Origin of the sequence: Aerococcus viridans (genome assembly GCF_002083135.2) — a bacterium.
GTDB classification, from domain to species: Bacteria; Bacillota; Bacilli; order Lactobacillales; family Aerococcaceae; genus Aerococcus; species Aerococcus viridans_C.
The window spans coordinates 807,398-1,038,083 of record NZ_NBTM02000001.1 but is presented as its reverse complement, the minus strand read 5'-3'; the positions used below and the strand labels follow the sequence as shown (position 1 = coordinate 1,038,083).

The 230,686-nt window shown below is 40.7% G+C and carries 189 protein-coding genes, 10 tRNA genes, 7 rRNA genes, 1 other RNA gene, 3 pseudogenes and 2 other annotated features; of the genes and pseudogenes, 50 read left to right on the top strand and 160 right to left on the bottom strand.

What is annotated here, in order from left to right:
* Window positions 1–403 precede the first annotated feature (403 nt).
* The 8 genes from A6J77_RS05045 to A6J77_RS05010 form a co-directional block, all read right to left on the bottom strand.
* The gene (locus A6J77_RS05045; protein WP_083068730.1) at window positions 404–1,924 is read right to left on the bottom strand and encodes an ABC transporter substrate-binding protein/permease; all 1,521 of its coding nucleotides are present in this window, start codon (window positions 1,922–1,924) and stop codon (window positions 404–406) included.
* A 492-nt stretch (window positions 1,925–2,416) separates the two neighbouring features.
* On the bottom strand, window positions 2,417–2,965 hold the full coding sequence (locus A6J77_RS05040) for an NADPH-dependent FMN reductase (protein WP_016897993.1): 549 nt from the start codon (window positions 2,963–2,965) through the stop codon (window positions 2,417–2,419).
* A 520-nt stretch (window positions 2,966–3,485) separates the two neighbouring features.
* Window positions 3,486–4,775, bottom strand: coding sequence for an argininosuccinate synthase (locus A6J77_RS05035; protein WP_083068729.1), 1,290 nt, complete (start codon window positions 4,773–4,775; stop codon window positions 3,486–3,488).
* 60 nt (window positions 4,776–4,835) lie between these two features.
* Window positions 4,836–6,389 carry an ABC transporter substrate-binding protein/permease gene (locus A6J77_RS05030; protein ID WP_227645125.1) on the bottom strand — a complete coding sequence of 518 codons (1,554 nt, stop codon included), beginning with the start codon at window positions 6,387–6,389 and terminating at the stop codon, window positions 4,836–4,838.
* 191 nt (window positions 6,390–6,580) lie between these two features.
* Window positions 6,581–6,807, bottom strand: a binding site (T-box leader).
* Between the two features lie 131 nt (window positions 6,808–6,938).
* Window positions 6,939–8,315, bottom strand: coding sequence for an argininosuccinate lyase (gene argH, locus A6J77_RS05025; RefSeq protein WP_083068724.1), 1,377 nt, complete (start codon window positions 8,313–8,315; stop codon window positions 6,939–6,941).
* 183 nt (window positions 8,316–8,498) lie between these two features.
* Window positions 8,499–10,019: an amidase gene (locus A6J77_RS05020; RefSeq protein WP_083068722.1), complete on the bottom strand. Its 1,521-nt coding sequence runs from the start codon at window positions 10,017–10,019 to the stop codon at window positions 8,499–8,501.
* Between the two features lie 340 nt (window positions 10,020–10,359).
* The gene (gene groL, locus A6J77_RS05015) at window positions 10,360–11,982 is read right to left on the bottom strand and encodes a chaperonin GroEL (RefSeq protein WP_083068721.1); all 1,623 of its coding nucleotides are present in this window, start codon (window positions 11,980–11,982) and stop codon (window positions 10,360–10,362) included.
* A gap of 60 nt (window positions 11,983–12,042) precedes the next feature.
* Window positions 12,043–12,312 (bottom strand): co-chaperone GroES, encoded by a 270-nt coding sequence (locus A6J77_RS05010; protein WP_003143273.1) that lies wholly within the window; start codon window positions 12,310–12,312, stop codon window positions 12,043–12,045.
* A 262-nt stretch (window positions 12,313–12,574) separates the two neighbouring features.
* On the opposite strand from A6J77_RS05010, the gene A6J77_RS05005 reads away from it, so the two are divergent.
* Entirely contained in the window at window positions 12,575–12,772 is a 198-nt protein-coding gene (locus tag A6J77_RS05005) for a hypothetical protein (protein WP_083068719.1), read from the top strand.
* 147 nt (window positions 12,773–12,919) lie between these two features.
* Here the strand turns inward: A6J77_RS05005 and A6J77_RS05000 are convergent, their stop codons facing one another.
* On the bottom strand, window positions 12,920–13,543 hold the full coding sequence (locus A6J77_RS05000) for a redox-sensing transcriptional repressor Rex (protein ID WP_083068717.1): 624 nt from the start codon (window positions 13,541–13,543) through the stop codon (window positions 12,920–12,922).
* 197 nt (window positions 13,544–13,740) lie between these two features.
* On the opposite strand from A6J77_RS05000, the gene A6J77_RS04995 reads away from it, so the two are divergent.
* Window positions 13,741–15,699: an ABC-F family ATP-binding cassette domain-containing protein gene (locus A6J77_RS04995; protein WP_083068715.1), complete on the top strand. Its 1,959-nt coding sequence runs from the start codon at window positions 13,741–13,743 to the stop codon at window positions 15,697–15,699.
* An 88-nt stretch (window positions 15,700–15,787) separates the two neighbouring features.
* Here A6J77_RS04995 and A6J77_RS04990 read toward each other — a convergent pair whose 3' ends face one another.
* Together A6J77_RS04990 and A6J77_RS04985 are read right to left on the bottom strand one after the other, a co-directional pair.
* The gene (locus A6J77_RS04990) at window positions 15,788–16,600 is read right to left on the bottom strand and encodes an HpcH/HpaI aldolase family protein (RefSeq protein WP_083068713.1); all 813 of its coding nucleotides are present in this window, start codon (window positions 16,598–16,600) and stop codon (window positions 15,788–15,790) included.
* 62 nt (window positions 16,601–16,662) lie between these two features.
* Window positions 16,663–17,073, bottom strand: coding sequence for a cupin domain-containing protein (locus A6J77_RS04985; RefSeq protein WP_083068711.1), 411 nt, complete (start codon window positions 17,071–17,073; stop codon window positions 16,663–16,665).
* Between the two features lie 886 nt (window positions 17,074–17,959).
* Between A6J77_RS04985 and A6J77_RS04980 the strand changes: the two genes are divergently transcribed.
* Both A6J77_RS04980 and A6J77_RS04975 read left to right on the top strand, forming a co-directional pair.
* Complete coding sequence (locus tag A6J77_RS04980; RefSeq protein WP_083068709.1) at window positions 17,960–19,147, top strand: acetyl-CoA C-acetyltransferase; 1,188 nt, start codon at window positions 17,960–17,962, stop codon at window positions 19,145–19,147.
* A gap of 97 nt (window positions 19,148–19,244) precedes the next feature.
* Window positions 19,245–20,162, top strand: coding sequence for an MBL fold metallo-hydrolase (locus tag A6J77_RS04975; protein ID WP_083068708.1), 918 nt, complete (start codon window positions 19,245–19,247; stop codon window positions 20,160–20,162).
* 320 nt (window positions 20,163–20,482) lie between these two features.
* On the opposite strand, the gene A6J77_RS04970 is transcribed toward A6J77_RS04975, so the two are convergent.
* Together A6J77_RS04970 and A6J77_RS04965 are read right to left on the bottom strand one after the other, a co-directional pair.
* Window positions 20,483–21,271 (bottom strand): 2-keto-4-pentenoate hydratase, encoded by a 789-nt coding sequence (locus A6J77_RS04970; protein ID WP_059133926.1) that lies wholly within the window; start codon window positions 21,269–21,271, stop codon window positions 20,483–20,485.
* Window positions 21,272–21,443: 172 nt separating this feature from the next.
* Window positions 21,444–22,442: an NAD(P)H-quinone oxidoreductase gene (locus A6J77_RS04965; protein WP_083068705.1), complete on the bottom strand. Its 999-nt coding sequence runs from the start codon at window positions 22,440–22,442 to the stop codon at window positions 21,444–21,446.
* Between the two features lie 276 nt (window positions 22,443–22,718).
* Here A6J77_RS04965 and A6J77_RS04960 point away from each other — a divergent pair, with 276 nt between their 5' ends.
* The 3 genes from A6J77_RS04960 (at window position 22,719) to A6J77_RS04950 (ending at window position 26,810) form a co-directional block, all read left to right on the top strand.
* The gene (locus A6J77_RS04960) at window positions 22,719–23,114 is read left to right on the top strand and encodes a (deoxy)nucleoside triphosphate pyrophosphohydrolase (RefSeq protein WP_083068702.1); all 396 of its coding nucleotides are present in this window, start codon (window positions 22,719–22,721) and stop codon (window positions 23,112–23,114) included.
* A 42-nt stretch (window positions 23,115–23,156) separates the two neighbouring features.
* Window positions 23,157–26,009: a DUF3427 domain-containing protein gene (locus A6J77_RS04955; RefSeq protein WP_083068700.1), complete on the top strand. Its 2,853-nt coding sequence runs from the start codon at window positions 23,157–23,159 to the stop codon at window positions 26,007–26,009.
* A 150-nt stretch (window positions 26,010–26,159) separates the two neighbouring features.
* Window positions 26,160–26,810 (top strand): hypothetical protein, encoded by a 651-nt coding sequence (locus A6J77_RS04950; protein WP_227645124.1) that lies wholly within the window; start codon window positions 26,160–26,162, stop codon window positions 26,808–26,810.
* Window positions 26,811–26,920: 110 nt separating this feature from the next.
* On the opposite strand, the gene ffs is transcribed toward A6J77_RS04950, so the two are convergent.
* The 11 genes from ffs to tadA all read right to left on the bottom strand — a co-directional run bounded on the left by ffs (window position 26,921) and on the right by tadA (window position 36,632).
* Window positions 26,921–27,020, bottom strand: an RNA gene (gene ffs / locus A6J77_RS04945) — signal recognition particle sRNA small type.
* A gap of 395 nt (window positions 27,021–27,415) precedes the next feature.
* The gene (locus tag A6J77_RS04940; RefSeq protein WP_083068699.1) at window positions 27,416–28,051 is read right to left on the bottom strand and encodes a V-type ATP synthase subunit D; all 636 of its coding nucleotides are present in this window, start codon (window positions 28,049–28,051) and stop codon (window positions 27,416–27,418) included.
* A gap of 6 nt (window positions 28,052–28,057) precedes the next feature.
* Window positions 28,058–29,440, bottom strand: coding sequence for a V-type ATP synthase subunit B (locus tag A6J77_RS04935; RefSeq protein ID WP_083068697.1), 1,383 nt, complete (start codon window positions 29,438–29,440; stop codon window positions 28,058–28,060).
* Window positions 29,440–31,215, bottom strand: coding sequence for a V-type ATP synthase subunit A (locus A6J77_RS04930; RefSeq protein ID WP_083068695.1), 1,776 nt, complete (start codon window positions 31,213–31,215; stop codon window positions 29,440–29,442). Before A6J77_RS04930 ends, A6J77_RS04935 begins: the two co-directional genes overlap by 1 nt.
* A 56-nt stretch (window positions 31,216–31,271) precedes the next feature.
* Complete coding sequence (locus A6J77_RS04925; protein WP_003143157.1) at window positions 31,272–31,583, bottom strand: V-type ATP synthase subunit F; 312 nt, start codon at window positions 31,581–31,583, stop codon at window positions 31,272–31,274.
* Window positions 31,573–32,574, bottom strand: coding sequence for a V-type ATPase subunit (locus tag A6J77_RS04920; protein WP_083068692.1), 1,002 nt, complete (start codon window positions 32,572–32,574; stop codon window positions 31,573–31,575). The genes A6J77_RS04925 and A6J77_RS04920 overlap by 11 nt, the downstream gene beginning before the upstream one ends.
* 18 nt (window positions 32,575–32,592) lie before the next feature.
* Complete coding sequence (locus A6J77_RS04915) at window positions 32,593–33,162, bottom strand: V-type ATP synthase subunit E (protein WP_083068691.1); 570 nt, start codon at window positions 33,160–33,162, stop codon at window positions 32,593–32,595.
* A 44-nt stretch (window positions 33,163–33,206) separates the two neighbouring features.
* Window positions 33,207–33,686: a V-type ATP synthase subunit K gene (locus A6J77_RS04910; RefSeq protein ID WP_083068689.1), complete on the bottom strand. Its 480-nt coding sequence runs from the start codon at window positions 33,684–33,686 to the stop codon at window positions 33,207–33,209.
* Between the two features lie 32 nt (window positions 33,687–33,718).
* Entirely contained in the window at window positions 33,719–35,674 is a 1,956-nt protein-coding gene (locus A6J77_RS04905) for a V-type ATP synthase subunit I (protein ID WP_083068687.1), read from the bottom strand.
* Window positions 35,661–35,987, bottom strand: coding sequence for a hypothetical protein (locus A6J77_RS04900; protein ID WP_227645123.1), 327 nt, complete (start codon window positions 35,985–35,987; stop codon window positions 35,661–35,663). The genes A6J77_RS04905 and A6J77_RS04900 overlap by 14 nt, the downstream gene beginning before the upstream one ends.
* Before the next feature lie 117 nt (window positions 35,988–36,104).
* Entirely contained in the window at window positions 36,105–36,632 is a 528-nt protein-coding gene (gene tadA, locus A6J77_RS04895) for a tRNA adenosine(34) deaminase TadA (RefSeq protein WP_083068683.1), read from the bottom strand.
* A gap of 263 nt (window positions 36,633–36,895) precedes the next feature.
* Here tadA and treP point away from each other — a divergent pair, with 263 nt between their 5' ends.
* On the top strand, window positions 36,896–38,398 hold the full coding sequence (gene treP, locus A6J77_RS04890) for a PTS system trehalose-specific EIIBC component (protein ID WP_083068681.1): 1,503 nt from the start codon (window positions 36,896–36,898) through the stop codon (window positions 38,396–38,398).
* Window positions 38,399–38,478: 80 nt separating this feature from the next.
* Window positions 38,479–40,149 (top strand): alpha,alpha-phosphotrehalase, encoded by a 1,671-nt coding sequence (gene treC / locus A6J77_RS04885; protein WP_083068679.1) that lies wholly within the window; start codon window positions 38,479–38,481, stop codon window positions 40,147–40,149.
* Window positions 40,150–40,750: 601 nt separating this feature from the next.
* On the opposite strand, the gene A6J77_RS04880 is transcribed toward treC, so the two are convergent.
* The 5 genes from A6J77_RS04880 to A6J77_RS04860 form a co-directional block, all read right to left on the bottom strand.
* Window positions 40,751–41,353, bottom strand: coding sequence for a hypothetical protein (locus A6J77_RS04880; RefSeq protein ID WP_083068677.1), 603 nt, complete (start codon window positions 41,351–41,353; stop codon window positions 40,751–40,753).
* Window positions 41,354–41,512: 159 nt separating this feature from the next.
* The gene (gene treR / locus A6J77_RS04875; protein ID WP_083068675.1) at window positions 41,513–42,229 is read right to left on the bottom strand and encodes a trehalose operon repressor; all 717 of its coding nucleotides are present in this window, start codon (window positions 42,227–42,229) and stop codon (window positions 41,513–41,515) included.
* A 51-nt stretch (window positions 42,230–42,280) separates the two neighbouring features.
* Window positions 42,281–43,276 (bottom strand): nucleoside hydrolase, encoded by a 996-nt coding sequence (locus A6J77_RS04870; RefSeq protein ID WP_083068673.1) that lies wholly within the window; start codon window positions 43,274–43,276, stop codon window positions 42,281–42,283.
* A 105-nt stretch (window positions 43,277–43,381) separates the two neighbouring features.
* Complete coding sequence (locus A6J77_RS04865) at window positions 43,382–44,233, bottom strand: prephenate dehydratase (protein WP_083068671.1); 852 nt, start codon at window positions 44,231–44,233, stop codon at window positions 43,382–43,384.
* A gap of 131 nt (window positions 44,234–44,364) precedes the next feature.
* On the bottom strand, window positions 44,365–44,643 hold the full coding sequence (locus A6J77_RS04860) for an arginyl-tRNA synthetase (RefSeq protein ID WP_227645082.1): 279 nt from the start codon (window positions 44,641–44,643) through the stop codon (window positions 44,365–44,367).
* Between the two features lie 347 nt (window positions 44,644–44,990).
* Between A6J77_RS04860 and A6J77_RS04855 the strand changes: the two genes are divergently transcribed.
* A complete protein-coding gene (locus A6J77_RS04855; RefSeq protein WP_083067599.1) occupies window positions 44,991–46,295 on the top strand; it encodes an ISL3 family transposase in 1,305 nt (434 codons plus the stop codon).
* A gap of 126 nt (window positions 46,296–46,421) precedes the next feature.
* Here the strand turns inward: A6J77_RS04855 and A6J77_RS04850 are convergent, their stop codons facing one another.
* The 11 genes from A6J77_RS04850 to A6J77_RS04800 form a co-directional block, all read right to left on the bottom strand.
* Complete coding sequence (locus A6J77_RS04850) at window positions 46,422–48,959, bottom strand: ATP-dependent Clp protease ATP-binding subunit (RefSeq protein WP_083068669.1); 2,538 nt, start codon at window positions 48,957–48,959, stop codon at window positions 46,422–46,424.
* A 17-nt stretch (window positions 48,960–48,976) separates the two neighbouring features.
* Window positions 48,977–49,435 carry a CtsR family transcriptional regulator gene (locus A6J77_RS04845; RefSeq protein WP_083068667.1) on the bottom strand — a complete coding sequence of 153 codons (459 nt, stop codon included), beginning with the start codon at window positions 49,433–49,435 and terminating at the stop codon, window positions 48,977–48,979.
* Between the two features lie 322 nt (window positions 49,436–49,757).
* Window positions 49,758–50,765, bottom strand: a complete 1,008-nt coding sequence (locus tag A6J77_RS04840) for an isocitrate/isopropylmalate dehydrogenase family protein (RefSeq protein WP_083068664.1) — start codon at window positions 50,763–50,765, stop codon at window positions 49,758–49,760.
* Window positions 50,766–50,818: 53 nt separating this feature from the next.
* Window positions 50,819–52,135 (bottom strand): CitMHS family transporter, encoded by a 1,317-nt coding sequence (locus tag A6J77_RS04835; protein ID WP_083068663.1) that lies wholly within the window; start codon window positions 52,133–52,135, stop codon window positions 50,819–50,821.
* Window positions 52,136–52,450: 315 nt separating this feature from the next.
* Window positions 52,451–53,143 carry an HAD family hydrolase gene (locus tag A6J77_RS04830; protein WP_227645122.1) on the bottom strand — a complete coding sequence of 231 codons (693 nt, stop codon included), beginning with the start codon at window positions 53,141–53,143 and terminating at the stop codon, window positions 52,451–52,453.
* A 133-nt stretch (window positions 53,144–53,276) separates the two neighbouring features.
* On the bottom strand, window positions 53,277–54,341 hold the full coding sequence (locus A6J77_RS04825) for a glycosyltransferase (RefSeq protein ID WP_083068660.1): 1,065 nt from the start codon (window positions 54,339–54,341) through the stop codon (window positions 53,277–53,279).
* A 10-nt stretch (window positions 54,342–54,351) separates the two neighbouring features.
* On the bottom strand, window positions 54,352–54,954 hold the full coding sequence (locus tag A6J77_RS04820; protein ID WP_083068658.1) for a TVP38/TMEM64 family protein: 603 nt from the start codon (window positions 54,952–54,954) through the stop codon (window positions 54,352–54,354).
* Between the two features lie 277 nt (window positions 54,955–55,231).
* Window positions 55,232–55,305: transfer RNA gene (locus A6J77_RS04815), tRNA-Pro, on the bottom strand.
* Window positions 55,306–55,323: 18 nt separating this feature from the next.
* A tRNA-Arg gene (locus tag A6J77_RS04810) sits at window positions 55,324–55,397 on the bottom strand.
* 12 nt (window positions 55,398–55,409) lie between these two features.
* Window positions 55,410–55,494, bottom strand: a tRNA-Leu gene (locus A6J77_RS04805).
* A gap of 40 nt (window positions 55,495–55,534) precedes the next feature.
* Window positions 55,535–55,606: transfer RNA gene (locus A6J77_RS04800), tRNA-Gly, on the bottom strand.
* A 617-nt stretch (window positions 55,607–56,223) separates the two neighbouring features.
* Here A6J77_RS04800 and yfcC point away from each other — a divergent pair.
* Together yfcC and iadA are read left to right on the top strand one after the other, a co-directional pair.
* Window positions 56,224–57,933, top strand: a complete 1,710-nt coding sequence (gene yfcC / locus A6J77_RS04795) for a putative basic amino acid antiporter YfcC (protein ID WP_083068656.1) — start codon at window positions 56,224–56,226, stop codon at window positions 57,931–57,933.
* Window positions 57,934–57,987: 54 nt separating this feature from the next.
* Entirely contained in the window at window positions 57,988–59,163 is a 1,176-nt protein-coding gene (iadA, locus tag A6J77_RS04790) for a beta-aspartyl-peptidase (RefSeq protein WP_083068654.1), read from the top strand.
* A gap of 71 nt (window positions 59,164–59,234) precedes the next feature.
* On the opposite strand, the gene A6J77_RS04785 is transcribed toward iadA, so the two are convergent.
* The 4 genes and pseudogenes from A6J77_RS04785 to malQ form a co-directional block, all read right to left on the bottom strand.
* A complete protein-coding gene (locus A6J77_RS04785) occupies window positions 59,235–59,720 on the bottom strand; it encodes an ROK family protein (RefSeq protein WP_265331438.1) in 486 nt (161 codons plus the stop codon).
* A 160-nt stretch (window positions 59,721–59,880) separates the two neighbouring features.
* Window positions 59,881–60,195: pseudogene (locus A6J77_RS04780) on the bottom strand (PTS cellobiose transporter subunit IIB).
* Between the two features lie 170 nt (window positions 60,196–60,365).
* Entirely contained in the window at window positions 60,366–62,633 is a 2,268-nt protein-coding gene (locus tag A6J77_RS04775; RefSeq protein ID WP_083068652.1) for a glycogen/starch/alpha-glucan phosphorylase, read from the bottom strand.
* 63 nt (window positions 62,634–62,696) lie between these two features.
* A complete protein-coding gene (malQ, locus tag A6J77_RS04770; protein ID WP_083068650.1) occupies window positions 62,697–64,271 on the bottom strand; it encodes a 4-alpha-glucanotransferase in 1,575 nt (524 codons plus the stop codon).
* 172 nt (window positions 64,272–64,443) lie between these two features.
* Between malQ and A6J77_RS04765 the strand changes: the two genes are divergently transcribed.
* Complete coding sequence (locus tag A6J77_RS04765; protein ID WP_083068648.1) at window positions 64,444–65,439, top strand: LacI family DNA-binding transcriptional regulator; 996 nt, start codon at window positions 64,444–64,446, stop codon at window positions 65,437–65,439.
* A gap of 254 nt (window positions 65,440–65,693) precedes the next feature.
* Here A6J77_RS04765 and A6J77_RS04760 read toward each other — a convergent pair whose 3' ends face one another.
* From A6J77_RS04760 to A6J77_RS04665, 20 genes are all read right to left on the bottom strand, one after another.
* Window positions 65,694–66,359, bottom strand: coding sequence for a hypothetical protein (locus A6J77_RS04760; RefSeq protein ID WP_083068641.1), 666 nt, complete (start codon window positions 66,357–66,359; stop codon window positions 65,694–65,696).
* A gap of 21 nt (window positions 66,360–66,380) precedes the next feature.
* A complete protein-coding gene (locus A6J77_RS04755) occupies window positions 66,381–66,857 on the bottom strand; it encodes a hypothetical protein (protein ID WP_083068638.1) in 477 nt (158 codons plus the stop codon).
* A gap of 8 nt (window positions 66,858–66,865) precedes the next feature.
* The gene (locus tag A6J77_RS04750) at window positions 66,866–67,078 is read right to left on the bottom strand and encodes a hypothetical protein (protein ID WP_083068636.1); all 213 of its coding nucleotides are present in this window, start codon (window positions 67,076–67,078) and stop codon (window positions 66,866–66,868) included.
* Between the two features lie 466 nt (window positions 67,079–67,544).
* On the bottom strand, window positions 67,545–68,585 hold the full coding sequence (locus A6J77_RS04745) for a Gfo/Idh/MocA family protein (protein WP_083068634.1): 1,041 nt from the start codon (window positions 68,583–68,585) through the stop codon (window positions 67,545–67,547).
* Entirely contained in the window at window positions 68,586–69,554 is a 969-nt protein-coding gene (locus A6J77_RS04740) for a sugar phosphate isomerase/epimerase family protein (RefSeq protein WP_083068632.1), read from the bottom strand.
* A 48-nt stretch (window positions 69,555–69,602) separates the two neighbouring features.
* Window positions 69,603–70,316 (bottom strand): ThuA domain-containing protein, encoded by a 714-nt coding sequence (locus A6J77_RS04735; RefSeq protein ID WP_083068629.1) that lies wholly within the window; start codon window positions 70,314–70,316, stop codon window positions 69,603–69,605.
* Window positions 70,317–70,326: 10 nt separating this feature from the next.
* Window positions 70,327–71,421 carry a Gfo/Idh/MocA family protein gene (locus A6J77_RS04730; RefSeq protein WP_083068627.1) on the bottom strand — a complete coding sequence of 365 codons (1,095 nt, stop codon included), beginning with the start codon at window positions 71,419–71,421 and terminating at the stop codon, window positions 70,327–70,329.
* A gap of 114 nt (window positions 71,422–71,535) precedes the next feature.
* Window positions 71,536–72,639, bottom strand: a complete 1,104-nt coding sequence (locus A6J77_RS04725) for an ABC transporter ATP-binding protein (RefSeq protein ID WP_083068625.1) — start codon at window positions 72,637–72,639, stop codon at window positions 71,536–71,538.
* A 129-nt stretch (window positions 72,640–72,768) separates the two neighbouring features.
* The gene (locus tag A6J77_RS04720; protein WP_083068623.1) at window positions 72,769–73,617 is read right to left on the bottom strand and encodes a DUF1189 family protein; all 849 of its coding nucleotides are present in this window, start codon (window positions 73,615–73,617) and stop codon (window positions 72,769–72,771) included.
* 63 nt (window positions 73,618–73,680) lie between these two features.
* Window positions 73,681–74,538 carry a sugar ABC transporter permease gene (locus tag A6J77_RS04715; RefSeq protein WP_003143205.1) on the bottom strand — a complete coding sequence of 286 codons (858 nt, stop codon included), beginning with the start codon at window positions 74,536–74,538 and terminating at the stop codon, window positions 73,681–73,683.
* Between the two features lie 3 nt (window positions 74,539–74,541).
* Complete coding sequence (locus tag A6J77_RS04710; RefSeq protein WP_083068621.1) at window positions 74,542–75,879, bottom strand: carbohydrate ABC transporter permease; 1,338 nt, start codon at window positions 75,877–75,879, stop codon at window positions 74,542–74,544.
* A gap of 168 nt (window positions 75,880–76,047) precedes the next feature.
* A complete protein-coding gene (locus A6J77_RS04705; RefSeq protein WP_083068620.1) occupies window positions 76,048–77,322 on the bottom strand; it encodes an extracellular solute-binding protein in 1,275 nt (424 codons plus the stop codon).
* Between the two features lie 153 nt (window positions 77,323–77,475).
* Entirely contained in the window at window positions 77,476–79,293 is a 1,818-nt protein-coding gene (locus tag A6J77_RS04700) for a glycoside hydrolase family 13 protein (protein ID WP_083068618.1), read from the bottom strand.
* 136 nt (window positions 79,294–79,429) lie between these two features.
* A complete protein-coding gene (locus A6J77_RS04695; protein ID WP_083068616.1) occupies window positions 79,430–81,658 on the bottom strand; it encodes a PTS transporter subunit IIBC in 2,229 nt (742 codons plus the stop codon).
* A gap of 317 nt (window positions 81,659–81,975) precedes the next feature.
* Window positions 81,976–82,812: an endonuclease/exonuclease/phosphatase family protein gene (locus tag A6J77_RS04690; protein ID WP_083068614.1), complete on the bottom strand. Its 837-nt coding sequence runs from the start codon at window positions 82,810–82,812 to the stop codon at window positions 81,976–81,978.
* A gap of 131 nt (window positions 82,813–82,943) precedes the next feature.
* Window positions 82,944–83,435 carry a hypothetical protein gene (locus tag A6J77_RS04685; RefSeq protein ID WP_083068612.1) on the bottom strand — a complete coding sequence of 164 codons (492 nt, stop codon included), beginning with the start codon at window positions 83,433–83,435 and terminating at the stop codon, window positions 82,944–82,946.
* A complete protein-coding gene (locus tag A6J77_RS04680; protein ID WP_083068611.1) occupies window positions 83,432–84,223 on the bottom strand; it encodes a MurR/RpiR family transcriptional regulator in 792 nt (263 codons plus the stop codon). The genes A6J77_RS04685 and A6J77_RS04680 overlap by 4 nt, the downstream gene beginning before the upstream one ends.
* A gap of 72 nt (window positions 84,224–84,295) precedes the next feature.
* A complete protein-coding gene (locus A6J77_RS04675) occupies window positions 84,296–85,639 on the bottom strand; it encodes a 6-phospho-alpha-glucosidase (RefSeq protein ID WP_083068610.1) in 1,344 nt (447 codons plus the stop codon).
* Between the two features lie 145 nt (window positions 85,640–85,784).
* Entirely contained in the window at window positions 85,785–87,476 is a 1,692-nt protein-coding gene (locus tag A6J77_RS04670) for an alpha-glucoside-specific PTS transporter subunit IIBC (protein ID WP_083068608.1), read from the bottom strand.
* Window positions 87,477–87,806: 330 nt separating this feature from the next.
* Entirely contained in the window at window positions 87,807–88,727 is a 921-nt protein-coding gene (locus tag A6J77_RS04665) for a tRNA dihydrouridine synthase (RefSeq protein ID WP_083070246.1), read from the bottom strand.
* A gap of 356 nt (window positions 88,728–89,083) precedes the next feature.
* On the opposite strand from A6J77_RS04665, the gene A6J77_RS04660 reads away from it, so the two are divergent.
* A complete protein-coding gene (locus A6J77_RS04660; protein WP_083068607.1) occupies window positions 89,084–90,184 on the top strand; it encodes a glycerol dehydrogenase in 1,101 nt (366 codons plus the stop codon).
* Window positions 90,185–90,266: 82 nt separating this feature from the next.
* Here A6J77_RS04660 and A6J77_RS04655 read toward each other — a convergent pair whose 3' ends face one another.
* A complete protein-coding gene (locus tag A6J77_RS04655) occupies window positions 90,267–91,007 on the bottom strand; it encodes an alpha/beta hydrolase (protein WP_083068605.1) in 741 nt (246 codons plus the stop codon).
* 56 nt (window positions 91,008–91,063) lie between these two features.
* Complete coding sequence (locus tag A6J77_RS04650; protein WP_083068603.1) at window positions 91,064–91,252, bottom strand: hypothetical protein; 189 nt, start codon at window positions 91,250–91,252, stop codon at window positions 91,064–91,066.
* 355 nt (window positions 91,253–91,607) lie between these two features.
* On the opposite strand from A6J77_RS04650, the gene uvsE reads away from it, so the two are divergent.
* Window positions 91,608–92,879, top strand: coding sequence for a UV DNA damage repair endonuclease UvsE (uvsE, locus tag A6J77_RS04640; protein WP_227645120.1), 1,272 nt, complete (start codon window positions 91,608–91,610; stop codon window positions 92,877–92,879).
* A gap of 300 nt (window positions 92,880–93,179) precedes the next feature.
* The gene (locus tag A6J77_RS04635; protein WP_083068597.1) at window positions 93,180–93,908 is read left to right on the top strand and encodes a tryptophan-rich sensory protein; all 729 of its coding nucleotides are present in this window, start codon (window positions 93,180–93,182) and stop codon (window positions 93,906–93,908) included.
* Between the two features lie 310 nt (window positions 93,909–94,218).
* On the opposite strand, the gene A6J77_RS04630 is transcribed toward A6J77_RS04635, so the two are convergent.
* From A6J77_RS04630 to A6J77_RS04605, 6 genes are all read right to left on the bottom strand, one after another.
* Entirely contained in the window at window positions 94,219–94,437 is a 219-nt protein-coding gene (locus tag A6J77_RS04630; protein ID WP_083068595.1) for a hypothetical protein, read from the bottom strand.
* A gap of 83 nt (window positions 94,438–94,520) precedes the next feature.
* Window positions 94,521–95,531 carry a tRNA (adenosine(37)-N6)-threonylcarbamoyltransferase complex transferase subunit TsaD gene (gene tsaD, locus A6J77_RS04625; protein WP_083068593.1) on the bottom strand — a complete coding sequence of 337 codons (1,011 nt, stop codon included), beginning with the start codon at window positions 95,529–95,531 and terminating at the stop codon, window positions 94,521–94,523.
* A 28-nt stretch (window positions 95,532–95,559) separates the two neighbouring features.
* A complete protein-coding gene (gene rimI, locus A6J77_RS04620; RefSeq protein ID WP_083068591.1) occupies window positions 95,560–96,054 on the bottom strand; it encodes a ribosomal protein S18-alanine N-acetyltransferase in 495 nt (164 codons plus the stop codon).
* Window positions 96,055–96,057: 3 nt separating this feature from the next.
* Window positions 96,058–96,609, bottom strand: coding sequence for a ribosomal protein S18-alanine N-acetyltransferase (rimI, locus tag A6J77_RS04615; RefSeq protein ID WP_227645119.1), 552 nt, complete (start codon window positions 96,607–96,609; stop codon window positions 96,058–96,060).
* Between the two features lie 40 nt (window positions 96,610–96,649).
* Window positions 96,650–97,408: a tRNA (adenosine(37)-N6)-threonylcarbamoyltransferase complex dimerization subunit type 1 TsaB gene (tsaB, locus tag A6J77_RS04610; RefSeq protein WP_083068588.1), complete on the bottom strand. Its 759-nt coding sequence runs from the start codon at window positions 97,406–97,408 to the stop codon at window positions 96,650–96,652.
* 337 nt (window positions 97,409–97,745) lie between these two features.
* Complete coding sequence (locus tag A6J77_RS04605; protein ID WP_083068586.1) at window positions 97,746–99,179, bottom strand: MFS transporter; 1,434 nt, start codon at window positions 99,177–99,179, stop codon at window positions 97,746–97,748.
* Window positions 99,180–99,462: 283 nt separating this feature from the next.
* Between A6J77_RS04605 and A6J77_RS04600 the strand changes: the two genes are divergently transcribed.
* From A6J77_RS04600 to A6J77_RS04590, 3 genes are read left to right on the top strand one after another with little or no spacing between them, the layout of a single operon-like run.
* Window positions 99,463–100,389, top strand: coding sequence for a VOC family protein (locus A6J77_RS04600; RefSeq protein ID WP_083068584.1), 927 nt, complete (start codon window positions 99,463–99,465; stop codon window positions 100,387–100,389).
* Between the two features lie 14 nt (window positions 100,390–100,403).
* A complete protein-coding gene (locus tag A6J77_RS04595) occupies window positions 100,404–101,021 on the top strand; it encodes an alpha/beta hydrolase (protein ID WP_083068583.1) in 618 nt (205 codons plus the stop codon).
* 22 nt (window positions 101,022–101,043) lie between these two features.
* Window positions 101,044–101,316, top strand: a complete 273-nt coding sequence (locus tag A6J77_RS04590) for a DUF896 domain-containing protein (RefSeq protein ID WP_083068581.1) — start codon at window positions 101,044–101,046, stop codon at window positions 101,314–101,316.
* A 132-nt stretch (window positions 101,317–101,448) separates the two neighbouring features.
* Here A6J77_RS04590 and A6J77_RS04585 read toward each other — a convergent pair.
* The 5 genes and pseudogenes from A6J77_RS04585 to ilvB form a co-directional block, all read right to left on the bottom strand.
* Window positions 101,449–101,751 (bottom strand): annotated as a pseudogene (locus tag A6J77_RS04585) (PTS transporter subunit EIIB); the annotation flags it as partial.
* 574 nt (window positions 101,752–102,325) lie between these two features.
* On the bottom strand, window positions 102,326–103,585 hold the full coding sequence (gene ilvA, locus A6J77_RS04580; RefSeq protein WP_083068579.1) for a threonine ammonia-lyase IlvA: 1,260 nt from the start codon (window positions 103,583–103,585) through the stop codon (window positions 102,326–102,328).
* Between the two features lie 39 nt (window positions 103,586–103,624).
* The gene (ilvC, locus tag A6J77_RS04575; RefSeq protein WP_026465138.1) at window positions 103,625–104,635 is read right to left on the bottom strand and encodes a ketol-acid reductoisomerase; all 1,011 of its coding nucleotides are present in this window, start codon (window positions 104,633–104,635) and stop codon (window positions 103,625–103,627) included.
* Between the two features lie 64 nt (window positions 104,636–104,699).
* A complete protein-coding gene (locus A6J77_RS04570; protein ID WP_083068577.1) occupies window positions 104,700–104,954 on the bottom strand; it encodes an ACT domain-containing protein in 255 nt (84 codons plus the stop codon).
* Complete coding sequence (ilvB, locus tag A6J77_RS04565) at window positions 104,951–106,651, bottom strand: biosynthetic-type acetolactate synthase large subunit (RefSeq protein ID WP_227645118.1); 1,701 nt, start codon at window positions 106,649–106,651, stop codon at window positions 104,951–104,953. Before ilvB ends, A6J77_RS04570 begins: the two co-directional genes overlap by 4 nt.
* A 384-nt stretch (window positions 106,652–107,035) precedes the next feature.
* Between ilvB and A6J77_RS04560 the strand changes: the two genes are divergently transcribed.
* Window positions 107,036–107,833, top strand: coding sequence for an ABC transporter ATP-binding protein (locus A6J77_RS04560; RefSeq protein ID WP_083068573.1), 798 nt, complete (start codon window positions 107,036–107,038; stop codon window positions 107,831–107,833).
* A 348-nt stretch (window positions 107,834–108,181) separates the two neighbouring features.
* Here the strand turns inward: A6J77_RS04560 and A6J77_RS04555 are convergent, their stop codons facing one another.
* The 9 genes from A6J77_RS04555 to A6J77_RS04515 all read right to left on the bottom strand — a co-directional run bounded on the left by A6J77_RS04555 (window position 108,182) and on the right by A6J77_RS04515 (window position 118,099).
* Window positions 108,182–109,204 (bottom strand): serine hydrolase, encoded by a 1,023-nt coding sequence (locus A6J77_RS04555; RefSeq protein ID WP_083068571.1) that lies wholly within the window; start codon window positions 109,202–109,204, stop codon window positions 108,182–108,184.
* Window positions 109,205–109,405: 201 nt separating this feature from the next.
* On the bottom strand, window positions 109,406–110,866 hold the full coding sequence (gene proS / locus A6J77_RS04550) for a proline--tRNA ligase (protein WP_083068569.1): 1,461 nt from the start codon (window positions 110,864–110,866) through the stop codon (window positions 109,406–109,408).
* Window positions 110,867–111,217: 351 nt separating this feature from the next.
* Window positions 111,218–111,727, bottom strand: coding sequence for an acyl-CoA thioesterase (locus A6J77_RS04545; protein WP_083068568.1), 510 nt, complete (start codon window positions 111,725–111,727; stop codon window positions 111,218–111,220).
* 15 nt (window positions 111,728–111,742) lie between these two features.
* The gene (locus A6J77_RS04540; RefSeq protein WP_083068566.1) at window positions 111,743–112,339 is read right to left on the bottom strand and encodes an ECF transporter S component; all 597 of its coding nucleotides are present in this window, start codon (window positions 112,337–112,339) and stop codon (window positions 111,743–111,745) included.
* Between the two features lie 83 nt (window positions 112,340–112,422).
* Window positions 112,423–113,064: an NUDIX hydrolase gene (locus A6J77_RS04535; RefSeq protein WP_083068564.1), complete on the bottom strand. Its 642-nt coding sequence runs from the start codon at window positions 113,062–113,064 to the stop codon at window positions 112,423–112,425.
* A 45-nt stretch (window positions 113,065–113,109) separates the two neighbouring features.
* Complete coding sequence (fsa, locus tag A6J77_RS04530; RefSeq protein ID WP_083068562.1) at window positions 113,110–113,763, bottom strand: fructose-6-phosphate aldolase; 654 nt, start codon at window positions 113,761–113,763, stop codon at window positions 113,110–113,112.
* 65 nt (window positions 113,764–113,828) lie between these two features.
* Window positions 113,829–115,823 carry a transketolase gene (gene tkt / locus A6J77_RS04525; RefSeq protein ID WP_083068560.1) on the bottom strand — a complete coding sequence of 665 codons (1,995 nt, stop codon included), beginning with the start codon at window positions 115,821–115,823 and terminating at the stop codon, window positions 113,829–113,831.
* Window positions 115,824–115,951: 128 nt separating this feature from the next.
* Entirely contained in the window at window positions 115,952–116,758 is an 807-nt protein-coding gene (locus tag A6J77_RS04520; protein WP_083068559.1) for a Cof-type HAD-IIB family hydrolase, read from the bottom strand.
* Complete coding sequence (locus tag A6J77_RS04515) at window positions 116,759–118,099, bottom strand: alpha-amylase family glycosyl hydrolase (protein ID WP_083068557.1); 1,341 nt, start codon at window positions 118,097–118,099, stop codon at window positions 116,759–116,761. It lies immediately after the preceding gene.
* A gap of 300 nt (window positions 118,100–118,399) precedes the next feature.
* Here A6J77_RS04515 and A6J77_RS04510 point away from each other — a divergent pair, with 300 nt between their 5' ends.
* The 4 genes from A6J77_RS04510 to A6J77_RS04500 all read left to right on the top strand — a co-directional run bounded on the left by A6J77_RS04510 (window position 118,400) and on the right by A6J77_RS04500 (window position 122,302).
* On the top strand, window positions 118,400–119,863 hold the full coding sequence (locus tag A6J77_RS04510) for an NCS2 family permease (RefSeq protein ID WP_193756668.1): 1,464 nt from the start codon (window positions 118,400–118,402) through the stop codon (window positions 119,861–119,863).
* Window positions 119,864–120,149: 286 nt separating this feature from the next.
* The gene (gene lctO / locus A6J77_RS04505) at window positions 120,150–121,274 is read left to right on the top strand and encodes an L-lactate oxidase (RefSeq protein WP_083068553.1); all 1,125 of its coding nucleotides are present in this window, start codon (window positions 120,150–120,152) and stop codon (window positions 121,272–121,274) included.
* Window positions 121,275–121,480: 206 nt separating this feature from the next.
* Window positions 121,481–121,627, top strand: a complete 147-nt coding sequence (locus A6J77_RS09350; RefSeq protein ID WP_193756637.1) for a hypothetical protein — start codon at window positions 121,481–121,483, stop codon at window positions 121,625–121,627.
* 27 nt (window positions 121,628–121,654) lie between these two features.
* Entirely contained in the window at window positions 121,655–122,302 is a 648-nt protein-coding gene (locus A6J77_RS04500; RefSeq protein WP_083068551.1) for a DsbA family protein, read from the top strand.
* 86 nt (window positions 122,303–122,388) lie between these two features.
* Here A6J77_RS04500 and A6J77_RS04495 read toward each other — a convergent pair whose 3' ends face one another.
* Window positions 122,389–123,162 carry a hypothetical protein gene (locus tag A6J77_RS04495; RefSeq protein ID WP_083070244.1) on the bottom strand — a complete coding sequence of 258 codons (774 nt, stop codon included), beginning with the start codon at window positions 123,160–123,162 and terminating at the stop codon, window positions 122,389–122,391.
* A gap of 213 nt (window positions 123,163–123,375) precedes the next feature.
* Here A6J77_RS04495 and A6J77_RS04490 point away from each other — a divergent pair, with 213 nt between their 5' ends.
* The gene (locus tag A6J77_RS04490) at window positions 123,376–124,269 is read left to right on the top strand and encodes a putative RNA methyltransferase (RefSeq protein ID WP_083068549.1); all 894 of its coding nucleotides are present in this window, start codon (window positions 123,376–123,378) and stop codon (window positions 124,267–124,269) included.
* Window positions 124,270–124,315: 46 nt separating this feature from the next.
* Here A6J77_RS04490 and A6J77_RS04485 read toward each other — a convergent pair whose 3' ends face one another.
* From A6J77_RS04485 to A6J77_RS04445, 9 genes are all read right to left on the bottom strand, one after another.
* Window positions 124,316–124,675: a hypothetical protein gene (locus tag A6J77_RS04485; protein ID WP_227645117.1), complete on the bottom strand. Its 360-nt coding sequence runs from the start codon at window positions 124,673–124,675 to the stop codon at window positions 124,316–124,318.
* Window positions 124,676–124,722: 47 nt separating this feature from the next.
* Window positions 124,723–125,505: an SDR family NAD(P)-dependent oxidoreductase gene (locus A6J77_RS04480; protein ID WP_083068546.1), complete on the bottom strand. Its 783-nt coding sequence runs from the start codon at window positions 125,503–125,505 to the stop codon at window positions 124,723–124,725.
* Between the two features lie 130 nt (window positions 125,506–125,635).
* Window positions 125,636–126,520, bottom strand: coding sequence for a VOC family protein (locus A6J77_RS04475; RefSeq protein WP_083068544.1), 885 nt, complete (start codon window positions 126,518–126,520; stop codon window positions 125,636–125,638).
* Window positions 126,521–126,614: 94 nt separating this feature from the next.
* The gene (locus A6J77_RS04470; protein WP_069285450.1) at window positions 126,615–127,469 is read right to left on the bottom strand and encodes a MetQ/NlpA family ABC transporter substrate-binding protein; all 855 of its coding nucleotides are present in this window, start codon (window positions 127,467–127,469) and stop codon (window positions 126,615–126,617) included.
* A gap of 31 nt (window positions 127,470–127,500) precedes the next feature.
* Window positions 127,501–128,679: an aminotransferase class I/II-fold pyridoxal phosphate-dependent enzyme gene (locus A6J77_RS04465; protein WP_083068542.1), complete on the bottom strand. Its 1,179-nt coding sequence runs from the start codon at window positions 128,677–128,679 to the stop codon at window positions 127,501–127,503.
* Window positions 128,680–128,897: 218 nt separating this feature from the next.
* Entirely contained in the window at window positions 128,898–130,034 is a 1,137-nt protein-coding gene (locus tag A6J77_RS04460) for a mannitol-1-phosphate 5-dehydrogenase (protein ID WP_083068541.1), read from the bottom strand.
* Window positions 130,035–130,478 carry a PTS sugar transporter subunit IIA gene (locus tag A6J77_RS04455; protein ID WP_083068539.1) on the bottom strand — a complete coding sequence of 148 codons (444 nt, stop codon included), beginning with the start codon at window positions 130,476–130,478 and terminating at the stop codon, window positions 130,035–130,037. It abuts the gene before it with no gap.
* Between the two features lie 343 nt (window positions 130,479–130,821).
* A complete protein-coding gene (locus A6J77_RS04450; RefSeq protein ID WP_083068537.1) occupies window positions 130,822–132,894 on the bottom strand; it encodes a BglG family transcription antiterminator in 2,073 nt (690 codons plus the stop codon).
* 37 nt (window positions 132,895–132,931) lie between these two features.
* Window positions 132,932–134,743: a PTS mannitol transporter subunit IICB gene (locus A6J77_RS04445; RefSeq protein ID WP_083068535.1), complete on the bottom strand. Its 1,812-nt coding sequence runs from the start codon at window positions 134,741–134,743 to the stop codon at window positions 132,932–132,934.
* A gap of 193 nt (window positions 134,744–134,936) precedes the next feature.
* Here A6J77_RS04445 and A6J77_RS04440 point away from each other — a divergent pair, with 193 nt between their 5' ends.
* The 3 genes from A6J77_RS04440 to A6J77_RS04430 all read left to right on the top strand — a co-directional run bounded on the left by A6J77_RS04440 (window position 134,937) and on the right by A6J77_RS04430 (window position 138,119).
* Window positions 134,937–135,644, top strand: coding sequence for a glucosamine-6-phosphate deaminase (locus tag A6J77_RS04440; RefSeq protein WP_083068534.1), 708 nt, complete (start codon window positions 134,937–134,939; stop codon window positions 135,642–135,644).
* Between the two features lie 353 nt (window positions 135,645–135,997).
* Entirely contained in the window at window positions 135,998–136,888 is an 891-nt protein-coding gene (locus A6J77_RS04435) for an SDR family oxidoreductase (protein WP_083068532.1), read from the top strand.
* A gap of 562 nt (window positions 136,889–137,450) precedes the next feature.
* Complete coding sequence (locus tag A6J77_RS04430; protein ID WP_083068530.1) at window positions 137,451–138,119, top strand: DUF421 domain-containing protein; 669 nt, start codon at window positions 137,451–137,453, stop codon at window positions 138,117–138,119.
* Window positions 138,120–138,311: 192 nt separating this feature from the next.
* On the opposite strand, the gene glmS is transcribed toward A6J77_RS04430, so the two are convergent.
* From glmS to A6J77_RS04405, 5 genes are all read right to left on the bottom strand, one after another.
* Entirely contained in the window at window positions 138,312–140,123 is a 1,812-nt protein-coding gene (gene glmS / locus A6J77_RS04425) for a glutamine--fructose-6-phosphate transaminase (isomerizing) (RefSeq protein WP_083068529.1), read from the bottom strand.
* A gap of 467 nt (window positions 140,124–140,590) precedes the next feature.
* Window positions 140,591–141,286, bottom strand: coding sequence for a LysM peptidoglycan-binding domain-containing protein (locus tag A6J77_RS04420; RefSeq protein WP_083068527.1), 696 nt, complete (start codon window positions 141,284–141,286; stop codon window positions 140,591–140,593).
* A gap of 575 nt (window positions 141,287–141,861) precedes the next feature.
* Window positions 141,862–141,933: transfer RNA gene (locus A6J77_RS04415), tRNA-Gln, on the bottom strand.
* A gap of 6 nt (window positions 141,934–141,939) precedes the next feature.
* A tRNA-Tyr gene (locus A6J77_RS04410) sits at window positions 141,940–142,020 on the bottom strand.
* A 136-nt stretch (window positions 142,021–142,156) separates the two neighbouring features.
* The gene (locus A6J77_RS04405) at window positions 142,157–142,900 is read right to left on the bottom strand and encodes a pseudouridine synthase (RefSeq protein ID WP_083068525.1); all 744 of its coding nucleotides are present in this window, start codon (window positions 142,898–142,900) and stop codon (window positions 142,157–142,159) included.
* Window positions 142,901–143,035: 135 nt separating this feature from the next.
* Here A6J77_RS04405 and cdaA point away from each other — a divergent pair, with 135 nt between their 5' ends.
* The 3 genes from cdaA (at window position 143,036) to glmM (ending at window position 146,691) form a co-directional block, all read left to right on the top strand.
* Complete coding sequence (gene cdaA / locus A6J77_RS04400; RefSeq protein WP_083068524.1) at window positions 143,036–143,890, top strand: diadenylate cyclase CdaA; 855 nt, start codon at window positions 143,036–143,038, stop codon at window positions 143,888–143,890.
* Window positions 143,880–145,196, top strand: a complete 1,317-nt coding sequence (locus A6J77_RS04395; protein ID WP_083068522.1) for a YbbR-like domain-containing protein — start codon at window positions 143,880–143,882, stop codon at window positions 145,194–145,196. The genes cdaA and A6J77_RS04395 overlap by 11 nt, the downstream gene beginning before the upstream one ends.
* Window positions 145,197–145,326: 130 nt before the next feature.
* Window positions 145,327–146,691, top strand: coding sequence for a phosphoglucosamine mutase (gene glmM / locus A6J77_RS04390; protein ID WP_083068520.1), 1,365 nt, complete (start codon window positions 145,327–145,329; stop codon window positions 146,689–146,691).
* Between the two features lie 360 nt (window positions 146,692–147,051).
* Here the strand turns inward: glmM and A6J77_RS04385 are convergent, their stop codons facing one another.
* The 6 genes from A6J77_RS04385 to amaP form a co-directional block, all read right to left on the bottom strand.
* On the bottom strand, window positions 147,052–147,171 hold the full coding sequence (locus A6J77_RS04385; RefSeq protein ID WP_083068518.1) for a MerR family DNA-binding transcriptional regulator: 120 nt from the start codon (window positions 147,169–147,171) through the stop codon (window positions 147,052–147,054).
* A gap of 166 nt (window positions 147,172–147,337) precedes the next feature.
* Complete coding sequence (gene yidD, locus A6J77_RS04380; protein WP_083068512.1) at window positions 147,338–147,655, bottom strand: membrane protein insertion efficiency factor YidD; 318 nt, start codon at window positions 147,653–147,655, stop codon at window positions 147,338–147,340.
* A 7-nt stretch (window positions 147,656–147,662) separates the two neighbouring features.
* Window positions 147,663–148,235, bottom strand: a complete 573-nt coding sequence (locus A6J77_RS04375; RefSeq protein ID WP_083068509.1) for a DJ-1 family glyoxalase III — start codon at window positions 148,233–148,235, stop codon at window positions 147,663–147,665.
* 136 nt (window positions 148,236–148,371) lie between these two features.
* Window positions 148,372–148,833 (bottom strand): Asp23/Gls24 family envelope stress response protein, encoded by a 462-nt coding sequence (locus tag A6J77_RS04370; protein ID WP_083068508.1) that lies wholly within the window; start codon window positions 148,831–148,833, stop codon window positions 148,372–148,374.
* Window positions 148,834–148,939: 106 nt separating this feature from the next.
* The gene (locus A6J77_RS04365) at window positions 148,940–149,161 is read right to left on the bottom strand and encodes a DUF2273 domain-containing protein (protein WP_016897347.1); all 222 of its coding nucleotides are present in this window, start codon (window positions 149,159–149,161) and stop codon (window positions 148,940–148,942) included.
* Between the two features lie 14 nt (window positions 149,162–149,175).
* Window positions 149,176–149,754 carry an alkaline shock response membrane anchor protein AmaP gene (gene amaP, locus A6J77_RS04360; protein WP_083068506.1) on the bottom strand — a complete coding sequence of 193 codons (579 nt, stop codon included), beginning with the start codon at window positions 149,752–149,754 and terminating at the stop codon, window positions 149,176–149,178.
* 208 nt (window positions 149,755–149,962) lie between these two features.
* Between amaP and A6J77_RS04355 the strand changes: the two genes are divergently transcribed.
* On the top strand, window positions 149,963–150,529 hold the full coding sequence (locus A6J77_RS04355) for an NADPH-dependent FMN reductase (RefSeq protein WP_083068504.1): 567 nt from the start codon (window positions 149,963–149,965) through the stop codon (window positions 150,527–150,529).
* Between the two features lie 122 nt (window positions 150,530–150,651).
* Here A6J77_RS04355 and A6J77_RS04350 read toward each other — a convergent pair.
* The 5 genes and pseudogenes from A6J77_RS04350 to A6J77_RS04330 all read right to left on the bottom strand — a co-directional run.
* Window positions 150,652–151,464 (bottom strand): annotated as a pseudogene (locus tag A6J77_RS04350) (6-phospho-beta-glucosidase); the annotation flags it as partial.
* Window positions 151,465–151,640: 176 nt separating this feature from the next.
* Window positions 151,641–153,020, bottom strand: a complete 1,380-nt coding sequence (locus tag A6J77_RS04345; protein WP_083068502.1) for an L-cystine transporter — start codon at window positions 153,018–153,020, stop codon at window positions 151,641–151,643.
* Window positions 153,021–153,060: 40 nt separating this feature from the next.
* A complete protein-coding gene (locus A6J77_RS04340) occupies window positions 153,061–153,984 on the bottom strand; it encodes a LysR family transcriptional regulator (RefSeq protein WP_193756636.1) in 924 nt (307 codons plus the stop codon).
* A gap of 103 nt (window positions 153,985–154,087) precedes the next feature.
* Window positions 154,088–155,188 carry an aminotransferase class V-fold PLP-dependent enzyme gene (locus tag A6J77_RS04335; RefSeq protein ID WP_083068499.1) on the bottom strand — a complete coding sequence of 367 codons (1,101 nt, stop codon included), beginning with the start codon at window positions 155,186–155,188 and terminating at the stop codon, window positions 154,088–154,090.
* A gap of 209 nt (window positions 155,189–155,397) precedes the next feature.
* Window positions 155,398–156,267, bottom strand: coding sequence for a VOC family protein (locus A6J77_RS04330; RefSeq protein ID WP_083068498.1), 870 nt, complete (start codon window positions 156,265–156,267; stop codon window positions 155,398–155,400).
* 287 nt (window positions 156,268–156,554) lie between these two features.
* Here A6J77_RS04330 and A6J77_RS04325 point away from each other — a divergent pair, with 287 nt between their 5' ends.
* Window positions 156,555–157,367, top strand: coding sequence for a ZIP family metal transporter (locus A6J77_RS04325; protein ID WP_083068496.1), 813 nt, complete (start codon window positions 156,555–156,557; stop codon window positions 157,365–157,367).
* A gap of 130 nt (window positions 157,368–157,497) precedes the next feature.
* On the opposite strand, the gene A6J77_RS04320 is transcribed toward A6J77_RS04325, so the two are convergent.
* From A6J77_RS04320 to A6J77_RS04295, 5 genes are all read right to left on the bottom strand, one after another.
* Window positions 157,498–158,481: a lactate/malate family dehydrogenase gene (locus A6J77_RS04320; protein WP_083068494.1), complete on the bottom strand. Its 984-nt coding sequence runs from the start codon at window positions 158,479–158,481 to the stop codon at window positions 157,498–157,500.
* Window positions 158,482–158,692: 211 nt separating this feature from the next.
* Window positions 158,693–159,127, bottom strand: a complete 435-nt coding sequence (locus tag A6J77_RS04310; RefSeq protein ID WP_083068490.1) for a universal stress protein — start codon at window positions 159,125–159,127, stop codon at window positions 158,693–158,695.
* A gap of 39 nt (window positions 159,128–159,166) precedes the next feature.
* The gene (locus A6J77_RS04305) at window positions 159,167–159,601 is read right to left on the bottom strand and encodes a universal stress protein (protein WP_083068489.1); all 435 of its coding nucleotides are present in this window, start codon (window positions 159,599–159,601) and stop codon (window positions 159,167–159,169) included.
* 203 nt (window positions 159,602–159,804) lie between these two features.
* Window positions 159,805–160,896 (bottom strand): M42 family metallopeptidase, encoded by a 1,092-nt coding sequence (locus A6J77_RS04300; protein WP_193756635.1) that lies wholly within the window; start codon window positions 160,894–160,896, stop codon window positions 159,805–159,807.
* Window positions 160,897–161,030: 134 nt separating this feature from the next.
* Window positions 161,031–161,321: a GNAT family N-acetyltransferase gene (locus tag A6J77_RS04295; protein ID WP_083068487.1), complete on the bottom strand. Its 291-nt coding sequence runs from the start codon at window positions 161,319–161,321 to the stop codon at window positions 161,031–161,033.
* Window positions 161,322–161,483: 162 nt separating this feature from the next.
* Here A6J77_RS04295 and A6J77_RS04290 point away from each other — a divergent pair, with 162 nt between their 5' ends.
* Window positions 161,484–161,864, top strand: coding sequence for a PH domain-containing protein (locus tag A6J77_RS04290; protein ID WP_083068485.1), 381 nt, complete (start codon window positions 161,484–161,486; stop codon window positions 161,862–161,864).
* Between the two features lie 816 nt (window positions 161,865–162,680).
* Entirely contained in the window at window positions 162,681–163,874 is a 1,194-nt protein-coding gene (locus A6J77_RS04285; RefSeq protein ID WP_083068483.1) for a coenzyme F420-0:L-glutamate ligase, read from the top strand.
* Window positions 163,875–164,527: 653 nt separating this feature from the next.
* On the opposite strand, the gene pcp is transcribed toward A6J77_RS04285, so the two are convergent.
* The 36 genes from pcp to A6J77_RS04105 form a co-directional block, all read right to left on the bottom strand.
* On the bottom strand, window positions 164,528–165,175 hold the full coding sequence (gene pcp / locus A6J77_RS04280; RefSeq protein WP_083068482.1) for a pyroglutamyl-peptidase I: 648 nt from the start codon (window positions 165,173–165,175) through the stop codon (window positions 164,528–164,530).
* Between the two features lie 11 nt (window positions 165,176–165,186).
* On the bottom strand, window positions 165,187–166,104 hold the full coding sequence (locus A6J77_RS04275) for a DUF979 domain-containing protein (RefSeq protein WP_083068480.1): 918 nt from the start codon (window positions 166,102–166,104) through the stop codon (window positions 165,187–165,189).
* Window position 166,105: 1 nt separating this feature from the next.
* A complete protein-coding gene (locus A6J77_RS04270; RefSeq protein ID WP_083068478.1) occupies window positions 166,106–166,786 on the bottom strand; it encodes a DUF969 domain-containing protein in 681 nt (226 codons plus the stop codon).
* A gap of 231 nt (window positions 166,787–167,017) precedes the next feature.
* Window positions 167,018–167,566 carry a GNAT family N-acetyltransferase gene (locus A6J77_RS04265; RefSeq protein ID WP_227645116.1) on the bottom strand — a complete coding sequence of 183 codons (549 nt, stop codon included), beginning with the start codon at window positions 167,564–167,566 and terminating at the stop codon, window positions 167,018–167,020.
* A gap of 148 nt (window positions 167,567–167,714) precedes the next feature.
* Window positions 167,715–167,830, bottom strand: a 5S ribosomal RNA gene (gene rrf, locus A6J77_RS04260).
* A 79-nt stretch (window positions 167,831–167,909) separates the two neighbouring features.
* Window positions 167,910–170,812, bottom strand: a 23S ribosomal RNA gene (locus A6J77_RS04255).
* A gap of 236 nt (window positions 170,813–171,048) precedes the next feature.
* Window positions 171,049–172,598: ribosomal RNA gene (locus tag A6J77_RS04250) — 16S ribosomal RNA — on the bottom strand.
* 718 nt (window positions 172,599–173,316) lie between these two features.
* A 5S ribosomal RNA gene (rrf, locus tag A6J77_RS04245) occupies window positions 173,317–173,432 on the bottom strand.
* A 28-nt stretch (window positions 173,433–173,460) separates the two neighbouring features.
* Window positions 173,461–173,533 (bottom strand) — tRNA-Thr (locus A6J77_RS04240).
* 25 nt (window positions 173,534–173,558) lie between these two features.
* A tRNA-Asn gene (locus A6J77_RS04235) sits at window positions 173,559–173,632 on the bottom strand.
* Window positions 173,633–173,643: 11 nt separating this feature from the next.
* Window positions 173,644–173,759, bottom strand: a 5S ribosomal RNA gene (rrf, locus tag A6J77_RS04230).
* Window positions 173,760–173,847: 88 nt separating this feature from the next.
* Window positions 173,848–176,750: ribosomal RNA gene (locus A6J77_RS04225) — 23S ribosomal RNA — on the bottom strand.
* Window positions 176,751–176,934: 184 nt separating this feature from the next.
* Window positions 176,935–177,007: transfer RNA gene (locus A6J77_RS04220), tRNA-Ala, on the bottom strand.
* Window positions 177,008–177,053: 46 nt separating this feature from the next.
* Window positions 177,054–177,127 (bottom strand) — tRNA-Ile (locus A6J77_RS04215).
* 94 nt (window positions 177,128–177,221) lie between these two features.
* Window positions 177,222–178,771: ribosomal RNA gene (locus A6J77_RS04210) — 16S ribosomal RNA — on the bottom strand.
* The 16S, 23S and 5S rRNA genes sit together here with 4 tRNA genes alongside, the layout of an rRNA operon.
* 463 nt (window positions 178,772–179,234) lie before the next feature.
* Window positions 179,235–179,762, bottom strand: coding sequence for a peptide-methionine (S)-S-oxide reductase MsrA (gene msrA, locus A6J77_RS04205; RefSeq protein ID WP_083068476.1), 528 nt, complete (start codon window positions 179,760–179,762; stop codon window positions 179,235–179,237).
* Window positions 179,763–179,817: 55 nt separating this feature from the next.
* Window positions 179,818–181,125 (bottom strand): serine--tRNA ligase, encoded by a 1,308-nt coding sequence (gene serS, locus A6J77_RS04200; RefSeq protein WP_083068474.1) that lies wholly within the window; start codon window positions 181,123–181,125, stop codon window positions 179,818–179,820.
* Between the two features lie 62 nt (window positions 181,126–181,187).
* Window positions 181,188–181,430, bottom strand: a binding site (T-box leader).
* 396 nt (window positions 181,431–181,826) lie between these two features.
* Complete coding sequence (locus tag A6J77_RS04195) at window positions 181,827–183,236, bottom strand: D-alanyl-D-alanine carboxypeptidase family protein (protein ID WP_083068472.1); 1,410 nt, start codon at window positions 183,234–183,236, stop codon at window positions 181,827–181,829.
* Window positions 183,237–184,388, bottom strand: a complete 1,152-nt coding sequence (locus A6J77_RS04190) for a sensor histidine kinase (protein WP_083068471.1) — start codon at window positions 184,386–184,388, stop codon at window positions 183,237–183,239. It lies immediately after the preceding gene.
* A gap of 164 nt (window positions 184,389–184,552) precedes the next feature.
* On the bottom strand, window positions 184,553–185,236 hold the full coding sequence (locus A6J77_RS04185) for a response regulator transcription factor (RefSeq protein WP_083068469.1): 684 nt from the start codon (window positions 185,234–185,236) through the stop codon (window positions 184,553–184,555).
* Between the two features lie 213 nt (window positions 185,237–185,449).
* Window positions 185,450–186,934, bottom strand: a complete 1,485-nt coding sequence (gene guaB, locus A6J77_RS04180; RefSeq protein WP_102950039.1) for an IMP dehydrogenase — start codon at window positions 186,932–186,934, stop codon at window positions 185,450–185,452.
* A 402-nt stretch (window positions 186,935–187,336) separates the two neighbouring features.
* Entirely contained in the window at window positions 187,337–187,849 is a 513-nt protein-coding gene (locus tag A6J77_RS04175; protein WP_083068461.1) for a thioredoxin domain-containing protein, read from the bottom strand.
* Window positions 187,850–187,875: 26 nt separating this feature from the next.
* Window positions 187,876–188,961, bottom strand: a complete 1,086-nt coding sequence (locus tag A6J77_RS04170; protein WP_083068460.1) for a thioredoxin domain-containing protein — start codon at window positions 188,959–188,961, stop codon at window positions 187,876–187,878.
* 123 nt (window positions 188,962–189,084) lie between these two features.
* Complete coding sequence (locus A6J77_RS04165) at window positions 189,085–189,831, bottom strand: DUF1129 domain-containing protein (protein WP_083068458.1); 747 nt, start codon at window positions 189,829–189,831, stop codon at window positions 189,085–189,087.
* Window positions 189,832–189,863: 32 nt separating this feature from the next.
* On the bottom strand, window positions 189,864–190,958 hold the full coding sequence (gene ychF / locus A6J77_RS04160; RefSeq protein ID WP_083068455.1) for a redox-regulated ATPase YchF: 1,095 nt from the start codon (window positions 190,956–190,958) through the stop codon (window positions 189,864–189,866).
* A 119-nt stretch (window positions 190,959–191,077) separates the two neighbouring features.
* The gene (locus A6J77_RS04155; RefSeq protein WP_026465520.1) at window positions 191,078–191,278 is read right to left on the bottom strand and encodes a DUF951 domain-containing protein; all 201 of its coding nucleotides are present in this window, start codon (window positions 191,276–191,278) and stop codon (window positions 191,078–191,080) included.
* An 11-nt stretch (window positions 191,279–191,289) separates the two neighbouring features.
* Window positions 191,290–192,273: a ParB/RepB/Spo0J family partition protein gene (locus tag A6J77_RS04150; RefSeq protein WP_083068453.1), complete on the bottom strand. Its 984-nt coding sequence runs from the start codon at window positions 192,271–192,273 to the stop codon at window positions 191,290–191,292.
* On the bottom strand, window positions 192,254–193,030 hold the full coding sequence (locus tag A6J77_RS04145; RefSeq protein WP_083068451.1) for a ParA family protein: 777 nt from the start codon (window positions 193,028–193,030) through the stop codon (window positions 192,254–192,256). Before A6J77_RS04145 ends, A6J77_RS04150 begins: the two co-directional genes overlap by 20 nt.
* A gap of 219 nt (window positions 193,031–193,249) precedes the next feature.
* Window positions 193,250–193,966: a 16S rRNA (guanine(527)-N(7))-methyltransferase RsmG gene (gene rsmG, locus A6J77_RS04140; RefSeq protein WP_083068449.1), complete on the bottom strand. Its 717-nt coding sequence runs from the start codon at window positions 193,964–193,966 to the stop codon at window positions 193,250–193,252.
* Between the two features lie 327 nt (window positions 193,967–194,293).
* Window positions 194,294–196,192, bottom strand: coding sequence for a tRNA uridine-5-carboxymethylaminomethyl(34) synthesis enzyme MnmG (mnmG, locus tag A6J77_RS04135; protein ID WP_083068447.1), 1,899 nt, complete (start codon window positions 196,190–196,192; stop codon window positions 194,294–194,296).
* 24 nt (window positions 196,193–196,216) lie between these two features.
* Window positions 196,217–197,608, bottom strand: coding sequence for a tRNA uridine-5-carboxymethylaminomethyl(34) synthesis GTPase MnmE (gene mnmE, locus A6J77_RS04130; protein ID WP_083068445.1), 1,392 nt, complete (start codon window positions 197,606–197,608; stop codon window positions 196,217–196,219).
* 323 nt (window positions 197,609–197,931) lie between these two features.
* Complete coding sequence (locus A6J77_RS04125; RefSeq protein ID WP_083068443.1) at window positions 197,932–199,140, bottom strand: GerMN domain-containing protein; 1,209 nt, start codon at window positions 199,138–199,140, stop codon at window positions 197,932–197,934.
* A gap of 182 nt (window positions 199,141–199,322) precedes the next feature.
* A complete protein-coding gene (locus A6J77_RS04120) occupies window positions 199,323–200,552 on the bottom strand; it encodes a mechanosensitive ion channel (RefSeq protein WP_227645115.1) in 1,230 nt (409 codons plus the stop codon).
* Between the two features lie 318 nt (window positions 200,553–200,870).
* Entirely contained in the window at window positions 200,871–201,317 is a 447-nt protein-coding gene (locus A6J77_RS04115) for a PTS sugar transporter subunit IIA (protein ID WP_083068438.1), read from the bottom strand.
* Window positions 201,318–203,390, bottom strand: coding sequence for a BglG family transcription antiterminator (locus A6J77_RS04110; protein WP_083068436.1), 2,073 nt, complete (start codon window positions 203,388–203,390; stop codon window positions 201,318–201,320).
* Between the two features lie 114 nt (window positions 203,391–203,504).
* The gene (locus tag A6J77_RS04105) at window positions 203,505–205,310 is read right to left on the bottom strand and encodes a PTS mannitol transporter subunit IICBA (protein ID WP_083068434.1); all 1,806 of its coding nucleotides are present in this window, start codon (window positions 205,308–205,310) and stop codon (window positions 203,505–203,507) included.
* A gap of 172 nt (window positions 205,311–205,482) precedes the next feature.
* Between A6J77_RS04105 and gnd the strand changes: the two genes are divergently transcribed.
* Together gnd and ade are read left to right on the top strand one after the other, a co-directional pair.
* Window positions 205,483–206,379 carry a phosphogluconate dehydrogenase (NAD(+)-dependent, decarboxylating) gene (gene gnd, locus A6J77_RS04100; protein ID WP_083068432.1) on the top strand — a complete coding sequence of 299 codons (897 nt, stop codon included), beginning with the start codon at window positions 205,483–205,485 and terminating at the stop codon, window positions 206,377–206,379.
* 369 nt (window positions 206,380–206,748) lie between these two features.
* A complete protein-coding gene (gene ade / locus A6J77_RS04095) occupies window positions 206,749–208,443 on the top strand; it encodes an adenine deaminase (protein WP_083068431.1) in 1,695 nt (564 codons plus the stop codon).
* A 94-nt stretch (window positions 208,444–208,537) separates the two neighbouring features.
* Here the strand turns inward: ade and jag are convergent, their stop codons facing one another.
* Genes jag through rpmH form a run of 4 tightly spaced genes read right to left on the bottom strand, consistent with a single transcriptional unit; the run spans window position 208,538 to window position 211,009 of the window.
* Entirely contained in the window at window positions 208,538–209,575 is a 1,038-nt protein-coding gene (jag, locus tag A6J77_RS04090) for an RNA-binding cell elongation regulator Jag/EloR (RefSeq protein ID WP_083068429.1), read from the bottom strand.
* Window positions 209,576–209,590: 15 nt separating this feature from the next.
* Entirely contained in the window at window positions 209,591–210,418 is an 828-nt protein-coding gene (gene yidC, locus A6J77_RS04085) for a membrane protein insertase YidC (RefSeq protein ID WP_026465534.1), read from the bottom strand.
* Between the two features lie 32 nt (window positions 210,419–210,450).
* Window positions 210,451–210,828 carry a ribonuclease P protein component gene (gene rnpA / locus A6J77_RS04080; RefSeq protein WP_083068427.1) on the bottom strand — a complete coding sequence of 126 codons (378 nt, stop codon included), beginning with the start codon at window positions 210,826–210,828 and terminating at the stop codon, window positions 210,451–210,453.
* 46 nt (window positions 210,829–210,874) lie between these two features.
* The gene (gene rpmH / locus A6J77_RS04075; RefSeq protein WP_003142921.1) at window positions 210,875–211,009 is read right to left on the bottom strand and encodes a 50S ribosomal protein L34; all 135 of its coding nucleotides are present in this window, start codon (window positions 211,007–211,009) and stop codon (window positions 210,875–210,877) included.
* 732 nt (window positions 211,010–211,741) lie between these two features.
* On the opposite strand from rpmH, the gene dnaA reads away from it, so the two are divergent.
* The 10 genes from dnaA (at window position 211,742) to A6J77_RS04020 (ending at window position 223,759) form a co-directional block, all read left to right on the top strand.
* Window positions 211,742–213,076 (top strand): chromosomal replication initiator protein DnaA, encoded by a 1,335-nt coding sequence (gene dnaA, locus A6J77_RS04070; protein ID WP_083068425.1) that lies wholly within the window; start codon window positions 211,742–211,744, stop codon window positions 213,074–213,076.
* 233 nt (window positions 213,077–213,309) lie between these two features.
* Entirely contained in the window at window positions 213,310–214,461 is a 1,152-nt protein-coding gene (gene dnaN, locus A6J77_RS04065; RefSeq protein WP_083068423.1) for a DNA polymerase III subunit beta, read from the top strand.
* Window positions 214,462–214,818: 357 nt separating this feature from the next.
* Window positions 214,819–215,067: a S4 domain-containing protein YaaA gene (gene yaaA / locus A6J77_RS04060; RefSeq protein WP_193756634.1), complete on the top strand. Its 249-nt coding sequence runs from the start codon at window positions 214,819–214,821 to the stop codon at window positions 215,065–215,067.
* A complete protein-coding gene (gene recF, locus A6J77_RS04055) occupies window positions 215,054–216,169 on the top strand; it encodes a DNA replication/repair protein RecF (RefSeq protein ID WP_083068419.1) in 1,116 nt (371 codons plus the stop codon). Before yaaA ends, recF begins: the two co-directional genes overlap by 14 nt.
* Before the next feature lie 121 nt (window positions 216,170–216,290).
* Window positions 216,291–218,273, top strand: a complete 1,983-nt coding sequence (gyrB, locus tag A6J77_RS04050; RefSeq protein WP_083070240.1) for a DNA topoisomerase (ATP-hydrolyzing) subunit B — start codon at window positions 216,291–216,293, stop codon at window positions 218,271–218,273.
* Between the two features lie 18 nt (window positions 218,274–218,291).
* A complete protein-coding gene (gyrA, locus tag A6J77_RS04045; RefSeq protein ID WP_083068417.1) occupies window positions 218,292–220,871 on the top strand; it encodes a DNA gyrase subunit A in 2,580 nt (859 codons plus the stop codon).
* Window positions 220,872–221,134: 263 nt separating this feature from the next.
* A complete protein-coding gene (gene rpsF / locus A6J77_RS04035; protein WP_003142910.1) occupies window positions 221,135–221,437 on the top strand; it encodes a 30S ribosomal protein S6 in 303 nt (100 codons plus the stop codon).
* Window positions 221,438–221,473: 36 nt separating this feature from the next.
* A complete protein-coding gene (gene ssb / locus A6J77_RS04030) occupies window positions 221,474–222,025 on the top strand; it encodes a single-stranded DNA-binding protein (protein ID WP_083068416.1) in 552 nt (183 codons plus the stop codon).
* A gap of 26 nt (window positions 222,026–222,051) precedes the next feature.
* Window positions 222,052–222,288 (top strand): 30S ribosomal protein S18, encoded by a 237-nt coding sequence (gene rpsR, locus A6J77_RS04025; RefSeq protein ID WP_003142905.1) that lies wholly within the window; start codon window positions 222,052–222,054, stop codon window positions 222,286–222,288.
* 130 nt (window positions 222,289–222,418) lie between these two features.
* Entirely contained in the window at window positions 222,419–223,759 is a 1,341-nt protein-coding gene (locus A6J77_RS04020; RefSeq protein WP_083067756.1) for an ISL3 family transposase, read from the top strand.
* A gap of 264 nt (window positions 223,760–224,023) precedes the next feature.
* On the opposite strand, the gene A6J77_RS04015 is transcribed toward A6J77_RS04020, so the two are convergent.
* Window positions 224,024–224,404: a VOC family protein gene (locus A6J77_RS04015; protein ID WP_083068414.1), complete on the bottom strand. Its 381-nt coding sequence runs from the start codon at window positions 224,402–224,404 to the stop codon at window positions 224,024–224,026.
* Window positions 224,405–224,705: 301 nt separating this feature from the next.
* Between A6J77_RS04015 and A6J77_RS04010 the strand changes: the two genes are divergently transcribed.
* Window positions 224,706–225,914 carry an IS110 family transposase gene (locus A6J77_RS04010; RefSeq protein WP_083068405.1) on the top strand — a complete coding sequence of 403 codons (1,209 nt, stop codon included), beginning with the start codon at window positions 224,706–224,708 and terminating at the stop codon, window positions 225,912–225,914.
* Between the two features lie 218 nt (window positions 225,915–226,132).
* Here the strand turns inward: A6J77_RS04010 and A6J77_RS04005 are convergent, their stop codons facing one another.
* Both A6J77_RS04005 and A6J77_RS04000 read right to left on the bottom strand, forming a co-directional pair.
* Entirely contained in the window at window positions 226,133–226,387 is a 255-nt protein-coding gene (locus A6J77_RS04005; RefSeq protein WP_083068412.1) for a hypothetical protein, read from the bottom strand.
* Window positions 226,388–226,477: 90 nt separating this feature from the next.
* On the bottom strand, window positions 226,478–227,920 hold the full coding sequence (locus tag A6J77_RS04000; RefSeq protein ID WP_083068410.1) for an amidase family protein: 1,443 nt from the start codon (window positions 227,918–227,920) through the stop codon (window positions 226,478–226,480).
* A gap of 464 nt (window positions 227,921–228,384) precedes the next feature.
* Between A6J77_RS04000 and A6J77_RS03995 the strand changes: the two genes are divergently transcribed.
* Both A6J77_RS03995 and A6J77_RS03990 read left to right on the top strand, forming a co-directional pair.
* Window positions 228,385–228,954 carry a TetR/AcrR family transcriptional regulator gene (locus tag A6J77_RS03995; protein WP_083068408.1) on the top strand — a complete coding sequence of 190 codons (570 nt, stop codon included), beginning with the start codon at window positions 228,385–228,387 and terminating at the stop codon, window positions 228,952–228,954.
* A 27-nt stretch (window positions 228,955–228,981) separates the two neighbouring features.
* The gene (locus A6J77_RS03990; RefSeq protein ID WP_083068407.1) at window positions 228,982–230,430 is read left to right on the top strand and encodes an MATE family efflux transporter; all 1,449 of its coding nucleotides are present in this window, start codon (window positions 228,982–228,984) and stop codon (window positions 230,428–230,430) included.
* The last annotated feature ends 256 nt before the right edge of the window (window positions 230,431–230,686 follow it).

The following is a 230,686-nucleotide window of genomic DNA, read 5'->3' as shown; positions in this document are numbered from 1 at the left end:
CATGCAATTGCACAAAAAAAGCCATCTGTTGCACTTTATCATATAATTTTTATATTAGTCATACTCGTGTAATCAATTTGTAACAGCGTAAACATAGGGTGTGAGTGTCGACGCTCAGAAAGGAACTGTTGGAAAATTAAGGCAGTAGATGACCAAGTCAGCTACAACTTAATCTGAAGCGCAGTGCTTTTTGGAGGCACGAGCTCGACTAAAGGGTGTGAGAGTCGACGTAAATAAGTATATTAAGTTCAACTATTTCTCTACATTTCACCGTGTATTACCATTGCCGGTTAGAAGCTTTATATATAACTTAATGATAACTGAGATTGCCATAAAGCTGAAATAATACAAATCAGAAATAAAAAAGCGTCGCTACTAAGTGTTGCGACGCCAGTTCGTATAATTATTGAGCATATTTCTCATTCATCTTGCGTTCATACACATTTAATAACTTCGTTAGTGTAAAGGTTAGCATAAAGTAGATAGCCATTGAGATGATTAGTGGGATGATACCGTTAAAGGTAATCGTTGATACATTACGGGTTTGGAATGTTAATTCCGCTACCCCGATTGTAGATACGATTGATGATTCTTTGATTAAGGATACAAATTCATTCCCAAGAGACGGCCAAATCGATCTTAATGATTGTGGGAAGATAACCTTCCGCATCGTCGTCCAGTAGCCTAAACCAAGTGAACGTGCGGCTTCAGCTTGCCCCTTATCAACCGAGTTGATCCCTCCACGGATAATTTCTGCAATATAAGCACCTGAGTTTAGAGATACCGCAACCAAACCTGATGTCATGGTTGACCAACCAAACATACCAGCAAAACCGAGGTAAACAAATAATACTTGAATCATTAGTGGTGTCCCACGAACTACTTCGATGTAAGCTTGAGCTATCAAATCAACTAATCTATTTTCCGATAAACGCATTAACGCTAGCGCTGCACCAATAATTAAACCAAAGAAAATCGCTGTCGCTGAAATGACTAAGGTTGTTTTCAAACCATTCACGAAATAAGGCGCATAAGCTGCCCAAGTTGATTGACGATTGTCTTCAATAATTTGGTAAGATTCCTCCAACCATTGGTCAATTAAACCTTGTTCTTGAGCATCTGCAATGGATTCGTTAACTGCTGCTTGTAATGTAGGTTGGTCTTTTGGCATTGCTACTGCCTTACCAGGATCTTGGATTGGTAAATTCGCTTCGATAACTGTTAAATTAGGATTTTCTGCCGCATACGCTCCGGCTACGTCCTCATCTAATAATACCCCGTCAACTAAACCTGAATCTAAAGCTGAAATTGAATCAGTTGTCGTACGCATGACTTGTACTTCTGAATTAGGATAATATTCTCCAACTAATAACTGTTGTGTGGTCCCTTCTCCAATAGAGATTTTTCCACCTTTTGAAAAGTAGCTATCATCTGTAATTTCACTCACTTTACTTTCTTGAATAACAAATGATTGACCAGAAACTTGGTAGATATCAGAAAAATCTACTGATTTAGCTCGCTCTTCAGTGGAAGTCATTCCCGCTAATACAATATCAATTTGACCCGTATCCAATGATGTTAATAAATTCGAAAACTCCATATCGACAACTTCAAGTTTAACCCCTAAGTCGTCCGCAATTTTCTGTGCTAAGAAGATGTCTAGTCCAACAACCTGATTTTTCCCATCTTTTAAAATAGAGAATTCAAAAGGTGCATACGTAGAGTTAGTCCCAACCCGTAATACCCCTCGGTCTTGAATGTCTTGGTATAAAGTATCCTCTCCCGGTGCTGTTGCTTCACTGGCATCAATGGTAGATGCCGCTGATTGACCATCTTCAGTTGCCAAAACGGGACTCTGACTCAACCCAACCATGGCTAGGACAAGTGTCATACAAACCAAAATGATTTGTTTCATATATTTCATGATTCTGCCTCCTCTAAAGCATTTTTCTTTTATATCAACAATTGCTTCTTATCAACTATTTAATTAGCTAACTTCAACTTTTACTATTTTAGGCAATAAAAAAAATCCCCACCTCTATAACAGAGGCGGAGATCCACGGTACCACTCTAATTTTAGGGGTGGCCTTCACCTCCCCTTACTTGGAATGGTAACGTCATTAGCGAAATGACCTACTATCTAAGGTTCAGTCATTTTTCTCAACAATGCGGTTCAATTATCTATTCTGTAAGGCCTCACACCAACGCCTCTCGCTACACCAGTCGATAATTTACTCTTTGTATCTACGAATATTTATTAAAATAGTATGTGGTTATACCACGTCCACTACATTATATTGACATGACCATGTATTTGTCAATCACTCTTAGGGGAAAAAATTAGCATAAAGGAACATAAAAAAAAGAGAATCTGACATATATGCCAAATTCCCTTTCACTTATCTATTTAAATGAATTAGCCAATAAATTTAGCTGCGTATTCAGCGAATTGCGCACCAGCGCTTGCTAAGAATTGTTTAGAGTCTTCGTTAGTTACTTCACCAGTCTCCATGTCAGAAATTTCAGCAGAGTTGATGTAAAGTTCTGGTTGAGCCATAGTTTGTAAGTCTAAGAATACTAATGATTGACGTAATGAGTGATGAGCTAAAGTACCAGCAATACCAGAGATAGATTGAGATGCTACTAAAGCGGGTTTACCAGCCCATACGTTTTGACCCCAAGGACGAGAAGCTACGTCTAAAGCATTTTTCAATGCAGCTGGGATGTTACGGTTGTGTTCAGGTGTTACAAAGATGATGGCATCTTGAGCTGCAACTTGTGCACGGAACTCTTCGTATTCTGCAGGAGAGTTAGCGTCTAAGTCTTGGTTATATAAAGGTAAGTTTGCGATTTCTAGGAAGTTAACTTCTGAACCTTCAGGTAAACCTGCAACGATTGCTTTCGCTACACCTTCAGATAAAGAGTTTTGACGTATAGAACCTACTACTACACCATATTTTGTCATATTAAAAATCTCCTTTTCAAATGTTCTTAATTTTTTTATCTTACAAAATATATCATAACACCTCGAATTCGAAATATCAAAAGTTAGTGCTTCGTATAACAAGTTTCTTTATTGTAAAATGAAGGGGTTGTTAACCTTGTGCTATGGAGATACCCACTATATCATGGTTTTTACTTACAAAATATAAGTGTTGAAAAATAGACTATTTGCTCGATGAGTACATTCTTTGTATTTTACAACCTTTATTGTATTTGATTAGTCACTCATTTCGCGCAAAAATACACGAGATTGATCCTCAAAAAATGGCCAGATTGTAAACACAGATCCTACAGCAAAATCCTGCTCAATATCCCCTTCCTCAGGATGCTCATTTTTGGGCTATATTGGGCTACATAAAGGATAAAGGACTGCACCAACAGTACAGCCCCTTAACTCGGAAGAATATATACATTTCAAGCTGCCAACCGTCTCTTACTTAGCTGATATCCGGCTCGCCAAGTCAGACTTATCTCGCACTTAGTTATCTTAACCACTCATTATTTCTTGCGACATCCGAAAAGGCACCTGGTTCTGTCGTTTCACCTTTGGCCCAGATTTGTTCAGCCATTTTACGTGCTGATTGTGGTAGACCAAATAGTTTGATGAAGCCTTCTGCATCGTTTTGGTTGTAGATGTCATCTTCACCAAAGGTTGCTAATTCGTCTGAATATAGTGAGTAAGGACTTGTCATACCAGCGTCGATAATGTTCCCTTTATATAGAACCATTGTCACTGAACCGGTCACAGTTTTTTGTGTTTCGTCTACAAAAACTTGTAATGCTTTACGTAATGGGCTAAACCATAAACCGTTGTAGACTAGGTCTGCGTATTTCAAGGCTACGCTTTGTTTGTAGTGTTGTGTGTCACGGTCTAAAGCGATTTGCTCTAATTTTTCGTGAGCGTGGTAAAGAATAGTGCCACCTGGTGTTTCATAGACCCCACGCGATTTCATCCCTACTAGACGGTTTTCAACGACATCTAAGATACCGATACCATTGGCACCACCAATTTCATTTAATTTTTCTAGTAAAGCGATTGGTGCTAATTTTTCTCCGTTTACAGCAATCGGTATACCTGATTCAAAGGTCACCGTAACTTCAACTTCTTGGTCAGGTGCAGATTGTGGTGATACCCCTAATTCCAAGATGTCTTCGTAGTTTGGTTTGTTGGTTGGGTCTTCTAAGTCTAACCCTTCATGTGACAAGTGGAATATGTTTTCGTCTTTAGAGTAGTTGGTTTCGCGTGTAATTGGTAGTGGCACGTTATGCGCTTCAGCGTAGTCAAAGGCTTGCTCACGAGATAAGATATCCCATTCACGCCAAGGAGCAATGATCGTCATTGTTGGATCGAATTCACGGATTCCTAACTCGAAACGCACTTGGTCGTTTCCTTTCCCAGTACAACCGTGAACAATAGCGTCACAGCCTTCTAAATGCGCAATTTCAACCATACGTTTAGCGATTAATGGACGCGCGTAGGCAGTCCCTAATAAATAAGTCGACTCGTATTTAGCCCCTGCTTGGATCGCTGGGAAAATATAATCCGTAATGAATTCCTCACGCAAGTCTTCTACATATAATTTCGTTGCCCCGCAGGCTACCGCTTTTTCTTTCAAGAATTCAAAGTCTTCTTCTTGACCAACGTTACCAGTCATCCCGATAACTTCACAGTCGTTATAGTTTTCCTTTAACCAAGGAATAATCACTGAAGTATCTAAACCACCTGAGTATGCTAGTAAAACCTTTTTAATTTCTTTATTTGTTTTTGCCATAATGAATGCCTCCTAAATTTCTGTCTAAAAATTTCTGTCTATATTTTCTAATTAAAATCGTTAAGCGTATTTTTGGTTCATCTTTCTTTCATATACATTCAAGACTTGCGACAAGGCATAAGTCATGATGAAGTAGATGATCATTGAAATAAATAATGGGACCACTGCTTGGTACGTAATACTTGTTACAGCACGTGTTTGGAAGGTTAATTCTGCCACCCCAATGGTCGATACAATAGACGATTCCTTGATCAAGGTGATAAATTCATTCCCCAATGACGGCCAAATCGATCTTAATGATTGTGGGAAAATGACCTTCCGCATGGTTTGCCAGTAACCAAGCCCTAGTGAACGCGCAGCCTCAGCTTGCCCCTTATCAACGGATTGAATACCCCCACGGATAATCTCCGCGATATAAGCACCCGAGTTCATGGATACAGACACTAACCCAGCAGTCATTGTGGACCAGCCAAAGATAGACCCTACACCAAGGAACATGAACAAGACTTGGATCATTAATGGTGTACCACGCACAAACTCGATATAAGCTGTCGCCAACAATTTTAAGATTGGGTTATTAGTCAAACGCATAAGGGCTAAGAAAATCCCCAAGATCATACCGAAGAAGATGGATACCCCTGCAATAATCAAGGTTGTTTTAATTCCGTTCCAAAAATATGGCCAGTAGGTGGTCCAACCTGTGCCCGCGTTTTCACCAGCGATAATATCAAATGATGCTTCTGTCCAGGTATCGATTAAGCCTTGGTTATTCACATCTTCTAAAATATCGTTGATAGCTGTTTGTAAGGATGGTTGGTTTTCCGGGACACCAATTGATTTACCTTGGTCTTCAACCATGCCGTCTAAGTTAGAGTCAATAACGGTTAACCCTTCATTTTCAGCTGCATTGGCGCCGGCAACCGCATCATCTAGTAATACCCCATCTGCTTGACCAGAAGTTAAGGCCGCAATGGCATCCCCTGATTTACGCATAATCAACAAGTCTGGATTTTCAAAGAAGTCTCTCACATAACCCTCTTGTAATGTCGCTTCAGATACCGCAATAGTATGCTCGCCATTTTCAAATGAGGTATAATCTACAATTTCATCTTCTTCGCCTTCACGAATAACGATGGATTGACCAGATAATTCATAGGCATTTGAGAAGTCAATGGATTGGTCACGCTCTTCAGTCGCCCCCATACCAGCGATGATCAAGTCGATCCCCCCCGTTTCAAGCGAAGCGATCAATGACCCAAACTCCATATCAACAACTTCCAGTTCAACCCCTAACTGGTCTGCGATATATTCCCCTAGGAAAACATCAATCCCAACGACTTCATTTTGACCATCTCTTAAAACGGTAAACTCATAAGGTGAGTAACCAGAAGCAGTCCCCATTCTAAGCACACCACGTTCTTGAATCTCCGCCAGTAATGTATCTTCACCCTCAACCTCAGCCGCTGCTTCAGGACCCGTCCAAGACGATGCCGAAACACTTTTGGCTGGTACAACAAGACTGATCAAGATGGCCAAAATAACCATCAAATTAAAACCCTTCAACTGCCATCCCACTTGATTTTTCTTCTTCAGCTGACTAAACATCTTCTTCATCCTCCTAGATTTTTCCTATAAAAAAAGCCCACCTCTCCTAAAAAGAAGAGGCGGACGAATATCCACGGTACCACTCTACTGTCGCGATTTTTGTCTATGAGTTTCCCCTTGTCAAAACTAGACTTTCATCCAATCCTTAAAACAGGCTTTCATTTGTCGGCCCGGAAAATAAAAAAATCCGCCCCTTCAAATGAAGAGGCGGTTAATATCCACGGTACCACTCTACTGTTGACAAAAATACATCAACGCTTGATGACTTAACGCGCCTAACGAATTGAGCTACTTTTATGATCTAATTAGCTTACTTCACTCAATTATCTCAGCAATGCGGTTCACAATTCTCCTGACATAGACCTTCCACCAATCGTCTACTCGCTTAAGACAGTACTCTTGTTACTCTTTGCCTCTATGATTTAATATTCAATTCTCATAAAAAAATGACATCTATCATTTATTTTTAATTTTTTATCATTTTCTTTTAATCATTCTAGTCGGTAATTTATAGAAAGTCAACCGGAAAAGTAAAATTCTTTTTACAAAACTTTCAACCTAGTAAATATTAGCTCGAACCCTTAGGATTGCTGCAGTCACCGCTTCTGGCGCTGGCCCCCCAGCAACATTCCGGCGGTAAACACAATTCTTCAAATCGATGGCGTCATAAATATCGGCATCAAATAATTCTGAGTATTTTTGGTATTCATCCAAGGTTAATTCTTCCAAGCTCTTGCGGTTTTCCGTACAGTAACCCACTAAATCTCCAGATACTTGGTAGGCATCTCTAAAGGCCATCCCCTTGTTGGTCAGGTAGTCTGCACAGTCTGTCGCGTTTAAAAAACCAGTTCCACAAGCTGCATACATAACTTCTTTATTGACGATTGTCGCTTCTAACATGCCCGGTAATAGAGATAACATCGCTTTCACATGGTCAATCCCGTCAAAAAGCTGCTCCTTAATTTCTTGCAGATCTTTATTGTAAGCAAGCGGCAGGCCTTTCATAATGGTTAAGACACTCATCAGATTCCCGTAAACCCGGCCCGTTTTTCCACGCATTAATTCATGGATATCGGCATTCTTCTTCTGTGGCATGATCGATGAACCAGTTGAGAAGGAATCTTTCAGGCTGATGAAACGGAATTCTTGGCTGGACCACATAATCGTTTCTTCCGCGTAACGGGACATGTGCATGGACATCATGGCTAAATCTGACAGGAATTCGATGGCATAATCGTTGTTGGATACCGCATCGATTGAGTTAACATACGGTGCTGTGAAACCTGCCACCTGTTCAGTTGTATAGAAAGGGTCAATTGGGTAAGTAGACGTTGCTAAGGCCCCCGCACCAAGTGGCATATCGTTCGCTACCCGGTCAGAAAGGTCCGCAAACCGCGATAAGTCACGGCTGAACATCTGCGCATAGGCCAATAAATAGTGGGCATAAGTGATTGGTTGTGCCCGTTGTAAGTGGGTGTAGCCCGGCATAATCGTGTCCAAGTGTCCCTCTGCTTTTGTCAAAATAGCCTCAATCGCTACTTGGGTTTTCTCGATAAAATCTTGCAATTCATCTAGCACATAAATCCGCATAGCTGTCGCTACCTGGTCATTACGAGACCGGCCAGTATGAACCTTCTTCCCAATTGTGCCAAGACGGTCGGTCAACTCAGCCTCGATGAAAGAATGAACATCTTCCGTTGTAAAATCAACGACTAAAGTCCCATCCGCATAATCTTGACGCATTTGCTCAAGCTCTTTTACCAAGCTGTCCGACTCCTCTAAACTAAGAATCCCTTGGTGACCTAACATGGCCGCATGGGCTTTTGACCCACGGAGGTCAGCGTCCAACAAGCGGTAATCTACTTGGATAGATTGGTTAAATTGATAAGCATCTTGTGACATTTCCTCGTGAAATTTATTAGACCAGATGGCCATAGCGATACGCTCCTTTGATTTCTGGGCAATCTCCTGCCCGTTTCTTGTCTTCGTTAATGAGAATATTAACAAATAATGAGAAAATAACAAGTGTTTTTATTTTTGGAAAACAAATGCTGGACCTTTTCTTGGCGCGCAAAATAGGCCTGACCCTTGTGGGCAAGCCCTTGTTGATGGTGATCATTATTTTCTAAATTGTGGTAGATTTTCCTCTAAATTGACAATATCTGTATCCAACAAGTCAGCTGCTTCAATTTGCTTAGCCAATTGCAACAGCAGGTATTCGTTTCCTTTGTTGGCAATAAAATGCGCCCCAATTGGCAGTCCTTCTTTATTTTTAAACATCGGCAGGGAAATCGCTGGTTGGCCGATTAAGTTGACAATCGACACATATGGCGAATAAAGGATTGATTGGCCAAAATGGTCCCAAATCAGTTGTTGCTGATCGTCTTGGCTTAGCTGGTCGATACTTTTTTCCGCTGCAAGAATTTTTTCATCGGCTTCAAAAATCCCATGTTTAGGCGCTGGGCCATTCGTTGTTGGTGTCAATAAGAGGTCATAATGCTTGAACGCTGCTTCATAAATGGCAGCCCATTGATCCCAGTCGCCGATCATTTGGCTTAATTCCACCGCCGAAATTTTGTAACCAGACCGGTAAATCGCCCAAGTCAAGGGTTCCATATCTGCATCCGTTAATTCACGGCCAAGTGCTTGAGCAATCCCCTCCATCATCACCGTAGTTTCAACGCTGTTCATTTTAAAGTAAGACTTCATGACCTGAATCCGGTCCACTGGATCCGCAACTTGAAAGACATCATGACCTAGAGCTTTCAACTGATCGATTACCTGGTCTAAGACAGCCTGCCCCACTTCACTGATGGTTAATTGGTCATTCAAATCAGTCAGATAACCAATACGTAAGGGCCGGTCTAAATCCACCAACTGGTCTTCTTCGATTGTTGGCATTGGAAAAGGCGCCTCGTATTGGGTTACCTGCAAGGCCTTCAACAATGTCCAAGTATCACGGACCGATTTTGTTAAGGCAAAAGGTACCGCCGCCCCTTGCCAGCTCCGGTATTGACCAGGGCCAACTGGCATACGCCCACGACTCGGTTTCAAACCAATCAGTCCTGAATAAGACGCCGGCATTCGAATCGACCCGCCTCCATCAGAAGCATAGGTTAAGGGCACCATTCCCGATTTTAAGGCCGCAGCTGCACCACCACTTGAACCACCTGGATTACGGTTGGTATCAATCGGCGAATTAACCGCGCCAAAAGCTTTAGAATCACTAATCCCTTTAAAACCAAATTCAGGCACGTTAGACCGACCGACCGCGATAAAACCAGCCTTTTCAACAGCTTGAACAAAATTGTCCGTTACCGTCGCCATATTATCTTTGAGTAATATCGACCCACTCGCAGCCAACTGACCAGCTTGTGACTGGCCAAGATCTTTAATTAAAGTTGGCACCCCGAAAAATGGGGGTAAATCCGCTTTTTCTTGCGGGCTCATCTTAGCTAAAAGTGCGTCATACTCATCCGCTTTGGCCAAGGCATCTGCGTCTTGACGCCAAACAACCGCATTTAAAGTCGGGTTCAAAGCCGTCATATTCTCTAAAGCAGCAGTCACAACCTCCTTAACTGACAACTTGCCCTCTTTAATCTGTTCAGCATAGTAGCTCGCATCTTCTGTAAATAACATCATCAAACGCCCCTTCAACCATTCAGTATTTTTTCAGTTCAATAAATCCATAGCTTCATTATAATCAAAAGCCCTAACTGAAAGATAGGTTGAACCCTTAACTACAGAAAAATGCATAAAAAAAGAGCCGCGACATCACTGTCACGGCCCCATAGTTTGCTATATTTATAGGGTATTCGATTTAATTAGCCAATAATCGGCAGATCAATATCTCTCACCCTAGTCAGGTTCGAGCCTCCAGAGAGGGCTGCATTTCAGATAAGGTTGTTGCTGACTTTGTCAGCCACTGCCCTAATCTTCCATCGTTCCTCTCTTGGCATCGGCTCTCTTACCCTGTTTTTTAATACATACCTGCACTTGGATCCATTGCTGGCATTTGTGGTTCAGGTTGCGGTTGGCTTGCAACAGCTGCTTCAGTAGATAGGATTAATCCAGCTACTGAACCCGCGTTTTGCAATGCTGAGCGAGAAACTTTTGTTGGGTCAACAATTCCTTCTTCAATCATGTTTACCCATTCAGAAGTTGCTGCATTAAAACCAATGCCGTCTGCTTGTTCTTTTAATTTTTCAACAATAACAGATCCTTCTAAACCAGCATTCTCAGCGATTTGACGTACTGGTGCTTCTAAAGCACGTAAGACGATTTGTGCACCAGTTTGTTCATCACCAACTAATGTTTCAGCTAATTCAGCAACTGCTTTTTTAGCATTGACGAAGGCAGTACCACCACCAGCTACGATACCTTGATCAACAGCCGCACGTGTGGCATTTAAAGCATCCTCGATACGTAATTTACGTTCTTTTAATTCTGACTCAGTAGCTGCACCAACTTTAACAACTGCAACACCACCGGCTAATTTAGCTAAGCGTTCTAATAATTTCTCACGGTCATATTCAGAAGTTGTTTCTTCAATTTGGCTACGGATTTGGGCAACACGTTGTGCTAATTGCTCTTTATCGCCTGCACCCTCAACAATAGTTGTTTCATCTTTTGTGATTACAACGCGGTTAGCAGAACCTAATTGGTCAATTGTCGTATCTTTTAATTCAAGTCCTAAATCTTCAGTAATAACTTGACCACCTGTTAAGATAGATAGGTCTTCTAACATAGCTTTACGACGGTCACCAAAGGCTGGTGCTTTTACCCCAACAACGTTGAAAGTACCACGGATTTTATTTAAAACTAGTGTTGGTAATGCTTCACCATCAATATCGTCAGCTACTAATAATAATGCACGACCTTCTTGAACAACTTGTTCTAGAACTGGCAAGATGTCTTGGATATTAGAAATCTTTTTATCTGTTAATAAAATATAAGGATTTTCTAAAACAGCTTCCATCTTGTCATTGTCAGTTACCATATATTGAGATAGGTAACCACGGTCAAATTGCATACCTTCAACAACATCTAGAGAGGTATCAATTGATTGAGATTCTTCAATAGTGATGACGCCATCTTGGCCAACTTTTTCCATTGCTTCTGCAATTAAGTCACCAACTTCGCTGTCACCTGATGAAATTGATGCAACGTTAGCGATTGCGCCTTTAGAATCTACAGGAACTGAAATTTCAGATAAACGATCTGAAGCTACGCGAATTGCTTTGTCAATCCCGCGACGAACACCCACTGGATTAGCACCAGCAGTAACGTTTTTCATACCTTCAGTTACAATTGCTTGTGTTAAAACAGTTGCAGTTGTTGTACCGTCACCGGCAATATCATTTGTTTTTGAAGCTACTTCAGCAACTAGTTTTGCACCCATATCTTCAAATTTATCTTCTAATTCAATTTCTTTGGCGATAGTTACACCATCGTTAGTGATTAGCGGTGAACCATAACTTTGGTCTAAAACAACATTACGACCTTTTGGTCCTAAGGTTACTTTCACCGTATCAGCTAGTATATCAATCCCACGAACCATAGATTGACGTGCATCTTCTGAAAATTTAATATCTTTTGCCATTTATTCATTCACCTCATAAAAATTCATACTGTTATTAATCTGTAAATATTGATAAATTGACTAATCTACAATTGCGATAATGTCGCTTTCTTTAATAATTAATAATTCTTGACCATCATATTCAAATGTTGAACCTGCATATTTTTCAAATAGAACGCGGTCGCCTTCTTTCAATTGTGATGTGAAATCTTCTGTATTCTCAGCAACTGCTTCAACAACACCTACTTGTTGTTTCTCTTTGGCAGCTGACGGTAATACGATGCCTGAAACTGTTTGCTCTTTAGCCTCTTCAACTCTCACAACTGCGCGTCCGTTTAATGGTTTAATCATTTACATGTCCCTCCATTTAGATAAAATATCTGTCAAATCCAAGCTAAATTACTTGGTTTTTTTAGAGATTAGCACTCTCTTTGATTGACTGCTAACCTCTACATTTCTTATATTAAAACAATCAAATATGAATTGCAAGAGAAAGATTGACTTTTTTTGACCTATTTTTCTTTATAAGTCGAAAACCTTGATTTTATGCGGAATTTAAGTTATTTTTAGTAGTCGAAGAATGTGTTATATAAGAGAGGAATGTCAGTTTTTTATGTTAAAAGGACCAGTAATACTTTTATTACTATTTAAATTAGTATTTATTTTTCTAGCCGTTACCTTTGCCATCGGTAGTGTAGAAGGCTCTGGATGGAATTGGACTGTATACTTAGCGCTAGCTGTTGCTGCTTATGAAATTGTTGACTTGCTAAAGACGCTAAACATACTACGCCAATTTAAATCCAAATCATAATTTTTTTGTTGCGATTTAGTAAAAATTGCAAACAATTTAAGGTTTGATATGTGAAACTTAACAAACTTTCCCTGCAATTATAGGTAAAAAAGGCCGAGACTAAAGATCTCGGCTTATTTGCTTGCTAGCATATAGGTAGCAAATATACTATGAATTTGTTGAGATGAAGTAGATTAAGGTTTGTAGTTCGTTCGTGAAGTCTACATCTTGCACCCGAATACTATCCGGTACATTTAATCTCACGGGCGTAAAGTTCAAGATGCCTTTGATACCTGCTTGTTCTAACGACGGTATCATATCTTGAGCAACTGCTTCAGGTACTGAGAGAATGACCACTTCTATATCCATTAATTTTAATTGTTGCGTTAAATCCTTCATATCATAAACAGGTACACCATTGTGGACCGTACCAATGATATCCTGATTGATATCGAAAGCAGCACCGATTCGTACATTGTTTGATTTTTTGAAGTTATAATTCAATAAGGCATTACCGAGATTACCTACACCAACTAATGCAACTGTTGTTAAACGATCTTGGCTTAGTGTCTTACCAAAGAAGTCTAATAAAGCATCAATATCATAGCCATACCCTCGTTTTCCTAAGGCACCAAAGTATGAAAAGTCACGTCTGATCGTTGCACTTTCAACTTTTACTGCTTCACTTAATTCTGTTGAAGAAACACGTGTTTTCCCCATATTTTTAAATACACGTAGGTAACGGTGGTAGAGTGGCAATCTTTTGGCTGTAGCTTTGGGTATTTTACGCATGTTCAGTCCTCTTTCTAATTTGGAAAATGATTTCTTAGACAGTATACCAAGTTTGTGAAATTAACACAAGAGTTATTGCTTACTAAATTTTAGACTATGTTAAAAAATGCAATGTTATATAAAATGTTTCTAACAAATGCCCAAATCTTTTTGTGGTAAAATGATTAAGACTATCAAACGAAAGGATCATGCCCACTATGATCATATTACAAGGTTCAAATTTAGCAAGACGCTATGGCGTTGAAGTAATTTTTGAAAACGTACAAATGACTATCCAACACAACAGTCGAATTGCCCTGGTTGGCCGTAATGGTGCCGGCAAGTCGACCCTTTTAAAAATGTTGGCCAATATTGAAGCCCCTGATGATGGGCAAGTGTCCTTGACTAAAGGGACAACCATTGCTTATATGGACCAACACACTGCGGTTTCTGGTGACCGAACTATTTACGAAGAAATGGTCTCTGTTTTTGAACCCGTTATTAAATTATTGAAAGAATCCGAAACAGCGGCCCTAGCCTTGGCGGATGAGGAGCTGATGCAGGATGCTGAAGCCTATGAAGCTGCCTTAAACCGGTATGACAAGCTTCAAGAGGACTTGATTCGTTTTAACGCTTATGGTTACGAATCAGAAATCCGTACGGTCTTACATGGTTTCAAATTCTTCGATGAAGACTACGACCGTAAGATTTCAACTCTTTCTGGTGGCCAACGGACTCGTCTAGCTTTAGCGAAAATCCTACTAGAAAAGAAAGATTTATTGATTCTCGATGAGCCGACTAACCATTTGGATATTGAGACGTTAACTTGGTTAGAGAACTATCTACCAAAATATCCTGGCGCCCTATTAATTGTATCTCATGACCGGTATTTCTTGGATGCCGTTACCAATGAGACTTATGAAATGGCGCACCAAGGTATCCATTATTATAAAGGGAATTATTCATTCTACCTGAAAGAACGAGCACAACGTCTCACCCTGCAAATGAAAGCTTACGAAAAGCAGCAAGAAGAGATTGCCAAATTAGAGGACTATGTAGCCCGTAATATTGTGCGCGCCTCAACTACAAAAATGGCACAGTCCCGCCGTAAGCAGTTAGAGAAAATGACCAAGATTGAAAAGCCCTTAAATGACGAGAAATCAGCTCGGATCCAGTTTTCAGTAGCTGAATCTTCAGGGAATGACGTCTTACAAGCTAATAAATTAGCGGTTGGTTATAGTCCGGACAACATTTTAGCTGAACCCATTTCTTTCCAATTGCGGAAACAAGAAGCCATTGCAATCGTTGGGCCAAATGGTGTGGGAAAATCGACTTTATTAAAAACAATCATCAAACAAATCCCTGCCATACGCGGCACGATCGATTATGGTGCCCACCTACAAATTGGATACTATGACCAAGAATTAGGAAATCTAAATTCGAAAAAGGACGTCCTACATGAATTGTGGGATGAACATCCTACGATGATGGAACGGGATATTCGGACAATTCTTGGATCTTTCTTATTTACCGGAAACGATGTGACCAAGTCCGTTGCTACCCTTTCTGGTGGTGAAAAAGCCCGTCTTGAATTGGCTAAACTAGCGCTCGAACATGACAATTTCTTGATTCTCGATGAGCCGACCAACCATTTGGACATCGATTCTAAAGAAGTCTTGGAAAATGCCTTAATCGAGTACGACGGCACCTTGTTATTTGTCAGCCATGATCGGTACTTTATCAATCGAATTGCCACTTCCGTTTTAGAAATCAACCCTGAAGGTTCGACCCTTTATCTAGGCGACTACGATTATTACGTAGCCAAAAAAGCCTCTGAAGAGGAACGTTTAGCCCTATTAGAAGCTGAAAATAACCAAGAAAAAGTTGAAAAAGCAGTTATTGAACCTGCTTCTGATACCAAACAAGCCTTCCAAATGTCTAAAGACAAGCAAAGAGAAGAGCGTAAATTGCAACGAGAAATTGCCCAGCACGAAGAGGTCATGGCCGAATTGGAGGCAACCATCGAAGGTATTCAACTGGATATGACCAAGCCCGAAATCTTAGATGACTTCGAGAAATTGAATCAACTAAACCAAACTCTTCAAGAAAAAGAAGAAGCGCTAGACCAAGTCATGACTGCTTGGGAAGAAGCTGCTACTAAACTAGAAAACCTATAGTAACGCCAAATAAGGCAAGCCACATCCAATATGATGGCTTGCCTTATTTTTTTATTAGGTATTTATGGAAAATCCCCCAAAATACTATCTATTTCAAGAATACGGCGTCGTCCACTTGGTATTTGTCCCCTTCTACCCCTTTGCGGACATCGTCAATCCGGGTCTTGGTGGCTTGACGGAAGAAGGCCAAGTCGTTCAATACCGTGACGAATTGGAATCCTTGTTCAATTCGGTTGATCGCGTCATTAGCATTGGCTGTAAAGATCCCTGGAATTTTACCTGCTTCTTTACATGCTTTAAGGACTTTTTGAATATTGGCTTCAAGTTCTGGACTTGTTGATGGGTCTTCAACACCCATGGCATGCGCTAGGTCAAGACGACCGATGTACACACAGTCAATTCCTTCAACACTCACGATTTCTTCAACATTTTCAACCGCTTCCGGGGTTTCACATTGGACGATAACCATGGATTTTTCGTCTACTTCACCCTTGTTATAGTTTTCATAGGCACCCCAGAGTGGCCCACGCCCAATCCCTTTACCGCGGATACCAATAGGCGGCATTTTAGTATTTTGAATCACGAATTCCGCTTGTGCTTTGGTATTGACCATTGGAATCATCAATCCATGCAAACCGATATCTAACATTCGCCCCATCATTGGACCGTCTTCAGGATTGTAAACACGGGCATATGGCGCAGTACCGTATAATTCGGCTGCACGCACCATATCTAAGGCTGTTTCTAAGCTTGTTTGAGCATGTTCGAAGTCAATCATAGCAAAGTCGAAGCCATTGACCCCTAAAATTTCCGTATTTAACGAAGAGCTTGATGCCACAAAAGCACCGATAGCATAGCCTTTTTCAGCAATTTTTTCTTTTACAAGGTTGCGCATTTCCATTTATATCATCCTTTTCCCGTCTTTAGTCCTATTCAAATCAGTCCTAGTATCTCTATTTCTAATTAGTCAATAATGTTAAAGCCTTGGTAGCCTTGTTGTTTCAAGAATTGGCTGTAAGCTTCGTTGTAGTCTTCACGCGCTGGGGCGAAAATATCCACATTCACCACTGTTTCTGGCGAATCGTACACATGAATATAATGTTCAACGCCCTTCGGCACGACTACCCATGAGCCTGCCTTCATGCGGAACGGCTCACCGTCAACGTAATAGTCACATTCACCTTGTAATATCCAGGCGATTTGTTGGTGGTCATCATGTGTATGTGGACGTAAGTCGTTGCCATTATCTACTCGGTTAACTGTTACATTGACGCCGTCACCTGACATGGCGAACACGGCTTGGTCAATCCCCGGGCGTAATGGACGGTAGGGAATCTCATTGATGTTTCCAAAATCTACATTTTCTAGTGCCATGATGCATTCCTCCAATATTGATACTTTGTTTTTATTAAAACTTTATGAGTTTTTTGATTGGTGTCACCTTACCATCTCATTTTATTAAAAGCAACAAGAGAAAGTATTTGCCAACGAATCCTTTTGTTATTGTCTTAGGAATCTCTAGAAAAATGGTTGACCAACTTTTTCTGGCCTTCTATGAAGGAAATGACATCTTTTGATCAAATTTAGGGGCATATTATGTCAAAATAAGCATCTTTCAAAATATACAATTTTTGTTTTCAACTCGTTTTCAGCTGACAAAGTGGTCCAGCTCACCCTCATAAAACTCACCATTTTCTCATTTACAAAAATATTACAATTGAACGAATCCCTTGATACATATAAGATTAACCCCTCTTTATGTTTCAAAAATGACATTAAATTAAAAATAAATGTGGGAAAGACTTGTTAAAATGAAAATATGATGATAATATAACACTAACTTAAATCAAAGGAGTGAGACCAATATGACAATGCATTCAGAATTCACAAATATGATCAATACATCTTGGTCAATGACCTCTACTGATCACCAGACGCATACATCTTTATTATTATTATTATTAGCTAACTAGGATTGTTCCAACATATGGAAGAGTCCTATTTCTCGTGAATGCGGGCTCTTAGCTAGTAAGACTGCGGGCCGCATAAATGGTTCGCAGTCTTTTTTGTTTCTGATGATCAGCTTTTAAGTGAATTTGATTAACATTACGCACAATATCTGGTTCTAAAAGTCAGCATTATCCGACGCTTCCCAAAATACTCTACTTACCTACAGTAATAGTTCTACTCTTGGTCTAGCGCGTATATTCTAAGCGACTTTTGTCTCACCTCAACTTAACCCTCGAAAGGAGTTTTTCAAATGCAAGATGTCGTAATCGTAGCTGCACAAAGAACCCCCATCGGATCATTCGGTGGCGTATTTAAAAATATTTCCGCTGTTGATTTAGGTAAGGTAGCCGTTCAAGGTGCCATGGCTAAGGCCAACATTGATCCAACCCTAGTAGATGAGGTCATCTTCGGTAACGTCTTAAGCGCAGGTTTAGGTCAAAACGTGGCCCGTCAGGTTGCAGTTGCCGCCGGAATATCTGTAGAAAAACCAGCTTTCGCTGTCAATAAGGTTTGCGGTTCAGGTTTGAAAGCTGTCGCCCTTGCCGCTCAAAGTATTATGGTGGGCGAATCGGACGTCGTGGTTGCTGGTGGGACCGAAAATATGAGCCAAGCGCCTTACATTGTTGAAGATGCACGTTGGGGTATGCGGATGGGTGACCAGAAAGTGGTCGACACCATGATTAAAGACGGTTTAACCGACGCCTTCAACAACTACCATATGGGGATTACCGCAGAAAATATTGTAGAAAAATATGGTTTCAATCGAGAAGATCAAGATGCCCTAGCTGCTTCCAGCCAACAAAAGGCGGAAGCTGCCATCAATAACAACAAATTCCAAGATGAAATTACACCCGTCGCCGTTCCGCAAAGACGCGGCGACGATATCCAAATCGAAGCGGATGAATATCCAAGAGCTGGTGTTACCCAAGAATCTTTAGCTAAATTAAGACCAGCCTTCAAGCGTGATGGTGGATCTGTTACAGCAGCCAACTCTTCAGGTATTAACGACGGGGCTGCTGCCATCGTCTTAATGTCCAAGGAAAAAGCCGAAGCGATTGGCGCTAAACCTTTAGCTACCATTAAAGCCTTCGCAAGCGCCGGCGTTGACCCTTCAATCATGGGAACAGGTCCAATTCCAGCTACCAGAAAAGCACTGGATAAAGCCCAATTGACTATAAAAGACATCGATTTAATTGAAGCCAACGAAGCTTTCGCTGCCCAAGCCTTGTGTGTATTGCAAGATCTTGATGCAGATATGGACAAGGTCAACGTGAACGGCGGTGCCATCGCCTTGGGTCACCCGATTGGTGCATCCGGCGCCCGCATCTTAGTCACCCTGGTCCACGAAATGATCAAACGGCAGTCTACTTATGGCCTAGCTACCTTGTGTATCGGGGGTGGCCAAGGAATATCCATGATTATCGAAGGGAACTATTAATCGGCTATGACACCAGCTAAGGGCTGAACCCCTTTTGACAATTGAAAAATGACTCGTATTTAGAAACCCAAGCATACATTTAAAGGAGATTTTTATTATGATTGATACATATACTTTCCACGACATGACCCTATCTTGGTTGAACGGCGCGATGATTGGCACTGACGGCGGGACAATTTTCGGTCCTGTACCACGAGCACTTTGGGGTCGCTACTATCCATATAATGATAAAAACCAAGTGGCTGAGGTTTGTGACCCGATTGTCATCCAATACCAGGGGAAAAACTACATCATTGATGCATCCTTTAACTTGGATAAATTCAATGAAAAAGGGAAACGAAATGTTGGGCTACAACAAGAAGGTAGTATCCAAGAAGACTTTGAAACGCTTGGGATTACGCCTGAAGATATTGACGTTGTGATGATGACCCACATGCATAACGACCATGCCAGCGGTTTGACTTACTTTGAAAACGATCAATGGCAATCAACCTTCCCTAATGCCACGATTTATATCTCTGATATCGAGTGGGATGCGGTAAAACATCCGAATGCACGGACTAAAAACACTTATCCAAAAGAAAATTGGGAAGCCATCCAAGGGCAAGTTGAAACCTTTACGGATAGCATTACCATTGCTGAAGGGATTACCATGGAAGTGACAGGTGGTCACAGTCCAGGTCATACCATTATACGTCTTGAACAAGCTGGCGAAACTATGCTACATATGGCAGATATCCTACTTACATTCGTTCACACAAACCCACTTTGGGTCGGTGGTCTAGACGATTACCCAATGGATTCTATTTCAGCTAAACAAGAATTGATGCCAGAAGCCCTAGCCAACAACTACCGCTTTATCTTCTACCATGATCCATACTACCGTGTGGTTGAATACACTGAAGACGGGAAAAACATCCAATACGCTATGGCGTCATCGCGCGATGTCTTTATCCCATTCACTGACCAACAAGACCGGGTCCCAAAACAAGTTGAAGCAGCAGTCATTAAATAAAATATTATTGCAGCTATCAAATGAGCCAGATAAGTTAAAATATCAATCATCCCTGAGCAAGTTTCTTCTATATAAGAAGTGTCATTTAATTGCCCTATTGTATAGAAGAAACTTGCTTTTTTAGGTGCGCGAAAAGTCGCTGAGCATTGACGCGTCTAACGCATTTAGGCGCGTAAACACCAAAGCATAAACGCGCCCATAAGCTGGACCAAAATTGGGTTTAAATTACTAAAATCAACCACAAAAAAACAGCTAGATTAGGCGCTTTTCGTCCCCTACTAGCTGGTTTTTATTTTGCCATTAGTTGGCCTTTAGTCTGCTTATTCGACTACTTCAAAGGTAATATCATCCATGGTATCGAATTTCACTTCGACCTTGTCCCCAATTTCAATCTTGTTCGCTTTGGTCATGCCACCGGTCATAATTGGCACGCCGGCCTCTAAAGTCACGCCACGTTTATACAAGGCGTTGGCTAGGAAGACCACCGCATTGGCTGGATGGTTGGCTACATCCTTCCCAATCCCTTCATCAATCTTCTCACCATTAATATAAACAACAGCTTTTTCGTTCAAGATATCCACTTGGTCTAAGCTGAAGTGGGTATTTGAATAAACTGCCCCCTGGCAAGAAGTGTTGTCAGCAACCACATCTTCCAAGGAGAAACGGAAACCGTGATAGCGAGAGTCTACTATCTCAACAGAAGAATAGACATAGTCAATCTTATCCATGACTTCTTCAAAAGTTACATTCTCTTGGTAGATATCCTCCTTCAAGACAATAGTCACTTCCGGCTCAATACGGGGGTGGATAAACCGTTCCATCGACAAAGGTTCGCCGTCATAAGAAATCATATACTCAAAAATGTGGGCATAAACTGGCTGATCAATATTCAACTGTTTAATCTTAGCCGGTGACGTCAAACCAATCTTGTAGGCCGCCGTCTTCCCGTCTGTTTCTTTCTTCAAAGCTACGACCAAATCTTGGATATCATAGGCTTCTTGCTCATCGAAGGAAACATTAAACACCTCCGTCACATTATCAATCGCCGTCTTATTCTTCTCCGCATCATACAAATACTGCGCAATCTCCTGCATCTTCGACTCTTCCATACCTGTCAGCTCCTTTTAATTCATTAAAAAATAATGATAAATATTAACCCAATTTTATCAAAACTGACAAATAAATCAATCCGCTGTCTCATTTATTTTTAATGAAAAAGGGCATTTGCCCCGATTGCTGGCAAACACCCTAAATCATTCCCCTCAATAAAATCACGAAACTTTAGTCTTCCAAGCTGATGATGATTTTACCTAAGTTTTTATTGGCTTCCATATATTCATGGGCCTCTGGCAGGCGGTCAAAAGCCATGACAGTGTCAATCACTGGTTGAATAGTACCGTCTGCAATTAAAGGCACGACTTCTTTATTGACGTCTGCTACTAGGCGCGCCTTGTAGTCGTCTGAGCGGGTTGACAGCAAGGTCCCTTGGAGTTTCACCCGCTTAAAGAGCAATTGCCCCATATCAAAGTCCGGAACCTCTGTGCCCCCAAGAACACCGATTAAAACCCAGCGGCCGTCTTGGCCGATAGCTGACGCATTTTTATTAGCATAGGACGCCCCAATGAAATCTAGAATGACATCGACTCCCCTATTGTCAGTTGCTTCAGAAATCACGTCGGCGAAATTTTCTTCCTTATAATTAATGGTGGTCTGGGCGCCTAATTCTTTAGCTAGGTCTAATTTATCTTGACGGCCTGCGGTGGCAAAGATTTCTACCTGCGACAGGTGGTTGGCCAATTGGATAGCTGCAGTCCCAACGCTAGAACCCGCTGCATGGACAAGAATCCGCTCACCCTGATGCAAGTCGCCGATCCAATACATAGTCTGGTAGGCGGTCATGAAGGCTTCTGGAATGGCGGCAGCTGTTGTAAACGGCGTGTCTTTAGGGAAAACCATGGCACGACTGAGGGGGATGCGGGCGTATTCGGCATAGGCGCCGTGGGTAATAATCCCCGCTACGTGGTCGCCAATAGCAACATGACTGGATTCCGTCCCGTCTGTATGAATATCTACCACTTCACCAGCAATCTCAATCCCCATCACCCGGTCTTCAAGGCTGGCATCCGGCTTCAAACTGTTCCTCGACATGACATCATGGCGGTTAAGCCCAATTGCCTTGACCTTGACTAGAGCCTCACCCGCTTGTGCCATCGGCCTGTCGATTTCTTGCAGTTCAAAATTCTCTGGGCCACCTGCTTGATTTAGTATCCATGCTTTCATCCAATCCACTCCTTTTGTATATGTGTTCGTCCCTTACATCATAAACCATTTGCGGACAATTGATAAGTAAAGCAGCTTATGATCTTTCTTATTTAATGAGGGTCCGGTAAAATGATCTATATATTCTAGGTGCGAGACAAACCGTTAACAGATGAACGTTGGAAGTTTAGGGCAGTGGCTGACAATGTCAGCTCAACTTAAACTGAAACGCAGTCATCTATGGTTTGTCCAACCCGATTTTAATGATAGTAAAAAAACGATTGAAAGGTGATACGGATGAAAGATATTTATGTTGTTGGGGCGATTTTGATTAAAGACCAGCGAATTTTATGTGCCCAACGCGGGGGCGCGAAGTCTTTAGCCTACTTGTGGGAGTTTCCTGGTGGGAAGATAGAAGCTGGCGAAACTGCGCAAGGAGCCCTGAAACGTGAATTGGAAGAGGAGTTAAAGATCCAGGTTCAAGTATCCCCAGAGATATTTGATACATCAGCCTACGAATATGATTTCGGACGCGTTCATCTCATAACAATTATCTGCCAGCTTGAGCAAGGTGAGCCCTTTTTGACGGAACATAAGGCCATCAAGTGGTTGAAGCCTAGCGAATTGAAGTCTTTAGACTGGGCGCCAGCGGACCTGCCTGCTGTAAATAAGTTATCACAAATGACTCTATAGATTGATTTGTAGACTGAATTTTAGGATTTTTTGGAGGTATATATGGATTTATTAGCGCAATCTTTGCGGCATGCTTTTATTGATCAGAGGCAGTTGGGGCATGCCCAGTATGACCCTGAGTTGATTATTAATCAGCCTGATGAGAATATCTTCCTATTAAATACCTTGCAGGAGGAATTGGATACCAGCGAAACTTTTACATTTTCAGTGGCATTTGTGACGGAGAGTGGTCTCAACACGCTGAAAACCCACCTCTTTGATTTACACCAACGAGGGATAAAAGGCCGGTTAATTACCTCCAACTATTTGGACTTTAACTCACCAGATATTTTCAAGGCCTTGCTGAAAGTTCCTAATTTGGAGGTCCGCATTTCTGACAAAGAAGCTTTTCACGCTAAAGGATATTTATTTGAACACAAGGACCACGCTTCCTTTATTATTGGGTCGTCAAACTTGACCACCCATGCCTTGAAAACCAATTACGAGTGGAACGTTAAACTGACTACCTACCACCACGGGGCCATTATCCATCAAATGCAGGCTCATTTAGACAAGGAATGGGCGAGTGCCCAGCCTTTAACTGAAGACTGGATTCAAGCATATGCCAACTCCTTCCAACCGCCTAAATACCGTGATACTAGTATCTTACTGGACCCTGCCAAGAACTTTATCGTGCCTAATAAGATGCAACAGCCAGCCTTAGATAGTCTTATTGAATTACGGCAAAATGGCGCCGACCGTGGCTTGGTAATCGCGGCTACTGGGACCGGTAAAACCTACTTAGCGGCTTTTGATGTCTTGGAAACCAAACCCGAAAAAGTCCTTTTTATCGTCCATAGGGAACAAATCTTACATTCCGCAATGGCTTCTTTTAAAAGGGTGATGCACGCAGAATCAGATGATTTATTTGGTTTTTACACAGGTAACAAAAAGGATAGCCAAGCCAAGTATGTTTTCGCCACCCAACAGACCATTGCCCGCGACCAACATTTACACCAATTTGACCCAGAAGAATTCGATTATATCTTAGTAGATGAAGTCCACCGGGCTGGATCAGCGTCTTACCAGCGGATTTTTGACTACTTTAAACCCAAATTCCTACTTGGTTTAACGGCTACACCTGAGCGTACAGATGGCTATAATTTATATGAACTCTTTGACTACAATATCGCCTATGAAATCCGCCTGCAAGATGCTCTTGAAGCTGATTTACTAGCCCCCTTCCATTACTTTGGGGTGACCGACTTCGAAAAAGACGGCGAATTGATTTCTGAAACCACCCAATTAAAGAACCTAATCCTAGACGAACGGGTTGATTATGTCATGGACAAGTTGACTTACTATGGTTTAGATAAAGACAAGGTCAAAGGCTTAGTCTTCTGTAGCCGCAACGAGGAAGCCAAGTCCCTATCCGACAAATTCAACGCCCGTGGTTATAAAACTGTCGCCCTATCTGGTAGCGATAGCCAAGATGTGCGAACCAAGCAAGTAAATCGGTTAACTTCAGGTCTCTTAGACTATATTTTTACAGTGGATATCTTTAATGAAGGGATTGATATTCCAGAAATCAACCAGGTGGTCATGTTGCGTAACACCCAATCCAGCATCATCTTCGTCCAACAAATGGGGCGTGGGCTTCGTAAGCATGATGATAAGGAATTCGTGAATATCATCGACTTTATCGGCAACTACAAGAACAACTACCTGATTCCCGTAGCCCTGTCTGGTAATTCAAACCGCAGTAAGGATGCCATGCGGAAGACGACCCTCAACACCAACTTTATTTCCGGTTTATCCAATATCAATTTCGAAAGCATTGCTAAAGAGCGAATCTTTGATTCTATAAACGCTGTGAAAATAGACTCCATGAAAGAATTGAAAGAAGCCTACCTAGAGTTAAAAAATGAATTGGGTCGTGTGCCAATGTTGATTGATTTTGAAACAACCAACAGTTTCGACCCTTATCTATTAGCCAACAAAAAGGACAATTACCCCGCTTTCTTGGCCAGCATCAAGGAAAGGGACAATACCCTTTCTAAAGCTGCCAACGATATCTTAAAGTTTTTATCGCGGGAAATCTTACCAGGCAAACGGGCGCATGAACTAGTCTTATTGAATGAGCTCGCTAAAGAAAGTGTAGATACTTTAAGCTTGGCCAAGATTCAAACCATTTTGACCAAACATGACTTAAGCCATGATCCTATTACTGTGCAGTCAGTGGTGCGAACCTTGTCCACCGATTATTACGCCGGTAGTTCAAAGAAAACTTACCAACCGGGGCAAGTCGTGACCATAGTAGACGAGGGGATTAACTTAAGCCCTGGATTCCAGTCAGCAAAGAAAGATTCGACCTTTTTACATCATTTAAATGACTTAATCACTACGGCCACCTTATTAAATGACGGTTATGACAAATCGTCAGACTTAACCTTGTATCAAAAATACGGACGTCGTGACGCCCTACGTCTGCTCAAATGGAAAACGCAATTGGTGGACCAAAATATCGGGGGCTATACTCAGGATAAGGAACGGAAAATTTTTACAATTTTTGTGACACTGGATAAAGGCGACGACTTTACTGGTGCCCAAGTTGCTTATGAAGATGCCTTGTTAGACCCACAGACGATGACTTGGTTCACGAAAGCGCCAAGGACACTGGCCTCTCCTGAAGTGAAAATCTTACAGGATGCGGACGACTGGCAAATTCATATGTTCATTAAAAAGGACGATGATGAAGGAACCGAGTTTTATTATTTGGGTGAAGTGACACCTGATGTTTCGACGATTACCCAACTTGAAAAGCCGAGTGGTGATGGTGAAACCCGGAACGTTGTGGAGATGAACTTGCATTTTAAAGAAACTATTCCAAGAAATCTCTTTAACTATCTACAGTAAACTACCCTTGCCACGCTATCACTCTTTTGATAGGATAGAAGCCCAAAAAATAAAACAACTATCGCCGGATAGGTATTCTAGTGCACATAGGCCCTTCGAATTGAAGGTGTGCTGCTTGGATGTCTGTCCGGTTTTTTTAGGAGGAAAATCATGTTTGCAGTCTTCACAACGACCTTAATTGCTGGCTTAATCGATGGCATTAATCCCTTTGCGCTCACCCAGCCATTCATTTTACAATCTAAAATTAAATCCCCATATCATATTTTGTATTTTATCTTCCCCATTGGTCTGGGAAACTTTTTAATCGGTTTATCCTTCTACTTTGGTTTCTCTGATTGGATTTTCCAAGCCTTCAATTGGGTAAACCATCTTTATCCATACACCTGGCGTTACCTAGCGTTGGTAGCCAGTCTTTTGATCATCGCCTATTTAATCTTTACCCACTTGAAAAAAGACCAACCTGCAACAAGCCAGGAAGATGTGCAAAAGGAAGCCGTTACCCAAACAGAAGAAACGCACTTATCAGCTGGCGCATTGATCATGCTGGGTATTGCCTCTTGTCTAGCTGAAATCTCCTCAATAGCGCCATATTTAGCCTTGCTAAGCTATTATGCAACTGTATCGATTACTGATCTACAAGCAACGCTTCTACTGGCCTTTTATTCCTTTGTCTTGTTTGTATTACCTATGTATGGCTTGCTTTTAATGTCCCTATTCTTTAAGAGTAGTTTGACGACTATTTATACACGAATTGCGTGCTGGATGGATTTCTTCATCACACGTATTTGCCGATTATCTTGATTTTGATTGCTGTTACCTTATTCGGGTATGGCATACAAATCTTCTAAAAAATGCCCATAAAAAAAGCCAAGCGTGAATGGACACACTTGGCGTTTGGCGATTAGCCGTTTAAATTTATACTAACTTACAGCACAGGATAGACAATGCTTAGGGCTGCTTGGTTCCCCATCTGACCCGGTTCACATCTCTACCCTTGCCGCAAGGCCTTTCGGCAAATTTAATTATACCATTTTTATTGATACTTTGTAAAGAACTTCTTCCCTATTATGACATCTTTCAGAGTATAGTCATATATGAAAAGAGACCAAACCAATTCTTCGAATTGATTTGATCTCTCGCTTTGAAAACTATGTTGAATGATCAGTAAGTGCAAGTCGAAAGCAGCATAAGGTTACAATTAGACTAGCTAACATTGCTTACATAGCGCCTCACACCCTTAGTCGGGTTCAAGCCTCCAAGGAGGACTGCGTTTCAGATTATGGGCGAGTTTGCGCTTCAGCGCTTATTCGCCTATATGCGTTAGAATTAGGTTGTACCTGACTGTGTCAGCCACTGCCCTAACCTTCCAACGTTCCTCCCTTGGCGTCGACTCTCACATCCTATTATTAACCCATGTCTTTGACTTTTATCATCCGCGTGATTGATGCACGTTCGTTTTCGTCTAGTTTCATTTGGATATACTTGATGGTTTCCTTGATGTTTGGAATCATTCGGTATTCTAAGGCGTTTACTCGACGTCTTGTAGATTCAATTTCCGTTGCCATTAATTGACACGTTTTTTCAATTTCGCTCAATTTTAATAGCTTAGGCATGACATCGTTCAAGACTTCGATGGCATCGTCTAATTCACTAGATGTGTTTAGATAACCGTATTTCACTTCGTTGTCACTGTCTTGATTGTCATCATCGTATGAAAATGACATCTTAGGTACGTCAACGCTCATGATATTTTTTTTGGCAATTTCTAAGTTGACCTGTTTAGTTGGTAAGGCCACGATTTCTTCCATAAAGGCGTCATTCATTGATGATGAGGCCAATACAAAATTACCTAAGGCACCAGACAACTCGTCTTCTACTTCATTGCGCAGGCGGTTATTTTCTTTGATTAGTTCGATAAACTGGCGCATTAATTCGTCCTGTTTATCTTTAAGTAAGTCATAACCATTTTGAGCGACCTTTAAACGTTCTTTTAATGTGCTCAGTTCCATCCGTGTTGGTTTGACATTTAGCGCATTTGCCATTTAAGATCACTCTCCTTCAGTTGAAGGCATGTATGTATCGATTAAATCATCTTTAATACGTGTTAATTCTGTACGAGGCAAGATCGCTAGTAATTCCCAAGCTAGATTTAAGGTTTCTTCAATCGTACGGTTGTACTCAAAACCTTGGTCAACGTATTTGTCTTCAAATGCTGTGGTAAATTCTACGTATCTCTTATCTGTTTCAGATAGGGCTGATTCACCCAATACTTGAGATAATTCTTTAGCTTGTTTACCTTTCGCATAAGCAGCAAATAGTTGGTTCATTGTCGCTGCATGGTCTTTCCGTGTTTTACCTTCCCCGGTACCTTTATCTTTCAGACGAGAAAGTGATGGCAATACGTTGATTGGTGGCTCAATACCACGTGCATCAAGGTCACGGTCTAAGATAATTTGCCCTTCGGTAATATAACCTGTTAGGTCAGGAATTGGATGCGTAATGTCATCCTCTGGCATAGTCAAGATTGGAATTTGCGTTACAGAACCTTTAGACCCTTTGATACGGCCAGCACGTTCATATAGTGTAGACAGGTTGGTATATAGGTAGCCTGGGTAACCACGACGTCCTGGTACTTCACGGCGGGCTGCAGATACTTCACGTAAGGCTTCACAGTAGTTAGTCATGTCAGTCATGATAACCAATACTTGCATGTCTTTTTCGTAAGCTAGGTATTCTGCTGCTGTTAAGGCAATTTTTGGTGTTGCTAAACGTTCAATTGAAGGGTCATCCGCTAAATTGATGAACAATACTGAACGGTCGATGGCACCTGTTTCACGGAATGATTCCATGAAGTATTCAGCCTCTTCAAAAGTTACCCCCATTGCTGCAAAGACAACGGCGAATTGGTCGTCGTCACCTAGTACAGTGGCTTGACGTGCGATTTGGGCAGCAAGCTCTTTATGTGGTAAACCTGAACCAGAGAATACGGGTAGTTTTTGCCCACGAACTAAGGTGTTTAAGTGGTCAATTGTTGAGATACCAGTTTGAATAAATTCATCCGGGTAGTCACGAGCCATTGGGTTAATGGCTTGCCCATTGATGTCACGACTTTCCTCAGCGATGATTTCTGGACCGTTGTCGTTGATGTTACCAAGTCCATCGAATACACGACCGATCATGTCTTCAGACACGCCGAATTCAAGTGGATGTCCTTGGAAGCGCACTTTAGTGTCTTGTAAGTTAATACCAGAACCACCACCATAGATCTGTACGACTGCGCGACTTTCTTCTACTTGAAGCACTTGTCCAAGACGTTTTTCACCAGTTTGTAATTGTACTTCTACTAACTCATCAAAACTAATGCCTTCAACGTCTTCTACAATCATTAAGGGACCATAAACGTCGGAGATAGATTTATACTCTTTTAACATTATGCGTAGCTGCCTCCTTTCAAGATTTCTGTCATAGCTTCTTTAATTTCGTTGTTGATAGCGTCAATGCGGTCTAATTGATCTTCTGGGATAAATTTAGAACGCACGATTTTTTCGCGTAAGTCTACTGTGTTGTCAGCAATTTCTTGGTAGTAAGCACCTTTTTCCATTGCTTGGCGCGCTTCTTGGTCGAAGGTTAAAATGTTGAATAACATTTTCTCTTGTTTCTTCGCTGAAGTCGTTGTATCTACGTCATCAAAGGCATTTTGTTGTAAGTAACCTTCACGAATCATGGCTGCGATGAGTAGGGTCATTTTATCTTTTTCAGATAAGGCATCAATACCAACTAATTGTACAACTTCTTGTAAGCTGTCTTCTTCAGTTAGGATATTCATCGCTTTTTGTACCCATTGACCCCATTCAACGCCTAATTCTTCCGCTACACCCTTGTAGATTTCTGAATCATACAATGAGTATGAAGTTAACCAGTTAATGGCTGGGAAGTGACGTTGACGAGATAGGTTGGCATCTAATGACCAGAACACTTTTACAACTCGTAAGGTATTTTGTGTAACCGGCTCAGATGTATCCCCACCTGGAGGCGACACGGCACCTACCGCTGTAACTGAACCTGTACGGCCTTCGCTACCTAGAGTACGGACGATACCTGCACGCTCATAGTATTCTGCAATACGAGAACCTAGGTAAGCTGGGTAACCTTCGTCACCAGGCATCTCTTCTAGACGACCAGACATTTCACGAAGTGCTTCCGCCCAACGAGAAGTTGAATCGGCCATAATCGCTACTGAGTAACCCATGTCACGGAAGTATTCAGCAATTGTGATTCCTGTATAAACAGAAGCTTCACGGGCTGCTACCGGCATGTTTGAAGTGTTGGCAATTAACACAGTACGTTCCATGATTGATTCACCAGTTTTCGGGTCAACCAATTCAGGGAACTCGTTAATTACGTCCGTCATTTCGTTACCACGTTCACCACAACCAACATAAATTACGATATCAACATCTGCATATTTTGCAATTTGGTGTTGTACAACTGTCTTACCGGCACCGAATGGCCCTGGAACGGCTGCTGCCCCACCTTTTGAAATTGGGAAGAAAGTATCGATAACACGTTGACCTGTTGTCATAATTTTATTTGGTGAGTATTTTTCGGCAAAAGGACGGCCCTGACGAACTGGCCATGTTTGCATCATCGTGAATGATTTCTCGCCTTGCTCAGTGTCTAAGACATACACATTATCTTCTAAAGTGTAGTCGCCTTCTTGAATTGATTTCACTGTACCTGAAACGCCAACTGGCACCATGATACGGTGTTCAATCACGGGACCTTCTTGAACAGTACCCACAATGTCACCACCAGTAACTTGTGTGCCTGCTTCAACAGTTGGGGTAAAATGCCACACTGCTGAACGGTCTAGGGGTGCTACTTGCACACCACGTTCTAAGTAGTTTGAGTCGGTTGAATCCATGAACTCTTGTAACGGTCGTTGGATACCGTCAAACATTTTCGTTAACATACCAGGTCCAAGTTCAACTGATAATGGTTGACCAGTTGTTTTTACTACTTGGCCAGGTTTAAGACCAGAAGTTTCCTCGTATACCTGAATTGAAGCAACATCGCCGTGCATTTCAAGGATTTCCCCTGTTAATTGTAGGTCACCTACTAAACAAATATCACGAACAGCAGCTTCTTCCATGCCACTTGCTTTAATCAGTGGACCGGAAACTTCAATGATTTTTCCGTCTTTCAAGACTGTTCCTCCCTCTTATCGTTTTCTATGATTTTTAATTTGTGTATTTTGATTTCTTATAGAATATTTTGACCAACCGCTTTTTCAACGTTGTCATTTACACGAGACTGCCCGATACCCAAGCTCCCTTTGTGTGAAGGAATCAGAATGATTGCTGGGCTAACTTGTGTGTCGTAAAAGGCAATGGTGTCTGGAATTTGCTGTGCGATTGTTTCGGTCAAATAGATCACACCATAGTGGTCGTCTGCCATTTTCCGGATTGTTTCACGGGCTTGTTGGCTTGAAATCACTGGATAGGCGTCGAAACCAATCAATTGGAAAGGAACAACGACGTCTTTTTCACCGACTACACCGATTTTATAAGCCATAAATAGGTCGCATCCTTTCTTCAACACTTTTTTGGTCTAGATCATATTCTTTGGCGTTTAAAATAAGTCTTAGATTGGCTACTTCATTTTCTTTGAAGTAAATGTAAGCCAATACAGGCATTGGGCCAAATGGTACCCAAGCTGCCTGACGAATTTCTTCAGCCTCGATTTTCTTGATTTTCTTATCTAATTTCACCACATCAATTGGATCATTGGCGCTGATACGGTCATTGATTTTACCAGCGAATGGTAAGCTGGCAAATTTATCCAATACGCGGTTATAGTCTTTACTCGTTGCTAAGTCGACTAATTCTACCTCTTCAAAAGTCCCATCATCAGATAAAACTGCTTCTAAGAACCCACGAGAACGACCCTGTTTCATACCACGAACAACCATAGACAAGTTTTCTAAATCAATCATCATCAATAGAGTATTCGCCATATCTTGATCTTCTGATTTGTCAGCGATATCTCTTAAATGGCCTAGGTAAGACTGGTCCAATAGGATCGAAATACCGTCTAGGTCATGGTATTCTTCGTAATAATCACGTGCATGTTGGACCCCAGCTTTCATCACTTCCGGGAACTGGTTACCTTCACCGGTTTGCATTAGTGTCCTTAAGGCTTCGATTGAAAAACGGCCGATGTTGATATACATGTGCGAGAAATCGCGTTCTGTATACCATTCTTTGAATAATGCTTTCAAATTGTGGTAGCTGTAACGCAAGGCAAATACGTCTACCACTTCATCTACAGGCGTTTCTTCATATAAACCAGCATACATTTCACGTAAATCACGGGTTAGGAACCCTTCGAAATCATGTGTTTCTCCGATATTTTCAGGGATATGGTAGTTCATTTTACGTAGGGCAGCAAATACATCTTCAAGGGAGTTGGCACGTAAAAGTGCGTCATAGTCTTCTTTTGCTAGCAAACTACTTTCTTTTACACGAATGGTTGTATCCAGTTGTGCATATGTAGCGTTTGGCATTGCTATCACTCCCCTTTCTTAGAATGCTTGTTTCACTAATTTTGGCGCTAATGCTTTTTTCTTTTGGTCAATGATTGATTCAAAAGTAAAGTTATAGTCCACTTCTTCGTTACTTAAAATAAAACCTGAACGCTTAGGAAGGAAAGTGTCATCTAACTGAATAGATGGGTTTAAGGCTTTCACTTGATCAGCGTCGAATTGGTGTTGGCTGAATTCACCTACTGTTAACGTAAGGTTCTCAGTACCAGCTACTTGGTTTAAAGCGCCTTTGATAAAACCTGTAAACTCTTCGCTTGATAATTGTTGTAATTCAACAATAGCTTGGTTATAGACTTTTTCTAGTAAGGCTTGTTTGGCTTGTAATTTGTCATTACGTAAGACGTTTAAGTAGCTTTGTTTTTGTGTTTGTAATTTTTTAGCTTCAGCGTTTTTGATGTGTTGCTTTTCAGCCACAATTTGGGCATCGTTTTGCGCTTTGGCTTTGTTGATTTCTTCATTCATTTCAGCTTCAAATGCTTTTAATGCTTCTTTTTCTTCCTTTTCAGCATTGTCTAGCACTTGGTCGACTAAAGTTTGAATATCTGCCATTCGACTTATTCCTCCTTCTTTTGGTTTTTCTACTTGATTAGTGATTAACCAACAGAAAGTACTAATAATAGAGAAATAACGAATGCTAAGATTGCGTAAGTTTCAACCATGATAGAGTAGATGATTGCGTTAGATACGTTTTCAGGACGTTTGGCTAGAATTTGGATACCTGCTGTTGCAGTATGCCCTTGCCAACGTGCTGAAACTAAACCTACTAAACCAATAGGGATACCTGCTACAAAGTATTGTAGTCCTTGAGTTAAGTCTAATCCTGCACCTAATTGTAAGTAAATCATGATCCCAATAACGAAACCATACAAACCTTGTGTACCGGGTAATAGTTGCATGATTAATGTTTGGGCAAATTTTTCAGGTTGATCTTTAACCAAAGCAGCTGCAGCCGCACCAGTTTCACCAACACCACGAGCAGAACCCATACCAGAGAATATTACGGCAATCGCAATTCCGACCATAGCAAAGATTTGGCCACCATTTTCTACAAAAAATCCAATCCATGTATTCATTATTTAAAAACCTCCATTTTGTTGTCTTTTTATTAATTTTCTTTTACGTCTTTAAGAGAAACAAATTCTTGTAAGGTACGGATCGGTTTAAATGCACGACCGCCACCTTCATAAAACTTACCAAAGAACTCAACGAATACTAGACGCATACTATGAACATAGGCAGATAGTAACGATAAGAACATATTAAATAGTTGTAAAGCGATAATCATCAAGATACCAGCTGAAAATCGAACCGGCACTGGCAAGATAGTAAACAAGATATTAAAGGACATGGCGATTGCGCCACCTGAAATACCTAAAGCCATTAGTCGTGTATAAGAAACGAAATCTCCTACATACGAAGACACACCGTATAAGTTATACAAACCAACGACACCACCAACGGCTTTGTTGTCGTTGGTGAACATGGGTACTAAGATAATACCCGCTGCTGAAGCGATGGCTAACCAAGTGGCTACTGTAATCAACATATCCACACCGGTCATAAAGCCAGTAATACCAATAGCTAGCGCTATTAATAGAGCTAACCAACCCATACCGTCATTATAGGCTGAGGCATAGTCTTTACGACTAAGCTGTAATCTGATATTTAAGCATAAACCTACAAAGATGTGAATGTACCCAATCGCTAATGAAATAATCATCAAGGTTAAGGCATCTTCAGTTGGATTGATCAAACCGAATGGTAAAGCTTCACCAAATAGGGATCCATAAGCTAAACCAATTAACATCGTTGGGTAGGATAGAATATGTCCAAATTTCACAAAACGTTTGGTACCCTTCCGTAAATCCATTACCTTCATGGCAAAGAGTGTACCAATCCAAAGGAGGATACCGTAACCGAAGTCCCCCATCATCATAGCGAAGAATAACATGTAGAAACCAGCTACCCAGTTGGTTGGGTCTTTCTCCCGGTAATTTGGCAATGAGTACATTTCAGTAATCATTTCGAATGGTTCTACTATAGAAGCATTATGTAATTTGATAGGCACTTCATCTTCTTTGACTTCTTGTTCGGTTGTTTCTTCTAAAATAATAGCAAACGTGTGCACATCAAAGGCTTCTTCTAAAGCGCTTTGCAAGTTTTCAACCTGCGCTTCTTCAATCCAACCACTGAATAAAGATAACTGTTGGTTATCATATGAAAGTTTTGCTGCGTTGGCACGTTGACTACGGTTAAAGAATTCTTCTACCGCTAATTGAATAGTGGCTTTAGATTCTTGCATGTTTTTAATGTCTTTAACAACGGCTTCCTCATCTTTGATGAGTTGTTTCCGTTCACTTTCCAATGTTTGGAAGGTCTCTTCTGGGGTTTGTCCGTAATTAAACTCTACTTCAGAGAAATAATTTTCTGCAAGTTTTGCTTGCAGGTTGTCGTGGTGACCTGGTAAGGCAACGACTGCGACACCAATTTCATTCTCGTTGGCAAATACTTCTTCAACGGCTACGTCATCTATGGCTTTTAATTGTTGCCAGTGGTGACGGTTTTCGTCATTGGGAATCGTTCCTAGACGAACATCGAATAGTTTTAGCTCTTGTAGTGATTTTGGATCAACATCTAGGGCCCGCCATTTAGCGATGGTTGTTTGTTCATCTTCAACCCGTTGGCGTTGGTCTTGAATGTCGTTACGCTTTTGTCTTAAGGCTTCGACTTTTTCAATCAATTGTAAAGCTGCTGCTTCATCCACAGTTTGATGTAGTTCATCCATGGTCATTTGTGGGCGTTTGGTCGTAATTTTATCTTTTAAAGATACCTTTTGTTGGTATTGACTGAGATAATGTAATACTTCGCGTCCGCGTTCATAAATGACTTGGTAATCTTGATCACTTTGGTAATTATTGTTGAAGGTAAAGTCTTGGCCGGCTACCTTTAAGGAAAGGTCACTAACTTGTATATTTTGCATCGTTTGTAAGGTATATAACAATTGGTCTTTGTTACTTGGCGCCGTTACAATCGATACTTTTTGCATCTTAGCGATTGCCATAGCTATTTTTCACCTCCTCAATTACAAGTGAGACTAAAGATGGCAAAGCGACTTGGAATTGATTCTCAATTTCCTCAATCTCTTGATCGTTCTTCGCTTTTTCTTCAGATTTGTACGCTTGTAAAGCTTTTTCATTCTCGGCACGCTGCGCTTCTTGATAATCTTTCAAGATTGCATCTTTTTCAGACACCATTTGGCTTAATTTGCGATTTTTGTCTTCTAATAAACTTTCTCTCTTGCGCGCATATTTATCGCGCAGTGCTTGCGTTGCTTTCTCAGTATCGACAATTTGTGCTAAAGTTTTGCTGGACACCCAATTCACCCCCTAAAAGCGTTATATCAACTTAATTATAACAAAAAAACGCTTTTTATTAAATGCAAACGCTAAATTAATCACAATGTCTTATTTTTTAGTATTTTGACATCTCACTTAGTTTTCTACTTTTGGTTTACGACTTGAATTTTTGCGTTTCTTGCGTAATTCAATAAAAAAGTCTTGTAACAGTGACTTACATTCTTCATGCATAACACCACCTATGACTTCAACTTGATGATTAAACCGACTATCATCCAGTAAATTCATCAAGGTTCCTGCCGTGCCACCCTTTTGATCGTAAGCGCCAAAATAGACATGTTTAATACGACTTTGTATCATGGCACCCGAACACATGGGACAAGGTTCTAACGTCACATACAAGTCCGCATCGGCTAGCCGCCAAGATGCCCGATTACGATTGGCTTCTCGTATAGCTAGAATTTCCGCATGGGTTGTTGCATCCTGGCTGGTCTCACGCAAGTTATGGCCACGCCCGATGATTTCCCCCTGGTAGACGACAACTGCCCCAATTGGCACTTCACCAATAGCTGCTGCCTTCTTCGCTTCTTCAATCGCTGCCTCCATAAAAGCAACTTGGTCCACGTCAAGTGTATTGAATTTTGTATCCTTTTCTTCTGACATTCCACACCTCATTTCGGTCTAAACATGCCATAATCATACCACTACCAAGGCTTACAACCAACTGATAGGTGGGGCTCACGGGACTTTTTAATCACTTTCTTCCTATTAACTATAGCCCTATAAAAAAATTTTTGATTGAGTGATTTGACTTGATTTGAAACCGTTATCATTATATAATAACCTTGTGCATAACTTGTATAGACAAGTTTACAAATATTAGTTGGTTTTTATTTGGCATTTTTCGTTATTGAGGAGGAAGAAAAATGAGTGATTTTAAACAGGATGCTAAATCCTTACTGGATGACATTGGAGGCAAAGAAAATATCAACGCCGTTACACACTGTGCGACGCGTATGCGGTTTGTATTAAATGATCCTAAACAAGCGGATGTTAAAGCTATTGAAGACATCCCTTCTGTTAAAGGGACATTCACCCAATCTGGCCAATTCCAAGTTATTATCGGGAACAAGGTAGCAGATTTTTACAATGAATTTGAAGTGGTTTCTGGTGTTTCTGGTACGTCAAAAGAAGCGGTGAAAGCTGCAGCAGCTGACCAACAACAAAACTGGCTTCAAAAAGCTATGACATTCTTAGCCGAAGTATTTGCTCCAATTATTCCAGCAATTATCGTCGGGGGGCTTATTTTAGGTTTCCGTAACGTGCTTGAAGGGGTGCCAATGGAGTTCCTAGGGCAAAAAATTGTTGATGGTGTAGCGCAAACTATGGGTGACGGTACGCCTCAATACAACACGATTGTTGATGTTTCAACATTCTGGGCCGGCGTCAATAGTTTCCTTTGGTTACCGGGTGAAGCCATTTTCCACTTCTTACCAGTTGGGATTACATGGTCTGTAACACGTAAAATGGGTACCACTCAAATTCTTGGTATCGTATTAGGTATCACATTAGTTTCACCACAATTATTAAATGCTTATGCTGCACCAGATGCTATCTTAGCTGGTGAAGTACCACAATGGGACTTCGGCTTCTTCCAATTGGATATGATTGGTTACCAAGCCCAAGTATTACCGGCCATGTTCGCAGGTCTATCACTTGCTTGGCTTGAAAAATTCTGGCGTAAATACATCCCAGAGATGATTTCTATGATTTTCGTGCCATTCTTATCATTAGTACCTGCCATTATCTTGGCCCATACAGTTTTAGGCCCAATCGGTTGGACTGTAGGTACTTGGATTTCTAGTGTTGTGTACGCTGGTTTAACTGGACCTGTTTCTTGGTTGTTCGGTTTAATCTTCGGTGCCCTATACTCTCCACTTGTAATTACTGGTTTACACCATATGACCAACGCAATCGATACACAGTTAGTGGCTGACTTTGGTGGTACTGGTTTATGGCCAATGATCGCCCTATCAAATATTGCTCAAGCATCTGCGGTTATGGCGATTTGGTGGACAACTCGTCAAGATGAGAAAGAAAGTCAAATTACCATTCCATCAGCTGTATCAGCTTACTTAGGGGTAACTGAACCGGCAATGTTCGGTGTAACCATTAAATATGTTTACCCATTTATTGCAGCGATGATTGGTTCAGGTTTAGCTGGTTTACTCTCAACAAGTGTCGGAATTACAGCTAACTCAATCGGTGTCGGCGGTTTACCTGGTATCCTAGCGATTCAATTCCAATACTGGGGTTGGTTCTTACTAGCTATGGCCATCGCGATCGTTGTACCATTCGCATTGACAATTGTATTTAAGAAAACTGGTTTCCTAGCTAATAACAAAATCGATTTCAATATTAAGTTCTAGCATTAGCCAGATAGATTCAAGTTTCACGCTCGCCTTGGATGCCCATTGGCGAGCTTTTTTCTAAAAAGGAGGAAGACACAATGACAAATGATTTAGGGAAAAAGGTAATTTATCAAATTTATCCAAAGTCTTTTAACGACACAGATGGGGACGGTTTTGGTGATCTTAGAGGAATCATTGAAAAATTAGACTACCTGGAAACACTAGGTATCGACATGATTTGGATGAACCCCTTCTACCCATCGCCACAAAATGACAACGGTTATGACATTTCAGACTACACAGCCATTGACCCACGATTTGGGACTATGGACGACTTTGAAGAATTAGCCCGCGAAGGAAAAAAACGTGGCATCGACCTGATGTTAGACATGCCCTTAAACCACTCTTCTACTGAACACAAGTGGTTCCAAAAGGCCCTAGCTGGCGAAGAATACTACCAAGACTTCTATTACATTCGTCCCGCTCAAGAAGACGGGTCTCTGCCAACCAACTGGGAATCTAAATTCGGTGGCCCTGCTTGGGAACCATTTGGCGACACTGACAATTACTATATGCACCTCTTCGACGTGACCCAGGCTGACCTAAATTGGCATAATCCAAAAGTGCGCGAAGCCCTATTCGATGTTATCCGCTTCTGGATCGATAAGGGGGTTTCCGGTATCCGCTTCGACGTTATGAACGTAATTGGTAAGAGCGAGGTCCTAGAAGACTCTACTGGCGGCCCAAGTTCTACCCAAGAGAAACGTTTGTATACAGATACAGAAAATTCACACGCTTGGATTCGAGAAATGGCCCAATCTACCTTTGGCGATATTGAAGGCTTTGTCACAGTGGGTGAAATGTCTTCTACCACAGTTGAAGATGGTGTCCGCTATACCAATCCTGATGAAGAGAAATTAGCCATGATCTTCTCCTTCCACCATTTAAAAGTCGATTACAAAGACGGCGAGAAATGGTCTAAAGTTGATTTCGACTTCCAATCTTTAAAAGACATTTTAAACGAATGGCAAAAAGGCATGTCAGATGGCAACGGGTGGAATGCCCTATTCTGGAACAACCATGACCAACCACGCGCTAACTCTCGTTTCGGCGACACCGAAAACTATCCATACGAAACAACTACCATGCTTGCCCAAACTATTCACATGATGCGCGGTACCCCCTACATCTTTGAAGGGGAAGAAATTGGTATGACCAACCCAGATTTCGACGACATCAACGACTACAACGATATCGAAACCTTCAACAACTACCAAATCTTATTAGATAAAGGTGTTTCAGAAGAAGAAGCAATGGAAATTATTAAATTTAAGTCCCGCGATACTAGCCGGACCCCAATGCAATGGGATGATTCAGAAAATGCCGGTTTCACTACCGGTACACCATGGTTAAAAGTTGCCGACAATTACAAGGACATCAATGTTGCGAAGGAATTAGAGAACGGTAAAATATTCCCTTACTACCAAAAGTTAATTGCCTTACGTCATAAACTACCTATCATCCAAGACGGTGCTTACCACGAATTATTGGCTGACCACCCAGAAGTATTGGCTTACTACCGGACTTATGGCGACCAAATCTTGTATGTCTTCTCACACTTCTACCCAGGTACCAGTCAAGTTGACCTACCTGAAAGTGTTGATTTAACTCGTGACTATGAGAAATTATTGGGTAATGGGAAAATAGAAAAAATGACTACCTCATTCAATCTAGGCCCTTATGAAACAGTCGCATTCTTATCGAAATAATCTTATCAAAATACTTGATAAGCAAAAAATAGGTGTGTAGCACAAACTACTCACCTATTTTTATATTATCCTCATTTTTAGGCCACATATTATTTAAATACTAATAGACCTAACTAGCTATTTTTCGGCTTCAAAAATAAATTAGTTGTAGCTAGGGCTATTATCGAACCAATAATTGCGTCTAATATTTATTCTGTGTAGAAATTTTTGCTGTTGCACAATAAGCAGCCACAACTATAGCTATTACAAAATTTAAAACTTGCAATCGGAATAAAGCCTCATTAAAATGGTTTAATTTGTCATTTATTCAGGGATATCCTTGAGTCAATTTGTTAAACCTTCTACTAGTTTGCTTTTGCCCTCTCGGTTTAGCATGAAAAGCATCCACGAATATAAAGACAAGCATTTTCACTGCTAATTCAAGTGAATTGTTCTCCATATTTCTATCTTCGCCACTTACTCTTACCTACTGAGGTTCACCAACTCTCCAAAAACTTGTGCAGCGATGCTCGTTACAAGGTTAATGTTACATACGCTATTTGAGTACACGTTTTGGCTCCATATAATGCGCCTCCTAAAATAATCACTTGATTTGGCTTGCTTAATTTTCACTCTCATCTATTTTAGTATCTGGTGCAGTCGTCATATCATCCTCATCATAAGGAAAGGCTATAAAACGACTAATGTCTTCTTTACTCGTATCAACATCAATCTCATTCATAACAGTGGTATAGATTTGTCCTTCGATGTATATGAGTGCTGGATGATCTTCTAGCTGATAGTCGGTTAGAAACTTATCATATTCATCTGTATTTTCAGTTGAATCAAGCTTATAGGTATAGCCTTCACCTTCAGGATAAACATCGGTAAGTTGGTCACCAATCATGTCATAGGTTTCTGAAATCGTCTGTTCAAGTCGAGTATTCTCTTCATCTGAAGCACCTGGTAGAAAAACAAAGAAACTATCCCCTGTTGCAATTTTTTCTTCAATCTCATTTAGCGTAATAGGCTCAATGTTTAGATCACCGGTATTCTCATCACTTGTACTAACCGATTGACCGCTTGCTTGATCATCACTTGAAGAGATTACTGAACTGTCATTGGCAGTAGATGCTGTATTTGCATCTTGCTCATTATTACTTGTATATGCACACCCAGACACTAAAATACTTGTCACCAACAATATTGCGTATCTTTTCAACATAAAATCGCTCCCTTTTCTTTATTGTACCAGTAAAAAATACCATTTTCTTTGTCATAACTAAAAATCCAATACCTAGAAATGAAAGAAAAAGTGCCCTCAACTTCACCACAACGGCTAATCGAGGACACTTTATTAATTATGAAAATACAATCCTATTGATTAATGACCTGTTCGCCGTGCAAATTCTGCAAATCGAAATTTATCAATACGGTGGTGGGATGAAGTGTATTGGAAAAAGGTGGCATCTTCTAAGTAAACATGGCTGTTGACTTGAATAATATAGTCATCCGGGCCAATGGCCATTTCTTTTTGATCTATATCATCCGCCTTTTTGGCCACAATTTCCTTATTGGCAAAGGATATTTGTAAGTCCAGTTCTTGTTCAAAGTATTGATAAATAGATACTTCCGCAATTTCATCTGGTACCCCATCTTGGACAACGGATACGCGGAGGTAGTCGTGGTCAACAATGACCGTTTCCCCTTCCATTTCACGGGCCCGAATCAGGTGGATGAAAGGTTCGTCCGCTTCAACACCGTCTTCACCGACGAGAAAGTCAGGTGCCGCTACCCGTTTATTACTCAAAACTTGGGTTGCAGTTTGGAAGTGTTGGGTTTCTTGCAATTCCTTGTAGGAAGTTAAACCGGATATAGGAAAAGAAAAACGGGCAAAGTCTAGGACGATAGCCCCTTTACCTTGTTTCTTCTGGATAAAACCGGTGTCTTCCAATTTTTTCTGCGCTTTTCGAATGGTTTCGCGCGATACGTCGTAAGTCTTGGCCAGGTCATTTTCACTGGGAAGTAACCTTCCTACAGGGTAGATGCCCTGGTGGATTTTATTTTGAATATCAGCGGAAATAAATTCGAACTTGTACATTTCCGTCACCTACTTATCTAGCTTCATTTTGTGTGTCCTTTTCGCTGGAAGTTAATCCAGCATCTCTAGGTATTGATCGTACTTGTCTTCACCGAATAGGGTTGAGATAACATGGCCTTTATAGGCTTCAAGATCAATGTCCATTGCGATATAGACGTTCTTTGGTCTGTCTGTTCGTTCTTCAAAGTCGATGACCGTTTGCCCATATGTATATTCACCTTTAGTTTCAATAACTAAATTAGTATGGTAAACCTCAGTTAGGATCTCTGGATGTAGATAACCGACAACTGCTACGAGGTCATGGATAACGATTCCAATTTTGCCTTCATTTTCAAATGAATTGAGGACATAATCATCAAACATTTCACGGATCATGCTGCCTAGTTCACCGCCTGCTTGACGGATAAATTCTAAGTCGTTCATATCCAAGAGGGACGGTCTCGTCACGTCTAAACCAACCATTGTAATCGGAACAGATTCACCCAAGGCTTGATAGACGATATCGACTGAAACTGGGTCAAACCAGTAGTTAAATTCCGCTACTGGGTTGGTGTTCCCGTCAAAAGCAGCCCCGCCCATAGACATGATTGATCGGACTTGTTTCATGGTCGCTAAATCTTTTTCAACGGCCAAAGCAATATTCGTTAGTGGTCCTAAGGTAATCAAATCGATTTCACCAGGATGTGCTTTAACTTGCTCAAGAATGAAGTCAACTGCGTGCTGGTCTTGAATTAAACTTTCATCATAGGGGAAATCAACGCCGCCCATTCCGTTTGATCCGTGAATATTCCCAGTTGCATTCTCTCTTGGTGGTTTATTGTCTTTTAAAGAGGTATAATCGTTGTCAGCCCCCGGATAAATCTTCACGCGACCATCGAAATAAGTAGATACCCGAACCGCATTCGTGGTGGTCATATCCAATCCCTTATTCCCTGCAACCGTAGTGAAACCTAAAATTTCCAAGCTATCGTCCGATAAAGCCGTCATCAAAGCCGCTGCATCGTCAATTCCTGGGTCCGTATCAATAATTACCTTACGTTTATCCATGAAAATTCCTCCTATATCCTATCTGACTATACAAGTTCATTGTATCATGTAAGCGGTTTATTTTATAATAATATTCTTTTGGAAAAAGGAACTCGTATCGTTAATCTAACGATTTTGTTTAAATTGCGCTACCACTTGAATATGGGTTGATAATGCTTTTAAGATTTTCTCCAATGACTCTAAATCCCCAATCATATTGCTTGGGTCTGCTTCAATAAAGAAGCCGTAACGGAAGGGTTTCATCGGAATTGGACGGGCATTCAATCCGTCCAAGTTGATCCGGTAAACATCTAATACCTGTAGTAACTTGGCCAAAGCACCTGGTTCATGCGGAGTTTCAATATACAACATGATTTTTTCATGGGTATTGGTCATATCGATATTGTCATATCGTTCAAAGACTAAAAATCGCGTCATATTCCCTGATTCATCGTATGCTGCTGGTTCTAGAGCTTGTAAACCGTGCAATTCACCCGCACGAGGGCTGGCAATCGCTGCGATAGTAGGGTCATCCTCCTGGACAATATATTCCGCTGAAACAGCGGTATCAATATAAGCTACAGGTTCCATATTGGGATAGCGGTCAAATAATAATTTACACTGTGACAGGGCTTCTGGATGAGAGTAAACTTTCGTCACTTGATGAATATCAGCACCAGGCAATCCCCATAAGACATGGTTCACCGGTTGGTAATGTTCATATTTTGCTAGGACGGGTTGGTAACGGATAATATCCATTGTTCGAGCAATTAATCCTGTTGTCGAATTCTCAATTGGCATGACAATTCGGTCTACTTTTTCAGCCACTAAGTCATCTACCATAGGTTGGAAGTCATCATAGGAAATAATTTCCAAACGTTCATCATCAATCTCAACATGCAACTGTTCGCGCACAAAAGCAATCGTTGCTGCCTCGCTATAAGCCCCCGGTATGCCTTGGTAACCAATTCTCATCATTATTTCACCCTTCTTTTTAAAATCTCATATTCATAAGTGTACCAGTTTCAACTGCTAATGTCATTCTGGATAAAATAAAAAATACCCCCAACCACTATTAAGCATAGCAATTGGAGGCATTTATTTTCGATTTATTTTGTAAATGATTTTGCTTGGCCTACAGCATAATCGTAAGCATCTGCTGCTGAATCTTTTACACGATCACCCAATGAGCGGTTTGGTAAAAATGATACATCATTAGCACGACGAGCTAAGTCACGACCTGTATGGCGTAATTGGCGACCAGCATCATCGATGAAATCACTGACTACTGAGTTTTTATCTTCTTGATATAATGCGACAGCGGCAATACCTGCGATTGCAGCAATTGCACCTAAAGCAATTAAACCTTTTTTAGTTGATTGTTCCATGATATCACTCCCCATAATTATTGTATACATTATAGCATATCTAATATACCAGAGAAAATAATATGTCTACTAGTCAAGGCAGTGATTTAGGCTAAATATCATACCTTTTTGGTGGCTGCCCCTAATTCACCACAATTAAGAGATATGCCAAAGTAAATGAAAAAAGCGGACTGTATCAACATGACAGTCCGCTTCATACGACTTATTGTGAAAGCTTATGGCTCTACAATATATAGGACTGATGACTTTTTAAAGAAAGTCATTGGTTCTATTTTTTTTACAAAAAAAGAAGAATCTCCATTATCATAAAGTTAACGACAACCATGATAAGATAGGAGATTCCCCGTATGAATAAGTTTATCAATACCACGTTGCAATTGAAAGATGAAAATATAATTTTCGAAGATAAAGTTGAAGAAATGACAGTTAAGAATGTAAAGTCACTGATTTATTTCGGCAGGTTAGATGTAAATCCTCAGTATTGTCCAGCCTGCGGCTGCGCTAAACAAGGAAATAGTATCGTTAAGAATGGATCTAAAAAATCAAGAATCACGCTAACAAAGATATCAGGGTTACCTGCCTACCTTGAATTACGAAAACAACGATATCACTGTAGAGAATGTAATAGCTACTTCACTGCTAAATCAGAGATAGTCGGTGATAACTGTTTTATTTCTAAGCGCGTTAAACGGATGGTATTAGACTTTGCTACCAATGCGTTGACACTTAAACATATCGCAGAGACATGCAACGTTTCTGATCATACAGTTCAACGGGTAATTAATGGTGCTGGTAAAGACCTTAAACCTAGCATCTTCGATGCGTTACCTGAGCATATTGCTTTCGATGAATTCAAAGGTGTAAAGCATGCCGAAGGAAATATGAGCTTTGTCTTTATAGATAATACGGATTCACGTATTGTAGATGTGCTAGGAGATCGCAGAAAATTCAAGCTACGTGATTACTTTTTTGCCTATCCGTTGAAAACTCGTCAGAAAGTTCAAACAGTTACAATGGACATGTACATGCCTTATATGGAAGTCGTTAGAGAGGTATTTCCCAATGCCAAAATTATTATTGATCGCTTCCACTTAGTTCAAGCGTTAAATCGAGAATTGAATAAGTTACGTATTGAAGTAATGAATGCCTTTAGAATTCCAGACCATAGATTGTACAACAAATATAAAAGATATTGGCGACTATTCTTAATGCCCCGAGAAAGCCTAAGCTCATGGGATTATCAATCATTCAAGTTATTCGATTGGCTTACGAATACCGGTGGTATTTTAGATTATTTACTGGACAAGAATCCATTATTAAAAGACACCTATAATCTTATCCATAACTTGCGTGAGTCGCTCCAAGAGAATGATTCTGAAGCATTTAAAGCTCAGTTAGCGCAGTCCAAGTTAGTTAATTTACCAAGCGGACTAAGACGAGTGTTGCGTACATTTATCAAACTTCAAAGATATATTGGGCATACTTTTAAATATAAACACTTAACGAATGGCCGAATAGAAGGTTTGAATAATAAAATTAAGGTCTTAAAACGGATAGCCTATGGATACCGAAACTTCCAAAATTTTAGAACTAGAATATTAATGACGAACAAGCTATATCTAAATGAAATACCGGTAGTACAAGCAGCCTAAGGGCTGCTCTGAAAGCATAGTATAAAGATGAAAATGAATAATGGAAAAGAGTATATAAAAAACCAGGCAATCTAATGATTACCTGGCAGATATTACTCATCAGTCCTATTTGACGAAGAGCCAAGCTTATTGACCTGCACTAATCAAGTCTTTGACGTCGTTGCTTTCTTCTTGGCCATCTGGGTGTTTTACACGGATGTATAATTCACCTTGGCGAGCACCGACTGTGACAACGTCGCCTTCGCTGATTTTATCAGCAATCAACATTTCAGCGATTGGGTCTTCAACTTTTTGTTGGATTACACGGCGTAATGGACGGGCACCGTACTCTTTATCAAAGCCTTTACTTGCAATTTCTTTATTAGCGCCTTGTGTCACACGTAGTTTCACACCTTGCTCTGCTAATAGTTTAGTTAGAGCCGTAGTAAATTTCTGTACGATTTCAACGATTTGCTCTTCCGCTAATGTATGGAAGACGATGATTTCATCCACACGGTTTAAGAATTCTGGTCTGAAGGCAGACTTCAATTCTTTACGGATACGGCTGTCCATTTCTTCATAACTATCTGTGGCTTGTTTGGCACCGAATCCGACGTTTTTATCGTCACGGATGGCAGTTGCCCCCAAGTTAGACGTCATGATCATGACTGTGTTACGGAAGTCTACTTTACGGCCTTTAGAGTCTGTAATATAACCATCATCTAAGACTTGCAGTAGCATATTGAAGACATCCGGGTGGGCTTTTTCAATCTCATCGAATAGTACCACTGAATATGGGTGTTGACGAACTTGTTCAGTCAACTGACCACCTTCATCGTAGCCGACGTAACCTGGTGCTGAACCAATCATTCGACTTGTTGAGTATTTTTCCATGTATTCAGACATATCTAAACGGATGATATTGTTGTCTGAACCAAACATTTCACCTGCTAGGGCTTTAGCTAATTCAGTTTTACCAACACCTGTTGGGCCAAGAAACATAAATGAACCAATTGGACGGTTTGGATCCTTAATCCCTGAACGGGCACGACGGATGGCACGAGCCACGCTCTTAACGGCTTCATCTTGACCCTTGACACGTTTGTGTAAGTGGTCTTCTAGTTTGATTAACTGTTGATTTTCACTTTGGGTTAATTGTTGCATTGGCACACCTGTCCACATTGCAACGATATCCGCTACATTTTGGCTATCGATTTCAAGATCGAACGGCTCATCTGAAACAACTTGCGGGTTGTTTTGTAAGTTGAACAATTCTTGACTTAAGCGTTGCTGTTGTTGGTGGACGCCAGCAGCTTTTTCGAATTCTTGGGTATTCACATAGTGTTTCTTCAAGTCTTCTAAGTCTGTTAATTGCTTGCGGATACCAACAATTGTTTCTTGGGTGGCATCTTTATCGCCGTTGTCTAAACGAGCTGTGGCTGCAGCTTCATCCATAATATCAATGGCTTTATCTGGTAAGAAACGATCAGCAATATAACGATTTCCTAATCGTACTGCGGCTTCAATGGCCTCATCTTTAATAGTCACTCGATGGAATTTTTCATAATCTTTCCGGATTCCTTTTAGAATTTCGATAGCATCTGCTTCGCTTGGTTCATCAACTAGGACTTTGGCGAAACGACGTTCTAAAGCGGCATCTTTTTCGATGTATTTTTGGTATTCATTTAAGGTTGTAGCACCAATCACTTGTAGGTGACCACGGGCTAAGGCTGGTTTCATCAGGTTAGAAGCATCAATGGCCCCTTCTGCTGCACCGGCACCGATTAAACTATGCAACTCATCAATAAATAAGATGACATTACCAGCTTTTTCCGTTTCTTCAAGTAAGTTTTTCACCCGGTCTTCGAATTCCCCGCGGTATTTAGTCCCTGCAACAAGGGACCCGACATCAAGAGATAAGACACGTTTGTCGGCTAAGGTCGATACGACATCGTTGTTCGCAACTGCGATGGCAACCGCTTCAGCGATGGCTGTTTTACCAACACCTGGTTCTCCTACTAATACAGGGTTATTTTTAGTTCGACGGCTAAGGACTTGCATGATGCGGCGTAACTCTTTCTTACGGCCAATCACTGAGTCTAATTGTCCGTTACGTGCTTGCTCAGTTAGGTCTCTGGTTAAAGAGTCTAAGGTTGGCGTCGTACTTTGTGGGAGTTTGCTACCGTGGTTTGATGGTTTGTTGTTATTCTCATTGCTGCGGTTGCGCACTGGTGGACGCTGGCCAATTGAACGGTAGATGTCTTTACGTAATTTCTCGATATCCACGTCCAAATTTTTCAGAATTCGAACAGCTAATACTTGGTCTGCAATTAGAGACAGCAAAATATGCTCTGTCCCAACTAAAGTGACTTGTTGACGTTGTGCTTCTTCACCCGCAATATATAAGACTTTTCTTGAACGCGGTGAATACACCACGCGATTCAAGTCTATGGGACGGTCTTGGACTTCATCCTTACCGTATCCGATGACAAATTCAACTTCTTCTTTCACAGCCTCGTAACTTGGCAAGTGGTCAACTAACACGTTATGCGCAACACCCTCGGGCTCACGGTAAAGTCCTAGCAACAAATGTTCTGTTCCAATGGCTTTATGACGAAATTGTTTGGCTTCTTCAGCGGCGTACAATAAGGCCTGTTTTGCTTTCTCTGTATAAATTTCGTTCATAAGGTCCTCCTATCTGGTTACCTATATTTCAGCTTCACAAGCATCGATCTTAAAATTAATGACCGGACTTCATCAGCATTGACAATTTTCCCTAGGGCATCCTTGTCGACCGCTGAGTGCATGATTTGCGCTTCATTTTCGGTAACAATCTCGTTAACTAATAAATTTTGAATGATGGCAGTTGCATCACGTAAGCTTGTTTTTTGATGGACAAGGTCGACCATGGCATCGATTAACTCAGCCTCTTCGACAATTTCCAGTTTCATAATGCGGATATATCCGCCCCCACCACGTTTACTTTCTACAAGATAACCCTTTTGCGGGGTAAACCGCGTGTTAATCACGTAATTAATTTGGGATGGGACACATTGAAATTGGTCTGCGATTTCACTACGACTAATCTCAACATGTTCTTCTTGTTGTAAGATTTGCTTTAAATAAGATTCAATAATATCAGACATATTTTTATTTTTCATATTCATCACCTCAAGTCTGATTCTTATTTTGACTAACTTTGACTAATTAACCATATCATACGATAACCGACGTTAAATAGTCAATTCAAAAGCTTAGTAATTGGAGGTGTGTCGGAAGAGTTTGGCTTTTGAAACCTGATTTGAAGACATATCTTAAGGAGCGTTATACGCTGTAAAAAAAATTGAAATATATCATATTTATATAACAAAAAGGCAACGCAAAGGAATTGCTGGTAAACTCCTCTACGCTACCCTCAAGTTGAAGTGCGCTTGTCGCATTTTTTCAAATAAAAATCATTTGACGGTTTTAAGGCGCCAAGCCTTATGCTAAGGCTGCGATAACCTTGTCGGTGAAGGCTGCTGTTGTTAATTCGCCACCTAAGTCTCGGGTAAAGTTACTAGCGTCAGACAGAACTGTATCCAAGGCGTCACGCAAACGAGTGGCATCCGTCTGTAAACTAATATGGTCTAGTAGGTCCGCAAAGGCCAATAAGATGGCTGTCGGGTTGGCAATACCTTGACCAGCAATATCTGGTGCTGATCCATGAACGGCCTCAAATATCGCCACGTCGTCGCCCAGATTGGCACCTGGAACCAATCCTAACCCACCGATTAAACCGGCCATTAGGTCAGATAAAATATCTCCGTATAAGTTTTCGGTGACGACCACATCGTATTGTTGAGGACGCATAACCAATTGCATGGCCATATTGTCGACTAACACTTCTGTCGCTTCAATTTGCGGATATTTAGCGGCAATTTCACGAGCCACTTTTAGGAATAATCCGTCCGATAGTTTCATAATGTTGGCTTTAGTGACGATAGCGACCTTTTTCCGGTCATTAGCTACAGCATACTCAAAGGCTGCTGTAACAATCCGTTCTGTTGCCTGTCTAGTAATGATTTTGATGGAATGAGCTTCGTCAGGTGAAATTTGCTCTTCCACACCCGCGTATAAATCTTCTGTATTCTCCCGGAATAAGACGATATCCACATCCCGGTGTAGGGCTGGAATTTGCCCTAGTATGCGGATCGGGCGGATGTTTGTATGTAATTGATAATGTTTTCTAAGCGATACATTGACCGATCTGAAACCCTCACCAATTGGCGTTGCGACGGGCCCTTTTAAGGCAACCTTGTGGGTATCGATAGCGTCGTAAACGGCTTTGGGGATCAGTTCACCCGTGGCATCAATGGCGTCTTGGCCAGCGACCACTTCATCCCAGGCAATTGGACTTCCTAGGGCATTGCCCACCTCTTTAACGGCTTCTGTAATTTCTTTCCCAATCCCGTCTCCAGGAATTAAGGCGATTGTATGTATGTTCGTCATTCAGTCCACTCCTTTTTAAAGTCGATAATATAATAGCTTTAATTGATCCGTCATTATTGGAAAATAGGTAATAAACCAAAGATGGCAGCAGTAATCACGTAGATAATGAAAATCCCAAGTGACACGACCAAACCTTTTTTCTGCCAGTCGCCCCATTCCACGCCTGTTAAACCAAGTAGTACGTATGAGAAAGGTACAAGGGGGCTGAACAAGTGGAAAGATTGACCGATTAGAGACGCAAATGTCAGTTGCAATGGGGTAAATCCGTAAGCATAGCCGGCTTCTGACAAGATAGGCATCATGCCGTAGTAGAAGGCATCGTTATGTAGGAAATAAGTACCTGGCGCTGAAATAATGGCTACGATTAGACCGTAAAAACCACTTAATGACTCAGGAATGATAGCGATTAAGGAAGTAGCGATGGCATCTGACATACCGGTCGCGTTTAAAATCCCCATGAAGATACCAGCACCAAATACGGTCATAACTACCTGGTTGGCTTCAGATGCGTTGCTGTCAATTCGCGCTTTTTGGTCTTTAGGATTAGGATAGTTGACTAGTAAGGTGATTACAGTCCCTAACATAAAGATAATCGCTGAAGGCACAGACCCTTCAACCAATAAGGCAATGGCCACAAGGACGATAATTAAGTTGATCCAGACATTTTTAGGACGACGTAATCCCAGTGTTTCTGGGTCGTCGATGACCATCATGGCCTGCATTTCTTGTTCAGACAAGTTGACCACACCAAGCGTCTTCCGTTCTTGTAAACCAAAAGTCCAAGCGATAATAAACATATAAATCAAACCAGCTACCATCATCGGCACTAAACCACGCATAACATCATTGGTTTCAACCCCCATAACTGCGATAGCACGGGCAGTTGGCCCACCCCAAGGCAGTAAGTTAACAATTGAGTGTGACGTCATGGTTAAAACAGCCAGGTTCAACATGGACATATTTAGTTTCTTGTAAATTGGCACCATAGCGGTACAGACAATGATCATGGTCGCCGTCCCGTCACCGTTTAAGGAAACAGCAGCAGTTAAGGCAACAGTTGCCAAGGCCACTTTTAAGGGGTCCCCTTTGGCAAAACGAATCATCGCGTTAGACAAGGGATCGAATAAACCTGCATCAATCATGATGGTAAACATGTATATTGCGAAGAATAACATAATCCCGGTAGAGGACGTAGTCCCCAAGCCATCCATAGCCGCTTGACCGATATCAATCTGCCACAAACCAAAGACTTGTCCAATTATCGCCCATAACAGTGGCAAGAACACCAAACCAATGAAGGGTGACATCTTCCTACGCATAATAACAAACATGAAAATAACAATCAGGGCGTACCCCATAAATGCAACCATTAAAAAACACCTCTTACTTTCTCATCATTTTATATGTGTTTTATCATGTGCCAAATACAATCAATTGTCAATGAAATTTCCGTAAAAGTACAAAACGTGTTAGATTATCTTACATTGTATGATAGTTATGTTTTATTAGATGCCAAATAAAAAAGCCAACAAAATAATAGGCTTTTGCTGACTTTTTAAAATATTGAATCGATTACATCAATTTTTGTTTTTATGATAAATTAAAAAATATTTTGTTTCATTCGATAGATTTCCTACCAAAATCCCTCACTCATATCAAGATAGCTGACATAACAGGAAGGTTTTTTATAAATTCCCTAACAAAGTCCGCATTTCTAGGAAGTCGTCTGTTGTGCAGGTGGCTACTGTGTTTGGGACTTCTGTTTTACTGTAGTGAATGGCTTGCCATCCGGCTTGAATGGCCCCTTCGATGTCGTTTTGATAGTCGTCACCAACGAATAGGATTTCTTGAGGCGCTACATTTAAATCAGCAGCAATGGCGTCGAATACCTTGCGTTGAGGTTTTGACCCGCCCATACTTTCTGAAATATACCATTTGTCTCGGTCGATTAATTGGTCGACGCCTAGGTTGGTCAATTTGTCGATTTGAGCCTCTGTCGTCCCGTTGGTTAAGACAAATAAGGCCATCCCCTTAGATAAGGCTGCTTCCATCAAGGCTACTAAGTCTTCGCTCAAACTTAATTGTTCTTGATAGTGATTTTTCAGTTGGTTGAATTCTTTAGCAGTTGCTTGGTCAATCGCATGACCGAAATGGGCGTATGTCTCAATGACCCGGTCATTTTTGAAGGCAGCTTCTGTCTTTTCACCAGCCATAAAGGCTTGATATTCTTGCTCGGAAAATTCAGCGTAGACTTGATTGAATGTTTCAAAATCAACGTCTAGATGGTGGTCTGTCGCCTGCATATCTCGGTAGGTTTCCTCATAGATGGTTAATCGGTTGTACAAGGTATCGTCTAAATCAAATCCAATTGCTTTCATATCTATCCCCTTTTCAATCATTTTCATATGATAACAAATAGCGGCCTTAAAAGCACATATTACGAAAAAAGACGACCCAAGTCTGAAGTTAGACTGAACCGTCAATTTGTCTAAAATTTTTTAGTAGATTTTGTCAATATATTTTAAAAGTTGAAGAAAGGATTTTGCTGAGTTTCTTATCGCTTTGCTTTCCAAGCTGACAGGCACCGGCATATTGGTACTCATAAATATACTGTTGACCAATATTTTGAATACTTTTTAAACTGGCTTGTTGGTAACCATTTTTACTCAAACTGGCTAAATCACCGTCTAAAAGACCTTGCAATTGCACTTTAAAATCTTCAAGTGAGTTCGCTTTATAAACATCACGGCCGGCTTTTAAATAATCAAAAACAGGTAAATCAGATACAATCGTATTCACCTTGCTAGCTAATGCCTCAAGTAAGACGATCCCTTCTGTTTCCTCGTGCGTCATGAATAAATAGACATCTGCCATTTGGTAGGCCACGCGAACCTGGTCACGCGGGATATAGCCGGCAAAAATCAAATTCGGTAACTTGGTGGCGATGGCTTTTTTAACATCTTTAGGCAAGGCATAAGGATTTGAATAACCAAACCAAATAAATGTAACCTCAGGCATTTGCTTGGCCAACTCGACAAATTCGATAATCCCCTTACGCTCAATTTGTAGACCCACTGAAATGGCTACTTTCTGGTCTGGACGTAGGTTAAACCGCGCCCGCATGTTGGCCACTTCTTCTTGGCTAGCTTGCCAATAAGCTAGGTCAATCCCGTTTGAAATGACATGGATTGGTTTATCGATATCATATTTTTCAAGCAAGTTTTTAGCATACTGACTTGGCGTCAGGATCAGGTCTGCCGAGTTGTAGCAGGTGTTGAGCCAGTATTTAAAACCGAGTGACGCTTGGTTAGAAAAGGTGTAGGAATTCTTGAAATCTTCCATAGTTGAGTGGGCATGGTAGATGACAGGTTTACCAGCGGCTTTTGCCTTTCTGGCAACAACAAGGGAATGCGGAAAGACGGTGTTGATATGAACCATGTCGAAGTCATCCTTGTAATTGGTTGTATAGGCGATGCCTGCAGATTCAAGGGCCATTTCCTGGTGCAACTGGGCGCGTCCTACCCCACTTTGTTGAATCGATTTCTTCATATCACTGTGCAATAAAATTTTCATCATACATAGACTCCTATATCCACTTACTCACTAGATCAACTAAGAAGATAGTTGAATAGGAGTAAATCAAAATGGTAATGGGTTTCCCTACTGCTAAGACTTGAACGAAACGCGACAGAGACAAATTGGTTAAACCAGCCACATAGCAAATCACATCAGCCGGCATAAAGGGCAAAATCAAACCTAAAATCAAGACCCGTTTAAAGCCCGACCGGTCATCCAGCCAACTTAAGGCCTTATTATAGTACTTATCTCCCACTAGCATATGGACCAAACTTCGGCCATACTTGCGGGCTAAGTAGAAGTTGAATATGGACCCTAGGAAAATGGGCATTAGGTTCCAAATAAAGCCCCAGACATCCCCAAACATGTATACGCCAAGGGGGATGGTAATCGAACCAGGTATGACGGGCACAACCGTTTGGATAAATTGAATCACCACAAACATCAGCGGTGCGGCAATCCCAAAGTGGCCCATAAACCTTAAAAAGGCCACCTTATCTATCAACAAACCATTCCGCCATGCCCAAACAATAAAGATTACAGTAGCAACCGTACCCACAACATTCAGTAAATGAATCAATCGTTGTACGAATTGTTTACGATGCATGTCCATAGCCAGTCTCCCCTCAATAGTCTACACTATTGTCTGAAATTTTAATCACCTTTAGTATAACCTATTTCTTCAATTTTTATTGTAAACTTTTTATAAGGTAGAATCATAGGCCAAAAGTACTATTACAGATACAGAAAATGAAAAAAGGCGCAAGCATCGACGCCAAGACAGGAAGGTTAATCCCACTCCTGTCTGAACGCCATGTCTCGCACCTTTTTAAAAATACACCAAATTTAAAAATAAACAAAAAGATAGCCCTATTGAGCTACCCCATTAGTCGGGAAAACAGGATTCGAACCTGCGACCCCTTGGTCCCAAACCAAGTGCTCTACCAAGCTGAGCTATTTCCCGTTATCAAAAAAATAAACATGCACCCAGCAGGATTCGAACCTGCAACCGCCTGATTCGTAGTCAGGTACTCTATCCAGTTGAGCCATGGGTGCATAAATATAAAATGCCGAGGACCGGGGTCGAACCGGTACGAGGTTAACCCTCGCAGGATTTTAAGTCCTGTGCGTCTGCCTGTTCCGCCACCCCGGCATATTATAAAAGTATTTAAATATTTTGCCTTTGCAGACAAAGCGGAAAACGGGGTTCGAACCCGCGACCCCCACCTTGGCAAGGTGGTGCTCTACCACTGAGCTATTTCCGCGTGTTTTTTGTGTCATCAACTGACGACTAGATAAGAATATCATCTGATAGCAGAGAAGTCAATAATATTTCTGAAAAAAGTTCAAAAAAATTGAACAAATAATCTTCTAGTTATAATTTCTACAAAATGATGCATCAAATTATCAAGAATTACCTTTTTGTGACCTGGGTTTTTATTGCCTTGCTGATCCACTATCATTTTAGCTCCTTTAAAAGAGCTATGCTTCAGTTAACTTTTTTTGCAAGTATTCCTAGTGCAAATGAATGATAGCAAATATATGGAAAATAAATTCTTCACATTTTCTTCAATATTTTATCTCAAATCTTCACGAGAAATTCAAAGGTCCGAGCTATTATATAAGCATACCCAATATAAAAACTTTTCTTCATAAATCTTTCTCCTCCCAAACGAAAGATTATAAAGTAAACCACCTACCGACTCCCAACGGTAGGTGGTTTTTTTGTATATGAATAAAATTCTCAACATAGCATACTTTGGGTATGATTACCTCACCTTTCACATTCATCTGATAATCGCTTATTTCGCTCAATGACGTTGTTATTTCTCTCCCAATGGTATATAGTTTAATGGAAATTTAATATTTAAAGGAGAGACTTATGACATCAAATAAGCCGAGGTTTCAAACGCCTCATACATACGTTATTATACTAGGCATCGTCTTATGTGCTTGGTTACTCACATTTGTTGTACCAGCCGGCAAATATACGACTGAAGAAATTCAATATGAGGTCGGCAATGGTGAAACTGCCTCTCGTGTAGTCTTACAACAAGGATCATTTCGGTATTTGCACCCCTTAAAAGAGGATACATTAATCCACAACATAAATAGCTTAGCAAATCAGCCAGAAACGCTAGCCGATTTAGAAGTAGATAGCGAAGGATTAAATAACTTGCTTGAAAATACAAGCAATCTTTCATTAGATTCCCTATCTGAGATTGGATTAGAAGAATCAGAGTTATATGAGATGTACGGTGACACTATTTATGATACCTCTATCAATTTAAACAAAACTGCTGGTATTTGGGGTACCGATGACCACTATGGCTTTGGTTTCTTGAATTATATTTTTGAAGGTTTAGTGACCGGGGACCGTTATGGTTCAGCAATTGGTATCGTGGCCCTACTTTTAGTAGTTGGGGGATCATTCGGTATTATCATGAAAACTGGTGCTATTGATGCAGGTATTTACGCCTTTGTGAATAATGCCAAAGGTTTTGAACATCTTGCCCTACCCTTAATATTCTTTATTTTCTCTTTTTCCGGTGCAACTTTTGGGGCCTCTGAACAGGTTATCCCATTCGTAATGATTATCGCCCCATTCTGTGTAGCATTAGGTTATGATTCAATTACCGCCGTAACCATTACTTTTGTGGCTTCGCAAATCGGGAATGCAACCTCATGGATGAGTCCATTTTCAATTGCAATTGCCCAAGGTATTGCAGGCTTACCGGCCTTATCTGGTGCTGGTTTCCGTATTTTTATGTGGTTAGTTATCACAACGCTATCATGTGCTTTCTTATTGCTCTACGCTCGAAAAATTAAAGCCAACCCTGAAGCTTCACCTTCATTCCACTCTGACGCATTCTTTAGAAGTGATCAAGCTCAAAATCAACAAGGTCAAAAACCATTCTTACTTGGACACAAAATCATTTTACTTGAGATGTTATTAGGTTTAGTCTGGATTGTATATGGTGTGATGTCGCTTGGATTTTCTATCCCAGAATTAGCTTCACAGTTCTTTGTAATGGGCTTACTTTCAGGGATTACCGCACTAATCTTTAAGCTAGATAATCTAACAATTAATGATATCGCCTATGCTTTTACTGAAGGTGTATCTGATTTAGCGCCAACTGCTGTTGTCGTTGGGATGGCAAAAGGAATTTTACTAGTTCTAGGTGGTTCAGATGCGGGTACTTTTTCTGCCTTAAATACCATTTTATATGGTGTAGGGAATATCCTATCTCATGTACCTGCTATCTTTGGTGCATGGTTTATGTATATTTTCCAAAGTCTATTCAACTTAGTTGTTACATCAAATTCAGGTCAAGCTGCCCTTACAATGCCAATTATGGCACCATTATCAGATATTATAGGTGTGTCTCGTCAAGTAGCTGTCTTAGCGTTCCAACTAGGTTCAGGTTTCGTAGATGCCTTTACACCTGTATCCGCTAGTTTAGTTGGTTGTTTAGCCGCAGCTAGAATTGATTGGAGTGACTGGGCTAAATTCCAGATCAAGATGCAAGTATTCTTGTTCGCACTAGGTACAGCCTTTATCTTCCTAGCGATTGCTATTGGCTACCAATAATCATTTAAAGAAATTCAATCGATCAGTTAAAGAATTCAGAAAGGATGTATCTCAATGAAAATTATTCGTAACGTTGATACCTATGCACCCGCACATATCGGTCAAAAAGATATCTTAGTAGAAGGTCATCGCATTATCGCTATTGAAGACCATATCGAGGCTAATATCACTGGTATAACCATCGAAGAAATTGATGGTACTGGGAAAATAGCCAGTCCTGGCTTTATTGATGCCCACTTCCATTTACTAGGCGGTGGTGGTGAAAATGGTTTCCAAAACCGTACACCTGAAGTGAAACTAACAGACTTAACAACTGCTGGTGTCACAACTGTTGCTGGTCTACTTGGAACCGACGGTGTAGGTCGTGATGATGTCGCCTTACTATCTAAAGCACACGCATTAGAAATCGAAGGTATTTCTACTTATGTTTATATAGGAAACTACCGTCTACCCATTGAAACTGTTACCGACTCAATTATTAAAGATATTATGGTAATTGATAAGGCTATCGGTATTGGTGAAGTAGCCATTTCAGACCACCGTAACGGCGCACCTACATTTGAACAGTTTGCCCATGCTTGTGCCGATTCCCGTGTTGGAGGTCTACTCGCTGGTAAAGCTGGCGTTGTAAATATCCATGTTGGACCTGGGAAAGACAGATTAAAATTTATTTTCCAAGCATTAAAAGAAACAGATATTCCAGCAACCATCTTCTATCCAACCCATATCGGTCGTAGCCAAGAGTTAGTAGATGAGGCAATTGCTTTCGCTAAATTAGGTGGTACATTCGATGTCACTGCCAGTGAAAATCCTGACCAAACGGCAGAACTAGATGGAGAAGTACCATTTAGACGCATTCTACGCCAAGTATTGGATGAAGGTCTATCTCCTGAATGCATTACGCTCACTTCTGACGGACAAGGTAGCTTACCAAGCTTTGATGAGAATGGTAATTTCCTACGCATTGGTGTAGCTAGCGCTAGATCGTTGTTAATTGGTATTCAAGAAGCCGTTCAAAGAGAAACGATTCCACTAGAAATTGCCTTACAAACTGTTACATCTAACCCTGCTAGAATGTTAAAACTTGACCACAAAGGACAACTTGCCGTAAACAAAGATGCTGATATCCTATTATTAGACAAAGAAACACTTGATATCGATACAGTAATTGCCAAAGGTGAAATCATGGTCGACAATGGACAAGCTGTTCGTTTCGGTACATTTGAATAAATTAAAAAAACTACCGATGAAACGGTAGTTTTTTTATTACTCTTCTATCAATAATTGGTAAACTGCTCTAATCAAATTGGCTTCACTACCATATTTACACAAACCAATCCAATCGGTTCAAATGAATTTTTGAACCATTCTACACGGTCTCTTATTTCGTTATATTTATTTTGGATTCCTTCTAACAATAGTGGTTGAGCGGAGATTCCACCGCCAAAAATAACGCGGTCAAGATTCAAAGAAATTTGAAGGGTATGGACGATATAAACGATATCTTGGCAAAATTGTTCGAATAAGGCAGTAACTTTAGGATTGCCCCTCTCTTCTAAGGCTTGGAAAACTTCCTCACCGTCACCAGGCGCTAATCCCAATAACTCTCTTGATTTGTTCACAAAGACAACGGCAGATTCGCGTCTACCCATAGTATTTTCTAAGGTCATGTCACGTGATGCAGCAAACATGTAGGACAGTTCGCCCGCTTGAAAATGACTCCCTTGGTGCAATTGGCCATTTAAGACAATCCCACCACCAACACCGGTTCCTAAAAGTAAGACCAATCCATTCTCCACCTCCCGCCGATATCAATTCCTAAATATAGTGCTTGTGCTGTCATTAGCCCGCCTCCAAAAATGTAATCGCTTACGATATATTGCAACCATTTTACGCTAACATGCAATAAAAAACCAGAAAATACATTCTGGTTCTTATCACATACCTTTAAATATGTGCTTCTATCAGGTCTGACAACAGTTGCATTTGCTTGGGTAGTGGTACGTAAGCTTGGGGTGGGATTTTTACAATAGGTTTGGCCATCCGGTGGGCCAATTTGGCTAAGTTATCGAAATACATCCTCGTTTGCGGGCTGACTAGGTACAAATCAAATTGATCGTCTTCAATTGCCTTTTATCCGGCATAGACGGAGGTTGCAGCGACCTCAATGTCTGTGCCATGTGTTTTAAATAGTGCGATTGCCTTCTTTGCGACTAGTGACGATGACATCCCACCTGCGCATACAATTAATGCTTTTTTCACTTATATACCCTCCAGTCCTACTTGTGGCAAAAATAGGGCCCTTGAGCAAATGAAACCCTTTTCGTCATTATCCACCTCCTATCTCAAAGATACAAGAAAACCGAGCAGGATTTTTTTCCCACTCGGCCCTTCTTGATTATGCAACTGTGTTCAGTATTTGACAGACAGAATTATTGGTCTAAGTGCCAAATATCATTATTGTATTCTTCAATCGTACGGTCAGCTGAGAAGTAACCAGCGTTCGCGATATTGATTAATGAACGACGGGTCCAGTCGCGACGATCTTCATAGTCGTAGTAAACTTTTTCTTTCACATCAATAAATTCTTCTAAATCAATTAAAGCCATGAAGTAGTCCTTGTTGGTTATGTCGTTATATAGACGGTTCAGACGTTCAGGAATACCGTAAGCCATCAATTCATCTGAGATAATGAAATCAACGATTGGTTGAATACGTTCTTGTTTGTAGTAGTCTTGTGGGTCGTAACCATCTGTGGCGTATAGATTAACGATTTCTTCACTTGATTTACCAAATGGATAAACGTTCTCTTCACCTACTTGTTCAGCGATTTCAACGTTGGCACCATCCCAAGTCATGATAGTTAATGCCCCATTTAACATGAATTTCATGTTACCAGTACCAGAAGCTTCTTTAGAAGCTAATGAAATTTGCTCAGAGATATTGGCTGCTGGAATTAAGTATTCCGCTTCAGACACGTTGTAGTTGTCTACGAATACCACTTTCAAGTGTGGTGCCACATCTAAGTCGTTTTCGATTAACTCTGATAGTGACAGAATTAAATGAATAATATCTTTAGCAATCGTATAGGCTGGCGCTGCTTTACCACCGAAAATAATGGTAATTGGCGTTCCAGGAATGTTCCCTGCTTTAATTTCGTGGTATTTGTAGATGATGTATAAGGCCAACATTTGTTGACGTTTATATTCATGAATACGTTTAATTTGAACATCTACGATTGAATGACGGTCAATGTTAATACCACGTGTGCGCTGTAAGTGGTCTGCCAAGGCATTTTTATTTTCTCTCTTAATGCGACGTAATTCATCTAATACCTTGTCATCATTTTCGAATGCTAATAAATCTGTTAAGTCAGCATCTTCACGCCATTTTGTCCCAATGTGTTCATCAATAAAGTTTGTTAACGACGGGTTAGATGCCATTAACCAACGACGGAAAGTAATCCCGTTTGTTTTATTTGAGAATTTTTCAGGATAAATCTCATAAAAATGGTTTAACTCGTTATTTTTCAATATTTCTGTATGTAAAGCGGCAACCCCGTTGATTGAGAATCCAAAGTGAATCGCAATCGATGCCATATGCACAGTACCCCATTCATCAATGATGTGAACTGCTTCATTATCCGGGAATTGATCTTTGATGATTTCGTCTAGCTGTACAATGATTTCAGCAATTTCTGGTACAACTTCATGAATATCAGATAGTGACCATTTTTCCAAGGCTTCTGAAAGAATCGTATGGTTAGTGAAAGCAACCACATTGCGTGTGATTTCTACTGCTTCTTCAAAATCAATGCCGTGTTCTGTTGTTAATAAGCGAACGAATTCTGGAATAATAAATGTCGGATGCGTATCGTTAATTTGTACAACAACATATTCTGCTAAGTCATGGATGTTAGACCCACGCTCGATCGCTTCTTGAATGGCTAATTGAGCACCATTTGAGACCATGAAATATTGTTGATAGATACGTAATAAGTTCCCATTACGGTCAGAGTCATCTGGATATAAGAATAAGGTCAAGTTCTCTTCAATCTGCGTCTTGTCAAAATTAATAGAACTTTCTTCGATAATTTCAGGATTTACTGTATCTAAGTCAAATAAGCGTAATTTATTAACGTTTGGTTGGTTGTAACCAGGTACATCAATTTCATATAAAGTAGATTGTAAGGTAAATTTACCAAACGGCACCTTGTAAGAAATGTCCGATTTGTTTAGCCACGTTGGGTGGTCTAACCATTCATCTGGTTTATAAGATTGTTTATTATCCTCAAAGTATTGGCGGAACAACCCGAAGTGGTAGTTTAATCCTACCCCGTCACCGTTCAATCCTAAAGTGGCGATTGAGTCTAGGAAGCAAGCTGCTAGACGGCCTAATCCACCATTCCCTAGTGACGGCTCTGCTTCAGCTTCTTCAACTTCTGCTAAAGATGTACCGTTTTCCGCTAATTCAGCAGCTACATCATCATATAGTCCTAGGTTGAGTAAGTTATTTGATAGTAATTTACCGATTAAAAATTCGGCAGAGATATAATAAAGTTTACGTTTACCTTCATTTTGTGGCATTGCAGCTGTTTTTTCTTGAACAAGGTCTAATAAAATTTTGTAGATTTCCGCGTGTGACAACTCGCTTAGCGGTTGATTAAATTGCGCTTGAGCACGTTCGTTTAAATTTAACATGATTGTCTCCTTATCTTTAACTGTGTATCAGTAAGTTCAAAATTTTCCAATTATTACATTCAACTAATCATTGTCTTCAGGTAAAAAGGCCGCTTCCGCTGCTATGCTATTTATACCATGATTTCTATCATCTTGACTAATGAAAGCTTGATTTACTCTAAAGTATGTTTCAGTGACTGAAAGCAAGCGTTCTTCAAGGTCCACTGTAAAGTCGTCTTTACTCATACGCCAATCCCAGTTATCACCAATAGTAGATGGGATATTAATACGCCCTTCTGGTCCTAATCGTAATAAATCATTCATCATGTAGATGGCTAATCTTGAAGGCGATGCTGCAATCCCTCTGACAAATGCATCTGAAGGATGTTCGCCCACCCGTCGATTAAGATATTGGTCAGCCTGGTCTCTTTCTGCTTGTGTAGCCTGATTCATATACCAATCATACGCTTGCATAGAATCATGTGTTGATGCATAGGCAACTGAGTTAACAGGGTAGTGGTGTGGTAAGTCTTCTGAATCTTGACCGTAAAATCCATTTTGCAAAACTTTCATACCAGGATACTCTGTATGATCGCGCATATCATGCACAGCTTGCGTCATAAACCCTAAATCTTCTGCAATCACTTTGATATCGCCTAATTCTTTCTTGAATTGGTCGAAAATCTTATTACCTGGCCCTTTTTTCCAAGATCCTAAAGCAGCAGTAGGTGATCCAAATGGCACTGCCCAGTAGCTTTCAAAGCCGCGGAAGTGGTCAATTCGTACCACATCGTACAACTTGAAGCTTTCTTTCATCCGCAAAATCCACCAAGCATAATCAGTTTCTGCCATATAATCCCAGTCATAGATAGGGTTACCCCAGTACTGGCCAGTAATTGAATAGAAATCAGGTGGTACACCAGCAACCAAGGAAGGATTCTTCTTCTCATCTGTTAGGAACAATTCTGGTTGGGTCCACATCTCAACTGAATCTCGGGCAACGTAAATTGGAATATCACCGATAATTTCAATATAGTGCTCATTTGCATAGTTTTTTAGGTCCTTATACTGTTGATTAAACCAAAATTGAGTGACTAGATGATAATCATACCGATCAGCATGTGCTTCACAAAATCGATTAATGACAGCTTCATCATAGTTACGTAGATTTGCTGGCCAATCGTACCAAGGTTTTTGTCCATTTTCTTCTTTAACAGTCATATATTGGGCAAAAGGTATTAACCAAAAGCTATTTTCTTCATAAAATTGAATAAAATCCGGTTTACTGTAAGCATTCGTTGACACAAAGTTAGCTACAGCCTTTTCAAGTATAGGTCTTCTATTTTTAAAAAGAATATTATAAGCTACCTTCTTCGGGTTATTACCAAAATTAACCCCTTGATAATCCGTTTTGTCTAGGTAACCCTGTTTCGCTAATAGGTCGAAATCAATAAAATGGGTGTTACCAGCAAATGCTGAGAATGATTGATAAGGTGAGTCCCCGTACGACGTTGTGGTCAGGGGTAGAATTTGCCAGTATTGTTGCTTTGTTTTGACTAGAAAGTCGACAAATTCATAGGCTGATGCGCCAAATGAGCCGATACCAAATTGATTGGGTAGGGAAGATATGTGTAAAACGACACCACTTGCTCTTTCCATGCTTGAACCTCCTGTTTGCTGTTGATTTTTAATAGCTTGTTCGCTTAATTCACTTATATTTTACATAAAGCGCTTACACAATGCAACCGATTTCGTAAACTTTTTTAAATAAATTTGAAAGCGTTGTCAATTTACTTTATAATGAAGATATCAAGCAGAGAGGATAACACTTATGGCAATTACAATTCGAGATGTTGCTAAAAGAGCGGGTGTAGCGCCTTCCACCGTTTCACGGGTGATCGCTGACAACCCTTCAATAAGCGATAAAACCAAAAATAAAGTGCGCACTGTGATGAAGGAAATGAATTATTTTCCAAACATTTATGCGCAAGGGCTTGCAAGTGCTCACTCTAAAACATTCGGCCTTGTTCTACCCCTAGCAACTGATGCCTTTTATCAAAACCCCTTCTTCCCCACCGTCTTACGTGGAATTAATTTTGAGATGGCCAAACATGATTATTCTATCCTGCTTTCAGTTGGTCTAGATGAGAATCAACGCAGGAAACATATAGAAAAAATCGTTAATGGTAAGCAAGTTGAAGGACTAATCTTTCTATATGCCTCAAAAAATGACCCCTTATTGCGGTTCGCTCAAGAGGTCAACTGTCCAGCCGTCGTTATCGGGTCACCCGACAACACTAAAGTTCATTTCGTGGATAATGACAATGAATTGATTGGTTACCAGGCTACTAACTCTCTGATCCAACAAGGGTGTGACCGGATTGCCTATATCGGTGGGGATATGAACCAGTTCTTTATCGCCGACCGACACAAAGGCTACAAACGGGCCTTGGAAAGTGCGGGTATTATTTATGACCCTGGCTTGATTTATAACGATATCAACTTCTTACCAAGTGATGGTTATGAATTAGCTCAGCATAAAATTGATTTTAGCCAAATTGACGGATTAGTTATTTCCGATGAGTTGGTTGCTGAAGGGATTCGGAATTATCTAGATACACAGGATATTCAAGATGTCCATACGATTACTTTTTCAGCCTACCGCCAAGGCAATACCCAGCCGATGAATAAGACTTCTTACGTCAACCTGAATTCCCAAATTATCGGCTCAAGGGCCGTGGACATTTTGTTTGAAGCCTTAGAACCTGACCAAGCTAGCACACGATTCATTCATGAATATGTCGACGCTGACTTACATACAACTTAATCAAACAACGTTAAAGACTGTGATTACTTGCAGTCTTTTTATTATGGTTAGTGACTTAATACTTCGTATTTTTTGAACTTCCAAAATTATTAGATTTTAAGAATGTATTGCTAAGTTTCCTAATTATGGATGTCTTTATTAAAGCTATAACGCAAAAAAAAGCCATGAAAACGAATCATGACTTCTTTCGAATTACCCTTATTTAAAACACTAATCTTTGAGTCTTTTTTTCAAATGACAAGTCTAAAAATACCTTACTCTACCGTCATATTTGTTAAATCGATTTCAGTGATATCGCTAATCAACCATTCACCATCACCTTCAACCATTGTTAACATTAATCTGGTAATGAGTGTATCATCCAAAAAGTGCTCCTTGGTGACGTTCTGAACGATATCAACTGCTACAAGCACTTCATCTGTACCAACCGTGGCTGGGTCCACCCAAAGTGAATAGTCTTCTATCGTCACTTTTGCATAATACATCTCGTATTGTTGACGAATACCCTCAGGCGCTTGGCTTAATTCAGCTGCCACTTCAGCATCTGTTGGTGCAATTTCATTTAATAAATCAGTCGTTACAAATGGCGCCAGAGATGCTCTATGTACATCGTGTTTATTTTCAATTTCAACTGAAGTATCCTCAGGTACATACACTTCAATGAATTGAACGACCTTATCTGACAGGATTTGGTATAGGTCATCATTTGCTGCACCGCTCGCCTTTATTTCTTCAATTTCCGATAATTGGTTTTGTAATTCTTCGTTTTCCGATTGCAATTCTTTTAACTGAACATTTAAATCACTTAACGCTTGTTCAGCTTGGCTTCTATCAAAGGATGAAGTATTTTCCTGTGCGTGCACCGTAAAACTGTTAAACAAGGCTATAAGGCCAGCTACCAATACAATTCTTTTTTTCAATTAAATCGCCTCCCGTCAACTCTATTCATAGGTGCCAAAATATTCACTAGCTGAATAAGTATATCTATCCACTAGCCATGTATCGTTTTCTTGAACCATTTCTAAACTATAGTTACCTTGGCTTGTAAACTCATTCCCATAATCATTTTTATGCGTAACTGCATTTACTAAAACGTGTATTGATTCCCCGGCCATATCCTGTGGGTCTACCAAAACTTGATACTCTAAAAGTTCTACTTTTTGCCAATATTCACTTTTTGGTGGAATAACACCAGCTTCAGCTGGAGCCAGTAAATCCAATAATTTATCCGAAACATAGGGTTCAAGGTCAATACGTAATTGCGGAATATCTTCGCCATATAACTCTGTATTTTTTGGCACAGTCAGTTCAATAAAAGCAGCTGCTTGATCCCTGATATGTTTTGCTGTGGCATCAACAGAACCTTCAATAGTTGATTGGTCGCTACTATCAATTTCCGCTTGTAATTGTGCGTTCACTTCAGTGATTACTCAATTTGTGCTGACACCTCTGCAATTTGTGCGCTCATTTCTGCTGCTTGGCTAGACTCAGCTGCTGCCGATTCATCACTTGAAGATGTTTCTACAGATGCCGCAGTTTCTGTACTTTCTACCCCACTCGCTGCAGCCTCATTCCCTTGACCATTGCTACAAGCTGCTAAAAGTAGCATTGAAATTCCCAAAATAATCCCTTTCTTCACTATATCCAAACCTCCCAAAATATCTTTTGTATATTTATGTCATAAATATACTATAAAAGTTTACTTTTGTGTACTTTATTTCCAGACTTATCTATATCTCAAATAATTTATAACTTTGTATAGGGAAAATCTATCGTTAAATCAAGGCATTATTGGTATGAATATGCTTTTAGCTGAACAAATGTCAGTCATCATATGTCACTCTTTCAGCACTCACTACTAATGCCTGAGGCTGGCGCTTTCCTAGCATGTCTTCGCAGTGAGTATGGATTTCTGACAACGTCAATCTGTTGGGCTTCAGCCCTTACAGATTGAAGAGTCAGAAAAGCCCTCGGGAAAAGTTCCCGAGGGCGATCCCTCTGCTAGTCGAGTTCTTCAGGGCAGACAGGAAGCACATCCTAATTTTAGGCAATGCTAGGAAAAGCATAAACCTACGGCCTATAAATTAATTTAATTAGTCATGTACTTATTTCAAAATACTATCAATTAATTGCATGACTTGACGAACTTCTTCGTTTTTGACGATGGGTTCTGCACCTGCTGTGACAACATCATAGAAGTTGCGGTAGAAGGAAGCGTTTGCTGGCTTGCTTTCTGGTAATGGTAAGGTCTCAGTGGCGCCATCAACTGGTGGTGCCATTGTTTTGGTCAAACCGACGCCTGCTCTAATCGGTGAGGGTTTATTTTCCACATCATTACCGGTTGCTCTCACGATGTGGCCGTTCATTTCCCAGTCTTCAATGATGGCTGTTCCTTGATTACCTTTGATATACCAGCGAGGCAGGCTAATAAAGTTAGTTGTCCCTACTTCAACATGGGCGCGGATGCCGTTTTCAAAGGTGATATAAGCCATAAATCCGTCGTCTACTTCGTCGCCGAGGATATAAGATAAGTCTGAGTGAACGGACTTGATTGGTGAATCTACTAGCCATAATAGTTGATCAAATAAATGGATTCCCCAGTCTAGGACCATACCGCCACCGTGGGCTTTTAGATGGCGCCAGTCGCCTGGAATGCCGTTAGCGCCGTGGACGCGTGATTCGATTTGGAAGACGTCTCCAACGGCTTGGCGTTTTGTGAATATGTCTTTAACTTGTAAGAAGTCTGGATCCCAGCGACGGTTTTGGTGAACCATGAGTACGCGTCCTGTTTCTTCAGATACGGCTATCATTTCGTCGAATTCTTGCGTATTCATGGCCACTGGTTTTTCACAAATTACATGTTTCCCTGCCCGCATTGAGCGAATAGCAAAATCCTTATGACTGTCATTAGGTGTAGCAATAAGAACAGCATCTACCTCTTGATCATCTAGAATAGCTTCAAAGGCTGGGTAAACATAAGTACCCGTTTCTTCCGCCACGTCTTTTCGTTCTTGGTCAATGTCATAAATGCCCACGACTTGTAGGTAGTCGGCTTCGGCTGCAATCAGGCCGTGGACATGGTAGGTCCCCATGCCACCGTAGCCGATTGTTGCGATATTTAATTTATTATTCACTTGTTTTGTCATCTATGCCCACCACATTTCTTGGGGTTGGTCTCGCATCATGACAGATTTTAGATTGGTAATGGCACGGTCTAGTCCTTCGTCTACTGACATAATTGGATCTTCGTGTTCAATTGATAGGACGTAATCGTAGCCGTAAATCCGTAATTGAGCCAACATTTGTGACCATTCGGACATCGGATGGCCTTCACCAACACTTCTAAAGGTCCATGCACGACTGGCAACATCTTGATAAGGTTGCATATCAGTTAGGCCGTACATATTGATATTGTCTTGGTCTAAGTAGGTATCTTTGGCATGGAAGTGGTTGATTGCGCCAGCTTTACCTAAAATTTTAATGGCTGCGACTGGGTCAATTCCTTGCCACCACATATGCGATGGGTCAAAGTTACAACCGATATTGTCCCCTGCTTCAGACCGTAAACGTAACATGGTTGCTGGGGTATGGGCTAAAAAGCCACCGTGCATTTCAATCCCGATTTTAACGCCCGCTGCCCCTGCTTCTTGGTTAATGTCCTTCCAGTAAGGGATTAAGACTTGGTCCCATTGGTAGTGGTAGGCGTCTGCATATTCCGTTGGCCAAGGAATGACCGGCCAGTTAACATGGGTATCTGTCGCGTTTCCGCCCCCGATACCTGAGAAGCCATTCACAACTGGCACGTTCATTAAGGATGCCAGTTTGATGGTTTTTCTAAGCAATTCATCGTGCGCTCGTGCTTGATTTTTATCTGGTGAAATGGGGTTGCCATGCGCCGATAGGGCTGAAATTGATAGTCCGCGGTCCGCAACTTTTTGTAGGTATTCTTTTCTTGCATCACTAGATGCCAAAAGGGTATCGATTTTCAAGTGTGCATCCCCTGGGCTAGCACCGGTACCAATTTCTACCGTCTCAAGCCCTTTTGCTGCTACTTGATCTAACATCTCTTCAAAGGATAAGTCATTAAATAACGGGGTAAATACGCCTAATTTCATAAAATCCTCCTATACTCATCTAATTTCTTTATTTCTTTATTTCAATTTTTAAACTTTACTATTTGTTTCAATAGGAAAGTGACCATATGTAGGCCTTTCAGTTAGGGGCGCTGCCCAGTGGACGGCATTTTTAATGACCCGCTGGATAGTTGGATGATAATAAGTTGGGAAGGTTTCATGCCCGGGCTGGAAGTAGAAAATCTTCCCGTTACCCCGGCGATAGGTCATGCCTCCACGGAATACTTCCCCGTTTGGATAACCGGTAATAAAAATCAGTTCATCCGGCGCTGGAACATCAAAGTGTTCTCCGTACATTTCCTCCTGGTCTAAATCAATCCATTCGCCCACGCCCTGGGTAATTGGGTGAGATGGATTCACATTCCACACCTTGGCAGAAAGACCGTCCTCACGCCATTTTAAGTCACAAGTCGTCCCCATTAATTTCTGGAAAATTTTAGAAAAATGACCTGAATGCAAGACAATCAGTCCCATGCCATCCAAAACGCGCTGGTGAACCCGGTCAACAATCTCATCTGCCACTTCACCGTGCGCCATATGTCCCCACCAAAGGAGGACATCCGTTTGATTTAAGACTTCCTCGGTCAAGCCGTGTTCTGGCTGGTCCAAAGTCGCCATATTGACTTGAAAGTCTACCGTTAAGAAACTGGCTAAGGCTTCATGAATCCCCTCTGGATAGACTGCTTTCACGTCCTCATCCGTCAATTCATGACGAAACTCATTCCATACTGTTACTCGAATCATCAGAATCCTCCTATTGATTTAGAAAAACGGGTTGTCCAGTTTTCGCTGATTGATAAATGGCTTCTAGAATTTCAGTCACTATCAAAGCTTCTCGCGGTTTTACAACCGGCTCTGTATCATGAATAATGGCTTGAATCCACTGCTTTGCTTCCAACACTTCGGGGTCATCAGCATCCCCTTCAAAGAAGTCAACTGCACCTGGGTCAACAATGACTTGCTTATCGAATAATAGGCCATGGTCTTCACCATTAATCGTTAACCCATCGTTCATATCCGCACCACCCTTAGTCCCGTGCAAGGTCGTTTTCGCCTCACCTGACTTAACGGTATTCAAGGCCCACGATGATTCTAGATAAATGCTCGCACCATTTTCCATGACGATATAACCAAAGGCTGAATCTTCAACGTTAAACTCTTTGGGATCCCAAGAGCCAAAGGCATTCGCAGCATTTTCTGTATCAGCTAATTTTCTATAAGTATTTCCAACTACGTATTTCGGCTGATAATTGTCCATCATCCATAAAGTTAGATCAAGTGCATGAGTACCGATGTCAATTAAAGGACCTCCGCCTTGCGCTTCTTCATCTAGGAATACGCCCCAAGTTGGTACCGCACGACGACGAATAGCATGGGATTTAGCGTTGTATATTTCACCTAATTGACCCTCTTGGCAGATGGCTTTTAGGTATTGGCTGTCCTTTCTAAAACGGTTTTGGTAGCCGATGGTTAATTTTTTACCGTTTCGTTCAGCCGCTTCGATCATCGCTCGACCTTCTTCAGCTGTTTTGGCCATGGGTTTTTCGCACATTACGTGGTTGCCTGCATCAAGCGCTGCAATGGATAATTCTGCATGCGTCGCATTTGGGGTACAGACATGGACAACATCCAATGTTTCTTCAGTAAGCATGGTTTGATAGTCCGTATAGACACGCGAATCATTATTACCAAATTTAGCCTTCCCAGCCAATGCTCTTTCCTCGATCAAATCACAAAAGGCCACCAAATCTACCCCTTCAACTTGAGCTAAGGCTGGTAAATGCTTCTGCATCCCGATGCCTCCGCATCCGATAATAGCTACCTTTAAATTTGTTACTGATTCTGTCATGTGAATCCTCCTTAAAATATTTATTTAGCAATCAATGCAACCGGTTTCTTTTATTTCTATAGAAAAAGGCACACACGATTTGAGTAAGATTCGCATGTACCTTAGTCGAGCTAGCTATTTAATCACTTTACCCGTTTCAACATCAAAGAAGTGCGCTTTGTTCATGTTAAAGGCAATCTTGATGGTTGAACCAACTTCATGGTAATCACGGGCATCTACAACCGCGATAAATTCTTGGCCATTTACATCTAAGTAAAGGATTGATGTTGCACCAGTTAATTCTGATACCGTAATCATTGGTTCTACAACTGTTTCTGGCGTTGCATCTAAAGCTAATTGTTCAGATTGCATATCTTCTGGTCGAATACCAAAGGTAACTGTTTTACCGTCATAACCTTTCTCGTCTAAAATACGACGAGTTGGTAAGGTTACTTCAAGTTTCGTGCCACCCTCTAAATGGATTTGGCCAGCTTCATACTTCACATCCACTAGGTTCATGGCAGGCGACCCCATAAATGCTGCTACAAAGGCATTTTCTGGGTTGTTATAAACTTCAAGTGGTGTCCCTACCTGTTGGATTTCACCTGCATTCATAATGACAATCCGGTCAGCCAAAGTCATGGCTTCTGTTTGGTCATGGGTTACATAGATGATGGTTGTGTTTAAACGTTTATGTAATTTAGCGATCTCAGACCGCATGTGAACCCGTAATTTGGCATCCAAGTTGGATAAAGGCTCATCCATCAAGAAGGCTTTAGGTTGACGGACTACTGCACGTCCTAAGGCTACACGTTGACGTTGCCCACCAGATAAGGCGGCTGGTTTACGTTCTAATAAGTCCGTTATTTGCAGTAATTCTGCCGCTTCATCCACGCGCGAATCAATTTCTTTCTTGTCTACCTTACGCAATTTCAAACCGAATGCCATGTTTTCACGCACAGTCATATGCGGGTATAGGGCATAGTTTTGGAATACCATGGCGATGTCACGGGTTTTAGGTGCCACATCGTTAACGACTTGTCCGTCAATGACCAAGTCCCCTTTAGTAATATCTTCCAAACCGGCTACCATCCGTAAGGTTGTCGATTTCCCGCATCCGGAAGGGCCTACGAAAACAATAAATTCGTTGTCTTTAATATCTAAATTGAAGTCCGTTACCGAAAACTTCTCCGCATTGTCGTATTTTTTATAAATATGATTTAATTTTATTTCAGCCACAAGGCATTCTCCTATCTTCAAAAATGCACAGTTCAATTGTCATTTTCTTAAACTTTTTAAAGGTGATACATGATCTATTTAAAGCATCTGGTCTAGGTTCAAACAGGCTTCAAAATCCTACTGGCTTGATTAAGCTTCTAACAGTTGAAATTCGTCCAAGGTTTGGTCGCGGAATCTTGTTTTCCACATGACTAAGAGCAGCATGGTCACTAGACCGATTGTTTGCAAGCTAGCCATTAAAGATACATCAAAGTTGTATAAACCGTAAGCCATAGCCAAGAAGGTCGGCAGTGATAGGGCGTTTAGGATTAAATTGATGGACTCTTTATAAGTTTCAATGGACGTAACTGGGCTCCCCTTGGTCATATAGAACATTAGGGCCGCAATCCCAACTAAGAATAGGTTCATGGCTAGGAATATCAAGCTGATCACACTCGAGAAGATCAAGACCACTAAGACGCGGTTTTGGTCTAACCATTGCTGGCTCAAGCTTTCCTGAATACCTGCTTGGTCAAGCCCTGTCAAGTCGAAGTCTTTAGTATAAAGGACCGTTGCCGTTGGCGCCCCGGCTTCCATTAAGACGAATTGATTCTCTTGGAAAATGAGTGCCGTTTTCCCGCTAGCAACCAGTGTCTCTAGCTGATCGTCTGCTAATCCAAAGGCGACGGTTCCTTCAGCGCTTTCTGAAACTACTTGTTGGCCGATCAGCATTTCTCCATTTTCAAAGGTGACTTGCTGGATCTCGGCTACCACTTGGTTATCTACAAGGGCCATGGCATTGGGATAGTAGTCGGTTACGGGAAACTCGGTCATATTGGCATAGTTTAAGGTTACTGGAATTGTCATCAATCCGTTTAAGAAGAGGATGACCAGCAACATTTGCCACCATTTGAGGTCATGGCGGTTAAACCAAATTTTGCTTGGTGTCCAAATACTCTTAAAGTAATTGATGGGAAATATTGCTTTTAACACGTTCATCGCCTATCTTTCTATCTGCTAATTGCTTGCTTAATCCGTAAGTTACTTGTGAAAAATCATGTATTACCCTTTCGTACCACCAGCAGTTAAACCAGATACAAAGTTCTTTTGTAAGTAGAAGAACATGATTGAAATTGGTAAGGCGATTAAGAGCGCCCCTGCCGCGAATAGGGTTACCCGTTGTTCACGAGGATTGGTAATAAATTGTTGTAACCCGATGGCTACGGTGTAATTTTCTGGTGAACGCAAGATGAAACGGGCTAGCATGTACTCACCGAATGGGGTCATAAATGCCCATAAGGCTTGCACTGAAATCATTGGACGCACTAACGGTAAGACGATTTGTCCAAAGGTCCGTAAGTGGCCTGCCCCGTCTAATTTTGCGGATTCATCTAGGTCAATTGGCACGGTATCAAAATACCCTTTCATCAACCATGAGTTCATTGGGATTGACCCGCCGACATAGGCGAAAATCAAGAACCATAATTTGTCTAGCCCCCCAACTAGTAAGGCCATAACGTAAAAGGCGGTCAAGGCTGCTGTTGTTGGAACCATTTGAACGATGATGAAGAATTTTAGGGATTGTTTACGACCTGCGAACCGGTATCTTGAGTAGGCATATCCGGCTAAGGTAATAATCGTTACCTGTAAGGCCATGGTAATCACCGCAACGATTAAAGTATTAATATACCACTGACCGTATTGGGTTTCTGTAAACAAGCGTTCAAAGTTACTTAGGGTAAACTGACCTGAGAAGTTCAAGTTAAAGGCAATTAAGTTTCCACCCCTGAAGGCTGATGTAATGGTGATCAGTAAGGGATAGATGATGATGATTGCCATAAAGACTAAGAAGGCATAGGTAAAGAATTGGGTCCAAAAGCGGCCGCGTTTTTGCGTGTTAGCTAATTTTTTCTCAGCCATGGCTTAATCCTCCATTTCAAAAGCATTGGTGTATTTAAAGATGATCAATGAAATCACAATAACTATAGTTGAGATGATGATGGTAATCGCGGATGATACGTTATATTGTGGCGATTGCCCTGTTGTCAACTTGTAGACCCATGAAATCAAGATATCTGTAGTCCCGGCATTGTTCCCTACTGAACCAGGTCCACCTTCATTAAATAGGTAAATCATTGTGAAGTTGTTGAAGTTTCCTGTGTATTGCGTGATTAATACCGGTGCCGCAACTGACAAGATATGCGGGAAGGTAATGAATCGAAATTTTTGGATTGGTGAAGCCCCGTCGATTGAAGCGGCTTCGTACCACTCACCTGGAATAGATTGTAAAATTGACGTGGTCAATACGTAAATATATGGGAAACCAAGCCAACCCTGGATAGAAATTAAGGCCACCTTGGTCCAGAATGGGTCCGTTTTCCAGGCTAGTGCTGGAATTTCCAAGAATGGGATAAAGTTATTGATAAACGGAATGACCTGGGAGTTGATGGCTCCGGCAGATGGGTTGAACATATTTGAAAAGGTTAAGATTGAGATGAAGGCTGGTACCGCCCATGGTAATAGCAAGATAACCCCGAAAAAGCGACGGAATTTGATGAATGGTTGGTTCATCAGAATCGCTAGGAAGATGCCTAGACCTACTTGCAAGGTTGTAGCAAATAGGGTCCAAATGACGGTCCATGAGAATACGGCACCGAATGTTTCTCGGTAGGTTGTTAGGGTAAAGATTGAATTAAAGGTCTCAAACCCTGTCCACTCGATTAATTTAGCGGGTGGAATGTGTTGAAAGTCGTAGTTGGTAAATACGATTAGGATCGTTACTACTACTGGGAACACAATGGCAAATAACATTAAGATATAGGCTGGGATGGTTAATAGATAAGGGAAACCTGATTCGTAAAGGTTATTTAAGATATCCTTGGCTGATCGGTTGACCTTGTCTGGGTTGATGGCATTTAGTTTAGCCACATTGCGCGCATCCCACATTTGTACGGCGTAGAAAATAAAAAAGATGACAGTTATTAATAATTCAAGTACCCCTTCAATTAATAAGAAGAGGGAATGATCTTCACGAGGTGTTACACCTAGGGTAATTAAGCCATTGAAGGCATCAAACCCAAAGCTGAATAAGTGGAGAATGTATAAGGCAAAAATCACTAAAAAGATGACGCCTTTAAGGACTTGCTTGTTTACAAATTGCCCACCACCAGGGATGATTGAGGCCAAAGTCGCTTGATTGATACGACTCTTTTGCTCAGAAGTGAAGTTCACTTTTTTTCTTTCTTTTGCAGTTTTAACCACTGCAACCAACTCCTTCACTAGAAAACCATGACAAGTATCATAGATTCTTTTTGTTTAATGGTTCATTACTTAAAAATTTATGCCACTTCTTATAATAAGAAGGATGGCTCAGCGATGATTACTAAACCATTAGCTAAACCATCCTCAAATTTTTTAAAGGGGTGTCACTTAGTATTTTTGTGCAATATTGTCTGCAATAACTTGTACCGCGTCGTCTGCTGATTGTTGTGCAGATTTGTTGCCTGATACTGCATCAAACATCATTGTTTCAGCACCTGTCCAAACTTCAGCCATTTCTGGAATATTTGGCATTGGTACAGCATCGTTATATTGCTCGATAACAGCGATAGCTAATTCATTTTCACCGGCATCCACAATTGCCTGACGGGCTTGTTGGTTAGCTGGTACTTCTGAGTTAAATTCATGTAGGCTATTCATATTTTCTTCAGTCGTTACATATTCTAACCATTGTTGTGCGGCTTCTTCATTTTCAGTATAACCTGAAATAACCCAGCCCTTACCACCACCGAATGTTTGGTAAGCTTCCCCATTTGGCAATGTTGGGATTGCAGCAACGCCGTAGTCAACGCCACCTTCTTGGTAAGAAGCTGCAGACCATGGTCCGCCGATTACTGCAGCTGTACTGCCAGAGATGAAGGTTTCATCTACGAAGCTACCAGCTGAAGTTGTATCTAACATACCTTCTGGCCATTTTTCGTACCATGTTTGTGCATATTCAATCCCTTCAACAGCACCTTCAGTATTTAAACCGATGTCAGCTGTATCAGTACCATCTTGCCCGAAGATGTAGCCACCGTAACCAGCAATTAAACCGTAAGCAGAGTAGAAGTCTACCCAGTTTGCTAAGAAGCCAGTGTTTTTGCCTGATTCAGAAGAGTAGTCATATGCTGAATCTTCTGATAAGGCTTCCAATTCTTCAAATGTTGTTGGGGCAGTATCGATTAATTCTTTGTTGTAGTAAAGGACTAAGGCTTCAACTACATAAGGCATACCGTAAATTTCGTCATTAGCTGTTACTTGACGCTCGTCTGTTTCGTCATAACGACCATCATCTGGCAGTGTTACTGGTAATAAATGTCCTTGAATACCTAGGTTTCCAATCCGGTCGTAAGGGGCGATTGTCACGTCTGGCGCAATCCCTGCCGGACCATCTAATGAAAGTGAATCTAAGGTTTCGAACATTTCACGTTCAACAACTTCAACGTCAATCCCTGTCTCTTCTTCAAAGGCTGGGGCAATTTCGTTTACGTAATCTACATAGTCAGCACCAACTGATACTTGTAAGGTACTACCGCTTGCGCTATCTGATCCGCCATCTGAACTAGCAGATTCTTCGCCACCATTCCCACATGCTGCAAGCACTAAAGCAGCTGACGCTGTTACCAAACCAAAGGCTGTTTTCTTCCACTGCAATTTACTCATTTACTTTTCCTCCTAAAATATAAATACCCATAGTGTAATCGCTTACACGAATTATTGCATATGATTATTTTCTTCGCAACCGTTTTCGTATAAGTTTTAAAAATATTTTTTTACTTTTAATATATTGCAAAGTATCTTTTAATGTCGACTAGCTTAATTTACACTAACCATGTAGGTTCCCGGTCTCACTTGAATGTAACCGCCTTCAACTTCTGCAAGGTTTGTGAGGACAATTTTTGTATTTTTATCTAGACCTATCTGCAGGTCTTGATTACCCTGGTTAAAATAGGCGCGCAAAGTTTGTCCTCGGTAAGTCTTTGTAAAGGCTAAAATTCGCTCACTAGGCAAGTCCTGTGACCAGTCTAGGGTCCCCAAGTTGATGAGGTCACTATAGTTCCGTCGCATTTGAATCAGGTCCTTGGTAAATTGCCACATCGCTTGGTCTTGCTTGTCCTTTTCCCAGACCATACATTTGCGATTATCAGGGTCATTACCGCCATCTAAGCCGATTTCTGTACCATAATAGATGCAAGGTGTCCCCGTTTGTAAGAACATAAAAACGAGTGCCGATTGCACCTTATCTCTGTCATAGTTAGCCCTTGTCAGGATTCGGTCTGTATCGTGGGAATCCAGTAAGTTAAATTGAACCTGATTGGTTTGTGCCCGATAAAGCATTCGCTGACTGGTTATCCTGTCTATAAATTGTCGATTAGTCATAATGTTTTCAATTGTATGATCCTTTACTACAGGTCCAAAGAAAAAGTCTTTGATTTGGTCTGTCAGCGGATAATTCATAATGGCATGGAATTCATCCCCTTCAAGGAATCGTTGAGCTGAATGCCAAATTTCACCTACAATATAGAAATCTGCCTTCAAGTTAACGCAAGTTCGATGGAAATCTTTCCAAAATTGATGGTCTACTTCATTGGCAACATCTAATCGCCAGCCATCGATATCAAAGGTTTGAATATAGTGACGAGCAACCTCTAGTAAGTATGCCTTAACTTGTGGATTGGCTGTATTTAATTTAGGCATATGTGGTTCGAACGCAAAGGTTTGATAAGTTAATTGGTGACGGTCAAACTGTTCACCACCACTGTAATCAACTGCTTCAAAGGCTTTAACAGGGAATTCTTGCACATAAAACCAGTCGCTATAAACCGAATCAGCTTGATTGGTTAATACATCCTGCCATTGATTAGAGGTATAGCCAATATGATTAAAAACAGCATCTAACATAACCCTCATACCGCGAGCATGAGCTTGACTAACCAGTTCCTTCAATATTTTAGGATGACCAAATGCTGGGTCAATTGTCATATAGTCATTAGTATCATATTTATGATTCGTGTCACCTTTAAAAATAGGCGTTAAATAGATACCCGTAATCCCCAAATTCTCCAAGTAGTCCAGATGATCGATAATACCTTGTAAGTCACCACCGTAGAAATCATCGTGACGCGGATGTTTTCTAGCGCCCCAGGGCAAAGTGTTTTCTGGATCATTGGTAGGATCTCCATTCGCAAACCGTTCAGGAAAAATCTGATACCAGACCGTATCCTTCACCCAAACTGGTGTTTTTACTCGGTCAATTTCATGGAAGTATGGCAGACGAAAATATGCATTTACTTGTTTCAAAATATCATGATCATCTATTGGATAAACCCCTCGATCACAATAAAATACTTGCTCGCCATCATTACCTTGAACACGAAAAGCATATGCCAAACGATTAGGCGCTAATTGCCATTCACACTGCCAAAAGTCATGTATATCACTAGTAGCCACCTTAGTCATAGCTTGACCTGTCTGATACCAAGCTTCTGAATAATGTAAATAAGTATCTCCAGCTAATAAATTTACTTTTACCACATCATCTTTCTTTGTACGCAAGCGGATATGAACAGTATCTTCCGTATATAAATAAGCAAATTCACTTTCTGGACGATGGTATAAAGCTGCTAAATCCAATAGTGTCCCTCTTTTCTCTACCCTACTTTGATTTTAATTATTTCCCATTTTAGAAAACGCTTACATTTGTGATTAGAAAAATAGCTAATGGCTTGTTAACCATTAACTATCTTCCTACTATATGTTGATTTCTGTCTTAAGAAAGAATCTCTCCTGCTTTCTGGCCCCCATCAATTTGTTGATCAGCTTCAGACAAGTCAATTCGATCAATAGCATCTGAGTTGGTTACCACTACGATAACTGTTTTTTCTTTACCTGCTTCTTCAACCGCTCGTAAGTTAATTTCACCAATCACTTGTCCAGCAGTTACTTCTTGATCTACCTTAATTGTTAGACCAAAAATTTCCGGGTCAAAATTATTTGTATCAATACCCATATGTACTAATACTTCTAGACCATTACTTGTTTGAATACCAATTGCATGATGACTTGGGAAAATCGATACAATTTTACCTGCAACAGGTGCGTAAACTTTCGCTGAGGTTGCGCCCTCTTTCGGCTCGACAGCGTAACCATCTCCCATCATTTTTTCTGAGAATACTGGGTCATTTACAACAGAAATATCCAATAATTGCCCAGATACTGGTGCAAAAATAGCTGTCTTTTGACCAGACGCCGTACCTTTTCCAGTATTATTAGCCGGTTTATTGACCTTTGTTTTCCCTGTCACCTTGTCTGATGGTGCCGGAATAGCAGTACCAGCGTCCAACAAGTCGTTGATGTCAGATTTTAAGATGTCAGATTTTGGTCCGTAAATGGCTTGGACTCCGGTACCGCGAACCATTAACCCCATAGCACCAGCTGCTTTCCAATACTCATCGCTAGCTACTTTTTCAGTGTCCTTAACTGTCACACGTAAACGCGTCATACATGCATCTACAAAGTCGATATTTTCTTTACCACCTAATAGGTAGATAACGTCGGCAATTTGTTGCTCGCTCGCATTTGAGGCAATCGCTGAAGTTTGGCCATCAGTTGCTTTATCAGCTTGTTCAGCCCCCAATCCCTCTTCGTAGTTACCTAAACGACCAGGTGTTGCGTATTTAAATTTCTTAATCATGAAGTTTGCAATAAAGTATGTTAATACACCAAATACCAGTGTCACCAAGATGAAGTTAATCACGTCACCCATAATACCAGCTTGCGCTGATAATGGGATACGGGTCAAGAATTCAATAGTCCCGAATGAATGCACGCGTAGGTTTAACACATCCGCCATAGCAAATGCCGCTCCTTGAATCACCGCATACACCACATATAAAGGCATAGCGATGAATATAAACATGTATTCCAATGGTTCAGTTACCCCAGTTAGGAAAACAGCAGCCGCAGCTGAAATGAACATTGGTTTATATTTATCTTTCTTATCTTGGTCAACATTGCGGTACATAGCGTATGTAAGACCCATCAAGATACCTGAAGAACCAATCATTTGCCCCACTTTGAATCGTGCAGGTACCCAATTTTCTAATACATATTGATAATTTTGCGTATCGCCAGCATTGTTGAAGTTTGCCAAGTCTGTTGCCCAAGCTAACCATAATGGATCTTGACCAACAACCTGTGCACCCGCTTGCGCACCTGTTAAAATTTCATATGTACCACCAAGTTCGGTGTAGTTAATTGGAATAGTTAACATATGATGTAAACCAAATGGTAATAGTAACCGTTCTAATGTACCGAAGATAAACGGTGCTAAAATAGGCGCAGTATCTTGAGATGAAGCAATCCATTGACCAAATGCATTAATACCTGATTGAATTACTGGCCAAACTACAGCTAATCCTAAAGCTGTTGCTAAAGCCCATACAATCACAACAAATGGTACAAAACGCTTCCCATTAAAGAAAGATAATACTTCCGGTAGCTTACGATAATTGTAGTATTTATTGTAGGCACTTGCCCCAATAAAACCGGAAATAATCCCTACAAATACCCCCATGTTTAAAGCTGGCGCTTCTAGAACACTAGTAAAGTAGCCATTTACAGGAATCGTTTGACCAAATACCGTGCTTGTCACAGCAGCAGGATCAGCTAACATTTCAGCTGTAACGCCAAACAAGGCACCTGTAATCCGGTTAATTAAGACAAAAGCAACAGCTGCCGCAAAAGCCCCTCCTGCACGTTCTTTAGCCCAAGAGCCACCAATTGCAATGGCAAATAATAAATGTAAATTACCAATAATGGCCCAACCAATTGATTCTAAAACGCCACCTGTAGTAACTAAAAAACTAATATTTTCAGCAAACAAGGGAATGGTCTTACCAATTGAAATCATTAAACCTGCAGCTGGCATTACTGCAATAACAACCATCAAGGCCTTCCCAAACTGTTGCCAAAATTCAAATGTAAACAGTCTCTTCATTTTTTTTGCTCCTTTATCCAAACTATTTGTTAACGGTTTCATATCTCAAAGTGAATTATACACTGTAAAACGTTTTCATGCAACCGTTTGCATCATTTTTTTCACTATAGCAAAAAAAACCGCGAGAATCTCCCACTCTCACGGTCCTTTTAAATGTTTTATTTAATTAAAAAGTACTTCCATTCTTCATGTTGCTTCTAACATTTATTAGCTTTGTATACTGTAACTGTAGATAACTCAAAAAAGCGAGCTACTGATCATGCTAATATTGTCATATTTACATACATATTTTCAATATTTATCTTTATATTTAGCTTCTAGTCAATCGTTTCTACTAGTACACCTGAGTGGTCTGATACGGCTTGCTGACGGTCGCCATCAAACACAACTTCGGATTTCTTTACAGCTACCCCTTTTGGCACAAAGATATAATCAATCCTGATTTGTTCTTTAAGCCCGGTCCAGCCACCGATTTCTTTCAATACTGTCGGTCCACCGATAGTTTCTTCTGCAATCGTATATGAGTCTGTAATAGGAATAGCCGTTGACACCATGTAGTCATAACCATCTGTACCGGCAGGATTATTAAAGTCACCCATAAAATAAATTGGTAACTTAGTTCTAGTTAGGTATTTTTCAGTTTCTTGCCATTCATAATGAAATTCTTCATTGTTTTCCCCGTGCCACCATGAGAAGTGACCAGAAACCGCCATAAAGCTTTCGCCATTTGATTTAGTGATCTTAGCCGTAAGAATACGACGAGTTTTATAGTCATACCAATTATGACTTTTTGACACGTTATAGCTAGTGACGCTATCAATCGGGTATTTTGATAAAATCGCTACACCCTCTTGCATTGTGTCATGCGCTATATGAGTCATAGCCCACGCCCAATAGTAGGTTTTGCCTAATTCCGCTAATAATTCTACTAAACGCATAGCAAAATTATCTTCTTTAACATTCACTTGCCCATCCATAGGGACAAAGTTCACGATATTATTAACGTCTACTCGATGTCCAAAAATTTTCTGATTTACTTCTTGTAAGCCCACTACATCGATATCCCACTCAGCAATCGATTGCGCAATAAAAGCTAATTTTTGATCTTGATCATTTTCACCATAAGAATGAGTATTTAATGTTAACAGTTTCAACTAAATTAACGCTCCTTTTTATTCATTTTGATATCAGTAACTTGTCTATCAAATTCGATTATAACTCAAACCATTTAATTCACAAAAACATAATGTGAAGTGAATTCAAATCCTCTATTAACGCTCAGACATTAGCTACCCGTACTAATCCGCCAGATAGCAAAACGAATAAAGGCTGCAATCAATAGCATGGCCATTTCACCAGCAAAGTGGCTAATATTATGCTTCGGTGATTTGAAAAGGACTTGGAAGGCATCTCCTAGTCTCACTTTTAAAATCACAACACTAAAGGCAATTAAAATAAAAATCAAGATGGCCATTCCGGTGTTGCCAATCAATAAGAAACCAATCAAGATAAGTAATAAACTAATATAAAATTGCCCTAGACTATTATAATTTTGGTCAACTTGATCCCATTTAGATTTAATTAGAAAACCCGCAAAAGGCAGGATACATACGGACATTAGTGAAACTACTGTAGACACATTTGTGGTCAGATTTTCTAGTAAACCCAGTCCTTGCGCATTGCCTTGGAAAGTTAATAGGGCAACATATAAGATGGGTGCAATAACCAGTAATATAATCACAAAATGTACCATCCGACTTAAATTTTTTCTGGTCATAGGTCACGCTCCTCATTTTCTTTCTGTAATCGTTCTTTTTTTCGCACGTATTCAAAATAGGCGATAGCTAATAAGTTGGTGGCTTGGTGGATAGGTAACATAGAAGCAAAGGCTTCATCCTTATAATCAAAGCGCGTTGTTTTAAAATAGATAGTATAATCGGCTAAGCTAGCTAACAAACTGGTATGCATTTCACTCACCGCAATCAGGATGGCCCCCTTACTCTTAAAGACTTTCAATTCTCGTTCAATCGATGCTACATTGCCGCTAAAAGACGCTACAATCAGCACATCTCCAGGTTTAATAGATGCACTCGCAATTTTTAGCTCCAAAGGTGCGGAAATATCGATGGAAAATTTGTTGTTCAATAAAATACTTCTTCTAAAATCGTTTAAAGCGTTCTTTTGCGCCCATCCAGTCCCATATAAGAAGACATTATCCGCATCAAAAATACTTTCCACAATGGGTTCAACCTGCATATTACTGAACATCTTAAAGGTATCTTGGGTATCGGCTGCTAACTGCCCCATTGGATCAATTTCACTATCATGCCGTTGATTATCTGCTTCATTGTTGAGGTAAAACTTGAATTCCGCATAACCTGAAAAGCCAATTTTTTGGGTAAAACGTGAAATCGTCGATTTTGAAACAGCCAAAATCGTTGCTAATTCAGTGATAGACATCTTCCTAACCGTCTGACTATGCTTCATGATATAGTCAAAAATATAGATTTCATTTTCAGTTAATTTACTATAGAATTCATTATAAATATTTTCTATTGGTCTCATAAATGCCTCCAAAATAATAAGAGTGGACCTTGGCCCACTCTTATTATATCAAAAGCGTTTACATTTAATAGATTAAGATAATTCAGGCCAATATGATTTGTTTGCCTCAATTAAATCATCCAGAATTTGTTTGGCTACCCGTGCATTTGGTACCGTTCTTGATAAGGTAATAGCTTGCCATAATTTTTGATAAGAACCTTCGCTCCAAGCTTCGACTACTAATTTCTCAACGGCCACTTGTTGCTCCATTAAACCTTTTTGGAAGCGCGGAATTTCGCCCGTTACCAATGGTTCAGGTCCGTTTGATGTAATGATACAAGGGATTTCTACCATGGCTGTTGGATCAAAGTTCACGATTGATCCATTGTTTGGCACAATCAACAACATTCTTTCACGCGTATTATACGCCAAGGCTCTCGCTAAATCGACAATATATGAGGCGTGATCATCTGCTTTTAATGTCGTTTTGGCACCTGAACCATAATTCACTACTTGGTTACATTCTGAAAACACTTGTTTCTCACGGTGGTCCATTACTTCATTGGCACGCGTATAGTCTGGATTAGCTACTTCTACTTCATCTTGAGGGTATAGGTAGTATTTTAGGTAGGTATTTGGCAGGGTATCTTCATCCAACCAAGATACTTCCTTGGCTTTTTCGTAGGTATGCATCCAGCTTTCTTCCACTTCCTCTTCAGAAGCATCAGCCAATTCTTCTGGCGTTACATAACCATGTTCATGAACCCACTCTTTTAATTTTGGCATTAAATCGTTGCCTTCATGGTCACGGATATCTGTCCACCAACCAAAGTGGTTTAATCCATAATAACGAACGACGAAGTCTTTACGAGATTTAAGGCCTAAAATATCTGCCATCCGGTATTCAATTCCTACAGGCATATCACAAATGTTGATAATACGGCTATTCGGACGTAATTTTCTAGTCGCTTCTGCTACGATTGCCGCTGGGTTTGAGTAGTTTAACATCCAAGCATCTGGAGAGTATTCTTCCATATAATCAATCAATTCCAGTACGCCACCGATTGAACGCATACCGTAAGATATACCACCTGGTCCACATGTTTCTTGACCAATTACCCCATATTTTAAAGGAATTTTTTCATCTTGTTCACGCATGGCATATTTACCGACACGAATGTGGGCCATCACGAAATCAATGTCTGTAAATGCTGTAGCTGGATCAGTTGTCGCTACGAATTCAATTTCTGGTGCGCGTTCATTTAGGATAATTTCACAGGCATCGGCAATTTGTTTTTGTCGGTCCCCATCGTTATCGTAGAATTTAATTTGACGGATTGGGAATGTATCTAAATTATCCAGTAACATCATGATGATACCTGGTGTGAAAGTTGAACCCCCACCTGCTACAAGAATCGATTGTTTCTTTAATGTCATTATGAATTCCTCCTAATGCAATTGTTTGACCGCTATTTTTCTATACCTCTATGCTAACAGAAAATTAAGCGTTTTCACTGCTCACTCAACCTTCTGTTCGCATTTCAGTATTTATGAACTTGTTCCAACTTACGGAAATTGTTCCTTAGTTTTTCGCTCTACCTGTCCGTTTAGCAATTTCAACGTCCACTTCATCACGAACTTGTGGGACATCTAGTCCAATGATCACTTGAATCGCTTGGCCCTTACGTACCACTCCATGCGCTCCGTTTGCTTTAAACTCTTTATCAGTGGCTAATGCATTTGGGTCTTTAACTGTTAATCTCAATCTAGAGGCACAGTTGTTAACGTCAGTAATATTTTCTGGACCACCTAACAAGTCAACATAGTTAGATGCAGTTACTGCGAAACGTCCACGACTAGGATCATTAGCAGCCTCTTCAGCATAACTTGAAATAGCTTTATTACTTGCTTTTGATTCTGAAGGATCCTGGCTAGTATCATTTGGATCAAACCCAGCTGCTTCTTGTTTCTTCTTGTCTTTATAATCTTGTTTAGTGTACATTTTCACTTCTGCTTCATCATCTTCACGTCCAGGTGTTTTCAAATCAAATTTATTAATCATCAAGCTGAAAATCATAAAGTAAATACCAGAGAAGATTAAACCAATAACTAGCCAAGTGATAATTGCACCAAAATGATTAGACCACATTGGAATAATAAATTTAGAAACGACTGAAATTAAACCAGAACCTATATCTCCTGCTAGTCCAAATAAGTACATAGTTGTTCCTAGTGAAGCTGCAAGTAAAGCATGGATAAAGAATAATTGTGGCGCAATAAATAGAAAAGTAAATTCAAACGGTTCTGTAATCCCAGCCATAATCGCCGTAAAAGCTGTTGGTAATAGTAGTGATAATACTTCTTGGCGTTTTTCTTTTTTCGCTGTCGCATAGAAAGCTGCTGAAATACCAATCGGTGCGAAAATTTTTGACATATTATGCAACCCAAAAGCGCCTTCTGGGAATTGTTCACGTAAAGGTGCTGGATTTGATGCAATCACATTCAATTGATCCAACCAAGCACGTTCTATTCCACCTTCAATCACTGCAGGACCATAGGTAAATGGTTGGTATACAAAATGATGCAGTCCTGTTGGAATTAAAATACGTTCTAAGAATACATAGACAAATACACCAAAGGCACCAGAACTCGCCAACCAGCCTTGTAAAGTTGCAATACCACCTTGAATAACTGGCCAACCCCAAGCTGTTAGGAAGGCTAATGGTAACATGATGAAGAATCCTAAAATATAAACGAATGTTGACCCTTGGAAAACACCCAACCAGTCTGGTAGTTTCGTATCAAAGTACCGGTTGTGTAGCCAAACAACAATAGCCGCTACGGCAATGGCACCAATAATATTGGTATCCAATGTTTTTACACTACCGATCAGTTTTAACCCACTGACACCACCTGGTTCTGCGGTATAATCTACCCCAAAGTTCGACCCCCAAATTTCAAGGATCTTGGCTAAGAAACTTTGGAAAGTCATGTATACAATAAATGACTCCAAGCTGGCACGACCAGCTGCTTTAGTAGCCAATCCAATTGGAAGACCAATCACAAATAATAGTTCAATTTGATTAAATACTGTCCACCCACCCGACTCCAATACTGACCAAATGTTACGCCATAAACTCCCTTCAGCTGCGATACTACCCATAATCAATTCATTTTGGAAAAGAATCGAGAAGGATAATACAATACCCGCGAACGAGAATAACAGCACCGGCACAAACATTGCGCCCCCAAACCGTTGCAATTTCGCCATCATAACTACTTCACTCCTTTTATGTTGAATATTGCTTCCAATACAGTCATCTTAGCAGTGGATATCCACATTTGCAAACGCTTCCATTACTACTGGGACAATTTCTTTAACCAGCACACTGTTCCAAAGAAAGGAAATTGACCCCAAAAAAAAAAGACCGTATATCAATACGATCTTGCGAAGGTTAAATAGTTATCAATTTTCACTAAAAGTAAATGGTTATCTTAACCCTACATACATTTATATTTACTGAAACGCAGTCCTTTCTGGAGAAACGAACCCGACTAAAGGGTGCGAGACTCGATGCTAAGAAAGGAACAGCGAAAGATTAGACTATGCTTCTGCTAAGTATTTCTCTTCAAATTCATCTAGCAATGCGCGTGCTTCTTCCGTTGATTCTGTTTCCATTAGGCCAATTCGTAAGTCGTTGGCACCACGGAATGAGCGGATGTAGATTTTAAAGAAACGACGTAATGGCTTGTATGGACGGCCGTCTTTGGCAGCATTCTCGTCGAACAAATCTAGGTGGTATCTGAATAGGTCTAACAATTCTTTTGGCGAGTGGTCACGTGCTTCTTCTTCAAAGGCGAACGGATTATGGAAAATCCCACGACCAATCATGACGCCGTCAACACCGTATTTATCCACTAATTCTTGACCGACTTGACGGTTTGGAATATCACCGTTAATGGTTAATAAGGTTTGTGGTGCGATTTCGTCGCGTAGTTTTTTGATTTCTGGAATCAATTCCCAATGTGCATCCACCTTAGACATTTCCGTCTTTGTACGTAAATGAATCGATAAATTGGCAATATCTTGTTTTAACAACAGACTAAGCCACTCTTTATATTCTTCCGTGTCTTGGTGGCCAAGTCTTGTTTTCACTGAAACGGGTAGGCCGCCCTCTTTGGCAGCTTGAATTAATTCAACCGCTACATCTGGACGCAGGATTAACCCTGATCCTCGGCCGTGTTTAAAAACGTTAGGTGCTGGGCATCCCATGTTAATATCTAAACCAGCATAGCCCATTTCGTTCATCCCTTTAGCCATAGCCGCAAAGTGATCAGGATTGTCTCCCCAGATATGGGCTACGATAGGTTTTTCATCTTCTGTAAATAGTAATCGTGAATTTAATGAATCGCGACCTTTTGGATGTACATATGACTCTGAATTGGTAAATTCAGTAAAATAAACATCTGGTTTAGCTGCTTTTTGAACTACATGACGAAAAACAGTATCTGTTACATCTTCCATTGGCGCTAAAATAAAAAATGGTCGTGGCAATTCTTGCCAAAAGTTTTTCTTTTCTTCCACAATAAATTCCTTTCTCTTTTCTTATATATTGAATACAAAATAAAAAAGCCATTCGCTTTTTTACTTACTTTAGAATTTTTGCTTACAGCGTTACATTATCTCAAATCTGAACCACAATTGGAAGCAAAATATCTTATATCATCATTACATTTTATTCTCTCAAAACTTAACCTAAAATAGTACCCTTTCATTATTATTTGTGATATAATTCACATGTAAAGAGGAATAACATTTTTCCTACTTTTATATATGTGGTTTTAATTGTGAATTTTGCAACATAAACTAGGAGGTTTATTATGGTTAGGGTATTTGCAAGTCCGGCACATTATGTTCAAGGTAAAAATATTTTAACAAGTCAAGTAACTGTAGACTACATTCAAAAGTTAGGTGATAAGGCCTTACTGCTAGCAGATGATGTTGTTTGGAAAATTGTTGGGGAAAGCCTAACTGACTCATTGACAGCAGCTGGCATGACCATTATCCGTGAGCCCTTCCAAGGTGAAGCTTCTACTGCAGAGATTGATCGCGTAACGAAAATTGGTCAAGACAATGATGTAAATCTTGTTTTAGCACTAGGTGGTGGGAAAGCTATTGATGCTGGGAAAGCAATTGCGGATGACCTACAGTCACCAGTAGCTATTTTACCAACCGTTGCTTCTACAGATGCACCAACTTCTGCGTTATCTGTTATTTACTCTGAGGAAGGTACGTTTGAGAAATACCGATTCTACAAGAAGAATCCCGATCTAGTCCTATTAGATAGTCAAATTATTGCGCAAGCACCAGCTCGTTTCTTCGCTTCAGGAATCGCTGATGCACTGGCAACTGCAGTTGAAATGCGCCCAACTATGACTGGTAACCACGATACCATGGCCGGTGGGAAAACTACTTTAGCTGCTCAAGCGATTGGAGACAAGAGTAAGGAAGTCTTGTTTGCTGACGGAGTTAAAGCCTTTAAATCCGTTGAAAAACATGTAGTCACACCAGCAGTTGAGAATGTCATTGAAGCCAATACGCTTCTTAGTGGACTTGGTTTTGAATCTGGTGGTCTTGCAGCTGCCCACGCTATCCATAATGGTTTCACAGCCTTAGAAGGTGACATTCATCATCTAACCCACGGTGAAAAAGTTGCTTATGGTACGCTAACGCAACTCTTTATGGAAAATCGTCCAACTGAAGAGATTGATGCCTACATCGACCTATATCAAGCTTTAAGCTTACCTACTACCCTAAAAGAATTACACTTGGATCCTGAAGACCGTGACGCCTTGATTCGCGTGGGGAAACAGGCCACAATTGAAGGGGAAACAATTCACAACATGCCATATACCGTCACAGCCGAAGACGTTGCAGATGCTTTGATTGCTGTAGATGCATACGTAACCGGCCGCAAATAAGTATAAAAATGACCAATTCCAACATTGAAAGCGACTGAGATAAACTCAGTCGCTTTTTTTACATGTAACTTAAAAAGATGGGTTAATGCCATAAGAAGTCCATGTATAGGCGGTTTTGTGCTGCCCATGTAGCTTCTGAGTGGTCACCACCTGCTTCTAAATGCATATAAGTTTCACCACCACGGTCTAAGAATGCTTGCTCAAGATAACCGGCTTGATCTAAGCGACCTTGACTAACTTCCTGGTCACCAAAGGACAAGTATAATCGGGTATCTTGGTCGATAGATTGGCGTGCCAATTCAGCCACTAATTCATCAAAACAAAAACCAAAAGCTGGGGATAATGCGGCAGCTTTAGAAAAAGTTTGGTTATAAACAACTCCACCATAATAAGCCATCAAGCCACCCATAGAAGAACCAGCAATTGCTGTTCCCACGCGTCCCGCGATAGTTGGATAGTTATCATCAATAAATGGTTTTAGTTCATTAACTAGCCAATCCATAAAATGATCGCCATAACCCTCAATTTGACCAAAATGTTCAGTATCTACTGAATAGGGACAATATTCACGGAGACGCTCCCCGTCTTCATGGCTGCACTCAATCCCTACAACAATCAGCTCTTTATTGTAGGTACCCAGGAAATCCAATAAATCCCAGGACCTTCCATAAGTCGCCATCTCGTCAAAGAATAAGTTATGCCCATCAAACATGTAAAGAACAGGATAGCGTTCTTTACTTTCTGATAGACGATCTGGTAAATACAAGTGGACTTGTTTATCCACATCCTTAAATGGAAAATGAAAAGCAAATTGTTCAAACATAGCCGCACAACTCCTTATTGATACTTACTTTAATACACCGTGTAGAAATAGATGAATTACTTCACTAAATGATATTTCTCCGCATCCGGGAGAATATAAGGCGCAATCGTCATAAAATAATCACTAGCAATTGAATTAGGATTGACTTCTTCGGTTAATTGGCTACTAGATGATTGGAATTGACATAAATTTTTCGTGTGCAACTGCAATAATTCTTTGCCTGGTTGTCGGATCTTTTTTCTCATAATGAAGCCATTCCTTTTAAATATTCCATTTCATTATAAGGCAAAAATACTTAAACAGGTATTGTTAATTACTTTTATTAGCTTTATACTAAACGAAACTTATCAATCGATAAGTTTATATTTTTTAAAAGTGAGCGATATGAAGAAATTCATAACCATATCGAAGCATTTCACCCCAAAACTCGTCTACCACTTGTGGCATCAGCTACTATTTAAAAAAGTATTGAAACTGTTATTCAAGAAGATTGCTACAATTGTTTCACTAAGCGCCAGTACACTAGCAAATTAAAAAGAGCACAATTAATTCAACAAGCTTACCAAACTATCAAGACATAATGAGAAAGAAGGTCATATGATGAATTCAACAATAAAAGTTGGTTACGCCTGCTTGAACCTAGACTTAGATCGAGGGTTTAAAACTTGTCGTTTTGCTAATTTAACTAATGAAAAATGGATTGAGTTAATTAGCTGGAATTTAGAAACACTTAAGCAAATGTTGATTTACACTGCAGACCACAACATTCAAATGTTACGGTTATCAAGTGATTTAATTCCTTTTGCAACTAAGACCAAAGATGGGGTCAATTTAGACTGGCAGGTATATTTTCAAGATGAATTCGATGCACTCAAGAAGCTCATAAAGAATTTAGGCATCCGCATATCCTTTCACCCTGGTCAATATACTGTGCTAAATTCACCAAAAGAGGATGTAGTAGACCGCGCAATTGCTGATTTGGATTATCATGCCGATTTGTTGGCGTTATTGGGCGGAGATCAAAGTAATAAAATGGTGATTCATATTGGTGGTGTGTATGGCGATAAAGAAGCCGCAATTCAACGGTTTATTCAAGTAGCTAATAGCCTTTCTAGTAAGATTCGTCGTCATTTAGTCATCGAAAATGATGAACACTTATTTAATATTGAAGATGTCTTGTATATTAGCCAATTCACTCACTTACCTGTTGTATTTGATAACCTACATTTCAATATATTAAAGCCCGAAAATAGCCGTACTATGAAAACCTATATTGAATTAGCCGGTCAAACTTGGACTACTAATGATGGTAGACAGGCTATACACTATAGTCAACAAGCGCTAGATAAAAAACCGGGTGCGCATACTAGAACGACCGCACTTAACCCTTTTATCCATTTCATTCAAAATGAATTAAGTGGCCCTATTGATATCATGTTAGAAGTAAAAGATAAAAATCGGTCTGCAGAAAAAATCCAATTATATCTTGACCAAGATATTGGGGCTGCTGAAAAGTTATGGGCACGTTATAAATATGCCGTTATGGCAAAGTCTTTAAATATTTATCAAGCAATTAGAGAACTTTTAAAAGATAAAGAGAACACAGATTTTGAAGCCTTTATCCATTATCTTGAAACTGCTGAAAACTTACCAGAAGACATTGGTAATGAAATAAATGCTGGGCAACACATTTGGGGATACTTTAAAAAACAAGCCACCGACACTGAGCGTGGTAAGTTTAAACGCAATCAAGAAAGACTACAAAATCAAGAAATATCGATTATACAATTTCGGCGATACTTGAAACAATTACTAAAAAAGTATCCAAATCCATACTTAGTAGACAGTATTTACTTCAACATGAATTTTTGACTGAAACACGCTGCACATCGGAACATTTCAAGAGTAAATTTAATACATACCATGGAGCAACTTTCGGCTTACAACCTACTTTGTGGCAAAGGAATCATTTTAGACCACAAGTAAAGCTAAAATAGGTCAACAATTTTTACTTTGCAGGGTCAAGCGTCCATCCAGGTGCTGGTGCATCGATTGTACTCTAATCAGGAACAATTACTGCCGATGAAGTCATCTTGTATGATGGTATAAACTTCTCCTCATAATCAATTGTTGAAACAATACTACTGCAATTAAATGGAAAGGAAGATATTCATGAAAAAATATACCCAATGGCCCGTAATTTATCTCATCGGATTTGCTGTAATGATCTTTCTGAATTACTGGTCTGCCACTAATGTTGGGATTGTCGCAAACCAAGACCCTGCACTTATTCAACCTGCCGGCTACGCTTTCTCCATTTGGGGAATCATCTACATACTGACTTTTATTTGGATCGTTCGTTTATTCTTTAATCGTCAAAAGGCGCAACAAGTAGTAGATAGATTAAGTTTTCTGCCTGTTATCAATTTCTTACTGAACGGTTTTTGGATTATTGCATTTACCCAAGAATGGTTGCTTGTTTCTACAATCATTATTGCTTTATTACTCATCAACTTAGTCAGCATATATACAAGATTATCGGATATAAATAGCCGACACTGGCTTGATCGTTTACCATTCTCTATTTACTTTGCTTGGGTAACTGTTGCAACAATTGTCAATATCTTCACCTGGTTTATCGGTGCTGATATTGATTCTTTCATTGGACTTTCTGAGTTATCTTGGACCAATATCATGCTAGTGGTAGCTAGTCTATTAATGGGTTACATCGCCTTTAGATATAAAGACATTGCCTTTCCATTAGTATTCATTTGGAGTTACGTAGCGATTTTAATAGAAAATCAGTTTAACTACATTTCTTTAGCAGTTATCCTTATTATCTGTATCATTGCACAGTTGGCTAGTGCCATTTTATTGATGAAACAGCATTTAAGCAAATAATAACCTAAATAAAAAAGCTCCCTAAGTGCACGCTTAGAGAGCTGAGACAAAAAGTATTCGCGGTTAGCAGATGGACCTGGCTAACCTTTTTTTGTGCATCCCAACAACAAACGATACACCTAGTATAAACCGGATGCAAGTATAGCTAGGCATGGTTAAATTGTAATTGCTAGCTAGGTTGATTTACAAGTGAAATATTTCACATTTACAATATATGCCGTTTTTATCACTTTCTCTACAAGGTTTTGACGAAAAAAAGCACATTTCTGTGCTTTTCATTTAATCATCTTAGAAAAAATATAGTCGCTTCCTAAAGACTAAAGGCCCAATATAGAAAGACCAATCCTGTTATTACAGCAATAATCACAAGAAAGATAATGATGTCCACGAAAGTGTCCTTAGGATTATCACGAATCCGATCAGGTTGTTCTTTAAACCGCTCTCTTTGTCGTTGCCTAGCAGAAAGTTGTTCTAGGCGATTTCGGTCTCCATGTTTATCTTGCGCATTCGTTTTTCTTCTATTAAACATTACCCCACCGCCTTCTCTTTCTCACTCGATTATAAATTGTATTCTATTATAAAGAAAACTTACCTCGCTTCAAAATATTCTACCTATGATAAGCTCATACCTGGTTTAGCGTCTAAAGCTAAAGAAGCAAATTGCTGTGTTTGGTATAAAGACTCTGCTGCAGCACCTATCATCGCCGCATTGTCCCCGCAAAGGCTTAATGGTGGGAACTGTAAGGTGACTGGACGATCTAATCCTTCAACTGCAGCGGTTAATTGGCTACGTAAACCCTTGTTGGCTGCTACACCACCTGCAACTAGTAAGTGGTTTATTTCTGGATATTGGTCTAAGGCAGAAATTGTCCGACCCACTAATTGATCAAGTGCTGCTGCTTGGAATGAAGCTGCTACATTGTTCATATCAAGCGTTTCATTCTTTTGTTTGGCATTATGCATATGGTTGATTACAGCAGACTTTAAGCCTGAAAAAGAAAAATCTAATGTATCTTCACCCTTCATAGCTCGCGGATATTGATAAACATCTTCCCCTTCATGAGCCATCTGATCAATGATTTTCCCACCTGGATAAGGCACTCCGATGACACGGCCGATTTTATCGTAAGCTTCTCCTACAGCATCATCACGCGTATCACCAATTGTTTCAAAATCATTTTCTCCGCGCATAATAACTAGTTCAGTATGACCACCGGATACAACTAATGCCAACAATGGATAATCCATTGGTGAAATCAGTTGATTGGCGTATATATGACCAGCCATATGATTAACCCCGATTAAAGGTTTTTGATGAGCAAATGCTAAAGTTTTTGCTGCTGTAACCCCAATTAATAAGGAACCGACTAGGCCGGGTCCTTGGGTTACTGCGACAGCGTCCACATCTTCCCAGGTAGCGTTACCTTCAGTCATAGCTAGGTCAATGATTTGGGTAATTTGTTCTACATGATGACGGCTAGCGATTTCAGGTACTACACCGCCAAACCGCATATGACTTTTTATTTGACTTGCGACAACATTAGACCGCATATCTGTCCCGTTTTGGACGATGGCAGCGGATGTTTCATCACAAGAAGATTCGATTGCCAGTATTGTTGCCATAGCGAAATGACTCCTTTCAATTTGTTTTTCAGATTTTATCCTCTAAGTTTCGTTGATAAATAATAGCGTCGTCTAAGTCTACAGGATAATAGTTGGGACGACTAGCAATTTGTTTGAAGGACAGTTTTTCGTATAGTTGCCGCGCAGCTTGATTACGGCTGCGGACTTCAAGGGTCACTATTTTACCTTTATTTTGGGCAAAATAAAGCAAAGCCTCTTCAAGCAACCGGTAGCTAAGTCCTTGTCTACGGTAATCAGGCAATATAGCAATATTGAAAAGCTCTACCTCATCAATAATCAATTGAAAATGCGCTAGTCCAACAATCTCTAAATTTGCTGGATCGCGCATAATAAAGAAATGATGGTATGGGTTATGGAGACTTGCATCAATGGCTTTTGCTGACCAAGATAAATCCGTTGAAAAGGCTTGGTGTAGGCTAGCGTGGAGAACAGTAGCCATTTTGCCTAAATCTTTAGGGTCTTGAGTTTTAGCCCATTGATAGTCTAGATGGACGATTTGCACGGGTTACACCCCTTCGACAATTTCGATTTGCTCTACATTAATTAGGGGCGCTAACCGCATTTCGAAGGCATCTTCGTCATTATCAGAATAATAGTTCTCTTTAGTATCACTTTCGTAAAATCCAAAACGTTGATAAAAACGTTGTGCACCATGGTTTGATGCCCGTACCTCTAGTGTCATAGCATTTCGGTCCAGTTGCTTAGCACAGTCGATGGCCCGGTCCAGTAAGGCGGTCCCAATCCCGATTGATTGGTAATCTGGATTTACGACCAAGTTTGAAATATGGACATCCGTCCGGTCACGGCGACAGCCAATAAAGCCTACTAATTCTTCACCCAAGAAGGCTTGGATGTAATAGGTGTTAGGATTTTGGGTCATATCATATAAGAAGTCACGTGCTGTCCAAGAAACGACTTGGTGGTAAGCGCGATATTCAATATCAACCATTTGATGAATCACTGTCGTATCTTGCACAACAAAAAAGATAGATTGTCCATCTGGTAAGGCGATTGATTGTTTGTCTAATGTTAAATCAGCTACTAGAGATTTTTTCATGGTAAATAACACCTGTCGATTAAAATTTTTGAAAAATGCTTTAATTTGTTCTCTCCACGTACGTGCCTTCATCTGCCTTAGCCTCCTCAGGATTTTGAGCGACCCAGTTTTCTTCAGCTTCTGATAATTTTGCGTAATCCGGAATAAATGTCTCGACGTCCACTTGTTTCAGTGGTAGTGCGCCTAAATGTCCTGCATGTATTAAACCAAATTCATTTGGAAAAATGATTGCCCGGTCGCCAAATTGGGCTTCAATGTCTTGGCGGAAGGCTTCAATATCAGGGCTGACAAAATTCAGCGGTAAGCTTTGTAAGTCCGGATTGTCTTTTAAGTAGGTCTCAACCTGGTCTAAAAACTGGATAAATTGGCCGTGTGATGTTGTAAATAGTGGCGTAAAACGGTTGCCTTCTCTAAGGTAAACAGTCGCAAAAGCCGTCTTTCTTCTGGCATCGATGAATGGGACGATTAAAGTTGGGCCACTTGTTGCTTGTACGTTGCCCGCTAACGCCATCAAGGTTGGTAAGGCAAACAAGGGAATGTTTAGAGTGTTGGCCATGGTTTTGGCTGCTGTTACCCCAATCCGCAATCCTGTATAAGAACCCGGTCCCTCTGTAACAACAATGCCTTCAAGGTCAATTGGTTGCCAACCGATTAGTTTGAACATACTGTCAATTAAAGGGAGCAACTGGGTTGAATGTTTAATTTTGGTATTGGTGGTCGTTTCTGCCACAACCTGGTCCCCATCACGTAGGGCGACGCTAAGAGCTTGAGTTGATGTATCAATTGCTAAAGTTTTCATAAAACCACCTTTTTAAAATTTGGAGGTGCGAGAAAATTCGTTTAGACTTGCACCTTGCTGGAACAAAAGCCACATAATACTGCAAGTGTTTAAAGTATTTTGTGAAACGCAGTCCTTTCTGGTTTGCGGAGCCCGATATAGCTTTAGACAGCGGTCATACCTTTGCATGGGAACTGGATGGCACCCTTTTTTCGCACTTGGTCGAGTTCGATTCTTGCACACTGCTTTTAGTATAGTATATCAAATTCTACCTTTTAAATGTAAAAACAATTGACGTTCTTATAGTTTTTACCCTATTTGACCGCCAATTGTTTTCATTTTTATTTGTATTTAAGGTTTAACCATTGTCAATTATATGACCTAGGTCTTTTTGCATTTCGTGGTAGTCTTCTTTTGAGATGTTGAACACTAATAAGTAAGCAATAAATACCAAAGCAAATCCAAATAGTGGGAATAGGATTGACATGTTGTAGATTGCACTCACATTTAATGCGGTCCAAGTTGCTGCATTATTCAACTCTAATGAAGGTGCTGCGAATGCAATTAATAATGGTACGGCTGCAGATGAGAATGCTGTACCGATTTTACGACAGAAGATATATGAAGAATATAACGATCCGTCTGAACGGAAGCCTTGTTTCCATTCGTTGTAGTCAATTGCATCTGAAATCATTGCCCATGATAGTAATTGGAAACCGAATGTAAACATATTCGCGACTGCCATCAAACCAATCCAAAGGTAAACATTTTCCACTGGGAATAATAACATTGTTCCGTAAATTACCAAGCTACCAATTAAAGGTACGATGATGACTTGGCGTTTACCAAACTTACGTACAAGTGGTGTAATCATTAATACCCCAATCGCTAAAGGTGCAATTTCAATAAGGGTGAACCATGAGAATAATGATCCATCGTTGTATTTAACTTGTAATGTCATTTGGTGTAATTGTGATGCTGAGTAGATGAAGATTGTTTGTGCTGTACCGGCAATAATTTGGGCGATTAAAGCACGGTTTGAGAATAATGTTTTGAAAGTCTTGAAGATTGACGGTTGGTTTTTGATTTGTGCCATATCTGGCTGTACACGTTCTTCTACATTTGAATATAACAAGAAGAATGAGATTAAAGCGACAACCCCTAAACCTAACATTACTGGGAACATTAATTGCCCTTGGAATTGTGATACGATTTGACCGTCGACTACTTTATTTTGATATACGATTAACGGAATAATCGCTACTGGTAATTTGGCAACCCCAGCACCAATTGAACGTGCTGTAGAAAGCTTTGTACGACCTTCAGATGAGTCAGTTACTACTGAGTTTAAAGTACCGTAAGGGATGTTTACTAAAGTATAAGCAAAGTCCCAAGCCACATAAGAAATGGCACAGACAGCTAACTGTACACCATAGCCCATTGATGAGGTATCAAAGTACATAAAGGCTAAGATGATTGCTAGCAATGGACCCCCAACTAAAATGAATGGTTTATACCGGTTACCTTTATAAGGTTTAATCCGGTCAGAGAAATAGCCAACCAATGGATCATTCACCGCATCAAATACACGTGTCAGAATCATTAAGGCGGCAAAGTGTGTCGCTTCGATTCCAATGTAAGATACATAGAAAATTGTAAGGTAGTAAGTTACAACAGAATAACTTAGATTGCAACCAAAGTCTCCAAAGAAGTAACCAATAATGTCACGGAAGCCAAATGGGCGCTTATCAGTTGCATCCATCGTCGCCGAATTTTCGTACGAGTTGCTCATTCTATTCCTCCTATCATTACCACGCGCTTTTCTTTACATTGTCACAAACTTATTCTAACAAATAATATTAAAGTTGTTGTTAATTATTATAATTTTACATAATCTTCACAATACATCAGGGCAAAACGGGAATGTCATTAGCATATACCATAAATCCACTTGATTCGAATTAGAAATGATGCTACACTTAACTAATCAATTAATTCGAAATAGAAATAAAAAACATAATTATGCTCCAATAAATCTGTATATCTAACAAACCGAACAATTAGGAGGAAGTATCATGATAGAAATTATTCAAAAACTACATCACATTTCAGCTATTGTCGGTGCTCCTAACCAAGTATTGAAATTTTACCGCGATATCCTAGGTTTACGACTGGTTAAGAAAACACTCAACTATGACGACCCTTACACATACCATTTATACTTCGGTAACAATGAAGCTGACGCCGGGACCATCATTACCTTCTTCCCGTGGGAAAATGACCGCCTTGGTCAATTGGGTGACGGTCAAGTGGCGACCACTTCTTTTGCTATTCCAGCTGGCAGTTTAGATTTTTGGGCTAACCGCTTGGAAGCCAAAGGCATTCAATTTGCTCGCGGTAGCCGTTTTGACAATGAAACAATTCTCGTCAAAGATTTCCATAATTTAAATATCGAGCTGGTTGAAAAGGATTGGGGCAAGGCCAATACTTACGCAGTCGACGACATTACGCCTGAGACAGCTATTCAAGGCTTTGCTGGTGCAGTTTTATATAGTCACCGCCCCGACCATACGGTTAAATTGTTCGACCAAGTTTTCGGTTGGCATAAGGTAGGCGAGGACGACCAATATATCCGTCTACAAGCACCTGGCAAACGGAAGGAATGGCTAGATATTCGAAAAACTGCTGATTCTTTTGGTAAAATGGCTATCGGTACAGTTCACCACATTGCCTTTGAAGTGGCGGACGAAGAGGTATTAAACTACTGGATAGAAGTGGCCCACCAACGTGGTTACCACACCAGCGATATCAAGAACCGTGACTATTTCAAATCCTTATACTTCCGCGAGCGCGGCGGGATTTTGATTGAATTAGCGACTGCTGGCCCAGGATTTACTTGGAACGAGACGGTTGAAGAACTTGGTAGCCAATTATTCTACCCAGCCAAACATGAAGCGATTATCGACCAAATTAAAGCCAAATTGACACCCCTCGGTTTCTAAAAAGGAGTTCATCTATGAGTTACGAATATATTTATCAAGCAGGAGAAAACCAAGCTGAAGCCAACACCCTACTACTTTTACACGGTACAGGCGGTACTGAGCGCGACCTACTAGACATTGCCCAATTTATTGATCCCATGGCCAATATCCTATCGTTACGCGGTAACGAGCTTGAAGGACCCATGAATCGTTTCTTCAAACGCCACGGTGAAGGCAACTTAGACATCGAAAACTTGAAATTCCATGCCAAAGACCTGTATAATTTCATAGGAGCCTTGGCCGCGGAAAAAGGGTTCGATCCAGCTAAAGTAGTGCCAATTGGTTACTCAAATGGCGCAAATATTGCTGGCGGTGTTTTATACCTATTTGACAATCCTTTTAAGGGCGCAATCTTACTCCACCCTATGATACCGTTTAGAGATGAAACTATGCCTAACTTGACCCACACACCTATCTTTATTGGTGCTGGTTTCAACGACCCAATCTGTGCACCAAGCGAAAGTGAAGAACTTAAAACCAGCCTAGAAGCAGCTGGTAGCCCAGTTACCCTTCATTGGGAAAACTACGGCCATTCCTTATCTATGCCTGAATTACAAGCAGCGAAAGGATGGTACGCTACCGCTGTTGGCTAATAAAAAAAAGGAATGATAATCAATGGATTCTGATCAATTACTAAAACGCATTAACGAGCTAGCTGCTAAGAAAAAAGCTGGCACGATCACTGAAGAAGAACTAGTTGAACAAAAAGAGTTGCGCCAAGTTTACTTGAAACAATTCCGTTCAGCCTTCAACGACATTATTTTAAACACGCGGGTAATCGACCCTGAGGGTACTGATGTGACACCGCAAGCCGTTCGCGACGCAAAGAAAAAACAAGCCGCTGAACAAGAAACTAAGACTGAAGATTCAACAAATATAGATAAATAAAGGCTAAATATCAAAAAGATGGGTATCACCTAGCAAACCGGTGATACCCATCTTTCTATTAAATTAAGCTAAAATATTAGCACCATTTGATTGAATGACGTCACGGTACCAGAAAAATAAGTCTTTACGTGAACGGTCAAATGTGCCATTTCCTCGGTCATCTGCGTCTACTTCACCACCAGTAACAAAGTTAACAACTTTCAAGACTTCTTCATATACCTCTGGTACGTGGTTCCCAATGACTACTTGGTATTGTCCACCAGCTTGCATGACTGTTACCGCACCATCACGTTTCTTCAAATACTCTGTATTGGCTTTGCTTTCGTCTTTTAAATAGAAACGCAAACGCGTCACACAATGTCTAACTTCCTTAACATTTTCCCTGCCTCCGACTTTATCGACAATGTCTTCTGCTAATTGTGTGTATTTCGCCATTTTCTCTACTCCTCTTCTTTTATAAAACCTAACTGACTATACAAAAAAGACCAGAGCATAAAAGTATAGCTATTAGTCCCAAGACTAATGTGCGATAACTTTGATGCCTGGTCTTGCCGGCCGAGCCGTAACTAATCCAGTATACAGAGTACTTGTTCTTTATCTAATTGCAGTATTGCCTCGAATTGAAAGCGTTATCAACATATTTCGAAAACGTTTTCTAAATATTTTAATAAACGATAAATTCGGTTGACACGAGCAGCATAGAACATTACTTACATTTTTATACCTAGATAACGTGCAAGTTCATTTGATGTATATGTTTTTTTACTGGCTACGTTAGAAGCCCTGAGTCCGAGCGTCTTCTGTCACATCTTAACAATAAAAAACACCCTCATCGCTTTGAGGGTGAAAAAGGAAAAAACAAAAATGAAAGGATGATGCAATCTATTAGAGGTCTAGATTGCCTCAAAAACATTATAGCATGGTTCAAATAAAAATGAAAGCCTTTTTATGAAACGTTTTCAATGTTGCTATTGTAGGATTTATCTATCATTTGTGACCTAGCGAGTCATTAGACTAAAAATTCATATAATGTAGGACTTTCGGATACCGAAATGTAATTGGCATCGAAATTTTTCAACCTTTCTAATAGATCGGGTAGGGTTTCATAATCACCCAGCAAGATACCGACTAGAGCTGGGCCATTTGATCGAGAAATTTTCTTGGTATATTCAAACTTAGCGATATCATCGTCCGGCCCTAAAACGTCCGTTAAGAATTCTCTTAATGCGCCTGGTCTTTGCGGGAAATTCACTACAAAATATTGCTTAGTTCCTGAATAAATCAATGCTTTTTCCTCAATTTCGGCCATACGGTTGATGTCGTTATTACCACCAGAAATGATGCAGACAACTGTTTTGCCAACAAGGTCTTCAGCCATATTATCTAGAGCAGATACGGTTAAGGCGCCTGAAGGTTCGGCTACGATGGCTTGCTTGGTGTACAAGTCAATGATAGTCCCCGCAATCTTACCTTCTTCGACTGTTTCAATGCGGTCGATATTGTCTTTCGCGTATTGGAAGGTGATGTCCCCTACCTTACCAACTGCTGTACCATCTGCAAATTTGTTCACTTTCTCAAGTGCTGTCGGCTGACCTTGGTCAAGGGCCAGTTTCATGGACGCTGCACCGGCTGGTTCAACGCCAACAATTTTGGTTTCAGGCATGGCTTCACGGACATAGGCAGAAACACCAGAGATCAACCCACCCCCACCGATAGGCACTAAGACATAGTCTGCAGTTTCCCCGTCGGCAGTTAGGCTGTGGTGGATTTCAACAGCTAGTGACCCCTGGCCAGCGATGACATTTTCATCATCGTAAGGTTCAATAAAAGTCATCTGGTGTTTAGCACCATATTCGTGCGCAGCTTGGCTACACTCATCGAAGGTATCCCCTTCAATCACAATATTCACATAGTCCCCACCAAAATATTTTACTTGGTTAATTTTTTGAGCGGGTGTCGTATTCGGCATATAAATCGTTGCCATTACTTGCTTTTCGTTACAAGCAAAGGCTACCCCTTGGGCGTGGTTGCCGGCTGAGGCACAGATAACACCTTTAGCTAAATCATCTTCACTGAGTTCACTAATTGAATAGTAGGCACCTCTTAATTTAAATGAACGTACAACTTGTAAGTCCTCACGTTTCAAATAAATGTTGGCCTTATACTTCTCAGATAAATATTGATCGTATTGTAAAGGTGTCTGCTTGACGACCGACTGTAATTTTTTGTAGGCACTCAATACCTTCTCCTTATTGACGCTTTTGACCATGTAATATCCCTCTTTCGTTTTGACCCTTTTTGTATAGCTTTAGTTGTTTGTGTCTACAGCATTCTCTTTAACGAACGGCATCATTTCGCGTAAGCGACCACCAACTTCTTCAATTTGGTGCCCTTGCTCTTTTTCACGCATTGCATAGAAGTCTTTAAAGCCGTTATCGTAATCGTCTGTGAAACGTTTAGCGAATGAACCATCTTGGATATCATTTAAAACATCCTTCATACGTTCTTTCACATCCGGTGTAATTAAACGCGGTCCTGATACGTAGTCCCCATATTCAGCAGTATTTGAACATGATTTACGCATGTGGTCCATACCACCTTCATACAATAGGTCTACGATTAATTTCAATTCATGCATTACTTCAAAGTAAGCAATTTCTGGTTGGTAACCAGCTTCAACTAAAGTTTCAAAACCTGCTTGAATTAAATGCGTGGTTCCACCCATTAATACAGTTTGTTCACCGAATAAGTCAGATTCAGTTTCTTCACGGAAGTCTGTTTCGATGATTCCTACACGAGTTGCCCCGATACCATCAGCCCAAGACATGGCTAGGTCGCGCGCATTACCTGTTGCATCTTGATATACCGCAAATAATGATGGCACCGCTGAACCTTTCGTAAATTCACGACGTACCAAGTGCCCAGGCCCCTTAGGTGCAACCATGAACACATCAATTGAAGGATCTGGTTGGATGTTTTTGAAGTGGATGTTGAAACCATGGGCAAAGGCTAAAGCATTTCCAGCTTCTAAGTTCGGCGCAATTTCATTGGCATAAGTATCTTTTTGAATTTCATCTGGTAATAAAATCATGATGATATCCGCTTTTTTCGTCGCCTCTGCAACTGAATATACATCAAATCCATCGTTACGCGCACGGTTAGCAGAGCTACCTTCACGGATACCGATAATGACATTTTGGCCATTATCTCGTAAGTTTTGCGCATGCGCATGTCCTTGTGAACCATAGCCGACTACAGCGATTTGTTTACCTGATAATGCATTACTGGTCATATCTTTTTCGTAGTATACTTTTGCCATATTTTTTGCCTCCATATATGTTCTGTCGAGTGTTCTTGTGTCAATTCTTTGAAAAATAGCTATCTTAGCCAAGCTCAGATGGGTCTAACTGTGCTGCACTCACCACATCCACTTGCTTCAATAATTGTCTAGTCAAAAGAGTCGCCGCTTCCAAATCTTGGAAATTAATTCCAATCGTAATATAGGAAATCGCCGGATCGTCCGTCCCTGCTAGGGTTAAAGTGTCAATATTATAACGCGGTTTAAGGACAACTTGTGTCACCCGGTTTAAAACACCAGGTCTATTCACTACCTTTAATCGGATAAACTGAAAGATCATGACAAGCCCTCCATTTCATTATTTGCCTTACCAGATGGCACCATCGGAGTAACCCGTTCGTATTTATCAATCAAGACTTCTAATACATACGCCCCGTCATAAGCCAACATCTCATCTACCGCCGTCTGCATATCCGCTGGGTCCGTTACCTTAGCCGCCTTCACGCCTAAAGCCTCCGATAACTTCACGAAGTCTGGCAAGCTCGACCCAAATTCAGAATGTGAATAACGGTCTGAATAGAAAGCATGTTGCCACTGATGCACCATCCCAAGCACCGTATTATTTAAAATAATAAATTTCGGTTGAATGCCATAATGTTGGATGATATTCAATTCCTGGTTGGTCATTTGGAATCCTCCGTCACCGATGATCCCTACAACAGGATGTTTCTCATCCGCCGCAAATGCCGCCCCAATCGTTGCCGGCACCCCGTATCCCATAGTCCCTAGTCCACCTGACGTTAAGTTTTGGCCGGGGAATTGGTAAGGATAATACTGGGCAGCCCACATTTGGTGTTGGCCAACGTCGGTCACGATATAGGCCTGACCGTCCGTCGCCTTCCCTAAGTAATCCAGTACCGCTTGTGGTCGAATCGCGTCTGTCATCTCAGGCACCCGAGTAGGATGTAAGGCTTGGTTATCCGCTTGGTGAGCCAACCAGCCCGTCTTATCAGACCAGCCCTCAATAGCACCTTGTAAAAGGGCCTCCAAAGCCAATTTAGCATCTGCCAGTAAGGCAATATCTGGTTCCATAATCTTGCCAATCTCCGCTAGATCAATATCCACATGGATAATCTTGGCATCCGGTGCAAAATTGTCAGGATTAGAAGCCACCCGGTCGTCGAAACGGCTACCAATATTCAAGAGACAATCTGTCTCCATCAAGGCCATATTGGCTGCATACGTTCCGTGCATCCCCGCTAGCCCTAAGTTTAGGGGGTCATCACTAGCAAGTAAGCCAATCCCTAGTAGGGTATGGGTTACCGGGATATTGTACCGGTGAGCAAAGTCGCGTAGTTCTTGGTAGGCTTCAGCTTTCACCACACCGTTCCCTACTAGCAACAAAGGTTTTTCAGCTACAAGTAAAGCTTCCTTAATCGCAGCTACCGCCTCCAAGTCAACCTCATAATCCATGTTGTAGCCTGGTAAATCGAAGCTATCATCAATATCTTCTAAAGCTACTTCCTGCACACCGATATCTTTCGGAATATCCACTAAGACAGGTCCTTTACGGCCGGAATTTGCTAAGTAGAAAGCTTCTTTGATGATGCGCGGAATCTCTTTAGCATCTTCAACTTGATAGGCATATTTCGTGATTGGCGTCATTAAAGAGACAACGTCGGTTTCCTGAAAGGCGTCTTTCCCGATACCGGATGTCGTAACCTGGCCCGAAATGACGACTAGAGGCACCGAATCCATCTGCGCTGTCGCCACCGCCGTGACAATATTTGTCGCTCCCGGTCCACTAGTTGTTACCGCTACACCCACTTGGCCAGCCACACGGGCGTAACCATCGGCCATGTGACCAGCACCTTGTTCATGACGAGCTAAGACGTGATTGACATTCTGACGGAAAAATTCATCATATATATGTAAAGCTGCACCACCAGGATAGCCAAAAATAATCTCAGCACCTTGATCTCGCAATGCATTGACGAGCAATTCCGTTCCTATACTGGTCTTCTTCGTTCTCTCCACATGAGCACCCCATTTCTTTAAAATTTCATTTCCTTGGTATTGAAAGCAATAAAAAAGGCATCCCACAAACAGTATGTGGGATGCCAAGTCCCACTCAACATCGAATAGGACTCAAATTAACAGTAGTTAATTCCAGTCCTACGTCACGATAATGACTACAATATTAAAATTCGCTGCTTTGAACGATTTCATAATGAGTGAAACTCCTCTCGCCTTTTTAATGATTCAATAACGAAAGTATACTGAGAACTATTTAACTTGTCAATGGATATTTTTAATTGTTTTCTAATTTGCGTCTCTGTGATTCGGCATATTGACTTTCTTCCTTGGTATGATAAGTTTAATTTAATAGAATATTCGACTACATTTAGAAAGGATACGCCCATGACATCAACCACAGAAAAAACCATCATCGAACTCGACAATGTCTGCTTCAACCGCCAAGATAAGGCTATATTAAAAAACATCCAATGGACCATCAACCAGGGGCAACACTGGGCCCTACTCGGTTTGAATGGGTCTGGTAAGTCATCCATCATCAACATGCTAACCGGCTATCATTTTCCCTCTAGCGGTCAGGTGAAGGTTCTTGACCAGTTGTTTGGTGTATCCTCAATCCCTGACCTACAAACACGAATCGGCATCGTCTCTGCTTGGATCAACCAAGAAATCCCAAGCCGCTTATCTGTATTAGACACCATTATTTCGGGTAAATTTGCCAGTCTAGGCCTTTATCAAAAAGTGACGGATTCTTTAATCCAAGAAGCTGAAGACCTCTTAGACACCTTTAATTTCACCGCATTCAGAAACCGCAGAATGGCGACCCTATCTCAAGGTGAACGACAAACCGTTTTGATCTTACGGGCCTTAATGACCCAACCTGAATTATTAATCTTAGATGAACCTACTAGTGGTCTAGATTTATTTGCCCGCGAAAGCCTTCTAGCTATGTTGGACAAATTGGCCAAAGAAAAACCAGAAGTCACCCAATTAATGGTGACCCACCATACCGAGGAAATCATTCCACTTTATCAAAAAATTTGTTTATTAAAAGATGGAGAAATATTCGCCAAAGGTGACCGGTCTTTGATGCTAGACCCTGATAGATTGCATGATTTCTACGGCCAGCCAGTACTCCTACGCCCCTTTAAAAAAGGCCGCATCTTGGTAATGCCAAAATAATTTATACAAGAACTTTCAAGTCTTCGGCCGAGCTTTCTCGATCATTGCTTTTAAGAAAATTCGCTAGGAAATATTTTGCCTCGGCTATACCTTACTTTCAATATTTTCCATTCACAAGTAAAGTCATTCTTTCAAAGAGGCTGATGACTAAAATCATCAGTCTTTTTTGATGTACCTAAACTACCTATACTGTATTGCACGATATCGTTATTCAAATTCACGGTACTCAAAAAGCCGCGATAGTCCATCGCGGCTTTGAAAGGTATATATAATTATTTGAGTATTTGACGGAATGAATGTCACCCAAATTTAGACAATAGGCTCAAAGACGTATGTGAAGTCTAAGACCTATTCATAGTTTGCGCGGTAGTATTGGTTGACGCGCAGGTTTAAGTTTTCCAAGAAGCCTGTACCATCTGTTAGGCCGTCTGTTAAAGCAACTAGGCTATATTGGGCTTCGTCGTTTTCATAGTAGATACCACCGTCATTTAAGGCAGTGCCGTAGTTACCATATTTATTCGCCATCAAACTGCTGTTCACGTATGTTGTAAATAAACGGTCTGGTGAAGTATTCAATAGGTAATCAACAATTGGTTGGTAGGTATCGTCAGTAGCCAATAAGTTGTAGTAAGCAGACAATAATTCAGCGGATACGACGTTATCGTCATAGAAGGCGTCATCAATTGTGACATCTACACTATTTGCGACATTTGTTTTGAAGGCACCTGATCCATAAACTTCGCTGTAATAGCTAATCAACATATTGGTTGCTGTATTATCTGAATGCATTAATGAATCAGCCATCAATTCTTCAATTGTATATGCGGCTTGACCTGTGCCATTACCTACTGCAGCAGTAATGGTACCGTCACCCTCTTCATAGTCTGCGTATGTATAGGGAACCTCTGTATCCCAGTCAACATAGCCTTCTTCAATCGCATCTACATACATCACGGCTATCGGTAACTTAATCGTAGAAGCGGCAGTTTGGAAAGTACTTTCGTTAATTGTGTAGCTTTCGTCAGTTTTAAAGTTGGTATATTGTAGCGAAACTTGGCTTTCATCTACCTCAAACTCTGCCATTGTTTCTTCAATCAATTCATCTATTGAGGCGTATTGGCTAGTATCGATTAGTTCAATACCTGACGCTTGCATTAAATCTAGGTTGTATACTTCTTCCTCACTCAAGGTTAATGGGGCGTTACCTGAAGCTTCACCTGCAGTAGATTCGTTTACTGTCGCTGTTAATGAATCCCCTTCACCTTCATCATTATATTTAAATATAGCAATTAATACTGCTATTAAAGCCACTCCTAGAACGAAGAAGGGCACTAGCGGTTTAATACTAGATTTTTTTCTTCTTTTCGACATGCATTACTCCTTATTCATTTTTAATATTCTATGTTCCTCATCCCATGCATATGAATTTTACCAAGAAAATATGATTATACTGTGACAATTTCCCACTTATTGTGAATGAATGATGTTTTATATTTTAAGAGTATGTTAATTTTGTGGCTTTTCTCATATAAAACGAGACAAGATGATTGTCCTGTCTCGTTGCCATGATTATTAATAAGCACGTGCATACCACACAGTGTGTTTAGCAGGTTTACCAGAATATAGGTCAACTGTCTTTTCTATTGGTGGGTTGAATGGGATATTACGTGAAGTAAATCCTGTGGCTTCTTTAATGGCTGCTTCTGATTCATCAGTACCATCCCAACCGGCTAAAATCCAACCTGGACGCTCGCCGTTTTCTTCACAAGCTTCAAGGTGAGCGGTTAATTGATCCATTGTATCAATGTCAAAATGTTCATTCTCAGCACGGAAAGCTACCGCTTTATCGTAAAGACGTTGGTGCATGTCATCAAAGCGTGTGTTGATTTCAGCAAGTAAGTCTCCCTCTAATGAGAAGGCTTCTTTACCATCCACATCACGCATTTTAATCATGACTTGGTTGTTTTCCATATCACGTGGACCAAATTCAATTCTTAATGGTACACCATGTACTTCAGACTCGTTGTATTTGTATCCTGGTGAGTTGTTTGAATCATCAAGATTTACACGTAATCCAGCCTCTAATAATGTTGCTTTGATTTCCTGTAATTTCTCAAGTACTTGTGGATTTTTCTTGATATTACCAACAGGGATTAGCGATACTTGTGTACCGGCAACACGAGGAGGTAAGACTAACCCTTTTTCATCACCGTGGATCATGATCATGGCACCGATTAAACGGGTTGATGAACCCCAAGATGTTGTATGAACGTAAGTATGTTGGTTGTCTTCGTTTAAGAATTTAATATCAAAGGCTTCCGCAAAGTTTTGGCCCAAGTAGTGAGAAGTCCCTGCTTGAATGGCTTTTGTATCTTTTGTCATCGCTTCGATTGAGAAGGTGTCAACCGCACCCGCAAACCGTTCTGATGGTGTTTTTTGTCCCTCGTAAACTGGCATTGCAAATACTTCTTTTACTAAGTCAGTATAGTAGTGTAACATTTTCATCGTACGTTCACGTGCTTCTTCTTCAGTTGCATGCGCTGTGTGACCTTCTTGCCATAAGAATTCTGATGTACGGATAAATGGTAATGTCCGTTTTTCCCAACGGAAGACGTTAGCCCATTGGTTTAATTCCATTGGTAAATCACGGTAAGAGTTGATCCAATCTGACATCGCATTACCAAATAAAGTTTCAGAAGTTGGACGTAATGCCAATGGCTCTTCTAATTTTTCCTCACCTGCTTCAGTTACCCATGGCAATTCAGGCGCGAAGCCTTCTACGTGGTCAGCCTCTTTTTCAAAGAAGTGTTTTGGAATTAACATTGGGAAGTAGGCGTTACGAATACCTTCCTTCTTCAACATTTCATTGAAGGCATCTTTATATGATTCCCATAATAAAAAGCCATCTGGTTTAAAAATCATTGTCCCACGGGCAGGACCGTAATCCATCAAATCACCCTGTTGAATTGCTTGTAAATACCATTTTGAAAAATCTGTTTGTTGTAAATTTTCTGTTGCTTCTTGCTTTGCCATTTTCATGCTCCTTTTAAAAAATATTCCTGTAACTAAAAAGAGCATCCCATCCATAAAGGACGAAATGCTCGCGGTGCCACCTTTTTTAGTCAGAGATACAAAAGGTCTCCAACTCTCTCAAAGACGATAACGGCGCCACCGTGCCTTTTTCAAGGCGATTTTTACATGTAGTAGGTTCATGTAGTCAGTGGGGATATGCTTACACCTGATCATATCTCGCTTAATCCTTAACAACACTACTCGTCTACAAATCGTTTATTTATTTTTATAGCTTACAGCCTATATTTTGCTTGATTAGCTAGTAAAAGTCAATAACTCAAGTCTTTTTCCCATGAGAAAAGACTAGTTTCATTAATCAAGCAAGTCAACTGTTAAATGACTAACCAATTCTTTCGTTAAAATTCGTTTTTGGGCGTGACCTGATTTTCGGGATTCATAACCGTTGCACAAGTATACTTCTTCATCTGTATGTGCAACAACTTCCGGTAAATGATAGTTAGGGTCTACATAGTCTTTCAAGACTACATAGGTTAGAAAGGCCGTTGCAGCTAGATAACGCTCACCGTTATGTTTCTCACCAATGACCTTGGCAAAAATTTCCATCGAACGTTTACCTGCGCCCGTTACATAGGTTTCAACATGGGCAATATCGCCTTCTGGCAAAGGCGCTATGAAATGAATATCGTCCATATTAGCAGTCATTGTGCCATATGGGGTCAACCGACCTGCGGATACAGAAGCCACGTTATCCATGATATATAATATTTGGCCACCATATAAATTCTTATAAAAATTGGTTTGGTTAGGCATAATTCGATGTGATTGTACTGCCTTTGTTCGTTTACAAGTTATTTGTGTCATAAATCTGACCTCCATTTAGTCATTCATTCCGGACCTTTTAAGTGATTTACTTAAAGGTAAGGATAGAATAGGCGTTAAAATCCCTGAAGTGACTGCTTCTAATAACCCATTACCACTAATAGTAACTAAGAATGTAGCAATTAAAGCAGATGTTGGGATATTTAGCGCATTCGCATAAGCTTCTGCTGAAAATAGGTAAATTGCACCCAAAACAGTAACTGTATTCACTATAGAGCCGATAACACCTGTAATGATAAATTTTGTTCTATCTTTCACCTTACCATCAAGGTATACAGCAATCCATCCTGAAATAAAGCCAACTAGCATCCGCGGAATAACGGATACCAAAGGGTTCAAGAATACCACTGACATGATATCTGGCATAATGGCCGCCTTGATCATCCGCAAAATACCCCAAGAAGCACCGAGGATAAGTCCTGTTTGTGGCCCAAATAAACTAGCACCGATAATAACTGTTAAATGAATAATTGTTGCCTGGACTGGTCCAATCGGGATATAGCCTATTCCAGGAACAAAAGTTTGAATAATTAAAATCGCCAACATCAAACTAATCACAGTTAATCTGGCGGTCCGTTCTTTTTGATGATCCATAATAAACCTCGATATCTAAATTTATAATATATGTGGCGTTATCATACCATGAATTGACGCCACAATAAAAGGCTAACATTGAGCTAGCTTTCCTTGTCATCCTGTTTAAATGCAAGATGTTTACCCTTCAGTATATCCACGAAACGGGCAGTTAATTTAGCAGTCATTCCCCATAAATGTTCCCCTTGAATATTGTAAAAAAGAATTTCCCGTTGTTCAGATCGACTAAAATTATATTGTTTCCCACCTGGAATTAGGTTAAAGGGGAAATCATCCGCCACTTGCTGGTGGTGGGCTACATAATGGACGTCAGGTGTCATGGTCTTCAACTCACGCAAAGGGATGGTAAAAACATGGTCCACTTCATACTTGTTGAGGGTCAAATCATCCAAACTTTCAATGGCTAATTCACCCACATAACAACCGATAATTCGTTTGCCCATGACAATATAATCCATTCCACCAACCACGTCGATCTTATCGGGGCTTACCCCCAACTCCTCCGTCGTTTCACGGACCGCGGCTTGCTCAAACCCTTCGCCCGCTTCTACCCGACCACCAGGAAAAGCGGCATCCCCAGCTTGGGAAATGCCGTTTGCCCTGTGTTCGAATAAAATATGCCATTCCCCGTCCAATTTGGCTAGAGGGATTAAGACGGCATATGCTTTTTCAACGTCGAGAGGGCGTGGTTCGTAGGTTTGAAAGATACGTCTAACCTCATCCATCACAATCGCCCTTCCTTCAATTGATGTTCATCTTTTGATAATAAATTATTTGTCGCGGTTTTGGTAAGCTTCCCAGTCGGCTGTAAAGCCTTCGATACCTTTGTCAGTTAAGACGTGACCCCATAATTTAGGGAATAGGCTACCTGGGATAGTACCAATGTGAGCACCCGCTAAAGCAGAACCTTCAAAGTGGGCAATGTGACGGATAGATGCCGCAATAATTTCAGCTTCGTAACCGTAGATATCCAATACTCCACGTAATTCAGCAATTAATTTCAAGCCATCTTGACCTAAGTCATCGATACGACCGATAAATGGTGAAATGTAAGTTGCACCAGCTTTAGCCGCCATTAAACCTTGAGAAACTGAGAAAATTAAGGTAACGTTAGTTTTGATACCTTCTTTAGAAAGTGTATTAACAGCTTTCAAACCAGCTTCGGTCATAGGGATTTTAACAACAACGTTGTCAGCCCATTTAGCGATTGCATGTGCTTCTTCAACCATTTCTTCGTAAGTTAAACCAGTAACCTCAGCAGAAACTGGACCATCAATTGTACCAGCGATGTCTTTAATTACTTCTTCAAAATCGCGTCCTTCTTTAGCCACTAGAGATGGGTTAGTTGTTACACCGTCAACTAAACCTAAGTCATTAATTCGTTTAATTTCATCAATGTTTGCAGTATCTAAGAAAAATTTCATTTTTTCAAAAGCCTCCTGTTAGCTAATTCATAACTGTCGTAGTGACAAAGGTGGTAGCTGACGAATTAGTCAGCTAGACCCTTATAAGCATTGGCAACATTTTCAGGTGTAAAGCCGTATTCTTCTTGGATTAAAGCACCTTTACCTGAAGCACCAAAGCGGTCAATACCAACAATTGCACCGTTTAAGCCAGTGTATTTAGCCCATCCGAATGAAGAACCCATTTCAACAGCTACACGTTTAGTGATTGCTTTTGGCAATACAGACTCTTTATAAGCTTCGTCTTGTGCATCGAAGATTTCTTGAGACGGCATAGAAACAACAGATACGTTGATGCCTTCTTCGGCTAATTGCGTTTGCGCTTCAATCGCTAAGCTCACTTCCGAACCAGTCGCGATTAAGACACCTTCTTGTTCGCCAGCAGCTGGTGAAATCACGTAAGCACCTTTACGAACGCCTTCTTCAGCGTTTTCTTTAGTCCCTTCAATAACCGGTAAGTCTTGACGACTTAAGACTAACATTGTTGGTGTTTCTTCTGATTCTAAAGCTAATTTCCAAGCCACACCTACTTCGTTTCCGTCTGCAGGACGAACAACATTTACGTTGTGCATTGCGCGGAATGAAGCTAATTGTTCAACTGGTTCATGAGTAGGACCATCTTCACCAACACCAATTGAGTCATGCGTAAATACATAAGTCACTGGTAATTTAGAGATTGCCGCTAAACGAACTGCTGGACGTAAGTAGTCAGAGAATACGAAGAATGTACCTGCGTATGTTTTAGAACCGCCGTGTAAAGCAATACCGTTCATAGCTGCAGCCATTGCAAATTCACGCACACCATACCAAATGTTACGGCCTTGGTATGAACCTGCTTGGAATTCTTCGTCTGCATCGTTCATTGTGTTGTTAGATGAAGATAAGTCAGCTGACCCACCCCAGAATTCTGGTAAAGCTTTTCCAATTTCTTGAATAGCTGCTTGAGAGGTTTTACGACTTGCTGCTGCTTGGCCAACTTCGTATACAGGAATATTTGCTTCCCAACCTTCAGGTAATTTACCTGCATAAGCACGTTCATATTGAGCCGCTAAGTCTGGGTAAGCTGCTTTATAGTCAGCAAATAGCTTGTTCCAAGCTTCTTCTTCAGATTGACCACGAGAAGCTACGACTTCATTGAAGCGGTCATAAACTTCTTGTGGAATATCAAATGCATCATATGTCCAACCAAATTTTCGCTTAGCAAAAGTAGACCCCTCTGCGCCTAACGGTGCACCGTGAACGCCAGATGTACCTTGTTTTTCAGCACCGAAACCAATAATTGTTTTAATTTCAATCAATGTTGGTTGGACAGTGTTGGCTTTAGCTTGTTCAATTGCAGTGTTAATGGCATCTAAGTCGTTACCATCTTTCACTAAAATGTGTTCCCAGCCGTAAGCTTTGAAACGATCACCAACATTTTCAGTAAAGGCTTTAGAAGTAGGACCGTCTAATGAAATGTCGTTTGAATCGTATAAAGCGATTAATTTGTTCAGTTTTAAATGACCAGCTAAAGATGCTGCTTCTTGCGTCACACCTTCCATCAAGTCACCGTCACCAACTAGGGTGTAAGTAAAATGATCCACAACGTTAAAACCGTCTTTATTGTAAACAGCAGCGTCATGCGCTTCTGCCATTGCCATACCTACTGCATTAGCAAAACCTTGACCTAATGGACCTGTTGTTGCTTCTACACCGTCAGTTACGTGTACCTCTGGATGTCCAGGGGTTTTCGAAGCGAATTGACGGAAGTTTTTCGTATCTTCTAAAGATACATCAAATCCTGATAAGTGAAGTAAGCTATAAAGCATTGCGGAACCATGTCCAGCCGATAATACAAATCGGTCGCGGTTAGTCCACTTACTGTGTTGTGGGTTTTGACGCAGGTGTTTAGACCATAGGGCATATGCCATTGGTGCAGCACCTAAAGGTAAACCTGGGTGTCCAGAATTCGCCTTATCCACCATATCTGTGCTTAAAGCACGAATAGCGTTTGTTGCTAAAATATCCGTGTTGTCAAACATTCATTTCACTCCTTAAAAATCTGTTCAATTTCTCATTTAAAGCTGACAGCTTGTCATACTGTCAGTATAACAAAAATTCTCTAAAATCACTATTTATAGTCGTTAGAACTTACTGGTCACGCAAAATTTTATTCTGCGGCGAAGACCAATTTTTCTAATGCTTTTGCAATCCCTTCATCATCATTGGATGCTGTTACGTATTGGGCATTGTCTTTTAATTCATCAATTGCATTACCCATCGCAACCCCACAACCAGCCCATTTAATCATGGATAAATCATTCGCTTGATCACCAAAGGCCATTGTTTCACTTTGATCAATACCTAAGCTTTCTGCTAACTTAGCTAAAGCTTCTCCTTTGTCAACGCCTTTTGGCATAATTTCTAAGAAGAATGGCTCAGATTTCATGATCGAGTATTTTTCGAACAATTCAGGGTCCAATGTTGCGATAAAAGTATCTAATTTTCCTGGTTCAGCAGTAATCATCACTTTTGGTGCCGTAACTTCCCCATCAAAGAAATCAACTGTTCTGATTGGCATCTCATTCAATGTAGACTCAACATCTACATATTGATCTTTAGGTGCATCTTGTACAATCACATATTGATCATCGTGGGCATGCACATCTAAATCGTGTGCCTTTGCTAATTCAACCCAACTTTGTAATTCACCGTTGGTTAAGGCATGTGAAAAGACAGTACGATCAGTTGCTACTTCTTTTACTAAGCCACCATTAAAACAAGAAACAAATGGTACGATCTCACGGCCAACTAAATCTGCATTTAATAGTACGCCTTTATAAGGCCGACCTGATGAGATAACTACATGGATACCCGCATCATGCAATTTATGAAGCGCTTCTTTGGTCGCTTGAGACACCTCTTTTTTTGAATTTACTAAAGTCCCATCAATATCAAATGCGATTAATTTATACATCTATGCATTTCCTCCATCTTTTTTAAAATATTCTGGCAGTCTCATATCACCTTCATATGAAATGACAACTGGCTTCTCCCCAAACGTTACACGACCATTCACAACCTGATAATTAGCTTTAGAAATTTCATCTTTATATTCTCCATCAGGTATACCCAGTTCAATTTCAGCAACTTGTTCTTCTTCTTTCAATTTGAAAATACCAAACAAATGCTGCGTATAATAATGGTAAGAAAGTACCACTGTTGAATTTCCAGCAGGCATAATCGTATAATAGCCACTCTTACATACTTCTCGTTTCTTAATTTGTGACATACGATTGATCAACGGGGTTAAATCTTGATTAATAGCCCAGTTAATCGTTTCACCGCTTTGGAAGTTAAATCGTTCCTTTGATCCATACTCCTGCCCCATAAATACGCTAGCTATCCCTTTTTGGAAAAAGGAAAAAGCTGTCCAATTTTCTAGTTCACTACCTGGTTTAACAAATTCTGCAAAGCGTGGGAATTCCTCAAATTCTAAAGAACGCATACTTACGTATGTATTTGGCAACATCAACTCTTGGTAATTTAAGGTACCAACAAAATTTTCCAAGGACATATCTCCATGATAAAAACGATTTTTATAGAAAGCACCTGGAATTTGATCAACTACGTCAAAGTTAGGATATAATTCCCCTTCTGTCCAATAAAGCATATTCATTTGCTGTAACTTCGTTAGGATTGATAATGGCATGGTCGCAGCCACCCAATAGAAATATGGATGAACATCCTCCACTTCAGCCCGTGCTGATGCCCAAAATTCAGGACGAACTAGTTGGGCATGGTTTGCCGCAAACCCATCCACAAATTTAGCCCAATATTTTAGATTTTCAATGATGTAATCCCATAATTTAGGGTTGGTATAGTCTAAATCGTATGAACTATCATAGATGTCCAATCGAGAAATCATTTCACCCTGTTCATTATGTAGGAAATATTCAGGATGTTCTTTAACTAACTCCGAATCCTTTGCTAAATGGAATAATTGTAGGTTTAACATCACTTGCATACCCATCTCATGGATACTATCCACTAATTCTTGAAAATCATCTAGGCTCCCATACTGCTGGGAAACCTCAGAGATATTTTTCACGATCATTGGATTACCTTCCAAATTATCAGCAACCCTCAAGTCAGTAGTTGGAAAAATAGACTGCAGTAAAATAATGTCTACGCCCAAATCTTTTAAACGTTGAAGCTCTGGAATAATCGATTTGAAAGTCCCTTCTTTTGTAAAATTGCGAACAAATAACTTATACAACGTTTTGTGACGTAACGTTAAATTCGTTACTTTAGCCATGGTTGACCTCCTATGTTATCTGCGACTCTTTTTGCTATCTTCATTCTAGCATACGTGCATCAAATTACTCACCATAAGCATCCTTATAAGTAGTAAAAATGACCTTACCAGTTTAACAAACCTTAAAAAGCTTTTTTGCCCGTGAATAATCGAAACTTATACATATAGAATGATTTTTGCGAACGATTGAAAATTAATTTGAATAAATATTCGTGTTTAGTATTGATTTTTCCAGACGAGTCTTTATAATGATAGAAGTAGTTAATTAAATTCATAAAAGGAGCAAGAAAAGTGAAAAAAATAGAGGAATTTTTCCAATTGAAGGAAAATGGGTCAAACTTTTCAACGGAATTGATTGCCGGTTTATCAACCTTCTTTGCAATGAGTTACATTATTTTTGTAAACCCAGCAATTTTATCTCAAACGGGTATGCCTTACCAAGGAGTATTCTTAGCCACCATCATTTCATCAGCTTTAGCGACATTATTTATCGGATTATTTGCTAACGTACCTTACGCATTAGCACCAGGTATGGGATTAAATGCTTTCTTTACTTATACAGTAGTTTTCTCACTAGGCTTTACTTGGCAAGAAGCATTGGCAATGGTATTTATCTGTGGTTTATTCAACATCTTCATCACAGTAACTAAATTCCGTCAATTAATTATTAAAGCAATTCCAGACTCATTACAACATGCAATTGGAGCTGGTGTTGGTCTATTCGTTGCTTACATTGGTGTTAAAAATGCTGGTTTCATCAACTTTACAACTGAAGCAGCAAACATCACAGCTGTTAACGGTCAACCATTTGATGCCACTCAATCTGTTTTTGAAGGTGGCTTGGCTACAATCAACTCAACTGGTTCAACACTTCCAGCGATTTCAACTTTTACAGATCAAACCTCATTATTAGCTTTATTCGGTTTAATCTTAACCATCATTTTATTATTAAAAAATGTAAAAGGGGCAATATTAATCGGAATCGTTGCTGTTTCAGCAATCTACGTTATTTTAAACCCAGCTGTTTTAGCCACCGTTAACTTTGACCAATCTGGTTTAGGCGCAGCCTTCCAAGACTTAGGTGTAACTTTCGGTGCTGCTTTTGGTCAAGAAGGCTTACTTTCACTTTTCTCTGATCCATCTCGTTACCCATTAGTGATCATGACAATCTTTGCCTTCTCATTATCTGACGTATTCGATACAATCGGTACCTTCATCGGAACTGGTCGAGCATCAGGTATCTTCACTAAAGAAGACATCGACAACATGGACCAATCAAGCGTCATGAACACTAAACTAGATAAAGCACTTTTTGGTGACGTTGTTGGTACTTCATTAGGTGCGGTCTTCGGTACTTCAAATACAACTGTTTATGCTGAATCTACTGTAGGTATTTCATTAGGTGGCCGTACAGGTTTAACGTCTGTATTTGTTGCTATTGCTTTCTTCTTATGTGCTTTCATCTCACCTTTCGTTGGTTTAGTACCAAGTGCTGCAACTGCACCAGCCTTAATTATCGTTGGTATTATGATGATGTCAGCTATTCGTGAGATTGACTGGACTAGCTTAGAGGTTGCAATTCCTGCCTTCTTCGCTTCAGTATTTATGGCTTATGCTTACTCAATCTCATATGGTATTGCAGCAGGTTTCATCACTTACTGCATCGTGAAAGTAGCACTAGGGAAAACAAAGGAAATTCACCCCATCTTATGGGCTGCATCATTCTTGTTCTTAGCTAATTTCATCATCTTGGCCATGATCTAAATCATTAGACTAATATTATTAGCTATACCTAAAGACCAGGTTCTCTGGTCTTTTTTCTTACTTTTTAGAAACATTTTTGTATTCTTTTTTTCTTTTAGCTTGATACAATATTTCTTTGAATACTTATAAAAACGCAACAATTCAAGGTTTTTTTAGGGGTACCTTGCAAATGTTGATTTTAAAACGATTTATAAATCATTCCCTTTTGCCAAAATAAGCGCTAAAATAGGAATGTTGATAGATTTGTCTTGCTATATTTATTTTACATTTAGGAGGAGAGAATATAATGAATAACAATGACATTGAATATAATGCACCTACTGAGGTGAAGTACATTGATGTTGTCAATACTTACGACTTAGAAGAAGAAGCAAGTAAAGTGGTACCACATGGTGGTTTTAACTATATTGCCGGTGCATCTGGTGATGAGTGGACTAAACGCGCTAATGACCGTGCTTGGAAACATAAATTACTATACCCCCGTCTAGCACAAGATGTTGAAGCGCCCGATACAAGTACTGAAATTTTAGGTCATAAAATTAAAGCCCCATTCATCATGGCACCAATTGCTGCGCATGGCTTAGCCCACGCTACTAAAGAAGCAGGTACTGCACGTGCCGTTTCAGAATTTGGTACAATCATGTCCATCTCAGCTTATTCTGGTGCAACATTTGAAGAAATTTCTGAAGGCTTAAATGGCGGACCTCGTTGGTTCCAAATCTACATGGCTAAAGATGACCAACAAAACCGTGATATCTTAGATGAAGCAAAAGCTGATGGTGCAACTGCTATTATCCTTACAGCTGACTCAACTGTTTCTGGTAACCGCGACCGTGATGTGAAGAATAAATTCGTTTATCCATTTGGTATGCCAATTGTTCAACGATACTTACGTGGTACAGCAGAAGGTATGTCATTAAACAATATCTACGGTGCTTCAAAACAAAAAATCTCACCAAGAGATATTGAGGAAATTGCCGCTCATTCTGGATTACCAGTATTTGTTAAAGGTATTCAACATCCTGAAGATGCAGATATGGCAATCAAAGCTGGTGCATCAGGTATCTGGGTATCTAACCACGGTGCTCGTCAATTATATGAAGCTCCTGGTTCATTTGACACCCTTCCAGCTATTGCAGAACGTGTTAACAAACGTGTACCAATCGTCTTTGATTCAGGTGTACGTCGTGGTGAACACGTTGCCAAAGCGCTAGCTTCAGGTGCAGACGTTGTTGCTTTAGGTCGCCCAGTCTTATTTGGTTTAGCTTTAGGTGGCTGGCAAGGTGCTTACTCAGTACTTGACTACTTCCAAAAAGACTTAACACGTGTAATGCAATTAACAGGCTCACAAAATGTGGAGGACTTGAAAGGTCTAGATTTATTCGATAACCCACACGGTTATGAATACTAGATTTTAGCATTAATTTTATATATAAGATGAGGTCAAAGGAAATGTAGACATTTTCTTTGACCTTTTTGTTATCGCTAATAAAGGCGAATATCTAAGCACCTGTCTCAGTATTGGCAATCCCCTTCACCTAGATACTAGTCTTTGCATTCCAGAACAGACACGCTTATAATACTTACTATAAGTAAATTGTAGAGAGGAGCGTTACCATGGGTATCGAAAACCGCAAATCTACTGAGTTAGAAGACTTATTTGCCTCTATCGTTAATATTGACGGTGATGGAGATGGCGATAAGGAAAAAGATAATCAAGAAAAAGATGCAAAAAATGATCAAACAACCAAAGATCACAAATAAACTACTATAAGGGAGGGATTCATCTACATGGAAATTACCATTTGGTCTGACTTTGTATGTCCATTCTGCTACATTGGACAAGCACATTTAGAACGCGCAATGGACAACTTTGCCCACGCTGATGAAATTACAATTGAGCACAAATCATTTGAATTAATGCCTGGTGCAAAATATGATCCAAATAAGAACTTCTACGAATCATTTGCTGACTTAAAAGGCACTACACCTGAAGAAGCGAAACAAATGAATGACCAAGTCAAACAAATGGCAGCTACTACTGGCTTAGACTTCAATTTTGATATCATGAAAATGGCAGATACCATGCCAGCCCACCGTGTATTCCAATATGCGAAGACACAAGGCAAAGATGACGAATACTTCAAAGCATTCTACACTGCATATTTTGAACAAGGTGCTTTAATCAGCGATGAAGACACTATTATTAGCTTGTCTGAATCTGTTGGTTTAGACGGCGACAAAGTCCGTGAGATTTTAGCCAGCGAAGACGAATTCAAAGCTGAAACTACTGCTGACATCTTCCATGCCGGTGAAGTTGGCGTCCAAGGTGTACCATTCTTTGTATTCAATAATAAATATGCTGTACATGGGGCCCAACCTGTTGAAGTATTCCAACAAGTTTTAGACCAAGTATACGCGGAAGAACAAGAAGCATAATACAACCTTATTACCCGCAGCTTATTAGCGGGTATTTTTTTGTAAAAGAAAAAGGCTAGGACAACAGGATCCCAGCCAATAATTACTTATATTTGTGAATTTGTGTCTAATGGATATACAGGTGTTCGTTCATTGATTTGCCAATGGAGAACGATAAATGTCGCAATCCAAACAGCTGCAATATCCAGTCCTAGACGAGCTAGTAAGTCAAAAATGCCGACATCATAACGTAGATACATCATGGCATAATTGGCTGCTGCAATCCAAGCAAAAAATTGTAGGGCAAATTGGTTGGTCTTGCCAATCTGATTTTGACGTATAATAAACCGCTGCACTGCTCCAAAAGATAAGCCAATCGCAAGCCCCATAATACCGGCCCAAAGAATAGCTACTGGTAACTGCCCATCATCCGCTCCATAAATATCTAGGCCTAGATAAGCCACTAGCCTCATAATCGCAAAAACCAGTATGTAGACATGCAAACCTCTCGTATAAAAAAAAGGTTTTGGCTTATACATCAACCGTTGGCGAGCCATTAACCGGTAAATCAGCTGACCCTGTATCATAAAAATCAAAATTGCTTTAATCGGATTGATCACCCAGTCCATCTCCACTAAATGTGGCAATGGTTCAGCCCTGTAAACTAAGAAAATCAACAATTCGGAGACGATATAAAGCATTACTTTCGTCCCTTTCGTTCCTGGTAAACGAAAGTCAACCAAATAATACGCATACGTCATGAACGTATAAATCACTAAATAAATTATGAATAAAGCTGGATAATAGAACCCGTGTTGAACCGCTATACCATCTCCAAGAATTGCTTGAAAACTTGGATTTGGGAACCACATCTCTAACATCACATGCAACAGGCTCATAACACTCGCTATAAATGCGCTATATAGCCATCTTTTATTTCTATTTCGCATATTCCCTCACTTCTCAAACCATTATGAATAGCTAGCATGAAAATAAAGACAGCCAGCATTAAACATATGGATCACCATTAATAAGTCTATTCTAACATGCTATAATAAAAGTGAGAACTATGACAAATTCAAAAAAGGTGACCTATGGAATCAAAACGAACACAAGCAATTCAAAAATTTAATTACTGGGCTACGCGCATGACCTGCCCTATCTGCAAAAGCAATCTTTCTTTTAGCCATAATCAAGTCCGTTGCGATCACAATCACAGCTTTGACATCGCTAAACAAGGTTATATTAACCTTGCACCTAATCACCAAGAAGCACACTACAACAGCGAGCTATTCACTGCTCGCCAACGAATCATGCAAGACGCAAATCTATACGCCGGGGTTTACCAACAAATCTTAGACCTATTAATTGAAAAAGGGGTAGACTTGACGCAAGTTAGCAACCTAATTGACTTAGGCACTGGAGGAGGTAGCCACCTGCATCAGCTAGCACAAACTTGGCAGGCACATGTGGCCAATAATCAAGATCAAATGCCACAATTCTTAGGCTTAGACTTAGCTAAAGACGGTGTCCTTTCCGCTGCCAAACACTATACTAACGCCCTTTGGATGGTCGCTGATTTAAGTAAATTACCCTTTAAAGATGGACAAGTAGAGGGTACGCTAACCATCCTTTCGCCCTCTAACTACGCTGAACTAAACCGAGCACTTTCAGACCAAGGTTGGGCCCTAAAAATTGTACCCGGCCCTAACTATTTAAAAGAATTACGGGAAATCACTCTACCAGTGAATGAACAAAAACAAGACGCTTCTGCATCCATCTCTAAATTTAAAGTAGCCTTCAATGACTTTGGTCATAGCCACTACCAACAATATCGACCATTAAATAAAGAGCAGTTACGCGATTTAATTCAAATGACACCGTTAATGTGGCACGCCAGTGAAGACCAAGTTACAGAAGCCATGACTTTAGACGGTATAACCATCGACTTACAAATCCTATTTGGACGCAAAAAGGAAAAGGGTTAAACCTTTTCCTTTTTTAATCTATCTCACTGATAATCAACCTAGACGTTTATTCTTTTGCATCCTCAAACACATAATCTGGGAAATACTTTTCTAAAATAACCGCTAAATCATAGTCATCCGGGAAAAATCTACTATATACCTCTTGTCCTTCGTCAAATTGACCTTCAAGTCCTAAAACTTCAAAAACATCAACCACTTTAGCAACCGCCCATTGGATTGAAGTGCCTTCAACCACTTCGTAGGGTTCTTCCAAATTATCCTCTTTAATAAAACGAATCAATTCTTCTTTTGGCATGTCTTCATCCAAATGATAGAGTAGTATCTGGTTTTCATAGGAATGACGCGGACTTCCATCGTCCACATTATGCGCTTGTTTGATAATATTGATACTATATACATTCTTCATGTATTTCAACATCCTCTCCTACAAAGCACGTTACCCGTAGAACATATTTACATGACTGAAGCCGCACCACCATCAATATTGAGTGCCACACCTGAAATATAAGAAGCTGCATCAGATACTAAGAAAGTAATGGCATTAGCAGCTTCCACCGTTTCACCAATACGACCTAAAGGTGTATCTGCTGATTGGCTTTTAGAAAATTCTTCCCAAGTTTGATCAGCAGCGTTGTCTTGCCAACGTTTTTCGATTTGTTCACTACGCACTAAACCAATAGAGACAGCATTCACACGAATATTATACTCACCTAATTCTTTACTTAATTCCTTTGTTAAGCCAAGACCAGCAGCACGGCTAGTTGACGTTGGTAATGAATTAGCTGGAGGAGTTTTACCAGCGATAGCGGTTAAATTCACAATAGCGCCTGAATTTTGTTTCTTAAAATATGGCAACACTTCACGGGTAAAATTCACTACACCAAAAACTTTAATATTCAAGTCTCGTTGCCATTCAGCATTGTCGACTGCATCGAAACTATGGGCAGACGATCCACCCGCATTATTAATTAAAATATCAATACGACCAAATTGATCAATTGTCTCAGCAACTACTTTTTTAGCATCTTCTTCGGCAGTTACGTCCCCAACGACATAGTGGACTTTGCGACCTGTAATTTCTTGAATAGCTCTTTGAGCATCGACGAGACGATCCTCACGACGGGCGACAATTGTCACGTCAGCCCCCTCGCTCGCTAATGACTTAGCCGTCTCAAATCCGATCCCACGGCTGGCCCCTGTAATAATAGCTACCTTTCCTGATAAACCTAATTCCATCGAAAGACCCCTTCCTAAATTGTATTTCTATATATAGAATAATCGAAATATCTTTAAACCAAAATAAAACCCTTTGTAATCAAAGAAACCCATGTCTCAATAGATATAGGTCTCACTTCCGAATTACTTATTAGCCGATACCAAATTTGGCATTTTCTAAACGGGCTACATCCATTTTTTTCATTTTAAATAATGCATCTAGTACACGTTTCTTTTGTTCTTCAGTGGCAGTTTCCATAATTTGCAAATAGGCTTGTGGCACTACTTGCCAAGAAATACCGTGACTATCTTTCAACCAACCCATAGACTCAGCTTTTTCATCTGCTGATAATTTTTCCCAGTAATAATCTACTTCTGATTGTGCACCAGCAACGATTTGGAAGGAAATAGCTTCAGAAAACTCTTCATCACTACCAAAACCATGGTCCATAAAGACTAATTGTTGGTCGCCAACATTTAACTCGGCATAATTCACCTTAGCACGCGCATCTTGAGCTTCACCTTCTTGGTAATAATTGATCTGGCCTGGCGCTGCCTTTTGAAAAATAGTTACATAATCCTTTAAAGCTTGCTCTGCTTGGCCACAATACTGACCGGCAAACAATAGAGATACACGGATTTTATGGTTTTTAGGCACGTCCGGTGCCAGCATAATTTGCCATGATAAACCAAATTGATCTTCTACCCAAGCATAGCGGTCACTAAATGGATAAGCGTCCAAAGGCATCAAGTCTTTTCCACCTTTTGCCAGTTTGGCGTATAAGGCATCTACTTCTTCAGCAGTATCTAGCGATATCATCAAGGAGAATGAGGGGTTCATTTTAAAATCAGTCCCCCCATTAAAAGCTGCAAATGCTTGATTTTCGATCGTAAAATCGTAAGCAACAGTTTCACCCTTAGGCATTGGATAGTGGATTTCACGGGTAATCTCACTTTGGTCAAAAATTTTAGTGTAGTATTTAACTGCTTCTTCAGCTTGGTTGTTGAAACATAACTGGATCGCAATTTGTCGCATATTTATCGCTCCTTCAACATTGAACTCTTCCAATACTTATAAGTAAAGAATAAGCTAAAAACCAATGAATGTCGAATAAAAACGGCTGTACTTTTTACCAAGAAGCAACTACTGCACCTTTAAAAGTTTCTTCGATAAAGGTTTTAACTTCGTCTGTCTTATAATATTCTTCTAGTTGCGCGATGACGGGATCTTCGGCGTCCTCAGTACGTGATACAACCCAGTTTACCCATGTGGTATCTTCTGGATCTTCCATGGCAATGGCTAGTTCTTCAGCTGATAAGCCTGCGTCTAGGATGTAGTTTGAGTTGATGCCCGCTGCTGCAACATCCGGTAATTGGGCGATAAATTGAGCTGGATCACCGGTAATAAAGTTTAAATTCAATGGATTTTCTTCAATATCATCCACTGTAGCGGCAATACCTAACCCTTCAGGCAAAGTAATCACACCAGCTCGTTCTAATACTAGAAGTGCGCGCCCTTCTTGAGAAGGGGTATTTGGTACTGCAATCGTATCGCCTTCTTGTAATTCATCTACTGTATCATACTGTTCAGAATATACCCCCATTGGAATCGTGATATTTTCGAAGGCCTGTGTAAATTCATAGCCTGTATCTGCAATCACGGTTTCTAAATAAGGGCCAGTTTGAATAGAGTTAAGATCTAATTCACCGTCCGCTAAGGCCGTATTTGGTGCAATATAATCATTGAATACCACTAATTCAATATCCAAACCATCCGCTGCTGCCTTTTCTTTTACTAATTCAAAAATTTCTTCGTGGGGACCTGCTGTGACACCAATCGTTAGGACGCCATCTTCTAGCAAGCCCGATGTTGCCGTCTCATCTTCATTAGTAGCTGTTGATTCACTTGCTTGATTTTCGCAACCAGCTAATACAAGTGTCGCCGTCCCTAATACCGTTAACAACCCTTTAGTCCATTTCTTCATCTGTCATTCTCCTCTATTTGATTAAATAGTATTAAAATTGTTTATACACGCGGGCAATCCGTCTAGCCGCTTCTTGCAAAATGGCTGTATCAGCGATTAAGCCAATCCGTATATACCCTTGGCCAGCCGTCCCAAAACCATTGCCCGGGGCCACCCCCACATGGCCATCTTCAGCGATTGCGCGGGCAAAAGTTTCTGCATCCACCCCTTTTGGTGTCTGCATCCATTGATAAATGGTCCCTTTGGATGGCGTCACTTGAATGTCTGCTTGGTCAAATTCCCGAATGACAGCGTCCCGTCTAGCTTGGTAAGTGGCTTTCATTTTGCTAGTAAAGTCTTGGTCTTCGTCCGCTAATAAGGTTGCGACGGCTTCCTGGATAGCCCCGTACATGCCAACTGTCGTATGGTCCTGCAAGCTGTTCAGATAGCCGACTACTTGCGGGTTACCCACTGCGAAACCGACGCGCCAACCTGGAATGTTGTAAAGCTTGGATAGAGAAAATAGCTCAAGACCAACTGCCTTAGCACCCGGGGTTTCAAGATATGATAGGGGGGGTGCCTGGTCAAAAACATACGGAGCGTAGGCAAAGTCATGAACCACGAAAATTTTGTTGTCCTTGGCTACAGCCACCGTGTCCTCGAAAAATCCCGGCGTGGCTAAAGCGCCCGTTGGATTGTTGGGGTAATTCAGGTACATGACCTTAGCGCGGTCGCGGTCCCCTTGGGCAAGCTGGTCAAAATCAACCAGATAATTATTTTCCGCCAGTAGGTCCATAAAAATCGTATCCGCTTGGGTTAAACCAATGGCCGATAGATAGTCTGGATAGGTAGGATTGGGCAGTAAAATTCCGTCCCCCTTGTTGACTAAGACCTGACTCACCTTCATAATGGCCTCTTTAGACCCGTGGAATAGAGCCACTTCTGTTTCTGGATCAATGTCTACCCCAAATTGATGGTGGTAAAACTTGGCCACCGCTTGCTTCAGCAAGTCTTCCCCGCGATACGGGCCATACCGGTCATATTTCGGGTTATCGATAGCCGACCGTAACGCCTCTTTCAGGGCTTGTGGTGCCGGTAAATCTGGCGTCCCAACCGCTAAATCGATCACGTCATCATAGCGACTCTTAAGGTTCGATATCGCTGCTGTTAAACTTGAGAAATATTGACTTGGCAAGGATTGAAAACTATTTGAAGGTTGAAAATCAACCATATGCCACCGTCCTTTCTGATAAAAACTATGCGGTCTCTGTCCAATGAGTTATAGCCACTTTACCTTTTAATCTCCTCCATATCAATTATTTGAAGATATCGATTTCCGTCGTATATTGAACGGTTATAACTATCACAAATCATTGAAAAAGGGGATTGCAACCGGACATTGCAATCCCCATCTTAATACGGTTATTTCAAAATAACCTGCCTGGATCATTATTTAATTTTACTAGCAATTTCAGCTACTAAGTCAGCGTCTTCAAGACCAGTGACCGTTTGAATAACTTGGTCAAGTGGTTGGTCTGCTAACATTTTTTGTAGTTCTTGGCTTTGTTCATCGTCTGCGTCACTGTATTCAAAAATGTATGCGACTGTTTCAAGTAAAGCGTCGTAAGCTAGGCCACGTTCTTTTGCCTCACGAATTGGACGGATAAAGCGTTCGTCGTAACCTAATTTACGGATTGGTGTACGGGCAACACGTGTAATAGCATCTGAAATGTGGCTGTTTTGGAAACGGCCTACGATTTTGTTGGCATAAGCTGCGTGTGCTTCTTGGTCAAAGTCCCATTTTTCAATTAATAAGGCACCAGTTTCTGCTAGCACTGCTTGTAATTGTTGTAAGACATTGTCGTCTTTTAAGGCCTGGTCAATTGTTTCGTAACCATAGTGTTTACCTGTATAAGCTGTCGTTGCATGCCCGGTGTTTACAGAGAATAGTTTACGTTCGATATAAGGTAGTAAATCTTCAACGTATAATACGCCCTCTAGCTTGATTTGCGTCCCTTTTACATTTGTTTGGTCGATAACCCATTCAGAGAATGGCTCAACGGATACAAACAGAGGATCTTCATGACTTTGCATAGGCACAATACGGTCAACCGCTGCATTGGGGAAACCAATATATTGGTCAACGTATACACGATCCGCCTCATCGAAGTAAGCAGATACTTTCTCATTTAAGAAGTCTGTCCCACCAATCATGTTCTCACAAGCAACGATATCCATTGGACGTGTATCGTCATTTTCCCGACGTAATTTAATCCCATTAGCAATTAATTCAGCAATGTAAGGTAGGATATTAGGCCCAATAGCAGTGGTCACAATATCTGCTTCAGCTACCGCTTGAGATACCGCTTCAGGATTTTTCCCGTTATTTATACCACTGAAACCAGAAACAGTTAAGCGTTGGTGGGCATCATCAGCGTATTCAATTTCGTAACTTTCACGGTCGTTTAAAGCATCGATTAATGTTTCATTAATATCCACAAAAGTAATGTCAAAGCCATTCTTATGTAGGATTTCACCTATAAATCCACGACCAATATTACCAGCACCAAAATGTACAGCTTTCATTTACGCTTCAACCTCCTTCAACATATCAATCACTTCTTCAGCCGTTTTTGCATCTCCGAGACGAACAACGTTAGCTACGTCAGAACAGAAGACGGCAATTTTAGATAATAAATCTAAGTGGTCATCACCCACACCAGCAATCCCAAAGACAGCCATAGCTAATTTTTCTTCCTTACCGTCATCAGAGAAATCAATTCCCTTTGGTACTTGCACGAAAGAAATTGCCGTATGGTTCACGTGGTTTTTACTATCATCTGTACCGTGTGGAATAGCTACAAAATTCCCCATATAGGTTGATACAATACCTTCACGTTCTATCATGCCCTCTACATAATCCGCATCAACCGCACCGTCTTGGACCAATAATTGGCCAGCAGCACGAATGGCTTCCTCTTTTGAAGTAAATGTATTATTCAACTGCATTAACTCTTTTTTCAATTCCATTCGATCACATCCTTTTATCATTTTGTTTGTACCTTTAGTTATACTCACTTCACTTGGGTCTCACACCCTGTTTAGTCGGGTTCGCTTTAGCACTTACTCGCTTAAATGCGTTAGAAGCTACCTGCCTGAGCGCCAAAGCTCTCACCCTGTATAGTCGGGCTCGTCCCTCCAGAAAGGACTGCTTTTCAGATTAAGTTGTAGCTGACTTCGCCATCTACTGTCTTAATCTTCCAACGGTTCCTTTCTGGGCGTCGGAACTCGCACCCTTTTAGTCGAGCTCCAAAAAGCAGTCCCAGCTCCATTTCGCAAATAGTCTGCGCCTTAACGCTTTTTGTCTCATCCTTTATTCAAATGTGGTGGTTTCTTCTACAAATAGTGCACTCAATAATTGTAAAACAATGGCCTTTGTTCCACTCTTATAAATCTCCGTATTCAAATCGTTATCAATAATGGAAGAGGATATCTTACCTAACAACAATTCATTTTCCCGAGATAGGGGTTCGGGGGCCAATAGTAATAAAATTCTTTTTAATTCAATCGTCGTCCGGTCCATCCCCAAAATTTCAAAAGGTTGGTCTAATTCATAAATAGAGAAGAAAGCTTCCTTTACATGTGGATTTGTTGAGTGAAATAAGGCAATATTTGAATGCGGAATCCCAATGGGCGCTTCCAAATAGCGTTCTATCACTCGTTTCGTCACTTGATTTGGATCATCCACTATCTGTTTGGACAAGCCTTGGATGATTTGTAATAAGCTAGCTTCTATTGTTTCTCCAGACTGGACTTGGTGAATGTCAAATTTTTCTAGAATCTTATTGGCTGTATTTACCAATTGATAAAGTCGTTCAAACTGCATGTCCGCTGACCCATTTGCCGGTTGACTAGCCTGGGTACGCTCTTTTGACTGCGATAAGTGTTTAATTTCTTGCCGAATCGCCATAATCTCATCATCCAAAAGTAAGGGCGAAATCACCTGATATGGATATTTAAAGCCTGCCAGGAAACTAGTCGATAAAATCAAATCATACTGGTCATAATCCACCTTCGACATCTGCGAAACCTTCACAATATCCAACTGCTTCACTTCTGGAATCTTATTGGCAAAACGGCTCTCCAAGATTTTGCTAGTCCCAAACCCGCCAGCACTTAAGATAACAATTTTTAAGTTACGTGATATCGGCTGACGTTCAATAGACGAAGCATAGTGAATAATGATATAAGCCATCTCTTCCTTAGTAAAGGTAACATCCGGAAAGACCTCTTTCAATGATAGGTCCACTGCTTCATGTAAATTAGGGTAGCCTGCAATCATTTTATCTAAGATAATATCATCACTTGAAATCGCTTGGTCTAAACGCTTTAAAGCTGCATTCAAATGTGTCAATAAATCTTCAAACAAGCGGTTGTCCTGTCTAAAGTCATAACCTGTTTTATTAGAGATTTTTCTCGTTAGTTCCGCTACGCGGTAGGATAATTCCGTATCAAAGTTATTGGAGAAAATATTTTGCGGACGATTAAAATTCATCCCTTCCAATTGACGCGCAAACATATGGCGTTCATTGAAATCAATCGCTAGTTTCATTTCCTTAGCAATAATTTCATACATCTGATGCGACAGCCGAATAAAATGACTGGACTGATCTTTCGCTAGAATTTCACTATGAATACTGTGCCCATTTTGAATACGGAAAATATTCACCACAAAACTCAGAATAATCGTCTTCAATTGGTTATCTGGTAAGTTAGACAACTTATGATGAATCGCATCTGACTTAAAGACCTTATGCGCCATTTCATATATCTCTCTTGGTATTAATTGAATGAAAAAAGCGTCCTCTGAATGAGGTAACTGATTTTCTTCAGACATTTGATTAAAATAAAGAAAGAAATCAATTTCTTTAATATTGTAATCCAAGAGATTCACCATTAATTGGCGAATAACTGCTTCCTCGCCTTGAACTGTTAAGTCAGCGTGACTAGACGTTTCAATTTGGATATCATACTCACTAAGACTTGATTTAACACTAGCCATATCAGTATTCAATGTCCGTGTACTCACAGAAAATTCATAGGCCATGGCTTCAACTGTGCTGATCCCTTGACCAGACAAGACCATTAAGGCAATGGCATTTTGTCGTTGGGCCTTAGATAAGTCACCATAAGGATGAGCATTGAGCTGGTCCCTCAACGCCGCCTTATCCTCATCGCTACCAATCAGGTAATACCCTTCATTTCTTGGCTTGTCTAACCGCAAGTTCAACTGTCTAAGCGACTCTTCAATATGGCTAATTTCACGATACACTGTGCGTTTGCTTATATCGAGTTCATCTTGAATATCTTTTTGGGTCACACCTTTTGGATAGGCCAGAAACAGTTTCAAGATGCTCTTTTCTCGCTCTGTAAAATACACTTTCATCGCTCCCTTAGTCAAAACCTAAATGTTTTCGATATGACTAATTTACCTTATTTAACAGCTTGTTGTACTGGTTTTGCTCATATAATTTCGAAACTTCTTCAAATTGTGCTTCCGGTGCCACTTCTTTAGCAGGGTGAACCGTGTCTGCATCAACGATAATCAAGGTTTGCGGGTTATTTTGTAATTGTGCAAAAGGTACTGCTTCAACAACAAGGTTTGAGCCCGCTTTTTTCAATTCATTTCGTAAGTTAGATGCTGCCATGACTGAAGCTGACGGCTTATCTTCATGGAAAGGTACTTGAATTAACTGCACATCTACATGAACATCATCTGTTGTAGTGGCTGCTGGACTTGTCGGTGCTACTGGACTAGCCTCTTCTTCAGATGCTGCCTGCATTTTACCTAAAATTTCATCGTAACGATCACCGTCTAAGAAGTTTCCAACTGATACGTGAGAAGCTAGAGGCGCTTGTCGTTTAGCACGGTCCGTTAATTCTTCTTGCGTGATAACTAAGACACCCGCTTGATTTTCCAATTTAGAAATGGCTGTGTTGGTAATCGACATGTCGTAACCTAATTTTTTCGCTTTTTTACGTAGTAGAGAGGCACCCATGGCACTTGATCCCATACCCGCGTCACATGCAAAAATAATGCTGTTGATATCTTCTGTCGCTGGAATTTCACCTTCTACTGACGCTGAACCAGCGTTTGTATCTTTAGTTGATTGACCTTTTGAATCTGCTTTGGCTACTTTAGCCGCCGCTTGGCTTTCTTCAAAGTTGTCTTGGTCTTGTTCACGGTCCATTTTAATAATTGGTGCCGCTACCAAGAATGAAACAAGTGTTGCAACTAGTACCCCACCGATAACACCGATGTATGCACCTGGTGCTGTCATACCAAGGATAGCAATGATTGAACCTGGTGATGCTGGACCAGTTAAGGCTGCGTTTAATAGTTGGAAAGTTAATGTACCTGATACCCCACCAGCAATAACGGCTAGAAATAATAAAGGTTTCATCATCACATATGGGAAGTAGATTTCATGAATACCACCTAGGAAGTGGATAATAATCGCACCCGGTGCTGATGATCTTGCTGAGCCTTTTCCAAATACGGTAAAGGCTAATAGAATACCTAGACCTGGACCTGGGTTGGCTTCTAATAGGTAAAGAATTGAACGACCTGTTTCTGCTACTTGTTGTGACCCTAATGGCGTTAAAATACCATGGTTCAATGCGTTATTAAGGAATAGAATCTTGGCTGGCTCGATAAATACATTAGCCAATGGTAGTAATCGTCTTTGAATAATCCAGTCTACACCTGTTGCAAAGATGGTTGTCATCCCTGAAACGAATGGCCCAACTGCATAGAAACCAACTAATACTAATAAGAAACCGATAATCCCGATTGAGAAGTTGTTAACCAACATTTCAAAACCTGACGGGATTTTATCTTGGAATTTCTCATCAAATTTCTTGATGGCCCAACCACCTAAAGGACCTAAAACCATTGCCCCAATAAACATTGGCACTGTTGCTTGACCTGTTACAATTTCTGAGGCCCCTACAACCGCACCCATTGTGGCGATGGCACCAGTTACAGCCCCACGTTGACCATAAACCATGGAACCACCGGTATAACCGATTAAAATTGGTAGTAGGTAGTCACGCATTGGACCTACTAAGTTTGCTAGTGCTTCATTTGGCATCCACCCATCTGGAATGAACAGTGCTGTAATAATCCCCCAAGCAATAAATGACCCGATATTGGGCATAACCATACTAGATAAATAAGAACCTAATTTTTGAACCGATGCCTTTAAACCTGAATCTTTTGTTTTCTCCGACATAAGCGTTCTCCTCCTTTGTTTAATTCATCTATAATCTTATTCGTAATCGGAAGCGGTTACAATGATTTCAGCATGTAAGTTTGGCACACTTAAGCATGACACTTTTTCCTTGTTCCGGTTTCAATCTTTCTATGATAAACTGACAGTAAAGATTATGTATTGATCAAAAAATCATATTTTAGGAGGATTATTTATGGATATCAAGATTTTTGATACCGCAAAAGAAGCATCTAAAGAGGTTTTCCATGAATTTGAGCAAGCATTAGCCAGCGGCGCAACAACTTTTGGTTTAGCAACGGGTTCAACACCAGAAGATTTATATGAATATTTAACATCTTCTGACTTAGATTTTAGTAACGCAACTGCTTTAAACCTAGATGAATATTTTGGCTTGCCGGCTAACCACCCAGAAAGTTACGCAACTTTTATGGACAAGCACCTTTTCAGTAAGAAACCTTTCAAAGAAACGTTCATCCCTAACGGTTTAGCAACAGATGTTGAGGCAGAAATTGCTCGCTACAATGCACTATTAGATGAGCATCCAATTGACTTACAAATTCTAGGTATTGGGCAAAATGCGCATATCGGTTTCAACGAGCCAGGTTCTTCTCGCTATACGAAAACGCAATTAGTAGACTTAGCAGAAAGTACCATTCAAGCAAATGCTCGTTTCTTCGATTCTGTAGAAGATGTACCAAGCAAAGCTTTCTCTATGGGATTAGCATCTATCATGCAATCTAAACGTATACTACTACTCGCTTTTGGTGAATCTAAAGCTCAAGCGGTTAAGGATATGGTTGAAGGTCCTGTGACTGAAGAGGTACCTGCAAGTCTGTTACAAGAACATCCTAATGTGACTGTTTACCTAGATAGTGCTGCTGCAAGTCTCTTAAATAAATAGCCACCGACTTACTTTTAAATAAACAAATAGCCTATGACACCGACTCTAAGTCTGTCATAGGCTATTTGTTTATAAATAACTTATTACTCCAATTCTTCCTATAGTTAGTGTATGCAACTTTCACTCATTTTGCCATTTAGTGGTTGATTGACTTAAAGATACTTATACGACACCCTGTGTTTCTTATTTATTATATCTTCCTTTTACAAAACTTTCGTATGCATATCGGAGATTAATAGAGGGTATCGCACAACGCTTTATAAGATAATGGTAAATATTTGCAAATCTAATAGAGCGTTGTTATAGTGAATAATATAACTAATATTGAATAGAACAAATAGGAGGAATTTTATATGTCTAACTTAAAAAATCCAAAGGAACTATATCATAAAGACGGATTCCCCAAGCAAGACCAAGAGGGACCGGCTCTGCAAAATAAAATGAACCCCGTACCTGACTGTGGTGAAGACACTTATAAAGGTTCAGGAAAACTAACCGGTCGTAATGCGCTAATTACAGGAGGAGATTCAGGTATTGGCCGAGCGGTAGCTATCGCTTTCGCAAGAGAAGGTGCCAATGTGGCCATCCATTTCTTACCAGGCGAAGAATCAGACGCTGAGGAAGTAAAAGAGTTGATTGAAAAAGAAGGTCGTAAAGCACTCTTATTACCATACGATTTTAAGGAAGAGGGAAATGGCGCTAAAATTGTGTCAGATACTGTTAAGGCCTTTGGTGCACTAGATATTTTAGTTTTAAATGCGGCGCAACAAATTGCTCATGAAAAACTTGAAGATCTACCAATGCAACAAGTGAGAGATACCTTCCAAGTAAATATTATCAGTATGTATGAATCAGTGAAAGAAGCTGAAAAATACTTAGAGCCTGGAAGTACAATTGTTACAACTTCTTCCGTGAATTCATTTAATCCTTCAGTTCATTTCTTTGATTACGCCGTAACTAACGGGGCAATATCAACTTTCACCGCCCTATTATCTGGATACTTTGCACCAAAAGGCATTCGGGTTAATGGTGTAGCACCTGGTCCAGTATGGACACCTTTACAATTAGATGGTGGACAGCTAGAAGGTGGACTCGAAAGTTTTGGGCAAGATACTCAACTAGAACGTTCTGGTCAGCCTGCTGAACTTGCACCGACTTATGTTTTTCTTGCTTCAAATGATTCTTCTTATATCAGTGGAGAAATTATTAAAGTTACAGGTGGTAGCACCATCTCTACTGAATAATCAACATGCATAATTAAATGATAATGATAAATAAAATCTGTAATAAGAGATTAAGTTTACCTGTAAGGATAAACTTGAATCTCTTATTATTTATTTAATCGACTAAATCACTGCTAGCCTTAATTAGGTTACTAAACTGAAAGTAACCCACAAATCACATGGTAAAATACTCAGCATTATAGCCATGCTTTCCTTAGTATTCAAATCTATAGTCTTTTATTACTCATAATTCACCATACTATGAACTACATAACAACAAAATTCTTATACTCTAACAATTTCATTGCCTTCTACCCTCAATCTATAACTACATATTCTTTCAACTACTGTGTCTTAATCTTCATTAACTCAGCAAGTTGGTTGCTTTAATTTATAAACACGAGTAGATGAGACTTAGACACTGCATCACTTCTCCTAAAAGGCCCCTTGCTGAGGATTTTAAACAAACAAGTGATTTTGACATTATATGACGACAATACTTTTAGATTGTATACACTTTTTAATAAAAAAAAAAAATTGAAACGCATGCATCGCTTTATAATGATATTTAAGGAGGATTTATATGCTACTTTCAATAAGCCTTAAACTCGTTTTTGGTTTAGTCAGCCTTATGCTAGTCACACGTGTATTAGGTAAAAAAGCTCTGGCGGACGTTACTCCTTTTGATCTTATTTATACTTTGGTATTAGGTGGCATTTTAGAGGAATCTATATATGACGATAAATTAAATATAGGACATCTTGTATTCGCTCTATTTCTATGGGCAGTCCTTATTTACATCATAGAAAGAATAGTGCAAAAAAATACAAAGGTAAGTCGTTTATTAAAAGGTGAACCTTCTGTCATTATTAGAGATGGTGTAATAAACTTAAAAGCGCTCTCTAAAAATCATATTGAAATGGAACAATTAAGGACCATGTTAAGGCAACAACAATGTTTTTCCCTTGAAAATGCTAAACACGTTATTCTAGAAAGCGCTGGCCAAGTCAGTGTATTGAAAAAATCTCAAGAAGATAGCTATATTTCCTTAATGCTTGTCGACCATGGCATTATTCAAGATAGGGTTTTGGAAACGCATGGCTTGACGAGAAAATGGTTATTGGATAATTTGAATAAAGAGGGTTATACCATATTGCAAGAGATTATATATGTAGAATGGTCTGCGGAAAAGGCGTTTTATATTCTAACCAATCATGATGTAATGAATAAAGACTATTGTATAGACGGCTAATATTTAAGAATGTAATCAAAAACAGCCTCCATACCATAAATGAATGATAAAAAAGGCCAAGCAATGGCTAATTGCTTGGCCTTTTTCGCATAGGTGGCATTGATTCAAAAACAATGCTTTCCCACCCTATTTCTCACATAATTAGACAATCAAACGAGTTAAGCGCGAAAATGTAATTCGTGATAAGGTTTATTATTCTACTGTTACTGATTTTGCTAGGTTACGTGGCTTATCTACATCTAAACCGCGGTCTAATGAGGCATAGTATGCTAATAATTGTGTTGGAATTACTGATACAAGTGCAGATAATAACGGTTCTACAGCAGGTATGACAATGTCATCACCTTCACGATCTAAACCTTCCATAGCGATGATCAATGTATTCGCTCCGCGTGAACGCACTTCTTCAATATTGCCACGTGAGTGTGCAGCGGTATTCTCTTGTGTGATTACACCGATTACTGGTGTACCATCTTCGATTAATGAGATTGTACCATGTTTCAGTTCACCTGAAGCAAAACCTTCAGCTTGAATATATGAAATCTCTTTAACTTTCAAGGCAGCTTCACGACTTACTTCGTAGTCGATACCACGGCCGATGTAGAAGGCTGATGCTTTGTCAGTGAATAATTCAGTTGCTAGCGCATGGATTTCATCTTTATCGTCAATCATGACTTGAATAGCATTAGCAATAATTGATAATTCATGTTCCATGTCAAATTGTGCTTCGAATCCTAAGTCACGACGTAAAGCTTCAGCTAATACAGCCATTACTGCGATTTGACCAGTATATGCTTTAGTAGATGCTACAGCGATTTCTGGACCTGCGTGTAATAATAATGTGTAGTCAGCTTCACGTGATAAAGTAGAACCTTTCACGTTAGTGATTGTTAATGATTTGTAGCCTAATTTGTTGGTTTGAACCAATACTTGACGACTATCTGCAGTTTCACCAGATTGTGTTAAGTAGATGAAGAATGGTTTTTCACTCAATACCGGCATGTTATAAGCAAATTCAGATGCTACATGAACTTCAACTGGAATGTTAACCATTTTTTCGATGATATTTTTACCAACTAAACCTGCATGCATTGAAGTACCCGCGCCGATGATGTAGATACGGTCGCTGGCTTTAATCGCATCGATGATTTCTTGGTCAACTGTTAATTCGTTGTTATCGTCAGAGTATTCTTGGATAATACGACGCATTACAGCTGGTTGCTCATCAATTTCTTTAATCATGTAGTAAGGGTATGTCCCTTTATCTAAATCATTGGCATCTAATTGTGCAGTATATGGTGCACGTTCGATAGTTTCGCCAGCTAAGTTTTTAATTGTAACGTTTTCTTCGGTTAAGATAACCATTTCACCGTCATGAATTTCAATGTATTGATCAGTTAAGTCAATTGATGCCATTGCATCAGAAACGATTGTATTGAAGTCAGTACCTTTACCGATTAATAAAGGTGATTTGTTTTTCGCTGCAAATACCACACCTGGTTGTTCTGAATCGATTAATGCAAATGCGTATGAACCTTCAATCACGTTTAAGGCTTTTAAGAATGCAGTTTCTGCATCTATACCTTCTGTTAATGCGAAGTGTTCGATTAAGTTAATAGCTACTTCTGTATCTGTATCTGAGTGGAAAGTCACGTCAGATAGGTAGTCTTCTTTCATTTCACGGTAATTTTCGATAACACCGTTATGTACTAATGTGAAACGACTTGTTGATGATTGATGTGGATGGGCATTGCGAACACTTGGTTCACCGTGTGTTGCCCAACGTGTATGTCCAATACCTGTGTGGGCATCTAATGACATGTCCACTCCACTTTGTAGTTTAGCGATACGTCCTTCTTCTCTAAATAAATGACCGTTTTGACCATTTCCATCGACAACGTATACACCTGCTGAATCATAACCACGGTACTCTAAACGCTCTAAACCGTTTAATAACACCTCTTGAGCTGATCCATTTCCAATATAACCTACAATACCACACATGTTGCAGTTTCCTCCTAATTTGGCGACATAAAATTAGACCCTATTCATATAGGTGTCTTATCGCATTTTATATTTGGCTACTACGTACGTGGAGGTAATTTGATAAGGCAAAATGATGGTCTAAATCATTGATTGCCTTACTTTTTTCCCACCTGTGGATTGTACAACCCCTGAATCATCCGCCGAATATTTCGATCAATTCAGTCCTCGTCACTTGCTAAGCAAGCCTGGCGCTATCCCAAAAATTACGTTTGAGATTTTATTAAAAGTAATAGCTCTTTACATACTATAAACACAAAAAGATATTGTCAACCTTTTTAGCTGTTAATGGCTATAATTTAACCTTCTCTTAAGAAGACATATAGGTTATCCGCTAATTAGATTGCAGGCATACAAAAAAGAGCCAGGAAAAACCTGACTCATTTGGTTGTATTTTAAATAAAATTTCTTATAGAAGAAACTTTATCTTAGTAAAAACCGTTTGCATTCCAGAATGCTAAAGCAGCATCCCATGAACCGTAACGTTCAGCAACGTAATTATCCGCTACTCTATGTTGTTCAGCGACAGACGCACCGTCACTAATTAAGTGGTCGCCTAATTGGAATAAACCATAGTATTGACCATTTGTTGCAGTAGGGTTTCCACCTGATTCACGTTGCATAATAATGTCTTTAGCTGAGTTAGAAGAGTATGAAGTAGTTGTTTCCGCTGCTGGTTCTTCATATGTAGTTTCTTCTGCTACATAAGTTTCTTCAGCTGGCGCTTCGTAAGTTGTTTCAGTTACTTCTTCTTCAGCTACATCATAAGTAGTTGCTTCTTCAGTTGCAGAGTCTTCTACTGTCACTTCGTTCACTTCACCAGTAGTTTCATCTTTAGTGAATGAAAGTTTAGTGCCTGGGAAGATTACGTTAGCGTTTTGGATGTCGTTGATTGCTACTAATGCATTCACACTTACGTCAGATGCTTTAGCGATAGCTGCTAAAGTATCACCGTACTGGATAGTGTATGAAGTTGTTGTATCGTCTGTAGCTTCTAAGTCGGCTGAAACTTCAGCAACTGTACGAGCAGACCAAGTAGCCGCTTCTACGTTGTTGTTGTTTGTAGCAGCGAATAAACCTGCTAATGCAAATGACGTACCTAAGATAATTTTGTTCAATTTCATGTATAAATACTCCCCTTAATAAGAATACTGCTTTTTAATTTTATTTTTTTAAGTTGTCTGCTTCCATCTAGTGGATGGCCCACTATTTACCGCATCTTTATCGTGCGGCTATATTCTAGATAAAGAACACCTGTCTCATCTACAAGCAATATCTTAACACGGGCATTTTTTTAAGTCATGTAAATCAGGCATCTGTTAAAGCCTCTTAACTGCCTTGACATTAAATCCGGGGTTTTTGAAAACCTTATGTAAATTTGTAACAACTTTGTAACGTTATAAAGCTAATATTATATATTTAAAGTGATAAGAAAGATTTTTTCACAAACTATGTCATATTATTGGAAAATTGTGCGTTTTTATTACGAATTAAATAAACAAAGTCTTTAACAAACTCTTTATATAAGCATTCTAAGTTCATGTCAAATCGCAATGATTCTGTAACATGACAGATAATAATTGCGAAAAATTCTTTTTAAATGTCTAATAATACAAATATTTAGATAAGCTGTTGGGGTTTTCTTATTTCAAAGCAATAAAAAAACTAGGCTCTCGCCTAGTCTTCTTGGTTTATATTACTGGGATAGCTGGATTCGAACCAACGCATGACAGAGTCAAAGTCTGTTGCCTTACCGCTTGGCTATATCCCAATGTAATGGAGGGAGAAGGATTTGAACCTTCGAACCCGAAGGAACGGATTTACAGTCCGCTGCGTTTGGCCACTTCGCTATCCCTCCATATGATGCTATTCTTGAGATTTTTTTGCTCAAAAATATCGTACTTGAATAGTATAGCATCAGATATTATAGATTTCAACAGTTTGGGCAAAAGTTTTTTGAAAATTTTTTAGACTTATTTTACCGCCCTTTTCTCTCAACTTTCTTTACGCCTATTATATAGAAGAAAGATACTTTTGAGTGACTGGATTTCCGCTTCATTTAGTTGGCGATATCCCCCCTCCGCTAGGCCGTCAATTCTTAAATCGCCAATTGCTTGTCGGTATAAGTCTGTGACTTTTACTCCGCAAGCAAGGAACATTTTCTTCACTTGGTGGCGACGTCCCTCTGAAATAGTGACTAAACCAGTTGAGGATTGCGGGCTTGCCGAAATGATTTCAAGTCTTGCCGCTTTACAGATCGTCCCATCCTCAAAAATGACACCAGCTTGAAATTGTGCGACCATTTTTTCATCAATAAGGCCATTTACGCTGACGCGGTAAATTTTTGGAATATCAAATTTGGGTTGTTGGAAGATGTAATGGAGCTGGCCATTATTAGTGACAAAGACTAACCCATGGGCATCGCGGTCTAGACGGCCGGTAATTGCTAAATCTCCGGGATTATCTGCTGGTTGAATCAGGTCAATGACCGTTGGGTATTGTTGGTCTTTATTGGCTGACAGGTAGCCTTTGGGTTTATGGACCAAGTAATAGGTATGGCCAAAATGGCGATCAATTACTACTTGGTCGACGGTAATTTCTTGCCAGCTGGGATCAACAACGGTGGCGAATTGTGTGACAACTTGGCCGTCAACGGTGACATGGCCATCTTTCAATAGCCGCTTGCATTCTTTTCGAGTAACTTGTCTCGCATCCATAATCAATTGTCCAAGTAACATGCCATCCCTCCTTCACTCCAGTTTACTTGTTTCTACCATTATAAACATTTTTGGGAAATGTGTCTTAAGTTTCTATCGATAAAAGGCTGATATGGTATACTTTATAGTGAAAAACTTAGAATGGAGGATAGACGCATGCAAATAGATTGGTCTGGTATTATTTCCTGGACGAATGTTTTCAATCTAATTGATATTTTGATTGTTTGGTTGTTTATCTACCAGCTCTTGAAGATCCTAAAGAATACGAAAGCCTTCAATATTTTGAACGGGGTTTTCATCTTCTTGCTGATTAAAATTATTTCCACCCTCTTCCAGTTGAAGACGGTAGATTGGATCATGAACAATATTATCCAATGGTCTGTCGTTGGTGCGATTGTCATTTTCCAACCTGAAATCAGACGAGGATTAGATCATTTGGGACAACAATTCTTTGCTGGTAAACGTGAGGCTGGGGCCCGCAATCCAAACGAAAAAATGGTGCGCGATTTAGTTGAAGCTTGCGAATACATGGGTAAACGACGGATTGGTGCTTTAATTTCCCTACAACGTTCACACCCCTTAAATGAATATGCAGCTACTGGGATTCGATTAGATTCAGCCATATCATCTCAATTATTGATTAACATTTTCATCCCAAATACGCCCCTACATGATGGTGCCGTGATTATTCAAGATTTAGAAATTGCTTCTGCCGCTTCTTACCTGCCGCTTTCAGAAAACTCAGAGATTCCTAAAGAATTAGGGACTAGACACCGGGCTGCTGTCGGCTTAAGTGAAGTTACAGATGCCATCACAATCGTCGTCTCAGAAGAAACAGGTGGTGTTTCAATTACTGAACGTGGCGAGATTACCCGCGACCTTAGTCAAGATGAGTTGTACACCATTCTAGCGGACAATTTCATCAACACTACTGATGAGGAAGCGAATGATAACTTCTTAACTAACTGGTTTAACCAATTAACAGGAGGTGGCAAGTCAGATGATCAATAAGTTTTACAACAATCGAATTGCCCTGTTAATTTTATCGCTCTTCTTATCTATCTTAATGTTTGTATACGTGAAGGCTGAGCAGTATTCAGAAAACCCAGTGAGTTTCTTCCAAAATGTCAGCGAAGCGACAACGGAAACGATTTATAACGTGCCTGTTTATATAGATGGAAACGTGGATGCGTATTACGTCACTGGTCTACCAGATACCGTTTCTGTCAGTTTATCTGGACCAAAAAACTTAATTGAACAAACACTTGAAGCCGATGACTTCCGCGTCATCACAGAAGACTTAACCAATTTAGGGGAAGGGTCTCATTACATTCAATTACAATTGGAAAATGTTTCAGAATCCGTGTCTTATGAGATTTCTCCTTCAAGCGTCAATATTTCAATCGATTCGCTACAAACAACTGAATACCCTGTCCAAGTGGAAATGTCTAATGAATCTGCAGTTGCGGATGGTTACGAAATTACAGATGTGACCTTAAGCCAAGATTCTGTCACCTTAACTGGTTCGACATCTGACATTGAAAGCGTAAGCCAAGTTTATACAGTAGTCAACATTCCAGATAACTTATCTGAAGACTACACCACAACTGCCACTGTCATTACAGAAAATGCGGACGGTGACATCTTGAATATCAACACCGACCCAAGTGAGGTTGACGTGACCGTTCAAGTTTCGCCTGAAAGTGTATCGGTCCCTATTGTTGCCAATATCACCAACGAACGCGAAGGCTACATCTATGAAGCAACGATTTTAGACAGCCAAAACGCGACTTTATCTGGTGACTACGATACCATCAATAACACTGAAAGCGTGTCTGCAACCGTTGATGTATCAGGGATTACAACAAGGACTACTGTAGACGCGCCAATTGTCCTACCTGATGGTGTAACGGGTTCAGATCCTTCAAGCGTTCGGGTCCAAGTAGTGCCAACCGCTTCTGAATCTTCATCTTCGTCTAGCGCGTCATCTAGTGCTTCATCAGAAAGCGATGAGGACAGCGCCAGCTCAGACACCGCTTCAAGCGATTCTAGCGAAGAAAGTGCTACGAGTAGCGAAAGTGGGACTAGCGGTAATGAATCCACTATTGAAGAAGATACGACAAGTGGTAGCGACACCAGCGATAGTTCAAGCACGAGCGAAGTTGGCATATCGACTGGCGTCAGTAACAACTTACAAAATGGCAACGGCAATGTCCAAGCTGACCAAATCAATTCAACAAGCTCAGAAAGCGTCTCTAGCTCTTCTAGCGCAAATGTCTTTAATGGAATACTTGCTTTTTTAGCTAGTTTTTTCTAGTATTAACCTGTGTAAGCTAGACTGCCTTTTTTTCAAGGCAAGAAACATTTCTATTATTTTTAATTATGAATCAGTAAATGTTATACTATAACGAAATCGATATTCACTTTCGAAAACAAAGGAGTAAATTATGAGAAAATATTTTGGTACTGATGGGGTTCGCGGTTTAGCGAATGAAGAATTAACACCAGAATTAGCTTTTAAATTGGGTCGTTTTGGTGGTCACGTGTTAATGCAACATGCACCAGAAGGAATGGAACATCCACGTGTTCTAGTTGCCCGCGATACACGTATCTCAGGACAATTATTAGAGCAAGCCTTAACTGCTGGTTTATTATCAGTAGGGATTGAAGTGCAACAATTAGGCGTTATTACAACTCCAGCTGTATCTTATTTAACTCGTACTACCGGTGCAACTGCTGGTGTCATGATTTCAGCAAGCCACAACCCTGCACCAGACAATGGGATTAAATTCTTTGGTTCTGACGGCTTCAAATTGTCTGACGCTCAAGAGGAAGAAATCGAAGCATTATTAGACCAAGAAGAAGATACGTTACCACGTCCATCAGCTGAAGGGTTAGGGACAGTGATTGCTAACCCAGGTGCGGTTGGTAAATACTTAGAATTCCTAGCATCCACAATTTCTGGTGATTTATCAGGGATTAAAGTAGCTGTTGATGGCGCTAACGGTGCCACTTCACCATTAGTTAACCGTTTATTCGCTGACTTAGGTACTGACTTTACAACAATGGCGACTTCTCCAAATGGTATCAACATCAACGACGGTGTTGGTTCAACACATACAGAGAAATTACAAGCCCTTGTAAAAGAAACAGGTGCTGATGTCGGTGTGGCCTTCGATGGTGACGGCGACCGCTGTTTAGCAGTTGACGAAGAAGGTAACCTAGTAGACGGTGACCAAATGATGTTCATCTGTGGTAAATACTTAAACGAACGTGGTAAATTAAACGACAACACAATCGTGTCAACTGTAATGTCTAACTTAGGTTTCCACAAAGCAGTTGAAGAAGCAGGCATGAAAGCACCACAAACTAAAGTTGGTGACCGTTATGTGGTTGAAGAAATGCGTGAACACGGATATAACCTTGGTGGAGAACAATCAGGTCATATCATCTTCATGGACTACAACAACACAGGTGACGGCCTTTTATCAGCAGTACAATTACTACATGTATTAAAAACTTCAGGTAAAAAATTATCTGAATTAGCTAGTGAAATGAAAACTTACCCTCAAGAATTAATCAATGTGCGTGTAACACGTGAAGGTAAAACAGAAGCAATGAATTCTGCAACGGTACAACAAGTTATTGATGAAGTGAACACAGAAATGGCCGGCAATGGCCGTATCTTAGTACGCCCTTCAGGAACAGAAAACCTATTACGTGTTATGGTAGAAGCCCAAACAGACGAAGAAGCATACAACTACGCGAAACGAATCGCAGATCAAGTAAGCAAAGAATTCGGCGTAGAATAAAATAGGATGTGAACTTTGGCGTTTAGGCAGGGAACACTGGAAGAATAGTGCCGTATCACATGCAATGTGATGCAAACTATTCTGAAGTGGACACTTGACTGCCAAAGTGAGCTCAACTAAACAAGGTGTGAGTGAGACCGCTAAGCTCAATAATGCTGGAAGAATAATGCAGTAGCTGATGCAATCAGCTGCAAATTAGTCTGAAGCAGGCTTGAGCTGGTCGAGCGAACCCGATTATCAAGGTGTGACACAAATCGTTTATCGGAATGTGAGCATCCTTAATCATATGAAATAGCGTATGGCGATTACCATACGCTATTTTTTGTACTTTTTACAAAATATATATGCATATAAACATTATTAGACTCGGTAATCTGCCTCAGATAAAGCTTGTGGTTGTAATAAACCAATCTTTTCACAGTGGCGCAAAGTTTTCCTTGTCACACCAGCCAACTCAGTCAATTCTCCTATCGTATACATCCAGCTCACCTCTCAATATATATAATAAAGCCTGCCCTAAGGCAAAGGTAAACCCCTTTTTTTGAAAAAGGGCGAATTTTTTTAAGCTAAGTATCATTTCCCGCTACCTTCCTATTTTAATTTCAAAAAAGACGTGGCAAAATATCTTTCGCCACGTCTTTTACTACTATTCTATTTCATGATGGTGGTGGTCATGTTTCTCCATTTGTTGAATCAAATATGCCCGGTCTTCATCAGACATTTCCTCACGGTTGCGACGTAAAGTGAAATGGTCTGGTACTGGATCTAGCCCCCCTGGCACCATTGGGTTACAACGAATAATACGCGCTGTACCCATAGCCGCACCCTTTAATGACCCATGTTTATTGATTGCCTGAATCATATAAGTTGAGCACGATGGATAGTAACGGCAAGTTGGCGGAAACATTGGGGAAATATACTTTTGGTAACCCCGCACCATTTTTACCAGGGGTTTGTCAGCCATAATACGTTTACCCCTTTTCCCCTTCAACCAATGGTAATAATAAACCATCAGCAACCTCTTGTGCTTTAGCATCACCTTTTAGAGTTCGAATGATGTCCAAGGCAAAATAAACTGCTGTGGCTGGTCCACGTGAGGTCAGTACTTTATGGTTTTCATCGTAGTAGGTGATATCTTCGTGGAAGGTCTTGTAATGCACTTGGTCTTCGAAACCTGGGTAGCATGTCCCTTCCAAGTCTTTAGTGACGCCTGCTGCTTCAAGGGCAATCGGTGACGCACAAATACTAGAAACATATTTATCTCTTGCTACTTGTTGAGCAATCAAGTCAGTTACTCTTTTATCCTTGGCCAATTTTTCTGCACCTGGGCGCCCACCAGGCGTAATGACCATGTCATAGCTATCTATATCAATGTCATCTAGCATCTTATCTGCCATAATCTCAATACCATGGTCACCAATTGTCGATAGGCTTTCATTGATTGATACCATATCGATTGGAATTTCTGCTCGACGTAGGTAATCAATCACTGTAATTGCTTCTACTTCTTCGTAACCTTCACCTAGTAAAATCATTGTTTTCATCGTAAACCCTCCAGTTTAAACTGCCTGTTTTCTTGCCTCTATTTTACCTAAATTTTGGGGATAAGAAAAGGATCGGCACTTGGCCGACCCCTCCTACACATGATAATAGATACTAGCTATCCATGTATGCTAGTTATTATTGTACTCTTGAACCATCTGTAAATTCACCATTTTGGTGGGCACGACGGCGTTCTTCAGCGCGTTGACGTTCGTCTTCAGATTGTTGTTGTTGATAATCTGCACGTGTCATCACATCGTTAACATTCATGTTTACTTCAACAACTGTTAAACCAGTCATTTTTTCAACATTTGCTTTAACTTTCTCAATTGTTTTGTTAAAGGCTGCAGGAATGTTTTTGCCGTATTCAGCAATTACTTCTAAGTCGATGGCTACTTCTTTACTACCAACTTCAGCATTAACACCTTTTGTTTTGTCATCTTCAGAAGAGAAGAAGCTTTTCACGCCAGAGGTAAAGTTACCTTTCAACTCTAAAATGCCGTCAACATCTTGAACTGAGTTATTCGCAATACGTTCTAACACGCGAGGTTCAAAAGCTAAATTATTTTCGTGTTTTACTTGTTCATTTCTTTCAGCCATAATTTAATTCCTCCTAATATTTTTGTTGGTCATCTAGCCAACTTTAAATAACCTATAAGTTAATGATAACGTGAATATTTTTGATTATCAACCGATAACCCTTCGACTATTTCATAAAGAACCGTAACCAGGCACGTAAGTCGACCTCACCATCAAAGTAAGCACCGACGATAAAGCCGACTGCTGCGATGATAAATACCAATAAGGCTGTCCCGAAATTAAAGACTACCCACAATAGCGCAAAGATAAAGGCTGATAATAAGCCGATAATCCGCCCTTTGTATTGGCGCCAAATCGCACGTTCTTCTCGTTTATTCCGTTCTGACATATTATCCCTCCTCCTTATTGCACACGTGGTGCAGCTTTCTGTTTGGCTTGTTTTTCAGCCACGACAACACTACGGTCAATTTGGTTGACCTTCACATTAACGTCTGCAGCTGGAATCCCCAATGAAACGGCCACAGTATCACGTACGCGTTCCTGTACCCGACTAGCCAAGTCAATCACATTGGTTGCGTCATCCACTTGGAAAACAACTCTTACTTTCGTATCTTCCGGACGCTTACCAAATCGCACTTTTGCTTCAGGGAATTTTACCCCTGTCACACGTTGGCTAGCGCGGATTGCTGTATCTTCAACAGAATGCTTGGTAAAACTTAATACACCGGCATCCGTTTTGACTTCTAAGTGGTCACGTTTCGCTGGTGCCACAACCGCCTGTAGGAAAACAACTAACACAACCAAGGCTACAAAGGCTAAACCAGCTAACATGGCCCATTGACCATAGGTATTGCCTAAGACAGACTCTTTAACGAAAGGTGTTAGGTATTGAATTGGGTAAAACAGCGCAATTGCAGCTAATAATGCAACCAAGCCTACTAAGGTTAATATAATTTGTAGAAACCTTCTAAAACCACCCATCGGATCCCCTCCTAATTTGTTTATATATTATAAATGATTATCTATAGGTTACAATAAAAGTTATGATAATTCAAACAATCCGCATACTATTTCGAAAACGAAACAAATCGTTTTCCAAGCCTATCAAAACGTGTTACACTATATAAAAATAAGTAATTTCTCAAATCCTCATTAACCATTATGATAATTAAAAAGGAGTTTACCCACTATGAAGACAGTCGTTATCAGCGGATCAAACGTCGGCACCAAATCACGTGTTGCTGCAGATGAATACATTAGACAAGCAAAAATCTACCGCCCAGATGCGGACATGGAATTAATTGATCTGGCTGAAAAGGACATGGTCTTTTCAGATGGCCGCAATTATTTTGAATACCCTGGTGACACTGCCCAAGTCCTAAAAACCATCATGGCTGCAGATGTCTTAGTCTTCACCATGCCGACCTTCCAAGCTTCATACCCAGCTACAGTAAAAAACTTGTTCGACCTACTACCCGTGAATGCCTTCCGGGACAAGGTGGTTGGTGTCATCAACACTGCTGGTTCTCCGCGTCATTATTTAATGGTTGAAACCCAATTGATGCCGATCTTAAATTATATGAAGGCCACTGTCGTCAACAAGTACGTCTTTATTGAAGAACGGGACTTCAGTCGCAACGAAATCGTCAGTGATGACATCATTTTCCGTATTGAACGATTGGTCGATGATGTCTTCACCATGGCAGACGTACAAGCAGAAATTCAAGGCAAAAAAGATGCTGCTTACGGTTTTTAATAACCAACGTTATCATATTAGAAAAAGCGTGCCCGAGGAAGGTCAGTCAACTCCCTGAGGCACGCTTTTTTTATGGTGGAAACTTTTGACAAAGGGCCTGTCATTTTTCAAAAAGCAAGCATTTAATTCGATTTCATTAATTCATCTACGTAAGCCACAACATCTGGTTGGTTGGCTTCAATTTCCGCAATTCTGTCTGCAAATTGTGGTAAATGCGCTTTGTGGGCATATAATAATTCGTCCAAGACGCGTCTAGTCATCTGACCACCTGGTACTAACGGGTTAATCGTGAAGGCATGTAAAGCTGCCCCATAATTTCCTTCAAGGGCAGCACGGATAACTGTTTCTTCCATCCCCTTCATCAATTGGATCATCCCACGCGCGGCTGGCATAAATTCGCCCCAGTTGAATGGTACGGCACCGTGGCTAGTGATTTGGGCAGATACTTCCACAATAGCATCATACGGTAGGTCTTGGATTGTACCGTTATTTTGGGTAGAGACCACCATAACAGTCCGTTTGTCGTTGTAAATAGAGGCGATGACCTCACAAGCGGCGTCAGAATAGTAAGTCCCACCACGTTGGGTTAATTCTTCAGGCTTGTAGTCTAAAGCTGGGTCTTTATACAATTCAAACAATTGTTGCTCAGTCTTCTTCACGACTTGTGCCTGGGTTGTACCTGCTTCAAACTCTTCAATAGAATGTTGTAACATCTCATCTTCAGAGTAGTAGTAACGGTGGTAACCACATGGTAGCATGGCTAAATCTTGAATTTGCTCAATATGGTAGTTGGCATCATGGATATTCTTCAAGGCGGATTCTGGGCCATCATCTGATTTTTTGTATAGTAAATCAATGACTTTAGCTGTTAATTCCTTGCCTTGGCGGTCCCAAACTTTATGCCAGTGGAAGTGGTTAATACCAGCAATAGGAAAGCACAGTTGTTTTCTAACGATGCTGATTGGGTATTCTTTTTAAAAAGTAGTGAGTAATAATCAAACAATTGCTCTAAATTTTGGTCGATAAAGTGAGATCTAATACCCGATGACAAATGTATTTATCGCTAACAAAAAAAGTCGCCCTTTTTCAAGGACGACTTTCTTTGTTTCTATTAACCAACTTCAATTTGTGCGTCTGGATTATTGAATACGTCTTCGTTTAGGGTGCCTAAACGTTTAGAAGTGACAACGCCTGCTAGGATTGAATCGTTAACGTTTAAGGCTGTACGGCCCATATCAATAATGGGTTCAATTGAAACCATTAAACCAATGATTTCTACTGGTAAGCCTAGAGTACCGAATACGATTAGTGATGCGAAGGTTGCACCACCACCAACACCGGCTACACCGAATGATGAAATCACGACAGTACCAATAATAGTTAACCAAACCATTGGGTCAGACAGGTCCATACCCACTGTTGGGGCTACGATGGCTACTAACATGGTTGGGTAGATACCAGCACAACCGTTTTGACCGATGGATAAACCAAAGGTACCGGCGAAGTTAGCTGTTGCATCTTCTACACCTAAAGCTTCTGTTTGTGTTTGGATGTTCATTGGTAATGCCCCGCCACTTGAACGTGATGTAAAGGCAAAGCCTAATACAGAAGATGCTTTCTTGAAGTAGTTGATTGGGTTGACTTTGAAACCAGCTAAGATCAAGGCATGAATTGCGAACATGATAATAATGGCTACGTAAGCTGCGATAACGAATGTGGCCATATTCAATAAGGCTTGGAAGCTTGATGATGCCATGGCTTTAACCATTAAGGCAAAGATACCATAAGGCGCCATTCTCAAGACTAAGGTCACGATACGTGAAACGATGGCATCTAACGTATCTATCATTTTCTTGAAGTATGAAGCTTCTTCTGGGTGTTTTCTTGCGACACCTAGGTAAGCGACACCAACGAATGCTGAGAAGATCACCACTGCGATATTACTTGATTGACGTAAGCCCGCTAAGTCTTCAAAGATATTTGTTGGGATAAATGACAGGATTTGTTGCGGTAGGGTTGTATCAGCGATTTCAGCTTGGCGCTCTTGGATATAAGCGATTCGTGCTGTTTCGGCTGCCCCTTGGGTAAATTCTGCACCGTCTAAGTTAAATAGTAAGGCAATGGATAAGCCAATAAAGGATGCAACGGCTACTGTGATAATTAAGACAGCTAGAACGTTGAAACCTATTTTGCCAAGGTTCTTCTCACCTTCTACTCGGGTAAAGGCGCGGACTAGTGAAACGAAGATTAATGGTACAACAAGCATTTGCAAGAAGGATACGTATCCGTTCCCGATGATGTTGACCCAGTCTAAAATTGTTGTGGTTGTACTTGAATCGGAACCAAATAGTAATTGAATAATAATACCAAAAACAATCCCAATACCTAATCCGATAAAGACACGGTTTGAATATTTCACGTGTTTTCCTGCTAAACGGTTTAGGAATAGCAATACAAGTACAAAAATAGCTAATGTAATGATAACTGCCATCTTGTCTTCCTCCTGAATATTGATATAAATGTAGTGCTGATTAAGAATCAGCAGATCCAATTACATCATTCAACTGGTCGTTCAAAATGCCAATGAATCGTTCGGCTTCGCTAGATAGTTTACGGTATTTGTTTTGAATGTAAATAATATGGTTGTCTTCAACATCTGTGATAGGGACGGTGGTCATCATATCACGGAATGGTGAAGTCAATATACCTGTACCCACTAGGATAGCGTCGGTTTTCACTAAGACATTAATCGAAGTCGCCCGGTCGCTGACGTAAATGGTTGATTGTGTAGAGTCCTCTCCCAAGTCCAATGCTTCCTCAGTTAATTGAGCCGAAGAACCTTGTGTCTGTTCGAATGTAACAGATGGATAGGCCAGCAAATCTGCTTGGGTTAGGCTTTCTCTATCTGCTAAGGGATGTTGTTTACCGACGAAAACATGGGGTTGAAACGCCCCGATTTCTGTATAGCTCAACTCGTTATGGTTTAGGTACTGCTTAATGACCTTTTGGTTGTAAGCATTCATGTATAAAATCCCGATTTCAGAATAGGCATTTTTAACATTTTCCATTACATCAGTTGTTGAGGTTTCTAATAAACGATAATGGTGGGCGCGATCTTCATCATTTGCAACCAATACCGCAAAAGCTTCTGACACAAAGTCATAATGCTGACTAGATACTGAAAACAATTTTTTCCGGTCGGCATCTAAGTAACGATTCTCCATAACGGATACCTGCGACAAGACATCACGGGCGTACGATAAGAATTCGCTACCTTCTTCAGTAATGAAGATACCGCGTTTTGTGCGCTCGAAGATTTGTAAGTCATACATTTCTTCCAACTCACGAATGGCCGTTGATAAAGAAGATTGCGCCATGAACAGCCGTCTCGCTGCCTCACGGAATGATCCGCTATCAGCGACGACAACAGCATATTTTAGTTTTTGAAAGTTCATGGCTCTCTCCATCCTTCCCTTGTGAACTCCTACACTCACAATTTGCTATATTACACTAATCAAATTCGTTTTTCACTATTAATGCTCATAGATGATCACTTTTTTAAACGTTAAAAGCTCGGTTGATATCTGCCACTAAATCATCACTATTTTCAATCCCTGTTGATATCCGTAAAACCTTATCAGTTAGGCCATATTGTGCCCGTAATTCAGTTGGGATATCCGCATGCGTTTGTGTTTCTGGGTAAGTAATTAAACTCTCTACCCCACCTAAACTCTCTGCAAAAGTAAAAATCTTTAAGCTGTTCAAAGCATCACGGATAATTCCAGCATCTTTTACGGCGAATGATACCATACCCCCGCGTCCTGAGTAATACACTTCCTCAATTGCTGGGTGGTTTTCTAAAGCTTCTACCAAGGCTTTGGCGTTCTTTTCATGTTGTTGCAAGCGAACTGCCAAGGTTTTTAGTCCACGCATAATCAACCAACAGGCAAAAGGATCTAAAGTTGCCCCTGTTGTATTCAATTGGAAGGCTAATTTTTCATTGATATCTCGACCCTTGCTGGCTACTAAACCACCTAAGACATCATTGTGACCACCAATATATTTCGTTGCTGAATGGATGACCACATCCGCCCCTTCTTCAAGTGGGCGTTGGATGATTGGTGTGTAGAAAGTATTGTCTACAACAACTACAGCGCCAACTGCATGGGCACGTTTAGAAATTTCCGCAATATCAAATTCTACCATCATTGGATTAGTTGGTGTTTCGATGAAGACTAATTTCGGTCCCTTTTCAATTTCAGCGTACACTTCATCTTCTGTTAAACAGTAAGTGAAGTTGTAGAAGCCTTTTTCCTCCATGTAATGGAAATAACGGTATGAGCCACCATATAAATCTTGTAGGGTAACGACTGTATCCCCATGTGATAATAAGCCTTCAATCACCAATTGAATAGCAGCCATACCTGATGACGTAGCAAACCCTTGTTCACCATTCTCCAAAACTGCAATTGCTTCTTGCAAGACGTCACGAGTTGGGTTGGCCGTACGTGTATAGTCGTAACCAGTAGATTCCCCTAAACCTGGGTGTTTGTAAGCTGTAGAGAAATAGAGTGGGCTGTTAATCGCACCATAAGCCTTGTCACTACGGTTACCAATTTGTGCAAGCAAAGTTTCAATATGTCGTTCTGTCATCGTCATTACCGTCCTTCTATTAAAATTTAATTAAATTCCGTTATCGCTTTTATCAATCATAACATGGTTTAAGTGATTAAAATTTATGGATATTAGAACGGTGCTGTTCGCTACAAACGAACACAATCAAGTTGTTGATTGGACGACATTTTCCCACAGCAAAAAGGACCATCAACCATTAAGCTGATAGCCCTTCTACCAATAAAAGTATTGGGTTATTTAAAATCTACGTATACGATAACGCCATTCGCGTCTTTAGCTGTTACGTGGTTTGCTTCTTCAGCAACTACACGACCGTTAGCTTTTAATTTTGCTACGATGTTATTGTATAATTCTTGGTTATGGTAAGTTAATGTGTACGCTGCTAAACCTGTTTGGTCTTCAGCGTAAGGTACCATGGCTTCTGCATCCCAAGCGTTTACGGCGATGTGGTGGTGGTAGTCAGAGTATGAAGTGAAGTGGACATTATTCGTGAAGCCCATTTGCTCTTCTAAGACCATTTCATCTGTTAAGAAGCCGAAGAAGTCTTCTACTTTAACTGATGATAAGTGTAAGTGACCGATGATTGTCCCTTCAGCGAAGAATGATTGTGGTTCGTCAGATGAACGGCTAGCTAATACGTCTTCTGCATCCATTGGTTCAGTCACACCAGTTACCCCACCGTTTGGACCATGTGTCCATTGGTCAGCAGTACGGTCAGCGTAAATTTCAACACCGTTATCTTCTGGATCTTGTAAGTATAATGCTTCTGAGTAAGAGTGGTCTGAAGCACCTGATAATTGTGTTTGGTTTAATAACATACGGTATAAAACGTCACCTAAAGCGGCACGAGAAGGTAACAACCAAGCTGTGTGGAATAGACCATTTTTCGGACCAGTGATTAATTTGTAGTCTGCTTTACCGTCTAAGATTAATTGCGGTGCATCTTGCCCTTTGAAACCTAATTCAACGATACCTTCAGTTTCTTCATCTTTTAAGATTTCTAAACCGATCACTTCGTTGTAGTAGCGTTTCATTTTGTTTAAGTTTTTTACGCGGTAAGTAACTGTTGAGATTGTAACATCATTAAAAAACTGTTTTTCCATTTTATATTTCCACCTTTTATTTTGCTTATATATACGAATTGAGTTTGCTTCAACTATTATCATTAAATTTTGATTTAACAACTTACTTTTTAAAAAAACACTTACTAAAAGTAAGTTCACGTACAGTATACCTCATTTTGTCTCATAGGTAAACACTCTTGCTTCTTTCTTCTCATATTTTTTGGTATCCCGAATAAAAAAGCCAAAACTTTGCTAATTCTAATGAAATGCTATACCAAATGATTTATAATAAAAGTGGAATATAAGAAGAAATGGAGTGAATGTGAATGTTTGAATGGTTTGCAACTGCCAACCCGATTTTACAAGCTACGCTGGCCGGCGTCTTTACTTGGTTGATGACGACCTTAGGTTCAGCATTGGTATTTTTCTTTAATGAAATTAACCGTCGTGTATTGGATATTATGAATGGATTTGCTGCTGGGGTTATGATTGCCGCAAGTTTCTGGTCACTTCTTGCCCCATCAATTGAATATGCAGAGACAGGCGGTTGGGGCCGTTTTGCCTTTGTACCAGCCTTAATTGGTTTTATCGTAGGGGGACTTTTCCTACGTTTGATCGATTACATCACCCCCCATTTACATATGGGACAAAACACAATGGATGCTGAAGGACCTAAGACCAAGTTGCCAGCAACAACCTTGTTATTCTTAGCCATAACCATCCACAACATCCCCGAAGGTTTATCTGTTGGGGTAGCATACGGGGCCAACGAATTGAATACTGCAAGTCTGGCTTCTGCCCTGGTATTAACCATGGGGATTGGGCTACAAAACTTCCCTGAAGGGGCAGCCTTATCTATGCCAATCCGCGCAGAAGGTGCTAGCAAATGGCGTGCTTTCCAGTTGGGTCAAGCATCAGCCTTAGTAGAAATCATCGGTGCCGCTTTAGGCGCTTTACTGGTTTCTCAAGTGACTGTTATCTTACCTTACGCACTAGCCTTTGCAGCAGGTGCCATGATCTTCGTTTGTGTGGAAGAACTGATTCCAGAATCACAATCGCATGGTAACTCAGATATCGCCACCGTCGCTCTGCTTATCGGCTTTGGTGTCATGATGACCCTAGACGTTGCTTTAGGTTAAATCCCTTGCAAAACGCTTTGTAAAAAGACTACCGCAATAAAACCATCAACCAGACGCAAACAGCGTACACCAGGTTGATGGGTTATTTTTTGTATATTTAAGACAGGTATTTTTAAAAAATGACTGTCTGTTAGAATTTCACATCCGCGTCTTGCATGGCTTTTTGAATGTAAGCTGCCGACTCATGCAATTTTGCCTCTTCCCAAGTATTCAAGCTAACGGGTAGTCGTTTTTCCACGCCATTAACCCCAATAATACATGGCATTGATAGGGCAACGTTGCCGTTATAGCCGTATTCGCCACGTAGAGTGGTGCAGGCTGGGTAAACACTGCGTTCATCAAGGACGACGGCCTTAGCCATCGTAACCGCTGCTTGAGCAACACCCGCATTAGTCCAACCCTTGCCATTAAAAACATCATAAGCTGCAGAAACCACATTCTTCTTGATATCTTCAGGACTGGATAGGTCAACTTGTGGGTCGCGGTCAAAATATTGATCTAGTTCTTCGTAAGCCACTCCTTGAATGTTCAATTTACTCAAGACTGGGAAAGCTGTCGCTCCGTGCTCACCCATCATATAGCCGACGACTGATTTAGGGTCAACGTCGTAAGCGTTGGCGAAAACATTACGCAAACGAGCTGAATCAAGCATAGTTCCTGTCCCAAAAATCTTCCCTTCAGGATAGTCAAACTCATTTTCCGCGATATATAAAATGGTGTCTAGCGGGTTGGTAATCACAATGATAATGGCCTCTTTGGTGCGCTCAACGATGTTCTCCATGACGTCACGAATGGTTTTTGAAGTAATTTTCGCAAGGGTCGCCCGGTCCGGTTCGGCAGTTGGATTATTGGGATCTGGTTTCATAGAATTCCCAGCCGCAATTACGATAACATCCGCATCATCTGTTTGCTCGTAACCACCGTGTGTCACTTTAATATTGTTCATGTAAGTTAAAGCTCGGGCCTGTTCTTGGTCAATCGCTTCACCGCGCGCGATATTTTCATCGATATCAATGACGCCAATTTCACCAAAAACACCAGCCTTCATGGCATCCGCCAATACGTAAGAACCTACGTGACCAACACCCACAACTACTAATTTATTTGTTTTCATCCCATTGCCTCCGTCTCTCTAATTCTTTTTTAATTATTATAACGCAGTTGTCAGGAAAAATCATTAGCTGGACTGAGGATAGGAAGCAGTCTATAACCTTGCTACCAAAACACAAAAAAGAAGCCAGGAATCTATATTCCCAGCTCCTCAAGTTAGTTAGCTCGTTCTTCATCCTCAATCGCTCGAGCAAAGCTATTGAGTTCAAAGTCCATTATTTTACGACTAATACGTGCGATTTAACGTTACGTACTACGTATTCAGATACAGAACCCATCATGGCACGTTCAATTGCGCCTTTACCAGTTGCACCTACAACCACAAGGTCTGCTTTGGCTGTATCTGCGAACTCTACAATTCCGTATCTTGCGTCGCCTTTGATGATTTCAAGGGTTACATTTTCAAGGCCAGCTTCTTTGGCTTCTGCTTCATAAGATTCTAAGACGCTTAGGGCATCCGCCCGCATGTCGTCATATAATCGCATAGAGGCCTCGGGATTCCCGAAATGCACAAAGTCGTCTAACACATTCAACACGATCAACTCAGAATCATTTCGTTTAGCGATAGATACTGCTTCTTTAAAAGCACGGTATGAAGCATCTGATCCATCTACTGGAGTTAAAATCTTTTTGTATTCTGCTACTGACATGATAACCCCTCCTCATGGGTGCTTGTGTTCATCCCTGTCTTATTTCACAACTAGTACTGGGATTTTAGATAGCCGTACTGTGTACTCTGCTACAGACCCCACTAGGGTACGTGTTACAGCGCCTTTACCAGTTGCACCAATTACAACTAATTGGTAGTCACCTTCATTAGCAATTTTAGCTACCTCACGTCTTGGGTTCCCAAAAGAGGTGAAGGTACGAATGTTGTTGAAATTACGGGCCTTACCGTAATCTTCATATTTTTCAAGGGTTTCTAGGGTACGTTTTTTCATCTCGTTGATATCTGTTTCAGATACCCGCAAGTCACTAAACACATAGTCATCGGTAATTACTGATAGGACGTCTACAGTAGCATTTGATCGCATGGCAATCTCAACGGCATCTCGAAAGGCTGCTTTACTGTTGTCCGAGTCATCTACTGGCACCAATATACGTTGGATGTTATCAAGAATCATTTTCGTTACCTCCCTTACTTTCTTTACATATAAAGTATAACACATAATGGAATCGCTTACAAAAATAAGACCTTTTATATTTCGATAAAAACAATTATTCCCATTTTCTAGAGACCGCTTGAAGCTTGCGCCAGTTCGTTATTTAAATTAAACCCAAGCAAAAAGACTATGACATTTTGCCACAGTCTTTAGGGTTTCTATCCTTATAAGTCTTGTAATGATGTGAAGGCTAAGTCCTCTGCTGTTAAACCTTTTAAGAAGGCTACGGTGACGTCCACAGTGTCTTGGAAGTCTTGGTAGGCAGAGATTAGGTAATGGGTATGTGCATAGCGAGTTGGCATACCTAGTGTTATCACTGATACCCCATTATTTGTAGTATGGATTGAACCTGCATTTGTACCACCACCATCGCGGACGGCTTGTTGGATTGTGATGCCAGCCTCTTCACTAGCTTTCAAAAATAGACCGTTTAAGTGGTCAGAAGCGATATAAGTTGAATCCCGATACCGTAATTGTGGTCCTTGTTTCACGCGTCCTTGGCCAAGTGTAGCTGATTTTGCGTAATCATCTGAAGGTGTCCCCTCAAAAACAATAGCCACTTGTGGATCAATGCGGTTTGTTGTGACTTTAGCCCCTCTTAAACCAACTTCTTCTTGTGTGGCAAAGGCGCCAACAAGATTGAATGGTAAGTTTTTCACGCCTTCAGGTCCTAATTCATTGAAGACAGCAATGGTTGCAGCTACACCAAGACGGTTGTCAAAGGCTTTACCAATCATCATGCCATTCTTTTCGTTGACCTGGAATTTGGTTGCGGGTACGACGGGTTGGCCAACTGTAATACCGAAATCGTTGATCACTTCTTCTCTTGAAGTGGCACCCACATCTAGTTTCAAGTCTGTTAAGGCTACTGGTTTGGCCTTCTCTTCTGCAGTCATGAAATGGATGGGTTTACTTGTGGCAACAGCTGGTACATAGCTTTCATTATCATTGGTTCTAACCATGAATAATTGCGACTGGGCAGAGGCCGCCGTCCAACCACCTAGAGCTTGCATCAATAATAAACCATTTTCGTCTATGGCTTGCACCATAAACCCGACTTCATCCATGTGGGAGTCTAACATGATCGTTGGTTTGTTGGGGTCAATGTCAGTAAAGTTCATATATAGGTTTTTCATAGCATCGGCTTGTAAGCTAAAATCACCTTTGTTAGCTTTCACTACATCGATTACTTGGTCTTCATATCCTGGCGCCCCGTAAGCATTCGACACGTCTTCTAACAATTTAATATATTTCATTTTGCACCTCTTTACACTTTCTAATGTAACCATTTTACCGATATTTATTGGAAAATGAAAGCGAGTGCCCTTCAAAGGAAAAAGCCCCCTATCCTTGCTAGCTAGCAAGGACAGGGGTGGCCCTTATTCAATCTTTATTTGTCTGCATTAATGTGGTCGTATTTCGCTGGGTTTTCGTTGAATTTCTTCACGACATATGGGCATAGGGCTTTAATTTTGCGGCCTTTTGCTTCTGAGTAGGCAACTAGGTGGTCGACAAGTTGTGCAGCGACGCCTTGTCCGCGTAAACTTGGGTCCGTCCATGTGTGTGTTGCGACGATGACATTGTCTGCCTTTGGTTCATACTCGATTTCAGCAATACGTTTGTCGCCTGCTTCGTTAAAAATAGCAAATCCATTGGTGACTTCTTTAATTTCGTATCCCATATATTCCCTCCTCAACTTGCTTGATGCTTTGTTAGTTTTATTATATCAAAATCTAGGGATAATAGCTTAAAATTAGCCTTGGTTGACCTTATTTTCATTTACTCGGTATAATGAAATGAACTTAAATGGTAGGAAACTGTTTTACAAAAAAGGAGTGGCAATATGGGGTTATTTTCAGGGTTATTTGGTAATGCTTCAGAGGCGGATAAGGAGCGGGTTTCTGTGGCTTTAGAGAAAGTGCTCATTCCCGGTGAATCAATTGAATTGTCTTACAACATCTTGCGAGACTTAGTCGTATTCACCTCATATCGATTAATTTTAATGGACAAACAAGGGATTACCGGTAAGAAACGAGACTTCATGAGTGTACCTTACAAGTCAATTTCACGCTTTTCAGTAGAAACTGTGGGGAATTTTGATGTGGATGCTGAAGTAGATATTTACTTATCTGGTAACGACCAACCAACGATCGCCCTACAATTTAGAGGTGGTGACGTGGTATATGATGTACAGCGCGCCTTAGCAGCAGCCGTATTACTGTAAGAATTTAGATATCAACTACATTGGAGTTGACTGAATAATCGTCAGCTCTTTTCTTTTGTCTATCATTTGTATAGCAGTTGATGACTGCCAATTCAGCATCCGGTGACTATTTTGCCAAAAAAATAACCCTCTAAAGTTAGGTTTTTGGTCTACCTTTAGAGGGTCCCATTCAACAAACGATGCTGCCTAACTGTTGGCTTTTAGGCTTGTTGATGATTCGGTGTTTTGATTGATATATATTTTGATGTTTAGCTATTAACGGCTAGCACCGAGATACCTATAGACCACCTCCTTAAGGCGGGACAGCTTTTGAATGCATCATCCGGTTAACAAACGCAAGGTTAATACTGTGTTGTTTGATAGCGATCATACATCTTTTCATTTTATCTTTCCTCCTAAAGGTGTGAAAATCCATAAAAAAATAGCGTCAGACACTAAGGTCAAACGCTAGGATTTTTAATAGATATTTTCATTGTAGTCGGTGTAAGAACTATAGCGTCAAGGGCACAAGGGCACGCAGAACAGTTAGCTAGTAACTTATTCAATCGTTCATTCCATGTGTTAAACAATAGATTCGTCATTTTATACCTCACGAATTTGGCAAATGCGTTGAATTCAATTGGCTGATTTTTTGCTACAATTTTTACACTTTCATCATAGCATGACCAATTTTTGCTTGTCCAATAATTATACTTTAAAAAAAATGAGAAAAATGTTCGGCTTTTGCTCATACTTGATTGGCAAAGGGATTTTGTTGATATATAATAAAGCAGTATGCCACAAAGGCGCAAGAGAATTTTGAAGGGACGATTATTTATGTCTAGAGCAGTAGGTACTGTTGTAAGAGGGTTACGTGCCCCAATTATTAAAGAGAACGATGACCTAGCTGGTATCGTTGTAGATACTGTCTTAAACGCGGCCAAAGAAGATGGTTATGAAGTTCGTGACCACGATATCGTAACGGTTACAGAGTCAATTCTAGCTCGTGCACAAGGAAACTTTGCTGAATTAGAGGCTGTTGTAAAAGATATCCAACGTCAAACAAAGAGCGAAACGATTGGTATCGTTAACCCAATCCTTAGCCGTAACCGTTTCTACGCCATCTTAAAAGGTATCGCTATGTCAGCGAAAAAAATCGTGATTCAATTAAGCTACCCTTCTGATGAAGTGGGTAATCGTTTAATTTCACGCGATGAATTAGAAGCATCTGGTTTAAACCCATACACTGACGTTTTAACAGAAGCTGAATTCCGTAGCCACTTCCCAAACTTAGCACATGAGTTTACAGGCGAAGACTACGTTGCTTTATACAGAAAATGCGTGGAAGAAACTGGTGCAGAGTGTGAAATTATTTTCGCTAACCACCCACAAACCATTTTAGACTACGTAGATACAGTTGTAATCGCTGATATCCACGACCGTAAATACACACGCCGTACTTTAGAAAAACATGGTGCTAAAGAAATCATTGGTTTAGACCAAATCTTAAACCAATCAATCGACGGTTCTGGTTACAATGAAGACTTCGGTTTATTAGGCGCTAACCTTTCTGGTAACAACAGCTTGAAACTATTCCCTCGTGAGGCACAAGCATTCGTTGAAGACGTTCAAAAACGTTTATTAGAAGCAACTGGTAAAGTTGTTGAAGTAATGGTTTACGGTGACGGTGCTTTCCAAGATCCAGTTGGCCATATCTGGGAGTTAGCTGACCCTGTTGTATCACCTGGTTTCACTAAAGGTTTATCTGGTACACCAGACGAAATCAAAATCAAATACGTTGCAGACAACCAGTTCGGTGACTTATCTGGTGAAGAATTAACAGAAGCGATGCGTGCTTACATCAAAGACCATGACAAAATCGATGAAGCTGGACACAACACATCATTAGGTACAACACCGCGTAACATCACTGACTTAGTTGGGTCATTATCTGACTTAACTTCAGGTTCAGGAGACAAGGGTACGCCGTTTATCTATATCCAAGGCTACTTCGACAAATATTCTGACTAATAACAGGATGTGAGTGAGAACGTTTAACTCCACAATGATGGCGTAAATAGGCAAAGTGATAGCACATCAAGAAGACTATTTGCGTAGCAGAATTGAGCTGGTCGCACGAGCTCAACTTTAGGGTGTGAGTTTCGGCGCTAAGTCAGGTCCCCACTCTTAATCAAATAATAATTTTAACTATTAGGGACACAACTTTGCTTGTGTCCCTTTTTTGCGTATGCAAAAAATAACCAGCCGTTGGGAGGACAGCTGGTTAAAATTGTCATCTTTCGTTTGGGAGGAGAAAGATTTATGAAGAAAAGTTTGGTTTGTTTATTGGGTATGTTTATATAATAGGCGATACTTTTGAAGATATGATGAAATTGTCAGCAAATTTTGTGGTAAATATGTGATAAAAGTTTTAAAAAATTCTAAAGATAGGATTTTTCCGTAAAAAAAGGCCTATGACTTTTAAATCATAGACCTTCTTGAAAATAGTTACTATTTTGGGCAGGTACTCACACCTTGTAGTCGAGTGCGCTTCGCACCTTCATAATCCGGCTCGCTTTAGCATTCCGGCCTCCACTTCAGACTAGTTTGTATCACACTTTGTGTGATACGAATTAGTCTTCCAGTGCTACCTACCTAAACGCTAAAGCTCGCACCTTGTTTTTTTAATGTGTTTTGCCACCAACGATTTTCATGTCTTCTTTGCCATCAAAGTCCACAATGGCTGTAATGGCTGCTTCGATTCCGCGAACGATGTCTTCCAAGGCCATAGATGGCGTGTTTGGACGGTTTGTGACTTGTTCTGGTAGGAATGGAATATGCATGAAACCGGCTTTGATGCCAGGATACTCTTTATTTGTTAAGTATAGCGAATGGTACATAATATGGTTGCAAACAAAAGTACCTGCCGTATTAGACACTTCCGCTGGCACACTAGCTTTTTTCATATATGTAACCATCGCTTTAATTGGTAACTGACTAAAGTAAGCAGGTTGCCCGTCTTCTTTTATAGGTTCGTCAATTGGTTGTTGCCCTTCGTTATCTGGAATACGCGCGTCATCTTCATTGATGGCTACACGTTCAGGTGTTAAGGCAAATCGTCCGCCCGCTTGACCGATATTCAAAATATAGTCAGGTTGGTGCTCTTCAATTGCTCTTTTTTCTACTTCTGCACTTTTATTAAAAACAGTTGGAATTTCTAATTTGATAATTTCTGCACCCTTGATTTCTTCCGGCAAACGTTTCACTGCCTCAATCGCTGGGTTAATCGTATCATCACCAAATGGATCGAATCCTGTTACTAAAATTTTCATTTTTATACCTCCTAGAATGCCCAAGTATACATTAATACAATGTGAACAACAATTAAAGCAATAGCAATTGGTGCTTGTCGTTTAATAACACCATACTCACTCTTCATTTCTAATAGTGCTACTGGTAAAGCGTTGAAATTACCCGCCATAGGTGTTAATAATGTCCCGCAATAACCAGCCGTCATCGCTAAAGCACCAGCAATCGCTGGGTTAGCACCTTGCATAATCACAAAAGGAATACCGATACCTGCTGTAATAACTGTAAAAGCAGCAAATGCATTCCCCATAATCATCGTAAAGACAACCATCGCGATAACGTACATTGTTGCACCTAAAAATTGGTTTCCTTCAGGTACTAAGTTTCCAAAGATTGACGTTACTATTTCGCCAACCCCCGCATTAACGAAGATTACACCTAGTGCAGCCAATAATTGTGGCAAAATAGCTGTTGATCCAACTTGTTGTACATTTCGATTAGATTCATGTAAAACTTGTTGGAATGGTGCACGGAAAATAGCCATCGCAAGCACTAAAGCAACAATTGCCCCGATACCAATAGCACCAGCTCCTGAAGCAGGCACAAACTGCGCAAGCGCTAATGCTGTAACCGCCATAACTATAACAGGTACAAACACGAGGTTTTCAAAGCGGTCAGCACCAGCTTCTGCCCGCTCCTCGTCTTGCTCAAATTTACCGGTCACAAAATGTTTCACCAAAGTAATGATTGCTAATAATAAGACTAATGCACCAGAAATAATTGCTGGTAACCATTTTCCTAAGGCAAACAAAATAGCTAAGTCAAACCAAAATAATGCCGTTCCAATGCGCTTATCTTGGTCAGATCGTAAGACTTTATAACCAGTAAAGGCGAACTGCAGGCCGATTAAAATGTAGAAGAATTCTAGTATATTCGCAAAAAATGCTTCCATCCTACTTACCTCCCTTACGGTATTTACGGTTGATTTTTTGGTCAAATGAATAGTTATAAACCGCTGTTAATATGAATGTGATAATCGCAACTGGAATTGAGGCACGCGCCACATCAATTGCCATCACTTCATAGCCTAATGACTCCAAAGTACCCGCAATCAATAAAGTACCCGCACTTGCGACAAAAGTATTTTGTGCGTAGAAGTTCCCGATATTCTCCATCGAAGCAGATTGTGCTTTAATTTCTTCTTTTGTAGCATCATCAATTTCACCGTTCTTAGAAATAGCTGCCGCTTCCGCCATGGGCTGTACTAATGGTCGTACAAACTGTGGGTGCCCACCAATACGAATTGATAAGAATCCAGCTAATTCACGTAAGAATAAGTATAATGTTAAAAATGACCCCGTTGTCATCCCTTTAACATTGTTAATCAATCTTACTGCTTGATTCTTCAAACCAAACGTTTCAGCTAATCCAATCATTGGTAAGGTTAAAATAAAAATTGTAACTAAACGATTATTCACAAAACCTTCGCCAAGCATCACCAAGAAATCAGTAACCGAAATACCCGATACCAAAGCTGTCGCTAGTCCTGCGATTACAACAACCGCAATCGTGTCTAGCTTCATTGCAAAACCAATAATTATGATTAAAATACCTATCAATGGTAGATAGTACATTGTTTTCACTCCCTTTTTATCATCAATCCTAATATCCTTCTATTTTATCATTTTTTTGCCATAATTTGTAAAAACTAATAAACAAATTTAGTACTTATATATGAAATAAAGCGGATAAGTAGTGTTTATCCACCGGTCTTCAATATCAAAGATAATTTTTGTCTTACATAATATTGTCTTTGTTATATATATGTTGATAATGCACAATTTTACTGATTGACATGTGTTTCACTATGATTTAGCATTCAAATCTTTCATCATAAAAGTATCCATTAATATATGGTCACCCGGCAACAAAGGTTTATCTAGAAATTGATAGCCCAATTTTTTGTATAAGACAATGGCTACTTCAAGACTCTTGATCGTCTCCAGATACAAGAAATCATAGCCATGATCTACAGCAAATACCATCACAGTATCCATCAGTCGTCTAGAATAACCCTTTCCCCTAGCATCTGGCAATAGATACAGCTTTTGTAGCTCGCCCACCTTAACACCTTTTGTAGCTTTTTCAGCTGATAGCCCTGGGTGCCCATTAATAGGGAAATTAAGCGATTTAGATAGCAATCCTATGCCAACACCACCAACTAGACACCCTTGGTCTTCAACCACCCAATATGCACTATCTACAAGTTTCTGGTAATAATCATACATATAATCTAATTGTGGATCAAAATAGGCGGTGCCTGGAACATCCAAATGATTTTCCTCTAACACACTACGAATAATTGTCGCAATCACTGGTTCATCTTCTTTAGCAATCGGTCTAATCTTAATCATTTACCATAGACTCCTCTGTGTCATACATATTTTTTTCTTCCTCTTATAGGAGATGTGCTCACTCAAAAACTCAATACCTGACTTATAAGGCTAACTATACGAAAAAACACCACCTTAGACAAGTCATCTAAGATGGTGTTTCTAGTTTGCATGGCAACGTCCTAGTCTCACAGGGGGCAACCCCCAACTACATTCGGCGCTAAGAAGCTTAACTTCTGTGTTCGAGATGGGAACAGGTGTGTCCTTCTTGCCATCATTACCACACAATATTTATATGAGCTTTTGTTCGCTCAAAACTGAATCTGTAAGTCGTCTACCATTCCATCATACAATCTTATATCCATTGGATAAGTCCTCGACCGATTAGTACTAGTCCGCTCCATACATCGCTGCACTTCCACTTCTAGCCTATCTACCTGATCGTCTCTCAGGGGTCTTACTATCTTAAAGATATGGGAAATCTCATCTTGAGGAGGGCTTCACGCTTAGATGCTTTCAGCGTTTATCCCATCCACACATAGCTACCCAGCGATGCTCTTGGCAGAACAACTGGTACACCAGCGGTGTGTCCATCCCGGTCCTCTCGTACTAAGGACAGCTCCTCTCAAATTTCCAACGCCCGCGACGGATAGGGACCGAACTGTCTCACGACGTTCTGAACCCAGCTCGCGTACCGCTTTAATGGGCGAACAGCCCAACCCTTGGGACCGACTTCAGCCCCAGGATGCGATGAGCCGACATCGAGGTGCCAAACCTCCCCGTCGATGTGAACTCTTGGGGGAGATAAGCCTGTTATCCCCAGGGTAGCTTTTATCCGTTGAGCGATGGCCCTTCCATGCGGAACCACCGGATCACTAAGCCCGACTTTCGTCCCTGCTCGACTTGTAGGTCTCGCAGTCAAGCTCCCTTCTGCCTTTACACTCTGCGAATGATTTCCAACCATTCTGAGGGAACCTTTGGGCGCCTCCGTTACATTTTAGGAGGCGACCGCCCCAGTCAAACTGCCCGACTGACACTGTCTCCCGACCGGATTACGGTCGCGGGTTAGAGTGGCCATGTCACAAGGGTAGTATCCCACCAGCGCCTCCACCGAAACTAGCGTTCCGGCTTCAATGGCTCCTACCTATCCTGTACATGTCACACAGACACTCAATATCAACCTGCAGTAAAGCTCCATGGGGTCTTTCCGTCCTGTCGCGGGTAACCAGCATCTTCACTGGTACTACAATTTCACCGAGTCTCTCGTTGAGACAGTGCCCAAATCGTTACGCCTTTCGTGCGGGTCAGAACTTACCTGACAAGGAATTTCGCTACCTTAGGACCGTTATAGTTACGGCCGCCGTTTACTGGGGCTTCAATTCGTACCTTCGCTAATGCTAAGCACTCCTCTTAACCTTCCAGCACCGGGCAGGCGTCAGCCCCTATACGTCATCTTTCGATTTTGCAGAGACCTGTGTTTTTGATAAACAGTCGCTTGGGCCTATTCACTGCGGCTGACCAATGGTCAGCACCCCTTCTCCCGAAGTTACGGGGTTATTTTGCCGAGTTCCTTAACGAGAGTTCGCTCGCTCACCTTAGGATGCTCTCCTCGACTACCTGTGTCGGTTTGCGGTACGGGTTGTTTGTATCTAACTAGAAACTTTTCTTGGCAGTGTGACGTCAGCAGCTTCGGTACTATATTTCCCTCCTCATCACAGCTTGTCTTTAACACGAAGCATTTCACTCTGTGTCAGACTCACTGCTTGAACACGAATCCAATAACGTGCTCTGCTTAGCCTCCTGCGTCCTTCCTTTGGTCAAACAATACAAACAAGTACAGGAATCTCAACCTGTTGTCCATCGCCTACACCTTTCGGTCTCGGCTTAGGTCCCGACTAACCCTGGGAGGACGAGCCTTCCCCAGGAAACCTTAGTCATACGGTGGACGGGATTCTCACCCGTCTTTCGCTACTCATACCGGCATTCTCACTTCTAAGCGCTCCACAAGTCCTCTCGATCTTGCTTCTCTGCCCTTAGAACGCTCTCCTACCATATCCATGCGGATATCCACAGCTTCGGTGTTCAGTTTAGCCCCGGTACATTTTCGGCGCAGGGTCACTCGACTAGTGAGCTATTACGCACTCTTTAAATGATGGCTGCTTCTAAGCCAACATCCTAGTTGTCTAAGCAACCCCACATCCTTTTCCACTTAACTGAAACTTTGGGACCTTAGCTGGTGGTCTGGGCTGTTTCCCTTTCAACTACGGATCTTATCACTCGCAGTTTGACTCCCGGATTAAAATATTTGGCATTCGGAGTTTATCAGATTTCGGTAATCCTAGATGGACCCCTAGATCAAACAGTGCTCTACCTCCAATATTCATCATCCGAGGCTAGCCCTAAAGCTATTTCGGAGAGAACCAGCTATCTCCAAGTTCGATTGGAATTTCTCCGCTACCCACACGTCATCCCCGCCTTTTTCAACAGACGTGGGTTCGGGCCTCCAGTGCGTTTTACCGCACCTTCACCCTGCACATGGGTAGGTCACTTGGTTTCGGGTATACGACTACATACTCGACGCCCTATTCAGACTCGCTTTCGCTATGGCTCCGTTTCTTCAACTTAACCTTGCATGCAATCGTAACTCGCCGGTCCGTTCTACAAAAAGTACGCCATCACCCATTAACGGGCTCTGACTGCTTGTAAGCGCACGGTTTCAGGTACTATTTCACTCCCCTCTCGGGGTGCTTTTCACCTTTCCCTCACGGTACTGGTTCACTATCGGTCACTAGGGAGTATTTAGCCTTGGGAGATGGTCCTCCCGGATTCCGACGGAATTACACGTGTTCCGCCGTACTCAGGATACAGACTAGCGTTATTGATCTTTCGTCTACGGGATTGTCACCCTCTGTGATTGGCCTTCCCATGCCATTCGACTAAATCTTTAACTACATATCGTCTGTCCTACAACCCCAAAGAGCAAGCTCTTTGGTTTGGGCTCTTTCCGTTTCGCTCGCCGCTACTCAGGAAATCGAATTTTCTTTCTCTTCCTACAGGTAATGAGATGTTTCAGTTCCCTGCGTCTTCCTCTCAAACTACTATGTATTCGTAGCTGAGTAATTGCCTATCAAAGCAATTGGGTTCCCCCATTCGGAAATCTCCGGATCAAAGCTTACTTACAGCTCCCCGAAGCATATCGGTGTTAGTCCCGTCCTTCATCGGCTCCTAGTGCCAAGGCATCCACCGTGCGCCCTTATTCACTTAACCATTGGTTAAGTTGTATGATTCGCGAAAAGTAATTTGCTTACTTTTATTGGTTTTTTACTCTTGGTAAAATTGGAATTTCTTATATTAATTATCTCCTGGTAGAAAATAATTAAATAAGAGGTTTATTACTTACAGTATTCAGTTTTCAAAGAACAAAATATATACAAGAGAGATAAATCTCTCAAAACTAAACAAAGAAGAGTTGAACCTATTGTGTATTCCGTTATATTCCTTAGAAAGGAGGTGATCCAGCCGCACCTTCCGATACGGCTACCTTGTTACGACTTCACCCCAATCATCTGTCCCACCTTCGGCGGCTGGCTCCATAAAGGTTACCTCACCGACTTCGGGTGTTACAAACTCTCGTGGTGTGACGGGCGGTGTGTACAAGACCCGGGAACGTATTCACCGTGGCGTGCTGATCCACGATTACTAGCGATTCCGGCTTCATGCAGGCGAGTTGCAGCCTGCAATCCGAACTGAGAATGGCTTTAAGAGATTTGCTTGCCCTCGCGGGTTTGCGACTCGTTGTACCATCCATTGTAGCACGTGTGTAGCCCAAGTCATAAGGGGCATGCTGATTTGACGTCATCCCCACCTTCCTCCGGTTTGTCACCGGCAGTCTCATTAGAGTGCCCAACTAAATGCTGGCAACTAATAATAGGGGTTGCGCTCGTTGCGGGACTTAACCCAACATCTCACGACACGAGCTGACGACAACCATGCACCACCTGTCACTTTGTCCCCGAAGGGAAAGCCCTATCTCTAGGGTGGTCAAAGGATGTCAAGACTTGGTAAGGTTCTTCGCGTTGCTTCGAATTAAACCACATGCTCCACCGCTTGTGCGGGTCCCCGTCAATTCCTTTGAGTTTCAACCTTGCGGTCGTACTCCCCAGGCGGAGTGCTTAATGCGTTAACTGCGGCACTGAAGGGCGGAAACCCTCCAACACCTAGCACTCATCGTTTACGGCGTGGACTACCAGGGTATCTAATCCTGTTTGCTCCCCACGCTTTCGAGCCTCAGTGTCAGTAACAGACCAGAATGTCGCCTTCGCCACTGGTGTTCTTCCATATATCTACGCATTCCACCGCTACACATGGAGTTCCACATTCCTCTTCTGTACTCAAGTTTCCCAGTTTCCAATGACCCTCCACGGTTAAGCCGTGGGCTTTCACATCAGACTTAAGAAACCACCTGCGCTCCCTTTACGCCCAATAAATCCGGACAACGCTTGCCACCTACGTATTACCGCGGCTGCTGGCACGTAGTTAGCCGTGGCTTTCTGATAAGATACCGTCAAGACTGTAGCAGTTACTCTACAATTTGTTCTTCTCTTATAACAGAGTTTTACGACCCGAAGGCCTTCTTCACTCACGCGGCATTGCTCCGTCAGGCTTTCGCCCATTGCGGAAGATTCCCTACTGCTGCCTCCCGTAGGAGTTTGGGCCGTGTCTCAGTCCCAATGTGGCCGATCACCCTCTCAGGTCGGCTATGCATCATCGTCTTGGTAGGCCATTACCCCACCAACTAACTAATGCACCGCAAGGTCATCCATAAGTGACAGCAGAGCCGTCTTTCAATCTTCTTCCATGCGGAAGAAGATATTATGCGGTATTAGCACCCGTTTCCGAATGTTATCCCCCGCTTATAGGTAGATTCCTTACGTGTTACTCACCCGTTCGCCGCTAACGTCAGAAGTGCAAGCACTTCATCTGTTCGCTCGACTTGCATGTATTAGGCATGCCGCCAGCGTTCGTCCTGAGCCAGGATCAAACTCTCATGAAAGATTTTCATGAGCTTGATTGCTCATTAAAGTTTGCTGACTTATTTATAGTAGTTCTCACTACTTTTAATTGTTGGAATCAAATGATTCCATACACAATTTTTGGTTTGTCTTCTTTGTTCAGTTTTCAAAGGTCTATCTCGTTGCTTTGTTAGCAACTCATATATCATATCATCGTCATTCGATGTTTGTCAACAAAAAGTTTTAAAAAGTTTTTTGCTATTTTATACAAACGATGTCGTGTTGACGACTTGAATATCATATCACCTGGCTTGAGGTCTTGTCAACAAAAATTTAAAATTTCTTTTATATCTCATTGTCGCCCTCAACAAGCAACCTGTTTATAATACCCCCTATTGGAATCCTTGTCAACGATATTCCAATATATTTTTCAATTTTTTTGCAAGCGTTTTTTGAAAGTTTGATTTGACGGTATTTCTACTGGTGTGAATTTGGTCGATACCTTGCTTTTTTAGTTATATTCCTCGCCACGCTTAAGTACCATCCCATATAACAAGTTTATTATTTACTGTAGATTTTTATATTCTTTTCCGATCCAATCAATTATTCTTGCAGAATTTCCGTCGGAAAATATCTTATTATTCACAATTGCTATTGAATAATATTTGCATCCTTCGGATCCCAACACGCGTAGAGCAATCAAAATTTAAAAAAGACCACAAAAAAACCAGCTGCCGAAGCTACTGGTTTTTTTATCTTGCATGGCAACGTCCTAGTCTCACAGGGGGCAACCCCCAACTACATTCGGCGCTAAGAAGCTTAACTTCTGTGTTCGAGATGGGAACAGGTGTGTCCTTCTTGCCATCATTACCACACGATTATTTTATACAAATATACAAATAAAGCTACCAACGGGATTTGAACCCGTGACCTCCGCCTTACCAAGGCGACGCTCTACCAGCTGAGCTATGGCAGCAGGTTGGTATATAGGTACAAAAAAACTCCGCAAGTAGGACTCGAACCTACGACATCTTGATTAACAGTCAAGCGCTACTACCAACTGAGCTATTGCGGAATAAAAATATTGCATGGCGACGTCCTAGTCTCACAGGGGGCAACCCCCAACTACATTCGGCGCTAAGAAGCTTAACTTCTGTGTTCGAGATGGGAACAGGTGTGACCTTCTTGCCATCGTCACCACACAATATTTAATGTGTTTATGAGCATTTTGTTCGCTCAAAACTGAATCTGTAAGTCGTCTACCATTCCATCATACAATCTTATTATCCATTGGATAAGTCCTCGACCGATTAGTACTAGTCCGCTCCATACATCGCTGCACTTCCACTTCTAGCCTATCTACCTGATCGTCTCTCAGGGGTCTTACTATCTTAAAGATATGGGAAATCTCATCTTGAGGAGGGCTTCACGCTTAGATGCTTTCAGCGTTTATCCCATCCACACATAGCTACCCAGCGATGCTCTTGGCAGAACAACTGGTACACCAGCGGTGTGTCCATCCCGGTCCTCTCGTACTAAGGACAGCTCCTCTCAAATTTCCAACGCCCGCGACGGATAGGGACCGAACTGTCTCACGACGTTCTGAACCCAGCTCGCGTACCGCTTTAATGGGCGAACAGCCCAACCCTTGGGACCGACTTCAGCCCCAGGATGCGATGAGCCGACATCGAGGTGCCAAACCTCCCCGTCGATGTGAACTCTTGGGGGAGATAAGCCTGTTATCCCCAGGGTAGCTTTTATCCGTTGAGCGATGGCCCTTCCATGCGGAACCACCGGATCACTAAGCCCGACTTTCGTCCCTGCTCGACTTGTAGGTCTCGCAGTCAAGCTCCCTTCTGCCTTTACACTCTGCGAATGATTTCCAACCATTCTGAGGGAACCTTTGGGCGCCTCCGTTACATTTTAGGAGGCGACCGCCCCAGTCAAACTGCCCGACTGACACTGTCTCCCGACCGGATTACGGTCGCGGGTTAGAGTGGCCATGTCACAAGGGTAGTATCCCACCAGCGCCTCCACCGAAACTAGCGTTCCGGCTTCAATGGCTCCTACCTATCCTGTACATGTCACACAGACACTCAATATCAACCTGCAGTAAAGCTCCATGGGGTCTTTCCGTCCTGTCGCGGGTAACCAGCATCTTCACTGGTACTACAATTTCACCGAGTCTCTCGTTGAGACAGTGCCCAAATCGTTACGCCTTTCGTGCGGGTCAGAACTTACCTGACAAGGAATTTCGCTACCTTAGGACCGTTATAGTTACGGCCGCCGTTTACTGGGGCTTCAATTCGTACCTTCGCTAATGCTAAGCACTCCTCTTAACCTTCCAGCACCGGGCAGGCGTCAGCCCCTATACGTCATCTTTCGATTTTGCAGAGACCTGTGTTTTTGATAAACAGTCGCTTGGGCCTATTCACTGCGGCTGACCAATGGTCAGCACCCCTTCTCCCGAAGTTACGGGGTTATTTTGCCGAGTTCCTTAACGAGAGTTCGCTCGCTCACCTTAGGATGCTCTCCTCGACTACCTGTGTCGGTTTGCGGTACGGGTTGTTTGTATCTAACTAGAAACTTTTCTTGGCAGTGTGACGTCAGCAGCTTCGGTACTATATTTCCCTCCTCATCACAGCTTGTCTTTAACACGAAGCATTTCACTCTGTGTCAGACTCACTGCTTGAACACGAATCCAATAACGTGCTCTGCTTAGCCTCCTGCGTCCTTCCTTTGGTCAAACAATACAAACAAGTACAGGAATCTCAACCTGTTGTCCATCGCCTACACCTTTCGGTCTCGGCTTAGGTCCCGACTAACCCTGGGAGGACGAGCCTTCCCCAGGAAACCTTAGTCATACGGTGGACGGGATTCTCACCCGTCTTTCGCTACTCATACCGGCATTCTCACTTCTAAGCGCTCCACAAGTCCTCTCGATCTTGCTTCTCTGCCCTTAGAACGCTCTCCTACCATATCCATGCGGATATCCACAGCTTCGGTGTTCAGTTTAGCCCCGGTACATTTTCGGCGCAGGGTCACTCGACTAGTGAGCTATTACGCACTCTTTAAATGATGGCTGCTTCTAAGCCAACATCCTAGTTGTCTAAGCAACCCCACATCCTTTTCCACTTAACTGAAACTTTGGGACCTTAGCTGGTGGTCTGGGCTGTTTCCCTTTCAACTACGGATCTTATCACTCGCAGTTTGACTCCCGGATTAAAATATTTGGCATTCGGAGTTTATCAGATTTCGGTAATCCTAGATGGACCCCTAGATCAAACAGTGCTCTACCTCCAATATTCATCATCCGAGGCTAGCCCTAAAGCTATTTCGGAGAGAACCAGCTATCTCCAAGTTCGATTGGAATTTCTCCGCTACCCACACGTCATCCCCGCCTTTTTCAACAGACGTGGGTTCGGGCCTCCAGTGCGTTTTACCGCACCTTCACCCTGCACATGGGTAGGTCACTTGGTTTCGGGTATACGACTACATACTCGACGCCCTATTCAGACTCGCTTTCGCTATGGCTCCGTTTCTTCAACTTAACCTTGCATGCAATCGTAACTCGCCGGTCCGTTCTACAAAAAGTACGCCATCACCCATTAACGGGCTCTGACTGCTTGTAAGCGCACGGTTTCAGGTACTATTTCACTCCCCTCTCGGGGTGCTTTTCACCTTTCCCTCACGGTACTGGTTCACTATCGGTCACTAGGGAGTATTTAGCCTTGGGAGATGGTCCTCCCGGATTCCGACGGAATTACACGTGTTCCGCCGTACTCAGGATACAGACTAGCGTTATTGATCTTTCGTCTACGGGATTGTCACCCTCTGTGATTGGCCTTCCCATGCCATTCGACTAAATCTTTAACTACATATCGTCTGTCCTACAACCCCAAAGAGCAAGCTCTTTGGTTTGGGCTCTTTCCGTTTCGCTCGCCGCTACTCAGGAAATCGAATTTTCTTTCTCTTCCTACAGGTAATGAGATGTTTCAGTTCCCTGCGTCTTCCTCTCAAACTACTATGTATTCGTAGTTGAGTAATTGCCTATCAAAGCAATTGGGTTTCCCCATTCGGAAATCTCCGGATCAAAGCTTACTTACAGCTCCCCGAAGCATATCGGTGTTAGTCCCGTCCTTCATCGGCTCCTAGTGCCAAGGCATCCACCGTGCGCCCTTATTCACTTAACCATTGGTTAAGTTGTATGATTCGCGAAAAGTAATTTGCTTACTTTTATTGGTTTTTTACTCTTGGTAAAATTGGAATTTCTTATATTAATTATCTCCTGGTAGAAAATAATTAAATAAGAGGTTTATTACTTACAGTATTCAGTTTTCAAAGAACAAAATGGCAACCTCATTTTAATGGTTGCTATGGAGAATAGCGGGATCGAACCGCTGACCTCCTGCGTGCAAAGCAGGCGCTCTCCCAGCTGAGCTAATCCCCCATGGCTGGATATATTTATATATGTATTACTTATTCCATTTCTGGAATGGGCCTGAATGGACTCGAACCATCGACCTCCCGCTTATCAGGCGGACGCTCTAACCAGCTGAGCTACAGGCCCGATTGGCTTCCATCACTATAAAAATATAGTATAGACCTCTCAAAACTAAACAAAGAAGAGTTGAACCTATTGTGTATTCCGTTATATTCCTTAGAAAGGAGGTGATCCAGCCGCACCTTCCGATACGGCTACCTTGTTACGACTTCACCCCAATCATCTGTCCCACCTTCGGCGGCTGGCTCCATAAAGGTTACCTCACCGACTTCGGGTGTTACAAACTCTCGTGGTGTGACGGGCGGTGTGTACAAGACCCGGGAACGTATTCACCGTGGCGTGCTGATCCACGATTACTAGCGATTCCGGCTTCATGCAGGCGAGTTGCAGCCTGCAATCCGAACTGAGAATGGCTTTAAGAGATTTGCTTGCCCTCGCGGGTTTGCGACTCGTTGTACCATCCATTGTAGCACGTGTGTAGCCCAAGTCATAAGGGGCATGCTGATTTGACGTCATCCCCACCTTCCTCCGGTTTGTCACCGGCAGTCTCATTAGAGTGCCCAACTAAATGCTGGCAACTAATAATAGGGGTTGCGCTCGTTGCGGGACTTAACCCAACATCTCACGACACGAGCTGACGACAACCATGCACCACCTGTCACTTTGTCCCCGAAGGGAAAGCCCTATCTCTAGGGTGGTCAAAGGATGTCAAGACTTGGTAAGGTTCTTCGCGTTGCTTCGAATTAAACCACATGCTCCACCGCTTGTGCGGGTCCCCGTCAATTCCTTTGAGTTTCAACCTTGCGGTCGTACTCCCCAGGCGGAGTGCTTAATGCGTTAACTGCGGCACTGAAGGGCGGAAACCCTCCAACACCTAGCACTCATCGTTTACGGCGTGGACTACCAGGGTATCTAATCCTGTTTGCTCCCCACGCTTTCGAGCCTCAGTGTCAGTAACAGACCAGAATGTCGCCTTCGCCACTGGTGTTCTTCCATATATCTACGCATTCCACCGCTACACATGGAGTTCCACATTCCTCTTCTGTACTCAAGTTTCCCAGTTTCCAATGACCCTCCACGGTTAAGCCGTGGGCTTTCACATCAGACTTAAGAAACCACCTGCGCTCCCTTTACGCCCAATAAATCCGGACAACGCTTGCCACCTACGTATTACCGCGGCTGCTGGCACGTAGTTAGCCGTGGCTTTCTGATAAGATACCGTCAAGACTGTAGCAGTTACTCTACAATTTGTTCTTCTCTTATAACAGAGTTTTACGACCCGAAGGCCTTCTTCACTCACGCGGCATTGCTCCGTCAGGCTTTCGCCCATTGCGGAAGATTCCCTACTGCTGCCTCCCGTAGGAGTTTGGGCCGTGTCTCAGTCCCAATGTGGCCGATCACCCTCTCAGGTCGGCTATGCATCATCGTCTTGGTAGGCCATTACCCCACCAACTAACTAATGCACCGCAAGGTCATCCATAAGTGACAGCAGAGCCGTCTTTCAATCTTCTTCCATGCGGAAGAAGATATTATGCGGTATTAGCACCCGTTTCCGAATGTTATCCCCCGCTTATAGGTAGATTCCTTACGTGTTACTCACCCGTTCGCCGCTAACGTCAGAAGTGCAAGCACTTCATCTGTTCGCTCGACTTGCATGTATTAGGCATGCCGCCAGCGTTCGTCCTGAGCCAGGATCAAACTCTCATGAAAGATTTTCATGAGCTTGATTGCTCATTAAAGTTTGCTGACTTATTTATAGTAGTTCTCACTACTTTTGATTGTTGGAATCAAATGATTCCATACACAATTTTTGGTTTGTCTTCTTTGTTCAGTTTTCAAAGGTCTATTTCGTCGCCTTTGTGACAACTATTTAATAGTATCACGAGTTTGACTGGAAGTCAACAACTTTTTAAAAGTTATTTAAAATGTTGTTTTCTCGGTTGTTGTTACGCTGTAACGCAACTATTAGATATTACCATGTTCTGTTGGTTGAAGTCAATATTTTTTTCAAAATATTTTTTCGCTGTTTCAACAGAAATAATAATAACGTCTGAAAAATATACTACCACCTTTCCAGGTTCTTGTAAACCTCTTTTTCGTATTTCTTCAAAAAATAAAAGACCCTAGATAACATACCTAGGATCCCCTTATTTCGATTAGTAGGAATCAGCGATTAAGCTTCTTCCCAACTATCTTTGATGAATGTTTTACGACCAGATAATTCACTATAACGTTTATAGTGGGCTGGATTCTTTTTGTAGAATTGTTGATGGTAATCTTCTGCTGGCCAGAAAGTTGATGCTTTTGTGATTTGTGTTAGAACTGGTTTGTTAAAACGACCACTCGCATCTAAAGCTGCTTTAGATGCCGCTGCTGTTTCTGCCTGTTCTTCGCTGTTCACAAAGATTTCAGGTCGGTAAGAGTCTCCACGGTCAACGAATTGCCCCATTGCATCTGTTGGGTCTGTTTGTTGCCAATAAATATCTAACAATTCTGAATAGCTTATTTTTTCATTATCAAATTCAATCTCAACTGCTTCTGTATGACCGGTTGTGCCCGAGCAAACTTCTTCATATGTAGGATTTTCTTTGTGGCCGCCAGTGTATCCTGATGTAACTTTTTCAATACCATCCATTTCTTCGAATGGTTGAACCATACACCAAAAACATCCGCCGGCAAATACTGCTGTTTCTTTAGACATCCTAATTGCCCCTTTCGTTAAATTTAAAAAATTAATCCCCCTCTATTGTATTACATTATTTTAATTTTGAAACGCCAGAAGCATTTTCTTTTGTAATTTCTTTAATACCACCCATGTAAGGTACTAACGCTTCAGGGATTGTTACTGAACCATCTGCGTTTTGATAGTTTTCTAAAATAGCTGTTACTGTACGCCCAACTGCTAAGCCAGAACCATTTAATGTATGCACATATTCAGGTTTACCGTTTGCGTTACGGAAACGGATTAAAGCACGACGCGCTTGGAAGGCTTCAGTGTTTGAACATGAAGAAATTTCACGGTATGTTTCTTGCGCTGGTACCCATACTTCTAAGTCATAAGTTTTAGCAGCTGAGAAGCCCATGTCTCCAGTTGATAGGGTAATGACACGGTATGGTAAGTTTAATTTTTGTAGGATATTTTCGGCATTTGCAACCATTTTTTCTAATTCGTCATAAGAATCTTCTGGGCGCGCGAATTTTACCATTTCAACTTTTTGGAATTGGTGTAGACGAATCAAACCACGAGTATCACGACCAGCTGATCCTGCTTCTGAACGGAAACTTGGAGACATTGCTGTGAAGTAGATTGGTAAATTTTCACCTGGAATGATTTCATTGGCAAAGTAATTTGTTAAAGGTACTTCGGCTGTTGGAATCAATGTTAGGTGACGGTCTTCATTCGTTGTTGAGAAGACATCTTCTGTAAATTTAGGGAATTGACCAGTACCGTACATAGCGTTCTCGTTCACTAAGTAAGGAGGGATGATTTCTTCGTATCCCTCTTCTTGATGCTGGTCTAACATAAAGTTATAAACTGCACGCTCTAAACGGGCACCTAAACCGCGGTAGTAAAGGAAGCGGGCACCTGAAACTTTAGCACCACGTTCAAAGTCTAAAATACCTAATGCTTCACCAATTTCGTAGTGCGCTTTTGGTTGAAAATCGAACTCAGGGGCTTGGCTCCATCGTCGCACTTCAACGTTGTCATCTTCATCGGCACCAACTGGTACTGAATCATGTGGTAAGTTTGGTAAACGATCCATAATGTAAGTCACTTGCTCATCCAATTTAGCAAGTCTTTTGTCTAAAACAAGGATTTCTTCGCCTACTTCTTTCATGCGGGCAATTTTATCATCCGCATTTTCTTTGTTGCGGCGTAATAAGCCAATTTCATCAGAAACGGCATTACGTTCCGCTTTTAAAGTTTCTGTTTGAGAAATCACCTCACGGCGTTGGCCGTCTAAATCAATTAATTTCTCTAATTCATCTTTTGCAACCCCACGGCTAGCGTATTTTTCCGCAGTCGCATCAAAGTTGTCTCTTAATAATTTAATATCAATCATTTCGTTTTCCTCCTATATATAAATAAGTAAATAAAAAAGCTATTACGGTCTTCCAAAAAATTGGAAGGGACGAAATAGCTTGAAGCTCATATATTATTGCGCGGTGCCACCCTACTTTAAGACACAGAAATACCATGTCTTACGCTCATTAGATAACGGCTAACCCGGCTCTACTTAATTAGGATTAAATCCTCATATTCGTAGTCAGTGATTGTGTGGATTCATATCGCTTAATTACCTGCTTTCACCTACCGCAAGCTCTCTAGAAATCAGCCTATATTACTATTTACAATCGATACTTTTCTTATATTGCCTCCATTATATATTTGAAGCAATTAAAAGTCAATTGCGCCAAATTAGGTGCTCATAAATTCGTTTAGACTTGTGCAGAGCTAGAAAAAAAGCCATTTATAGATAGTTGGAACTTTCCCCTGTGCCTACCACTTCAGTTATGCAAAATTAAGCAACACTCAAATCTACGTTGCTTGGTACAACACACCCTTATAAAGTTACAAATACGCTTCTCTAGACACGTATAAAAGCCATGACAAGACATCATGACTTTAGCGAAAAAAATATGATTTTTTTCAAACAGTGTTGTTCAAGCCTGTAGAAAAAACGAAGTGTGTCCGTCTCTAGATAAATTTAACAATTATTTGAGAAATACGATGTACTTCATTTCTTGAAAATCTATATTGCTATTAACTAAAAACGCCTTGGATATCTTCCATCCAACCTTTAAACAGATCTTCCATGATGCGTGCCACTTGTACAACAATGCTGACCTTGTCGACATCTTCTGCTGGTACAATGGCATTTGACATATCCAATTGGTTAAAGAGACTTTTATCAAAGTTCACCGTCGTATTGAAAGTATTAATGGATTGGTCCACTGACAATGGCGCTGTCAGCGCTAAGTTCCCTACAGCGTCATATTGGAAGGCCGCATCATAAGTTGTAGTCGAATTATTTTCTAAATCATAATTATAAGGTAAGAATAGGGCATTCGTTTTAGCATAATTCAGATCTACGCCACTAACGACACCTTGGTAAATAGCTACGTCATCAGCAGGCAACCAAGTGGCACCTTCTTCATAAAGGGTAGTATAAGCAAGGTTTTCTTGTAGGGCAGTCAGTAATGTGCTTGTATTTACATACCGTTCATCTTCTGTTTCAGCACCTAAGGTCACAAGCATGATGTCGCGGCCATCGATTTGACTCATGATGATGATACAACGACCGGCAACAGATTCAGTTCCAGTTTTAAGACCAGATACGTCGTCACGTTCGTAGGCATTGCCTGGTAAAAACAGGTTGGTGCTCTCTAAAGTATAAGTCTCCGTATCTGATACTTGGAATTCTTTTGAAGTGACATTAGACCGTTCTAAAACATCCGGATATTCATTGACGATTTCACGGGCCACGAACAAGATATCTCGGGCCTGCATCATATTTTCTTGGTCAATTGAGTACGGTGACGCTGAACCATCAGTTGTGGTTAACCATGAACCGGCTAAACCTGAAGCGGTATATAATTCGAAGTCTTTGATGCCTAATTCGGTTAATTTGTCACTCATCATTTCAATAAAAGATTGCTCTGAGCCGGCAATATATTCTGCCAAGGCAACTACGGCTGCATTCCCTGACCCAATCACAGCAGCATCAATTAAAGCATCCACTGTATAATAATTAGTTGATTCTTCTAATGGTACATTAGATAAACCAGCCGCTACGGAAAGCGCTGAAACTGCCTCTGAGACAGGCACTTTAGTGTCAAAAGACAAATTTCCTGATGCAATTTCATCATATACAACAAACAAGGCAATTAACTTAGTCAATGAAGCAATCCCGTGTAAATCGGCCCCATTTTGGTCATATAAAATTTGGCCAGATTCACTATCAATGACCATCGCGGCATCGATATTCAACCCGTAATTTGTCGCAATTTCTTCTGAAAATTCTGCTACCGTACCACTTGTTGCCTCACTCGCTTGACTAGTGTCTACAGTCGTATTTTCAGTTGCTAACACAGCCATCGGCACTTGGGCCGAATTGAGGCCTAACAAGGCAACCAATGCTGTGGTCAAAACTTTTGTCAACTTATTCTTCACTTATATTCGCTCCATTTCTACATGATCCTCTAAATCTTCAAAGCGATTAGGAATAGTGAAAATGAACCGTGTCCCTCTATGGTCCGACTCCGCGTGAATTTCACCACGGTGCAGTTCAATAATCGATTGCGTAATCGCTAACCCCAAACCACTACCCGTCTGCGGCTCAGTTCGAGATTTATCCCCCCGATAAAATCTCTGGAATAGGTCCTTCAGTTGCCCCTTAGGAATCTTAGCGCCGTCATTTTCAACGACAAACTTGGTCTTTTCTTGGTCTTGATAGATTGAAATCCTGATATACTTACCCTTTCCACCATATTTAAAGGCATTGGTAAATAAATTGGAAAAAATACGTACAAATTTTTCTGGGTCAATATCGACTAGGATATTGTCATCCGGTTCGGCCACAATTTGAAATTCACGGCCGGCTTTATTGGCCTCTAATTCAAACTCTACCGTAATTTGTTCTACCATACGTACCACATTGATCCGGTTAATAGCCAACTTAGTATCCACTTGTTTGACCTTAGTATATTCAAACAAATCTTCAGTCATCCGTTGCATTTGAATGGCCTTATCGTAAGCAATATTGATATACTTCATAGCCTTTTCTGGGTCTTTCAACCCTTCCTGCTTCAATAAGGTCAAGTAACCAATCACGGAAGTAAGCGGCGTCCGAATGTCATGACTCATATTGGTTATCAAGTCATCCTTAGACTGTTCAATCCGCCGCTCTTCTTCCCGCGCTTTAACAGTGGAGTCGACCAAACGATTAATCGAATCTACAACCGGCTGCATCCCATTCAACTCGGAAGTAGAAATCTTATGATGGTAGTTTCCTTGCGAAATATAGTGCAGCTCTTCAAGCACATAGCCCAATTGAACCGCCCGTAGCCGCCGGTAAATCCGCCAGCCAACAAAGGAAACACTCATCACCAAGTAAACCACGGTTAGAGACAGAAAGAAATTTTGTTGAAATTGTGGGTGGACAAAAAAAGAGCCAGGATATGTCCGTAACAAGACTGAATAATTGGTTTCATAGACCGTGATCAACACGAACATTAACCCAAAATACAGTATGACCAATATCGCTAGCCACACAACCGCTTCAAAAAAAAGCTCTGTATGCATTCTACTTTTCTTTTTTTGCAAGAGCGCACCTTCTAACTATTACTGTCATTGAACTATTAACTACCTAACCGACTAACTGGCTACTATAAAAATGTAAAAAAGACTAGGGGCGTTGATACCAATATCGCATTCCCCAGTCTTACTGAACATTCGCCGTGATACCAGACGTTTTCTATACTTAGCGCTTAGGCTGTAATTTTATAACCTACACCCCAAACAGTTGAGATTACCTTGTCTCCACCTGTAGCTTCACCGATCTTATCACGCAAATGGCTCACGTGGACCATAACAGTCTTCGCTGATACCACAGACTCTTGCTGCCATACACGTTCAAAAATCTCGTCAGCAGAGAATACGTTATTTGGATTACTAGCTAGTAAGTATAATATACCAAATTCTAGCGCAGTTAGTTGAATTTGTTGACCATCTGTTGTCTTTACCTCATGAGAATTTTTGTTAATTACAAGCGGGCCAACTTCAATCGTTGCTGAATCATCGCCAGCTGTAGAAGCACGACGCAATAAAGACTTGATACGAGCCATCACTTCAAGCGGGTTAAAGGGTTTTGTCACATAATCATCCGCACCAGTCGTTAAACCAGAAATCTTGTCCATATCAGACGATTTAGCAGATAATAGTAAAATTGGCATATCCACATCACGTTTCCGTAACTCCTTAATCACCGTAATCCCATCCTTACTAGGCATCATAATATCCAACACCATCATCGCAATATCAGGATTCTCAGCAATTTTCTTCAAGGCCTCATCCCCATCAAAAGCCTGGATTACCTCGTAGTCTTCATTTGTAGCATATATAGTTAATAATTCAACGATTTCCTTATCGTCATCAGTAATTAAAATTTTCATTAGGTTATCCTCCGAACTCTATAGTCTCTCTACCTTATTTTAACAAACCCCAACCACATAAGTCCTATATTTCTATTTAAAAGTAGTTAAGAATGCCTTAAGACTTGATATCACAAGCTTTTCCGACCTATTTTAAAGATTTTTCCATTGAAAAAGGACAAGCGCAGTCATGCTGACCCACTTGCCCTCGGAATATTTTCATCTTTAAATCGATTAGCCTCTTGAATAGTTTGGCGCTTCTTTAGTGATTTGTACATCATGCGGATGCGATTCGATTAAACCAGCACCTGTCATGCGAATAAATTGTGCATGTTGACGTAAGTCTTCAACTGTTGCAGCACCGCAATAGCCCATACCTGATTCAATACCACCAAGTAATTGGAAGATAATACCTGAAACTGAACCCTTATAAGCAACGCGTCCTTCGATGCCTTCAGGCACTAATTTGTTGGCTTCGTTGACTTCACCTTGGAAGTAACGGTCCGCAGAACCCTTTTTCATAGCCCCTAATGAACCCATACCACGGTAAGTTTTAAATTGACGTCCTTGGAAGATTTCTAATTCCCCAGGTGCTTCGTCAGTACCCGCTAACATTGATCCTAACATCACTGCATGGCCACCAGCCGCTAAAGCTTTGACAATATCACCTGAGAATTTGATCCCACCATCCGCAATAATGGTCTTGCCGTATTCGTTGGCTACACTAGCTGCGTCATAGACCGCTGTAATTTGTGGTACCCCAACACCAGCAACCACACGTGTTGTACAAATTGAACCAGGCCCAATCCCTACTTTAACCACGTCTACACCTGCTTCATATAAAGCACGCGTACCTTCAGCTGTCGCTACATTTCCAGCGATTAAAGTAGCTTCTGGGAACTCTTGGCGAATTTGTGCAATTTTACGTAAAACCCCTGCAGAGTGACCATGTGCAGTATCGATTACAATCGCATCTGCACCTGCTTCAAGTAAAGCCGCAACACGTTCAAATGTATCTGAAGTAACCCCAACTGCCGCACCCACAATCAAACGACCTTTTGCGTCTTTAGCAGAATTTGGATAGTCTGTAACGCGTTCAATATCTTTAATAGTAACTAAGCCAGTTAAACGGCCTTGGTCATCAACTAGTAATAATTTCTCTATACGGTTTTCGTATAAGATATGGCTTGCTTCTTCTAAAGAAGTCCCTTGTGGTGCAACCACTAAGTCATCCTTAGTCATGACATTTTCAATGGCTTGGTCATGATTTTCCAAGAAACGGATGTCACGGTTTGTTAAGATCCCCAACAATTTGTGGTCTTCTTCATTGTTGATGATGGGTACACCAGAAATCCGGTAACGACCCATCAATGCCACTGCTTCTTTCACAGAAGATTCAGGGAATAAGTAGAATGGATCTGAAATGACACCTGATTCTGAACGCTTCACCTTACGTACTTCATCCGCTTGTTGGGCAATTGTCATGTTTTTGTGAATAATACCAAGTCCACCTTGGCGTGCCATAGCGATGGCCATGCTCGCATCCGTTACAGTATCCATTGAAGCTGAAAGGATTGGAATATTTAATTTCAAGTTGGGTGCCAACTGTACGCCTAAGTCTACCTCGTTAGGCAACACCTCTGAATGTGCTGGCAATAGTAAGACATCATCAAATGTTAATCCCTCTTTAGCGAACTTGTTTTCCCATGCAGTAGTCATTTTCATTTATTCCCCTTTTCTGTATAAAATCGATTTTTACTATCCTACCACCATACACAAACAAGGTCAACCTTATATTTCGTAAATAAATGCATTATTTTTATATATTAAAGATATTGTTCGTTTTTTATTTGTTTTAAAAAGGATATGTGCTCTTAAAAACTTGTATCGAATGTTAACGTTCGTAAATAGGCTAAAGGCATTATCTCTTCTTTTACCTAGACATATTTACCTTGTGCTTATAGCAAGATCTATTGTTAACAAGACCTCCATAAACCTATGACTCAACGACATACTTTCAAGACACAAATCCAATATTTATACGATACAAAAAGCCGTGACATTAAGCCACGACCTTTGATTGATTATTCGTATAAGTTTTCCGAGAAAAAATCGAAATACTTAGATTCTTTCTATTATCGCTTGTTTGAAGGCTTCTGGGTCTACTATTTCAACGAATGCTTGGTCTTCGATGAAAATCGTTGGTACCGCGCCGACACCAACTGCCTGTGCTTCTTCAAATACGCGTGCTGCCAGTTCGCTATTGTCTTGTTGCACACGTCCTTGTTGGGTTAAATAGGCTTCAACTTTGTCTAGATTTAAACGCGCCCAGTCATTTTGTGACCGAAGATATTGGTCTGCCATAGTATAGGCCGCTTCTTGGTTATCGTAATCGATGTAATCATGGACAAGGTTACCTTTTTGTAGGCGCGGACTGGTTTTATCATAATGCTTCAAAATCCGTTGCACCTGCCCTGTTTGAATTAATGGATCTAGGAAGAAGGCGAATTGCTCCTGGTAATTTAAGGCATCCGGACAAGCAAGGTTGTAGTATTCAACGACTTTAACCTTGGCTGTATCTTTTCCAAGTTTAATCGCATCTTGATAGGTGATTTTATCTGTTTGAAAGGTCATTTAAATGCCTCCTTATTATATTTTCCTTACTGGGCAATTTGTTCGTCTAAGTAAGCAATTAATTCAGCTGCTGCATTTGGCCCCACAAAAGCTTTGTCATTATTTACGACGATTGTTGGGGTTGCTGTACCGCCAAGCGCTTCAAATTCAGCTTTAACGACATCGTTTTGCAGGCGGTTGCCTTGGTATTGGTAAGATAGCGTTTCAATAGCAAAGTCTACGATGCCACCAAAGTCTGTCGTTTTCCATTCACCATGACGGGCGAAGATTTCTTTGAATTGTTTGTAGGCTTTTTCTTGGTCCTTGTAGTCTACAAAGCGGTTAATAACTTCCCCTTTAGCTAAGCCAGCCTTATCGATATCAACGTGTTTGATAATCCGTTGAATCTTCCCTTCATCCGCTAGGCCCTCTAATTTTTCAGACACGGCGTCTTCTAAGTTTTTAGACCCTTGGCAACGGAAGTTGACGTATTCAGTCACCTTAATCGGCGCATCATCTTGGCCGTATTTAATAGCCCGTTTATCCGTAACCTGGTCTAAATCTAATTTGTCGGCCCCGAAATCATAGTCTTCTGTTGCAGTAGCTGTTTGGTAAGCAGCGTTAAACCATTCGCGGATAGTCTCGTTGTCTTCGTGCTCGTCAAAGACTTGGCCAAATACATAGGCAGTTGGCACTGTTTTAGCGCCTACTTCAACCGCTTCAGCTTTAATGGCTTCTTGGGTATCATCGTTGTCTTGTTTAGTGTAACCTAATTGGTTTTCAGCATATGCTGCTACACCCGCTTCGTCTAATTCCGTCCATTCTTGACGAGTCGCAAACATCTCTGTTAGCTGTTTGAAGGCATTTTCTGGGTCATCGTAAGTCAGGTAACTATGCATCACATTCCCTTTACGCAAGTGACCAGTTGGGCGGTTTATGGGCTTCACAATATATTGTACTTTGCCCGCTTCAACGAATTCTTGAATAATCGCCGTATTTTGTTGTTCGAATTCCCTTGAAAAAGGACATTCTACGTTTAAGTAGGCATATAGTTTTACCGGTGCGTCTGCTTTCCCGTAACGAAATCCTAGGTCATCTGAAACAATTGAGAAATCAATATTTGTTGCATCCATTTTATTACACGTCCTTTGTACTTTTAATACCCTTATCTTAACGAAGATTCCTCGTCATGCCAAAAATATCAACTCGAAGCTATCAAAAAAAGCCTGCCACGATAAACTGACAGACTCATGTTTTTAGAATAAGGTATTTTGTACTTTGAATTCGCGTTTAAACCACCATCTGCCGGCTAAACCTAGGACTGCTAGGGCTAGGTAAGCGAATAATGGCAATTCTGGGTTAATACCCACTGGCAGAAATTCGGTTAGGGAAATGAGTAGGATCCAGGCCAATAAAACGGCTACTGAAATCAAGATATACCGCATAGTGCCGCGTTCTTTCTTCGGTTTAGACATATCTGGTTGATTTGTTGTCAGAACAGCCATTGCTAGCCCCCCAACAATAAAGTTCAAGATTAAGGTGAATAAACCAGCTGGGCTTGATGAGGCATTTTCTGAACCGATTAATAAGGTCAATCCAGAAATACCCGCGAATACTCCACCAATTAATAAGCCACCTTCAACCCAGTAATGCCAGAATGGGCTGTCGCCTGCTTGAATTGCCCCATTACCGTCGTTAGGGTTTTGGTGTAGTTCTTGGGCGTAAGTTGTTGGTGTGCCGTATAATTGTTTAGCAGTAACCCCTTTATCTTGCTCTTCAATAAGGGTATGCAACATTTGATTTTCTTTTAAGTCGATATCGCCATCGTAACCTAAAGCATTGATTTCATTCATAAATTTGATCATAAATTCTTGGTTACGTTTGGTTAAATCTGCGTATAGGCCTTCGCGTTCGTCTTTGATGCGTTGGCGGGCTACTTTTTCAGCCGCTTCACGTTCAGCTTGAATTTCAGCTCTCGATTTTTTCTCATTTCCTAATGCCATTGTTGGTCAAATCTCCTTTTGCCTGAATGATCTTAAACGTTAAATCTAAATAGTAAGATATCGCCATCTTTCACAACGTAGTCCTTACCTTCAGAACGGTAGCGACCTGCTTCTTTGGCTGCTTTTTCACTACCATAAGTCAGTAAGTCTTCATAAGATAAGGTTTCTGCACGGATAAAGCCTTTTTCAAAGTCTGAGTGAATGACACCCGCTGCTTGTGGGGCTTTCATGCCCTTTTTGAAGGTCCAAGCACGCACTTCTTGTTCACCGGCAGTAAAGTAAGTTTCAAGTCCCAATAAAGTGTAAGCGCGTTGGATTAAACGGTCTAATCCAGATACTTCCATCCCTAAGTCTTCCATGAACATTTCACGGTCTTCATCGTCCAACGATGCCAATTCTTCCTCGATTTGCGCTGAAACAATTACCACTTCAGCATCCTCTTCACTAGCAATACCGCGTACGATTTCGACATAGTCGTTACCAGTTGCTGCATCATCCTCGTTTACGTTCGCTACGTACAAGATTGGTTTTGTTGTCAAAAGGAACATGCGGTCAATAAATGGCTGTTCTTCTTCAGTAAAAGTCACTGTTCGAGCTGATTTACCAGCTTCAAGCACTTCTTTTACCTTAGCTAGAGCGTTGGCTTCAACGATTGCATCATGGTCTTTTGATTTAGCCATTTTAATTGCTTTTTCGTAGCGTTTATTGACTGTTTCTAAGTCAGATAAGATTAACTCTAGGTTAATTGTTTCAATATCGTCAGCTGGATCTACTTTTCCAGAAACGTGGGTGATATTCCCATCTTCAAAGCAACGAACCACGTGAACAATCGCATCTACTTCACGAATGTTAGCTAAGAATTTGTTTCCTAACCCTTCACCCTTACTTGCTCCTTTAACAATTCCGGCAATATCCGTAAATTCAAAAGTTGTTGGGACAGTTTTCTTTGGTACGTAGAATTCAGTAAGTGTTTGTAGACGTCTATCTGGTACCTCTACAACCCCCACATTCGGGTCGATTGTTGCAAAGGGATAGTTTGCGGCTTCTACTTGAGATTTTGTGATTGCATTAAATAAGGTAGATTTTCCAACGTTTGGTAATCCTACGATTCCGGCAGTTAAAGCCATTTCTTCACGCTACTTTCTTTATTAAGGGTATTTTTTCTTTATTTCTATCATTATAAGTCATTCTGATGATTGAAAACTCGAACACATCAGACCAATATAGGCAAAACGGGTGTTAATCCCTAGTTATTGTCTGCTGGTTGAATGATTTTTTTCATTTTCTTTTCAAATTCACGTCGTGGCATCATGACTGATTGGCCACAACCTTGGCATTTAATGCGGATATCCGCACCTAAACGAATGATTTTCCAAGCATTTTCACCACAAGGGTGTTGTTTTTTCATTTGCACGATATCGTGCATGCCATATTCTTTGTCTCCCAAGACATACACCTCTAATCTTCAAATTTAATATTCAAGATATCTAGAATACGGGTTAAATCTTCTTCAGAAAGGTATTCGATTTCGATTTTACCACGTTTTCCGCGACTGTTGATTTGGACATTCGTTCCAAACTTATCCATTAACCGGTCTTCGCTTTCGCGGATATAAGGTGGCACGACTTCTTTCTTGCCGTTATCTTTTTTAATATCCTTGTCCGCTGGCTCGTTTAAGGCTTGTACCATTTTCTCCAATTGGCGAACGGTAATGCCTTCTGCAACAACCTTCTTAGCTAGACTTGATTGGTCTTTTTTCGATTTTAAACCTAAAATAGTCCGGGCCTGACCTGCTGATAAAGCACCTGATTGCACTAAGGCTTTGATATCGTCACTCAAACCTAGTAAACGTAAATGGTTGGTGATATAAGTTCTGGATTTCCCTAGTCGTTTAGCAGCTTCATCTTGCGTAATTGCTAGAACGTCAATCAATTGTTGGTAAGCCATAGCTTCTTCTAGGGCTGTTAGGTCTTCACGTTGTAAGTTCTCGATGATAGATGCTTCGATCATCTGTTCATCAGAAAATTCACGTACAATGGCTGGAACAGTCGTTAAACCGGCGATTTTAGACGCACGAAAACGTCGTTCACCAGCAATAATTTCATACCCTTTCACTGCAGATTTACGTAGGGTGATCGGCTGAAAAATGCCTTGCTCTTGAATAGATTTGGCCAAGTCGTTCAAGGCATCTTCATCAAATTGGTGCCGGGGTTGGTAAGGGTTTGGACGAATATCTTCAACACTGATTTCCTGCACCATTTTGTCAGTCGCAAGGGCTTCAACAGTCGCTTCGTTTGCAGTTTGCTTACTTGTTTCAGCTGTCTCTTTTACATCAACTTGCTCTTGGTCTGTCTCATCCTGGGTAAAAAGTGCTTCGCCACCAAAAAAGGCATCAATCCCACGGCCAAGACCCTTATTATGCTTATTTGTTTGTTTCGCCATTATTTTCTAGCACTTCCTTTGCTAATTCCAGATACACTTCAGCGCCACGAGAACGAATATCATAATCAATGATGGATTGTCCATATGATGGTGCTTCAGACAAGCGCACATTTCGCGGAATCAAGGTCGTATACACTGCTTGACCAAAGTACTTCCGGACTTCTTCTACAACTTCGTTCGATAAGTTTGTTCTTGCATCATACATTGTCATTAAAACACCTTCAATTTTTAGCCCTGCATTGAAGTGTTTTTGAACTAATTGGATTGTGTTCAATAATTGACTTAATCCTTCTAGGGCATAGTATTCACTTTGTACTGGAATCAGTACGGAATCTGCACTGGTGAAGGCATTGATTGTCAAGTGACCTAGTGAAGGCGGACAATCAATGAAGATATAGTCATAGTCATTTCTAATTGGTTGAATGGCTTCTTTCATCTTTTGTTCACGGTGGGAGATGCTGGTTAACTCAACCTCAGCCCCTGCCAATGAAATTGTTGCCGGTACAACAGAAAGGTTCTCGCGTGATGAAGATACTACCGCATCTTTTACCGCAACTTCGTTGATCAACACGTCATAGATGCTGTTTTCAACAGAACCTTTAGCAATCCCTAGACCACTCGTCGCATTCCCTTGCGCATCACTATCGATTAATAAAATTTTCTTTCCTTGATAGGCAAGTGCGGATGCTAAGTTGACAGTTGTTGTTGTCTTCCCGACACCACCTTTTTGATTGGCGACTGCGATTACTTTACCCATTTTCTAACCCCCTGCGTTGTATACATCATTTTCAATAAAAAAGGAACGGAATGCGTTTCCGTTCCTTTCGCATTCATTCAAAATAGTTTGGCCTATTTTTCGCAATATTATGCTTGTCATGTCGTTTATTCTTTACCATTGTACCAAAAAAGCCTCTATATTGTTTAAAGAATTCTATTATCAAATAAAATACTTTTGCTGCGTATAGCTTTCTCTTAACTATAATGGACTTTTCGCTGGTTTTCCTGGCTTACGCGGATATTTATTTGGTGTTTCTTTTGGTTTTTCAATTCGTAGAATATGACGTTCGCCTGCTTCAGCTGGCAGGTCAAATTGAATATCTTCCACAAACTTACCACCTAAAATAGCAATGGCATGTTTCGCTTCTTCAATTTCATCGTCTGATTTTTGAGCTTTCATAGCTAGAAATTGGCCGTCCTTTTTCACTAAAGGTAGACAAAATTCCGCTAATAAGTTCAAGCGGGCTACTGCTCTAGCTGTTGCAAAGTCGAATTGGCCACGGAATTGTGGGTTTTGCCCAAAGGTTTCAGCGCGGTCGTGGTAGGCATGCACACCTTCTAACCCAAGTTCATTCACCACTTCATTGATAAAGTTGATGCGCTTATTCAATGAATCAACGATGGTGATGTCTAAGTTTGGCAAGGCAATTTTCAATGGGATACTTGGGAAACCAGCTCCCGAACCCACATCTACCAAGCGATATTTTTGATCAGCCATCTCTACATGCATGGCTACAGTCAGCGAATCATAGAAATGCTTCAAATACACTTCTTCTAATGCTGTAATCGCTGTTAAATTAATTTTCTCATTCCATTCAACTAATAACTCGAAATAGCGGTTAAACTGTGCCATTTGTTGGTCATTTAGTTGGATCCCCGCTTCAGCAAGGCTACTTTTAAATCGTTCTGGATTCATGATCGTCTACTTTCTATATTGAATTCTGAAGGCATATTGAATACTTGGTAAAATGGTTTCCCATTCTTTCATTTCATTTACACGGAAAATAACACGTTTTAGCGTATGACAATTCCTTTTCCGTTCAATTCCCAATGTTTTCTCAATCAAATTATAGCATAGCCCGCTTTTTAAAAGAAGATAAGGTCCTTGAAGAACGCAAATTAGAAAAGACCCGAAATGATCCCCAACACAGACCATTTGGATGTAAACATGATGCACTATAGATTATAAATCACAAAAAGCTATCCCTATTTTCTGGGATAGCTTTTTTAATGTACTTACTGGTTAAACACGTGCTACATGCCCGCCTTGTAAGTAAACCATAATAATGGATACATCTGCTGGGTTTACCCCTGATACACGACTGGCTTGTGCTAAAGTACGTGGGCCGATTTCTTTCAATCGTTGACGTGCTTCAGTGGCTAAGCTGTCGATGGCATCCCAATCGATGTCAGCTGGAATTTCTTTTTGCTCTAAACGGTGTAATTTTTCTACTTTACGTTGTTCTTTAACAATATAACCAGCATATTTGATTTGGATTTCAACTTGTTCTGTTACTTGACGTGATAAATCCTTGTCGCTTGGGGCGAATTTAAGGATATCATCAATTTTAAGCTCTGGACGACGTAGTAAGTCGCTCGCCATAATCCCATCTTTTAAGGCTGCAGAATTTTTCTCTGCAAGGTAGTCTTGTAATTCTTGAGTTGGTTTCAAGCGAACATTGGCTAAGCGGTCTAACTCTTCAGCAACCTCTGCTTGGTTTGATTTGTATAAGTTATATTGTTCTTCAGAGACTAAACCAAATTCATAACCTTTTTCAGTTAAACGAGCATCAGCGTTGTCATGACGTAATAATAAACGGTATTCAGCGCGTGATGTTAATAATCGATACGGTTCAGTTGTCCCTTTTGTGACTAAGTCATCGATCATTACCCCAATATAGCCTTGGTCACGGCCGATAACAAATGGCTCTTCGCCACGGATTTTAAGGACGGCGTTGATCCCTGCGTATAAACCTTGACCAGCAGCTTCTTCATAACCAGAAGTACCGTTTGTTTGACCAGCTGTAAATAAGTTGGCCACTTGTTTAGTTTCTAAGTTTACTTTCAATTGGTTTGGTTTCACTACATCGTACTCAATGGCGTAGCCATTACGCATGATACGTGCGTTTTCCAAGCCTTTAACTGAATGAATCATGTCATTTTGAACGTCTTCTGGTAGTGAAGTTGAAAGTCCTTGGACATAGATTTCTTCGTTATCTAACCCTTCAGGCTCAAGGAAGATTTGGTGTTTTGGTTTATCTGCAAAACGCACAATCTTATCTTCAATTGACGGACAGTAACGGGCACCTACACCCTCAACGATACCGGTAAACATCGGTGCACGATGTAAGTTTTCACGAATCGTTTCATGGGTTGCTTCATTGGTATAAGTCAAGAAACATGGGACTTGGTCTACTAGTGGTAAGTAATCCGCGTCTTTAGACATGAATGAAAAATGATTTGGTGCATCATCACCCGGTTGGATTTCCGTTGCATCATAGTTGATCGTACGTTTGTCCACGCGTGGCGGTGTACCAGTTTTAAAGCGGGCAATATCAAAGCCGTATTTTTCCGCCATATTCCCAGTCAATTTCTCAGCTGGTTGCGAGTTGTTGGGACCTGAAGAATATTTTAATTCCCCAATAATAATTTCACCACGGGCTGCCGTACCAGTTGTCAAAATAACAGCATCTGCACGGTAAATAGCACCTGTGTTGGTGATAATCCCTTTAACCGTATCATCTTCAATAATCAAGTCGTCTACTAACCCTTGACGTAGGGTTAAGTGGTCTTGGTTTTCGATAGTTCTACGCATTTCTTTGGCGTATTCATCTTTATCTGCTTGCGCACGTAAGGCACGGACAGCTGGTCCCTTACCTGTATTCAGCATACGCATTTGGATATAGGTTTTATCAATATTGCGGCCCATTTCACCACCAAGGGCATCGATCTCTCTTACAACTACTCCTTTAGCTGGCCCCCCAATTGACGGGTTACATGGCATAAAGGCAACCATATCAATATTAATCGTAATCAACATGGTTTCAGCGCCCATACGCGCTGCAGCTAAGGCTGCTTCACTACCTGCATGCCCAGCACCAACTACAATGACATCATATTTACCTGCTTCATAAGTTTGCATCATCTCATCCTTTCTACGCTTCTTTTATTTACCTAAACAGAATTGACTGAATAGTTGTGTTAATAGTTCATCCGGCGCATTTTCACCAATAATTTCACCTAAAATTTCCCAAGCACGGGTAAAGTCGATTTGAATCAAGTCAACTGGCATGCCCATATCAATCCCGTTTTTCACTTCGTCTAATGATTGACTCGCTTTTTGTAAAAGGTCTATATGACGGGCGTTAGAAACATAAGTCGCGTCTTTTTCCCCTGATTGACCTGAGAAGAAGTAGTCTGCAATTTTCTCCTCTAAAGCGTCAATACCTTCTTGTGTCATCATAGACGTGGCAATGATTTCGTCCTCTTCAACCCACTCTAACAGGGATTCTTTTAAAAGCTGGTTTGGTAAATCAATTTTATTCATGATAATAATTCGTTTATGGTCTTGGGTTAAGGCTAAAAGCTCACGATCACCAGCGGTTAAGGCTTCAGATTGGTTGAGTAATAATAACACCAATTCTGCTTCCATTAAGGCCTTCTTCGACCGTTCCACACCAATACGTTCCACCACATCTTCTGTGTCACGAATACCCGCTGTATCCACCAATTTCAAGGGTACCCCGCGGATATTGATATATTCTTCAACCGTGTCACGCGTTGTACCTTCAATATCCGTTACAATGGCCTTTTCTTCTCTTAATAAGGCATTCAGCAAGGAAGATTTCCCCACATTTGGACGACCCACAATGGCAGTTGAAATCCCGTCACGCAAGATTTTTCCTTGTTTAGCGGTTGATAATAAGCCATCGATTCGGTCCTTGATAATAGTTGTTTTCTCGCCCAATAATTTAAGGGTCATTTCTTCCACATCGTCGTATTCCGGGTAGTCAATGTTTACTTCAACTTGCGCCAATGTATTTAAGATGTCTTGACGTAAATTTTCGATTAAATTGGATAATTTTCCGTCCAACTGCTTCACAGCTAAATCCATTGACCGGTCCGTCTTGGCACGGATTAAATCCATCACAGCTTCTGCTTGGGTTAAGTCAATTCGTCCGTTGATAAAGGCTCGTTTGGTGAATTCACCTGGTTCTGCTAGGGTAGCCCCTTCCCGCAAAACAAGTTCCAGCACGCGATTTGTCGCCACAATCCCACCATGGGTATTAATCTCAACAATATCTTCACGCGTAAATGTTTTTGGTTCACGCATAACAGACACCATCACTTCATCAATCTCTTGACCATCTTTTGGATCCACAATATAGCCATAATGAATGGTATGACTATCTTGCGTACTCAATTTTTTCTGACCTAATTTATAAACCTTATCTGCAATCGCTAGTGCGTCATCACCTGAAAGACGGACAATCCCAATTGCACCCTCGCCTGGCGCCGATGAAATTGCTGCAATTGTATCAAAACCACGGGTAATCATGAATATGTTCCTTTCTAACTAAATTTATCTACTATTGTTTATATTTGTGCAAATAAAAAAGCGCCCAATCTACCCCTCCCATGGCCTGGTCGGACTAGAAAGACACTTTGACTGTCAAACTACTTTTTTATACATTCGGTATTATACGCAATCTCCATTTAAAAGTAAACAATTTCAATTCAGAAATTGCGACTTTTTCATCCTAGTTTACTACTGTTTGGAAAAGGGCAAGCAGCTTTTGTTGGGCACCCATTACTAAACGCCCAGCTAGATTCAAGCTGAGCGTTTATTTTGTCATCTTTATCTGTCGATTTACCTGTCATTTAAGGCTGAATATTTTCAGGGATTTCGTATAATGGATAAGCTGGGGTTAATTCAATAACACCATCAATGACCATATAATCGCCTTCAATAGCAGGTTGAATGTAGTCGGCATTATAATACTGGACCATCGTTGCCATCATCGCATCCAACTTAGCCTTCCCTTGTGGATCATCCGCCAATTCACTGATGTTTTCGCTAAAGTCAACATAGACAATCTTGCCCGCCCTTGGGTCTTGACCGTCAACATTGATGCTATTGATATCAACACTTTTCGTCATCATTTGTTGGTCAGCGCTGTTGCCACCCTGGAAAATCTGCGTGAATTTCAGCGCCATATCATCATTTGTCGTCATCGCCACCGTTTCATTCGCTTGTTCTAACTCACCTTCGCCATTTGGATAGTAGAAAGTGACCTCTTCACTCCAACCTTCAATTGATAGCTGACTCAAGATTTGAGTGACGAAATAATCTGCTTCAGGGTCGGTACTTTCATCTTCTGCGTAAACCAGTCCCACATCTGGGGCATAATACTCTCTACGAATACTATTTTCACCGTATTCACTCACCTCTAAAGTCTCGTAAGTGCCAGTCTTCGTTTCAACAGGCACATCAATGCCAGTAATTTCACGCTGGCGTCCGTCACTATCAAAAGTATGACCCACTTCAATTGGCCCCTCAATCAAGACCCTCGTTGGCTCATCTATTTGGGTAATCATATCGTAGGTCAATTCTTCATGACTATAAGTTTCTGGCTTGGTCACCATCACTTCAGCCTTATCTGCTGTAATCGCCACTACCTCTAGGGTTGTCGTTCCTGCAGTTGCCGTCCGCATAGTTAAAAACTCATCATTAATAAAATCATAGGTCCGGGTAAAGCCCGCAAACTCATTCCCGTCACCCTCAAAAACTGCCTGATACCCTTCAATCATTGGGAAATAATCAGCCACTGTTAAAGCGGACGTCCCTTCTGAGGATGAACTTCCACTTGCTTCATCATCTGTGTCACTTTCTGCTGTTGAACTCGACTGACTGGATTGCGAATCTTCTGATGTTTCATCACTCGCACTATCACTAGCACTTGAGGACACTTGTTCAGACGAGGATGTCTCACTTTCATCATAAATCTCTTCTGCATCATTAAACCAAGAACATGAACCTAACAGTAATGACGTACTCAATAGTAAAAACCATGTTGCTTTCTGTTTCATTTTTGACACCTCCCAGAATCAATCATAAATACTTTTATCACTTTTATTGTATCTGTTTTCATAATACAGTTAAAGCGTTACAGTAAAGCTTAAGCCAGTCTTAAAGATTTCATGCAATTGTATAGCACAAAGAAAAACCCCCAGCACACAGCCAGGGGTAAGATCTTATCTTTCATTGATGATTAGAATTGGTCGTTTTTGTAGTTTTGACCAGATTCTTCTTCAATTTTTTTGTCTAATTTTTCTAGTTGTTTTTTCGCGAAGTCGCGTCCACCTAAACCAAATGATAAGGCAAAGGCAACTGATAAACCACCAATGATGAATAGGAAGGCCATGTTCACAATATTGTTAGCAAAGTTCAATTGATCTAATGCCATAAATACTGAGAAGACTACGAATACGCCTTTAATGATTGCACCAACCCATTTGCTTTGAGTTGCTTTATTCACTAAGTCGCCAACGAAACGGCCACCAAAGATACCAAGACCTAAGATAATTAAGGCAATTAATACGTTCGGTAGGTAAGCAATGATTGCTGCACCAACAGTGTTTAAGATCGCTAAGTTTAATACGTTTAAGGCTTCAACGGTAAAGAATAAACCGATAACTACTGCAACTACTTGACCAATGATTTCTGAAACATTGATGTTTTTAGTTGCTGCACCAGTTTCACGGTTGAATAAGTTGTTTAAACCAGTACCCGCAAGTAAGTTTTGTACTAACTCACCAATGACTTTAGCAATCGCAAATCCAACACCTAATAAGATTACTGCTACTAAGATATTTGGAATTGCAGAAGCAACACTGTTTAACACACCGATGATTGGTGTTGTAATTGAAGAAATCCCTAATGTTTCAAGGGCTACAACTGCAATAGGAATGAAAACAACAATGTAAGCTACATAAGAAAGTACGTTAGCAATTGTATCTGCTGTTTGTCCGTCTGCTGTTTTGTTACCGGTAAATTTAGCCACATACTTGTCGATGTTAACTGTTTTTACTAGTGAGTAAACTAATTGTTTCACTAAACGCGCTACCACTACCGCTACAATCATAATGATAATTGCACCAATGATTGATGGTAAGAACCCTAAAGCATTTGCTGTCATATCACGAATTGGTGTCGCGATAGAAGTTAAACCAAATGTATCGAAGATGCCTGGTAAGAATAGCACCCAAACAATGTAGTATAGAATTTGCGCGATGGTATCAATCGTTGTTTCCGCTTGATCCTCAGTCTCTGCAATATTCCATTTCACGAAGCGACCTGGTAATCCCACCGCTCGTAAACCTTTTGAAACTGCCTTTCTAACTAATACTGCCACGATCCACGCAATAAGAATTAATAATATACCACCAATGATGGCTGGTATGCCAGCAGCTAAGCTAGCCCATAAACCTGCTAAATCCATTTTTTCCATCTCCTTTTATTTATCTAAAAATTTATTTGGAAAACTTCAAAAATAAAGAATTCCTTAAGACTATTTCTAGTTTACTATATTTATAAGTGATATTCACGCGATATACTTTGGGTTATTTTATAACCTTTACCATAATGGGGTTTTGCGTTTTTTATTTCAATATAAAGTACATTACAAATACAATTTTGGGTGATTTTGTATTTTAACTCCTTGAAAAAAGATAATTTCAACCAAACTCTAAATACAAAAAAGAGCTAACTTTACCCCTAAAGAAAAGCTAACTCCTATGTATTCATTTAATTTTCTATATTAGGCTACTTCAACGCTATCCAACAAAGTCATAATTTCTGCCTCATTTTCAGCATTTACCAATTTCACCACGTTATCAAGGGTTGAACAGAAAATAGCGATTTTAGACAGTAAATCCAGGTGTTCATTGTTAACCCCGGCAATCCCAAAGACAACCATGGCCATCTTTTCTTCATTGGGGTCGTCAGAAAAATCTACCCCAAACGGGATTTGTAGAACCGAAATGCCTGTTGAATGGATACTTGTTTTGGCCTGATCCGTACCGTGAGGAATGGCAATGAAATTACCCATGTAAGTTGTTACCTCATTCTCGCGGTCGAGCATGGCTTCCACATAAGAGGGATCTACATGGCCGTTATCGACTAACAATTGCCCTGCTGCCCTTATCGCAGCTTCCTTTGTTTGAAAATCTTGCTTTAATTTCACCATATTTTGATTGATTTCCATTTAATCATCGCCCTTCCCTGACTCCTGTATTGCTTCAACAAATAGTCTACTCAGTAAATTTCTTAAAGTTTCTTCATTCCCCGTATTATATAGATCGGTATTGATATTATTTTCGATAATAGATTGACTAATCCAACCTAAAACTGTTTTAACGTTGGCATCTAGTGGCGCTGGTGCCAACAATAACAGAATTCGTTTCAGTAAGATCATCTGCCGATCCATTCCTTCAACATAAAAGGGACTCGACAGATTATAAACCTTAAACACCGGTGTCTTCACATCTTCGTGCACACTATGGAAGAGGGACATGTTGGTCATCGGAATACCAATTGGCGTTGTCTTGTAGCGTTTAATAATCGCCTGTGACACCAAGGCATCATCCGACACAGCAAGTGGTTTCAGCGATTGTATCACTGCCTCAACGGTCGCCTCCACATGCTCTTTGCTGTTAATGTCTTTGACCTCAAACTGCTTTAACAAATCATCCGCAATCAAGATGGAATCCCGCATCTCTTCAAAGGTCAATTTGTAATTATCATCCCCAAAGTGGTTAGTCAAAGGGTTCTTATGGCCTAATTTGTAGGTTTCGATAAAGTCCTTCAACAAGTCAATATCCTTGTCAGCTAGTACCGGTGATATCAACTGGTATTCAACCGGGAAGTTTTTAAGCGGTCCTGTCGATAAAATCATGCTGTAGGACCCCACATCTAATTGATCAATTTCAGATAATTGTGTAATATCCACTTGAAAAATAGCTTGGAACTGCTTTTCTAGCCGCTCTTTGATAATTTTACCAGCCCCACCATAGTTAGAGACAATAACCAATAACCGTGGTTGATAGTTTAAAGAAGGCCCTGCTTCGTAAGATGCTGCAAAGTGCATCAGTATATAAGCCGCTTCCTCGTGTGAAATATCGGTTGAAAAAACCGCTTTAAAACTTTCTTCTACTTTGACATACAAGTCTTTATATTGGTCGACAACTGGTTCTAGACTGGTATCTTTGAAACTCGTGATGGGGTCATTTTCAATCCGCTTCAAGGTGGCCCGAATGTGGGAAATTAACCCCTTGTACAAACGTTTGTCCTGTCTAAAATCGTTACTCGTTTTTTCAGAAACAAGTCGGATAAACCTCTGTACCTTATAGGATAATTGGGTGTCAAAGTTCACATTGAAAATTGATTCTTTATTCTTAAAATTGATACCTTCCAGTTGGTTAACCAGTAAATTTCGTTCATTGATTGGAATGTTGATCTTCAATTGATCTGCAAGGTGCCCCGTAATTTGATATGCCAAATGGATGATATCACTCGGGACATTGGTCTCGATACTGACAATATCGCTTATGGAAAAGCCTGCTTGCATCCGGTCAAGGGCATATGCCAATTGAATCAAAACGGGCCGAATTTGGTTGTCATTCATCTTTTTACCTGCGTCTAGGTCACTCTGACGAAAACTTTCTACCACTGCTTTCAAACTGGTATCTGAAATAAAAGTGAGGAAGAAGGGCTTATCGATAGACGCACCAATTTCAGATAAATCGGATAAATAAGTCGCGCTATCAGCTGGAGATAGGTTGTTGTAAATAGTTGTCGCCACAATGTTTCGGTTGTTGATTTCATCCACATCCAAGGTAAAACCTTGCGCTGGCAATCGGTTGACCTGATTAGCCCCCAACCTTTCTTCAATAGCATCTATATCTTGGTAGATGGTATTTAAACTGACAGCGAATTGTTGGCTTAAAACTTCTGCCGTCACTGGCCCTTCATTGACCAATAAAGTCGTAATAATGCCATCTTGGCGTTCGTCTTTAGAGAAAACATACTGGTTTCGAGCAGTATTTTCCTCCCTCAACATATTTAAAGTTTCCGCATGGCCAACAAGTTTATAACCCTTGTTCCGTTCGTTGACAATCTCAACATTTAAGGTTTTCAGTGATGCTTCTAAATTCGTAATTTCTCGGTAAACTGTCCGTCGACTCACTTGCAGTAAACTTTGAAAAGAAGAGAGGGGAATTTCCGTATGACTATATAACAACTGGTCTAATATAATGGCTTCCCGCTGTGATAGATACATTTAACACCCGCTCCCTTCTTTTGTTTATTTCCTGCTTGTTTTCTATTCGTTTCCTGTGTTTCTTACTTATTTCTTACTTATTCAATAATGCCATTTTCCAATATTTCTAAGTCCTTATGATTCAATCAATTGGTCGTAAGCAGTGGCTTCTAGTAAATCTTCAATGACCAAGCCATTTAAATCTGGATATAAGTCCTGTAAGGCTTGGACGATCGCTTGGTTTCCGATAACTAAGGTAGCATCGGTTTTTTTTGTTTGGTCTAGATCTTCAACTGCCACAGCCTTGACCGTCACATTATGGATATCGGCCTTCTTCAATTTGTTTCGTAAAATAGACGCTGCCATGGTGGTTTTACCTACCTTATCTTCAAATGGTATATAGATATTGTCGATATTTTGAAGCGCTATATTTGTTGTTTGGCTTGCTGCCGTTTTGTCTGCTTCTTTTACCTCAATTGGTTGCGCAATCATGGCCCCTAAAATCTCATCATAGCGGTCACCGTCTAAGAAATTGTCTACTGAGACGTGCATACCAGATGGATTTTGTCGGCGTGCTCGAGGGGTTAATTCATTTTGCGAAATGACTAATGTACCTGGTTCATCCTGTAGATTGTTGATGGCAGAATTTGAAATAGGGATATTCAAGTTGATTTGTTTGGCCTTTTTCCGTAATAAAGAGGCGCCCATGGCACTTGAGCCCATTCCTGCATCACAAGCGAAGATGATTTTATTGACGTTTTCAGCTTTTGGAACGTCGGCTACATTTTCAGCTACTGATTTATGGCTTGTCGTTTGCCCTTTAGCAGCACGTTTCTCTGCTTGAACGGCATCTTTAGAGGCTTCAAAATCCTTACCTTCTGAACGGTCAAATTTGAGGATAGCGACCCCAATGACGAAGGATACTAAAAAGGCGCCAAATACACCTAATAGGATACCAAATAAATCGCCCGGTGGTGTCATGGCAACCACTGAAATAATTGATCCCGGTGACGCTGGTCCTACAAGTCCCACATCAAATAATTGGAAAATGGCAGTACCTGTTACCCCACCACCAATCACCGCTAATACCATCAAGGGTTTCATTAACACATAAGGGAAGTACATCTCGTGAATACCACCAAAGAATTGGATAATAAAAGCACCTGGCGCTGAAGATTTAGCTGACCCACTACCAAATAGCATATAAGCTAACAACATACCACCACCAACACCTGGGTTAATAGACACTAAATATAGAATAGACTTGCCGGCTTCTTGTGCTTGTTGGGCACCTAATGGCGTAAATATACCGTGATTGACGGCATTATTCAAAAAGATAACCTTTGCAGGTTCTGTGATGACATTGGCAAGTGGTAAGAAACCATCTGAAATAATGGCTTGAATCCCAATAGAGGCAATATCTGTGATGGCCCCAATCGTTGGTCCAACAAAGTAATAGCCAAGTACCGCTAAAATAAAGCCTAGGATACCAGATGAGAAGTTATTAACTAACATTTCAAAACCTTGCGGAATCTTATCTGCAAATTTATCGTCAAATTGCTTCAACAACCAACCAGCAAATGGCCCCATCAGCATGGCACCTAGAAACATAGGGATTTCAGAACCAACCACAACCCCCATGGTCCCAATCGCCCCAACAACTGCCCCGCGTTGGCCGTGGACTAAACTACCACCACTATAAGCAATCAATAAAGGTAGTAAATAATTTTTCATCGGGTCAATCATTTGCGCCAATTCTTCATTCGGCAGCCAACCAGTGGCTAGAAATAAAGCTGTAATAATTCCCCAAGAAATAAAGGCCCCGATATTTGGCATAATCATACTACTCAGATAAGAACCAAATTTTTGAATCCGAGTTTTCATAGAAATTTTCGTATTTGATCCTGCATCTGACACTGTACTTGTACTCATTTCTGACATTGCGATTCCTCCTCAAAACTTTTAAATTATGCCCATCATATACCTTAAACTCCCTTTCTTCAACATTTTGAAAGCGCTATATTTGTCGTCATCAAGTGTGCCAAACTTGAAATGAAGGGATGGTTTTTCCGTGCTAAGATTTAGGTGACTTTAGAAAAAGGAGTGGGAATACATGAAAATTGGCATTATTGGACTTGGAAAAATGGGTGCTAACTTAGCCTTAAATGGCCTTGACCATGGTTGGGACATCATTGGTTACGATGCCTCAGCCCAGGCTAGAGAATCAGCAACAAAGCAAGGGATTCCAACAGTCGCTAGTCAGGAAGCCTTACTAGAAGCACTGGACCAAGAAAAAATCATCTTACTATCAACACCTGCTGGTCACATTACCAACCAGATTCTTCAGGACTTAGGATCAACATTGCAGGCAGGTGATATTGTCATTGATTCTGGCAATTCAAAATACAAAGACAGCTTGTTGATGGGACAAATTCTATTAGATAAGGGGATTTACTTGTTAGATTGCGGGACTTCTGGCGGAATTGATGGGGCTAGAAATGGGGTCAATTTGATGATTGGTGGCGATCCGACAGCCTTTAAAGTTGTTGAACCCTTCTTTAGTGATATCGCTTGTACAGATGGTTATTTATATACTGGTCCTAGTGGGTCAGGTCACTATTTGAAAATGGTCCACAACGGGATTGAATATGGCATGATGCAGGCCATTGGTGAAGGATTTAGCGTCCTAGAAGCCTCAAATTATGACTTTAATTTTGCAGCTGTTTCTAAATTGTGGAACAACGGGTCTGTCGTTCGTTCATGGTTGATGGAACTTTTAGAGGAAAGTTTCAATGACGACAGTCAGTTAGACAATATCGTAGGCAAAATAGATTCCAGCGGTGAAGCTAAATACACGGTTGTAGAAGCATTATCACTGGATGTACCCGTTCCAATTATCGCCCAATCCCTATTTGTTCGAAATGACAGTCAATTACCAGACAGTTTTTCAAACAAAGTCGTCTCCGCCTTGCGTTCCGGATTTGGTGGCCACCCGATTGAACGAAAATAAGCCAAAGTGGCTTAATAAATAGAAATGTTAAAACGCAAACTTCAAGTCTGCGTTTTTTGCAATACACTTTTGTTTTCATTTGATTTGGAAGGTTAACCTAGCTTTAATCGGGATTTTACCCCTTTTTCCCGAAATATAAGACCTTATCTATTAACTTAAACTAACTCTATCCGAACGATAATTTATTATATTTATCCTATAATTCGTGTTTTTAACAATTTCTCCTATACTTTTAGGTCTGATTATGGTTATAATACTATTCAAATTTTCAAATCCGATTAATCGAGTTGAAGTAGTGAAAAAGATTAGCTAATTCCAACAAGTTTAACTTCAATATTTGGCAACTAGTTAGCAAAAAAGGGGACAAGCATGGAAAATCTAATTCACGTCGCAAACGGCAAGGCATTAGCTGATATCGTCTTAAAAAACGGTTATGTGATTAATGTATTTACAGAAGAAATCATCCAGACTGATGTGGCCATTATAGGCAACCGGATTGCGGCTTTAGGCGACTATGAAGGCAAGCAAACCATTGATTGTACAGGCAAATACATTGCACCAAGCTTTATCGACGCCCACATGCATATCGAATCTGCCATGGTGACGCCCTTAGAATTTTCAAAATACGCCCTAGCTAAAGGAACAACAACCGTTTTTGCTGATCCACACGAATTGGTCAACGTGCTTGGGCAAAAAGGCTTGGATTTTATGCTGACCAGTATTGAAGAAACGCCCATGACTACCCATATCATGATGCCTTCGTGTGTGCCTGCAACAGATATCGACACCAATGGGGCTGGCGAAATTTTAGCAGCTGACATGGCGCCCTACCTTGAAAACAAGCAAGTCTTTGGTCTAGCTGAAATGATGCGGTTTGATGATGTGGTTAAGGCTGACGGGAAAATACTGGATAAATTGACACTTTTTAAAAACCAAATTATAGATGGTCATGCCCCTGGTTTAACGGGGAAACCCTTACAAGCATACCGGGCTGCCGGTATTGATACTGAACACGAGGCGGAGAATTACGAGGAAGCGATTGAAAAATTACGGGCTGGCTTTAAATTGTTGATCCGTGAAGGCAGTGCCGCTAGAAACCTTGAGGCAATCCTTAAAGGCTTTGTTGAACATGATATCGCCCTAGACCAGTGTATGTTCTGTACGGATGATAAACATCTTGAAGATATTGAAAAAGAAGGCCATATCGACTTTTGCGTCCGTAAGGCGATCGCACTGGGCGTCCCTGCTGCCACAGCTTACAAAATGGCTTCATATAATGCCGCTCGCGCCTATAACTTACATGATTTAGGAGCAGTTGGGGCTGGTTACTTAGCTGATTTACTCATCATCGATGACCTTGACCAAGTATCAGTTGAACTTGTCATCAAAAACGGGGAAATCATTGACTTTGACCAGTTAAATAGCCAAAATATTGCGCCCGTATCAGACGCCAATCTCTTAAATTCAGTTAAACTGCCGAAAATCAACCAAGAAAATCTTGAATTAAAGGTTGATGACACGCCTGTAAAGGTTATTAACTTGGTGGCACAATCCATTTTGACAAGAGGGTCTGAAGAGATATTACCTAGTATAGATGGCAAATTTGAAGCCAATAGAGACTTCAATAAGGCTTGTGTGATTGAACGTCACGGTCATTCGGGTGGTATCGGTGTGAGCGCGATTAAGGGCTATAATATTGAAAATGGCGCGATTGCGACTAGTGTGTCCCATGATGCGCATAATAATACGGCTGTGGGCGATAACGACACTGATATCCTACTAGCTTTGAAAGAATTGGACCGTATTCAAGGGGGCTACGTGATTGCTTCTAAAGGGGAAATTGTTGCAGCCCTACCACTAGAGTTGGCTGGTATTATCAGTATCCAGTCAGGCAAAACGGTACAAGCGCAATTAAATAAGATGGTGGCGCATGCTAGAGCACTTGGTGTACCTGAATCTATCGATCCGTTTATGACCCTATCTTTCATTGCCTTAACGGTCATTCCAGAATTACGGCTAACAGATAATGGTCTATATGATGTGAATCTGGGGCAATTTGTATAAGAAAATGAGTGAATACTACGATAATAACCAGAAAAAACGACCCTCAATATCCAGTGATAATGGGGGTCGTTTGCTGTTAATATTTTTATTATTTTTAGTCTTTGTAAGATACAACTAGATATCTATGCGGTTCTTTCCCTTCAGAATGGGTCGCAATATATGAATATCTAGCCAATTGCGCGTGGATAATTTTACGTTCCGCAGCAGGTAGTGGGTCCAAGAAAACAGGTTGTTTTGAATTGGCTATTTGGTCCGCTGTTTTACGTGCTAATCTCGCTAAGGTTTCTTGACGTCTTTCCCGATAATTGCCAACATTTACAATCACTTTGACATGTGGGCGCACATATTGGTGGGTCATCACCTGGGCAAGTGTTTCTAATGAATTAATGATCTTACCGTGTTTACCAATAACCAACCCTTTTTTCTCAGTTTGGATATTGTAAATAACAGTACGACCACGGTCTTCAACCTCAATATTGGCGTCTACTAGGTAGGATGCCAACACGTCTATCAGGTATTCAGCAACATGTTCCACATCTTTGAAGTCTTCATCTACCAATTCTAAGTCTTGGTCCGCTTGAACAGGCGTTTCAGCCTCATCAGCTGCCGCTTCCTCTGATTCAACTTCTACTTCAGCAATAGTTGCTTCTTTAGTAAAAGTTTCTTCATTAATTGATGGTTCAGACTTTTCAGTAGTCACTTCATCAGAGGCAAGTTCTTCTTCAACTTCTTGCTCTGATTCAGACTCAGCGCCTTGAGTCTCTGGCGCTTCCTGAGAACTTGTTGATTCAACAACTTCTTCTTCGATTTCATCTGTTACTGAATTGATTTCTTTATCTGTATTTTCAGACGGTTGATCCTCTAAATCCTCAGATGGCACCACTGCTGATGTGTTTTCTTGACCTAAATCAGAGAAGGAAAATAAATTATCTGTTGTGGCATCAATTTCGGACACTTCTCGTTCAGTGTAATGGATGGCTACAATCGCATCCTTTGCCCCTAAACCGAGAAATCCTTTTTTGGCTTCTTGAATTACTTGAACTTCAACATCTTCTCGCGCCAACCGAAGTTGTTGCAAGCCTTTGGCAATAGCAGCATCGACTGAAGTCGCTTCAAATCTTTCAGTTTTCAATACAAGAACCTCCTGTTATTTCTTCTTACCATTAGGATTACGTTTTGCTTTTTCTAAACGACGTTCTAGCTCTTTCTCTTTACGAATTTGATCTTCGCGTGCATCACGCTTCTTAAAAGGATTATTCATCACTAATGTTTGAAGAATTGTAAATCCAGTGGACGCCACCCAGTAAAGTGAAATTGCTGATGGTAAGGTTACACCCATGAATAAAATCATTACTGGCATTGTCCATTGCATCATCGCCATTGATGGATTGCTATTTGGTGTACCAATCGTTGTCAAACGTGTGTTATACCATGTTAGAATAGCTGCAATAATTGGGATTACAAATAGTTGGTCAGGAACTCCTAATTCTAACCATAAGAAGTGACCTTGGCTTAGAATTTCTGTTCTGGAAATAGATTGATATAAGGCCATCAAGATTGGCAATTGAATTAACATTGGTAAACAACCAGACCACATGCTATAGTCATATTTTTCATTTAACTTGGCCGTTTCTTCTTGTAATTTTTGCTGAGTCTCTGGATCCTTAGATGCATATTTTTCTTGCAAGGCCTTTAGCTCAGGCTGCATCATTTGCATTTTTTCAGTACTTTGTGTTTGGTACTTAGTTAATGGAATCAAGATGATACGAATGATCAAGGTAAAGGCGATAATCCCTACACCATAGTTACCAAAAATATCTGATAACCACACAATAATACGTGAAAAGTTATAGACGATGTAACGGTCCCATAAACCAGTCGAATTTTCATCGATTGGACTTGTCCCACAAGCCGCTAGAAAGATAACAGCCATCATGGTGATTGCTAAAATCTTCCACATTTTTTTACTTCGAATATTCAATTTTTACAAATCCTCCACGAATTCTACTATTCATGTGGTAATGGCTTTGCTTTTGTATGCTCTTTTATCGGATGATAAATTTTCGCCAAAGATAGCACATGAATCAAACTTTTTTTCACTTCAGCTGTTGTCATCTCTGCAGCTGGCTTACGAGCAATCACGATAAAATCATTGGACGGATCAATGCCTGCCTTGAGTTCGTTAATGCTTTGACGAATTTTTCGCTTCACTGCATTACGGGTAACAGCGTTTCCAATTTTCTTACCGACAGAGATACCAATCCGGAAATGGGGTTGGTCCTTCTCCAATCGATAAATCACAAATTGGCGATTCGCAGTACTATGACCGTGATGAAATACCTTGCCAAAATCTTTCTCAGATTTGACTCTATAAGATTTCCGCACGTAAGTTCGCCTCCTTAATAAAAAAAGACCACATATTAATGTGATCTTATGCAGAAATAACTTTTCTTCCTTTTCTACGACGAGCTGCTAAAACGTGACGACCGTTTTTAGTGCTCATACGTTTACGGAAACCGTGAACTTTTTGACGATGACGTTTTTTAGGTTGGTATGTTCTTTTCATTACTTGCACCTCCTGTTGCGATTAAGTCTTTCGTTTTTTCATTAATATAAAACGACTGTAATATTATATACAATAAAAAGTCGAAATTCAATTTCAGGTGCGAAATTTCGCACTCGTAATCAAGATTTTATCACATTATAACCCATATCACAATACTTTTTGTACAAATATTGGTTTTTTTCAAGCTTTTCGACCAGTAAGACTCGTCTATATTATAACAGATATATCTAGCAAAAAAAAATCCTTCCTAGATTAACGCCTACTTTTTTCACAAGCCCTGTTTTTCAAATTTCACAAACTTTGTGAAGCAAAAAAATGGTAAACTCTTATTCACAAAGTGTGTACGAAATTTGCACAAGCCTGTGGTTAGTTATAGCAAGTTTAAATTCATCCCCAAAGTTTTTAAAAGACTTTTCAACAAATCCACAGTTTTGCAAAACTTTCCCACAGCTGTTGATAACCCATCGAAAACCCTTATAATTTGCCCTTTAAACAGGGGTAATTATACACAAGACTTTTATTTTTGTAAAAAGCTAACAGGTTTATTCACACCTTGTGGAAAACATTTATCAAAAGTTGGGATTATTTTTATTCACATCCTGATTTTTCTGTGGAAAACTGTTTTTTTTCGTGATATTATGAATGGGCTTAACGAATTTAAAGATTCGTCTTACTAACACATTGAAATATGTTTGATGTAGAAATTTTGTACACTAAGGAGCTAGGAAATATATGAGTGAATTAAACCGATTATGGGATTACGTCACCCAATACTTCAAAGAAGAGTTGCCTAAAACAAGTTTTGATACTTGGATTAAAGACCTAGATCCTGTTGCCTTTGAGAACGATACCTTGTATTTAAAAGCTATTTCAGTGCTGCACAAGGACCATATTGAGAAACATTATTCGATACAGATTCGACAAGTTTTATTTGAATACTTAAACCATGACGTGAATCTGGTCGTGAGTTTAAAAGATGATCGGTCACAATCAGCCAATCAAATTCGAGTAAACAACCATAATGACAATATTGAAGACAACGGATCAGATCTATTAAATCCAAAATATACCTTTGATAACTTCGTCGTCGGTGAAGGCAATAAAATGGCTCACGCTGCAGCTTTAGCTGTTGCAGAAGGCCCCGGCCGCGACTACAATCCCCTATTCTTCTTCGGTGGTGTAGGGTTAGGTAAAACCCACTTGATGCAAGCAATTGGCCATGAAGTATTACGGACAAACCCTAATGCCAAAATAAAATACGTCTCTAGTGAAACATTCACAAATGACTTTATTAATGCCATTCGTAAGAACACTACAGACGCCTTCCACCAAGAGTATCGAACAGTCGATATGTTATTAGTGGATGATATTCAATTTATTGGGAACAAACAGTCTACCCAGGAAGAATTCTTCCATACATTTAACGTGCTCTATAATAATAATAAACACATCGTATTAACCAGTGACCGTGACGCCAGTCAGATCCCTGAGTTAGAAGACCGGTTAGTTTCCCGCTTTAAGCAAGGCTTATCAACGGATATTACACCGCCAGATTTAGAGACACGGATTGCTATTTTGCGCAACAAGGCCAACGTCAATGGCCTACAAATTCCAGACGATACCCTTTCATATATTGCTGGACAAATTGACTCCAACATTCGTGAATTAGAAGGCGCTTTAACCAGCGTACAGGCCTTTGCGGTCATGAACCAAGAAGACTTAACGCCAAATACTGCAGCTAAAGCGCTCAGAAATTATAAGAGCAATGTGAAAAGTAATTCACCGACCATTCCAAATATCCTTGAGACAGTGGCCCAATACTTTAATTTGCAGGTTTCTGATCTTAAAGGGAAGAAACGGGTGCGCCAAATCGTGGTTCCACGCCAAATTGCCATGTATTTAAGTAGAGAATTAACAGATGCTTCCCTACCGAAAATTGGGCAAGAATTCGGCGGTAAAGACCATACGACAGTCCTTCACGCTTATGACAAGATTAAAAAAGATATCGTTGAAAAAAGTGAGTTAGAACGTGATGTTGACAGTATCCGTCGTTTATTAGAAAAATAATGACTTATCTACATCATCTGAGTCTAAGTTTAAAATGACTTATGCTAAAATATAGGTAAGAAAAGGAGGTTGTGGATAATTGTTCATAACCTCTCTGTTTTTTCCACAGGTTATACACATGTGGAAAAGTGTGTTTTGACAAGCTTTCTAAAAGTTATCAACAAGATTAACAGGACCTATTACTATTACTATTTTTTATCTATAATTAAAATATATATACAAGGAGTGCACACATGAAATTTTCTATTAATCGTTCTGTTTTTATTCAAAATTTGACGGACGTTCAAAGAGCCATTAGTTCAAGAACAACAATACCTGTTTTGACAGGTGTTAAAATCTCAGTTAAAGAAGAAGGACTTTATTTAACTGGATCTGATGCAACAATTTCCATTGAAGCGTTTATTGATGCTAAAGATGATGACAATAAATTAAAAATTGATGCCACTGGTGATATTGTCTTACCATCTCGTTTCTTAGGCGAAATAGTGAAGAAATTACCATCAGATATGATGAATTTAGAGGTTGTTGAAAACTTCCAAACAGAAATTACTTCTGACCGTGCATCATTTACCTTAAATGGCATTAATGGTAGTGAATACCCACGTTTACCTGAAATCGATGCAAAACAAACTTATGCATTACCAACAGATACCTTTAAACAAGTGGTCAACCAAACCATTATTTCTGTATCTAACCAAGAAATTCGCCCTATTTTCACTGGGATTCATTTTGAAATTGGAAATGGTGAGCTAAAAGCAGTTGCAACTGACTCTCATCGTTTAAGTCAACGTATTATGCCATTAACAATGCCAGAAGCAGCTGGTGATACAGTGTTAGATATCAATATTCCAGGTCGGTCATTACAAGAATTAATCCGTATTGTGGATAGTAATGAAGACATTGAGATGATGGTGACAGACAATCAAGTATTGTTTAAAGCTCGTAATATCTACCTATATTCTCGTTTACTAGAAGGTAACTACCCGAATACAGACCGTTTATTACCTAATGACCACTCAACAATTATTGAAGTTGCAGCGAGTGAATTAGTGAATGCTGTTGAACGTGCTTTGATTTTAAGTCACGAAGGTAAAAATAATGTGGTTCGTTTGAATATTTCAGACCAAGATATTATCTTATCTAGTCAATCTGCTGAAGTTGGGAATGTAGAAGAAGAAATCAATGTAGTGAAAGCTGAAGGGGAAGCTTTAGAAATTTCCTTCAACCCTGACTACTTACGTGAAGCCTTGAAATCATTTGGTCAACAAAATGTACAAATTGGCTTCCAGTCATCTTCACACCCCTTCACCTTAATACCAAGTGATCAAACTGATAACTTCAATTTCGTTCAATTGATTACCCCAATTCGTACACCTAGAGGTTAATTGAAGCTAATTGAAGAAATAGCGTCAAATCATTTTCATATGTCTAGCCAAATGAATAAGGATCAAAATCATTTACTGGTTTTGGTCCTTTTTTTCGGTCTATATATAAAAATGTGCCAATTTTTGACTTTTAAGCCCTTTAAATAAGATTCTAGGTATTTCCCTATCCAAAATGCCAACTTTTAATACAGGGCCTTTATTTGCTAAATACGGTAAATTAGCGTATAATTAAGGTGTATAAATAAAAGTCAAATCGTTGAATCTGCTAAGGACCACTAGCTATGTCCGGTGATGGCAAGAAGAGACGATTTATTTTATGTGAAGAGCGAATTTGGAAGATGAATGTGGGGTGAAATGATGGCTGAAATCGTAAAAATTGAAACAGCATATATTACATTGAGTCAGTTATTAAAAATTTCTGGTGCGATAGGTACTGGCGGAGAAGCGAAATGGTATCTACAAGAAAATGATGTCGTTGTAGACGGTGAAATTGATAACCGACGTGGACGTAAATTGTATCCAGGTATGGTTATTGCGATCCCGAATGAAGGTGAATTTATCATCGAAAGCCATGAAGCGCATGGTGATGGACATGCAGCTAAATGACATTAAGTTAAAGGACTTTAGGAATTATGAAGAGCTAACAGTCACATTTTCTCATGGGGTGAACGTCTTTATTGGCGAGAATGCCCAGGGGAAAACATCTTTATTAGAGGCTATTTATATGATGTCACTGGCAAGAAGTCACCGTACGGCCAATGAAAAAGATACCATCCGTTGGCAACAAGACTTTGCGCGTATTGAAGGTAGTGTATCAACGAGAACGAATCCAGATCTACCACTAGCGCTAACCATCACGAAATCTGGTAAACGCGCAAAAGTGAACCACTTGAACCAAAACCGGATGAGTGATTATATTGGCAAATTGAATGTGGTCCTTTTTGCCCCGGAGGATTTAGAACTGATTAAAGGTGTCCCGCAACTTAGACGAAAGTTTATTGATATGGAGCTTGGGCAAATGAGCCCAAAATACCTGTATGAGTCGGTCCAATATAATCGATTATTAAAGCAACGAAATGCCTACCTCAAGCAATTATTATATAAAGAAACCCAAGACCAAATTTATTTAGATATTCTCACTGAACAGTTAGCGGCATCTGCTACCCATGTTATTTACCAACGGCTACGTTTTGTAGACCAATTGGAATCATGGGCTAAACCCATCCATTCAACCATTTCACACGGGCTTGAAGAGTTGACTTTAGCCTATCGTGGTCCAATTGAATTGACTTTAGATATGACTGAAGATGCCATTTACCAGCAGTTGATGACGAAATTTAAAGAGAAGAAAGACCATGAATTAGCCAGAGGGGTTACTTTGGTTGGTCCACATCGGGATGATTTGACCTTTAAGGTGAATGGCCGTGATGTGCAGAAATTTGGTTCCCAGGGGCAACAACGAACGACTGTATTGAGTATGAAATTAGCAGAAATCGAATGCATGCATGAAGTTTTAGGGGAATACCCTATTTTACTCTTGGATGACGTACTCAGTGAATTAGATAATGAGCGGCAAACCCACTTATTGAAGTCTATACAGTCGAAAGTCCAAACCTTTATAACAACAACAAGTTTAGATGGTATTCAAAGAGAATTAATTGAAGAACCAAGAGTTTTCAATATTGAAGCAGGCGCGGTAGCGGAATAAGTAAGCGTGCGGATGAGGCGTGGCCTAAAATCCCATAGCGCTATTGAGATTGAATAATTCAGGTAATAGGAGTGGGAAAATGGCAAACAATGCTAATGAAAACAACAACAATGAAAACGAAATGTTGATCAATGAAGAAGCACTCGTCCAACCAGAGGACCTTGTTTCTGAAGAAGAAAAGATAGCCAAGAAGCGCGAATTGGCGAAAGACTATGATGCCAGTCAAATTCAAGTATTGGAAGGTCTAGAAGCTGTACGTAAGCGTCCAGGGATGTATATCGGGTCAACTTCAACTAGTGGTTTACACCATTTAGTATGGGAGATTGTCGATAACTCAATTGATGAGGCCCTAGCAGGATTTGCGGGTCACATCCACGTCACCATTGAAAAAGATAATTCCATAACAGTTGTCGATGATGGTCGGGGGATTCCCGTTGATATCCAATCAAATACCGGTCGTCCAGCGGTAGAAACAGTCTTTACTGTCCTACATGCCGGTGGTAAATTCGGCGGTGGCGGGTATAAAGTATCCGGTGGTCTTCACGGGGTTGGGGCCTCTGTTGTAAACGCCCTTTCTGAATGGTTGCATGTCTATGTCCATAAAAATGGCCGCATCTACCACCAAGAATTCCGCCAAGGGGCTATTGTGTCTGATGTTGAACAAACTGGTGATACAGATACCCACGGTACGGTTGTGCATTTTAAACCGGATGCAGAGATTTTTACTGAGACAACCGTCTTTGAATTTGAAGTCTTAAACCGTCGTGTCCGTGAATTAGCCTTCTTGAATAAGGGCCTACGTATTTCATTAACGGATGCTAGATCAGAAGACCAAGAAACAGCTTCTTACCACTATGAAGGTGGGATTAAAGAATATATTGAGTATATGAATAAGGACAAAGATGTCTTATTTGAAAACCCAATTTATCTTGAAGACGAGCAAGATGGTATTGAAGTAGAGGTATCTTTACAATATACAGATGGCTTCCATTCAAATATCTTAAGTTTCGCCAACAACATCCATACCTTTGAGGGTGGTACGCATGAATCAGGTGCTAAAACAGCTTTAACCCGTGTCATTAACAACTACGCTCGTTCGCAAAAAATCTTAAAAGAAAATGACGATAACCTAACTGGGGAAGATGTGCGTGAAGGAATCACTATGATTGTGTCCGTTCGCCACCCAGACCCACAGTTTGAAGGGCAAACCAAGATGAAATTAGGGAACTCGGAAGTTCGGACGATTACCGATAATCTTTTTGCGACGCATTTTGAAACTTTCTTGTTAGAAAACCCGCAAATTGCCCGTCGTATTGTCGATAAAGGTACTGTAGCCTCTAAAGCCCGTTTAGCAGCTAAGCGAGCTCGTGAAATGACTCGTAAAAAATCAGGTTTAGAGATTTCCAACCTACCTGGTAAATTAGCCGACTGCTCAAGCCGTAATCCAGAAGAATCTGAATTATTCATCGTTGAGGGGAACTCGGCCGGTGGATCAGCGAAACAAGGCCGTTCACGCCACTTCCAGGCTATTTTGCCGATTCGAGGTAAAATCTTGAACGTGGAAAAAGCTTCGATGGACAGAATTTTAGCCAACGAAGAAATCCGATCATTATTTACCGCAATGGGTACAGGTTGGCAAAATGATTTCGACATCACCAAGGCACGTTACCACAAATTGGTTATTATGACCGATGCCGATGTCGATGGTGCCCACATCCGTGCCTTATTATTAACCTTAATTTACCGTTATATGCGCCCTATCTTGGACGCTGGCTATGTTTATATCGCAGTGCCACCTTTATACCAAGTCCGTCAAGGTAAAAAGATTGTCTACCTAGATACTGACAAGCAATTAGAAGAATACCTACAAACTATCCCAGCGACACCAAAACCAGCCATCCAACGTTATAAAGGTTTGGGTGAAATGGACGCTGAACAACTTTGGGAAACCACAATGGACCCAACCAACAGAACATTATTACAAGTAAACGTAGACGATGCAGTAGAAGCAGACAAAATCATCAATATGTTGATGGGTGACCACGTTGAACCAAGACGTGACTTCATCGAAGAGAATGCTACCTACGCCAACATCGATTTATAGTAAGGAGGGAAAAGTTTCATGAGTGAAGAAATTAAAGAACAATTCCCACAACGTGAGATATCGCAAGAAATGCGGACGTCATTTCTTGATTATGCCATGTCAGTTATTGTGGCACGTGCCCTACCGGATGTCCGTGATGGCTTAAAACCCGTTCATCGTCGTATCCTTTATGGGATGAATGAATTAGGGGTTACCTCAGATAAACCTTTTAAAAAATCAGCCCGTATCGTTGGTGACGTAATGGGTAAATACCATCCGCATGGAGATTCGGCTATCTATGAATCAATGGTGCGTATGGCCCAAGACTTCTCTTACCGCTACATGCTAGTAGATGGTCATGGGAACTTCGGTTCAGTCGATGGTGACCAAGCTGCAGCTATGCGTTATACCGAAGCACGTATGAGTAAGATTGCCCACGAAATGGTTCGTGACATGAATAAAGATACCGTTGATTTTATCCCTAACTATGACGGTGAAGAGCGTGAGCCAGAAGTATTACCAGCTCGCTTTCCTAACCTATTAGTAAACGGGACAACAGGTATCGCAGTTGGGATGACCACCAATATTCCAACCCATAACCTAAGCGAAGTCATCGGCGCCATTAAAATTTTAATGCAGAACGCTGACGCAACAACCAACGAATTGATGGAGGCTTTACCAGGACCAGACTTCCCAACCGGTGGTATTGTCATCGGGAAATCAGGTATCCGTAAGGCTTATGAGACTGGAAAAGGGACAATCATTGTCCGTGCTAAATTAGACATTGAAACCTTGTCTTCAGGTAAAGAACGGATTATCGTTCATGAAATACCTTACATGGTGAACAAGGCTAAATTAGTCGAACGTATCGCTGAACTAGCTCGCGACAAACGGGTAGAAGGGATCACCGCTGTACGTGACGAATCTGGTCGTGAAGGTATGCGTGTCGTTATTGAATGCCGTAAAGATGCTAGCGCATCTGTAATCGTCAATAACCTTTACAAATACACGCAATTACAAACAAACTTCGGTATTAACATGGTAGCGATTGTAAATGGTGTACCACGTACCCTAAGCTTGAAAGAAATCCTACAAAACTACCTACTTCACCAAGAAGAAGTCATCCGTCGTCGTTCGATTTTCGAGAAAAACAAGGCTGAAGCGCGTGCTCACATCCTAGAAGGGTTGCAAATTGCCTTAGATCATATCGACGAAATTGTGAATATCTTACGTACATCACGTTCAGGTGACGAAGCGAAAGCCCGTTTTATCGAGGACTACAAGCTATCAGATAAACAATCGCAAGCTATCTTAGACATGCGTCTAGTTCGTCTAACTGGTTTAGAACGTGAGAAAATTGATAAAGAACACGCCGAATTAATGGCGCAAATCAACTACTTAAACCAAGTATTAGAATCTGAAACAATGCGTTACCAAATCATTTACGATGAATTAATTGAAATCGAAAGTAAATTCGGTGACGACCGTCGTACAGAGTTAATGGTTGGTGAAATCCACAATATCGATGATGAAGACCTGATTGAAGAAAATAACGTGATTGTTACCCTAACGCAAAATGGGTATATCAAACGTATTGATGATGTAGAATTTAGAGCCCAAAACCGTGGTGGTACAGGGGTTAAAGGGATGAGTATGAACGATGACGACTTCGTTGAAACCATGCTATCCACCTCAACCCACGACTCAGTCCTATTCTTCACCAACACTGGTCGCGTATTCCACTCTAAAGGTTATGAAATTCCAGAGTTTGGTCGTGCTGCAAAAGGGATTCCAGTTGTGAACCTATTAAACTTACAACAAGACGAAACTGTTCAAGCAATGATCAACGTGACCCCAATTGAAGACGCAGAAGTAAAAGAACACTTATTATTCGTAACGAAAAACGGTACTGTAAAACGTACCAATGCAAGTGACTACTTCAATATCCGTAACAATGGGTTAATCGCCTTGAAACTAGCTGAAGGCGATGAATTAGTGAAAGTTGTCTTAACTAGTGGTGATGACAACATTATTATCGCGTCCCAAGATGGTTATGCCGTAAGTTTCCAAGAAACAAACGTCCGTAGCATGGGTCGTACCGCTACAGGTGTTCGCGGTATTCGTTTAAATGACGGCGATCAAGTGGTTGGTATGTCCGTACTTGGACCAGATGACAATGTATTAGTGGTTACTGAAAAAGGTTACGGTAAACAAACACCAGCCAGCGAATATGGTATTAAAAACCGTGGCGGTAAAGGAGTTAAAACCATTAATGTTACCGAGAAAAATGGTATCTTAGTTGGTTTAACAACCGTTTCAGGAGAAGAAGACATCATGTTAATGACCAACCAAGGGGTAGCCATTCGCTTCCACGCGAAAAACATCTCTCAAACCGGTCGTGCAACACAAGGTGTCCGTCTAATTCGTTTATCCGATGAAGCTGTCGTTTCTACCATTACCAAAGTAGATGTAGTTGAAGAAGATCTTGCCGTAACACCAGTTGAAGGTGAACTAGCTGTTGATACCACATCAGCAGATGCACCATCAGAAGACATGGTTTCTCGTATGCAAGAGTTCGCAGACGATGCCCTATCTGACCAAGAAGAAACAGAAGATTAAAATTGGCAATACAATAAAAAAGCTGCGAAAATCCCATGAAATGGCTATTAATAAGCCATTTCATGGGATTTTTTTGATGTCTTTTAAATTATTCTGGTATATTAACCTAAATTATTTTCTTACAAATACACGCTTGATTTTTAAGATATCACTTGATTTATATAGATTATTTTGATAAAATACTTTATTGTGAGTATTAATATACTCTCCTTGCTCTCAAGGATGTTGAGAGCCAATAGACCAAAAGGAGGTGCAAAAGTCTGATGAGTGAAAACACTACTAAATACGAAGTTTTATACATTATTCGTCCTGATATGGAAGAAGCGTCTAAAAAAGCTTTGGTTGAACAATTCGATCAAATCTTAACTTCAAACGGTGTAACAATTAATGAATCTAAAGACTGGGCAAAACGTCGTCTTGCATATGAAATCAACGATTACAAAGAGGGTATCTACCACTTAGTTGATATGGAAGCTGACGATGCGGAAGGAATCAACGAATTCGACCGTCTTGCCAAAATCAATGACAATATCTTACGTCATATGATTACTAAAATCGAAGACTAATTAACAATACATATTTCGTGAGAGAGGAGTTATTTCATGATTAATAATGTTGTACTGGTCGGCCGTTTAACTCGTGATGTCGATGTGCGTTATACGCAAAGTGGCGTTGCCGTTGGATCTTTCAGCGTTGCCGTTGAAAGAAACTTTAAAAATGCCCAAGGTGAACGTGAGACAGATTTTATTAACTGTGTTATCTGGCGTAAAGTAGCAGAGAATTTTGCGCGTTTTACCCGTAAAGGTTCATTAGTAGGTGTTGAAGGCAGCATCCAAACTCGAAACTACGAGAATAACCAAGGACAACGTGTATACGTTACTGAGATTTTGGTTGATAACTTTAGTTTATTAGAATCAAAATCAGTTACTGAAAGCCGCCCTGCCTCTGATAATAACAATAACAGTGGTTTTGGTGGATTTAATAACAATAACGCAAACAACAATAGCTATAACAATCAAAATGCTGATCCATTTGGTGGAAACAGCTTTAATCAAGACTCCTCTTCATTTAACAATGGTAACGATAACCCATTCCCGTCATCTAATGATGGTTCTGGTTCAATCAATGTTACCGATGATGACTTACCATTTTAATGGTATAAGTAAGGGAGGTAAAAAATATGGCAGCACAACGCCGCGGTGGTCGTAGACGTAAAAAAGTATGTTTCTTCTGCGCTAACCACATTGATCATGTAGATTACAAAGACACAGATTTATTAAAACGTTATATTTCTGAAAAAGGTAAAATCTTACCTCGTCGTGTAACTGGTACATGTGCAAAACACCAACGTACTTTAACAGCTGGTATTAAACGCGCTCGTATTATGGCTTTAATTCCATTTACTACAGCAGACTAAGGTTCTATAATAAATAGTGTTGGTGAGATTCAATTGAGTCTCATCGGCACTATTTTTGTGTACGCAAAAAAAAGGACATGATATCTTTATTTCAAGTAAACCTCGACGAATACTGAAAGAAGGAAAATTCATGTCCCATATAACTATTATAAAACAACTTTGCGGAATTCTCGACAATAATATTCAAATTGGTGTACCAGAGGGAATGACTCTGCTTCCAACTGAAAAGTATCAAGATGTGAATTATATAGTCGTTGAAGGCGTCTTAACCTACAAGCCTAAGGCTTGTATCCAATGTGGTGTAAAGAATACAGGAAGCCATGATCTGATTAAACATGGGTTTAAGCCTACAATTATAAGATTACCTAATTCAGTTTCAAATCCGATATTGCTAAAACTGAAGAAGCAACGATTTTATTGTAAACATTGCGCGCAAACCTCTATTGCTGAAACACCGTTAGTACAGAAATACTGCTGTATCTCAAACTCAATAAAAAGTCAGATAAGTTCAGAATTAGTTGAAACACAATCCATGCGATTAATCGCTAAACGATATCACGTGTCGTCTCCAACAGTCTCTAGGATTCTACTGAAAGCTGGTAAAGGACTATCACCAAAAGGAAACTATCTGCCTAGTAACCTTGGTATAGATGAGTTTAAATCTACTAATCGAGTAGCCAATGCGATGAGTGCTGTCCTTGTGGACACCCATAATAGAAGGTTGATTGATATTATTGTTGATCGGAAACAAGCTTCTCTAATCGATTACTTTGCTTCCTTTACTTGGGCTGCTAGAAGTAGTGTGAAAACTGTTTCTATCGATTTGTATACACCCTATCTTGAAGTAATACGTACTAGTTTTCCTAATGCTAAGATTGTAATTGATCGATTCCATATCGTGAAGTTACTAAATGAGACAATTAATTCTGTTCGTATTAAAGCTATGAATATCGTGAAAAATAGCCGACCATCTGACTACAGAAAACTTAAAAAACAATGGAAGTTGTTGCTAAAAAATGCTGAAGACTTAAATTTCACTGATACATATTATGTTCGCCAATTTGGTGAAGAAATTTCGGAACAGCGTATTGTTGATTTCCTATTGAATATTTCGCCGGATTTATTAGTAACATATACTCTAATGAATGAGCTTAAGTACGCAATTTCTACGCATAACATTGAGCTATTTGATGAAATATTGAAGAGCACAAGGAAAATAACCTTGCCTCGACGTGCGAGAAGAACTATCAGAACTTTACAGAAGTTTTTACCATATATCCATAATTCATTAACTTATACCGTCTCAAACGGACCTACCGAAGGTATTAATAATAAGATTAAATTAATTAAGCGTACTGGTTTCGGATATGCTAATTTCTTTAATTTACGCGCTAGAATACTAGTCCAATTCAAACTAAAATACAAGCCTTCAAACCCAGCACCATCCACTTATGAAGCAATGGCAAGCTAAGGCCTGCCAAACTATTAATATTTTCCTAGTCCTTGTTGCTACAACATAATAATATTCTTGCCTAAGGCAAAAAAAAGCCATACACATAATCGTGTATAGCTTTTCTCTTTGAAGCTCATTTACATATTAATAAATACTAAATAACGTATTCGCGATATTTGAAATTATTTACCAACACTATTTGTAAAAGAACCCAGACTAATACTAATCAAAAAACCATTTCGCCTTCTGGTGAAATGGTTTTTTTTCTACGTTTAAACTAACTTAATTTGTTGTAATTTCGACTAGATTGCCCTCTGGGTCTTGGACTACAGATTCATAGTAACCATCACCGGTTGTTCGTGGACCAGATAAAAGTGGGAACCCATCTGCCACTAATTGGGCTGTTTTTGCGTCTACAGCCTCTTTATCTCCTACTGCTAGGGCAATGTGTCCATAACCTAAAGCATCGGCAATATGGGGGCTTAAATGCTTTTTATTCGTTAATTCTAGTCGACTGCCTTCATCAAAGCTTAAAAAGTATGATGAAAAACGCGTTTTAGGATTGTGGTAACGGTCACCTGCCTTGGCTTCAAAGTATTTTTCATAAAATGCTTTGACAAGTTCTAAGTCAGTCACCCATAAAGCAACGTGTTCAATTTTCATATATAAACTCCTCGTATAATAAGATTAGTCTTAAATGGCTAATCTTTTTTTACTATATTTGTCATTTAAGGCTGACTTAAACCTGTGACTCTTATGAGTTATAATTGTTTCGTATAGATAGAGGTCGTAGTTAAACTCCTTGAAGCTTCGTCTTCCTTTTAAAGACTGACGCCTCTTCTCTACGGACAGTATATGTATGAGCTGGATAGAACATTGTTTCTGAATCTCACACGAGGCTATATCGTCCATAGAGCTAAGAGGAGAACCCCTATCTGAATTTTTAATAGAAAGGTTGATTCGAATGTTTTTTGTATGTATTGATATTGGGAAACGAAACCATGAAGCGGCGATTATTGATGAACAGGGAAAGCCTATAGGAAAACCTATTCGGTTTAGCAACACGAAAGCCGGCAGTGAAAAATTACTGCAATTCATCAATGACCATGACTTATTACCTGATAACTCCATGATTGGTTTAGAGGCTACTGGACATTATTGGCTTTCTGTATTCTCTTTTCTAACCGCTTTAGAATTTAATGTAGTTCCTTTCAATCCCATTCAATCCGATACTCTCCGCAACTTCTATATCCGCAAAACGAAAACTGATACCATCGATGCCGTATTAATCGCACAAGTGGTTCGGATGGATTTACCTGATCAAACGTATTTGCCTTCCGAAGATATTGTACGCCTAAAGCAATTATCCCGTTTCCGTTACAGCATCGTTGACCAAACTTCTGATCTCAAAAGAAAAGTGATTGCATCTTTAGACCAAGTGTTTCCAGAATACGAAACACTTTTTTCAGATATGTTTGGAAAGTCATCCACCCAACTGTTACTTCAATCCCCCTTGCCTGAAGATTTACTCGAGATTGACGCTCAGAAGTTGATTGATCTTCTTAATGAAGCCAGTAATGGCCGTTTAACCATTGAAAAATCAACCCAGAAAGTTCATCAATTAAGAGATTTAGCGCAAGATTCCTTTGGAATCCGAGTCGCAACCGATGTTTATAAACTTCAAATCCAATTATTACTTCAGCAGATTCTTCTTTTAGAAGAACAATTGAAAACAGTTGAAGATGAAATGGCTGAATTGGTTGCCGCCCAAGATCAATATTTAACCACGATTACGGGGATTGGCCCCGTTACAGCAGCTGTGATTCTCTCTGAAGTGGGCGACATTCATCGCTTTGAACGCCCTAATCAACTGCTTGCCTTTGCGGGTTTAGACGCTTCCGTTCATCAATCGGGTGACTTTACAGGTACGCGTAATAAACTCTCTAAACGAGGTTCTCCATATCTTCGACGAGCCATTTGGCAAGCGGCCTTTATCGCTTCGAATCGAGATCCTGCGCTGTCTCTTTATTATCAAAACTTACGAAAACGTGGAAAGCATCATGGAACAGCCGTTGGGGCTGTATGTCGGAAACTTGTCAATATTATCTTTGCGGTTTGGACAAAAGGAAAACCTTATGAAGTGCATATAAATCCTGACTTAAAAACTGATTGAGATTATTTTTTTGAATAGTTTTTTCAGGGTTTATTTGGGTTGCCTTTCTTTAAAAGCAATAACATAAATTCCTTCAAAATCACACTTCAGAATCACGTCCTAAACTTTCAATTTATTCCTTGACATCTTTATAGCTGGCTTTAAACCAAACCCTCACATACGAAAAGCGGCATCGACAAGTCATTACTCGCCGGTGCCGCTTTTTTGAATCATAAGTCTTAGCCTTTATACTTCAGTTTTTCAGGATAGAAATAGGTGATCTCCTGACTGCCTTCCGGACGGTCCAGAAAGGCTTTCTTACCGGAATCATCGTCTGAACGCAACTCGAGTTTTCCTTCGTCATATAGTTTTTCGACATCGTCGATGATCTCACCATCTGGAAATGCAGGTTTCAGTTCAGCAATTTTTTCGTTGATCCCGTCATCACTCTTATAGATTTCAAGTATGCGGTCTCTCAATACATTCTCTGCCACAACAATTCCTCCTCTCTTTATTTATCACTATATTAATTATAACAAGAGAGAATGCGCACATCAAAGCATATGATTGTAGCAATAGTCAGACTAGACTTCGCGAGGCAATGCTTGTTCGTAAGCATAAGCCCATTCAAGCAGCTGAAGATCCTGGCCGCTTTTTCCAATAAACGTGACACCCACCGGTTCGCCCGTTGACCTTTTGTGGCCGGGTAAAGTCACTGCCGGATTACCGGCGGCTGCATATAAGACGGTAGCATAGTTGCTCAGCGAAACTAATAAGTCGACAGATGCAAAAGCTTCCGTTAAGGCTTTTCTAGCCGTCTGCTGGTTCAGTCTGATCATCTCATCGATCTCTTCATCTGAATACGTCTCTTCGATCGACTGGCGGATCAGCTCCTGGTTGTAGGGTGCAAAGTCTTCCTCCTGCTGCTCGTTGAAAGCCAGGACCTTGTCCAGCGTCAAGGCACTGGACGCAAAATAAGCCTGCACACCTGTGTTGAATTCATGCTTCAAGATATTCAGGTAATCAATGTTCAAGCCTTCTTCTCTAACGGTAAATGAAGAAACCTCTGCCCCCGCGCCGCGGAGTTCATCTGCTGCTTTGGATAAAATCTCTTCATCTTCTGACCGGTACACAGCCTTTAGCGACTCATTCGCTATGATCCCCACTCGGACGCCTTTCAGAGCATCTTTATACCATTGAACCGTTTCTTCCGTATCCGCCAGCGCTTGAAACATTATCGCTGCGTCTTTAACAGTTTTCGTGATAGGTCCGGCTGTATCATGAGTATGTGAAATCGGGATGATGCCGTCTTGAGAAACCAGCCCAAGTGTCGGCTTATGCCCCACCACACCGTTCTGACTGGCCGGATAGATGATGGAGCCCGACGTTTCCGAGCCGATCGTGACGGGCGCCAATCCAAGAGCCGCCGCAACGGCACTGCCGGAACTGGATCCCCCGACATCAAACTCACCAAATGCATTCTTCGTCTGACCGCCGATCGCAGAATAGCCATTCGAACTGTCTGTCGACATAAAGTTAGCCCATTCAGATAAATTGGTCTTGCCTAAAATCAACGTGCCCTTGTCCTTCAAAAGCTTTATGATCTCGGCATCCTCTTCCGGCTTGAAGTCTTTTAGGACTGCAGCGCCGGCTGTCGTCGGCATGTCTTGCGTGGCGATGTTGTCCTTGACTAAGACTGGTATGCCGTACATGAGGCTGTGAGAACGGTCGTAGCTCAGCTTCTCAGCCTCCTTTACCACATCCGGATTCAAAGCAATCACAGCATTGTGGTCCTTATGTTTTAGAACCTGATTCCAGAAGCACTTAGCGATTTCGGCATAAGTCGCTTCCCCCTCGCGAACCAGCCCCTGCAGCGTTTCGATATCCCTACCAATGACTTTTTTCATCAGCCTTTCATCCACGTCATAAAGCTCTTCATCCAGTGTCTGCTTCACCGACGATATTTTCGGCTTTCGGTACTGCTTTTCGATTTGCCCCTTTAAATAATCATCATTATTGAATCCCATCGTTTTCTCCCCTTTGTTATTATAAAATTCATCAACACTAAATACGCCTACGATTAAGCGTACTTTGGCATTTTTCCTCAAATGAGTTCAGTCTTTAAATATTGACTGCGCTTAACTTATGTATCCTGGAAATCTCCATCTAAGTCACAAAGATATCTTCTTCAGTATACGATTATTTTGAACTCATTTCATCCTATTTAAGCCTTGCGGTGCAAGTACAGGATTTTTTTGCTAGTCACTTGTTCCGAATAAGATTTCTCGGTACAAGTGAGGCATTGTCCAGTCGGTAACTTGCTCCAAATAACACGTTGCGGTACAAGTGGCGTGCTGACTTCCGACTGACTTGTTCTAGAAAGTAAAAATAAGGCAATTTAAAGAAAATCAGTTGCTTTCATTTTCAGTTTCATTTAAAATGAATCAGTATTCATAATAAATTTAAATAATATTCAGGTGGTGTGTTTTTTATGCCGAAAATAATCAAAGATGTGGAACAATCAGTCTTCAAGGCGGTCATGGACGTTGTTACCAGCGAAGGGATCGATCAGCTGAGCATGAAGCGGATCGCAAAAAGCAGCGGGATCGCCGTCGGGACTCTTTACAATTACTTCCCTGACCGTGAAGAGCTGATTTCCAAAGCCATCCTTTATAGCTGGAATCAGTCTTTTCAAGCTCTGGACGCTATCCTCGACCAGGACAAAGATAGTATCTCCAAGTGGACGACATTCCACGAGACCCTTTACACTGAAATGATGAAACGAAAAGGCGTGGGTCACGAACTGATCCGCCAGCAAGTCATCAGCGATGATGTCAACCGGGAGATTCTAAAAGGACTGTCTTCGCGTTACTGCTTGCTTTTCGAAGAACTGGCTAGCGAAACTAACAGAACGTTCAGCGAACAGACACGGCGTCGCATCCAGGAAATCTTGGTCAGTACCGTCTTAAGGCTGACGATCACCTTCCCGGACGCTGACCAGGCAAATCGTGACTATCTAGAACAGTTCGTTCAAGTGATACTAACTATCGATAACAACTAAATACGAGATTTAAAGGAGAAAGATCAAATGAAGATTTCAAATACTGAAGAGCGTCTGCGCACAGAAAACGTCGGAAAACTGCTTTTAACTTTATCTATCCCGAACATCGTCGCTCAGCTCATCAACATGCTTTACAATGTGGTCGACCGCATGTTTATCGGCCATATCCCGGAAGTCGGCTCCCTGGCCCTGACCGGTGTCGGTGTCGCCTTCCCAGTTGTCATGCTCATCATGGCCTTCAGTTACTTTATAGGCATGGGCGGAGCTCCACTAGCGTCAATTAAAATGGGACAAGGTAACAAAAAAGACGGCGAACGTATCTTAGGAACCAGTGTCTTCATGCTGGTCATGATTTCAGTCACGTTGACTGTTCTGTTTCTCGTTTTCGGTGAACAGCTCCTCGTCCTCTTCGGCGCCAGTGCTGAGACACTGCCTTTTGCCTGGGACTACATGAAGCTTTATACACTCGGAACGATTTTTGTCCAGCTTGCTCTAGGCTTGACGCCTTTCATCTCGGCTCAAGGCTTTGCTAAAGAAAGCATGCTCGCTGTCTTGATTGGGGCGGTCTTCAACATCGTCCTCGACCCGATCCTGATTTATGGCTTCGATATGGGCGTACAAGGTGCAGCGATCGCTACGGTCATCTCGCAAATGATGTCGGCCATTTATGTCCTGTACTTCCTGTTAGGTAAAAAGACGACCTTGAAAATCAAAAAGGAACATTTGAAAGTCAACAAAGTCTTTGCGATCGGGATTTTGGGTCTTGGGATCTCACCGTTCATCATGCAGAGTACCGAAAGTTTACTCAACATTTCATTCAATACGGCCCTGTCAACATACGGCGGTGACATCAACGTCGGTGCCATGACGATCATCGCGAGCCTCATGCAGGCTTTGATGCTGCCGCTCATGGGACTGACGCAAGGTGCTCAGCCGATCATCAGCTACAACTATGGGGCTCAAAATAACGAGCGCGTCAAAAAAGCCTTCACCTGGCTGTTCGGACTGTCTATAGGCTACTCAACGCTTTTCTGGCTAGTCATGAAGCTGACTCCACGCTTCTTGATCCGTTTCTTCACGACTGACCCGGTCCTGATGGAAACGACGATTGCCTCCATCAATGTCTATATGGCCGTCGTCTTCGTCTTGGGGGCACAAATCGCCACCCAGCAGACTTTGATTGCATTAGGGCAATCACGCCAGTCACTGCTTTTGGCCCTGCTCAGAAAAATCATTTTACTGATCCCGCTGATTTATATTCTGCCGCAGTTTATGGAAAACAAAGTCTATGCGGTCCTCTTATCAGAACCGATCGCCGACTTCTTGTCCGTCACGATCACCGTCATCGTCTTCTTCATTACCTTCAAGAAGCTGCTGGCAAATAATCATGCGGAGATACCAGACCATCCGGAAGCTGCAGTGGAAAGTTCTGCTCAGGTATCAAGTGGAGCAGATGCTATAACTGAAAATAGATAATAGTCAATGCACAGAGCCATCCTCTTCATAAGATGGTTCTGTGCTTTTTTTAAGCATATATTACTTGCCTTAGACAGACGATTTTGTCAGGCATCTGACAAAATCAACCTTCTTAAGGGCTTTTGTTTATAAATTTAAGCAGTTTCAGTACCAAAGGTCTAAACTCCTGTCGTTTCAGGAGTATCTTAAGAAGTCACGACTCTTTTCGCATGTATTTCTTTAATTAACTCGGTAACTTAAGAAGTTGTTCAAGATA

What these genes read in the sequence shown, in the direction of transcription:
- A6J77_RS05045 (WP_083068730.1), bottom strand. Translation starts at nt 1,924, where the DNA reads ATGAAATATATGAAACAAATCATTTTGGTTTGTATGACACTTGTCCTA.
- A6J77_RS05040 (WP_016897993.1), bottom strand. Translation starts at nt 2,965, where the DNA reads ATGACAAAATATGGTGTAGTAGTAGGTTCTATACGTCAAAACTCTTTA.
- A6J77_RS05035 (WP_083068729.1), bottom strand. Translation starts at nt 4,775, where the DNA reads ATGGCAAAAACAAATAAAGAAATTAAAAAGGTTTTACTAGCATACTCA.
- A6J77_RS05030 (WP_227645125.1), bottom strand. Translation starts at nt 6,389, where the DNA reads ATGAAGAAGATGTTTAGTCAGCTGAAGAAGAAAAATCAAGTGGGATGG.
- argH (WP_083068724.1), bottom strand. Translation starts at nt 8,315, where the DNA reads ATGGCCATCTGGTCTAATAAATTTCACGAGGAAATGTCACAAGATGCT.
- A6J77_RS05020 (WP_083068722.1), bottom strand. Translation starts at nt 10,019, where the DNA reads ATGTTATTTACAGAAGATGCGAGCTACTATGCTGAACAGATTAAAGAG.
- groL (WP_083068721.1), bottom strand. Translation starts at nt 11,982, where the DNA reads ATGGCAAAAGATATTAAATTTTCAGAAGATGCACGTCAATCTATGGTT.
- A6J77_RS05010 (WP_003143273.1), bottom strand. Translation starts at nt 12,312, where the DNA reads ATGATTAAACCATTAAACGGACGCGCAGTTGTGAGAGTTGAAGAGGCT.
- A6J77_RS05005 (WP_083068719.1), top strand. Translation starts at nt 12,575, where the DNA reads ATGTTAAAAGGACCAGTAATACTTTTATTACTATTTAAATTAGTATTT.
- A6J77_RS05000 (WP_083068717.1), bottom strand. Translation starts at nt 13,543, where the DNA reads ATGCGTAAAATACCCAAAGCTACAGCCAAAAGATTGCCACTCTACCAC.
- A6J77_RS04995 (WP_083068715.1), top strand. Translation starts at nt 13,741, where the DNA reads ATGATCATATTACAAGGTTCAAATTTAGCAAGACGCTATGGCGTTGAA.
- A6J77_RS04990 (WP_083068713.1), bottom strand. Translation starts at nt 16,600, where the DNA reads ATGGAAATGCGCAACCTTGTAAAAGAAAAAATTGCTGAAAAAGGCTAT.
- A6J77_RS04985 (WP_083068711.1), bottom strand. Translation starts at nt 17,073, where the DNA reads ATGGCACTAGAAAATGTAGATTTTGGAAACATCAATGAGATTCCCTAC.
- A6J77_RS04980 (WP_083068709.1), top strand. Translation starts at nt 17,960, where the DNA reads ATGCAAGATGTCGTAATCGTAGCTGCACAAAGAACCCCCATCGGATCA.
- A6J77_RS04975 (WP_083068708.1), top strand. Translation starts at nt 19,245, where the DNA reads ATGATTGATACATATACTTTCCACGACATGACCCTATCTTGGTTGAAC.
- A6J77_RS04970 (WP_059133926.1), bottom strand. Translation starts at nt 21,271, where the DNA reads ATGGAAGAGTCGAAGATGCAGGAGATTGCGCAGTATTTGTATGATGCG.
- A6J77_RS04965 (WP_083068705.1), bottom strand. Translation starts at nt 22,442, where the DNA reads ATGAAAGCATGGATACTAAATCAAGCAGGTGGCCCAGAGAATTTTGAA.
- A6J77_RS04960 (WP_083068702.1), top strand. Translation starts at nt 22,719, where the DNA reads ATGAAAGATATTTATGTTGTTGGGGCGATTTTGATTAAAGACCAGCGA.
- A6J77_RS04955 (WP_083068700.1), top strand. Translation starts at nt 23,157, where the DNA reads ATGGATTTATTAGCGCAATCTTTGCGGCATGCTTTTATTGATCAGAGG.
- A6J77_RS04950 (WP_227645124.1), top strand. Translation starts at nt 26,160, where the DNA reads ATGTTTGCAGTCTTCACAACGACCTTAATTGCTGGCTTAATCGATGGC.
- A6J77_RS04940 (WP_083068699.1), bottom strand. Translation starts at nt 28,051, where the DNA reads ATGGCAAATGCGCTAAATGTCAAACCAACACGGATGGAACTGAGCACA.
- A6J77_RS04935 (WP_083068697.1), bottom strand. Translation starts at nt 29,440, where the DNA reads ATGTTAAAAGAGTATAAATCTATCTCCGACGTTTATGGTCCCTTAATG.
- A6J77_RS04925 (WP_003143157.1), bottom strand. Translation starts at nt 31,583, where the DNA reads ATGGCTTATAAAATCGGTGTAGTCGGTGAAAAAGACGTCGTTGTTCCT.
- A6J77_RS04920 (WP_083068692.1), bottom strand. Translation starts at nt 32,574, where the DNA reads ATGCCAAACGCTACATATGCACAACTGGATACAACCATTCGTGTAAAA.
- A6J77_RS04915 (WP_083068691.1), bottom strand. Translation starts at nt 33,162, where the DNA reads ATGGCAGATATTCAAACTTTAGTCGACCAAGTGCTAGACAATGCTGAA.
- A6J77_RS04910 (WP_083068689.1), bottom strand. Translation starts at nt 33,686, where the DNA reads ATGAATACATGGATTGGATTTTTTGTAGAAAATGGTGGCCAAATCTTT.
- A6J77_RS04905 (WP_083068687.1), bottom strand. Translation starts at nt 35,674, where the DNA reads ATGGCAATCGCTAAGATGCAAAAAGTATCGATTGTAACGGCGCCAAGT.
- tadA (WP_083068683.1), bottom strand. Translation starts at nt 36,632, where the DNA reads ATGTCAGAAGAAAAGGATACAAAATTCAATACACTTGACGTGGACCAA.
- treP (WP_083068681.1), top strand. Translation starts at nt 36,896, where the DNA reads ATGAGTGATTTTAAACAGGATGCTAAATCCTTACTGGATGACATTGGA.
- treC (WP_083068679.1), top strand. Translation starts at nt 38,479, where the DNA reads ATGACAAATGATTTAGGGAAAAAGGTAATTTATCAAATTTATCCAAAG.
- A6J77_RS04880 (WP_083068677.1), bottom strand. Translation starts at nt 41,353, where the DNA reads ATGTTGAAAAGATACGCAATATTGTTGGTGACAAGTATTTTAGTGTCT.
- treR (WP_083068675.1), bottom strand. Translation starts at nt 42,229, where the DNA reads ATGTACAAGTTCGAATTTATTTCCGCTGATATTCAAAATAAAATCCAC.
- A6J77_RS04870 (WP_083068673.1), bottom strand. Translation starts at nt 43,276, where the DNA reads ATGGATAAACGTAAGGTAATTATTGATACGGACCCAGGAATTGACGAT.
- A6J77_RS04865 (WP_083068671.1), bottom strand. Translation starts at nt 44,233, where the DNA reads ATGATGAGAATTGGTTACCAAGGCATACCGGGGGCTTATAGCGAGGCA.
- A6J77_RS04860 (WP_227645082.1), bottom strand. Translation starts at nt 44,643, where the DNA reads ATGGAACAATCAACTAAAAAAGGTTTAATTGCTTTAGGTGCAATTGCT.
- A6J77_RS04855 (WP_083067599.1), top strand. Translation starts at nt 44,991, where the DNA reads ATGAATAAGTTTATCAATACCACGTTGCAATTGAAAGATGAAAATATA.
- A6J77_RS04850 (WP_083068669.1), bottom strand. Translation starts at nt 48,959, where the DNA reads ATGAACGAAATTTATACAGAGAAAGCAAAACAGGCCTTATTGTACGCC.
- A6J77_RS04845 (WP_083068667.1), bottom strand. Translation starts at nt 49,435, where the DNA reads ATGAAAAATAAAAATATGTCTGATATTATTGAATCTTATTTAAAGCAA.
- A6J77_RS04840 (WP_083068664.1), bottom strand. Translation starts at nt 50,765, where the DNA reads ATGACGAACATACATACAATCGCCTTAATTCCTGGAGACGGGATTGGG.
- A6J77_RS04835 (WP_083068663.1), bottom strand. Translation starts at nt 52,135, where the DNA reads ATGGTTGCATTTATGGGGTACGCCCTGATTGTTATTTTCATGTTTGTT.
- A6J77_RS04830 (WP_227645122.1), bottom strand. Translation starts at nt 53,143, where the DNA reads ATGAAAGCAATTGGATTTGATTTAGACGATACCTTGTACAACCGATTA.
- A6J77_RS04825 (WP_083068660.1), bottom strand. Translation starts at nt 54,341, where the DNA reads ATGATGAAAATTTTATTGCACAGTGATATGAAGAAATCGATTCAACAA.
- A6J77_RS04820 (WP_083068658.1), bottom strand. Translation starts at nt 54,954, where the DNA reads ATGGACATGCATCGTAAACAATTCGTACAACGATTGATTCATTTACTG.
- yfcC (WP_083068656.1), top strand. Translation starts at nt 56,224, where the DNA reads ATGACATCAAATAAGCCGAGGTTTCAAACGCCTCATACATACGTTATT.
- iadA (WP_083068654.1), top strand. Translation starts at nt 57,988, where the DNA reads ATGAAAATTATTCGTAACGTTGATACCTATGCACCCGCACATATCGGT.
- A6J77_RS04775 (WP_083068652.1), bottom strand. Translation starts at nt 62,633, where the DNA reads ATGTTAAATTTAAACGAACGTGCTCAAGCGCAATTTAATCAACCGCTA.
- malQ (WP_083068650.1), bottom strand. Translation starts at nt 64,271, where the DNA reads ATGGAAAGAGCAAGTGGTGTCGTTTTACACATATCTTCCCTACCCAAT.
- A6J77_RS04765 (WP_083068648.1), top strand. Translation starts at nt 64,444, where the DNA reads ATGGCAATTACAATTCGAGATGTTGCTAAAAGAGCGGGTGTAGCGCCT.
- A6J77_RS04745 (WP_083068634.1), bottom strand. Translation starts at nt 68,585, where the DNA reads ATGACAAAACAAGTGAATAATAAATTAAATATCGCAACAATCGGCTAC.
- A6J77_RS04740 (WP_083068632.1), bottom strand. Translation starts at nt 69,554, where the DNA reads ATGAAATTAGGCGTATTTACCCCGTTATTTAATGACTTATCCTTTGAA.
- A6J77_RS04735 (WP_083068629.1), bottom strand. Translation starts at nt 70,316, where the DNA reads ATGATTCGAGTAACAGTATGGAATGAGTTTCGTCATGAATTGACGGAT.
- A6J77_RS04730 (WP_083068627.1), bottom strand. Translation starts at nt 71,421, where the DNA reads ATGACAGAATCAGTAACAAATTTAAAGGTAGCTATTATCGGATGCGGA.
- A6J77_RS04720 (WP_083068623.1), bottom strand. Translation starts at nt 73,617, where the DNA reads ATGAACGTGTTAAAAGCAATATTTCCCATCAATTACTTTAAGAGTATT.
- A6J77_RS04715 (WP_003143205.1), bottom strand. Translation starts at nt 74,538, where the DNA reads ATGGCTGAGAAAAAATTAGCTAACACGCAAAAACGCGGCCGCTTTTGG.
- A6J77_RS04705 (WP_083068620.1), bottom strand. Translation starts at nt 77,322, where the DNA reads ATGAGTAAATTGCAGTGGAAGAAAACAGCCTTTGGTTTGGTAACAGCG.
- A6J77_RS04695 (WP_083068616.1), bottom strand. Translation starts at nt 81,658, where the DNA reads ATGAAGAGACTGTTTACATTTGAATTTTGGCAACAGTTTGGGAAGGCC.
- A6J77_RS04685 (WP_083068612.1), bottom strand. Translation starts at nt 83,435, where the DNA reads ATGACCAGAAAAAATTTAAGTCGGATGGTACATTTTGTGATTATATTA.
- A6J77_RS04680 (WP_083068611.1), bottom strand. Translation starts at nt 84,223, where the DNA reads ATGAGACCAATAGAAAATATTTATAATGAATTCTATAGTAAATTAACT.
- A6J77_RS04675 (WP_083068610.1), bottom strand. Translation starts at nt 85,639, where the DNA reads ATGACATTAAAGAAACAATCGATTCTTGTAGCAGGTGGGGGTTCAACT.
- A6J77_RS04670 (WP_083068608.1), bottom strand. Translation starts at nt 87,476, where the DNA reads ATGATGGCGAAATTGCAACGGTTTGGGGGCGCAATGTTTGTGCCGGTG.
- A6J77_RS04665 (WP_083070246.1), bottom strand. Translation starts at nt 88,727, where the DNA reads ATGGAAGATGTAACAGATACTGTTTTTCGTCATGTAGTTCAAAAAGCA.
- A6J77_RS04660 (WP_083068607.1), top strand. Translation starts at nt 89,084, where the DNA reads ATGGTTAGGGTATTTGCAAGTCCGGCACATTATGTTCAAGGTAAAAAT.
- A6J77_RS04655 (WP_083068605.1), bottom strand. Translation starts at nt 91,007, where the DNA reads ATGTTTGAACAATTTGCTTTTCATTTTCCATTTAAGGATGTGGATAAA.
- A6J77_RS04650 (WP_083068603.1), bottom strand. Translation starts at nt 91,252, where the DNA reads ATGAGAAAAAAGATCCGACAACCAGGCAAAGAATTATTGCAGTTGCAC.
- uvsE (WP_227645120.1), top strand. Translation starts at nt 91,608, where the DNA reads ATGAATTCAACAATAAAAGTTGGTTACGCCTGCTTGAACCTAGACTTA.
- A6J77_RS04635 (WP_083068597.1), top strand. Translation starts at nt 93,180, where the DNA reads ATGAAAAAATATACCCAATGGCCCGTAATTTATCTCATCGGATTTGCT.
- A6J77_RS04630 (WP_083068595.1), bottom strand. Translation starts at nt 94,437, where the DNA reads ATGTTTAATAGAAGAAAAACGAATGCGCAAGATAAACATGGAGACCGA.
- tsaD (WP_083068593.1), bottom strand. Translation starts at nt 95,531, where the DNA reads ATGGCAACAATACTGGCAATCGAATCTTCTTGTGATGAAACATCCGCT.
- rimI (WP_227645119.1), bottom strand. Translation starts at nt 96,609, where the DNA reads ATGAAAAAATCTCTAGTAGCTGATTTAACATTAGACAAACAATCAATC.
- tsaB (WP_083068588.1), bottom strand. Translation starts at nt 97,408, where the DNA reads ATGAAAACTTTAGCAATTGATACATCAACTCAAGCTCTTAGCGTCGCC.
- A6J77_RS04605 (WP_083068586.1), bottom strand. Translation starts at nt 99,179, where the DNA reads ATGAGCAACTCGTACGAAAATTCGGCGACGATGGATGCAACTGATAAG.
- A6J77_RS04600 (WP_083068584.1), top strand. Translation starts at nt 99,463, where the DNA reads ATGATAGAAATTATTCAAAAACTACATCACATTTCAGCTATTGTCGGT.
- A6J77_RS04595 (WP_083068583.1), top strand. Translation starts at nt 100,404, where the DNA reads ATGAGTTACGAATATATTTATCAAGCAGGAGAAAACCAAGCTGAAGCC.
- A6J77_RS04590 (WP_083068581.1), top strand. Translation starts at nt 101,044, where the DNA reads ATGGATTCTGATCAATTACTAAAACGCATTAACGAGCTAGCTGCTAAG.
- ilvA (WP_083068579.1), bottom strand. Translation starts at nt 103,585, where the DNA reads ATGGTCAAAAGCGTCAATAAGGAGAAGGTATTGAGTGCCTACAAAAAA.
- ilvC (WP_026465138.1), bottom strand. Translation starts at nt 104,635, where the DNA reads ATGGCAAAAGTATACTACGAAAAAGATATGACCAGTAATGCATTATCA.
- A6J77_RS04570 (WP_083068577.1), bottom strand. Translation starts at nt 104,954, where the DNA reads ATGATCTTTCAGTTTATCCGATTAAAGGTAGTGAATAGACCTGGTGTT.
- A6J77_RS04560 (WP_083068573.1), top strand. Translation starts at nt 107,036, where the DNA reads ATGACATCAACCACAGAAAAAACCATCATCGAACTCGACAATGTCTGC.
- A6J77_RS04555 (WP_083068571.1), bottom strand. Translation starts at nt 109,204, where the DNA reads ATGTCGAAAAGAAGAAAAAAATCTAGTATTAAACCGCTAGTGCCCTTC.
- proS (WP_083068569.1), bottom strand. Translation starts at nt 110,866, where the DNA reads ATGGCAAAGCAAGAAGCAACAGAAAATTTACAACAAACAGATTTTTCA.
- A6J77_RS04545 (WP_083068568.1), bottom strand. Translation starts at nt 111,727, where the DNA reads ATGACACAAATAACTTGTAAACGAACAAAGGCAGTACAATCACATCGA.
- A6J77_RS04540 (WP_083068566.1), bottom strand. Translation starts at nt 112,339, where the DNA reads ATGGATCATCAAAAAGAACGGACCGCCAGATTAACTGTGATTAGTTTG.
- A6J77_RS04535 (WP_083068564.1), bottom strand. Translation starts at nt 113,064, where the DNA reads ATGGATGAGGTTAGACGTATCTTTCAAACCTACGAACCACGCCCTCTC.
- fsa (WP_083068562.1), bottom strand. Translation starts at nt 113,763, where the DNA reads ATGAAATTTTTCTTAGATACTGCAAACATTGATGAAATTAAACGAATT.
- tkt (WP_083068560.1), bottom strand. Translation starts at nt 115,823, where the DNA reads ATGTTTGACAACACGGATATTTTAGCAACAAACGCTATTCGTGCTTTA.
- A6J77_RS04520 (WP_083068559.1), bottom strand. Translation starts at nt 116,758, where the DNA reads ATGTATAAATTAATCGCATTTGATATTGATGGGACTTTAGTAAATTCA.
- A6J77_RS04515 (WP_083068557.1), bottom strand. Translation starts at nt 118,099, where the DNA reads ATGGCTAAAGTAACGAATTTAACGTTACGTCACAAAACGTTGTATAAG.
- lctO (WP_083068553.1), top strand. Translation starts at nt 120,150, where the DNA reads ATGAATAACAATGACATTGAATATAATGCACCTACTGAGGTGAAGTAC.
- A6J77_RS09350 (WP_193756637.1), top strand. Translation starts at nt 121,481, where the DNA reads ATGGGTATCGAAAACCGCAAATCTACTGAGTTAGAAGACTTATTTGCC.
- A6J77_RS04500 (WP_083068551.1), top strand. Translation starts at nt 121,655, where the DNA reads ATGGAAATTACCATTTGGTCTGACTTTGTATGTCCATTCTGCTACATT.
- A6J77_RS04495 (WP_083070244.1), bottom strand. Translation starts at nt 123,162, where the DNA reads ATGTTAGAGATGTGGTTCCCAAATCCAAGTTTTCAAGCAATTCTTGGA.
- A6J77_RS04490 (WP_083068549.1), top strand. Translation starts at nt 123,376, where the DNA reads ATGGAATCAAAACGAACACAAGCAATTCAAAAATTTAATTACTGGGCT.
- A6J77_RS04485 (WP_227645117.1), bottom strand. Translation starts at nt 124,675, where the DNA reads ATGAAGAATGTATATAGTATCAATATTATCAAACAAGCGCATAATGTG.
- A6J77_RS04480 (WP_083068546.1), bottom strand. Translation starts at nt 125,505, where the DNA reads ATGGAATTAGGTTTATCAGGAAAGGTAGCTATTATTACAGGGGCCAGC.
- A6J77_RS04475 (WP_083068544.1), bottom strand. Translation starts at nt 126,520, where the DNA reads ATGCGACAAATTGCGATCCAGTTATGTTTCAACAACCAAGCTGAAGAA.
- A6J77_RS04470 (WP_069285450.1), bottom strand. Translation starts at nt 127,469, where the DNA reads ATGAAGAAATGGACTAAAGGGTTGTTAACGGTATTAGGGACGGCGACA.
- A6J77_RS04465 (WP_083068542.1), bottom strand. Translation starts at nt 128,679, where the DNA reads ATGGTTGATTTTCAACCTTCAAATAGTTTTCAATCCTTGCCAAGTCAA.
- A6J77_RS04460 (WP_083068541.1), bottom strand. Translation starts at nt 130,034, where the DNA reads ATGAAAGCTGTACATTTTGGTGCTGGTAATATTGGTCGTGGATTTATA.
- A6J77_RS04455 (WP_083068539.1), bottom strand. Translation starts at nt 130,478, where the DNA reads ATGGAATTGAAAAAAGAGTTAATGCAGTTGAATAATACATTTACTTCA.
- A6J77_RS04450 (WP_083068537.1), bottom strand. Translation starts at nt 132,894, where the DNA reads ATGAAAGTGTATTTTACAGAGCGAGAAAAGAGCATCTTGAAACTGTTT.
- A6J77_RS04445 (WP_083068535.1), bottom strand. Translation starts at nt 134,743, where the DNA reads ATGTCGGAGAAAACAAAAGATTCAGGTTTAAAGGCATCGGTTCAAAAA.
- A6J77_RS04440 (WP_083068534.1), top strand. Translation starts at nt 134,937, where the DNA reads ATGGATATCAAGATTTTTGATACCGCAAAAGAAGCATCTAAAGAGGTT.
- A6J77_RS04435 (WP_083068532.1), top strand. Translation starts at nt 135,998, where the DNA reads ATGTCTAACTTAAAAAATCCAAAGGAACTATATCATAAAGACGGATTC.
- A6J77_RS04430 (WP_083068530.1), top strand. Translation starts at nt 137,451, where the DNA reads ATGCTACTTTCAATAAGCCTTAAACTCGTTTTTGGTTTAGTCAGCCTT.
- glmS (WP_083068529.1), bottom strand. Translation starts at nt 140,123, where the DNA reads ATGTGTGGTATTGTAGGTTATATTGGAAATGGATCAGCTCAAGAGGTG.
- A6J77_RS04420 (WP_083068527.1), bottom strand. Translation starts at nt 141,286, where the DNA reads ATGAAATTGAACAAAATTATCTTAGGTACGTCATTTGCATTAGCAGGT.
- A6J77_RS04405 (WP_083068525.1), bottom strand. Translation starts at nt 142,900, where the DNA reads ATGTTACTTGGACAATTGATTATGGATGCGAGACAAGTTACTCGAAAA.
- cdaA (WP_083068524.1), top strand. Translation starts at nt 143,036, where the DNA reads ATGCAAATAGATTGGTCTGGTATTATTTCCTGGACGAATGTTTTCAAT.
- A6J77_RS04395 (WP_083068522.1), top strand. Translation starts at nt 143,880, where the DNA reads ATGATCAATAAGTTTTACAACAATCGAATTGCCCTGTTAATTTTATCG.
- glmM (WP_083068520.1), top strand. Translation starts at nt 145,327, where the DNA reads ATGAGAAAATATTTTGGTACTGATGGGGTTCGCGGTTTAGCGAATGAA.
- A6J77_RS04385 (WP_083068518.1), bottom strand. Translation starts at nt 147,171, where the DNA reads ATGTATACGATAGGAGAATTGACTGAGTTGGCTGGTGTGACAAGGAAA.
- yidD (WP_083068512.1), bottom strand. Translation starts at nt 147,655, where the DNA reads ATGGCTGACAAACCCCTGGTAAAAATGGTGCGGGGTTACCAAAAGTAT.
- A6J77_RS04375 (WP_083068509.1), bottom strand. Translation starts at nt 148,235, where the DNA reads ATGAAAACAATGATTTTACTAGGTGAAGGTTACGAAGAAGTAGAAGCA.
- A6J77_RS04370 (WP_083068508.1), bottom strand. Translation starts at nt 148,833, where the DNA reads ATGGCTGAAAGAAATGAACAAGTAAAACACGAAAATAATTTAGCTTTT.
- A6J77_RS04365 (WP_016897347.1), bottom strand. Translation starts at nt 149,161, where the DNA reads ATGTCAGAACGGAATAAACGAGAAGAACGTGCGATTTGGCGCCAATAC.
- amaP (WP_083068506.1), bottom strand. Translation starts at nt 149,754, where the DNA reads ATGGGTGGTTTTAGAAGGTTTCTACAAATTATATTAACCTTAGTAGGC.
- A6J77_RS04355 (WP_083068504.1), top strand. Translation starts at nt 149,963, where the DNA reads ATGAAGACAGTCGTTATCAGCGGATCAAACGTCGGCACCAAATCACGT.
- A6J77_RS04345 (WP_083068502.1), bottom strand. Translation starts at nt 153,020, where the DNA reads ATGGCAGTTATCATTACATTAGCTATTTTTGTACTTGTATTGCTATTC.
- A6J77_RS04340 (WP_193756636.1), bottom strand. Translation starts at nt 153,984, where the DNA reads ATGAACTTTCAAAAACTAAAATATGCTGTTGTCGTCGCTGATAGCGGA.
- A6J77_RS04335 (WP_083068499.1), bottom strand. Translation starts at nt 155,188, where the DNA reads ATGACGATGACAGAACGACATATTGAAACTTTGCTTGCACAAATTGGT.
- A6J77_RS04330 (WP_083068498.1), bottom strand. Translation starts at nt 156,267, where the DNA reads ATGGAAAAACAGTTTTTTAATGATGTTACAATCTCAACAGTTACTTAC.
- A6J77_RS04325 (WP_083068496.1), top strand. Translation starts at nt 156,555, where the DNA reads ATGTTTGAATGGTTTGCAACTGCCAACCCGATTTTACAAGCTACGCTG.
- A6J77_RS04320 (WP_083068494.1), bottom strand. Translation starts at nt 158,481, where the DNA reads ATGAAAACAAATAAATTAGTAGTTGTGGGTGTTGGTCACGTAGGTTCT.
- A6J77_RS04310 (WP_083068490.1), bottom strand. Translation starts at nt 159,127, where the DNA reads ATGTCAGTAGCAGAATACAAAAAGATTTTAACTCCAGTAGATGGATCA.
- A6J77_RS04305 (WP_083068489.1), bottom strand. Translation starts at nt 159,601, where the DNA reads ATGATTCTTGATAACATCCAACGTATATTGGTGCCAGTAGATGACTCG.
- A6J77_RS04300 (WP_193756635.1), bottom strand. Translation starts at nt 160,896, where the DNA reads ATGAAATATATTAAATTGTTAGAAGACGTGTCGAATGCTTACGGGGCG.
- A6J77_RS04295 (WP_083068487.1), bottom strand. Translation starts at nt 161,321, where the DNA reads ATGGGATACGAAATTAAAGAAGTCACCAATGGATTTGCTATTTTTAAC.
- A6J77_RS04290 (WP_083068485.1), top strand. Translation starts at nt 161,484, where the DNA reads ATGGGGTTATTTTCAGGGTTATTTGGTAATGCTTCAGAGGCGGATAAG.
- A6J77_RS04285 (WP_083068483.1), top strand. Translation starts at nt 162,681, where the DNA reads ATGTCTAGAGCAGTAGGTACTGTTGTAAGAGGGTTACGTGCCCCAATT.
- pcp (WP_083068482.1), bottom strand. Translation starts at nt 165,175, where the DNA reads ATGAAAATTTTAGTAACAGGATTCGATCCATTTGGTGATGATACGATT.
- A6J77_RS04275 (WP_083068480.1), bottom strand. Translation starts at nt 166,104, where the DNA reads ATGGAAGCATTTTTTGCGAATATACTAGAATTCTTCTACATTTTAATC.
- A6J77_RS04270 (WP_083068478.1), bottom strand. Translation starts at nt 166,786, where the DNA reads ATGTACTATCTACCATTGATAGGTATTTTAATCATAATTATTGGTTTT.
- A6J77_RS04265 (WP_227645116.1), bottom strand. Translation starts at nt 167,566, where the DNA reads ATGATTAAGATTAGACCGATTGCTAAAGAAGATGAACCAGTGATTGCG.
- msrA (WP_083068476.1), bottom strand. Translation starts at nt 179,762, where the DNA reads ATGTCTAAAGAAACAGCAGTATTTGCCGGCGGATGTTTTTGGTGTATG.
- serS (WP_083068474.1), bottom strand. Translation starts at nt 181,125, where the DNA reads ATGATTGATATTAAATTATTAAGAGACAACTTTGATGCGACTGCGGAA.
- A6J77_RS04185 (WP_083068469.1), bottom strand. Translation starts at nt 185,236, where the DNA reads ATGAAAATTTTAATTACTGATGACGATAAGGAAATCGTTGAATTATTA.
- guaB (WP_102950039.1), bottom strand. Translation starts at nt 186,934, where the DNA reads ATGACTACTGCATGGGAAAACAAGTTCGCTAAAGAGGGATTAACATTT.
- A6J77_RS04175 (WP_083068461.1), bottom strand. Translation starts at nt 187,849, where the DNA reads ATGACCTTTCAAACAGATAAAATCACCTATCAAGATGCGATTAAACTT.
- A6J77_RS04170 (WP_083068460.1), bottom strand. Translation starts at nt 188,961, where the DNA reads ATGGATGCAACAAATATTGATTTCTCAATTGTTTCAGATGACCTAGGA.
- A6J77_RS04165 (WP_083068458.1), bottom strand. Translation starts at nt 189,831, where the DNA reads ATGGCATTAGGAAATGAGAAAAAATCGAGAGCTGAAATTCAAGCTGAA.
- ychF (WP_083068455.1), bottom strand. Translation starts at nt 190,958, where the DNA reads ATGGCTTTAACTGCCGGAATCGTAGGATTACCAAACGTTGGAAAATCT.
- A6J77_RS04150 (WP_083068453.1), bottom strand. Translation starts at nt 192,273, where the DNA reads ATGGCGAAACAAACAAATAAGCATAATAAGGGTCTTGGCCGTGGGATT.
- A6J77_RS04145 (WP_083068451.1), bottom strand. Translation starts at nt 193,030, where the DNA reads ATGGGTAAAGTAATCGCAGTCGCCAATCAAAAAGGTGGTGTCGGGAAG.
- rsmG (WP_083068449.1), bottom strand. Translation starts at nt 193,966, where the DNA reads ATGAATCCAGAACGATTTAAAAGTAGCCTTGCTGAAGCGGGGATCCAA.
- mnmG (WP_083068447.1), bottom strand. Translation starts at nt 196,192, where the DNA reads ATGCAAACTTATGAAGCAGGTAAATATGATGTCATTGTAGTTGGTGCT.
- mnmE (WP_083068445.1), bottom strand. Translation starts at nt 197,608, where the DNA reads ATGATTACCCGTGGTTTTGATACAATTGCAGCAATTTCATCGGCGCCA.
- A6J77_RS04125 (WP_083068443.1), bottom strand. Translation starts at nt 199,140, where the DNA reads ATGAAACAGAAAGCAACATGGTTTTTACTATTGAGTACGTCATTACTG.
- A6J77_RS04120 (WP_227645115.1), bottom strand. Translation starts at nt 200,552, where the DNA reads ATGGATTTAGCAGGTTTATGGGCTAGCTTAGCTGCTGGCATACCAGCC.
- A6J77_RS04115 (WP_083068438.1), bottom strand. Translation starts at nt 201,317, where the DNA reads ATGGAAATCAATCAAAATATGGTGAAATTAAAGCAAGATTTTCAAACA.
- A6J77_RS04110 (WP_083068436.1), bottom strand. Translation starts at nt 203,390, where the DNA reads ATGTATCTATCACAGCGGGAAGCCATTATATTAGACCAGTTGTTATAT.
- A6J77_RS04105 (WP_083068434.1), bottom strand. Translation starts at nt 205,310, where the DNA reads ATGTCAGAAATGAGTACAAGTACAGTGTCAGATGCAGGATCAAATACG.
- gnd (WP_083068432.1), top strand. Translation starts at nt 205,483, where the DNA reads ATGAAAATTGGCATTATTGGACTTGGAAAAATGGGTGCTAACTTAGCC.
- ade (WP_083068431.1), top strand. Translation starts at nt 206,749, where the DNA reads ATGGAAAATCTAATTCACGTCGCAAACGGCAAGGCATTAGCTGATATC.
- rpmH (WP_003142921.1), bottom strand. Translation starts at nt 211,009, where the DNA reads ATGAAAAGAACATACCAACCTAAAAAACGTCATCGTCAAAAAGTTCAC.
- dnaA (WP_083068425.1), top strand. Translation starts at nt 211,742, where the DNA reads ATGAGTGAATTAAACCGATTATGGGATTACGTCACCCAATACTTCAAA.
- dnaN (WP_083068423.1), top strand. Translation starts at nt 213,310, where the DNA reads ATGAAATTTTCTATTAATCGTTCTGTTTTTATTCAAAATTTGACGGAC.
- yaaA (WP_193756634.1), top strand. Translation starts at nt 214,819, where the DNA reads ATGGCTGAAATCGTAAAAATTGAAACAGCATATATTACATTGAGTCAG.
- recF (WP_083068419.1), top strand. Translation starts at nt 215,054, where the DNA reads ATGCAGCTAAATGACATTAAGTTAAAGGACTTTAGGAATTATGAAGAG.
- gyrB (WP_083070240.1), top strand. Translation starts at nt 216,291, where the DNA reads ATGTTGATCAATGAAGAAGCACTCGTCCAACCAGAGGACCTTGTTTCT.
- gyrA (WP_083068417.1), top strand. Translation starts at nt 218,292, where the DNA reads ATGAGTGAAGAAATTAAAGAACAATTCCCACAACGTGAGATATCGCAA.
- rpsF (WP_003142910.1), top strand. Translation starts at nt 221,135, where the DNA reads ATGAGTGAAAACACTACTAAATACGAAGTTTTATACATTATTCGTCCT.
- ssb (WP_083068416.1), top strand. Translation starts at nt 221,474, where the DNA reads ATGATTAATAATGTTGTACTGGTCGGCCGTTTAACTCGTGATGTCGAT.
- rpsR (WP_003142905.1), top strand. Translation starts at nt 222,052, where the DNA reads ATGGCAGCACAACGCCGCGGTGGTCGTAGACGTAAAAAAGTATGTTTC.
- A6J77_RS04020 (WP_083067756.1), top strand. Translation starts at nt 222,419, where the DNA reads ATGTCCCATATAACTATTATAAAACAACTTTGCGGAATTCTCGACAAT.
- A6J77_RS04015 (WP_083068414.1), bottom strand. Translation starts at nt 224,404, where the DNA reads ATGAAAATTGAACACGTTGCTTTATGGGTGACTGACTTAGAACTTGTC.
- A6J77_RS04010 (WP_083068405.1), top strand. Translation starts at nt 224,706, where the DNA reads ATGTTTTTTGTATGTATTGATATTGGGAAACGAAACCATGAAGCGGCG.
- A6J77_RS04000 (WP_083068410.1), bottom strand. Translation starts at nt 227,920, where the DNA reads ATGGGATTCAATAATGATGATTATTTAAAGGGGCAAATCGAAAAGCAG.
- A6J77_RS03995 (WP_083068408.1), top strand. Translation starts at nt 228,385, where the DNA reads ATGCCGAAAATAATCAAAGATGTGGAACAATCAGTCTTCAAGGCGGTC.
- A6J77_RS03990 (WP_083068407.1), top strand. Translation starts at nt 228,982, where the DNA reads ATGAAGATTTCAAATACTGAAGAGCGTCTGCGCACAGAAAACGTCGGA.